This is a genomic window from Halomonas sp. CKK8, from assembly GCF_029625235.1.
Classification (GTDB): Bacteria; Pseudomonadota; Gammaproteobacteria; order Pseudomonadales; family Halomonadaceae; genus Halomonas; species Halomonas ventosae.
This window is the reverse complement of sequence record NZ_CP121193.1, coordinates 3330931-3553560: the sequence shown is the minus strand read 5'-3', so window position 1 is coordinate 3553560 and position 222630 is coordinate 3330931. Positions and strand designations below refer to the sequence as shown.

214 protein-coding genes, 4 tRNA genes and 3 rRNA genes (2 of these 221 cut by a window edge) are annotated in these 222630 nt (G+C 67.1%); 137 read left to right on the top strand and 84 right to left on the bottom strand.

Annotated features, from left to right (window positions below):
- From rplF to rplQ, 12 genes are all read left to right on the top strand, one after another.
- A protein-coding gene (rplF, locus tag P8934_RS16780; protein WP_278032023.1) for a 50S ribosomal protein L6 crosses the window boundary here: on the top strand, positions 1-47 show its final stretch. The gene continues 484 nt to the left of window position 1, outside the view; 47 of the gene's 531 nt are visible here — the last part of the coding sequence; the start codon falls outside the window, past its left edge; its stop codon occupies positions 45-47.
- Between the two features lie 9 nt (positions 48-56).
- A complete protein-coding gene (rplR, locus tag P8934_RS16775; RefSeq protein WP_102626746.1) occupies positions 57-407 on the top strand; it encodes a 50S ribosomal protein L18 in 351 nt (116 codons plus the stop codon).
- 11 nt (positions 408-418) lie between these two features.
- Positions 419-919 carry a 30S ribosomal protein S5 gene (gene rpsE / locus P8934_RS16770; RefSeq protein WP_133636904.1) on the top strand — a complete coding sequence of 167 codons (501 nt, stop codon included), beginning with the start codon at positions 419-421 and terminating at the stop codon, positions 917-919.
- 5 nt (positions 920-924) lie between these two features.
- Positions 925-1107: a 50S ribosomal protein L30 gene (gene rpmD, locus P8934_RS16765; protein ID WP_013331010.1), complete on the top strand. Its 183-nt coding sequence runs from the start codon at positions 925-927 to the stop codon at positions 1105-1107.
- A 3-nt stretch (positions 1108-1110) separates the two neighbouring features.
- Positions 1111-1545, top strand: coding sequence for a 50S ribosomal protein L15 (rplO, locus tag P8934_RS16760; protein ID WP_133636902.1), 435 nt, complete (start codon positions 1111-1113; stop codon positions 1543-1545).
- Positions 1546-2877, top strand: a complete 1332-nt coding sequence (secY, locus tag P8934_RS16755) for a preprotein translocase subunit SecY (RefSeq protein WP_106232386.1) — start codon at positions 1546-1548, stop codon at positions 2875-2877.
- A 75-nt stretch (positions 2878-2952) separates the two neighbouring features.
- Positions 2953-3066: a 50S ribosomal protein L36 gene (rpmJ, locus tag P8934_RS16750; RefSeq protein WP_009099023.1), complete on the top strand. Its 114-nt coding sequence runs from the start codon at positions 2953-2955 to the stop codon at positions 3064-3066.
- A 123-nt stretch (positions 3067-3189) separates the two neighbouring features.
- Positions 3190-3546, top strand: coding sequence for a 30S ribosomal protein S13 (gene rpsM / locus P8934_RS16745; protein WP_071943838.1), 357 nt, complete (start codon positions 3190-3192; stop codon positions 3544-3546).
- 39 nt (positions 3547-3585) lie between these two features.
- Positions 3586-3972, top strand: a complete 387-nt coding sequence (gene rpsK, locus P8934_RS16740) for a 30S ribosomal protein S11 (RefSeq protein WP_040183105.1) — start codon at positions 3586-3588, stop codon at positions 3970-3972.
- A 12-nt stretch (positions 3973-3984) separates the two neighbouring features.
- Positions 3985-4605: a 30S ribosomal protein S4 gene (rpsD, locus tag P8934_RS16735; RefSeq protein ID WP_108447061.1), complete on the top strand. Its 621-nt coding sequence runs from the start codon at positions 3985-3987 to the stop codon at positions 4603-4605.
- 86 nt (positions 4606-4691) lie between these two features.
- Positions 4692-5690 (top strand): DNA-directed RNA polymerase subunit alpha, encoded by a 999-nt coding sequence (rpoA, locus tag P8934_RS16730; protein WP_040183102.1) that lies wholly within the window; start codon positions 4692-4694, stop codon positions 5688-5690.
- Between the two features lie 39 nt (positions 5691-5729).
- Positions 5730-6116, top strand: coding sequence for a 50S ribosomal protein L17 (gene rplQ / locus P8934_RS16725; protein WP_106232389.1), 387 nt, complete (start codon positions 5730-5732; stop codon positions 6114-6116).
- A gap of 240 nt (positions 6117-6356) precedes the next feature.
- Here the strand turns inward: rplQ and uvrA are convergent, their stop codons facing one another.
- A complete protein-coding gene (gene uvrA / locus P8934_RS16720) occupies positions 6357-9218 on the bottom strand; it encodes an excinuclease ABC subunit UvrA (RefSeq protein WP_278032022.1) in 2862 nt (953 codons plus the stop codon).
- Between the two features lie 160 nt (positions 9219-9378).
- Between uvrA and P8934_RS16715 the strand changes: the two genes are divergently transcribed.
- The 4 genes from P8934_RS16715 to P8934_RS16700 are packed head-to-tail and all read left to right on the top strand — an operon-like array spanning position 9379 to position 13090.
- Positions 9379-10773, top strand: coding sequence for an MFS transporter (locus P8934_RS16715; RefSeq protein WP_278032021.1), 1395 nt, complete (start codon positions 9379-9381; stop codon positions 10771-10773).
- Between the two features lie 47 nt (positions 10774-10820).
- Complete coding sequence (gene ssb, locus P8934_RS16710; protein ID WP_278032020.1) at positions 10821-11417, top strand: single-stranded DNA-binding protein; 597 nt, start codon at positions 10821-10823, stop codon at positions 11415-11417.
- 24 nt (positions 11418-11441) lie between these two features.
- Complete coding sequence (locus P8934_RS16705) at positions 11442-12332, top strand: sugar nucleotide-binding protein (protein ID WP_278032019.1); 891 nt, start codon at positions 11442-11444, stop codon at positions 12330-12332.
- On the top strand, positions 12329-13090 hold the full coding sequence (locus P8934_RS16700; RefSeq protein WP_278032018.1) for a lysophospholipid acyltransferase family protein: 762 nt from the start codon (positions 12329-12331) through the stop codon (positions 13088-13090). Before P8934_RS16705 ends, P8934_RS16700 begins: the two co-directional genes overlap by 4 nt.
- 73 nt (positions 13091-13163) lie before the next feature.
- Here the strand turns inward: P8934_RS16700 and fabB are convergent, their stop codons facing one another.
- From fabB to P8934_RS16645, 11 genes are all read right to left on the bottom strand, one after another.
- Complete coding sequence (gene fabB, locus P8934_RS16695; RefSeq protein WP_278032017.1) at positions 13164-14381, bottom strand: beta-ketoacyl-ACP synthase I; 1218 nt, start codon at positions 14379-14381, stop codon at positions 13164-13166.
- 13 nt (positions 14382-14394) lie between these two features.
- A complete protein-coding gene (fabA, locus tag P8934_RS16690; RefSeq protein WP_040183089.1) occupies positions 14395-14910 on the bottom strand; it encodes a 3-hydroxyacyl-[acyl-carrier-protein] dehydratase FabA in 516 nt (171 codons plus the stop codon).
- A gap of 125 nt (positions 14911-15035) precedes the next feature.
- On the bottom strand, positions 15036-15563 hold the full coding sequence (locus tag P8934_RS16685; protein WP_278032016.1) for a DUF2878 domain-containing protein: 528 nt from the start codon (positions 15561-15563) through the stop codon (positions 15036-15038).
- 6 nt (positions 15564-15569) lie between these two features.
- A complete protein-coding gene (locus P8934_RS16680; RefSeq protein ID WP_278032015.1) occupies positions 15570-16838 on the bottom strand; it encodes a cyclopropane-fatty-acyl-phospholipid synthase family protein in 1269 nt (422 codons plus the stop codon).
- Entirely contained in the window at positions 16835-17614 is a 780-nt protein-coding gene (locus P8934_RS16675) for a DUF1365 domain-containing protein (RefSeq protein ID WP_278032014.1), read from the bottom strand. Before P8934_RS16675 ends, P8934_RS16680 begins: the two co-directional genes overlap by 4 nt.
- Positions 17611-18981 (bottom strand): FAD-dependent oxidoreductase, encoded by a 1371-nt coding sequence (locus P8934_RS16670; RefSeq protein WP_278032013.1) that lies wholly within the window; start codon positions 18979-18981, stop codon positions 17611-17613. The genes P8934_RS16675 and P8934_RS16670 overlap by 4 nt, the downstream gene beginning before the upstream one ends.
- Positions 18978-19760 (bottom strand): SDR family NAD(P)-dependent oxidoreductase, encoded by a 783-nt coding sequence (locus P8934_RS16665; protein WP_278032012.1) that lies wholly within the window; start codon positions 19758-19760, stop codon positions 18978-18980. Before P8934_RS16665 ends, P8934_RS16670 begins: the two co-directional genes overlap by 4 nt.
- Positions 19761-19785: 25 nt before the next feature.
- Positions 19786-20220, bottom strand: coding sequence for a nuclear transport factor 2 family protein (locus P8934_RS16660; protein WP_278032011.1), 435 nt, complete (start codon positions 20218-20220; stop codon positions 19786-19788).
- Positions 20221-20248: 28 nt separating this feature from the next.
- Entirely contained in the window at positions 20249-21667 is a 1419-nt protein-coding gene (gene phrB / locus P8934_RS16655) for a deoxyribodipyrimidine photo-lyase (RefSeq protein ID WP_278032010.1), read from the bottom strand.
- A 13-nt stretch (positions 21668-21680) separates the two neighbouring features.
- A complete protein-coding gene (locus P8934_RS16650) occupies positions 21681-22595 on the bottom strand; it encodes a MerR family transcriptional regulator (RefSeq protein WP_278032009.1) in 915 nt (304 codons plus the stop codon).
- Between the two features lie 124 nt (positions 22596-22719).
- On the bottom strand, positions 22720-23778 hold the full coding sequence (locus tag P8934_RS16645; protein WP_278032008.1) for an FAD-dependent oxidoreductase: 1059 nt from the start codon (positions 23776-23778) through the stop codon (positions 22720-22722).
- A 106-nt stretch (positions 23779-23884) separates the two neighbouring features.
- Here P8934_RS16645 and P8934_RS16640 point away from each other — a divergent pair, with 106 nt between their 5' ends.
- Positions 23885-24790: a TIGR01777 family oxidoreductase gene (locus P8934_RS16640; RefSeq protein WP_278032007.1), complete on the top strand. Its 906-nt coding sequence runs from the start codon at positions 23885-23887 to the stop codon at positions 24788-24790.
- 243 nt (positions 24791-25033) lie between these two features.
- Here P8934_RS16640 and rapA read toward each other — a convergent pair whose 3' ends face one another.
- Complete coding sequence (rapA, locus tag P8934_RS16635) at positions 25034-27982, bottom strand: RNA polymerase-associated protein RapA (protein WP_278032006.1); 2949 nt, start codon at positions 27980-27982, stop codon at positions 25034-25036.
- A gap of 114 nt (positions 27983-28096) precedes the next feature.
- Entirely contained in the window at positions 28097-28897 is an 801-nt protein-coding gene (locus P8934_RS16630) for a TlpA disulfide reductase family protein (RefSeq protein WP_278032005.1), read from the bottom strand.
- Between the two features lie 116 nt (positions 28898-29013).
- Here P8934_RS16630 and P8934_RS16625 point away from each other — a divergent pair, with 116 nt between their 5' ends.
- The 4 genes from P8934_RS16625 to P8934_RS16610 all read left to right on the top strand — a co-directional run bounded on the left by P8934_RS16625 (position 29014) and on the right by P8934_RS16610 (position 32905).
- Entirely contained in the window at positions 29014-29256 is a 243-nt protein-coding gene (locus P8934_RS16625) for a hypothetical protein (RefSeq protein WP_106232087.1), read from the top strand.
- Positions 29246-30811 (top strand): phospholipase D family protein, encoded by a 1566-nt coding sequence (locus P8934_RS16620; protein ID WP_278032004.1) that lies wholly within the window; start codon positions 29246-29248, stop codon positions 30809-30811. Before P8934_RS16625 ends, P8934_RS16620 begins: the two co-directional genes overlap by 11 nt.
- A gap of 50 nt (positions 30812-30861) precedes the next feature.
- Positions 30862-32358, top strand: coding sequence for a DASS family sodium-coupled anion symporter (locus P8934_RS16615; protein WP_278032003.1), 1497 nt, complete (start codon positions 30862-30864; stop codon positions 32356-32358).
- A 94-nt stretch (positions 32359-32452) separates the two neighbouring features.
- Positions 32453-32905, top strand: a complete 453-nt coding sequence (locus P8934_RS16610) for a universal stress protein (RefSeq protein WP_106232090.1) — start codon at positions 32453-32455, stop codon at positions 32903-32905.
- A gap of 450 nt (positions 32906-33355) precedes the next feature.
- Here P8934_RS16610 and P8934_RS16605 read toward each other — a convergent pair whose 3' ends face one another.
- On the bottom strand, positions 33356-34327 hold the full coding sequence (locus tag P8934_RS16605; RefSeq protein WP_278032002.1) for an IS30 family transposase: 972 nt from the start codon (positions 34325-34327) through the stop codon (positions 33356-33358).
- 176 nt (positions 34328-34503) lie between these two features.
- On the opposite strand from P8934_RS16605, the gene P8934_RS16600 reads away from it, so the two are divergent.
- Positions 34504-34803, top strand: a complete 300-nt coding sequence (locus P8934_RS16600) for a hypothetical protein (RefSeq protein WP_278032001.1) — start codon at positions 34504-34506, stop codon at positions 34801-34803.
- Positions 34804-35087: 284 nt separating this feature from the next.
- Positions 35088-36425: an integrase family protein gene (locus P8934_RS16595; RefSeq protein ID WP_278032000.1), complete on the top strand. Its 1338-nt coding sequence runs from the start codon at positions 35088-35090 to the stop codon at positions 36423-36425.
- A 21-nt stretch (positions 36426-36446) separates the two neighbouring features.
- On the opposite strand, the gene P8934_RS16590 is transcribed toward P8934_RS16595, so the two are convergent.
- On the bottom strand, positions 36447-36845 hold the full coding sequence (locus P8934_RS16590) for a hypothetical protein (RefSeq protein WP_278031999.1): 399 nt from the start codon (positions 36843-36845) through the stop codon (positions 36447-36449).
- 89 nt (positions 36846-36934) lie between these two features.
- Here P8934_RS16590 and P8934_RS16585 point away from each other — a divergent pair, with 89 nt between their 5' ends.
- From P8934_RS16585 to P8934_RS16560, 6 genes are all read left to right on the top strand, one after another.
- The gene (locus tag P8934_RS16585; RefSeq protein ID WP_278034054.1) at positions 36935-37150 is read left to right on the top strand and encodes an AlpA family phage regulatory protein; all 216 of its coding nucleotides are present in this window, start codon (positions 36935-36937) and stop codon (positions 37148-37150) included.
- Positions 37147-37329, top strand: coding sequence for a hypothetical protein (locus P8934_RS16580; protein WP_278031998.1), 183 nt, complete (start codon positions 37147-37149; stop codon positions 37327-37329). Before P8934_RS16585 ends, P8934_RS16580 begins: the two co-directional genes overlap by 4 nt.
- Position 37330: 1 nt before the next feature.
- Complete coding sequence (locus P8934_RS16575) at positions 37331-38272, top strand: toprim domain-containing protein (protein ID WP_278031997.1); 942 nt, start codon at positions 37331-37333, stop codon at positions 38270-38272.
- Entirely contained in the window at positions 38269-39738 is a 1470-nt protein-coding gene (locus tag P8934_RS16570; protein ID WP_278031996.1) for a DUF3987 domain-containing protein, read from the top strand. The genes P8934_RS16575 and P8934_RS16570 overlap by 4 nt, the downstream gene beginning before the upstream one ends.
- Positions 39739-40327: 589 nt before the next feature.
- A complete protein-coding gene (locus tag P8934_RS16565) occupies positions 40328-40687 on the top strand; it encodes a hypothetical protein (RefSeq protein WP_278031995.1) in 360 nt (119 codons plus the stop codon).
- Positions 40684-42132, top strand: coding sequence for a hypothetical protein (locus P8934_RS16560; protein ID WP_278031994.1), 1449 nt, complete (start codon positions 40684-40686; stop codon positions 42130-42132). The genes P8934_RS16565 and P8934_RS16560 overlap by 4 nt, the downstream gene beginning before the upstream one ends.
- Positions 42133-42190: 58 nt before the next feature.
- On the opposite strand, the gene P8934_RS16555 is transcribed toward P8934_RS16560, so the two are convergent.
- Together P8934_RS16555 and P8934_RS16550 are read right to left on the bottom strand one after the other, a co-directional pair.
- Complete coding sequence (locus P8934_RS16555) at positions 42191-43549, bottom strand: DNA cytosine methyltransferase (RefSeq protein WP_278031993.1); 1359 nt, start codon at positions 43547-43549, stop codon at positions 42191-42193.
- Positions 43546-44718 (bottom strand): DNA cytosine methyltransferase, encoded by a 1173-nt coding sequence (locus P8934_RS16550; protein ID WP_278031992.1) that lies wholly within the window; start codon positions 44716-44718, stop codon positions 43546-43548. The genes P8934_RS16555 and P8934_RS16550 overlap by 4 nt, the downstream gene beginning before the upstream one ends.
- A 461-nt stretch (positions 44719-45179) precedes the next feature.
- Here P8934_RS16550 and P8934_RS16545 point away from each other — a divergent pair, with 461 nt between their 5' ends.
- Positions 45180-45653, top strand: coding sequence for a very short patch repair endonuclease (locus P8934_RS16545; RefSeq protein ID WP_347403443.1), 474 nt, complete (start codon positions 45180-45182; stop codon positions 45651-45653).
- A 33-nt stretch (positions 45654-45686) separates the two neighbouring features.
- Here P8934_RS16545 and P8934_RS16540 read toward each other — a convergent pair whose 3' ends face one another.
- The 4 genes from P8934_RS16540 to ispB form a co-directional block, all read right to left on the bottom strand.
- Positions 45687-45983, bottom strand: coding sequence for a hypothetical protein (locus P8934_RS16540; RefSeq protein ID WP_278031990.1), 297 nt, complete (start codon positions 45981-45983; stop codon positions 45687-45689).
- 554 nt (positions 45984-46537) lie between these two features.
- Complete coding sequence (locus P8934_RS16535; RefSeq protein ID WP_278031989.1) at positions 46538-47722, bottom strand: phospholipase D family protein; 1185 nt, start codon at positions 47720-47722, stop codon at positions 46538-46540.
- A 1074-nt stretch (positions 47723-48796) separates the two neighbouring features.
- Positions 48797-48873: transfer RNA gene (locus tag P8934_RS16530), tRNA-Pro, on the bottom strand.
- Between the two features lie 91 nt (positions 48874-48964).
- Complete coding sequence (ispB, locus tag P8934_RS16525; RefSeq protein ID WP_278031988.1) at positions 48965-49972, bottom strand: octaprenyl diphosphate synthase; 1008 nt, start codon at positions 49970-49972, stop codon at positions 48965-48967.
- 292 nt (positions 49973-50264) lie between these two features.
- On the opposite strand from ispB, the gene rplU reads away from it, so the two are divergent.
- The 11 genes from rplU (at position 50265) to ispH (ending at position 62072) form a co-directional block, all read left to right on the top strand.
- The gene (gene rplU / locus P8934_RS16520; protein WP_040183063.1) at positions 50265-50576 is read left to right on the top strand and encodes a 50S ribosomal protein L21; all 312 of its coding nucleotides are present in this window, start codon (positions 50265-50267) and stop codon (positions 50574-50576) included.
- A gap of 34 nt (positions 50577-50610) precedes the next feature.
- On the top strand, positions 50611-50868 hold the full coding sequence (rpmA, locus tag P8934_RS16515; RefSeq protein WP_040183062.1) for a 50S ribosomal protein L27: 258 nt from the start codon (positions 50611-50613) through the stop codon (positions 50866-50868).
- 85 nt (positions 50869-50953) lie between these two features.
- Complete coding sequence (gene cgtA / locus P8934_RS16510; protein WP_278031987.1) at positions 50954-52141, top strand: Obg family GTPase CgtA; 1188 nt, start codon at positions 50954-50956, stop codon at positions 52139-52141.
- A 53-nt stretch (positions 52142-52194) separates the two neighbouring features.
- Positions 52195-53334, top strand: coding sequence for a glutamate 5-kinase (proB, locus tag P8934_RS16505; protein WP_278031986.1), 1140 nt, complete (start codon positions 52195-52197; stop codon positions 53332-53334).
- A 205-nt stretch (positions 53335-53539) separates the two neighbouring features.
- Positions 53540-53806 (top strand): 30S ribosomal protein S20, encoded by a 267-nt coding sequence (gene rpsT / locus P8934_RS16500; RefSeq protein ID WP_278031985.1) that lies wholly within the window; start codon positions 53540-53542, stop codon positions 53804-53806.
- Between the two features lie 221 nt (positions 53807-54027).
- Positions 54028-55551, top strand: a complete 1524-nt coding sequence (gene murJ, locus P8934_RS16495; protein ID WP_278034053.1) for a murein biosynthesis integral membrane protein MurJ — start codon at positions 54028-54030, stop codon at positions 55549-55551.
- Positions 55552-55860: 309 nt separating this feature from the next.
- Complete coding sequence (gene ribF / locus P8934_RS16490) at positions 55861-56901, top strand: bifunctional riboflavin kinase/FAD synthetase (protein WP_278031984.1); 1041 nt, start codon at positions 55861-55863, stop codon at positions 56899-56901.
- Positions 56902-56911: 10 nt separating this feature from the next.
- On the top strand, positions 56912-59758 hold the full coding sequence (ileS, locus tag P8934_RS16485) for an isoleucine--tRNA ligase (RefSeq protein ID WP_278031983.1): 2847 nt from the start codon (positions 56912-56914) through the stop codon (positions 59756-59758).
- A gap of 22 nt (positions 59759-59780) precedes the next feature.
- Positions 59781-60329: a signal peptidase II gene (lspA, locus tag P8934_RS16480; protein WP_278031982.1), complete on the top strand. Its 549-nt coding sequence runs from the start codon at positions 59781-59783 to the stop codon at positions 60327-60329.
- Between the two features lie 114 nt (positions 60330-60443).
- The gene (gene fkpB, locus P8934_RS16475) at positions 60444-60905 is read left to right on the top strand and encodes an FKBP-type peptidyl-prolyl cis-trans isomerase (protein ID WP_278031981.1); all 462 of its coding nucleotides are present in this window, start codon (positions 60444-60446) and stop codon (positions 60903-60905) included.
- 198 nt (positions 60906-61103) lie between these two features.
- Positions 61104-62072, top strand: coding sequence for a 4-hydroxy-3-methylbut-2-enyl diphosphate reductase (gene ispH / locus P8934_RS16470; RefSeq protein WP_278031980.1), 969 nt, complete (start codon positions 61104-61106; stop codon positions 62070-62072).
- 78 nt (positions 62073-62150) lie between these two features.
- On the opposite strand, the gene P8934_RS16465 is transcribed toward ispH, so the two are convergent.
- Positions 62151-63395, bottom strand: coding sequence for an outer membrane protein transport protein (locus P8934_RS16465; protein ID WP_278031979.1), 1245 nt, complete (start codon positions 63393-63395; stop codon positions 62151-62153).
- Positions 63396-63712: 317 nt separating this feature from the next.
- Here P8934_RS16465 and P8934_RS16460 point away from each other — a divergent pair, with 317 nt between their 5' ends.
- Genes P8934_RS16460 through P8934_RS16440 form a run of 5 tightly spaced genes read left to right on the top strand, consistent with a single transcriptional unit; the run spans position 63713 to position 66828 of the window.
- Positions 63713-64147 (top strand): type IV pilin protein, encoded by a 435-nt coding sequence (locus tag P8934_RS16460; protein WP_278031978.1) that lies wholly within the window; start codon positions 63713-63715, stop codon positions 64145-64147.
- A gap of 4 nt (positions 64148-64151) precedes the next feature.
- Positions 64152-64604 (top strand): GspH/FimT family pseudopilin, encoded by a 453-nt coding sequence (locus tag P8934_RS16455; RefSeq protein ID WP_278031977.1) that lies wholly within the window; start codon positions 64152-64154, stop codon positions 64602-64604.
- The gene (gene pilV, locus P8934_RS16450) at positions 64601-65038 is read left to right on the top strand and encodes a type IV pilus modification protein PilV (RefSeq protein WP_278031976.1); all 438 of its coding nucleotides are present in this window, start codon (positions 64601-64603) and stop codon (positions 65036-65038) included. The genes P8934_RS16455 and pilV overlap by 4 nt, the downstream gene beginning before the upstream one ends.
- Complete coding sequence (locus P8934_RS16445) at positions 65035-65598, top strand: prepilin-type N-terminal cleavage/methylation domain-containing protein (RefSeq protein ID WP_278031975.1); 564 nt, start codon at positions 65035-65037, stop codon at positions 65596-65598. Before pilV ends, P8934_RS16445 begins: the two co-directional genes overlap by 4 nt.
- A gap of 45 nt (positions 65599-65643) precedes the next feature.
- A complete protein-coding gene (locus tag P8934_RS16440; RefSeq protein WP_278031974.1) occupies positions 65644-66828 on the top strand; it encodes a pilus assembly PilX N-terminal domain-containing protein in 1185 nt (394 codons plus the stop codon).
- 450 nt (positions 66829-67278) lie between these two features.
- Here P8934_RS16440 and P8934_RS16435 read toward each other — a convergent pair whose 3' ends face one another.
- From P8934_RS16435 to P8934_RS16425, 3 genes are all read right to left on the bottom strand, one after another.
- Positions 67279-67902, bottom strand: coding sequence for a hypothetical protein (locus tag P8934_RS16435; protein WP_278031973.1), 624 nt, complete (start codon positions 67900-67902; stop codon positions 67279-67281).
- 195 nt (positions 67903-68097) lie between these two features.
- Entirely contained in the window at positions 68098-68643 is a 546-nt protein-coding gene (locus tag P8934_RS16430) for a GspH/FimT family pseudopilin (RefSeq protein WP_278031972.1), read from the bottom strand.
- A gap of 187 nt (positions 68644-68830) precedes the next feature.
- Positions 68831-69142, bottom strand: a complete 312-nt coding sequence (locus P8934_RS16425) for a PP0621 family protein (RefSeq protein ID WP_278031971.1) — start codon at positions 69140-69142, stop codon at positions 68831-68833.
- A gap of 101 nt (positions 69143-69243) precedes the next feature.
- Between P8934_RS16425 and P8934_RS16420 the strand changes: the two genes are divergently transcribed.
- Positions 69244-70875 carry an NAD+ synthase gene (locus P8934_RS16420; RefSeq protein WP_278031970.1) on the top strand — a complete coding sequence of 544 codons (1632 nt, stop codon included), beginning with the start codon at positions 69244-69246 and terminating at the stop codon, positions 70873-70875.
- Between the two features lie 89 nt (positions 70876-70964).
- Here the strand turns inward: P8934_RS16420 and P8934_RS16415 are convergent, their stop codons facing one another.
- The 4 genes from P8934_RS16415 to P8934_RS16400 all read right to left on the bottom strand — a co-directional run bounded on the left by P8934_RS16415 (position 70965) and on the right by P8934_RS16400 (position 74336).
- The gene (locus P8934_RS16415; RefSeq protein ID WP_278031969.1) at positions 70965-71201 is read right to left on the bottom strand and encodes a CopG family transcriptional regulator; all 237 of its coding nucleotides are present in this window, start codon (positions 71199-71201) and stop codon (positions 70965-70967) included.
- On the bottom strand, positions 71188-71454 hold the full coding sequence (locus P8934_RS16410) for a BrnT family toxin (RefSeq protein ID WP_278031968.1): 267 nt from the start codon (positions 71452-71454) through the stop codon (positions 71188-71190). Before P8934_RS16410 ends, P8934_RS16415 begins: the two co-directional genes overlap by 14 nt.
- Before the next feature lie 72 nt (positions 71455-71526).
- Positions 71527-73374 (bottom strand): sensor domain-containing diguanylate cyclase, encoded by a 1848-nt coding sequence (locus P8934_RS16405; protein ID WP_278031967.1) that lies wholly within the window; start codon positions 73372-73374, stop codon positions 71527-71529.
- 146 nt (positions 73375-73520) lie between these two features.
- Entirely contained in the window at positions 73521-74336 is an 816-nt protein-coding gene (locus P8934_RS16400) for an outer membrane protein assembly factor BamD (protein WP_278031966.1), read from the bottom strand.
- Between the two features lie 125 nt (positions 74337-74461).
- Here P8934_RS16400 and rluD point away from each other — a divergent pair, with 125 nt between their 5' ends.
- From rluD to ilvN, 5 genes are all read left to right on the top strand, one after another.
- Positions 74462-75421, top strand: coding sequence for a 23S rRNA pseudouridine(1911/1915/1917) synthase RluD (gene rluD / locus P8934_RS16395; RefSeq protein ID WP_278031965.1), 960 nt, complete (start codon positions 74462-74464; stop codon positions 75419-75421).
- A 10-nt stretch (positions 75422-75431) separates the two neighbouring features.
- A complete protein-coding gene (gene pgeF / locus P8934_RS16390) occupies positions 75432-76187 on the top strand; it encodes a peptidoglycan editing factor PgeF (protein ID WP_278031964.1) in 756 nt (251 codons plus the stop codon).
- 361 nt (positions 76188-76548) lie between these two features.
- The gene (clpB, locus tag P8934_RS16385; protein ID WP_278031963.1) at positions 76549-79131 is read left to right on the top strand and encodes an ATP-dependent chaperone ClpB; all 2583 of its coding nucleotides are present in this window, start codon (positions 76549-76551) and stop codon (positions 79129-79131) included.
- Between the two features lie 541 nt (positions 79132-79672).
- Positions 79673-81397: an acetolactate synthase 3 large subunit gene (locus P8934_RS16380; protein ID WP_278031962.1), complete on the top strand. Its 1725-nt coding sequence runs from the start codon at positions 79673-79675 to the stop codon at positions 81395-81397.
- On the top strand, positions 81397-81888 hold the full coding sequence (gene ilvN, locus P8934_RS16375) for an acetolactate synthase small subunit (protein WP_040183026.1): 492 nt from the start codon (positions 81397-81399) through the stop codon (positions 81886-81888). The genes P8934_RS16380 and ilvN overlap by 1 nt, the downstream gene beginning before the upstream one ends.
- Before the next feature lie 105 nt (positions 81889-81993).
- Here the strand turns inward: ilvN and ilvY are convergent, their stop codons facing one another.
- Positions 81994-82881 carry an HTH-type transcriptional activator IlvY gene (ilvY, locus tag P8934_RS16370; RefSeq protein ID WP_278031961.1) on the bottom strand — a complete coding sequence of 296 codons (888 nt, stop codon included), beginning with the start codon at positions 82879-82881 and terminating at the stop codon, positions 81994-81996.
- Positions 82882-83058: 177 nt separating this feature from the next.
- Here ilvY and ilvC point away from each other — a divergent pair, with 177 nt between their 5' ends.
- The 8 genes from ilvC (at position 83059) to P8934_RS16330 (ending at position 91402) form a co-directional block, all read left to right on the top strand.
- A complete protein-coding gene (gene ilvC / locus P8934_RS16365; RefSeq protein WP_106232115.1) occupies positions 83059-84075 on the top strand; it encodes a ketol-acid reductoisomerase in 1017 nt (338 codons plus the stop codon).
- A 144-nt stretch (positions 84076-84219) separates the two neighbouring features.
- Positions 84220-85056 (top strand): CDP-diacylglycerol--serine O-phosphatidyltransferase, encoded by an 837-nt coding sequence (gene pssA / locus P8934_RS16360; RefSeq protein ID WP_278031960.1) that lies wholly within the window; start codon positions 84220-84222, stop codon positions 85054-85056.
- Positions 85057-85778: 722 nt separating this feature from the next.
- A 16S ribosomal RNA gene (locus P8934_RS16355) occupies positions 85779-87314 on the top strand.
- A gap of 68 nt (positions 87315-87382) precedes the next feature.
- Positions 87383-87459: transfer RNA gene (locus tag P8934_RS16350), tRNA-Ile, on the top strand.
- Positions 87460-87465: 6 nt separating this feature from the next.
- A tRNA-Ala gene (locus tag P8934_RS16345) sits at positions 87466-87541 on the top strand.
- 286 nt (positions 87542-87827) lie between these two features.
- Positions 87828-90715: ribosomal RNA gene (locus tag P8934_RS16340) — 23S ribosomal RNA — on the top strand.
- An 82-nt stretch (positions 90716-90797) separates the two neighbouring features.
- Positions 90798-90913 (top strand): 5S ribosomal RNA (rrf, locus tag P8934_RS16335).
- Together the 16S, 23S and 5S rRNA genes with 2 tRNA genes alongside form the textbook arrangement of a ribosomal RNA operon.
- Positions 90914-91201: 288 nt before the next feature.
- Positions 91202-91402, top strand: coding sequence for a hypothetical protein (locus tag P8934_RS16330; RefSeq protein WP_278031959.1), 201 nt, complete (start codon positions 91202-91204; stop codon positions 91400-91402).
- Between the two features lie 90 nt (positions 91403-91492).
- On the opposite strand, the gene P8934_RS16325 is transcribed toward P8934_RS16330, so the two are convergent.
- Positions 91493-92305, bottom strand: a complete 813-nt coding sequence (locus P8934_RS16325; protein ID WP_278031958.1) for a Tim44-like domain-containing protein — start codon at positions 92303-92305, stop codon at positions 91493-91495.
- Between the two features lie 105 nt (positions 92306-92410).
- Between P8934_RS16325 and P8934_RS16320 the strand changes: the two genes are divergently transcribed.
- On the top strand, positions 92411-92989 hold the full coding sequence (locus P8934_RS16320) for an isochorismatase family protein (protein WP_133637507.1): 579 nt from the start codon (positions 92411-92413) through the stop codon (positions 92987-92989).
- Positions 92990-92993: 4 nt separating this feature from the next.
- Here P8934_RS16320 and yaaA read toward each other — a convergent pair whose 3' ends face one another.
- Both yaaA and P8934_RS16310 read right to left on the bottom strand, forming a co-directional pair.
- Entirely contained in the window at positions 92994-93773 is a 780-nt protein-coding gene (gene yaaA, locus P8934_RS16315; protein WP_278031957.1) for a peroxide stress protein YaaA, read from the bottom strand.
- A gap of 113 nt (positions 93774-93886) precedes the next feature.
- Positions 93887-94918 (bottom strand): NADP(H)-dependent aldo-keto reductase, encoded by a 1032-nt coding sequence (locus P8934_RS16310; protein ID WP_278031956.1) that lies wholly within the window; start codon positions 94916-94918, stop codon positions 93887-93889.
- 222 nt (positions 94919-95140) lie between these two features.
- Here P8934_RS16310 and P8934_RS16305 point away from each other — a divergent pair, with 222 nt between their 5' ends.
- On the top strand, positions 95141-95686 hold the full coding sequence (locus P8934_RS16305; RefSeq protein WP_278031955.1) for a tetratricopeptide repeat protein: 546 nt from the start codon (positions 95141-95143) through the stop codon (positions 95684-95686).
- Between the two features lie 50 nt (positions 95687-95736).
- On the top strand, positions 95737-96237 hold the full coding sequence (locus P8934_RS16300; protein ID WP_278031954.1) for a hypothetical protein: 501 nt from the start codon (positions 95737-95739) through the stop codon (positions 96235-96237).
- 12 nt (positions 96238-96249) lie between these two features.
- Here the strand turns inward: P8934_RS16300 and P8934_RS16295 are convergent, their stop codons facing one another.
- The 7 genes from P8934_RS16295 to P8934_RS16265 form a co-directional block, all read right to left on the bottom strand.
- Complete coding sequence (locus P8934_RS16295; RefSeq protein ID WP_278031953.1) at positions 96250-96804, bottom strand: TIGR00730 family Rossman fold protein; 555 nt, start codon at positions 96802-96804, stop codon at positions 96250-96252.
- 113 nt (positions 96805-96917) lie between these two features.
- A complete protein-coding gene (locus tag P8934_RS16290) occupies positions 96918-97040 on the bottom strand; it encodes a hypothetical protein (RefSeq protein ID WP_278031952.1) in 123 nt (40 codons plus the stop codon).
- 48 nt (positions 97041-97088) lie between these two features.
- Positions 97089-97610, bottom strand: a complete 522-nt coding sequence (locus P8934_RS16285; RefSeq protein WP_278031951.1) for a DUF501 domain-containing protein — start codon at positions 97608-97610, stop codon at positions 97089-97091.
- Positions 97582-97908: a hypothetical protein gene (locus P8934_RS16280; protein ID WP_133637514.1), complete on the bottom strand. Its 327-nt coding sequence runs from the start codon at positions 97906-97908 to the stop codon at positions 97582-97584. The genes P8934_RS16285 and P8934_RS16280 overlap by 29 nt, the downstream gene beginning before the upstream one ends.
- Before the next feature lie 68 nt (positions 97909-97976).
- Positions 97977-98447 carry a Cys-tRNA(Pro) deacylase gene (gene ybaK / locus P8934_RS16275; RefSeq protein WP_278031950.1) on the bottom strand — a complete coding sequence of 157 codons (471 nt, stop codon included), beginning with the start codon at positions 98445-98447 and terminating at the stop codon, positions 97977-97979.
- Positions 98444-98851 (bottom strand): thioesterase family protein, encoded by a 408-nt coding sequence (locus tag P8934_RS16270; protein WP_106231338.1) that lies wholly within the window; start codon positions 98849-98851, stop codon positions 98444-98446. Before P8934_RS16270 ends, ybaK begins: the two co-directional genes overlap by 4 nt.
- Positions 98852-98910: 59 nt before the next feature.
- Positions 98911-99735, bottom strand: coding sequence for a hypothetical protein (locus tag P8934_RS16265; RefSeq protein ID WP_278031949.1), 825 nt, complete (start codon positions 99733-99735; stop codon positions 98911-98913).
- A 50-nt stretch (positions 99736-99785) separates the two neighbouring features.
- Here P8934_RS16265 and P8934_RS16260 point away from each other — a divergent pair, with 50 nt between their 5' ends.
- The gene (locus tag P8934_RS16260) at positions 99786-100127 is read left to right on the top strand and encodes a hypothetical protein (RefSeq protein WP_278031948.1); all 342 of its coding nucleotides are present in this window, start codon (positions 99786-99788) and stop codon (positions 100125-100127) included.
- Positions 100128-100134: 7 nt separating this feature from the next.
- Here the strand turns inward: P8934_RS16260 and P8934_RS16255 are convergent, their stop codons facing one another.
- Positions 100135-100566: a hypothetical protein gene (locus P8934_RS16255; RefSeq protein ID WP_133637564.1), complete on the bottom strand. Its 432-nt coding sequence runs from the start codon at positions 100564-100566 to the stop codon at positions 100135-100137.
- Positions 100567-100609: 43 nt separating this feature from the next.
- Here P8934_RS16255 and P8934_RS16250 point away from each other — a divergent pair, with 43 nt between their 5' ends.
- The gene (locus tag P8934_RS16250; RefSeq protein WP_278031947.1) at positions 100610-101788 is read left to right on the top strand and encodes a PatB family C-S lyase; all 1179 of its coding nucleotides are present in this window, start codon (positions 100610-100612) and stop codon (positions 101786-101788) included.
- A 56-nt stretch (positions 101789-101844) separates the two neighbouring features.
- On the opposite strand, the gene P8934_RS16245 is transcribed toward P8934_RS16250, so the two are convergent.
- Complete coding sequence (locus P8934_RS16245; protein ID WP_278031946.1) at positions 101845-102783, bottom strand: tetratricopeptide repeat protein; 939 nt, start codon at positions 102781-102783, stop codon at positions 101845-101847.
- A 76-nt stretch (positions 102784-102859) separates the two neighbouring features.
- Here P8934_RS16245 and P8934_RS16240 point away from each other — a divergent pair, with 76 nt between their 5' ends.
- The gene (locus P8934_RS16240) at positions 102860-103645 is read left to right on the top strand and encodes a DUF3750 domain-containing protein (RefSeq protein WP_278031945.1); all 786 of its coding nucleotides are present in this window, start codon (positions 102860-102862) and stop codon (positions 103643-103645) included.
- Positions 103646-103963: 318 nt separating this feature from the next.
- Here the strand turns inward: P8934_RS16240 and P8934_RS16235 are convergent.
- Positions 103964-104040 (bottom strand) — tRNA-Met (locus P8934_RS16235).
- A 190-nt stretch (positions 104041-104230) separates the two neighbouring features.
- On the opposite strand from P8934_RS16235, the gene phbB reads away from it, so the two are divergent.
- Entirely contained in the window at positions 104231-104977 is a 747-nt protein-coding gene (gene phbB, locus P8934_RS16230) for an acetoacetyl-CoA reductase (RefSeq protein ID WP_278031944.1), read from the top strand.
- A 103-nt stretch (positions 104978-105080) separates the two neighbouring features.
- Here phbB and P8934_RS16225 read toward each other — a convergent pair whose 3' ends face one another.
- Positions 105081-107861: a DUF349 domain-containing protein gene (locus tag P8934_RS16225; RefSeq protein WP_278031943.1), complete on the bottom strand. Its 2781-nt coding sequence runs from the start codon at positions 107859-107861 to the stop codon at positions 105081-105083.
- Between the two features lie 259 nt (positions 107862-108120).
- Here P8934_RS16225 and minC point away from each other — a divergent pair, with 259 nt between their 5' ends.
- The 4 genes from minC to sbcB all read left to right on the top strand — a co-directional run bounded on the left by minC (position 108121) and on the right by sbcB (position 111625).
- A complete protein-coding gene (gene minC, locus P8934_RS16220; protein ID WP_278031942.1) occupies positions 108121-108888 on the top strand; it encodes a septum site-determining protein MinC in 768 nt (255 codons plus the stop codon).
- 72 nt (positions 108889-108960) lie between these two features.
- Positions 108961-109779, top strand: a complete 819-nt coding sequence (gene minD, locus P8934_RS16215) for a septum site-determining protein MinD (RefSeq protein WP_106231346.1) — start codon at positions 108961-108963, stop codon at positions 109777-109779.
- Positions 109776-110027, top strand: coding sequence for a cell division topological specificity factor MinE (minE, locus tag P8934_RS16210; RefSeq protein WP_071944062.1), 252 nt, complete (start codon positions 109776-109778; stop codon positions 110025-110027). The genes minD and minE overlap by 4 nt, the downstream gene beginning before the upstream one ends.
- A 107-nt stretch (positions 110028-110134) precedes the next feature.
- A complete protein-coding gene (sbcB, locus tag P8934_RS16205; RefSeq protein ID WP_278031941.1) occupies positions 110135-111625 on the top strand; it encodes an exodeoxyribonuclease I in 1491 nt (496 codons plus the stop codon).
- Positions 111626-111692: 67 nt separating this feature from the next.
- Here sbcB and P8934_RS16200 read toward each other — a convergent pair whose 3' ends face one another.
- Positions 111693-114548, bottom strand: a complete 2856-nt coding sequence (locus P8934_RS16200) for an insulinase family protein (protein ID WP_278031940.1) — start codon at positions 114546-114548, stop codon at positions 111693-111695.
- On the bottom strand, positions 114548-115234 hold the full coding sequence (locus P8934_RS16195; RefSeq protein WP_278031939.1) for an SOS response-associated peptidase: 687 nt from the start codon (positions 115232-115234) through the stop codon (positions 114548-114550). The genes P8934_RS16200 and P8934_RS16195 overlap by 1 nt, the downstream gene beginning before the upstream one ends.
- Positions 115235-115423: 189 nt before the next feature.
- Between P8934_RS16195 and P8934_RS16190 the strand changes: the two genes are divergently transcribed.
- Both P8934_RS16190 and P8934_RS16185 read left to right on the top strand, forming a co-directional pair.
- The gene (locus P8934_RS16190; protein WP_106231350.1) at positions 115424-116041 is read left to right on the top strand and encodes a TetR-like C-terminal domain-containing protein; all 618 of its coding nucleotides are present in this window, start codon (positions 115424-115426) and stop codon (positions 116039-116041) included.
- Positions 116041-116745 carry a 1-acyl-sn-glycerol-3-phosphate acyltransferase gene (locus P8934_RS16185; RefSeq protein WP_278031938.1) on the top strand — a complete coding sequence of 235 codons (705 nt, stop codon included), beginning with the start codon at positions 116041-116043 and terminating at the stop codon, positions 116743-116745. The genes P8934_RS16190 and P8934_RS16185 overlap by 1 nt, the downstream gene beginning before the upstream one ends.
- A 3-nt stretch (positions 116746-116748) precedes the next feature.
- On the opposite strand, the gene P8934_RS16180 is transcribed toward P8934_RS16185, so the two are convergent.
- Both P8934_RS16180 and ccsA read right to left on the bottom strand, forming a co-directional pair.
- Positions 116749-118032 (bottom strand): HlyC/CorC family transporter, encoded by a 1284-nt coding sequence (locus P8934_RS16180; protein WP_278031937.1) that lies wholly within the window; start codon positions 118030-118032, stop codon positions 116749-116751.
- Positions 118033-118108: 76 nt separating this feature from the next.
- The gene (gene ccsA, locus P8934_RS16175; RefSeq protein ID WP_278031936.1) at positions 118109-118909 is read right to left on the bottom strand and encodes a cytochrome c biogenesis protein CcsA; all 801 of its coding nucleotides are present in this window, start codon (positions 118907-118909) and stop codon (positions 118109-118111) included.
- Positions 118910-119134: 225 nt separating this feature from the next.
- Between ccsA and ffh the strand changes: the two genes are divergently transcribed.
- From ffh to P8934_RS16120, 11 genes are all read left to right on the top strand, one after another.
- Entirely contained in the window at positions 119135-120535 is a 1401-nt protein-coding gene (ffh, locus tag P8934_RS16170; RefSeq protein ID WP_278031935.1) for a signal recognition particle protein, read from the top strand.
- A gap of 228 nt (positions 120536-120763) precedes the next feature.
- A complete protein-coding gene (gene rpsP / locus P8934_RS16165; protein ID WP_106231355.1) occupies positions 120764-121012 on the top strand; it encodes a 30S ribosomal protein S16 in 249 nt (82 codons plus the stop codon).
- A 40-nt stretch (positions 121013-121052) separates the two neighbouring features.
- Positions 121053-121601: a ribosome maturation factor RimM gene (gene rimM, locus P8934_RS16160; RefSeq protein ID WP_278031934.1), complete on the top strand. Its 549-nt coding sequence runs from the start codon at positions 121053-121055 to the stop codon at positions 121599-121601.
- 83 nt (positions 121602-121684) lie between these two features.
- Positions 121685-122446 (top strand): tRNA (guanosine(37)-N1)-methyltransferase TrmD, encoded by a 762-nt coding sequence (gene trmD, locus P8934_RS16155; protein WP_278034052.1) that lies wholly within the window; start codon positions 121685-121687, stop codon positions 122444-122446.
- A gap of 160 nt (positions 122447-122606) precedes the next feature.
- A complete protein-coding gene (rplS, locus tag P8934_RS16150) occupies positions 122607-122963 on the top strand; it encodes a 50S ribosomal protein L19 (RefSeq protein ID WP_106231358.1) in 357 nt (118 codons plus the stop codon).
- A gap of 118 nt (positions 122964-123081) precedes the next feature.
- Positions 123082-123984, top strand: a complete 903-nt coding sequence (xerD, locus tag P8934_RS16145; protein WP_278031933.1) for a site-specific tyrosine recombinase XerD — start codon at positions 123082-123084, stop codon at positions 123982-123984.
- A 3-nt stretch (positions 123985-123987) separates the two neighbouring features.
- Positions 123988-124728, top strand: a complete 741-nt coding sequence (locus P8934_RS16140) for a DsbC family protein (protein WP_278031932.1) — start codon at positions 123988-123990, stop codon at positions 124726-124728.
- 85 nt (positions 124729-124813) lie between these two features.
- Positions 124814-126130 carry a homoserine dehydrogenase gene (locus P8934_RS16135; protein WP_106231361.1) on the top strand — a complete coding sequence of 439 codons (1317 nt, stop codon included), beginning with the start codon at positions 124814-124816 and terminating at the stop codon, positions 126128-126130.
- Between the two features lie 3 nt (positions 126131-126133).
- The gene (thrC, locus tag P8934_RS16130; RefSeq protein WP_278031931.1) at positions 126134-127522 is read left to right on the top strand and encodes a threonine synthase; all 1389 of its coding nucleotides are present in this window, start codon (positions 126134-126136) and stop codon (positions 127520-127522) included.
- 174 nt (positions 127523-127696) lie between these two features.
- Positions 127697-129499 carry a DHHA1 domain-containing protein gene (locus P8934_RS16125; RefSeq protein ID WP_278031930.1) on the top strand — a complete coding sequence of 601 codons (1803 nt, stop codon included), beginning with the start codon at positions 127697-127699 and terminating at the stop codon, positions 129497-129499.
- Between the two features lie 10 nt (positions 129500-129509).
- Complete coding sequence (locus tag P8934_RS16120) at positions 129510-130127, top strand: YitT family protein (RefSeq protein ID WP_278031929.1); 618 nt, start codon at positions 129510-129512, stop codon at positions 130125-130127.
- A 205-nt stretch (positions 130128-130332) separates the two neighbouring features.
- Here P8934_RS16120 and P8934_RS16115 read toward each other — a convergent pair whose 3' ends face one another.
- The 3 genes from P8934_RS16115 to P8934_RS16105 all read right to left on the bottom strand — a co-directional run bounded on the left by P8934_RS16115 (position 130333) and on the right by P8934_RS16105 (position 134089).
- Positions 130333-130752: a VOC family protein gene (locus tag P8934_RS16115; RefSeq protein ID WP_278031928.1), complete on the bottom strand. Its 420-nt coding sequence runs from the start codon at positions 130750-130752 to the stop codon at positions 130333-130335.
- A gap of 119 nt (positions 130753-130871) precedes the next feature.
- Positions 130872-133649, bottom strand: coding sequence for a heavy metal translocating P-type ATPase (locus P8934_RS16110; RefSeq protein WP_347403442.1), 2778 nt, complete (start codon positions 133647-133649; stop codon positions 130872-130874).
- Positions 133646-134089 (bottom strand): MerR family transcriptional regulator, encoded by a 444-nt coding sequence (locus P8934_RS16105; protein WP_133637537.1) that lies wholly within the window; start codon positions 134087-134089, stop codon positions 133646-133648. Before P8934_RS16105 ends, P8934_RS16110 begins: the two co-directional genes overlap by 4 nt.
- Positions 134090-134368: 279 nt before the next feature.
- Here P8934_RS16105 and P8934_RS16100 point away from each other — a divergent pair, with 279 nt between their 5' ends.
- From P8934_RS16100 to rimI, 8 genes are all read left to right on the top strand, one after another.
- On the top strand, positions 134369-135742 hold the full coding sequence (locus P8934_RS16100) for an outer membrane protein transport protein (RefSeq protein WP_278031927.1): 1374 nt from the start codon (positions 134369-134371) through the stop codon (positions 135740-135742).
- A gap of 193 nt (positions 135743-135935) precedes the next feature.
- A protein-coding gene (gene prfB / locus P8934_RS16095; protein ID WP_347403441.1) for a peptide chain release factor 2 occupies positions 135936-137034 on the top strand; the annotation gives its coding sequence in 2 pieces (ribosomal slippage) (positions 135936-136010 and positions 136012-137034; 1098 coding nt in all).
- Positions 137035-137131: 97 nt separating this feature from the next.
- Positions 137132-138682: a lysine--tRNA ligase gene (gene lysS / locus P8934_RS16090; protein WP_278031926.1), complete on the top strand. Its 1551-nt coding sequence runs from the start codon at positions 137132-137134 to the stop codon at positions 138680-138682.
- 75 nt (positions 138683-138757) lie between these two features.
- Positions 138758-139144: a hypothetical protein gene (locus tag P8934_RS16085; protein ID WP_133637541.1), complete on the top strand. Its 387-nt coding sequence runs from the start codon at positions 138758-138760 to the stop codon at positions 139142-139144.
- A gap of 78 nt (positions 139145-139222) precedes the next feature.
- Positions 139223-140647, top strand: a complete 1425-nt coding sequence (locus P8934_RS16080) for an MFS transporter (protein WP_278031925.1) — start codon at positions 139223-139225, stop codon at positions 140645-140647.
- 45 nt (positions 140648-140692) lie between these two features.
- Positions 140693-141004, top strand: coding sequence for a BolA/IbaG family iron-sulfur metabolism protein (locus P8934_RS16075; RefSeq protein ID WP_133637543.1), 312 nt, complete (start codon positions 140693-140695; stop codon positions 141002-141004).
- Positions 141001-141813: a hypothetical protein gene (locus P8934_RS16070; protein WP_278031924.1), complete on the top strand. Its 813-nt coding sequence runs from the start codon at positions 141001-141003 to the stop codon at positions 141811-141813. Before P8934_RS16075 ends, P8934_RS16070 begins: the two co-directional genes overlap by 4 nt.
- Complete coding sequence (gene rimI / locus P8934_RS16065; RefSeq protein WP_278031923.1) at positions 141800-142261, top strand: ribosomal protein S18-alanine N-acetyltransferase; 462 nt, start codon at positions 141800-141802, stop codon at positions 142259-142261. Before P8934_RS16070 ends, rimI begins: the two co-directional genes overlap by 14 nt.
- Positions 142262-142268: 7 nt before the next feature.
- On the opposite strand, the gene P8934_RS16060 is transcribed toward rimI, so the two are convergent.
- Together P8934_RS16060 and rsmD are read right to left on the bottom strand one after the other, a co-directional pair.
- Complete coding sequence (locus tag P8934_RS16060) at positions 142269-142463, bottom strand: cell division protein ZapB (RefSeq protein ID WP_278031922.1); 195 nt, start codon at positions 142461-142463, stop codon at positions 142269-142271.
- A gap of 81 nt (positions 142464-142544) precedes the next feature.
- On the bottom strand, positions 142545-143192 hold the full coding sequence (gene rsmD, locus P8934_RS16055; RefSeq protein ID WP_278031921.1) for a 16S rRNA (guanine(966)-N(2))-methyltransferase RsmD: 648 nt from the start codon (positions 143190-143192) through the stop codon (positions 142545-142547).
- Positions 143193-143283: 91 nt separating this feature from the next.
- On the opposite strand from rsmD, the gene ftsY reads away from it, so the two are divergent.
- The 4 genes from ftsY (at position 143284) to rpoH (ending at position 147248) form a co-directional block, all read left to right on the top strand.
- Entirely contained in the window at positions 143284-144627 is a 1344-nt protein-coding gene (gene ftsY / locus P8934_RS16050; protein WP_278031920.1) for a signal recognition particle-docking protein FtsY, read from the top strand.
- The gene (ftsE, locus tag P8934_RS16045) at positions 144624-145292 is read left to right on the top strand and encodes a cell division ATP-binding protein FtsE (protein ID WP_106231378.1); all 669 of its coding nucleotides are present in this window, start codon (positions 144624-144626) and stop codon (positions 145290-145292) included. Before ftsY ends, ftsE begins: the two co-directional genes overlap by 4 nt.
- Complete coding sequence (gene ftsX, locus P8934_RS16040) at positions 145289-146263, top strand: permease-like cell division protein FtsX (protein WP_278031919.1); 975 nt, start codon at positions 145289-145291, stop codon at positions 146261-146263. The genes ftsE and ftsX overlap by 4 nt, the downstream gene beginning before the upstream one ends.
- 118 nt (positions 146264-146381) lie before the next feature.
- A complete protein-coding gene (rpoH, locus tag P8934_RS16035; RefSeq protein WP_278031918.1) occupies positions 146382-147248 on the top strand; it encodes an RNA polymerase sigma factor RpoH in 867 nt (288 codons plus the stop codon).
- 166 nt (positions 147249-147414) lie between these two features.
- On the opposite strand, the gene slmA is transcribed toward rpoH, so the two are convergent.
- The 5 genes from slmA to coaBC are packed head-to-tail and all read right to left on the bottom strand — an operon-like array spanning position 147415 to position 152272.
- Positions 147415-148026 carry a nucleoid occlusion factor SlmA gene (slmA, locus tag P8934_RS16030; RefSeq protein ID WP_106231381.1) on the bottom strand — a complete coding sequence of 204 codons (612 nt, stop codon included), beginning with the start codon at positions 148024-148026 and terminating at the stop codon, positions 147415-147417.
- Positions 148027-148067: 41 nt separating this feature from the next.
- A complete protein-coding gene (gene argB, locus P8934_RS16025) occupies positions 148068-148985 on the bottom strand; it encodes an acetylglutamate kinase (protein ID WP_133637552.1) in 918 nt (305 codons plus the stop codon).
- Between the two features lie 40 nt (positions 148986-149025).
- The gene (locus P8934_RS16020; protein WP_278031917.1) at positions 149026-150423 is read right to left on the bottom strand and encodes a phosphomannomutase/phosphoglucomutase; all 1398 of its coding nucleotides are present in this window, start codon (positions 150421-150423) and stop codon (positions 149026-149028) included.
- 50 nt (positions 150424-150473) lie between these two features.
- A complete protein-coding gene (gene dut / locus P8934_RS16015) occupies positions 150474-150956 on the bottom strand; it encodes a dUTP diphosphatase (protein WP_278031916.1) in 483 nt (160 codons plus the stop codon).
- 23 nt (positions 150957-150979) lie between these two features.
- Positions 150980-152272 carry a bifunctional phosphopantothenoylcysteine decarboxylase/phosphopantothenate--cysteine ligase CoaBC gene (gene coaBC / locus P8934_RS16010; RefSeq protein ID WP_278031915.1) on the bottom strand — a complete coding sequence of 431 codons (1293 nt, stop codon included), beginning with the start codon at positions 152270-152272 and terminating at the stop codon, positions 150980-150982.
- 111 nt (positions 152273-152383) lie between these two features.
- Here coaBC and radC point away from each other — a divergent pair, with 111 nt between their 5' ends.
- The 10 genes from radC to P8934_RS15960 all read left to right on the top strand — a co-directional run bounded on the left by radC (position 152384) and on the right by P8934_RS15960 (position 162207).
- Positions 152384-153058 (top strand): DNA repair protein RadC, encoded by a 675-nt coding sequence (gene radC, locus P8934_RS16005; protein WP_133637556.1) that lies wholly within the window; start codon positions 152384-152386, stop codon positions 153056-153058.
- A 301-nt stretch (positions 153059-153359) separates the two neighbouring features.
- Entirely contained in the window at positions 153360-153596 is a 237-nt protein-coding gene (rpmB, locus tag P8934_RS16000) for a 50S ribosomal protein L28 (RefSeq protein WP_040184989.1), read from the top strand.
- 26 nt (positions 153597-153622) lie between these two features.
- Positions 153623-153778 carry a 50S ribosomal protein L33 gene (gene rpmG, locus P8934_RS15995; RefSeq protein WP_071944136.1) on the top strand — a complete coding sequence of 52 codons (156 nt, stop codon included), beginning with the start codon at positions 153623-153625 and terminating at the stop codon, positions 153776-153778.
- Between the two features lie 93 nt (positions 153779-153871).
- Entirely contained in the window at positions 153872-154696 is an 825-nt protein-coding gene (mutM, locus tag P8934_RS15990; protein ID WP_278031914.1) for a bifunctional DNA-formamidopyrimidine glycosylase/DNA-(apurinic or apyrimidinic site) lyase, read from the top strand.
- 50 nt (positions 154697-154746) lie between these two features.
- On the top strand, positions 154747-155943 hold the full coding sequence (locus P8934_RS15985; protein WP_278031913.1) for a class I SAM-dependent rRNA methyltransferase: 1197 nt from the start codon (positions 154747-154749) through the stop codon (positions 155941-155943).
- Between the two features lie 6 nt (positions 155944-155949).
- Positions 155950-156270, top strand: a complete 321-nt coding sequence (locus P8934_RS15980) for a DUF2007 domain-containing protein (RefSeq protein ID WP_278031912.1) — start codon at positions 155950-155952, stop codon at positions 156268-156270.
- Between the two features lie 227 nt (positions 156271-156497).
- Positions 156498-157613, top strand: coding sequence for an alanine dehydrogenase (gene ald, locus P8934_RS15975; protein ID WP_278031911.1), 1116 nt, complete (start codon positions 156498-156500; stop codon positions 157611-157613).
- A gap of 359 nt (positions 157614-157972) precedes the next feature.
- Complete coding sequence (gene trpS / locus P8934_RS15970) at positions 157973-158998, top strand: tryptophan--tRNA ligase (RefSeq protein ID WP_278031910.1); 1026 nt, start codon at positions 157973-157975, stop codon at positions 158996-158998.
- A gap of 183 nt (positions 158999-159181) precedes the next feature.
- Positions 159182-160390 (top strand): YeeE/YedE family protein, encoded by a 1209-nt coding sequence (locus tag P8934_RS15965; RefSeq protein WP_278031909.1) that lies wholly within the window; start codon positions 159182-159184, stop codon positions 160388-160390.
- Positions 160391-160527: 137 nt separating this feature from the next.
- Entirely contained in the window at positions 160528-162207 is a 1680-nt protein-coding gene (locus tag P8934_RS15960; protein ID WP_278031908.1) for an NAD-dependent malic enzyme, read from the top strand.
- A 79-nt stretch (positions 162208-162286) separates the two neighbouring features.
- Here the strand turns inward: P8934_RS15960 and acnA are convergent, their stop codons facing one another.
- Positions 162287-165031 carry an aconitate hydratase AcnA gene (acnA, locus tag P8934_RS15955; protein ID WP_278031907.1) on the bottom strand — a complete coding sequence of 915 codons (2745 nt, stop codon included), beginning with the start codon at positions 165029-165031 and terminating at the stop codon, positions 162287-162289.
- 185 nt (positions 165032-165216) lie between these two features.
- Between acnA and P8934_RS15950 the strand changes: the two genes are divergently transcribed.
- Positions 165217-165426, top strand: coding sequence for a CPXCG motif-containing cysteine-rich protein (locus P8934_RS15950; protein ID WP_278031906.1), 210 nt, complete (start codon positions 165217-165219; stop codon positions 165424-165426).
- A 56-nt stretch (positions 165427-165482) separates the two neighbouring features.
- Positions 165483-166433 carry a thioredoxin-disulfide reductase gene (gene trxB / locus P8934_RS15945; protein ID WP_278031905.1) on the top strand — a complete coding sequence of 317 codons (951 nt, stop codon included), beginning with the start codon at positions 165483-165485 and terminating at the stop codon, positions 166431-166433.
- A gap of 251 nt (positions 166434-166684) precedes the next feature.
- Here the strand turns inward: trxB and P8934_RS15940 are convergent, their stop codons facing one another.
- Complete coding sequence (locus tag P8934_RS15940; RefSeq protein WP_106231443.1) at positions 166685-166930, bottom strand: SlyX family protein; 246 nt, start codon at positions 166928-166930, stop codon at positions 166685-166687.
- A gap of 101 nt (positions 166931-167031) precedes the next feature.
- Between P8934_RS15940 and P8934_RS15935 the strand changes: the two genes are divergently transcribed.
- A complete protein-coding gene (locus P8934_RS15935; RefSeq protein ID WP_106231396.1) occupies positions 167032-167496 on the top strand; it encodes a cold-shock protein in 465 nt (154 codons plus the stop codon).
- Between the two features lie 78 nt (positions 167497-167574).
- Here the strand turns inward: P8934_RS15935 and P8934_RS15930 are convergent, their stop codons facing one another.
- The 7 genes from P8934_RS15930 to map all read right to left on the bottom strand — a co-directional run bounded on the left by P8934_RS15930 (position 167575) and on the right by map (position 175361).
- A complete protein-coding gene (locus P8934_RS15930; RefSeq protein ID WP_278031904.1) occupies positions 167575-167961 on the bottom strand; it encodes a hypothetical protein in 387 nt (128 codons plus the stop codon).
- Positions 167962-167968: 7 nt separating this feature from the next.
- Positions 167969-169141, bottom strand: a complete 1173-nt coding sequence (gene dapE / locus P8934_RS15925) for a succinyl-diaminopimelate desuccinylase (protein WP_278031903.1) — start codon at positions 169139-169141, stop codon at positions 167969-167971.
- Positions 169128-170153, bottom strand: a complete 1026-nt coding sequence (dapD, locus tag P8934_RS15920; protein WP_278031902.1) for a 2,3,4,5-tetrahydropyridine-2,6-dicarboxylate N-succinyltransferase — start codon at positions 170151-170153, stop codon at positions 169128-169130. The genes dapE and dapD overlap by 14 nt, the downstream gene beginning before the upstream one ends.
- A 42-nt stretch (positions 170154-170195) precedes the next feature.
- Positions 170196-170534 carry an arsenate reductase gene (locus P8934_RS15915; protein WP_278031901.1) on the bottom strand — a complete coding sequence of 113 codons (339 nt, stop codon included), beginning with the start codon at positions 170532-170534 and terminating at the stop codon, positions 170196-170198.
- A complete protein-coding gene (gene dapC, locus P8934_RS15910; protein ID WP_278031900.1) occupies positions 170528-171733 on the bottom strand; it encodes a succinyldiaminopimelate transaminase in 1206 nt (401 codons plus the stop codon). Before dapC ends, P8934_RS15915 begins: the two co-directional genes overlap by 7 nt.
- A gap of 144 nt (positions 171734-171877) precedes the next feature.
- Entirely contained in the window at positions 171878-174559 is a 2682-nt protein-coding gene (locus tag P8934_RS15905) for a [protein-PII] uridylyltransferase (protein WP_278031899.1), read from the bottom strand.
- A 10-nt stretch (positions 174560-174569) separates the two neighbouring features.
- Complete coding sequence (map, locus tag P8934_RS15900) at positions 174570-175361, bottom strand: type I methionyl aminopeptidase (protein ID WP_278031898.1); 792 nt, start codon at positions 175359-175361, stop codon at positions 174570-174572.
- 285 nt (positions 175362-175646) lie between these two features.
- Between map and rpsB the strand changes: the two genes are divergently transcribed.
- The 18 genes from rpsB to tilS all read left to right on the top strand — a co-directional run bounded on the left by rpsB (position 175647) and on the right by tilS (position 196326).
- A complete protein-coding gene (rpsB, locus tag P8934_RS15895) occupies positions 175647-176393 on the top strand; it encodes a 30S ribosomal protein S2 (RefSeq protein ID WP_106231403.1) in 747 nt (248 codons plus the stop codon).
- A gap of 137 nt (positions 176394-176530) precedes the next feature.
- Complete coding sequence (gene tsf / locus P8934_RS15890) at positions 176531-177400, top strand: translation elongation factor Ts (RefSeq protein ID WP_278031897.1); 870 nt, start codon at positions 176531-176533, stop codon at positions 177398-177400.
- 115 nt (positions 177401-177515) lie between these two features.
- Positions 177516-178283, top strand: a complete 768-nt coding sequence (gene pyrH, locus P8934_RS15885; protein WP_106231405.1) for a UMP kinase — start codon at positions 177516-177518, stop codon at positions 178281-178283.
- A 4-nt stretch (positions 178284-178287) separates the two neighbouring features.
- Complete coding sequence (frr, locus tag P8934_RS15880; RefSeq protein ID WP_133637842.1) at positions 178288-178845, top strand: ribosome recycling factor; 558 nt, start codon at positions 178288-178290, stop codon at positions 178843-178845.
- 118 nt (positions 178846-178963) lie between these two features.
- Positions 178964-179755 carry a polyprenyl diphosphate synthase gene (uppS, locus tag P8934_RS15875; protein ID WP_278031896.1) on the top strand — a complete coding sequence of 264 codons (792 nt, stop codon included), beginning with the start codon at positions 178964-178966 and terminating at the stop codon, positions 179753-179755.
- Between the two features lie 4 nt (positions 179756-179759).
- Entirely contained in the window at positions 179760-180560 is an 801-nt protein-coding gene (locus tag P8934_RS15870) for a phosphatidate cytidylyltransferase (protein ID WP_278031895.1), read from the top strand.
- Positions 180557-181738 (top strand): 1-deoxy-D-xylulose-5-phosphate reductoisomerase, encoded by a 1182-nt coding sequence (ispC, locus tag P8934_RS15865; protein WP_278031894.1) that lies wholly within the window; start codon positions 180557-180559, stop codon positions 181736-181738. The genes P8934_RS15870 and ispC overlap by 4 nt, the downstream gene beginning before the upstream one ends.
- A 39-nt stretch (positions 181739-181777) precedes the next feature.
- The gene (gene rseP / locus P8934_RS15860) at positions 181778-183136 is read left to right on the top strand and encodes a sigma E protease regulator RseP (protein ID WP_278031893.1); all 1359 of its coding nucleotides are present in this window, start codon (positions 181778-181780) and stop codon (positions 183134-183136) included.
- Positions 183137-183223: 87 nt separating this feature from the next.
- Positions 183224-185563, top strand: coding sequence for an outer membrane protein assembly factor BamA (bamA, locus tag P8934_RS15855; protein WP_278031892.1), 2340 nt, complete (start codon positions 183224-183226; stop codon positions 185561-185563).
- A 28-nt stretch (positions 185564-185591) separates the two neighbouring features.
- The gene (locus tag P8934_RS15850; RefSeq protein WP_278031891.1) at positions 185592-186095 is read left to right on the top strand and encodes an OmpH family outer membrane protein; all 504 of its coding nucleotides are present in this window, start codon (positions 185592-185594) and stop codon (positions 186093-186095) included.
- Positions 186096-186123: 28 nt separating this feature from the next.
- Entirely contained in the window at positions 186124-187161 is a 1038-nt protein-coding gene (gene lpxD, locus P8934_RS15845; RefSeq protein ID WP_278031890.1) for a UDP-3-O-(3-hydroxymyristoyl)glucosamine N-acyltransferase, read from the top strand.
- A gap of 106 nt (positions 187162-187267) precedes the next feature.
- Positions 187268-187711 carry a 3-hydroxyacyl-ACP dehydratase FabZ gene (gene fabZ, locus P8934_RS15840; RefSeq protein ID WP_133637836.1) on the top strand — a complete coding sequence of 148 codons (444 nt, stop codon included), beginning with the start codon at positions 187268-187270 and terminating at the stop codon, positions 187709-187711.
- Entirely contained in the window at positions 187708-188475 is a 768-nt protein-coding gene (gene lpxA, locus P8934_RS15835) for an acyl-ACP--UDP-N-acetylglucosamine O-acyltransferase (protein ID WP_133637835.1), read from the top strand. The genes fabZ and lpxA overlap by 4 nt, the downstream gene beginning before the upstream one ends.
- A gap of 13 nt (positions 188476-188488) precedes the next feature.
- On the top strand, positions 188489-189685 hold the full coding sequence (lpxB, locus tag P8934_RS15830) for a lipid-A-disaccharide synthase (RefSeq protein WP_278031889.1): 1197 nt from the start codon (positions 188489-188491) through the stop codon (positions 189683-189685).
- A complete protein-coding gene (rnhB, locus tag P8934_RS15825; RefSeq protein ID WP_278031888.1) occupies positions 189682-190320 on the top strand; it encodes a ribonuclease HII in 639 nt (212 codons plus the stop codon). The genes lpxB and rnhB overlap by 4 nt, the downstream gene beginning before the upstream one ends.
- Before the next feature lie 21 nt (positions 190321-190341).
- The gene (gene dnaE / locus P8934_RS15820) at positions 190342-193842 is read left to right on the top strand and encodes a DNA polymerase III subunit alpha (RefSeq protein WP_278031887.1); all 3501 of its coding nucleotides are present in this window, start codon (positions 190342-190344) and stop codon (positions 193840-193842) included.
- Between the two features lie 192 nt (positions 193843-194034).
- Positions 194035-194988, top strand: coding sequence for an acetyl-CoA carboxylase carboxyl transferase subunit alpha (gene accA / locus P8934_RS15815; protein WP_278031886.1), 954 nt, complete (start codon positions 194035-194037; stop codon positions 194986-194988).
- Between the two features lie 9 nt (positions 194989-194997).
- On the top strand, positions 194998-196326 hold the full coding sequence (gene tilS, locus P8934_RS15810) for a tRNA lysidine(34) synthetase TilS (RefSeq protein ID WP_278031885.1): 1329 nt from the start codon (positions 194998-195000) through the stop codon (positions 196324-196326).
- On the opposite strand, the gene ppx is transcribed toward tilS, so the two are convergent.
- The gene (gene ppx / locus P8934_RS15805; protein WP_278031884.1) at positions 196259-197800 is read right to left on the bottom strand and encodes an exopolyphosphatase; all 1542 of its coding nucleotides are present in this window, start codon (positions 197798-197800) and stop codon (positions 196259-196261) included. The two genes, tilS and ppx, sit on opposite strands and share 68 nt — an antisense overlap.
- A gap of 442 nt (positions 197801-198242) precedes the next feature.
- Between ppx and rho the strand changes: the two genes are divergently transcribed.
- The 9 genes from rho (at position 198243) to P8934_RS15760 (ending at position 207547) form a co-directional block, all read left to right on the top strand.
- The gene (gene rho / locus P8934_RS15800) at positions 198243-199502 is read left to right on the top strand and encodes a transcription termination factor Rho (RefSeq protein ID WP_278031883.1); all 1260 of its coding nucleotides are present in this window, start codon (positions 198243-198245) and stop codon (positions 199500-199502) included.
- Between the two features lie 311 nt (positions 199503-199813).
- The gene (gene ubiD / locus P8934_RS15795) at positions 199814-201301 is read left to right on the top strand and encodes a 4-hydroxy-3-polyprenylbenzoate decarboxylase (RefSeq protein WP_278031882.1); all 1488 of its coding nucleotides are present in this window, start codon (positions 199814-199816) and stop codon (positions 201299-201301) included.
- Positions 201302-201319: 18 nt separating this feature from the next.
- Positions 201320-202099 carry an NAD(P)H-flavin reductase gene (locus P8934_RS15790; protein ID WP_278031881.1) on the top strand — a complete coding sequence of 260 codons (780 nt, stop codon included), beginning with the start codon at positions 201320-201322 and terminating at the stop codon, positions 202097-202099.
- Entirely contained in the window at positions 202096-202809 is a 714-nt protein-coding gene (gene folM / locus P8934_RS15785) for a dihydromonapterin reductase (RefSeq protein ID WP_278031880.1), read from the top strand. The genes P8934_RS15790 and folM overlap by 4 nt, the downstream gene beginning before the upstream one ends.
- Before the next feature lie 84 nt (positions 202810-202893).
- The gene (locus tag P8934_RS15780) at positions 202894-203022 is read left to right on the top strand and encodes a hypothetical protein (RefSeq protein ID WP_278031879.1); all 129 of its coding nucleotides are present in this window, start codon (positions 202894-202896) and stop codon (positions 203020-203022) included.
- A 64-nt stretch (positions 203023-203086) separates the two neighbouring features.
- Positions 203087-203212 (top strand): hypothetical protein, encoded by a 126-nt coding sequence (locus P8934_RS15775; RefSeq protein WP_278031878.1) that lies wholly within the window; start codon positions 203087-203089, stop codon positions 203210-203212.
- A 298-nt stretch (positions 203213-203510) separates the two neighbouring features.
- Positions 203511-204575: a 3-deoxy-7-phosphoheptulonate synthase gene (locus tag P8934_RS15770; protein WP_278031877.1), complete on the top strand. Its 1065-nt coding sequence runs from the start codon at positions 203511-203513 to the stop codon at positions 204573-204575.
- A gap of 215 nt (positions 204576-204790) precedes the next feature.
- On the top strand, positions 204791-205303 hold the full coding sequence (locus tag P8934_RS15765) for a DUF3087 family protein (protein ID WP_278031876.1): 513 nt from the start codon (positions 204791-204793) through the stop codon (positions 205301-205303).
- Between the two features lie 132 nt (positions 205304-205435).
- On the top strand, positions 205436-207547 hold the full coding sequence (locus P8934_RS15760; RefSeq protein WP_278031875.1) for a PhoX family phosphatase: 2112 nt from the start codon (positions 205436-205438) through the stop codon (positions 207545-207547).
- A gap of 179 nt (positions 207548-207726) precedes the next feature.
- Here P8934_RS15760 and ppk1 read toward each other — a convergent pair whose 3' ends face one another.
- Together ppk1 and hemB are read right to left on the bottom strand one after the other, a co-directional pair.
- Positions 207727-209931: a polyphosphate kinase 1 gene (gene ppk1, locus P8934_RS15755; protein ID WP_278031874.1), complete on the bottom strand. Its 2205-nt coding sequence runs from the start codon at positions 209929-209931 to the stop codon at positions 207727-207729.
- Positions 209932-209977: 46 nt separating this feature from the next.
- On the bottom strand, positions 209978-210988 hold the full coding sequence (gene hemB / locus P8934_RS15750; protein WP_133635674.1) for a porphobilinogen synthase: 1011 nt from the start codon (positions 210986-210988) through the stop codon (positions 209978-209980).
- A 217-nt stretch (positions 210989-211205) separates the two neighbouring features.
- On the opposite strand from hemB, the gene elbB reads away from it, so the two are divergent.
- Positions 211206-211868: an isoprenoid biosynthesis glyoxalase ElbB gene (gene elbB, locus P8934_RS15745; protein WP_133635675.1), complete on the top strand. Its 663-nt coding sequence runs from the start codon at positions 211206-211208 to the stop codon at positions 211866-211868.
- Positions 211869-211961: 93 nt separating this feature from the next.
- On the opposite strand, the gene tatC is transcribed toward elbB, so the two are convergent.
- The 13 genes from tatC to P8934_RS15680 form a co-directional block, all read right to left on the bottom strand.
- Positions 211962-212726: a twin-arginine translocase subunit TatC gene (tatC, locus tag P8934_RS15740; RefSeq protein ID WP_278031873.1), complete on the bottom strand. Its 765-nt coding sequence runs from the start codon at positions 212724-212726 to the stop codon at positions 211962-211964.
- Positions 212723-213154: a Sec-independent protein translocase protein TatB gene (gene tatB / locus P8934_RS15735; RefSeq protein WP_278031872.1), complete on the bottom strand. Its 432-nt coding sequence runs from the start codon at positions 213152-213154 to the stop codon at positions 212723-212725. Before tatB ends, tatC begins: the two co-directional genes overlap by 4 nt.
- 6 nt (positions 213155-213160) lie before the next feature.
- Positions 213161-213439, bottom strand: a complete 279-nt coding sequence (tatA, locus tag P8934_RS15730; RefSeq protein ID WP_133635678.1) for a Sec-independent protein translocase subunit TatA — start codon at positions 213437-213439, stop codon at positions 213161-213163.
- Between the two features lie 52 nt (positions 213440-213491).
- A complete protein-coding gene (locus P8934_RS15725; protein ID WP_278031871.1) occupies positions 213492-213827 on the bottom strand; it encodes a phosphoribosyl-ATP diphosphatase in 336 nt (111 codons plus the stop codon).
- Positions 213828-213870: 43 nt separating this feature from the next.
- Positions 213871-215493 (bottom strand): ubiquinone biosynthesis regulatory protein kinase UbiB, encoded by a 1623-nt coding sequence (ubiB, locus tag P8934_RS15720; protein ID WP_278031870.1) that lies wholly within the window; start codon positions 215491-215493, stop codon positions 213871-213873.
- On the bottom strand, positions 215490-216146 hold the full coding sequence (locus tag P8934_RS15715) for an SCP2 sterol-binding domain-containing protein (protein ID WP_278031869.1): 657 nt from the start codon (positions 216144-216146) through the stop codon (positions 215490-215492). Before P8934_RS15715 ends, ubiB begins: the two co-directional genes overlap by 4 nt.
- A 7-nt stretch (positions 216147-216153) precedes the next feature.
- Positions 216154-216909, bottom strand: coding sequence for a bifunctional demethylmenaquinone methyltransferase/2-methoxy-6-polyprenyl-1,4-benzoquinol methylase UbiE (ubiE, locus tag P8934_RS15710; RefSeq protein ID WP_278031868.1), 756 nt, complete (start codon positions 216907-216909; stop codon positions 216154-216156).
- A 256-nt stretch (positions 216910-217165) separates the two neighbouring features.
- Entirely contained in the window at positions 217166-217549 is a 384-nt protein-coding gene (locus P8934_RS15705) for a DUF971 domain-containing protein (protein WP_278031867.1), read from the bottom strand.
- 187 nt (positions 217550-217736) lie between these two features.
- Complete coding sequence (gene hslU, locus P8934_RS15700) at positions 217737-219059, bottom strand: ATP-dependent protease ATPase subunit HslU (RefSeq protein ID WP_278031866.1); 1323 nt, start codon at positions 219057-219059, stop codon at positions 217737-217739.
- A gap of 2 nt (positions 219060-219061) precedes the next feature.
- On the bottom strand, positions 219062-219580 hold the full coding sequence (gene hslV, locus P8934_RS15695; RefSeq protein ID WP_278031865.1) for an ATP-dependent protease subunit HslV: 519 nt from the start codon (positions 219578-219580) through the stop codon (positions 219062-219064).
- A 150-nt stretch (positions 219581-219730) separates the two neighbouring features.
- The gene (locus P8934_RS15690; RefSeq protein WP_278031864.1) at positions 219731-220459 is read right to left on the bottom strand and encodes an SPOR domain-containing protein; all 729 of its coding nucleotides are present in this window, start codon (positions 220457-220459) and stop codon (positions 219731-219733) included.
- A gap of 3 nt (positions 220460-220462) precedes the next feature.
- Positions 220463-222148, bottom strand: a complete 1686-nt coding sequence (gene argS / locus P8934_RS15685; RefSeq protein ID WP_278031863.1) for an arginine--tRNA ligase — start codon at positions 222146-222148, stop codon at positions 220463-220465.
- Between the two features lie 101 nt (positions 222149-222249).
- On the bottom strand, positions 222250-222630 hold the 3' portion of the coding sequence (locus P8934_RS15680) for a primosomal protein N' (protein WP_278031862.1). It continues 1863 nt past the right edge of the window; only the last 381 of its 2244 coding nucleotides appear in the window; the start codon falls outside the window, past its right edge — the gene reads right to left on this strand; the stop codon is at positions 222250-222252.

The following is a 222630-nucleotide window of genomic DNA, read 5'->3' as shown; positions in this document are numbered from 1 at the left end:
GGTACGCCGACGAGCAGGTGCGTCGCAAAGAAGCCAAGAAGAAGTAAGGCAGGGTTATGAACGCGAAGAAAGAATCTCGTCTCCGTCGTGCCCGCCGTGCTCGCGCCAAGATCCGCGAGCTGGGCGTGTATCGCCTGTGCGTCAACCGTACCCCCCGCCACATCTACGCGCAGATCATCTCGCCGGATGGTGGCAAGGTCCTCGCCAGCGCTTCCACGCTGGACAAGGCCCTGCGCGAGGGTGCGACCGGCAATGCCGACGCCGCCGCCAAGGTGGGCGCACTGATTGCCGAACGCGCCAAGCAGGCTGGCATCACCCAGGTGGCCTTCGATCGTGCCGGCTTCAAGTACCACGGTCGTGTGAAGGCCCTGGCCGACGCCGCTCGTGAAGGCGGCCTGGAATTCTAAAGGGTTTTACGATGGCGAAGAACGAACAGCAAAGCGGCGATCTGCAGGAAAAGCTCGTGCAGATCAACCGTGTCGCCAAGGTGGTCAAGGGTGGCCGGATCTTCGGTTTCACCGCCCTGACCGTCGTGGGTGACGGTAACGGTCGTGTGGGTTTCGGTCGCGGCAAGGCACGTGAAGTGCCGGTGGCGATCCAGAAGGCCATGGACCAGGCGCGTCGCAACATGGTCAAGGTGAACCTCACCGGTGGCACCCTGCAGTACCCGGTCAAGGCCCGTCACGGCGCCTCCAAGGTGTACATGCAGCCCGCCTCCGAGGGTACCGGGATCATCGCCGGCGGCGCCATGCGCTCCGTGCTCGAACTGGCCGGCGTGCACAACGTCCTGGCCAAGTGCTACGGCTCCACCAACCCGGTGAACGTGGTGCGGGCGACCGTCAACGGTCTGGCCTCCCTGCAGTCGCCGGAAGACGTGGCCGCCAAGCGCGGTCTGCCTGTCGAAGCGATCACGGGGTAAGCACCATGTCAGCAACGATCAAGGTTACCCAGACCCGCAGCACCATCGGCGTACTGGCCAAGCACAAGGCCACCATGAAGGGCCTCGGCCTGCGTCGCATCGGTCACACGGTTGAACTGGAAGACACCCCTGCCGTCCGCGGCATGATCCACAAGGTCAACTACCTTGTGCGTGTTGAGGGAGAGTAATCCATGAAACTCAATAGCCTGAGCCCGGCACCGGGCTCCAAGCACGCCGAGAAGCGCGTCGGCCGTGGCATCGGCTCCGGTCTGGGCAAGACCGGCGGCCGTGGCCACAAGGGCCTCAAGTCGCGCAGCGGCGGCAGCGTGAAGCCCGGTTTCGAGGGCGGCCAGATGCCGCTGCAGCGGCGCCTGCCCAAGTTCGGCTTCACCTCCGCGAAGTCGCTGGTTTCCGAGGAAGTCCGCCTGGGCGAACTGGCCCGGGTCGCGGGTGACGAAGTCACCCTGGACACCCTCAAGGAAGCCAACGTGCTGAAGGACGCCACCAAGCATGCCAAGGTGATCCTGTCCGGCGAACTGAACAAGGCGGTCACGGTCCGCGGCATCAAGGTCACCAAGGGTGCCCGTGCCGCGATCGAAGCCGCCGGCGGCAAGGTAGAGGACTAAATGGCCAAGTCAGGAAACATGCCGGCGATGGGCAGCGGCCTGGGTGAACTCTGGGCGCGTCTGCGCTTCGTGCTCCTCGCCATCGTGGTCTACCGTATCGGTGCCCACATCCCCGTTCCCGGTATCAATCCTGACCAGCTTGCTGCCTTGTTCAGGGAGCAGCAGGGCACCATCCTGGGCATGTTCAACATGTTCTCGGGTGGCGCCCTGGAGCGCATGAGTATCATGGCGCTGGGCATCATGCCCTACATCTCGGCGTCGATCATCATGCAGCTGATGACCGCGGTCTCGCCCCAGCTCGAGCAGCTGAAAAAGGAGGGCGAGGCCGGCCGCCGCAAGATCAGCCAGTACACGCGCTACGGCACCGTGCTGCTGGCCCTGGTCCAGGCCACCGGCATGTCGGTGGGCCTGGCCAGCCAGGGGATCGCCTACACGGCCGACTTCAGCTTCTACTTCACCGCCATCGTGACCTTCGTCACCGGGGCGGTGTTCCTGATGTGGCTGGGCGAGCAGATCACCGAGAAGGGCATCGGCAACGGCATCTCGCTGCTGATCTTCGCGGGGATCGTCGCCGGCCTGCCGGGCGCCGTGGGGCAGGCCTTCGAGCTGGCCCGCAACGAGGGGGCCTGGAATGTCCTGCCGCTGCTGGCCCTGACCGTGCTGGGCGTGGCCACCGTGGCCTTCGTGGTGTTCATCGAGCGCGGCCAGCGCCGCCTCACCGTGAACTACCCGCGTCGCCAGGTGGGCAACAAGATGTATGCCGGCCAGAGCAGCTACCTGCCGCTCAAGGTCAACATGGCGGGCGTGATTCCGGCGATCTTCGCATCGAGCATCCTGCTGTTCCCGGCCTCGCTGGGCCAGTGGGTCGGTGCCGGCGAGGGCATGGAGTGGCTACAGCGTGCCTCCCAGGCCCTGGGCCCGGGTCAGCCGCTGTACATCTTGCTTTTCGGCGCGGCGGTGGTATTCTTCTGCTTCTTTTACACAGCGCTGGTCTTCAACCCCAAGGATGTCGCTGACAACCTCAAGAAGTCAGGGGCCTTCCTGCCGGGCATTCGCCCTGGCGAGCAGACCGCTCGCTACATCGACAAGGTCATGACCCGTCTGACCCTGTTCGGTGCCCTCTACATCACTGCGGTTTCCCTGATGCCCCAGTTCCTGATCGTGGCCTGGAACGTGCCGTTCTTCTTCGGCGGTACCTCGCTGCTGATCGTGGTGGTGGTCATCATGGACTTCATGGCCCAGGTGCAGTCGCACCTCATGTCGCACCAGTACGAGTCGGTGATGAAGAAGTCCAACCTGAAAGGCTACGGTAGCGGCGGCATCATGCGCTGAGGCGCCGCTGGCGATTTGGTGCGCCGCGAGCTGAACCGTTGGCCCGCGTCGCGAGCCAACTATGGAGATAGAACGATGAAAGTTCGAGCTTCCGTGAAGAAAATGTGCCGCAACTGCAAGATCATTCGTCGCAATGGCGCCGTGCGCGTCATCTGCATCGAGCCGCGGCACAAGCAGCGCCAGGGTTGATCCCGACGCTGCACTGAACCGGGTGCCGGCATGCCCCTTGTCCTCGAGCGAGGAAAGGGGTATGCTGTTGCGCCTTTTGTAGATGATTAATCGAGCAAGCCGCTCAAATTTCGGAGTAAGCTGATGGCCCGTATTGCAGGCGTCAATATCCCGGACAACAAGCATGCGGCGATCTCGCTGACCTATATCTTCGGGATTGGCCGTACGCGCGCTCAGGACATCTGTGCCGCGACCGGCATCGCGCCGACCACCAAGATCCAGGAGCTGTCCAGTGAAGATCTGGATTCCCTGCGGTCCGAAGTCGGCAAGTACACCGTGGAAGGTGACCTGCGCCGTGATGTCACGCTTAACATCAAGCGTCTCATGGACCTGGGTTGCTATCGTGGTCTGCGTCATCGTCGTGGTCTTCCGCTGCGTGGTCAGCGTACCAAGACCAATGCGCGTACCCGCAAGGGCCCGCGCAAGCCGATCCGCAAATAACACGCACGTTCTGGCGTAAAGACAGGAATAGACATCAACATGGCTAACCCGCGTAGCAACCGTAAAAAGGTTAAAAAGCAGGTAGTGGATGCCATCGCGCATATCCACGCCTCTTTTAACAACACGATCATTACGATCACAGACCGCCAGGGCAACGCCCTTTCCTGGGCGACTGCCGGTGGTTCGGGTTTTCGTGGTTCTCGCAAGAGCACCCCGTTCGCTGCTCAAGTGGCAAGCGAGCGTGCAGCGACCGCTGCAGCCGAGTATGGTGTGAAAAACGTCGACGTGCTGGTCAAGGGCCCCGGTCCTGGCCGTGAATCCGCCGTGCGCGCGCTCAATGCCGCCGGCTTCCGCGTGCAGAGCATCACCGACGCGACGCCCATTCCCCACAATGGCTGCCGTCCGCCGAAGAAACGCCGCGTTTAAGGAGACAGATTCATGGCTCGTTACATTGGACCGAAGTGCAAACTGTCTCGTCGTGAGGGGACCGACCTCTTCCTCAAGAGCGGTGTCACTCCCTTCGAGAAGAAGTGCAAATCCGAGCAGATCCCGGGTGTGCACGGCCAGCGCCGTCAGCGTCTTTCCGACTACGGCTTGCAGCTTCGCGAGAAGCAGAAAGTACGTCGCATGTACGGCGTACTCGAGAAGCAGTTCCGCAACTACTACAAGGAAGCGGCCCGCCTGAAGGGCGCGACCGGCGAGTTGTTGCTGCAGCTTCTCGAATCCCGACTGGACAACGTCGTCTACCGCATGGGCTTCGGCTCCACGCGTTCCGAGGCACGTCAGCTGGTCAGCCACAAGGCGATCGCCGTCAACGGCAAGACCGTCAACGTGGCCTCCTACCAGGTCAAGCCTGGTGACGTGGTCTCCGTGCGCGAGAAGGCGAAGAACCAGGCGCGCATCCAGACTTCCCTGGCCATCGCCGCCAACCGCGGCGACGTGGTCTGGGTCGAGACCGATGCCAAGAAGATGGAAGGCACTTTCAAGGCCCTGCCCGAACGCGGTGACCTGTCTGCCGACATCAACGAAAACCTGATCGTCGAGCTGTACTCCAAGTAAGCGGCGCCCGCGTCGTGCCGCTCCCCGTCTGCGGGGGGCGGTTTGAGAGTACCGACAATCCGTTTGGCAGCCTGAAAGGTGTTCATATGCAGCGTTCAGTGACAGAGTTTCTCCGTCCTCGCGACATCAAGGTCGAAGAGATCAGCGCACACCACGCGAAGATCGTGCTCGAACCCTTCGAGCGGGGCTTCGGCCACACGCTGGGGAATGCCCTGCGTCGCATCCTGCTCTCGTCCATGCCCGGCTGTGCCGTGGTGGAGGCCGAGATCGCCGGTGTCGAACACGAGTACAGCGCGATCGAGGGCGTCCAGGAAGATGTCATCGAAATCCTCCTGAACCTCAAGGACGTGGCGCTCCGGATGCACAGCCGCGACGAGGCAGTGCTCTCGCTGAACAAGCAGGGCCCGGCCGTCGTGACTGCTGGGGACATCGCCCTCGACCATGATGTCGAGATCGTCAACCCCGAGCATGTCATTGCCCACGTTAACGAAGGGGCCGAGCTGAAGATGCAGCTCAAGGTCGCTCGCGGCCGCGGCTACGAGCCGGCGGACGTGCGTGGCGATGCCGACGACGAGTCTCGCGCCATCGGTCGCCTGCAGCTGGATGCTACCTTCAGCCCCGTGCGCCGGGTTTCCTACAGCGTCGAGGCCGCGCGTGTCGAACAGCGCACCGACCTCGACAAGCTGATCATCAACCTGGAAACCGACGGCACCCTGGATCCGGAAGAGGCGATCCGTCGCAGCGCGACCATCCTGCAGGAGCAGCTGGCCGCCTTCGTCGACCTGGAAGCCGACAAGGAACAGGAAGTGGTGGAGGAAGAGGATCATATCGATCCGATCCTGCTGCGCCCCGTAGACGATCTCGAGTTGACCGTTCGCAGCGCCAACTGCCTGAAGGCCGAGAACATCTACTACATCGGGGATCTGATCCAGCGCACCGAGGTGGAGCTGCTGAAGACCCCCAATCTCGGCAAGAAGTCCCTGAATGAGATCAAGGACGTGTTGGCCGCCCGCGGGCTTTCCCTGGGCATGCGGCTGGAGAACTGGCCGCCGGCAAGCCTGAAGGACGACAAGGCCTCCGCGTGAGCCTCGACTCGAGTCCCAGTTTGGTAAGGAATCACAACCATGCGTCATCGTAAGAGTGGTCGTCACCTGAATCGCAACAGCTCGCACCGCCAGGCCATGTTCAAGAACATGTCCGTCTCGCTGGTCGAGCACGAAGTGATCAAGACAACCCTGCCCAAGGCCAAGGAGCTGCGTCGCGTCATCGAGCCGCTGATCACCCTGGCCAAGCAGGACAGCGTCGCCAATCGTCGTCTGGCCTTCAGCCGCACCCGCTCGAAGGAAGCGGTCGGCAAGCTTTTCAACGAGCTGGGGCCGCGTTACGCCGAGCGTCCGGGCGGTTACGTCCGTATCCTCAAGTGCGGCTACCGCACCGGCGACAACGCCCCCATGGCCTTCGTCGAACTGGTCGACCGTCCGGTCGTCGAGGAAGCCGCCGCCGAGGAGTGATCCTCGACCGGCCTTCCGCCAGTGGTACGCCAAACCGGCTCCTCAAGGGGAGCCGGTTTTTTCTTTGAGTGGCAAGTGGCAAGGCTGGCCTTCGGCCAGAGCAAGTGACAAGGAATCCCTTGTGAGTCTGGATGGTGGGAGCATGCTGCCTTGCTCCTTGCTCCTTGCTCCTTGCTCCTTGCTCCTTGCTCCTTGCTCCTTGCTCCTTGCTCCTTGCTCCTTGCTCCTTGCTCCTTGCCCCTATGCAGTGGTCTCTGGCTCCGCCTTGCTGGCCTTGGCGCGCTCCAGCAGGGGCTTGAGGAAGCGGCCGGTGTGCGACGCCTCCATGCGTGCCACTTGCTCGGGCGTGCCCTCGGCGATGATGCGCCCGCCGCCGGAGCCGCCCTCGGGGCCCAGGTCGATCAGCCAGTCGGCGGTCTTGATCACGTCCAGGTTGTGCTCGATCACCACGATGGTGTTGCCGTGGTCGCGCAGCCGGTGGAGCACGGTGAGCAGCTGGCGGATGTCCTCGAAATGCAGGCCGGTGGTGGGCTCGTCGAGGATGTAGAGGGTCTTGCCGGTATCGCGCTTGGCCAGCTCCCGGGCCAGCTTGACCCGCTGGGCCTCGCCGCCGGAGAGCGTGGTGGCGCTCTGTCCCAGGCGGATGTAGGAGAGCCCCACGTCGAGCAGGGTCTGCAATCGGCGGGCGATGGCCGGCACCGGCGAGAAGAAGGCCAGGGCCTCCTCCACGGTCATCTCCAGGACCTCGTGGATGCTCTTGCCCTTGTAGGCGATCTCCAGGGTCTCGCGGTTGTAGCGCTTGCCCTTGCAGACGTCGCAGGGCACATAGATGTCCGGCAGGAAGTGCATCTCCACCTTGATCATGCCCTCGCCCTGGCAGGCCTCGCAGCGCCCGCCCTTGACGTTGAAGGAGAAGCGGCCCGGCTTGTAGCCCCGCGAGCGCGCCTCCTGGGTGCCGGCAAAGAGCTCGCGGATAGGTGTGAAGATGCCGGTGTAGGTGGCCGGGTTGGAGCGCGGGGTGCGGCCGATGGGGCTCTGATCGATGTCGATCACCTTGTCGAGGTGATCGAGGCCCTCGATGCGGTCATGGGCCTCCGGCGTCAGGCTGGTGGCGCGGTTGAGCTCCCGGGCGGCGATGGGCATCAGGGTGGCATTGATCAGCGTCGACTTGCCGGAACCGGAGACGCCGGTGATGCACACGAACAGGCCCAGCGGCAGCTCGAGGGTCACGTTCTGGAGGTTGTTGCCCCGGGCACCGGTCAGGCGCACCACCTTCTCCGGGTTGCCGGGAATGCGCCAGGGCGGGACCTCGATGCGCCGGGTGCCGGCGAGGTACTGGCCGGTGAGCGACTCCGGCGTGGCGATGATCTCCTGCGGGGTGCCCTGGGCGACGATGCGCCCACCATGTACGCCGGCGCCAGGGCCGATATCGAGCACGTGGTCGGCGGCGCGGATGGCGTCCTCGTCGTGCTCGACCACGATCACGGTGTTGCCGAGGTCGCGCAGGCGTTCCAGGGTCTGCAGCAGGCGGTCGTTGTCGCGCTGGTGCAGGCCGATGGAGGGCTCGTCGAGGATGTACATCACCCCCACCAGGCCAGCGCCGATCTGGCTGGCCAGGCGGATGCGCTGGGCCTCGCCGCCGGAGAGGGTCTCGGCGCTGCGCTCCAGGTTCAGGTAGTCGAGCCCCACGTTGACCAGGAACTCCAGCCGGGCGTGGATCTCGTTGACGATCTTGACGGCGATCTCGCCCTTGCGTCCCGGCAGGCTGAGTTCGCCGAAGTAGTTCAGCGCCTCGCCGATGGGCAGGTGGACGAGCTGGGGCAGGGTGCGGTCGTCGATGTAGACGTGGCGCGCCTCCCGGCGCAGCCGCGAGCCGTGGCAGGTGGGGCAGGGCTGCACGGCGATGTGGCGTGCCAGGTCCTCGCGCACCATGCTGGACTCGGTCTCGCGATAGCGGCGCTGCATGTTGGGCAGCACGCCCTCGAAGGGGTGCTCGCGGGTCACCTTGCGGCCGCGGTCGTTGACGTAGCTGAAGGGGATGTCGTCGCTGCCGCTGCCGTACAGGACGATCTCGCGCTCGTGGCGCGCCAGGTCCTGCCAGGGGGTCTCCAGGGTGAAGCGGTAGTGGTCGGCCACGGCCTGCAGCTGGTTGAAGTAGTAGACGCTGCGCCGGTCCCAGCCCTTGATCACCCCCTCGGCCAGCGACAGCTCGGGGTGGCTGATCAGCTTGTCGGGGTCGAAGAACTGCTGCACGCCCAGGCCGTCGCAGGTCGGGCAGGCGCCGGCCGGGTTGTTGAAGGAGAACATGCGCGGCTCGAGCTCGGCGATGGAGTAGCCGCACACCGGACAGGCGAAGCGTGCCGAGAAGGCGATCTCCTCGTGCTCGCCGTCCATGAAGTGGATCGTGGCCACGCCGTCGGCCAGGTTGAGGGCCGTCTCGAAGGACTCCGCCAGGCGCTGCTGCAGCCCGTCGCGCACCTTGAGGCGGTCGACCACCACGCTGATGTCGTGCTTCCTGTTCTTGTCGAGCGGGGCGATGTCGTCGAGCTCCAGCACCTGGCCGTCGACCATGGCGCGCACGAAGCCCTGGGCGCGCAGCTCGGCGAGCAGCTGCAGGTGCTCGCCCTTGCGCCCCTTGACCACCGGGGCCAGCAGCATCAGCTTGCTGCCCTCGGGCAGGGTCAGCACCTGGTCGACCATCTGCGAGACGGTCTGGGCCTCGAGGTCCTCGCCGTGCTCCGGGCAGCGCGGGGTGCCGGCGCGGGCGAACAGCAGGCGCAGGTAGTCGTAGATCTCGGTGATGGTGCCCACGGTGGAGCGCGGGTTGTGGGAGGTGGACTTCTGCTCGATGGAGATCGCCGGGGAGAGCCCCTCGATATGGTCGACGTCGGGCTTCTCCATCATCGACAGGAACTGGCGCGCGTAGGTGGAGAGTGATTCCACGTAGCGGCGCTGGCCCTCGGCGTAGAGGGTGTCGAAGGCGAGCGACGACTTGCCCGACCCGGAGAGCCCGGTGACCACGATCAGCTTGTCGCGGGGCAGTTCGACGTCGATGTTCTTCAGGTTGTGGGTGCGGGCACCCCTGACCAGAATTGTGTCCATTCCCACCTCGCCGGACGCGGCAAAAGCTCGATTATACGGGGCGGGCCGCACCGGCGGCAAAGCGCGGGCCGCCATCGGCTTTCCCTGCGCCCCGGCGAGCCGCTAGAATATGCGGTCCACCTCCGGGCCCGAGGGTCCGTCCACGGAAGTTCGAACCGCCATGCGAAAGGTCTCAGGACTGCTGTTAGCCACCGAGCGTCGCGCCATTACCGGGCTCGCGGGGCTCTATGCCACGCGCATGCTGGGCCTGTTCATGGTGCTGCCGGTGCTGGCCCTGTATGCCGATGACCTGGCGGGGGCGACGCCGCTGCTGGTCGGCCTGGCGCTGGGGATCTACGGCCTCACCCAGGCGCTGCTGCAGATTCCCTTCGGCCTGCTCTCCGACCGCCTGGGGCGCAAGCCGGTGATCGCCGCGGGGCTGGTCCTGTTCCTGCTCGGTAGCCTGGTGGCCGCCGGCGCCGACTCCATCGGCGGGGTGATCCTGGGGCGCTGCCTGCAGGGCAGCGGTGCGGTGGCCGCGGCAATCATGGCGCTGCTCGCCGACCAGACCCGCGAACAGGTACGCACCGCGGCCATGGCCACCATCGGGCTCTCCATCGGTGTGGCCTTCGCCGTGGCCATGGTGCTCGGTCCCTGGCTCGCCGCCGGCTTCGGCCTGGCCGGGGTCTTCTGGTTCACCGCGGCGCTGGCGGCCCTGGGGCTGGCGGTGCTGTGGAAGCTGGTGCCGCCGGCGCCGCGTCGGGTGCGCCACCGGGACGTGGGCATGGACCGCGGCCAGCTGCGCGGCATCCTCGCGCGCGGCGACCTGTGGCGGATGGACATCTCGATCTTTGCCCTGCACCTGGTGCTGATGGCGATCTTCGTCGCCGTGCCCTTCCGGCTGGTCGAGTCGGGCATCGCCGTCGAGCGGCATGGCCTCACCTACCTGGGCATCATGCTGCTGGCCTTCGTGGCCATGGTGCCGCTGGTGATCATCGCCGAGAAGCGGCGGCGCATGAAGGCCATGTGCCTGTCGGCGATCACCGCCATCACCCTGAGCCTGTTCGGGCTGGCCGGCCTGGGCGACGGCTTCCCGGCGCTCTTCGGCTGGCTGCTGCTGTTCTTCATCGCCTTCAACCTGCTCGAGGCCACCCTGCCGTCGATGCTCAGCAAGCTGGCCCCGGCCGGGGCCAAGGGCACCGCCATGGGTATCTATTCCACCAGCCAGTTCCTAGGGGCCTTCCTGGGCGGGGTGCTGGGTGGCGCCCTGGTCCAGCAGTGGGGGCTCTCCGCGGTCTTTATCGGTTGCGGCCTGGTGGGCCTGGCCTGGCTGGTGGTGATGGCCGGCATGGCGCCCCCGCGCCACCTGACCAGCGAGGTGGTGGCGCTGGACGACAATGAGCAGGATGATGCCCTGGACACCCTGATGGCGCGGTTCGCCGAGGTGGCCGGGGTGGAGGACGTGCTGGTCGTCCCCGAGGAGCGCCTGGCCTACCTCAAGGTGGACCGCCAGCGCCTCGACGAGCGGGCCCTGGCACGCCTCACCGGTTCCAGGAATCACCACAGCGGCGCCTGAGCCGCGTATGATCCTTACAACGTATTCATGACAGCAAGGAGTCCCTCATGGCCCGTGGCGTCAACAAGGTCATCCTCATCGGCAACCTCGGCCAGGATCCGGAGGTGCGCTTCACGCCCTCCGGCACCGCCGTCGCCAACCTCAACCTGGCCACCACCGATACCTGGATGGACAAGCAGAGCGGCCAGCGCCAGGAGCGCACCGAGTGGCATCGGATCGTGCTGTTCAACAAGACCGCCGAGATCGCCCAGCAGTACCTCAAGAAGGGCAGCAAGGTGTATATCGAGGGTCGCCTGCAGACCCGCAAGTGGCAGGACCAGAACGGCCAGGACAAGTACACCACCGAGATCGTCGCCAACGACATGCAGATGCTCGACTCCCGCGGCGGCGACTTCGGCGGCCAGCAGGGGGGACAGTACGGCGGCCAGCCCCAGCAGGGCGGTAACTTCGGCGGCCCGGCGCCCCAGCAGGGCGGCTACGGCAACGCCCCGCCGCAGGGCGGCAACTTCGGTGGCGGCCAGCCCCAGCGTCCGGCCCCGCAGCCGGCCCCCCCGCAGCAGGGTGGCGGCCAGCAGCAGGGCGGCAACTATGGTGCCCCGGACCCGGGCAGCTTCGACGATTTCGATGACGAGATCCCCTTTTAAGCAGGGGGCAGCCAAGGAGGTGCCGTGAAGCTGCTGATCCTGGAGGCCGGGCACTGCCTGAGCCTGGCGCTGGCCCGCGAGGCCAACCGGCGCAGCGACACCGAGCTCACCATCGAGCCGGGTCTGGCCCCTGCGCGGGCGCTGCTCGAGGAGCTGCGCCCGGATGCGCTGGTGATCCCGCCGCTGTCGCGGCCGATCACCGCCGAGCCGGCAACCGTCACGGCCCATGCCGAGGCGGTCGAGGCCTGCATGGAGGCGTGTCGCGAGGCGGATATCCCGCTGGTGTGGTGCGTCTCCGACCAGCTCTACGAGGATGGCCTCGAGGTCCCCATCGATGAGCACGTGATCCCCGAGCCTCGCGACGACAGCCTGAGGCGGCTGATCCGCACCGGCGACCGGATCCGTGCCGAGTACCCCCGGCACCTGATCGTGCGCCTGGGGCCGCTGTTTGCCCTGGAGGGCAGCCAGGCCTGGCTCAGCGAGTTGCTCGACACCCTGATGGATGGCGGCGAGGTGCGCGCCGAGTCCGACGTGATCTTCTGCCCGACCTCGGCGGATGCCGTGGCCATGGCGCTGATCGGCATGCTCCAGCAGCAGTACTGCGGGGCCGAAGCCTGGGGCAGCTACCACCTGGCCGGCACCGAGCCGGTGAGTGCCTATACCTTCGTCTCCATGGTGCGCACCCAGCTCGCCACGCGGCTCGAGGGGCGTGGCGAGCGGGTCGCGCTGGGCAGCGTCAAGGCGCTGAACCACCACCACGACCAGCCGCTGCGTCGCGTGCTCAACTGCCGGCGGGTGCTGGACGTGTTCGGCGTCCACCAGAAGCCCTGGCGTCTGGAAGTCGGACGCATGCTGGATACCTGGTGCCTGGCCAGGGATGACGGCGAGGCGGCAGAGGAGTCGATATCCCGATGAACGTGATCCGCAGCCTGGTCTTCTATGCCGGTTACTTCCTGGCCATGCTGGTCTGCGGCGTGCTCTTCCTGCCGCCGGCCCCCTTCCTGCCGCTGCGCTCCCGCTATCGCCTGCTCAACCTCTACAACCACTTCATCATCGCCTGGTTCCGCCTGACCTGCGGGGTGCGCTACGACTTCCGCGGCCATGAGCGCCTGCCCGAGGGGCCCTGCGTCATTCTCGCCAACCACCAGTCCGAGTGGGAGACCGTCTACCTGCAGCTGCTGCATCCGCCGGTCTGCACGGTGCTCAAGCGGGAGCTGCTGAACATCCCGATTTTCGGCTGGGGGCTGCGCCTGCTGCATCCCATCGCCCTGGACCGCAGCAAGCCGGCGCGGGCCATGAAGCAGGTGCTCACCCAGGGCAAGACCCGGCTCGAGGAGGGGCTCTCGGTGCTGATCTTCCCCGAGGGGACCCGGGTGGCACCGGGCAGCCGGCGTCGCTACAACAAGAGCGGTGCGGTGATCGCCTGCCGCGCCGGGGTGCCGGTGGTGCCGGTGGCGCACAATGCCGGGGAGCGCTGGCCGGGGCGCCACTGGGTCAAGCGCCCGGGGCGCCTGTCGCTGGAGGTGGGCGAGCCCATCGAGACTGCCGGCCGCACCTCGGAGGAGGTGCTGGTCGAGGTGGAGGCGTGGATCGAGGCACGGCTTGCCGAGATCTCCGAGGTGCCGCGCCCGGCCACGGCCGCACCGCCGGTCACCGAGAAGCCCCTGGCCTGACGCTGACGACTCCCGCAACGCAAGAGGCGCCCCCATGGGGCGCCTCTTGCGTTGCGGCCTTGAGCGCGACGGGTCAGTCGCGGCACTTCTCCAGCACCAGGCAGGCATTGGTGCCGCCGAAGCCGAAGCTGTTGGAGAGCACGCGCTCGACCTTCACGCCATCGCGGCGCTGGGTGACGATATCGAAGCCATCGGCCTGCTCGTCGAGGGTCTCGACGTTGGCGGAGGCGGCGATGAAGTCGTTCTCCATCATCAGCAGCGAGTAGATCGCCTCCTGAACGCCGGTGGCCCCCAGGGAGTGACCGGTCAGCGACTTGGTGGAGCTCATCGCGGGCGTGGAGTCGCCGAAGACCTCGCGGATCGCCTTGAGCTCGGCCACGTCGCCCACCGGCGTCGAGGTGCCGTGGGTGTTGATGTAGTCGATCTTGCCATCGACGTTGGCCATGGCCTGGCGCATGCAGCGCACTGCTCCCTCGCCGGAGGGCGCGACCATGTCGTGGCCGTCTGAGGTGGCACCGTAGCCGGTCACCTCGGCATAGATCTTCGCGCCGCGAGCCCTGGCGTGCTCCAGCTCCTCGAGCACCAGCATGCCGCCGCCGCCGGCGATGACGAAGCCGTCGCGGGCCTGGTCATAGGGCCGGGAAGCCTTGTCGGGGGTGTCGTTGTAGTGAGTCGAGAGCGCCCCCATGGCATCGAACAGGCAGGAGAGGGTCCAGTGCTCCTCCTCGCCGCCGCCGGCGAAGACCACGTCCTGCTTGCCCATCTGGATCTGCTCCATGGCACTGCCGATGCAGTGGGCCGAGGTGGCGCAGGCCGAGGAGATGGAGTAGTTGACGCCCTTGATCCGGAACGGGGTCGCCAGGCAGGCCGAGACGGTGCTGCCCATGGTGCGGGTGACCCGGTAGGGCCCCACGCGGCGCAGCCCCTTCTCGCGCATCAGGTCGGCGGCCTCTACCTGGTTGGCGCTGGAGGCGCCGCCGGAGCCGGCGATCAGTCCGGTACGCTCGCTGGAGACCTGCTCCGGGGCCAGCCCCGCGTCCTCGATGGCCTGGGCCATGGAGACATAGGCGAAGGCGGCGGCGTCGCCCATGAAGCGGCGCAGCTTGCGGTCGATCAGAGCGTCCAGGTCGATGTCGACGCTGCCGGCCACCTGGCTGCGGAAGCCCCGCTCGGCGTAGTCTTCCTTGAAGCGAATGCCCGAGCGCCCGTTCCTGAGCGCCTCCAGAACCTGTTGTGCGTCGTTGCCTAGGCAGGACACGATGCCCAGGCCGGTGACTACCACTCGTCGCATGGGAGCCTCCTGTTCAGAAATTCGCGGTGGAGGTGAACAGGCCGACGCGCAGGTCGTTGGCCTGGTAGATGTCGCGGCCGTCGACGGATACGGTGCCGTCGGCCATGCCCAGGATCAGGCGCCGGGTGATGATGCGCTTGATGTTGATGCGGTAGGTGACCTTCTGGGCATCGGGCAGGATCTGGCCGCTGAACTTGACCTCGCCGCAGCCCAGGGCGCGGCCGCGGCCGGGATGGCCGAGCCAGCCCAGGTAGAACCCCACCAGCTGCCACATGGCGTCCAGGCCCAGGCAGCCGGGCATCACCGGATCCCCCGGGAAGTGGCAGTCGAAGAACCACAGGTCGGGGTGGATATCCAGCTCGGCGATCAGCTCGCCCTTGCCGTGATCCCCGCCTTCCTCGTGGATGTGCATGATGCGGTCGAGCATCAGCATGTTGGGGGCCGGCAACTGGGCATTGCCCGGACCGAACAGCTCGCCGCGTGAGCAGGCCAGCAGTTCTTCGCGATCAAAGGAGTGTTGCTTGGTCACTGAATCGTTCCGAGAGTCGAGATCATAGTGTGCCGAAAGCGGCCTGAGGCCGCCGGGCGGCTGTGCCTAGTCTACTGTCCACACACGATGAATGCACGCCGCAGGCGGGAGGGGTGGGGCTGGCCTCAGCGGAGCCGCCTGGCCAGGGCAGGCGTCTTGCCCAGGCAGCCGCTCAGGGCCAGGCAGATCAGCGCCCAGGCCAGCGCCTCGGCGGGCAGCAGCCAGGGGGCCAGCTCCACGCCGGCGAGGCGGGCGCCGGCATAGTAGGAGAGCGGGCCGCTGGTGGCGCCACCGAGCGCGGCCAGCCAGGGGTATTGCCAGAGCCAGGCCAGCGAGTGGTGGACCAGGGTGGCGAAGAGGGGCCAGAGCAGCCACAGCCAGGCGGGCATGCCCCCCAGCAGGGATGTCCCCTCGGCGAAGGCGAAGCCGCCGGCCAGCGTCAGGCCGCCGTCCACCACCAGCCCCAGCGCAGCGAAGCCCGCCAGCCAGCGCCACTCCCCGGGGCGGGCCAGCCAGGTGAGGTGCAGGGTGAGGATCAGCGCGACCGCCAGCAGGCCGACCCGCGAGCCGCCCAGCACGCAGGCGAACCAGCCCGCCTGGAAGGCAGCCAGGTTGGCCAGCATCTTCACGGGACCGTCGGGCAGGGTGGCCATCGCGGGTCACGCCGCCCCGGTGAGCGGGGCCGGCCGGGCGCCGGGCTTGGCCAGCAGCAGCTGGCAGGTGCCGATGGTGCGCTCCAGGAAGCCGCCCTCGCAGTAGCAGAGGTAGTAGCGCCACATGCGGATGAAGCGCTCGTCATAGCCGAGTCGGCGCACGGTCTCCAGGCTGGCCTCGAAGCGGTGGCGCCACTCGCGCAGTGTGCGGGCGTAGTGCAGGCCGATCTCGTCCAGGTCGATGACGTTGAGCGAGGTTTGGCGCGTCAGGCCGTCGAGGATGGCGCGGTGCGACGGCAGGAAGCCCCCCGGGAAGATGTAGCGCTTGATGAAGTCCATCTCGCGCTTGGCCGCCTCGTAGCGCTGGTCACGAATGGTGATCGCCTGCAGCATGGCCTGGCCGTCATCGGTGAGCAGCCGGTCCAGGGTCGCCAGGTAGGTGCCCAGATACTGGTGGCCCACCGCCTCGATCATCTCCACCGAGATCAGCCGGTCGTACTGGCCGGAAAGCTCCCGGTAGTCCTGCTGGAGCAGGGTGATGCGCTCGCCCAGCCCCTCCTCCTCGATGCGCCGTGCCGTGAAGGCGTGCTGCTCCGCGGAGATGGTGGTGGTGGTCACGCGGCAGCCGCGGGTCTTCGCCGCATGGATGGCCAGCCCGCCCCAGCCGGTGCCGATCTCCAGCAGGTGGTGATGGGGCTGGACATCGAGCTTCTCGAGCATCAGGTCGAGCTTGTGGGTCGAGGCCTCCTCCAGGCTCGCCTCGGGGTGGGGGAAGACCGCGCTGGAGTACATGCGGTGGTCCTGGTCGAGGAAGGTGGCGAACAGCGCATTGCCGATGTCGTAGTGGGCGGCGATGTTGCGCTTCGACCCGCGCAGGCTGTTGCGCTGCAGGCCGTAGAGGGCCCCGAGCAGCCAGCGCCCGAGGCGCGCCGGGCCATTCTCGATCTCGCCGTTGACCCGTTCCAGGTTGGCGGCGAACAGCCGCACCAGGGCCACCGGGTCGTCGGCATCCCAGTCCCCTTCCATGTAGGACTCGGCGGCGCCCACGGTGCCACCCAAGGCCAGGCGCTTCCAGGCACGGTGGTGGCGCACCACCAGGGTGACCCGCAGCGGCCCTCCCTGGCCCAGCTGGTGGCGCTGGTGGCCGTCGATCAGGGTGATGTTGCCGCCCTCCAGGCGGTCGAGCTGGGCCAGCACCCGGGGCTTGAGCCAGCGGGTCAGCCGGTCGCCCTCGGGTGCCAGGGGGCGGGCAGTGGCGGAGCGAAGGGTGTTCACGACGAGCTCTCCTCACGGGAAGGGTGGTCCTGGCCGGGGTGGTCATGGACGGGAATGCGCTTGAGCCAGAGCCGCAGCGCCTCGAAGTGGATGCCGGCGAGGGTCTTAAGGTTCATCCACGGCTGGCGGGCCAGGGTGGCCAGCAGCACGCCGCGGGTCGCCGGGCGGGCCTGCAGGGTCAGAGTGGCGTCGAAGTGGCGCTCGCCATCCTTCCAGTTCTCCATGTGCATCGACAGGGCGTCGCCCGGGGTATCGAAGCGCCAGCGGTAGGTCATGTCCATGGGGTTGAAGGGCGAGACGTGCATGACCTTGTCGAACTCTGCGACATGGCCATGGCGGCGAGGCGACACGGCGCAGGCATAGCGGGTGCGCTCCCCCCAGGGCGTGTTGCTCACCTCGCCGAGCACCGCGCGCAGCTCTCCGCGCGCATCGTAGGCGTAGTAGAGCGATACCGGGTTGAAGCCCAGCCCCAGGGTGCGCAGCTGGGTCAGCACGCAGATTCGCCCGTCCGGCGCGCTGCCCAGCTGGCGCGTGAGCTCCTCGCGCACCGCCTGCTTGAGGGGGCGATCGTGGGGGGCCAGGTAGTCCTCGCGGCGAAAGCGCGCCAGCGCCGGGCGCCGGGCGCTGAAGCCGGGCACGCCGTCGAAAAGCTCCGGGAGCTCGTCGAGGTCGATCCAGGCCATCCACAGCCCATACTCGAAGGCGTGGGGCCGCGGCAGGAAGCGGCGATGGCGCAGGGTCCCCCGGTAGATGCGCGAGCGCGGCGAGCGAATCATGCCACCTGCTCCTCGGCGGCCGGGGCCGCCATGGGCGACGGACCCTCGCGGCGGTCGTCCTCGTCGCAACCCAGGGCCTGGGCCACACGCAGCGCACTCCAGACCCCGTCCTCGTGGAAGCCGTTGCGCCAGTAGGCGCCGCAGTAGTGTGTGCGCTGCTCGGGGCCGGAGATCTCGCCGTGGCGGGCCTGGGCCGCCTGGCCGGCCAGGGTGAACTGGGGATGGGCATAGGTATAGCGGCCCAGCACCCTGGCGGGGTCGATGGCGGCGCTGTCGTTGAGGGTCACGCAGAAGGTATGCGGGGCGCTGATGCGCTGCAGGATGTTCATGTCGTAGGTCACCGAGACCCGGGCGTCGTCGCCGCGGCCATCCAGCCGGTAGTTCCAGCTCGCCCAGGCGCGCCGGCGGCGCGGCAGCAGCCGGGTGTCGGTGTGCAGCACCACCTCGTTGTCGGCGTAGGGCAGGGCGCCGAGGATCTCGCGCTCGGCGGCGCTCGGGTCGTCGAGCATCGCCAGCGCCTGGTCGGCGTGGCAGGCCAGCACCACCTGGTCAAAGGCCTGGACGCCGTCCGCGGTGCGCACCTCGACCCAGTCAGCATGGCGGCGGATGCCGCGCACCGGGGTGGCCAGGTGGATACGGCCGACGCAGGGCGCGGTCAGCGCCGGGATGTAGCTGCGCGAGCCGCCTACCAGGGTGTGCCACTGGGGGCGGTCGTTGATCGACAGCAGGCCGTGGTGGCGGAAGAAGCGCACGAAGAACAGCAGCGGGAAGTCACGCAGATCCCGGATGCTGGCCGACCAGATCGCCGCGCCCATGGGCAGCAGGTAGTGGTGCTGGAAGTCGTCGCCGAAGCCGTTGGCATCCAGCCAGGCGCCCAGGGTCATGGTGGGATCGAGCTGGCCCTCCTCCAGCGCCCGGGTCGCCTCGCGGTTGAAGCGCAGGATGTCGCGCAGCAGGCGGTGGAAGCTGGGGCGCAGCAGGTTGCGGCGCTGGGCGAAGAGGCTCGCTAGGGTGTGGCCGTTGTACTCGAAGTCGCGAGCCGTCTCATGCACCGAGAAGCTCATCTCCGTGGGCTGGCTGGCCACGCCCAGCCGCGCCAGCAGCCGCTGGAAGTGCGGGTAGGTCCAGTCGTTGAAGACGATAAAGCCGGTGTCGATGGCGTAGTGGCGCCCCTCGAGTTCCACGTCCATGGTGGCGGTATGGCCACCCAGGCGGTCGGCGGCCTCGAACAGTGTCACCTCGTGGCGGCTCGACAGGTACCAGGCAGCGGCCATGCCGCCGATGCCGCTGCCGATCACGGCAATGCGTTGGGCGGCAGCCCGTCGGGCGTCGCGGGGCGGGTGGGACGGGGTGAACGAGGCGGTCATGGGCGGGTCTCCTGGCGGGTCATGCGCAGGCCCAGGCGATGGCGCAGGCCCGGGGGGAGGATGCCCGCCAGCCGCACCAGCAGCGTGAAGCGTCGCGGGAAATGGATGTCCAGGCGGCGCCTGGCGAGGCCGTCGAGAATCGCCGTGGCGGCCTCGTCGACGCTCACGCGCATGGGCATGGCAAAGTCGTTGCGGTCAGTCAGCGGTGTCTTGACGAAGCCGGGGTGGATCAGGCTCACTCCGATGCCTTCCGCGTCCAGGTCGAGGCGCAGCGACTCCAGGAAGTGGCTCAGCGCGGCCTTGGAGGCACCGTAGGCCTCGGCCCGAGGGAGCGGCAGGTAGGCCGCGGCGCTGGATGTGGCGGCCAGCAGCGGATGCCCACCCTCGGCACGGGCCCGGCGCAGCAGGGGCAGGGCGGCCTCGACGCCATAGACGGCCCCGAAGAAGTTGGGGGCGAAGACCCGCTCGACCAAGTCGACATCGAAGTCGCGGGCGTCCAGGTACTCGCAGGTTCCGGCATTGAGGATCACCAGGTCCAGGCCGCCGAAGGCTTCGCCCAGCCGCTCGCCGGCCAGGCGCACGGCCTGGCGGTCGGCCACGTCCAGGGGCAGCAGCAGGGCGTTGTCGCGACCGGCGGCGAGCTCCTGCAGCGCCGGCTCGCTACGTGCGCTGAGCGCCACCCGGTGCCCCTGTTCGAGCAGGCGTTCAGCCAGGGCGCGGCCGATGCCCGAGGTGGCCCCGGTCAGCCAGATGCGCTGCCTGTCGCTCGCTGTGGTCATGGTCTTTCCCCATTCTCGTCGGCCGTCATCGGGCCAGTTGTCGCTTCACCAGTCGTATCGCGCCCCCCAGCAGGGGCAGGCGCTCGTAGAGCAGGGCGCCGGCATCGAAGTAGTCGCGGTGCCTGGCCACCCGGCCGTCGTCTGCGAAGTGCAGGTGCGAGCAGCCTTCGACTTCCACCCCGCGCCCGCCGTCGAGGCGGGGATGCACCAGGTGCATCGTCCAGGTGACGAACGCCGTGTCGTGCCGTTGCAGCGTCTCGTGGAAGGTGAAGTGGCACGATGTCACGTTGTCGTACAGGGTGGCGAAGTAGGTCTCCAGCGCCTCCCGGCCCCTGATGTGGTGCAGCGGGTCGATGAAGTCGACGTCGTCAGTGTATACCTCGTATAGCTTCTTTGTATAGGTCTTGTCCAGTTTATTGAAGAAGGCGCAGAAGGTCTCCAGATCAGGTGCCTGGCGCATGGCAGGGTCTCCCGTGTCGGGGTGGGCGTTATGAAGCGTTCAGGGCCTTGAAGGCCTCCAGGGCGCGGGCTCGGGCGGCCCGGTGGTCGACGATGGGGGGCGGATAGTCGACCCGGCCCAGCAGGTCCCGGGAGGGGGCATGGCGGGCCTTCGCCGGCAGGTCGGCCAGCGCCGGCAGCCACTCGGCGAGGAAGCGGCCCTCGGGGTCGAAGCGCGTGGACTGGGTGGTGGGGTTGAAGATGCGGAAGTAGGGGGCGGCATCGGTGCCGGTGGAGGCGGCCCACTGCCAGCCGCCGTTGTTGGCGCAGAACTCGCCGTCCACCAGGTGGCGCAGGAAGAAGGCCTCGCCGCGGCGCCAGTCGATCAGCAGGTGCTTGGCGAGGAACATGGCGGTGACCATCCGCAGGCGGTTGTGCATCCAGCCGGTCGCCACGAGCTGGCGCATGGCGGCATCGACGACGGGGTAGCCGGTGCGTCCCTCGCACCAGGCGGCGAAGCCGGCCTCGTCGTCGCGCCAGGCAAGCCCCTCGGTATGGCGCTGGAAGGGGCGATGGCGACAGACCCGCGGGAAGCCGACGGCCACGTGGCGGTAGAACTCCCGCCATACCAGCTCGTTGACCCAGGCCGTGAGGCCGGCGTCGCCCTCGGCCAGGGCGCCGTCGTTCTCGGCCAGCACCGCCTGCAGGCACTGGCGGTGGGAGATCATGCCCAGCGCCAGGTACGGGGAGAGCTCGCTGGTGCCGGGGGTCGCCGGGAAGTCCCGCTGCGCGGCGTAGTGGCGTCCCCGGAAGCGCAGGAAGCGCTCCAGGCGGTCGGCGGCAGGGCCCTCGCCGGCGGGCCACTGGCGGCCGTCGATCGGCGTGTCGGCAAGGTCGGGCAGTCCGGGCAGCGGGTCGGAGGTGAGGCCGATGGGCGCCTGGGGCGTCGGGGTGTCGTGCAGGGCGATCCGCTCCGGCGTCAGCTGGCGGTGCCAGGCCCTGGCGAAGGGGGTGAAGACGCCATAGTAGTCGCCCTTGCCGGTGAGCAGCTCGCCGGGGGCGAAGGCCACGGCGTCATGGTGGCCGCTGGCGGTGAGGCCCGCCTCGTCGAAGGCCTTGATCACCGCGGCATCGCGGGCCAGCTCGTCCACCGGGTATTCGCGGTTGAAATGCAGGCCGACGGCGCCGGTCTCCCGGGCGATGGCCAGCAGGGCCGCCGGGGCCTGGCCAAAGTCGTCGATGTCGCGGTGCAGCAGCGGGATCCCCAGGCCGTCCAGGCTGTCGGCCAGGGCAGCCACCCCGCGGCCCCAGAAGTCGAGCTTGTTGGCGCCGTGGCCGTGGCGCTGCCAGTGGGGGAGGCTGCGCAGGAAGACGGCGATCACGGGGCCGTGGCGGGCAGCCGTGGCCAGGGCAGTATTGTCCTGGATGCGCAGGTCGCTGCGGAACCAGACGATCACGGGGCGGGTCATGGGCGGCTCCGGTTCAGCGTAGGGGCAGGCGGGCCTGGAGGCGCTCCATGGCCTCGCCGAGGTCATCGCCGAGCAGCTCCACCCGGGTCTCCTCCAGGTCGGCCTCGCGGATGCGAGCCATGGGGCCGCAGGCCATCAGCGGCACCTCAAGCTGCTCGGCCAGGCGCGGCAACTGGCGCCGCACCAGCTCGGCCTTCTCCGCCTTGCCGCTGGCCAGCAGCAGGGCCGCCGCCTGGAAGCGCTCCACCGCCAGCGGCAGCTCGCTGCAGGGCAGCGGGGCATCGAAGAGCTGGACCCGATAGCCGCGGTCGCTGGCGGCCAGGGCCGTGAGCAGCACCCACAGCGGGGCGGGGTCGTCGGGCAGGGGAGCGACCAGCAGGGTCGGGCCCCTGCCCAGCCGGTTGGCATGCAGCAGCCGGGTACCGATGCGGGTGCGCAGGAAGGTCTCGAGGGTGCGGCGCTGCAGCACGTCGCCGAGTTGCTCCCCCCAGCCCTCCTCGAGCTGGCGGACCACCGGCTGCCAGAGCTCGGCCAGGCAGGTGGGTACCGGGTAGAGCGCCAGCGACTGGTTGAACAGCTCCTCCAGGCGCGTCAGGTCCAGCGCTTGCACGGCGCTGATGAGCAGGCGGCGCTGGCCGGGCCAGTCGCCGGCCGCCGGCGCCGGGGCCTCCGCGCTCTCCGGCTGGTCGAGCAGCTCGCGCACCTGGCTGACCGGCACCCCGCGATTCAGCCACTGCAGGATGCGCTCGACACGCTCGATGTCCTCGCGGGCATACAGGCGGTGCCCCTTGGGTGTGCGCTGCGGCTTGATCAGGCCGTAGCGGCGCTCCCAGGCGCGCAGGGTGACGGAGTTCACCCCGGTCAGCCGGGAGACCTCGCGGATCGGATAGAGCGGGGTGTCGGCCGGACGCCTTGCCTCGTCATTCATGAGCGTGCCGACTCCCTTGCCTGCTCGGTGCAGTGTGGGATGGGTGCTCGCCAGTGTGGGGCGCTGGAGCCGAGGTCGAGCAGTGTCAGGGCATGGGGCATGGAAGTCTCCAGTCGCGATGGGATCAGGGAGTGTCGGCCGCCAGGGCCTCGCCGAGGTGGTGGCCGGAGAGCCAGGCATCCTCGACCCGCGGCCCGCGCCAGCCGTCGCCGCAGAGTGCCAGTCCCGCGGACGAGCGCCGATAGTCGCGGTTGACGGCCTCGCCCGCGGCGAAGACATCCGGCTGGGCGTAGCGCCAGAGATGGGCGCCCAGGTCGGTGGGCTCGGGCAGCGTGACACCGCGCGGCAGGCGCTCGCGGAAGCCGTCGAGCAGCGCCCGGGCCACGGCCTCGGCACCGAGCTCGAGGTGGGCCTCGCTCCACTCCAGGCGTGCCAGCAGGCTGAGGCTCTCGCCCTGGCCGTGGCGGCCCGGCTTGTGGTCGTTGCGGCTGACGAAGCGCAGCGGATCGTCGGCTGGCGCCCGCTCGTGGCCAGGGTCCAGGCGTACCGCCTGCCAGTCGTCGTCGACGCCCGGCAGGGAGGGCAGCGGCGCATCGAAACGCGCCCAGGCCGTCCAGCAGGGGCGCTGGATCACCGCCTCGCAGGCCTCGGCCAGGGCCGTCTCGTGGCCCGCCAGCAGCGTCGCGGCCTGAGGCGTCGGGACGGCGATCACTACCCGCGCGAAGGGGCCGTGGCGCGCGTCGTCCTGGTCCAGCAGCCACCACTGGCCGTCATGGAATTCGAGGCGCGCGATGCGCGTGCCGGAGGTGACCTCGAGCCCTTCGGCCAGCTGGCGGGTCACGGCACTCATGCGCGGGGTGCCAATGAAGCGCTCGACGTCGTCCCGATGGGGCTGCCAGCCCGTCTCGGTGACCTGCCAGAGAGTCTCGGGCCAGCTGGCGACATGGCCTGCCTCTCGCCAGGCGGTGACCCGGCGACGGAAGGCCGGGTCGCGCACGCTGAAGAACTGGGCGCCCAGGTCGACCACGGCGCCCGGCAGGCGCCGGCTGGACATGCGTCCCCCGGGGCCGCGGCCCTTGTCGAAGAGGTGCACCGGCAGGCCAGCTGCGCTCAGGGCCTGCCCGCAGGCGAGGCCGGCGATGCCGGCGCCGATGATGGCGGTGGAAACGGGAGGCTGGGACATGGTCATCTCGTGCAGTCAACGGCGTTCATCGCTAGACTAGCAGAAGTGTACAACGGCTGTATAACTCACGGTGGCTTGTCTTAAATGGCATGGGGAGGGATTCCGGATGCGAGTGCTGATCACGGGCGGCAGCGGTTTCGTCGGGCAGCGGCTCTGCCGGCGGCTGAAGGAGGCCGGGCATCGCCTGCTGGTGGTGTCGCGGGAGCCGGAGCAGGTGCGCGACCGCCTGCCGGAGGGCACTGATATCCGCCGTTCGGTGCTGGACTTCGTCGACACGCCGCCGGACGCCATCGTCAACCTGGCCGGCGAGTCGATCGCCTCCCGGCGCTGGAGCGACAACCAGAAGAAGCGCCTGATCGATTCCCGGGTCAACATCACCGGCGACCTGGTTATGCTCTGCGAGCAGCTCCAGGCCAGCCAGGGCCGAACACCCCGGGTGATGGTCTCGGCCTCGGCGATGGGCTACTACGGCGACCAGGGCGATCGCGAGGTCACCGAAGAGACCCCGCCCCATGACGAGTTCGCCCACCGCCTCTGCAAGCGCTGGGAGGACACCGCCCGGGAGGCGGCGGATTTCGGCGTGCGCGTGGCCCTGCTGCGCATCGGCCTGGTGCTCGATGCCGGCGGCGGCAGCCTGCAGAAGATGCTGCCGCCGTTCAAGCTGGGGCTGGGCGGTCGCTTCGGCGACGGCAAGCAGTTCATGCCCTGGGTCCACCGCGAGGACCTGGTCAGCGCGATCCTCTTCCTGCTCGAACGCGACGACCTGGAGGGCCCCTTCAACGGCAGCGCCCCCCACCCCGTCACCAATGCCGAGTTCACCCGCACCCTGGCCAAGCAGCTGGGGCGTCCCGCCCTGATGCCGGTGCCGGCCATCGCCCTGGAGACCGCCTTCGGCGAGATGTCGCGGCTGCTGCTGACCGGTGCCGACATGCGCCCGGCCCGGCTGCTCGAGGCGGGCTTCGAGTTCAGGTACCCGACGCTGGAGAAGGCCCTGGCCGATATTCTGGGCTAGCAGCCAAGCAGCCAAGCAGCCAAGCAGCCAAGTGGGCCCGGTAAGCGCCAGGGCACCGGGCATCACTCGCCGGCTGCGACTTAGGCTTATCCAGCCTGCAAGACCTCCCGAAACGCATCGAGGGGCGCCGGGGACAGGCCGAAGAGGAGGTCCTATGCCAGGGATGGCATCGGTAGCGCCCAGGGAGGGGTTCACAGCGCCTCCTCGCAGGCCTGCCCCCGGATCAGCCCCGACTCGCCGGCGTTACCGCGTCTCGTCACCCACGGTGACGATCACCCGCACCGCATCGAGGCGCAGCCGGGCGCCCTCAATGGCGGTGTCCAGCTCGGCGCGCTCGGCGCGCAGCGCCTCGAGCTCGTCGGCGCGGACCGCGGGGTTGAGCCGCGAGAGCGCCTCGAGGCGGCTGAGCTCGGCATCGAGCTCGGCCCGCATGCGCACCTGGGCGGCCTCGACGATGCTCGGCAGCTCCCGCTCGGCCTCGGTCTCGGCGCCGTCGAGCAGCTCGCGCAGCCGGTCGTGGCGGCTCTTGATCAGGTCGCGGGCCACCGCCTTCTTGACCTTCTGCACCGCCTTGGAGAGGCCGGTAAAGGAGATCTTGTCGGTCAGGTTGGCGCCGGACTCGTCGAGCAGCACGCGCACCGCGGTGGGCGGCAGGAAGCGGTTGAGGTGCAGGCGCTTCGGTGCGGGGCAGTGGGTGCGGAAGACCAGCTCGACCATCAGCCTGCCGGCGGGGATCGCGGGATGCCTGAGCAGGGCCAGCGCCGTGTTGCCCATGGGGCCATCGAGGATCCGGCCCATCATCTCGCGCAGCAGCGGATGCTCCCAGGAGAGGCGCTGGACGTCGTCCCGGGCCAGGGCGCGGGCGCGGGAGAAGGTAGCCGAGAAACCCTCCTCGCCCTTCACCAGGCCCGGCAGGCCGTCGAGCATCTGCGGGCTCGGCTGCAGGTGCAGGATGTCACCGCCCAGCTCCTGGCTGTCGACGCCGAAGATGTCCAGCGCCTGGTCCAGGTAGCGGGTCAGCGCCTTGTCGGCATCGAGCTCGCGGATCGCCGTGATGACCGCATCGGCGCGCTCGTGTCGGCAGGCGTTGAGCTCCAGCAGGCGGTTGCGCCCGGCGTCGCGCTCGGCCAGGCGCGCCTCGAATAGCGCCCGGGTCTCCGCGATCACTTCCTCGAGGGCCTCGTCGTCGAGCAGGCTGTCTGCCAGGGTGTCGCCGAAGGCGGCATGGATCTCGCTACCCAGGCCATGGGGCGCACTGAAGGCGTCCATGCCCTGGTGGTACCAGCGCAGCAGCTTCTCGCCGGGGCTGCCGGCGAACACCGGCACATGCAGCTCGATGGCATGGCGCTGGCCGATGCGGTCGAGGCGGCCGATGCGCTGCTCCAGCTGGTCGGGGTGCAGCGGCAGGTCGAACATCACCAGGTGGCGGCAGAACTGGAAGTTGCGCCCCTCTGAGCCGATCTCCGAGCAGACCAGCACCTGGCAGCCCTCCTCCTGGTCGGCGAAGGCCGCCGCGGCGCGGTCGCGCTCCACCAGCGAGAGCCCCTCGTGGAACACCGGGGCCTGGTAGCCGCCGAGCACGCGCAATCCCTCGGCCAGGCCCAGGGCGGTCTCGCGGTCATGGGCGATCACCAGCACCTTGTCATCGGCGAAGCCGCCCTCGCCGTCGTCGGCGAGGCGCTCCAGCAGCCAGGTCACCCGCGGGTCGAACTGCCACCAGGGCTCGGTGTTGAGCGGGTCGTCGGCCAGCGCCCGGTACATGGCATCCGGGTAGATCAGTACCTCGGGATGGTCGAGGCCGGTCTCGATCAGCAGCTCGTCCAGGTAGTCCTCGTCGCGCGCCAGGCGACGCAGCACCCGGCGATAGGAGGAGGGCGCCTCGAGTTCGGCGACATGCAGGCGGCGCTCGGGGAAGCCGCCCACATGGCGGCGGCTATTGCGGAACATCACCCGGCCGGTACCGTGGCGGTCCAGCAGCTGGTCGCGCAGCTGGTCGCGGGCGGCGGCATGCTGGTCCTCCCCGCGTTCGGGGTCGGCCAGGGTGTCGAGCAGGGCCAGGCTGTCGGGCTCGGCGATCACCGCGGCGACGCGTTCGCGGTCGGCGTCCTCGCCCGGCAGGCGCTCCAGGGCGTCGATCGCCTCGGCCACCTCCACGTAGTGCTGCTCCTCCTCGCGGAAGGCCTCGAGGCTGTGGTAGCGGTCCGGGTCGAGCAGGCGCAGCCGGGCGAAGTGACTTTCGAGGCCCATCTGCTCCGGGGTGGCGGTGAGCAGCAGGATGCCGGGCACCTGGGCGGCCAGGCGCCCCACGCAGGCGTAGCCGGGGCCGCTCTGCGTCGGGCTCCAGTCCAGGTGGTGGGCCTCGTCGACGATCAGCAGGTCCCAGTCGCAGGCCAGCGCCTGCTGCTGGCGATGGGGGTTGGCGAACAGCCAGTCCTGGCTGGCCAGCACCAGCTGGCCGGCCTCGAAGGGATTCGCCTCGCCATGGGCCTGGCTCTGCTGCTCGTCGAGCAGGGTGACCTCGAGGGCGAAGCGGCGCAGCAGCTCCACCAGCCACTGGTGGGTCAGGCTCGCCGGCACCAGGATCAGCGCCCGCTCGGCGCGGCCGGTGAGCAGCAGGCGATGCAGGATCAGTCCCGCCTCGATGGTCTTGCCGAGCCCCACCTCGTCGGCCAGCAGCACCCGCGGGGCGTGGCGACGGGCCACCTCGTCGGCGATATAGAGCTGATGGGGGATCAGGTCGATGCGCGGGCCGGCGAGCCCGAGTGCCGGGTTCTGCTCGATGCGATGGAAGTGGTGCAGGGTGCGAAAGCGCAGGTCGAACCAGTCGTTGCGGTCGACCTGGCCGGTGAGCAGGCGGTCGCGGGCCTGGTCGAACTGCATGGTGTCGGCGAGCCGTGCCTCGGGCAGTTCGCACAGCTCGCCGGCGTCGTCCTCGCCGATGTAGACGATCAGGCCGCCGACCTCCTTGCTGTCGTCGACGGTCATCTGCCAGCCCTCGGCGGACTGGATGCGGTCGCCGCTGCCGAAGGCCACCCGGGTCAGGGGGGCGTTGCGGCTGCTGTAGGTGCGGGTTTCCTGGCTGGCGCCGAAGAGCACGGTGACGCTGCGGGCGTCGACGTTGAGGATGGTGCCCAGGCCGAGTTCGGCCTCGCCGTCGCTGATCCAGCGCTGGCCGGGAGAGAAGTCGCTCATGGTGCCTCGGGGATGCTTGGGATCGGTTCGGTGCCGCTGGCCACACCCGGCCCGGCGGCGACAGGGCGCGGTATCTTACAGCAAAGCCCAGCGCGGCTTAAGCACTCGTGCCGATCAGCGCCCCTCCAGCCATGTCGAAAGCCGTGAGCGGGTGAGCTCCCCGACGTGCTGCTCCAGGGCGCGCCCCTCGCCGTCGAAGAGCAGGGTGGTGGGCAGGCCCGGGGATTCGGCCAGCACCATCAGCCGCTGGCGCGGGTCGAGCAAGGCATGGCCGAAGTCGAGGCCCTGGTCGTCGAGGTAGCGCACCACCTGCAGCAGCTCCTCGCCCTGGTTGACGATCACCACGGTGACCCCCTCCCGGGCGTCCGCCTCGGCCAGCAGTGGCATCTCGCGACGGCAGGGCGGGCACCAGGTGGCCCAGAGGTTGACGACGATCCGCTCACCGGACAGCGAGGCCAGGTTTACCTCCTCGCCGTCGAGGTTCTCCAGGGCGAGGTCGGGCAGCTCGCGCAAGGCCATGCCGCCGCCCAGCGGGGCCAGGGTGATCAGCGTGAGCCACAGCAGCGAGGCGCCCAGCGCCAGGCCCATGCCGCCCAGCATCGCCCCCAGCCGGTCGCGCAGCGACCAGGCGGTCCAGCCGAGCGCGGCCAGCAGGCCCCAGAGGCCATGGTAGCCGGGCTGCCAGAGCTTGAGGATGTCCAGCGGCGCCTCGGCATAGGCGCCCAGGTTCATCAGCCCATGCCCCAGGCGGGCACCAACCAGCCAGGCCAGCAGCAGGCCGTTGAACCAGCGGGCATGGCGCCCCCGGGGCAGGCCGAGAAGGAAGGCGCTGGCGGCCAGCAGGACCAGGGCGGCAAGGAAGGCATAGAGGCGTGGCAGCGCGATCAGGACGGGCCCCAGGGCGATGGCATCCATGTCGTGGCGGTGGCTCCCGAGAGGTCGGCGGCGGGCGCCGCAGCGGGTACACTGGGCGGGTTCGTTTCGCCAAGCCTACTGCCGGCGGGCAGGGCTGTCATCCAGCGGGAGCACTCATGGCACGACCGGCCTTCGATACCCTGCGCGCCCTGGCGATCGCCAGCCAGGCGACGGGTTTCATCCTGATCATCACCCTGGAGACCCTGATGGGGGATGCCGCGCGGCCCTGGCAGGGCTGGACCCTGGCGGCCATGGTGGCGGCCGCCCTGTGGATCGCCCTGGTACGCCTCTACCGCCGCAACCGGGCGCGCAAGGCCATGGCGAGGCGCCTGGCCGACGATGACGGCGATGCGGACTGACCGCGCCGCGGGGTGCCTGTGGCGTGGCGGTCTGCTGGCGCTGGCCCTGCTGCTTTCCGGCTGTGCCGCTTCCCCGGTCGCCCGGGAGCACACCACGGCCCTGACCCCCGAGGCGGTCGCCTCCACCAGCCTGGGTCGCTGGGCCCTCGACCAGGCCGCGCCCCACGAGGACCTGAACGGCCTGGCGCTGCTCGCCGACGGCCGCGACGCCTTCGCCGTGCGCTCGCTGCTCGCCGCCCGGGCCGAGCGGCGCCTGGACATCCAGACCTACCTGATGGGCGACGGCATCACCACCCGGGCCCTGCTGCACCGGGTGCTGGAGGCCGCCGAGCGTGGCGTGACGGTGAGGCTGCTGCTCGACGACATCGGGGCCGTCGGCCAGGATGCGCGCCTGGCCGCCATGGACAGCCACCCGGGCATCCAGGTGCGGGTCTACAACGCCCTGCCGCTGGGGCGGGGCCACCTGGTCAGCCGGGTGCTGGCCTCGCTGCCGGTGGCCGGCCGCCAGCATCGGCGCATGCACAACAAGCTGTGGCTCGCCGACAACGCCCTGGGCATCGTCGGTGGGCGCAACCTGGGCGACGAGTACTACAGCGCGAACGCCCCGCACAACTTCGCCGACCTGGACCTTCTGGTCATGGGGTCGGTGATGGAGCCGCTGTCGCGAAGCTTCGACCTCTACTGGAACCATGGCCTGGCCCAGCCCATCGGCCGCTATCGCCAGGCCGCCCCCGACGCCTGGCAGGGGCTGCGCGACGACCTGGCCGCCTGGCTCGAGGCGCGCAGCGACTCGAGCTACTTCAGCGCCCTGCGCGAGCGCTACGAGAGCCGCTCCCGCAGCCGGCTGGCCGACGCCCTGCACTGGGGGGAGGCCGAGGCCCTCTGGGACCCGCCCGGCAAGCCGGCGCGCCGCGGTCGGCCGCCGCTGGCCGAGACCATGGCCGGCCAGCTGGCACGCCGGGTCGCCCCCGAGTCGCGGCTGCTGCTGGTCTCCGCCTACTTCGTGCCCACCGAGGCGGGCAGCCGCCGGCTGCAGGCCCTGGCCGAGGCGGGCATCGAGGTGACGGTGGTGACCAACTCCCTGGAAGCCTCCGATGTCCCGGTCGTCCACGGCGCCTACGCGCCCTACCGGGCACAGCTGCTGGCGAGCGGCGTGGTGCTCTTCGAGCTGCGCGGTGACCTCGAGGCGGGCACCGACCCGCGCGACGAGCATCTCGGCAGCTCTGCCTCGGTGTTGCACATCAAGGCGCTGGGGATCGACCAGGACAGGCTCTTCGTGGGCTCGGCCAATGCCGATCCCCGGTCGGTGTGGTGGAACACCGAGGTGGGGGTGCTGGCCGAGAGCGAGGCGCTTTTCGACGACTTCATGGAGTTCGTGGCCGAGGGGGCGAGCCCCCAGCAGAGCTATGCCCTCGAGCTCGATGCCCGGGGGCGGCTGCACTGGCTGACGCTGATCGATGGCCGGCCGGTCCACCTCGACCGTGAACCGGGCTCGTCGGGCGCGCGTTTCCTTGCCTGGCTCAGCGGCGTGCTGGGGCTGGAGCCCTGGCTCTGAGACCATCCTCCCCCGTGTATGCTTGGGGCAGCCGACCATAGGGAGGAGCCATGACCGATTCGATCTCCGCGGAGGCCCAGGAGGCCTCGCCGTCACGGCTGGCGCGTCTCAGGGTCCCGCTGGGACTGGCGCTGGGGCCGCTGGCCTTCCTGCTGCTGGCGCTGATGGAGGTGCCGGCGCAGATGCCGCCGGCGGCCTGGCAGGTGGTGGCGCTGACCGCCTGGATGGCGATCTGGTGGGTGCTGGAGCCCGTACCCATCGCAGTCACCGCCCTGCTGCCGGTGGCCGTGCTGCCGCTCATGGGGGTGGCGCCCATCGACCAGGTGGCGGCGCCCTATGCCAACCCGCTGATCTTCCTCTTCCTGGGGGGATTCCTGCTGGCCGAGGCGATCCAGCGCTGGAGCCTGCATCGGCGCATCGCCATGCTGGTGCTGCGCGTCTCCGGGCTGCGCCCGGACCGGCTGGTGGGCGGCTTCATGGTCGCCACGGCGGCGCTGAGCATGTGGGTCAGCAATACCGCCACCGCGGCGCTGATGGTGCCCATCGGCATCTCGGTGCTGACCATGCTGGAACGGGAGGGCGGCGAGGGCGCCAGCCACCACATGGCCCTGACGCTGCTGCTGGGGATCGCCCTGGCCGCCAATATCGGCGGCATGGGTACCCTGATCGGCACGCCCCCCAATGCACTGCTGGCCGGCTTCATGGCCGACAACTACGGCATCGAGATCGGCTTCGCCCAGTGGATGCTGGTGGCGGTGCCGCCCGCCCTGCTGCTGCTGGTGCTGGCCTGGTGGCTGCTGACTCGCTGGGTCTACCCGGTGAGCCATGACGAGCTGCCCGGGGTGGCGAAGATGCTCCGCGATCAGGCCGAGGACCTGGGGCGCATGAGCCGTCCCGAGCAGCGCGTGGCGGCGGTCTTCGCCCTCGTCGCCCTGGCCTGGGTCACCCGGCCGCTGCTGGAGTCCTGGCTGCAGGTGCCGCTCAGCGATGCCGGCATCGCCGTGATCGGGGCCCTGCTGCTGTTCGTGGTGCCGGCCCGCTGGCGCCAGCGCCAGTTCCTGATGGACTGGGACAGCGCCCGTCAGCTGCCCTGGGGGGTGTTGGTGCTGGTCGGCGGCGGGCTCAGCCTGGGCACGGCGATCGAGGGCAGCGGCCTGGCCGCGGCGGTGGCCGAAGGGCTGGGGGCCTTCGGTGCCTGGCCGACCTGGGGACTGGTGGCGATGGTCGTGGTGGTGGTGATGCTGATGAGCCACGTGACCAGTAACACCGCCACCGCGGCGGCGATCCTGCCGCTGACCGCCGCGCTGACCGTGAGTCTCGGAGCCAGCCCGCTGCTGCTCTCGGTGCCGGTGGCCATGGCGGCGAGTTGCGCCTTCATGCTGCCGGTGGCGACCCCGCCCAACGCCGTGGTCTTCGGCAGCGGGCGGCTGAGCGTGGCGGAGATGATGCACGCCGGGGCCCTGGTGGGACTGGCGGCGATCCTGGTCATCACCCTGGTGGTATTTGTCCTGGCCATGCCGGTGCTAGGTTTCGGCTGGAGCGTTTGATCCAGGACATTGCCGGATTGCCGTCAGGGTCTAGGCTAGGATTCAGGAGGGGTGCCGCTGGGCATCCCGGTATGTCACTGAAAGGGCAGATATCATGTACCAGTCAATCCTCGTTCCCGTCGACGGTTCCAGCCATGCCGAGAAGGCGCTCCAGGTGGCCGCCCAACTGGCGAAGGGGACGTCCGCCGTCCTGCACCTGATGACCGTGGCCGAGTTTCCGCCGGACAACATCGGCCTGTTCACCGGCGGTGTCGCCGAACCCTATGCCGAGGAGGAGCGCGAGAAGCTGGCGGCCGGGATGAAGGAGGAGGCCCACAAGGCGATCGACAAGGCGCGCGCCACCGTCGACCTCGCCGGTATCGAGGTCAAGGAGGTGGTCCGCCAGGGCCGCCCGGCGGAGCTGATCACCGCCGAGGCCGAGGAGCTCGGCGTCGATGCCATCGTCATGGGCAGCCGCGGCGTCAGCGACGTGCGTGGCATGGTATTCGGCAGCGTCTCCCACAAGGTCAGCCATACCGCCGATTGCACCGTCATCACCGTGACCTGATGAGTCAGGGGGCCGGATGCTCGATGGTCTTGCCCCTTCATGAGGCGGTCGGTGCCAGGAAAACGGCACGCACCTGGACAATAAGCACCCGGTGTTTCTTCGGATGACGTCGTCAGGACATGCCCGGCTCTGCTGGTGCATGGCCAAGGTCTTTGTGTTCCCGGGTAACGCCACCCTATAGACTCGGCGCAAGCCATGCGGCATGGCGTCCCAGGGCGTCGGGCGACACAAGCGGACCGGCAATCCGCTCCGCCTGGCTGCCGAAGCTATCCCGTTGCCGGACAAGTCCAGCGTCCATGGCATGAGGGCAAGTATCGGGGTGGCGAGGGTGGTCCAGCGCACCGACACAGATCGCCGGCAAGGCTATCTTGAACCAACCCTGCGCCTCGATGACTTCAAGCCGAGGTTCAGGCGTTGATACCAGGGCGGCCTCAAGTTCCAAGCGCAACGCTATTGAAGGGTGTTCGGGCCACTAACCGATTTCTTGAGCACCTCGGCGTAAACTTCCAGCGGCGTGCGCCAGTCCAGTGTCTTGCGCGGCCGCGTGTTCAGTGAGTCGGCGATCTCGTCGAGTTCTTCCTGGCTGTAGACGGAGAGATCCGTGCCCTTCGGCAGGTACTGCCGCAACAGCCCGTTGGTGTTCTCGTTGGAGCCCCGCTGCCATGGGCTATGCGGGTCGGCGAAGTAGATCGCCGTACCGGTCTTCTGCGTGATCTCGGCATGCTTCACCATCTCCCTGCCCTGGTCGTAGGTCATAGACAGACGCAGGGCTCGCGGCACTTCATTGAGCTTGTCGCTGAAGCCGACGGCTGCCGCCGTGGCCGTGGTGCCATCCACTTTCGCCAGGATCACCAAGCGCGTGGTGCGTTCCACCAGCGTACCGACAGCAGAGCGATTGTTGGCGCCAATGATGAGATCGCCTTCCCAATGGCCAGGCATCAGGCGGTCTTCGATCTCAGGCGGCCGCATGTGGATGCTGACCAGCTCGGGAATCTGCTGGCGTCGATCCTTGCCACGACTGCGTGGGCGACGCTTGCCGTTGCCCTGCCGCAGGCAGGCGATGAGTTCCTTCTTGAGGCTGCCGCGGGGCATCACATAGAGCGCGTTGTAGATGGCCTCATGCGAGACCTGGCGACGTGAATCGTTGGGAGACATGCGCTTCAGTGTGCGGGCTATCTGTTCCGGTGACCAGTACTTGCGCAGCAAGTAGACCACCACCTCGAAGAGCTCCCCGTCGGGATTCAGCTTTGGACGCTGACGTGGCCGATGTCGCGTCAGACGAGCCCGGTAGCCCGCCAGGCCGGCATCGTAGCCCTTGATGGGATCGACCGTGTGGCGAGCGATTTCTCGCGACACGGTGCTCGGTGCACGTCCCAGATGAGTGGCGATGGCCCGGATCGAATGAGTGGCTCGCATCATCATGATGGCGGCTCGGTCTTCAGCAGAGAGATGGCGATAGCAGTGAGTCATGGCAACACCGTACCTGATGGGTCACGTGTTGCACTTGGTCATTGAGACCGCCCAGTCATTCTCCGAAGAAATATATTATGAAAAAACGGCAAGGCCGGAGATCGAAAGGACGAGGAGTACCAGACGAAATGACGAATAACCCGATGAATATGATGTTTGAGTGGATGAAGGTCGCCTCTTCCTACAACATGATGGCGCTTTCTGCCGGTGAGGTGATCGCCCGTCGCATGATGATGATGGCCAGTGGCGCGATGACCGGTCCTGATGCCATGGGCATGATGATGGAGAAGGCGACGATTTTCGCCACAGCGACCGAGCGAGCGGCAGTAGTAGCGGCCAGCGGTGCCGATCCCGTACGGATCACGGCGGCGGCGCTGAAGCCCTACAGCACCAAGACGCAGTCTAACGTGCGTAAACTGCGCCGCTGAGCGGAGTATCTTCATCCGGCGATAACTGCTATCAGGAAGATCAGTAACGCAAAACCGCCACTCGGAATGATCCGTAAGTGGCGGTTTTTTTACTATGTTCTCTGGTCGGAGTAGCAGGATTCGAACCTACGACCTCTGCCTCCCGAAGGCAAATAGGATGACCAGATGGCAAGGTCCCTTCACATAAAAACAAGTGGTTAAGTGATACGTTGTGCATGGTAGGGGACGTTTGTGCGTGATTGTGTTACCATGATGGTCACAGATTGGTCACACGGGAGACGACCATGGCGACCAAGAAGCTCGACACCAGTATCACGGACACCCAGGCCCGCCGCTTCCTCGACGAGGCTGGAGAGCGGGACACCCTTTGGTGCGATAAGGTCACCGGCCTTCACCTGATCAAGCTCAAGAAGGGTGGGAGCTGGCGCTACCGCTACCAGGACACCTTGGGCAAGCGCCATGTGGCCACGGTCGGTCGCTATCCCGCCATGAAGCCCCAGCAAGCCGCCGAGCGGGCCTTGGCCTGGCGGCACGAGGGGGCCGATGTCCTCGCCGACAAGGCACGGGAACGCCAGGAAGCGGCACAGGCGGCAGCTCTCGCCGAACATCGCACCCTGCGCGCCTATCTCGAGGGGCCCTATCAGCGCTACCAGGACCGCAAGCGCGCCGGCGGCGAGACCCTGGCCATCATCAAGAACAACTTCCGGGACTACCTGGACCGTGACATGGCCAGCCTCACGCGCGCGGACATCCGAGAGTGGCAACAGACGCGCGAGGCCGAGGGCAGGGCCCACACCACCCTTAAGCGCGCCTTCGGAGCGCTCAAGACGATGTTGCGGCACGCCACCCGACAAGATCCGCCGTTGCTGGAGGAGATCCCGCTCGAGCGAGTCACCCTGGAGGCCCCAACCGACACTGAGCGGGCCGAGACGTTGAGCGCAGAACGGGCAGAGGAGCGACGCCCGCTGACCCCCGAGGAGATCCAGGGGCTACACGATGGCCTGGCGGCGCTCGCCGAGGAGCGGCGCGCGGAACGTCGCAGCTCTCGCGCCCACGGTAAGCCGCACCTGCCGGACCTGGATGGTGTGGCGTATCCTCACTGGTTCGTCCCCTTCGCATACTGCTCGTTATACACCGGCTTACGTCCTGGCGATGTGTATTCGCTAACCTGGACCGAGTTGAACCTCACTTTCGGGCGATTGGTGAAAGTGCCGCAGAAGACGCGCCATCATCCTGATCCCGCGAAGATCACCCTGGACCTGCCGGAGGCGCCCCTGGCAATCATGCGGGAGTGGTGGAAGCAGCAGGGCAAGCCGGATAAAGGACTCGTGTTTCCCTCTCCTGTCACAGGCCGCCAGCTGGACAAGCAGGCGCATTCACGACCATGGGCGCGCGTGAAGCGGCTGGGGGGGCTGCCGGAAGAGCTTAAATTTTACTCTTTGCGGCATCACTTCATTTCGACATTGGTGACCCACGGGGTGCCCCTGTTAACCGTGGCAAAACTGGCAGGACACAAGTCAGTGGCCATGATCGAATCGCATTATGGCCACCTTTGCCCGACAACGGCGAGAGACGCTATCGCTGCATTTGGCGAAACCGTGACGCGACGACAATCAGGATAAAAGCATCAACCTTCCGGGCCGCTAATGTTGCGGCCTTTTTTTATGTCCGCGCTTCAAGTGTCTCGAACGGCTGACGATTCCCGCGTATCTGTCATCGATCGCTGCCGAAAGTGATGACGGGTCCCAGCGGGGGATCTTCGCCATCCAGTAGTCGGGCTCGACCTTCTCGCGAATCTGACGCGCGCACCTATCAGTGCAGGGGTGAACGCGGCGTTTTTCGTACTCGTCCATGATCCAATACTTGGCCGCCGCCTTGCCAACAATCGTTCCTGCGATGTGATCAGGCAAGTCTGCCATCGGCATGCTGCCGTCGTCGTCGATCGTCTCGCCGCCCAACGTGGCTTCGAGTGTCCGCATGCTCACGCCTGACGCGCTGTTCACGTAGAAGAAATCGCCTTCGACACCATACTGGTCAAGCATCTGTCGTCCCTCCCGTAATTTCCACCCCTAGCACGGCCCATTATCACATCAAGCAGCATGGAGGTGAGCACAAACCGGAGCAAACCGTGATGATTAATCCTCCATCTGACCGACAAAGCTTTCCCGAGTTCCTCCGTCCGAAAAAGGCGGCTGAATATACGGGGATCAGCAGGCGGAAGCTGTACGAGCTCAACGAATGCGATCCGCGATTCCCCCGCAAGATTGTGCTGGGATCGCGCTGCGTGGGCTGGCGTCGCGAGTCGCTGGATAAGTGGCTGCGCGAGGCGGAAGGGGGTGAAGCATGATCCCTCTTCGAAAAAACTTCAAACTCGCTGATCCGCTAAAACGCGCCGTTAATGATGATGCCGAGCGCGAAGAACTATCACGCATTTTAGAGGAACTTGTTTTATCACCAGGTGAGGAATCGTCGAAATCCGCCAGAAAGTATCTCAAGCGACTTCACGAGAATTACGAGGAAGTCTGACATGGCGACCAACAAAAAACCGCCCACGGGAGGCAGTCCGTGGGCGGTCTATCAGGCTCTGGCGGGCCAACTCGACGTGCAATCAAAATTGGCTGACGACATTTTCGCCCATACCGGCGCGCATGTCCAGATCATTGCCAATGGCGAGATCCACCGCCACGACCACCCCGACGGCAAGCGCGGCAACAAGCGGCTGTGGTACGTCTGCCGCCACGATTTCGCGTGCTGGGGCGACTGGAGAACAGGCGAGCACCGCAACGTCTTCGCCGACGCCAACCCTGACCCCGAGACGGCCCGCAAGGCCCGCCAGGAGGCCGAGCGCCGCCAGGAGGAACGCAGGCTAGCCAAGGCCCAGAAGCACGCTCAGGCCGCCACGCAGGCTCAGGAGGCCCTGCTTCGACTGCCCGAGGCCGACCCGCTGCATCCCTACCTGGTCAAGAAGCACATAGCGCCCTTCACGCTTCGCCAAGACGGCCAGGACCTGGTGGCGTTCCTGACCGATGGCCACAGGGTTGTGGGCTATCAAACCATCAGTCCTGACGGGGAAAAGCGCTTTCTCACTGGAACCGCCAAGGAGGGCGCGTACTGGCCACTTGGACACGTGAAAGACGGCATCGTCATCTGTGAAGGCGTGGCCACGGCCATCTCCCTGTTCATGGCGTACGGTGGATTTGTGGTGGCGGCAATGGACTGCGGAAACCTCAAACCTGTCGCGCTGAATCTTCGAGCGCGTTACCCCGACACGCCGATCATCATCGCTGCGGATAACGATCACCACCGAGACAAAAACCCTGGTGTCACGCACGGAAAAGCCGCCGCAGAAGCGGTTGACGGAGAATGCATCTATCCCGCCCCGATCCCCGGCAGAGAAGAAAAAGGAAGCGACTTTAATGACCTGTGGCTCGCGAGCCCATGGTACTTCGGCCGGGAGACAATCGTATGAGCATTGCACAACACGACTTCGACAGGACGGTGGAAGCCTCGAAAATCAAGCTTGCCGAATCTCGCAACGAAAAAGAGCCCATCGAAACCGGCGAGAATTCTGAACAAGTCGAGTCCGACCTGGATGGCATCGAGATACCTGAGCCCGAGCACCCCGGCGCCTTCCCTATCCCACTGAGCTGCCGAGAATCATTCATCGTGCGGCTGGGGCTGGATATGGCCCGCGTCACCGAGATGCCTGAGGCAACCGCTGTCATCACCGCACTTGGCGCATTTTCGGGCATCGTGTCAATGGCTTTCTGTACCGGTTATACCGATGGGCAGCGCCTCCCGCTAGGGCTTTACACGGTCGCAGAGCAACCGCCCGCAACCGCTAAAAGCCGTCTGCTGAACAGCTTTGCCACCCCCTGGCTCAAGCGAGTGAAGCAATACAATACCAAGCGCGCCGAGGAGGCCGAACATGCCAGCGAGGAGGGCAACAAGGTGGAACCGCGCCTGCTGCCAATGCCCTTCAGTAACGCCACGCCAGAGGCAATGGAGCAGGTCATGGCGAAAGCCGCTTGCGGCCATTTCTGGCTGCAATCGGCAGAACAAGGCGCCATTCGCCAACTGTTCGGTGACGGCGTGAAGGACAGGCCAAAAAATTTCGATCTCGCCTTGAAGGGCTTTAACGGTGAGTTTCATTCTAACGCCCGAGTTACTCGGGAAAAGCTTCAAAAGGAGGTTTACGGAGCCGTCACTGTTTTAGCTCAGGCAGGGAGCATCCGCACCATCCTGACGAACAGCGATGGCGATGGACTGGCCGAGCGTTTCCTGTTCGTGGCCGAGCCCCACAAGCTGGGGAGGCGAATGCATGACTCCCGGCACGCGGATCCCGAAGTGCAAACCATGTTCTCGGACAGTCTGGATGCAGTGCTGACCCATTACCAGACCATCCCTGATGGGAAGCGCGGCGACCTGGACGCTCTACACTACTTGAGTTTTTCTGACGAAGGGCACGAGCTTATCCGGCAACATAAGATCCGAATCGAGACCAAGCTGGCCCAACATGTCGACAACGGCGAAATGATAATGGCCGCCATACTGAGCAAATCGGACATGCAAGCCATGAAGCTTTCCGCCGTCATGTATCTGAGCGATTGCTTGGCGCATGGCAAACCCTATAGTGCGCGGATCCCTGACGAGTATCTGGAAGCCGGGCTAGAGCTTGTCATGGCCGTTACCGAGCATATCGAATCGGTGCTGGTGAGCATGGAGCGCATCGGCCCCGAGGCCGCACGCGAGGCTATCCGCCGCCAGTTCGATAAGCGTGGCGAGCGCACAATTAGGGACGTGGTGCAGAACGTCAAGAAAGTGAAACCGTTCAGGGACAACCCGGAGCCCAGCACCTACGCCAGACGGATCATTGTCGGCATGGTGAACCGGGGAGACCTGCTACACGTCGGCAATAAGCTGCTACTAGGCTGACCCCTCCAGAGTTCCAGCCGTGGCCCCGCTGCCGAGGTTTTGGTTGGGGGAAATCCGACTCCCCCCTGTCGCCAGACACCGAACCCGCATGGCACGGGGTTTTCAGCCATATTAGGGATATCGGCTTCCCCCGCATTTCCCCCACTATTTCCCCCACCGACAAACCGCGCAACCATGCGGGTTGTAGAGCATATAGGTGTAAAAGGGGGGGAAGTATATATATACCCCTCCATAGTTACTTACTGCCACTGGCGCTGACACTCCTCCACGAGTGCCCGTGCACGCACTCACGGAAAACTTCCCCCATTTCCCCCAAATCGGCCACGAGCCCAGCAACCATGCGGGTTGGAGTGGGGGAAATCGACTTCCCCCAACTTCCCCCATTTCCCACAAGGTCGTTTTTGCCCACCCCCTTTCTTCTCTGGCGCGTAGTTGAACATTCGACACCTGCCATATGCTGGCATCTTTTGCTTGAAGTAACCTTCTGATATCACGTTATTTTATCTTTGAAGAGAGATTTAATGTGTCCAATATGTGTCCATTTGGCGTTTTAAATGGCATGCTAATGGAGCAGCAATAGGAGGCGGTTATGGCCATAAAGCAGGCAGATATCCCTGATACCTACTCGCCCGACTGGCTAACCAAGCTGGACGGTCGCACCCGTGTGGCCCAGATCGTCAATGAGCGGCTCTATGCGCTTGAACAGGATCTAGGCGGTTACGAGCGGTTGAGTTATCAGCGCCGTTCACTAGCGAAGCGTGCGGTCTGGATGGAAGCCATTATTGAGAAACAGGAAGCAGCGCTTGCAAGAGATCAGGAAGTCGATCTTGGCAAACTGGCTCAAGCCGTCAACACGCTTATGGGCATTCTGAGGACACTGGGACTTGACCGACAAACAATTGATGTCTCGTTGGCCGAATACGTGAAGAAACAGGAATCATCGCCGTGAATATCCTTGACGCCACACGAGATCCGCATCTGTTTGCGCGTTGGTTCGAACGTGGCGATTGGAGTGCCTGGTTTGCCTTCCTGGCGGCCCTGTTCGCCCTGCCCCTGGATGATGATCAGCGCCGCATCTTCGAAGCCTGTACAGGACGCTCACAGCCGACCCGTGAGCCCTGCAAGGAAGCATGGCTGGTGGTGGGCAGGAGGGGCGGTAAAAGCTTCGTGACGGCGCTCGTTGCTGTCTTCCTGGCGGCCTTCCACGACTATCGCCCGTACCTGCAACCGGGCGAGCGAGGCACGGTGCTGATCCTGGCCGCCGACAGGAAACAGGCGCGTACCATCCTGCGCTATGTGCGGGGCTTGCTGGAGAACGTCCCGATGCTGGCGGCCCTGGTGGAGCGCGACACGGCTGATGGCATCGACCTCAAGACTCGGGTCAGCATCGAGATCCACACGGCCAGCTTTCGCGCCACACGTGGCTATACCGTCGTGGCGGCCCTGTGCGACGAGGTGGCGTTCTGGCGCTCTGAAGAGACCGCCAATCCCGATGTAGAGATCATCAATGCGCTGCGCCCCGGCATGGCTACGATCCCCAACGCGATGCTACTCGGGCTGTCCTCGCCGTACTCCCGGCGTGGTGTGCTGTATGACGCGCACCGGCGGTACTTCGGCCAGGACGACGCCCCTGTGCTGGTGTGGCAGGCCGACACGCGCACGATGAATCCCACGGTGCCGGAGCACGTCATTGCCGAGGCGTTCGAACGCGATGCCGCTGCTGCATCAGCCGAATACGGCGCCGAGTTCAGGCGCGACCTGGAGGCATTCGTCAGCCGTGAGGCATTAGAGCAATGCACGGCCCCTGGCGTTCTGGAGCTGCCGCCTGTGGCGATGCTGCCCGAGGGCAGGGCCCCGGCCTATGTCGCCTTCGTCGACCCCTCTGGCGGCTCCAGGGACAGTATGACGCTGGCCATTGCGCACGAGGAAAATGGTATCGCGGTGCTCGACTGCGTGCGGGAGTGGAAGCCGCCCTTCAACCCCGACGACGTCGCCCGAGAGGCCGCTGCTGTAGTGAAGTCATACGGCCTGGCGTCGGTGACGGGCGATGCATACGGAGGGGAATGGCCGCGAGAGCGCTTTTCCGCCCATGGCATCGGCTACCAACTGGCGAGCAAGCCCCGGTCCCGGCTCTACTTAGAACTGCTCCCCAGGCTTAACGCGGGGACCTGCCAGCTGCTGGATCACTCCCGGCTCCTGGCCCAGCTAGGCGCCCTGGAGCGCCGCACAAGCCGCGCTGGGCGCGATACCGTTGATCACCCGCCCCGAACCCATGACGATGTGGCCAACGCCGCTGCGGGCGCCCTAATAGCTGTGAGAAGCCGTATACCGATAGGCGAGATAATCCTTGTGGAATCTATCATGGCTCGGGAGTTCTGGGATGGCTATATCTGACCCCAACCTTCCTGCTTTTTGAAAAAAACATGATGAAATTGATCAAGTTCGCAATGAGCTAGCACTCATGGTTGCTAACTTCGATCATCATCTTACAGATCTTCTCGATTAGATAAGGTGGAACTGATTCCCCGATGACCTCTGCAATTTTTGAAGTGCTCATAGGCTTCCCTAATGCTTCAAAGGAATAGTTGTACCTATCTATGGTTTGAACAACCATCGCCTCATAAATTGAAAGTACACGGTTTTGATCTGGGTGAATCTTGTTATCCGAAGCTTCGTAGATAAAGTTTTGAGTCAGGGTGCGTGCAGGCTCGTCCCATTTCATTCTTCTGTATGCAGAATGAAACCCTTTCAGCAATCTGTAGTTGCCTTCTTTGTCCTTCACGACTGGCCTGGGAAGTAGTTCCCCACATTTTTGACAATGAATGGGAATTTCCTTTGAAGACACCCACTTGCCATTTACTTGAATGTCTTTGTGTCCGGGGTTTTTGGAATAGCCACACTCAGGGTTTGCACACTGGTTGTTGAATGCTGTATCGCCTTCGCGTGTTTTATCAACCCACTCATATTTCATCTTGTTCATTATTGGGACATAATGTTGTGGATGAAAATCTGGTTTGGCGTTATTTCCTTGAGTAGCATCTAGTGCTGGAAGGTGACCTATGGCATCTCTCAGCGATTGGCGTTTCTCCTTCATTTTCGGAGAAAAGAAAGATCCACCGTTAGACTTAAAGTATTTTTTACCATTTTCATCTCTTGTGAAAATGGTAACTAATCGCTTTCTCAGTTGAGGAATGCCATAGTCTTGACATGCGACTATTTCAGCGCGCCCTAAGTATTCATCCCCTAGGCTTCTTGTTAGATAATCGAGGACATTCTCAAAGTGATTGCCATGAGTCCTGATTTCAGTATTCCTCATGCCCGGCACGTTCTCAAAAATAACCCACGTGGGCTTTAGAGCTTTTATTATATCTACGGCTGGCATGATGAGTCTGTTCCGCTCATCTTCTTTTAGTCTTCTTCCTTGTGAGATTTCCCACTTCAAACGCCCCATTCCGTTAGAAGACATTCCCTGGCAGGGAGGTGTGGCATATAGCAAGAAGAGATCATCACCTTGAAGAAGTTCTTTAGTCTTAACTATGAATTCTTCTTTAACTTCTTTGATATCACCTTCGAGCATTTCCCCATTTTTAAAGTTGTTCTTATAGCAAGATGCACGCAGGGGAATAATTTCGTTTGCCAACTTAATCTTAATGCCTGCTCGCTCTACACCTAGTTCCCCAATTCCTGCTGAGGAGAATAAACAGACTGCGTTTAAGTCTTTCGTGCCAGGTCGAGAGGCTGAAAGACTAGTAGTTTTTACTTCCTCATAGGCTTCTTTGCCAAAAAGGTCTTCTTGGATATGAGTTGTCATGCCTCTTCTACCGCCGGTTTCGAAGCTAATATTTCACTAAGGATCTCGCTGAATGCACCACTCAACACGGGCGGTACTGCATTTCCTATTTGAGATGCAATGTCAGTTTTTGATCCACAGAAAACAAAAGAGTCATCAAAGCTTTGAATTCTGGCCGCTTCCCTCGGAGTAATGGCCCTGTCATCGATTGGGTGTATACATTTGCTAGATGCAGGAGATGTGAATTTAACAGTGATCGTGGTAGAAGGTTCGTCTTTTTCTAAACGGGAATAGCATGAGCTATATCCGCTACTAACCATTCCCTCAGGTAGGCAGCTTTTGCTGTGGCCAGCATGCTTGATTACCTCAAGCATTTTCGGCGAATGATTTGCAGCCTGATGAAGAAGTAGCTTTTCTGGAGCACCTGCTCTTCTAACGATTTGATAAGAGTTGCGGGGGGCATGAGCGTACATGTCGCTTTTCTGTCCAGATTTTAAGCTGGAGAGATCAGATAGCGCATCCCAAAGAGTCACTGCAGGCAGTCCATCATTTGGGTGTTGAATGTACTTAGCCTTGACCTTAGTGCCTATCACTCTCCCTGAAAAACTATGTGTAGGGGTCGGGAATCTGATAATAGACGTTCTTGCTGATGACCGCTTTTTGCCGATCATGAAAAAGCGTTCGCGCTTTTGGGGAACACCATAATTGGCAGCATTCAAAATTCGCCAGTCGACATCATAGCCGATGTTATGAAATGACAATATAATTGAGTTTAGAAGCTCACCTCCATTGGCACCTATGATGCCGACTACGTTCTCCAGCAAAAATGCTGTGGGCCTTAATGTGGCCACATAGTCTACAAATTTTTTGTATAGGAAGTTTCGCGGATCTTCTAACCCTTGTCCTCTCGTTGGGCGAATAGATGAGAAGCCTTGGCATGGTGGCCCCCCCACTATAATATCTACCTGAGATGCACCAATTTTGTCAGCCATCTGCGTGGCAGTGAAATTGTTGATGTCATCGCAAATCACCTTTGCATCAGGATGGTTTTTTGCAGCAGTTTTCGATGCAGATTTGTTTAAGTCAATGCCGCCTACAACTTGTAAGGATGGGTTGGACTGAGTTAGTCCATAGGATAATGCGCCAGTCCCGCAAAAGAGGTCAAGAACCTTCAGTTTTTTATCGCTCATCAATATGGTTCACTCAGTCATTAGGCCAATTGCCACTTTGGCTTTAACTATCTAATTAGCATTCGCGCGATTATACCCTTCCTGCTCTTTATGGTCAAGCTTAAAGCCTTGGTTGGTTCCGTCGTTATCAATATTATTAGATGTTCTTGATTTTTCTCTTCGTTGGTTTTTTGGATAATGCAGATTAAGAAGTGCTTGTGATAGTGAGCCTATATATACAAGTTGACAAAAAATGTTTTGTGACTTGTTGCAACGAGGCCTCCGGCTTTGTGAGGGCGAGCTCAATATCAATGTTATGATCCTGGTGGTATTAGAGGAGCATTTCAATATTCATGAATAAGTATGCTTGACTTGTGTATGTCGATATGAGAACTATGGAAAAGTTTTCGTTGCATTATTGTTCACTAGCTGGCCGTCAGGTGTTTTTTTACATCTCATAAATGAGTTTGAAATAACCTTTCATGACAATAAGGGCTGATATGAAAACTCCAGAAATTCGCTCAAAAATCATGTCGAGCGTCAAGTCGAAGAATACCCGGCCTGAGATTCAGGTAAGGAAGTTTTTGCACTCCGCTGGATTTAGATTTCGACTGCACCGTAAGGATCTTCCAGGAAAGCCGGACATAGTGCTGCCAAAATATAATCTTGTGATTTTTGTCAATGGGTGCTTTTGGCATCAGCATCCTCGCTGTCATTTTGCATCAAACATACCCAAGACTCGTCGCAAATATTGGGAGTCGAAGTTGCAAGGAAATGTTGAGCGTGACAAAAGCTCTCATGAGGCTCTCTTAAATATTGGCTGGAGAGTCCTAGTGATTTGGGAGTGTGGGATTCGTCTGAGTTTTAGTTACTTGGATGAAGTAGTTGATATTATAAAAAGCACTGAAAGTTATGTCGAATGGCCATCTTCGCCTCCGCGCTTTCGTCTTCACTAGTTATGACCTCTAGGAAGTTTATTCATCCGCAACCTATCTGGAAGTCTGGAGATGCAAACCAACCAACCTTTCCAGAAGGTCCGGATAAACACTCACAGGAATCTCCGCCGCATATCTAGTGGTCGAGACCTGATAGTCCAACGCGTCGTGGAGGAAGGGATTTGCCCGAAGGTGGCCGTCAAGGCTGGGGGCATCAAAAGGCGACAGGGCGAACACGGTGGCGTAGCGATGTCCCTTATGCACCGCGAATTCGTCCATCATCAGCCGCCGCAACTGTGTTGGGTGCGGTGCCGGACGATCGCGTTGCAGACGCTGCTTGTCGATGGTCATCACGGTGTGCCAGTGCAATCCGAAAGATCCACGACATGCCGCATTGGCAGCAAAGTGACAAGATACTTTACACACTGGCGCAGCGGGGTGGTGACCGACCCGGCAGCCAGTCGATACGTTCCCGTGTCGTGTCACAGAGGGGGTGGTGCCGGCGGCGTACTGGCACCTCCAGTTCCACTCGGTAGATCAATAGCGATGCTTCATGGTCGCGGCGGTAGTGCATATTATGCGTCAGGACTTACGCATGGACGCAGGCGCGACAGAGGTGCGGTACGTATTCATCTAGTGAACAGCTTCTGAGGGTCGACAAAATCGTGACGGGTGGGCGTGAACACTTTCGAGAACAGGCAGAGCGGGGAAGCATTCATGACAACGGCGGTGTCCGGATGCTGACCTTTTAGCGAATATCTGCTTGCTCGGCTTTACCGGCATTTTTCTATCTCGCCCTGCCTCAAGCTCTGCCTGTTTCACTCTGATCTATGAAGAGCCAGAAAGTTTTATGCATTTCTGTGACGAATGCGGCCACGACTATCTCTAGGTCTTCTCCTGTTGAACTAGGCGCTGCTTCCCGAGATGCCATCAAAAGGGATTATTCGATACCACTGCGCACTCTCTTGAGAGTGGGTTGAAAGAACCGTCGTCCCAGTGCTCAGCTCATCCATTCTTTTGACCACGGGGGGCGTGGCAATGCCTTCCAAGAGTTTGTTGTAGATTTCGGTGCCCACGCCCTTATCGTCAGCATCAAAGATCTCGTATTGCAGCACTCCGTTTACCCATTGGAATCGAGCAACTGGGTTTGTGATTCCTTGTAATTCAGGTGCTTCAAACCGCAAGGTGTTATCCGGATTTGTCTTTTTCTGTCCAGTACGCGTCGCTTTGTTAGTGCCAACTTCTCTGGGCACATTAGTGCCCGCTGAAACAACCTCGGTTGCGTTGTTCATGAAGGAGCCTTGGAGCAGAGGTTTCGAAATCTGGACTTGTTTCCCATTTCGTCTCGGCCTCACCCGCATGAGCAGTACTTCCTCTGATACAGAAGTGGTAGTATGGCCGCCAAATTCCCTGCTACCAGCTCTGCTGACTCGATTTCCTGGGCCAGTCTCGCTCTTGCCGAATAGCGGCTCTCGCTCTGAGGGTTTTGAGCCGGCTTCGGACTCTCTGCTAGCGCGGATCTCCTCTTCAGTCCGAACGTAGCCTCGGTCATGAAGCTCATTCAGCAATTCGTATGTCAGCTGTCGGGTCCTTGTTTCCGAGCGTTCGTCCCGCCACCTATCCAGGGTCTCGAGGGTCTTCTCGATCGTCTCGTCATCCACGGCTTCTGTGAATACAAGAGAGACCTCAATATTTTTATCCAATCCCGCCCCAGTCATGTTGTTAGAGCCAACGAACAGACGAGCTAGCTTATGGTTTCTGAAGAGGAAGACCTTCGGGTGAAAGGTGCAAGCTGGGTTCTCATCGAAGAACACGTGCGTCTTAATGTCAGCTCCCTCGTCCTCGAGGTCCAAGAGGCTGCTCAAACCCTCGTAGCTTGTGCTGCTGAAATCCAGGCCCACGGTGGCGCGTATACACCCGCCCTCGGCAAGAAAGCTCTGCGCCGAATCCATGATTCTCTTGGCGCCAGCATGGTTGACCCATGCAACCGCGAACTCAAAGATGTGCCATTGACGCTGGCCATCCGTAGTCGAGTCCAACTCTTCACAGATTCGCTCGCCAAAGCTTGATATTGGTTGGGAGATGAGCATTAATAGGCCTCTTCTTAGTCTGTAAGTTAAGTCCATTTAAGGTGGCATAATCGCTCTCGAGCTTTAAGCTACCTTTTGTAGGGTCAGTGCTTTTTTTAGCGAGGTTTTGGGATTTATTCTGCTTCGGTGGAGTTTCCATGGGCGGTTTAAGGCGTCGGGTGGTTGCAGTTTCTGAGGGTAAATTACACTTGCATCCTCAGGCTATGGGGCAGCCCGATATAATCGAAGATGTCACTGCGCGCTTTGCCCTGCGTGCGATAATATCGGTGATGCATATGCTCCCGATTGAGCGTGCCACAGAAGCTCTCTAAACAACGTGAACCACCATGTGGCGGTCCTGCCGAGGAGGCATCTTCCACCCCCGCTCCCAGCTTGCTGTACAGATCTAGGTATTTTCCGGGAATTTAATTTTGCTAATTTTTATATACTACATCAGTAATTCTAGATATAAAAGTGCAATTCAAGCTATCCGACCTCAGCTGGTTGCGGACCAGGGACATCGCCTCGTCACGCTAGTCGGTGGGCCGGCGAAGGCGAGATGATCGCCAGGTGCTGAGCGGCAGCTTCTGGGCTTTGTGGTCAGAGATCAGATGGCATGATTTTCCGGGCGCTATGTCCCTAGGAGTCCGGTGTATGCCCGACTCCGCCAGTGGCCAGACGATGGCCCCCTCGAGGCTGCCAAGGATCTGCTCCATCTCAAGCTGCATGAGAACGGGCTGATGGATCTGGATGCCTGTATGATCGATTTCATGTCGATCCCGGCCACGCGGGCTGCTTCAGAAGGCGGCAAGGAGGGTGTAGAAAGAACCCGTAGACCATGCGTTAGGTCGTAGCCGAAGCAACCTGACCACCAAGATTCGTTATATCCGGGTGCAGGAGCACCCGGGCGCGTCATGCTCATGTCGATGACAGGGGGCATGCGTGCTAGGTCGGCAGCGCCAATGTGTCGTTGCGGGGGCGGAGGCTCTGTCCGCCCGGGGAGGGTCACAGAAAGGTCACACGCTTGAAGCGAATGCGAGAAACAAAAAAACAGCGAGCTTGGACTCCCATAGCTCGCTGTTTTTTCTAGAATTTTGGTCGGAGTAGCAGGATTCGAACCTACGACCTCTGCCTCCCGAAGGCAGCGCTCTACCAAGCTGAGCTATACTCCGAATTTTCTTGCGTCGGGTCTGTGCTGACCGACGGAGCGCATTATACGCAAGCCCTGCCGGCATGCAAGCCCCCCGAGCGGCTTTGTACCGATCAGTTCTGCCGGTCGACGGCCAGGCGGGCGAGCTGGGCCATGCTATCGCGGAAGGGGCTATCGGGCAGGGCGTCGAGCTGTGCCAGGGCCCTGTCGGCCATATCCTCGGCGCGGGCCCGGGTGTAGTCCAGGGCGCCGGTGTCGCGCACGATGCCGAGCACCTCGTCCAGGTGGTCGAGGCCGCCCTTGCGGATGGCCTGGCGCACCAGGTCGCGCTGCGCGGGGGTGCCGGCGGCCATGGCCTGGATCAGCGGCAGGGTCGGCTTGCCCTCGGCCAGGTCGTCGCCCACGTTCTTGCCCATCGCATCGGCGTCGCCCTGGTAGTCGAGCAGGTCGTCGATCAGCTGGAAGGCCAGGCCGAGGTAGCGGCCGTAGTACTGCAGGGCCGCCTCCTGGTCGGGGGTGGCGTCGGCGAGGATGGCGCCGCTGTGGGAGGCCGCCTCGAAGAGCATGGCGGTCTTGCCCTGGATGGTCTCGAAGTAGGCGGCCTCGTCGGTGTCCGGGTTGCCCACGTTGGTGAGCTGCTGCACCTCGCCCTCGGCGATGGTGCAGGTGGCCCGCGAGAGCACGTCCATGATGCGCATGGAGCCCACCTCCACCATCATCTGGAAGGAGCGGGAGTAGAGGAAGTCGCCCACCAGCACCGAGGGGGCGTTGCCCCAGGCATCGTTGGCCGTGGCCTTGCCGCGGCGCATGTGGGACTCGTCGACCACGTCGTCATGCAGCAGCGTCGAGGTGTGCATGAACTCGACCAGGGTCGCCAGGGTGATGTGCCGGTCGCCCGCGTAGCCCAGCGAGCGCGCCGCCAGCAGCACCAGCAGCGGGCGCAGCCGCTTGCCGCCGCTCTCGATGATGTACTGGCCGATGGTCTCTACCAGCGGGATGCGCGAGGCGAGCTGGTCCATGATGGTGCGGTTCACGGCGAGGAAGTCATCGGCCACCGCGGCATGCAGGGGCGACGCGGGAGTGCTGGGGGGGGGCGTGGGCGGTGAGGCGTTCGCTGGCATGGAGGCGGTTTCGACGGGTAGGTGGGGCCGGGGCGACGTTTGCCCCTTCTGGCATCGGGTTGCCGGCCATGCTATGGGGCCCCCATGGGGGCGTCAAGCGGGGGCTGGCGGGCCCTCGGCCGGGGGCCCGCCTCGTCGCCGGGAGGGGTGTCCACGGGTTGTGCGGTCGTTTTCCCGCGGTTATAATCCGCGACCCACTCATCACGCTCCCTGTCAGATGGCTGCCAAAAGGGGCGCCACTCGCAGCAGGTCGATGAAGAGCCAACACCCGATGAGTCCTGGAGAGAAAAGCATGTACGCAGTTATCAAGAGCGGTGGCAAGCAGTACCGCGTTCAGGAAGGCCAGACTCTCAAGCTCGAGAAGCTGGAAGTGCCGACCGGCGACACCATCGAGTTCGACGAGGTCCTGCTGGTGGGCAACGACGAGGACGTCACGGTTGGCGCCCCGCTGGTCGACGGTGCCAAGGTGGCGGCCGAGGTCGTCTCCCATGGTCGTGGCGACAAGGTCACCATCATCAAGTTCCGTCGTCGCAAGCACCACATGAAGCGTCAGGGCCACCGCCAGTGGTTCACTGAAGTCAAGATCACCGGGATCTCCGCGTAAGCGGCTGTTCCCCTGAACGAGCGAGGTATTTGCAATGGCTCACAAGAAGGCAGCGGGTTCCACCCGTAACGGTCGCGACAGCGAATCCAAACGCCTCGGCGTCAAGCTGTTCGGCGGCCAGGTCGTCAACCCGGGCAACATCATCGTCCGCCAGCGTGGCACCAAGTTCCACGCCGGTACCGGCGTGGGTATCGGCAAGGACCACACGCTGTTCGCGCTGGACGAGGGCGTGGTCAAGTTCGAGACCAAGGGTCCGAAGAACCGCAAGTTCGTCAGTGTCGTCTCTGCCTGAGACCGCTGACGCTTGCAGCGAGAAGGCCCCGCCCAGGCGGGGCCTTCTTGTATCATGGCGGCATGGGCCGTCAGGAGAGTAAGAGATGCAGTTCGTCGACGAAGCCTCGATCATCGTGGAAGCCGGCAAGGGCGGCAATGGCTGCCTGAGCTTCCGGCGCGAGAAGTACGTGCCCAAGGGCGGCCCCGACGGCGGCGATGGGGGCCATGGCGGCACCGTCTACCTGATCGGGGACGATGCCCTCAACACCCTCATCGACTTCAAGTACCAGCGCTTCTACAAGGCGCAGAACGGCCAGCCCGGCATGGGCCGGCAGATGAGCGGGCGCGCCGGCGAGGATCTGCACGTCAAGGTGCCGGTGGGCACCACGGTGATCGACGAGGACACCCTCGAGGTGATCGCCGACGTGACCGAGATCGGCCAGGTGGTGCTGGTCGCCCAGGGCGGCCGCCGGGGGCTTGGCAACATCCACTTCAAGTCCTCCACCAACCGGGCACCGCGACGCACCACGCCGGGCACCGAGGGCGAGCGCCGCAACCTGCGCCTGGAGATGAAGGTGATGGCCGACGTCGGCCTGCTGGGCCTGCCCAATGCCGGCAAGTCGACGCTGATCCGCTCGGTCTCCGCGGCCAAGCCCAAGGTCGCCAACTACCCGTTCACCACCCTGGTGCCCAACCTCGGCGTGGTGAAGCTTGGCCAGCACGAGCACTTCGTGATGGCCGACGTGCCCGGCCTGATCGAGGGGGCCTCCGACGGCGCCGGCCTGGGGCTGCGCTTCCTCAAGCACCTGACCCGCACCCGGCTGCTGTTCCACGTGGTCGACGTGGCGCCCTTCGACGAGTCCGACCCGGTGGAGGCCGCCGAGGCGATCATCCACGAGCTGGGCGAGTTCTCGCCGGCGCTGGCAGAACTGCCGCGCTGGCTGGTGCTCAACAAGCTCGACCTGCTGCCGGCCGAGGAGCGCGAGGCGGTGGCCGACGAGATCGTCCGTCGTCTGGGCTGGGAGGGGCCGGTATTTCGCATCTCGGCGATTTCCAGCGACGGCACCGATGCCCTGGTGCAGGCAGCCTACCGCTGGCTCACCGAGCAGCGCCGCCTCGAGAACGAGGACGAGGAGGCCGCCGAGCGTGCCCGCGAGATGCGTGCGCGCATGGAGGACGAGGCGGTGGCCCGCACCGAGGCCCGCCTGGGCCGCAAGCGCAAGCGCGACGACGAGGATGACGACGATTTCGATGATGACGACTATGACGTCGAGGTCGAGTATGCGCCCTGAGGGGCGGTCGGTCCGCACGCTGGGAGCCCGTTGAGGGGTGAACCGAGGAAAGGATGGAAAGCAACGAGCAGGTAGTCGGCCGCGAGGCCCTGAAGCGTGCCCGCCGGGTGGTAGTGAAGATCGGCAGTGCGCTGCTCACCAACGATGGCCGCGGCCTCGACGAGGCGGCCATCGGCGGCTGGGTGGACCAGATCGCCGCGCTGCACCGCCGCGGCATCGAGGTGGTGCTGGTCTCCTCCGGCGCGGTGGCCGCCGGCATGGTGCGCCTGGGCTGGCAGGCCCGCCCCTCGGCGGTCCACGAGCTCCAGGCCGCGGCGGCGGTGGGCCAGAACGGCCTCACCGAGTGCTACGAGGGTCACTTCGCCCGCCATGGCCTGCTCACCGCCCAGATCCTGCTCACCCACGATGACCTCTCCAACCGCAAGCGGTACCTCAACGCCCGGTCGGCGCTGCGCACCTTGGTCGCGCTGCGGGTGGTGCCGGTGGTCAACGAGAACGACACCGTGGTCACCGACGAGATCCGTTTCGGCGACAACGACACCCTGGGGGCCCTGGTCGCTAACCTGCTGGAGGCCGACGCCCTGGTGATCCTGACCGACCAGGAGGGGCTGTTCGATGCCGACCCGCGCTCGAATCCCGGGGCACGGCTGATCGCCGAGGGGCGCGCCGACGACCCGAGCCTGGCCGCGGTTGCCGGCGGCGGCGGGGCGCTCGGCCGAGGCGGCATGACCACCAAGGTGCGGGCGGCACGGCTGGCGGCCCGCTCCGGCGCGGTCACGGTGATCGCCAGCGGTCGCCAGCCGGACGTGCTCGGTCGCCTGGCCGAGGGCGAGCGGCTGGGCACCCTGCTGCTGCCCGAGCAGGCGCCCATGGCGGCGCGCAAGCGCTGGCTGGCCGGGCAGCTGCAGGTGCGTGGCAGCCTGACCCTGGATGCCGGCGCGGTGAAGGTGCTCAAGGGCAGCGGCTCCAGCCTGCTGGCGGTGGGGGTGACCGCGGTCAGCGGCCAGTTCCGCCGCGGCGACATGGTGCTCTGCGTCGACGACCAGGGACAGCGCGTGGCCAAGGGGCTGGTCAACTACGGCGCCGACGAGGCCCGCCTGCTGGTCGGCAAGCCCAGCCACCAGATCGAGGCCATCCTCGGCTACATGGAGGCGCCGGAGCTGATTCACCGCGACAACCTGGTGGTGCTCTAGCACTCTCGCAGGAACTATGGCAAGCACGGGGATGGCATGATAGGATACGCCATCCTCTCAGACACGGCCCCTAAGCGACTGCGCTCGATGGCGCAGCCGGCAACATGGCCAGGCCGGCGGGGATTTTTTATTTCCCTGTTGGATCATACAGTTATCAAGTGTCGCCCACAGATGGCGACCACAACTTTCTCCAAGGAGACAGTCAGTGGCGAACAGCAAGCAAGCCCGCAAGCGTGCCCGTCAGGCGGAAGGTCGTCGTGTCCTGAAGGCGAGCCAGCGCAGCATGGTCCGTACCTACATCAAGCGCGTCATCAAGGCCATCAACGGCGGTGACCACGCCCAGGCCATGGACGCCTTCAAGCAGGCGCAGCCGGTCATCGACCGCATCGCCGACAAGGACGTGCTCTCCAAGAAGAAGGCCGCGCGCATGAAGAGCCGCCTGAACAGGCGCATCAAGGCTCTCGCGGCGTAAGCCAGCCGAGCGCCAGCAGAAAAACCGGCTGCGGCCGGTTTTTTTGTGTCCGCGATTCTTGCCGAGCGCCCGCCGCGGCGCCGAACGAGGAACAGACGGTGACGGATCACGAACAGCCCCCCGAGCCCCGGGGCGACGAACCCCAGACGCCTGACGGCGGCCCCCGCCCGCCGGCCGTCGACGACCACGACCGCGCGGTGGCGCCCAAGGCGGGCGGCCTGATGCGCTCCGGCCTGGTGGTCAGCGTGATGACCATGCTCTCGCGGGTGATGGGGCTGGCGCGCGACGTGGTGATCGCCACCCTGTTCGGCGCCGGCAACGGCGCGGACGCCTTCTTCGTCGCCTTCAAGATCCCCAACTTCCTGCGCCGCCTGTTCGCCGAGGGGGCCTTCAACCAGGCCTTCGTGCCGGTGCTCTCGGAATATGCCTCGCGCGGCAGCAAGCGCGAGGTGAAGGAGCTGCTCGATGCGGTGGCGGGCAGCCTCACGGCGGTGCTGGCGCTCATCACGGCGCTGGCCATGCTGGCATCGCCCTGGCTGGTGTGGGCCTTCGCGCCCGGTTTCGGCCGCGACCCGGAGAAGCTGGCGCTGACCGCCGACATGCTGCGGCTGACCTTCCCCTACCTGCTGCTGATCTCGCTCACCGCCTTCGCCGGCAGCACGCTCAACACCTGGAACCGCTTCGCCGTGCCGGCCTTCACCCCGGTGCTGCTCAACCTCTCGCTGATCGGCGCGGCGGTGCTGCTCACCCCGCTGTTCGAGGAGCCGGCCATGGCGCTGGCCTGGGGCGTGCTGATCGCCGGCGGCGCCCAGCTGGCCTTCCAGGTCCCCTTCCTGGCGCGGCTGGGGCTGCTGCCGCGGCCCTGGCCCGACTTCGCCCACAGCGGCGTGCGGCGCATCCTGCGGCTGATGGCGCCGGCGCTGTTCGGGGTCTCGGTCTCCCAGATCAACCTGCTGCTCGACACCGTGCTGGCCTCGCTGCTGGCGGCGGGCAGCGTCTCCTGGCTCTACTACTCGGACCGCCTGGTGGAGCTGCCGCTGGGGGTGTTCGGCATCGCCATCGGCACCGTGATCCTGCCGGCGCTCTCCAGGCGCCATGCCGAGCAGTCCGGCGAGCACTTCGCCGCCATGCTCGACTGGGCGATCCGCGCCGTGCTGCTGCTCGGCCTGCCCGCGGCGCTGGCCCTGGCGGTGCTCGCCGAGCCGCTGCTGATCTCCCTGTTCCACTACGGCGCCATGACCGAGCGCGACATCGCCATGGCGGCGATGAGCCTCAGAGCATATGCCTTTGGGCTAGTGGCCTTCATGCTGATCAAGGTGCTGGCGCCGGGCTTCTTCGCCCGCCAGGACACCGCCACGCCGGTGAAGGTCGGCATCATCGCCATGGTCGCCAACATGGTCTTCAACCTGATCCTGATCTGGCCGCTGGCCCACGCCGGCCTGGCGCTGGCCACGGCGCTCTCGGCCTTCCTCAACGCCGGCCTGCTGGGATGGCTGCTGAGAAAGCAGGGTGTGCTGGTCTTCCAGCCCGGCTGGGGGCGCTATGCGGTGCAGCTGCTCGGCGGCTGCACGGTGATGGGCGTGGGGCTGGCCTGGCTGGCCCCCGAGTGGCAGGCCTGGCTCGAGTGGAGCGTCTGGACCCGCGCTGGCTGGCTGGCGGTGCTGGTCTCGGCCGGGGTGGTGGTCTACTTCGCCTGGCTGGCGGCCTTCGGGGTGCGGCTTCGCCATTTCCGGATGAGGGGCTGAAGCATGCCAACCAAACGCCGCTCCGCGGCGGGTCGCGACGCAAGCGTTGCTCCCACAATTCATGTCATGGCCGGTGGCTAGGGGGCATGTGGGAGCGGTGCTTGCACCGCGAAAGGCGGAGAGCTCTGTCAGTGGGTATGAGCAGCCAGTCGCCGTGCAAGTTGAACCGTCGAACCGTCAGCTCCCACAAGAAGCAGCTGATCACCGGGCTCCACAAGAGACGGCGGGGAAAGACCAAGCCGCGCCGGCTGTCAAGGGCCCCCCGGTCCGTTATAATCGTGGACTTTATTTCCCAGCGTGATGACGCCCATGCGAGTGATTCGAGGACTGCACAACCTGCGCGACGAGGATCGCGGCTGCGTGGCCACCATCGGCAACTTCGATGGCGTGCACCGCGGCCATCGGGCGATCCTCGAGCAGTGCCGCGAGCAGGCCGCTCGACTCGGCCTGCCGGTCACGGTGGTGGTCTTCGAGCCACAGCCCCGTGAATTCTTCGCCGGCGACCAGGCGCCGCCGCGGCTGACCCGGCTGCGCGACAAGGTGGCGCTGCTCGGCGAGTGCGGGGTCGATCGCATCCTCTGCCTGCCGTTCAACGATGCCCTGCGCAGCCTGACCGCCCTGGAATTCATCGAGCAGGTGCTGGTGGGTGGCCTGGGCGTGCGCCACCTGGTGGTGGGCGACGACTTCCGCTTTGGCTGCGACCGCCGCGGCGACTTCCACCTGCTCACCGAGGTGGGCGAGACCCGCGGCTTCGGCGTCGAGCACACCCGCACCTTCACCGTCGACGACGAGCGGGTCTCCAGCACCCGGGTGCGCACCCTGCTGGCCAGCGGCAACTTCGCCGCCGCGGCGCGCCTGCTGGGTCGCCCCTATCGGCTGGGCGGCCGGGTGGTGCCCGACCGGCAGCTGGGCCGCACCATCGGCGTGCCCACCGCCAACCTGCCGCAGCCGGCCCGGTCGCTGGCCCTGCAGGGCGTCTATGCGGTGGTCACCGAGCTTCCCGACGGGCGCCGTCTGCCCGGCGTGGCCAACATCGGCTGGCGCCCCACGGTGGGAAGCGCTCGGCCGGTACTCGAGGTGCACCTCTTCGATTTCGACGGCGACCTCTACGGCCGGCGCCTGACGGTGTTCCCCTGCGCCAAGCTGCGCGGCGAGGTGAAGTTCGCCCATTTCGACGAGCTCAAGGCGCAGATCCGCGCCGACCAGGCGCGCGCCCGGGCCTATTTCTCGGAACACCCCGCGGGCGACGGCAGCGACGATTCTCTTCCTCTGGCATCGGCGCCGCTGGCGCGCGAGGCCGTGACTTCCGATTCCTCGGCGGGTTCGCCCGCCGACCACGACGACGGCTGACCCCCAGGATATGAGCGACTACAAGCACACTCTGAACCTGCCAGAAACCGACTTCCCCATGCGCGGCATGCTGCCCAAGCGCGAGCCCGCCCGGGTGGCGCAGTGGAAGGAGATGGACCTCTACCATCGCCTGCGCGAGGAGCGCCGGGGCAGGGAGCTGTTCGTCCTTCACGACGGCCCTCCCTACGCCAACGGCAGCATCCACATCGGTCACGCCGTCAACAAGATCCTCAAGGACATCATCGTCAAGTCGAAGAACCTGGCCGGCTTCGACGCCCCCTACGTGCCCGGCTGGGACTGCCATGGCCTGCCCATCGAGCACAAGGTGGAGACCACCCACGGCAAGCACCTCGAGCCGGCGCGTGCCCGCGAGCTGTGCCGCGAGTACGCCGCCGAGCAGATCCAGGGCCAGCTCACCGACTTCGTGCGCCTGGGCGTGATCGGCGACTGGGACAACCCCTATCGCTCCATGGACTACGCCAACGAGGCCGGCGAGATCCGTGCGCTGGCCGACATGGTCGAGGCGGGCTACGTGTTCAAGGGGCTCAAGCCGGTGAACTGGTGCTTCGACTGCGGCTCGGCGCTGGCCGAGGCCGAGGTGGAGTACCAGGACAAGAAGTCCGACGCCATCGACGTGGCCTTCCCGGTGGAGGATGCCGACAGGCTGGCCGCCGCCTTCGGCCTGAGTGAACTGCCCAGGCCTGCCGCCGTGGTGATCTGGACCACCACCCCCTGGACCATCCCCGCCAACCAGGCGCTCAACATGCACCCGGCGTTCACCTACGCCCTGGTGGACACCGGCGATCGTCTGCTGGTGCTGGCCGAGGAGCTGGTGGAATCCTGCCTGGAGCGCTTCGGCCTCACGGGCGAGGTGATTGCCACCGCCAAGGGCGAGGCCTTCGACGGCATTCGCTTCCGCCACCCCTTCTATGACCGCCTCTCGCCGGTCTACCTGGCCGACTACGTGGAGTCCGAGGTGGGCAGCACCGGCATCGTCCACTCGGCCCCGGCCTACGGCGTCGACGACTTCGTCACCTGCCGCGCCCACGGCATGACCTTCGACGAGATCGAGAGCCCGGTGCAGGGCAACGGCGTCTATGCTGACAGCCTGCCGTTTTTCGGCGGCCAGATGATCTGGAAGGCCAACCCGCAGATCGTCGCCAAGCTCGAGGAGGTGGGGGCGCTGCTGGCCCACAAGGTGATCACCCACAGCTACATGCACTGCTGGCGCCACAAGAGCCCGGTGATCTACCGCGCCACCGCCCAGTGGTTCGTGGGCATGGACGTGCAGGGCAAGGACGGCAGGACCCTGCGCGAGCGGGCGCTCGAGGGCATCGAGGCCACCACCTTCACCCCGGCCTGGGGCAAGGCGCGCCTGCACAGCATGATCGCCAACCGCCCCGACTGGTGCATCTCCCGCCAGCGCAACTGGGGGGTGCCGATCCCCTTCTTCCTGCACAAGGCCACCGGCGAGCTGCACCCGCGTACCGTGGCACTGATGGAAGAGGCCGCCAAGCGCGTGGAGCAGGAGGGCATCGATGCCTGGTTCCGCCTCGAGCCCGCCGAGCTGCTGGGTGAGGAGGCCGCCGACTACGACAAGGTCACCGACACCCTGGACGTCTGGTTCGACTCTGGCACCACCCATCGCCACGTGCTGCGCGGCTCGCACCCCCACGGCCACGAGCAGGGGCCGATCGCCGACCTCTACCTGGAGGGCTCCGACCAGCACCGCGGCTGGTTCCACTCCTCGCTGCTGACCGGCTGTGCCATCGATGGCCACCCACCGTACCGCGGGCTTCTGACCCATGGCTTCACCGTCGATGCCCAGGGCCGCAAGATGTCCAAGTCGGTGGGCAATGTGGTGGCGCCCCAGGAGGTGATGGACAAGCTCGGCGCCGACATCCTGCGCCTGTGGGCAGCCTCCACCGACTACTCCGGCGAGATGGCCGTCTCCGACGAGATCCTCAAGCGCACCGCCGACGTCTACCGCCGCATCCGCAACACCTCGCGCTTCCTGCTGGCCAACCTCAACGGCTTCGAGCCGGAGCGCGACGCGCTGCCGTTCGACCAGATGCTGGCCCTGGACCAGTGGGTGGTGGACCGCGCCGCCCAGCTGCAGGCGCGCATCGAGACCGCCTATGAGGAGTACCGCTTCCTCGACGTCTACCAGCAGGTGCACGGCTTCTGCGCCCGCGAGCTCGGTGGCTTCTACCTGGACGTGATCAAGGATCGCCAGTACACCACTCAGGCCGATTCCGTGGCGCGCCGCAGCGCCCAGACCGCGCTCTACCACGTGGTCGAGGCGCTGGTGCGCTGGGTGGCGCCGATCCTCTCGTTCACCGCCGAGGAGATCTTCGAGAACATCCCGGGCCAGCGCGGCGACAGCGTGCTGCTGGCCGAGTACTACACGGGCCTCGGGACCCTCGCCGATGACGCCGCCCTGGGTCGCGACTTCTGGGAGCAGGTGCTCGAGGTCAAGCAGGCGGTCAACAAGTGCCTGGAGGACGCCCGCAACGCCAAGGCGATCAAGGGCAGCCTCGCCGCCGAGGTCACCCTCTACGTGGACGACGCCCTGCAGGCCACGCTCGCCAAGCTGGGCGACGAGCTGCGCTTCGTGATGCTCACCAGCGCGGTGACGCTCAAGCCGCTCGGCGAGGCCGAGGGTGAAGGAGAGGACGCCGAGGCCACCGAGCTCGAGGGGCTCAAGGTGGCCGTGGTCGAGAGCCCCAACAACAAGTGCGAGCGCTGCTGGCACCACCGCGAGGACGTAGGCACCCACCCGGCACATCCGGACCTCTGCGGGCGCTGCATCAGCAACCTGCCGGACGGCCCCGGCGAGACGCGCCAGTATGCCTGACGGCCTGCAGGAGGAGATGGCGATGTCCGAGGGAAGCGAGGCGAGCATGAGCGACAAGACCGGCCGGCCCGAGGCCGCGCCCATGGAGCGCCCCCTGCGCTGGCTGTGGCTGGCGCTGGCGGTGATCGTGCTGGATCTCGGCACCAAGTATCTGGCCAGCGGTCTGCTCGACTACGCCCGGCCGGTGGAGGTGCTGCCGTTCTTCAACCTGACGCTGCTGCACAACACCGGCGCCGCCTTCAGCTTCCTGGCCGGCCATCCCGGCTGGCAGCGCTGGTTCTTCGCCACCATCGCGGTGGGGGCGAGCATCGGCCTGACGATCTGGATGCGCCGCCTCAGGCGCGACGAGACGCTGCTGGCGGTGTCGCTGGCGCTGATCATCGGCGGGGCGCTCGGCAACCTCTACGACCGGCTGGTGCACGGTTACGTGGTGGACTTCCTCTCCTTCCATGTGGCCGGCTGGTACTACCCGGCCTTCAACGTGGCGGACATCGGCATCACCCTGGGGGCCGTCGGCCTGATCTGGGAGTCGCTGTTCGCCGAGCGGCGCCGGGCCCGTCAGCGTGGTTGAGGAACCCGCTCGCCGCCCCTGTGGGAGCGCAATTTATTGCCGGTTCGACGCCTCGACGAAAGGCGCCCGATAAGGCCATCGAACCTTACCATCCTTACCGAGTCCGAGACTGTCATGAGCGACCAGAACAGCCCCCAATACCGCATCGACGAGGGCATGGAAGTGACCCTGCACTTCACCCTCAGCCTGGAGGACGGCACCGTGGTGGATTCCACCCGTGACAAGGCGCCGGCCACCTTCCAGGTGGGCGATGGCAACCTGCCGCCGGGCTTCGAGCACCCCCTCAAGGGGCTGGCTGTCGGTGATACCGGCAGCTTCGAGATCACCCCCGAGCACGCCTTCGGCCAGCACAATCCCCAGAACATCCAGATGCTCAAGCGCGACGACTTCGAGAGCGACGAGCCGGAGGTGGGCATGGTGATGTCCTTCGCCGATGCCGCCGGCGGCGAGCTGCCCGGGGTGATCAGGCACATCGAGGGCGAGCAGGTGGAAGTGGACTTCAACCACCCGCTGGCGGGGCGTACCCTGACCTTCGAGGTGGAAGTGCTCGACGTGAAGCCAGCCACCACCCACTAAGAAAACACTGACTTCCTGCTGCGCTCGATATCCTGGCCGCCGGCGGTGCCGAGGCGTCGGACCGTCGTCATCCTCATGTAGCAGGCTACACTCCGGTGACTGTGCTCCGGCGGCAACCAGCCTCTCTTCGCTCGCGACGGAACTCAGCGCTTTCCCGCTTTTCATAGGCAGATGCTCAAGCATCAAGGCAAGGCCCCCATGCAACCCGACACCATGCAAATCAAGCTGGCCAACCCCCGCGGCTTCTGCGCCGGCGTCGACCGCGCCATCGAGATCGTCAATGGCGCGCTGGACGCCTTTGGCCCGCCGATCTACGTGCGCCACGAGGTGGTCCATAACCGCTTCGTGGTCGACAGCCTGCGCGAGCGGGGGGCGGTGTTCGTCGAGGAGCTCCATGAGGTGCCCGACGACGTCATCGTGATCTTCTCGGCCCACGGGGTTTCTCGCGCCGTGCAGGAGGAGGCCGAGCGCCGGGGCCTCAAGGTGTTCGACGCCACCTGCCCGCTGGTCACCAAGGTGCACCTGGAGGTGCTGCGCTACGCCCGCCGCGGCCAGGAGTGCATCCTGATCGGCCACGAGGGGCATCCCGAGGTGGAGGGCACCATGGGGCGCTACGACACCTCCCATGGCGGGCAGATCTATCTGGTCGAGGACGAGGCGGACGTGGCCAACCTCGAGGTGAAGGATCCGAGCCAGCTCTCCTTCGTCACCCAGACCACCCTCTCCATGGATGACACCGCCAGGGTGATCGACGCCCTGCGCGCGAAGTTCCCCGAGATCCAGGGGCCGCGCAAGGACGACATCTGCTACGCCACCCAGAACCGCCAGGACGCCGTGCGCGAGCTGGCGGACGGCGCCGACCTGGTGCTGGTGGTGGGCAGCCCGAACAGCTCCAACTCCAATCGCCTGCGCGAGCTCTCCGAGCGGGTTGGCACCCCGGCCTACCTGGTCGACAGCGCCGAGCAGGTCGACCCGGCCTGGCTCGACGGCGTCAACGTCATCGGCGTCACCGCCGGCGCCAGCGCCCCCGAGGTGCTGGTCAAGGGCGTGATCGAGCGGCTGCAGGCCCTGGGTGCCCGCGCCCCCGAGGAGCTTGCCGGCCGAGAGGAGACCATCACCTTCTCCATGCCCCGCGAGCTGCGCGAGCGGGTGATCGCCAGCGAGTAACGCGCGCTTCGCCCCTCCAACGAGAACGCCGCCGTCAGAGTCCTGTCGGCGGCGTTCTCGTTGGAGGGGCGGTATCTTCTAGAACTGCCAGCCCAGGCTGACGGCGGCCCCCAGCTGGTACATGCTCAGCTCGATCTCCTGGCCCGGGCCCATGGGGTTCTCGCCGCGCACAGTCTCCTCCGGCGAGTAGAAGGCCATGCCGGAGAGGCTCAGGCCACTCGCAAGCGCCCGGGTGAAGCCGCCGGTGATATGCCACTCTTGCACGCCGGGGGCCAGGATGTTGAACAGCACCTCGCTCTCAGGAATCGGCTGCTCGCCGTAGCTCAGGCCGGCCCGCCAGGTCTGGCGCGCATTCTGCTGCCACTGCCAGCCGAGCTTCACCACCGTCATGTCGTCCCAGCCGAAGCCAGCGCCGTCGTCATCCCCCAGGCGCGTGGTGGGATCGAAGGGGTTGCCCACGCTTTCGATCGCGCTGTAGCGGATATGCTGCACGTCCAGCAGCAGCCAGTGGTCCTCGATGCCCGACCAGGCAAGGCCGGCATGGAACATCTGCGGGATGTCGAAGTCGCCCTGTTCGGCGAAGAGCCCGCGATAGTCGTCGAACTCCTCCATCTTCAGCACCTTGCGCCAGCTCAGCCCGCCGCGCAGCTCATCGGTGAGTTGCCCCTGCCAACCGATCTGGAAGCCGTAGCCCCAGGCATCGTCGGTACCGATGTCGGAGAGGGCGCCCGGGGCGGAGGACATCGGCGCGAAGTTGCCCAGCCCCTCGGCGGAGAAGCGCTGGTAGGCGATCACCGGCGAGATGCCGATGGCCTGCTGCTCGGCAAAGCGCCAGGTCCAGGTGGGAGCGATGAAGCCCTGCTCCAGGTTCACGCCGGCCTTGCCGGCCCCGAAGGTGCCGCCGTTGCTGCCATTGTACTCGGTGTTCATGCCGCCATTGGCGAACACCGAGAGGCCGACCGTCTGGGTCTCGGTGACCTGGCGGTTATAGCCGAGATGGGGGATCAGGAAAGCCTCGTTCTCGCTCTTCCTGGTGCCGGGCATCAGGTAGAAGGTCTGCGGGCTCGGGGGGCCGCCACCCTCGACGCTGTAATCCCGGTGCGGCGAGAAGAGCTCAGCGCCGCCATCCGCGCGGTCGCCGATGAAGGCCATGCCCGCCGGGTTGGTGGCCGCGGCGATGCTGTCCTGGGCCAGGGCGGTGCCGGCGCCGGCCATGCCCTGGTTGATGGTGCCGTAGCCGTGGGAGAAGTAACCGTTGGTCGCCAGTGCCTGGGCCGGGGTGAGGGCCGCCAGCACCAGCAGGGTGTGCTTGAGTCGCATCATGCTGCCTGTGAGTCAGGGGAGGGGGAGTTTTGCGCCTTCTACAGCATGGTGGTTATAATGAAAAGTAATCAGTTTTTATACTGATATGCCATGATCCCTTCCGCTATGGTGTCATGCTCCGGCTGGCGCATGGTAACAAGGGCTGGAAGCACAGCCTTGGTCGCGGGGCCATCTAAGGACCACAGGGCCCGCGAGGAGCACCACGTAAGCAGCCGCTCACCCGGGGAGCATGGCATTTTTGAGCCTGCACACTATCGGAACGCCACATTTTGATACATACTGATACAAATGCCTTGACTCCCGAGGAGACGCACGGCGTGAGCTTCACCGATTCCCGATCCAGGCCTCAGGGCCCTTCAGGCCGCACCCGGCGCAGCGCCGGTTTTACGCTGATCGAGCTGATGATTGCGGTCGCCATCATCGGCATTCTGGCGTCGATTGCGATTCCGAGTTATCAGGGATATGTGGAGCGAGCGCTGAGAGCAGATGCCCAAGCCGGTTTAATGGAAGCCTCACAAATATTAGAAAGATGCTATACCGCTAGTTACCAGTATGATGGTGGAAACTGCAGTAGCTTTTCTTCGGATGCTACAGTTGTTAGCTCTCCGGACGGAAACTATTCAATTAATATTGCTTCGATATCGAGTTCGACGTACGAGGTGAAAGCTATAGCTGATGATCGTGATGGCTGTTCAGATGGTACGATGAGCCTCGATCATGTAGGGAATAGACGCCCGGAATCATGCTGGTAACGCTATGAAGAAGTCATTCGGTTTCACATTGATCGAGCTTATTACCACTATTGCCGTGATCGCTATATTGGCGACCATCGCTGTGCCAGGATTTCAACGTATGATGGCCGCCAGTCGAGTAGCTGCCGACTACAATGAAATCTTGTCAGGCCTTAACTACGCCAGAAGTGAGGCAATCAAGCGACGCAAGGACGTCACCTTTGATGTGACTTCGACCTCCCCATGGGCTTATCAGGTCAAAGTAGACGGTATTACTGACCCGATACGTGTTCGTAGCGGCCGTGACAGCATTACAAACTTTAATGATGAGAGTTTTTTCGTAACGTTCAACTCGCTGGGAAAGAGAGATAGTTGTTATTTAGACTGCAGATTAACTTTATCTTCAAGCGCCAGTTATGCGCAAGATCGTAATTTTAATGTCAATATTGTGGGCCGAGTGAGCGGAGGCTCATCGTGAAGTGTAAAAAATTCGCAAAACAGCGCGGTTTTACTTTGATTGAGGTATTGGTTGCTCTGCTGGTGCTCTCCATCGGCCTGCTAGGCGTGGCGGCTATGCAACTTAAGGCACTGCAAGGTGCTCATGCCGCCTATCAGCGTTCCATCGCTTCATTGGCCGCGCAAGATGCGCAGGAAAGACTTTGGGCTGAAGTTGCTGCCATTCCCGGAGTTCCTCCCTGTCCAAGCAGTGCTCTTTCGAACGTAAAAAATGCGTGGCTTACGCACTGGTCAGATAGCGGTGCTAGGACAGTAATTTTGCCTGGCTTCACGAAAAGCACCATAGAGCAGGTCGGCACTAAGTGTGAGTTTACTATCACTGTGCATTGGGATGAGGAACGATTTTCAGGAGTGCCGTTTACCTATACGGTCAGGCTGCCGGAGACTACCCCATGAAGAGTAATGGGGGGTTCTCTCTCGTCGAGTTGATGGTCGCCATGGTGATTGGCTTGATCATCATTCTGGGTGCCGGTCAGTTATTTCTCACGGCTTTTCAGACCAACCGTCAGGTTGAAACGTTGAGTGAAAAGCAAGCTGCGGTGAATTTTGCTGTTGAAGTGTTGATGAGAGATATTCGGAGAGCCGACTGGTCTTCGGTGGCTCCTGAGTCAAGCGTCTCTTCTCCTGTCGATACTTTGACCCTTACAGTACCCAATCGAGGTGATACGGCAAGCTGCTCTACAGGCAGCGATGTAGATAAAGTCTACAGTGTTGGTTCGAAAACAGTTGATGGAGAGCCACACTATTATCTACAGCTCGATCAAGCTTGTTCCGGAGATGATCTGCCTGGAGCCCAAGAATTGGTAGGAGGTTTGTCACCGGACGGGTTCGAGGTAACACCTGAAGGTGATTATGGAATGTTAGTTACTTTGAAGCTTGTCTCCACCGATAGCAGTGGTGCTGCTGAAGGCCTGACATTCTTTGCTGTTAATCGCACGGCAGCAGTAACCAACTGAATTTTTTGTATCGCCGAAGCTGGCATGGCTTTCCGGAGTATGATCATGAAGCATCAAAAAGGGGCAGCGTTAATAGTGGTCCTCTCGCTACTGACCGTTTCATTGATGGTTGGCCTGTCAAGTATGCAGTCTTCACATATTGATGAGAGGTTGGCAGGGAATTATAGGGCTGCAAGCCAAGCGCAGATGAACTCTGAAAGTGCGGCATCAGAGCTGTTTAGCGAAATACTTGCCAAGAATAAGAGTGTTTGGGCTGGGTTCGACGAGTTGGATCAGGGGTTTGGCTGGGATGGCCTTGAAGGTTTGGCCAGTCTTTCATCAAATAGTGCACATTGCTCTAGCTTCTCTTTTTCTGAGGGAGAAGGGGTTGCTTGCTATGTAAGGGTGAGTTCCGCCAATGGGTTAGAGCTTGGGTCTGGTGATTACATCCTTGCCTTGGGTCGTGCTGGAGGGGGGGGGAGTGAGCCCGTAATTGTTTCTCTAGATGGTGGAGGCTTTAGTCTAAACTCTGCTTTGACTGTTTTGGGTGGTATTCAAGATATAGAAAGCAATCACTGGTACCCTAAGTCTGATAACGGATCAATTAATGCCGGGTTGGACTCATCTTCAAACTCTCTTTATTATGAAGGAACTGAGCACAGCTGCGGAGAAGCACCTAATTCTGAAGTTTGTTATGGTGATCTTGGAAATGATGCTTTTGTTGGAAGTGTTGAATATGGCGGCACTTATCGACAAGAGTCTCGTGACTTATTGTCTTCTCTTTATGGGGAAATTGATGGCCATTCTTCCTTGCTCACTGACGAAAACTTTGGATCTGATGCGCAGTGGATAGGAAGAGATGATTCTTGCGAGGATGCTGATATTTATCAAGTTGCTTTCTTGAGGAAATTTGAGGCAAAAAACAACTCAAGATTTTGTGGTGTGGTTATTGTTTGGGGTGGGGATGTGCAGCTGAAAAATGATAATGATAATTGGTTTGGCGTGAGTGGTAATGAGAATGTTTATGGGTCTGTCATAGTGGGGAATTTCCTCGAGGTTGGTGGAGAGCCAGATTTTAATTTTTCCAGTGAGGTTAAGATTGTGGTGAATGGAGGGGGGGTGGATGGCTCTATCTATTTTGACAGAACGTACGTTGCTGAAGCGCTGAAGCGGGTGGGTGTCTCCTCAGCAGAAGAGAGTTATCTTGGAGGAGTAGGTGGTGGAGTTCCCGATATTATTTCATGGCAGTAAGTGACTTTTTAGGGGCAGGCCTTTATTAACTCACTGGCGCCGAGGCGCGCCTGTCCTGATTGCTTATTACCGGGGCGGCCTCCGGCCGCGTTTCGCGATTTCGTGATTTCAAGTCGGGACGCCGAACCGATGCTCTTACTGGGCGTGCTGTACCAACGGCATCCCTTTCTTTTTGGCGCACATCGCCACGTCAAATTATAAACAATGAGGGACAGACCCTCATTTAAATAAACAATAAACAATGAGGGACAGACCCTCATTGACTTTATAATATCACTGGTGCCGAGGCGCGCCCGTCCTGATTGCCTATTGCCGGAGAGGCCTTCGGCCACGTTTCGCGATCTCAAGTCGGGACGCCGAACCGTCGCTCACACAGGGGACGAAACCACTAGTGGCAGGCCGTCGTTACCCTTTTATTCTTATTCTTCCAGCTCGGCCGTATCCAAATCTTCACTTCTCCGGCGGCTCGCCCAGTGGTCCCCAGGAGCCATCTTCCCGCCACCCCTTTTGGGAGCGCTTGCGCCGTTCCCGCACTTCCTTGATCGCCGCCTGGGTGTCCTGCAGCGGGTCTTCCAGGGCATTGACGGGCCGGAACACGACCTCACCCGGCGGTGCGCCGTCGCGGTTGATCTGCTGGCCAATGCGCGAGACATCTTCCGTACTGATCAGCGCCGGCGCTTCCGACATCGGATTCTTCTCGGTGACCAGGCGGCCGTCGTAGTCCCAGCAGCGCTGCGGCACCTGGGAAACGGCCCAGCTGCGCCCTTGCCACTCCGCTTCCCGGCCGCCCTCTACCAGCCTGAGACGATGAAGCGGCACCACGGCGGCAATGCGGCGGGTGTTGAGCACGATGCCCGTCTCGCCCATGCGCACCGCGCCTTCGTACTGCTCGAAATGAAGCGCCTCTCTTACCCGCTTGGGCTTCTCGGGCGATTCCAGTACCCCCTGGCCGCACAGGTGCAGGGTCTCGGGGTCGATCTGCTTGATGACCCAGGCCTTGAGCGGTGCCTTCTTGAAGGGGTTGCGAATCATGTGGGGGTTGGCAGCTTCCAGGTCGATGAGCGAGAGCATCATGGCGCGCTGCGTAGTGCACGAAGGCACTGCCCCTCAGCCTATGCTGCGGGACGGGGGCAGCTAACTCGCCGGCCGCGAACGTCCGTGCCCGAAAATGATAGGCCATGGCGCTACCCACGTCATTGGCGGACAGGACCAGCCCCCACGGCTGGCTATCCGGTTCGCGGCGTCTCTCGGTTGCGGCTGTCGTGTCGCTCAGCACTCTGGCCGGCCGGACTCGACGCGGACGCGACCGACATTGTTGACGATGACCCGAGCGCCGGTCTCCTGGCGCCCGCAGAGGCGGAAGGTGCCGTTGTGCCCGCCAGAGCGACCCAGCGCCTTGTAGCGCACCGGGCGATCGTCGTTGCGGTAGGTGAGGGCGGGCAGTTGGCTCTCGCCGAAGGTGCGCAACAGCGCGTCGCCCGGCTCTCCGCGCCCCGCGAAGATTGCCAGGGTGGCCCGCCAGGCATCTCCCCCGGCATTGTTGCTGATCTGGCACTGGGTCATGTCGAGGGTGGGGCAGAGGGTGACGGTGCTGCGGCGGGTAATGGCCGCGCTGCGTGTCTTGGCCAAGGCTGACTTGAGCCGCATCACCTCTGCTGCCACTTCATTCCTTGCTGTGAACTTCTGAAAGCCGGGAACACCGACGGTGGCGATGATGGCGAGCACGGCGATGGCGACGATCAGCTCGATCAGCGTCAGGCCCTGTTGACGAAAATGCTGGCATGACGAAAGAGGGGAGTTAACAGCAGGGCGCATGATGCCCTCCCGGCGGTGGCCTGTTTTTGGAGTCCTTTCTTCAGGCTAGCCGGGAGGCCATGCCGCGCTGTAGGCAATCAGCTACAGCAGCTGTGCGTCATCATGGCGGGAGGTCGGCGAGGTTGTCCTCGGTCGATGCGGCGGTAGGGGCAAGCAGTCGCGGGTCACGCCCCGCCCTCGAGGTGCTTCAGTCGTCCTTTTCTTGCTGGTTCTCGTCCTTCTGCGCTTCTTTCTTCTCTTCCTTCTGCTCTTCTTTTCGTTCTGCCAGGTACTTGTCGCGGTGATCGCCGGAGCAGAACCAGTCGCCGCGCTCGCGCAGGGCGTCCTCCTCGGGCAGGTGCACCTGGCACCAGCTGCAGCGCACCATGCGGTTGCCCTGGTCGCCCTCCTGCTGCGGGCCATCGCGGTCCAGTTTCCACTCGCGGTACATGCGGTAGAGCTTCAGGCCGGCGAAGAACAGCACGGCGAAGATGATCAGGCGAATCAGCAACAGGTTCATTCCTTGTGGAACTCCCAGGTGGGGGTGGCCGGCTTTGCCACTCGGCCGCCCTTGCGGGACAATGGCGGATATCCATCGATTCTCGAGAGATTTCCAAGCCCATGCAAGACCTGACCCTGGTGATGGCTCAGCTCGACCCGCTGGTCGGCGACATTCCCGGCAACGCCGACCTCGCCATCGAGACCGTGCGCGAGGCTCGCATCGAGCATGGTGCCGATATCGTGGTGCTGCCCGAACTCTTCCTCACCGGCTACCCGCCGGAGGACCTGCTGCTGCGCCCCTCCATGGAGACCCGCCTGCGTCATGCCCGGGCCCACATGGCCGAGAAGATGGCCCGCGACGTCATGGTCATCGTCGGCTATCCGGGGCGCCGGGAGGGGCAGAACTGGAACCTGGCCGGGGTGCTCTACAACGGCGAGTGGCTCGACGAGTACGCCAAGCAGGCGCTGCCCAACTACGAGGTGTTCGACGAGCAGCGCTACTTCGCCACCGGCAACCGGCCGCTGGTGGTGGAGCACAAGGGCGCCCGGCTCGGCATCCTGATCTGCGAGGACATCTGGAGCGAGAAGCCGGTTCGCCAGGCCCGTGATGCCGGCGCCCAGATCCTGGTCACCCTGAATGCCTCGCCCTTCCACCAGGACAAGCCCGCCGAGCGCCTGGCGCTGCTCGAGGCGAGGGCCCGCGAGGTGGCGCTGCCCATCGTCTACGTCAACCAGATCGGCGGCCAGGACGAGCTGGTCTTCGATGGCGGCTCGGCCTGCGTTGATGCCAGGGGCGAGCTGATGGTGCAGGCGCCCCACTGGGCGGTGGGCCTGATGCCGGTGCAGTTCGTGCGCGATGCGCACCACTGGGTCCCCCAGCCGGGCGAGACCGAGCCCGAGGTCGAGCCCGAGGACAACCTCTACTGCGCGCTGGTCACCGGCCTGCGCGACTACGTCAACAAGAGCGGCTTCCAGGGCGTGGTGCTGGGGCTCTCCGGCGGCATCGACTCGGCGCTCTCGCTGGCCATCGCCGTGGATGCCCTGGGCCCCCAGCGCGTCCACGCGGTGATGATGCCCTACCACTACACGGCGGATATCTCCCGGCAGGACGCCGCCGAGCAGGCCGAGATGCTGGGCGTGGGCTACGAGGTGCTGCCCATCGAACCGATGGTCGAGGCGTTCATGTCGACGCTGGCCGAGAGCTTCGCCGGCACCGAGCGGGACACCACCGAGGAGAACCTGCAGTCGCGCTGCCGCGGCGTGCTGCTGATGGCGATCTCCAACAAGAAGGGCCTGATGGTGCTGACCACCGGCAACAAGAGCGAGATGGCGGTGGGCTATGCCACCCTCTACGGCGACATGGTCGGCGGCTACAACGCCATCAAGGACGTCTACAAGACCTGGGTCTACCGCCTGGCGCGCTGGCGCAATACCCAGTCGCCGGCGATTCCCGAGCGGGTCATCGAGCGGCCGCCTACCGCGGAGCTCGCCCCGGACCAGCAGGACAGCGACAGCCTGCCGGACTATGACGTGCTCGACGCCATCCTGGTGCGCTATATCGAGGGCGACATGAGCGCCGAGGCGATCATCGCCGCGGGGTTCGAGCGCGAGGACGTCTACAAGGTGGTCAAGCTGGTGGACCGCTGCGAGTACAAGCGGCGCCAGGCGCCGGTGGGGGTGCGCGTCACCCGCCGCGGCTTCGGCCGTGACCGCCGCTACCCCATCGTCAATGGCTGGCAGCCGGGGGACTGACAGCTCCGAGCCGCAAGCGCCGGGCCAATAGGAACGAGAAACGCCACCGCCCTTTCGGGCGGTGGCGTTCTGCCGTCAAGGGGGCAGGGTCAGTGCGAATGCGAGCCGTGCTGCTCCAGGCGTTCGGCCAGCCAGATCTTGATGATGGACTGACGGGTGACGCCGAGACGCGCGGCCTCCCGGTCCAGCGAGTCGATCATCCAGGTCGGGAAATCGACGTTGACGCGCTTCTGCTTTCTGAGCGGACGACTGGCTTGCGACAAGTCGAGCTCATCGATGATGTCGTCACCGTCATCGAAGCGGTTATCGAGATCATGGGCTTTCATAGAGGGCGACCTCACTGCTGCGCGAACGTCTGACCGAGATCAGGCGAATGCGTCTACCGCGGTACGTGATGATGCCGGACCAGTGCTTGCCATCGATCCTGCCAATCACGACGAAACGTGGCTCATCCATGGTCTTTGCCGGGATCTCAAGCAAGTCCGGGTCTTCCCAGAGGCGCTGGGCGTCGACAAAGTCGATGCCGTGCTTGTGCCTGTTAGCTTCGCTCTTGCCCGAGTCGAACTCGAAGGCATCCATGAATAAAAAATATACCTTTTTTATCCCAAGAGAAAGGGGGGCTTTCAAGAGAAGTGATCAGGGCGCCTCTTCTCAAGTGTTCTGCATAGCCGATGGTGGTGAGTACAGGCACCAGGTATTGCGCCCGGCGGCCTTGGCGCGATACATCGCCGCGTCGGCGGCCTGGAGCAGGCTGACGCCATCGCTGCCGTCTGCCGGGAAAATGGCGATGCCCACCGAGACGCCGATCGTCAAGGGTGTGTCCCCGATGACAAAGGGGGTAGTCAGCGCCTCGACCACATTGGAGGCCACCCGGGCAGCGTTATCCACCGCCTGGATGGGCTCTACCACGATCACGAACTCGTCGCCGCCCAGCCGCGCCAGCATGTCCTCGGCGCGCAGGTTGGCCTGCAGGCGTTCGCTGACGGCTTGCAGGAGCCTGTCCCCAGCCTGGTGGCCGAGCGTGTCGTTGACCTCCTTGAAGTGATCCAGGTCCATGAAGAGGACCGCTAGCCGCTTGCCAGTGAGACGGCATTGGTGAAGGGCCCGCTCTAGGTGCTGCTCCAGCTGGGCACGGTTGGGCAGGCCGGTCAGCTCATCGTGAAGCGCCTGGTGGCGCACCATCTCCTCGGCGGCTCTCTGCTCGGTGACGTCGTTGAAGATGTGGATATAGCGCAGCGTTTCACCGTCGCCGTTGCGTACCGCACTGACGGTCTGCAGTGCCACCAGAATATCGCCGTTGGCGCAGCGGTAGCGGACCTCACCCTGCCAGGTCCCGTTTTCTTCCAGGTGTTTCAGGCCATGTTTCAGACGCGCTGAGCTGTCGGTATGCCAGGCCAGCAGGGCCTTCATCGGCCGCCCGATCAGTGCCTGCGCGGTGTAGCCCAGGTGGTTGGCAAAGGCCGGGTTGGCATCGATGATCGCATGGCGTGGGCTGGTGATGGCGATCGCCTCTTGAGCGTTGCGAAAGACGCTGGCGGCCAGGCGAAGCTTCTGGTCCGAGGCTTCCAGTTCACGGGCCTGCCTGTCCACGCGAGCCAGCAGGGGGTGCAGGGCGCTGCTGACCACCCAGGTGCCTCCCAGTGCCAGCAAGAGGATGGCCAGCGCGGGCCATAGCAGTAGCTGTAGGGCCTCGTCGTGAAAGCGTTGTGACGGCACCGCCACCAGCAGTTCCCAGCCCCGGTCCCCCAGCGCGGCCTGGAGGGTGACCTGAACCGTCTCCTCCGGGTTGTCCAGGGTGTCGAAGCGACTGAGGACCGGCCCCTCCGGACCCAACATGAGCACCTGCTGGCCGCGAGGGGTGCGCAGCCGTAGCTTGGCGCCTTCGCCGAAGCGCTCCGTATCGGCCAGCAGGGCCAGCAGCGAATCGGCCTGGAAGAAGGCGATATCCCGTCCGAGGCGCTCGCCTTCGGGAGTGACGATTGGCGAGCAGCTTTGCACCAGCACGTCCCTTTGCTCCAGCAGGTAGAGCCGGCAGGGGTAGCCTTCCTGTGAGTCGTGAGACGGCATCGCGTCGGCTGGGGCCTTGCCGATTCGCGAGACGAGTTCGCCATCGGGGCCAAGTCGGATCAGGCCGACCAGGTCCGGTGCCTGGGCCATGGCATCGGCCAGGCGGGGTGTGGTGAACGCTGATAGCGCCTCCAGCGAGATGTCTCCGCGGGCATAGTCAGCGAGGCGGTCGCGAATATCCGTGCGGCCGTTAAGCTGGCGGGTAATATCCTGATAGCGCTTGAACTGATGGTGAAGGGCTTCCGCCTGGGTCTCGGCGCTGAGCTGACTGGTACGTTCGATGCCGCTTCGCGCGGCGTGATAGAAGGGCAGGGCGGTAATCAGTCCGGCCAGCAGGGCAGTGGCCAGGATGCCCAGCGCAGCCAGGGATCTGATGCGCAGGTGCAGCCGTCGGATGTAGCGCGTCGATGGTGAAGAAGGGGTTGTCGTCATGAGGCTCGGGCCGACATCTCCCGATGGGGCGAGGCCTGACCATTAGAGTTTTAGCAACAATACAGGCTTCTGGACGTGGGGAACAACGGAATGTGTCATCGAGCTGCCCACCAACCGGGTTGGTGGGGCAGCGGCATGGGCAGGCGTCAGGCCGAGAGGGCGTCGGCCTTGACGTGCTCCGGGCGGAAGGTGCGGCCGCGCAGGCGCTCGTGGTTCGGGGCGTTGTCGATCAGCACCTGCAGGGATTCGCGGGCGCGGTCGCGCATCTCGAGGCCCAGGTAGCCCTCCACCATCACCGCCAGGGCGTCATGGGTGGCTGCGGACTGCGGGTAGTTCTCGATCACCCAGCGGCCGCGCTCCACGGCGGCCAGGTAGGCCCCCTTGCGCAGGTAGAAGTCGGCCACGTGCAGCTCGTGGCGGGCCAGCACGTTGCGCAGGTAGACAATGCGCTGCCGGGCGTCCGGGGCGTACTGGCTGTCCGGGTAGCGCTGGATCAGCTCGCGGAAGTCGGCGTAGGCATCGCGGGTGGCGCCCAGGTCGCGCTTGGCGATGTTGATCAGCCGCAGCCGCTCGAGGCTGAAGCGCCCCGCCTGCCAGGCGGCCAGGCCACGCATGTAGTAGGCGTAGTCCACCTGGGGGTGGTCCGGGTGCAGGCGGATGAAGCGGCTGGCGGCGGCGCGGGCGCCTTCCCAGTCGTCGGTCTCGTAGTAGGCGTAGATCAGCTCCAGCTGGGCCTGCTCGGCATGCTCGCCGAAGGGGAAGCGGGTATCGATGGCCTCGAGCCGGTTGATGGCGGTGGTGTAGCGGCCATCCTCCAGGGCCTCGCGACCCTCCTCATAGAGCTGGCGTTCGGCGACGCCGTCGAGCTCGTCTTCCTGGGAATCGGTGCTGGCGCAGCCGGCCAGCAGGACGCCGGCCAGCAGCAGGGACGCCAGGCGGGCGGGGGAGGTGATAACGCGCATCGTGATCCTCGTGTCTAACAACCCGGACGGCCGTGGTAGAATCGGCCGATATCCGCCCACTATAAAGCACCTTGCGGCGAAACGCAGTCATCGCTCCCGGTGCGCAGAGAGCCCTGTCCCGACCCATGTCCCAGACCCTCGAAGCCCAGCATCGCGTTCCCGAACGCATGGCTGGCCTGCGCCTCGACCAGGCCGCCGCCGAACTCTTCGCCGACCTTTCCCGTGAGCGGCTCAAGGCCTGGATCAAGAGCGGGGCCCTGACCCTGGACGGCCGAATGGCCAAGCCCAAGGACAAGGTCTACGGCGGCGAGGCCCTGGCGCTGGCCGCCGAGATCGAGGACGACACCCGCTTCGAGCCCGAGGACATCCCCCTGACGGTGGTGTACGAGGACGACGAGGTGCTGGTGATCGACAAGCCGCCGGGCCTGGTGGTGCATCCCGCCGCCGGCAACCCCGACGGCACCCTGCTCAATGCCCTGCTGCACCATGACCCGGCGCTGGCGTCCATCCCCCGGGCCGGCATCGTGCACCGCCTGGACAAGGACACCAGCGGGCTGATGGTGGTAGCCAGGACGCTGGCCGCCCAGACCGCCCTGGTCGAGCAGCTCCAGGCGCGCACCGTCTCGCGGGAATACGATGCCGTGGTGGTCGGGGTGATGACCGCCGGCGGCACCGTAGACGCCCCCATCGGCCGCCATCCGCGCGACCGCAAGCGCCAGGCGGTGAATGCCTCGGGCAAGCCGGCGGTGACCCACTACCGGGTGGTGGAGCGCTTCCGGGCCCATACCCACGTGCGCTGCAAGCTCGAGACGGGTCGCACCCACCAGATCCGGGTGCACATGGCCCATGCACGCTATCCGCTGATCGGCGACCCGGTCTACGGCGGACGCCTCAAGCTGCCGGCCGGCGCCGGCGAGACCCTCAAGGAGATCCTGCGCGAGTTCCCGCGCCAGGCGCTGCATGCCCGCAAGCTGGCCTTCGTGCATCCGGCCAGCGGCGAGCGCATGGCCTTCCGCGCGCCGCTGCCCGATGACCTGCTGATGCTGCTCGACTACCTGCGCGAAGACCGCGAGACCATGCGCTAAGGACCCCGTGATGAGCGATACCTTCGACCTGCGCCCGACCCCGATCCTGCCCGACTGGCCGGCGCCGGAGAGCGTAGGCGCCTTCGTGACCACCCGCGAGACCGGCCCCAGCCAGGGCCCCTTTGCCGCCTTCAATCCGGCCGAGAACCTGGGCGACAACCCGGACCACGTGGCGCTGTGCCGCCGCCAGCTGGAGAAGGAGGTCGGCGACGGTCGCCCGCTGCTGTGGCTCGACCAGGTGCACGGCGCCCGGGTGCAGCAGGAGTACTCCGACGCCCGGCCCCAGGCCGACGCCGCCGTGGCCACGAACCGCGACTACGCCTGCGTGGTGCTCACCGCCGACTGCCTGCCGGTATTCCTATGCGACCGCCGCGGCGAGCGGGTGGCGGTGGCCCATGCCGGCTGGCGCGGGCTGGCCGGCGGCGTGATCGAGGCCACCGTGGGGGCGATGGGCCTGCCGCCGGAGGAGCTGCTGGCCTGGCTGGGCCCGGCGATCTCCAACGCCCAGTTCGAGGTCGGCCCCGAGGTGCAGCAGGCCTTCGTCGGCGTGCACCCTGAGGCCGAGGCGGCCTTCGACCCCAGCCCCTACCGGCTCGGCCACTACATGGGCGACCTTTACAAGCTGGCCCGCCTGCGCCTCGAGCGCCTGGGTGTCTCGCATATCAGCGGCGGCCACTTCTGCACCGCCTGCGAACCTCGCTTCTACTCCTACCGCCGCGACGACGGCCTTACCGGCCGCATGGCCAGCGTGATCTGGTTGCGCTGACGCGAGGCACAAGCCTCAAGGAGCAAGGTTCAAGGAAACCCCGGGGCCTTCGGCCAGCCACAAGGAAAAGATCCTTGTGTCCTTCAGTCCGGGGTTGATGCTGGTTTGCCCCTTGCCCCTTGCCCCTTGCCTCTTGCCCCTTGCCCCTTGCCCCTTGCCCCTTGCCCCTTGCCCCTTGCCCCTTGCCCCTTGCCCCTTGCCCCTTGCCCCTTGGCCGCTTGATCCGCGTCAATCCCCCGCACCCTTTCCCTGGCCGCCGACTTGAAAGCCGGCCACGCTGTCTCCATTGATACCGTCAAGACACATTGACAGGGCCAAACGGTGCGTCCGACCGCGCCGTCACCCCGATGGAGGAAAGCGAATGCGATTCGACAAGTTCACCGCCAAGCTGCAGAACGCCGTGGCCGATGCCCAGTCCCTGGCCGTGGGGCGTGGCCACAACCAGCTGGAGCCCGGCCACCTGCTGCTGGCGTTGCTGGAGGCCACCGATACCGGCGTCAAGGCGCTGATCCAGAAGGCCGGCGGCGATGCTGCCCGGCTGCGCGACGGCCTGGTGGGCCACCTCGACGACCTGCCCAAGGTCGCCAACTTCGATGGCGAGGTACAGCCGTCCCGCGACCTGATCAAGCTGTTCAACCTCACCGACCGCGAGGCCCAGAAGCGTGGCGACCAGTACATCGCCAGCGAACTGGTGCTGCTGGCCGCGCTGGGGATGGGACACGCGGTGACCAAGCTGCTGACCCAGGCCGGGGTGACCCGCAAGTCGCTGGAGACGGCCGTCGACAGCGTGCGCGGCGGCGAGAAGGTCGACGACCCCAACGCCGAGGACCAGCGCGAGGCACTGGAGAAGTACACCCTGGACCTCAACGAGCGGGCCGCCAGCGGCAAGATCGACCCGGTGATCGGCCGCGACGACGAGATCCGTCGCACCATCCAGGTGCTGCAGCGTCGCACCAAGAACAACCCGGTGCTGATCGGCGAGCCCGGCGTGGGCAAGACCGCCATCGTCGAGGGGCTGGCCCAGCGCATCGTCGACGGCGAGGTGCCGGAAGGGCTCAAGGACAAGCGCGTGCTGTCGCTTGACATGGGCGCGCTGCTGGCCGGGGCCAAGTTCCGCGGCGAGTTCGAGGAACGCCTCAAGTCGGTACTCAAGGAGCTGTCCCAGGAGGAGGGACGGGTGATCCTGTTCATCGACGAGCTGCACACCATGGTCGGCGCCGGCAAGGCCGAGGGCTCCATGGATGCCGGCAACATGCTCAAGCCCGCCCTGGCCCGCGGCGAGCTGCACTGCGTGGGCGCCACCACCCTGGACGAGTACCGCAAGTACATCGAGAAGGACGCCGCCCTGGAGCGCCGCTTCCAGAAGGTGCTGGTGGACGAGCCCTCCGAGGAGGACACCGTGGCCATTCTGCGCGGCCTCAAGGAGCGCTACGAGGTGCACCACGGCGTCGACATCACCGACGGCGCGATCATCGCCGCGGCCAAGCTCTCGACTCGCTACATCACCGACCGCCAGCTGCCCGACAAGGCGATCGACCTGATCGACGAGGCCTCCTCGCGCATCCGCATGGAGCTCGACTCCAAGCCCGAGGAGATGGACCGCCTCGACCGCCGGCTGATCCAGCTGAAGATGGAGCGGGAGCACCTCAAGAAGGAGACCGACGAGGCCTCGAAGAAGCGTCTCGAGAGCCTGGAGGAGCAGATCGGCGAGCTCGAGCGCGAGTACGCCGACCTCGACGAGATCTGGAAGGCCGAGAAGGCCAGCATCCAGGGCGCGGCCCAGTTCAAGGACGCCCTCGACAAGGCCCGCATCGACCTGGAGCAGGCCCGTCGCCAGGGCGACCTGGCGCGGATGTCGGAGATCCAGTACGGGGTGATTCCCGACCTGGAGAAGAAGATCGCCGAGGCCGGCGAGGCCGAGGCCGATACCTCCAAGCACCAGCTGCTGCGCTCCAACGTCACCGAGGAGGAGATCGCCGAGGTGGTCTCGCGCTGGACCGGCATCCCGGTGGCCAAGATGCTCGAGGGCGAGCGCGACAAGCTGCTGCGCATGGAGGAGGCGCTCCACGAGCGGGTGATCGGCCAGGACGAGGCGGTGACCGCCGTGGCCAACGCCGTGCGCCGCTCCCGTGCGGGCCTCGCCGATCCCAACCGGCCCAATGGCTCCTTCCTGTTCCTCGGCCCCACCGGGGTGGGCAAGACGGAGCTCTGCAAGTCGCTGGCCAACTTCCTCTTCGACACCGAGGAGGCGATGGTGCGCATCGACATGTCGGAGTTCATGGAGAAGCACTCCGTGGCGCGGCTGATCGGTGCACCTCCCGGCTATGTCGGCTACGAGGAGGGCGGCTACTTGACCGAGGCGGTGCGCCGCAAGCCCTACTCGGTGCTGCTGCTCGACGAGGTGGAGAAGGCCCATGCCGACGTCTTCAACATCCTGCTGCAGGTGCTGGAGGATGGCCGCCTGACCGACGGCCAGGGGCGCACCGTGGACTTCCGCAACACCGTGATCGTGATGACCTCCAACATGGGCTCGGACATCATCCAGCGCATGGGCGGCGATGACAGCGACTACGCCCAGATGAAGGAGATGGTGATGGCGGTGGTCGGCGACCACTTCCGCCCCGAGCTGATCAACCGCATCGATGAGGTGGTGGTGTTCCACGCCCTCGGCCAGGCGCAGATCCAGGCCATCGCCGAGATCCAGCTCGACCGCCTGCGTGCGCGGCTCGCGGAGCACGACCTCTCCCTCGAGGTCAGCGAGGCGGCGCTTGCCTTGCTGGCCGAGGCGGGCTTCGACCCGGTGTTCGGGGCGCGGCCGCTCAAGCGGGCGATCCAGGCGCGCATCGAGAACCCGCTGGCCCAGGACCTGCTGGCCGGGAAGTTCTCGCCGGGTGACGTCATCCATGTGGAGGCGGAAGGCGACCAGCTGGTGTTCCAGAGCTGAAGCACAGGCCGTAAAGCCGCGTCACACTGCGCCACAAAGCGTTACCTTGCCGCCCGGGCGACCGGGCGGCGACGGTCTACAATGAGATTCAGGTTGCGTCCTGTAACCCCCTTGCCCGTCCCTCCCCGCGAGTGGACGGGCTCTTTTGTGGTGGCCCGGGTGACACGCCCCCCTTGCCGGATGGCCCATCATGGGCTACCCACGCTGTTTCCGCGGTTGACACTTCCACAGTGCTAATGGAATCTTGAGCGTTCCTGATACGGGCGCGGACTCCAGCGGGCAATCCCCCATTCCCGCGCGAAGGGTGGGCCGAGCGCCTCTACCCGCCGAAGGACTTCCGAATCCGGGCCAACCGCCCGGGTCGGCCAACGCCCCGACGCGGCAATCCGCCGTGATGAGAGTGCAGGCCCCAACAGGGCCCTTACTGCCAGGGTTTGGCATCAGGTGCCGGCACGGCCGGCAGCGGCATACCGTCGCACTCGACTTCGTGTCCACACGGTGGGCGCGGATCGCACTCGAGACCTCCAGGGGAGATACATCTGTGGAACTGCTTTCCGGCGCAGACATGATTGCCCGCTTCCTCCAGGACGAGGGCGTCGAATACATCTATGGGTATCCCGGGGGGGCAGCGCTGCACATCTACGATGCGCTGTTCCGCCAGGACAAGGTCAAGCACATCCTGGTGCGCCACGAACAGGCGGCCACCCACGCCGCCGACGGCTATGCCCGGGCCTCCGGCAAGCCGGGCACGGTGCTGGTCACCTCCGGCCCCGGGGCGACCAACGCCGTCACCGGCATCGCCACCGCCTACATGGACTCGATCCCCATGGTGGTGCTGTGCGGCCAGGTGATGAGCCACCTGATCGGCGACGATGCCTTCCAGGAGACCGACATCATCGGCGTGACCCGGCCGATCGTGAAGCACAGCTTCTCGATCCGCCACCCGACCGAGATTCCGGAAGTCCTCAAGAAGGCCTACTACCTGGCCGCGACCGGCCGGCCCGGTCCGGTGGTGGTGGATATTCCCAAGGACATGACCGCGCCCACCGAGCGCTACGAGTACGTCTACCCGAAGAAGGTCAAGATGCGCTCGTACAACCCGGTCACCCGTGGCCACACCGGCCAGATCAAGAAGGCCGTGGAGCTGATGCTCAAGGCCCGGCGCCCGGTCTTCTATACCGGCGGGGGCGTGGTCACCGGCAACGCCAGCGAGGGGCTGACCGACCTGGTCCAGCGGCTGGGCTATCCCATCACCACCACCCTGATGGGCATCGGCTCCTACCCGCAGAGCGACCGCCAGTGCCTGGGCTGGCTGGGCATGCACGGCTCCTTTGAATCGAACATGGCCATGCACCATGCCGACCTGATCATCGCCATCGGCGCGCGCTTCGACGACCGCGTTACCAACAACACCTCGAAGTTCTGTCCCACCGCCAAGATCATCCACGTGGACATCGACCCGAGCTCGGTCTCCAAGACGGTGCGGGCCGACGTGCCCATCGTCGGCCCGGCCGGCAGCGTGATCAACGAGATGATCAGCATGGTGCAGGGCAAGGAGATCGCCAATCCCGAGGCCCTGGCCGACTGGTGGAAGCAGATCGACGGCTGGCGCGAGGAGCGCCGCGAAAAGCTCTACGAGCCCTCGAAGCCCGGCGAGCCGATCAAGCCCCAGGAGGTGATCGAGGCGCTGTGCCGGGTGACCCGCGGCGAGGCCTACGTGACCACCGACGTGGGCCAGCACCAGATGTTCGCGGCCCAGTACTACAAGTTCGACAAGCCCAACCGCTTCATCACCTCCGGGGGGCTTGGCACCATGGGCTTCGGCTTCCCGGCGGCCATGGGCATCAAGCACAACTTCCCGGAGGAGCAGGTGATCTGCGTCACCGGCGAGGGCAGCTTCCAGATGATGATGCAGGAGCTCTCGACCTGTAAGCAGTTCGGTGGCGGAGTGAAGATCGTCAACCTCAACAACGCCTCGCTGGGCATGGTGCGCCAGTGGCAGGACCTCAACTACAAGTCCCGTCATGCGCACTCCTACATGGAATCGCTGCCCGACTTCCAGCAGTTGATCGAAGCATATGGCTTCACCGCGCTGCGGGTGGAGACACTGGCGGATCTCGAGCCGGCACTGGAACGCGCCTTTGCCGACACGCACGAGCTGGTGTTCCTCGATGTTCTCGTCGACCCGCACGAGCACGTCTATCCGATGCAGGTGCCCCTGGGCTCCATGCGTGACATGCTGCTTTCCAAGACGGAGCGGACCTGATGCGCCATATCATCTCGATTCTGATGGAAAACGAACCGGGCGCCCTGTCACGCGTGGTGGGGCTGTTCTCCCAGCGCAACTTCAACATCGAAACGCTGAACGTGGCGCCCACCGAGGACCCGAGCCTGTCGCGGCTGACCGTGACCACCGTCGGGGACGACCGGGTGATCGAGCAGATCACCAAGCACCTCAACAAGCTGATCGACGTGGTCAAGCTGGTGGACCTGACCGAGGGCAACCACATCGAGCGCGAGCTGATGCTGGTCAAGGTCAAGGCGCTGGGCGCGGCCCGCGACGAGGTCAAGCGCACCGTGGACATCTTCCGCGCGCAGATCGTCGACGTGACGCCGAGCCTCTACACGGTGCAGATCACCGGCGACGCCGGCAAGCTGGACGCCTTCCTGCAGGCCATGGCGCCGGTGGGCATCCTCGAGGTAGCGCGCACCGGGGTGTCGGGAATCGCCCGCGGCGACAAGGTGCTGTCCCTCTGATTCACGACTGCGTTCACTCGTGACGTAAATCGCAGTCCCAACTGTATACGCTGCAATCTTAAGGCCGCCCCGAGGGGCGGCCTTCGTGTCTTCAGGGCCGGTGGTTCAGCGCTCAGCGACCTCGTCCCAGAGGGCGGCGATCAGCGGGCTCTTCAGGCGGCGCTCGAGCACGCAGAGCCCGACATCGTAGTGGGGCAGTTCCGGCTTGACCGGCAGGACCCTGACCCGCTCCGCCAGGGGGCTGGTGTCGAGCACGATGCGTGGCACCACGCCGACGCCGAACCCCAGCCCGACCATGCTGACGATGGCCTCGTGGCCCGCCACCTGGGCATAGATCCGTGGCGCCACGCCCAGGGCGCGAAACCAGGTGTCGCTGAACTGGCGCGACAGGCCGGCCTCGGAGAGGATCATCGGTACCTCGCGCCACTGCTCGGCGGAGGGCGACTCGGGCGTGGGGGGGATCCAGTCATGGCCCTCGTGGGGGGCGATGAACACCAGCGGTGAGCGGGTCAGCGACTTGAAGGCCAGGGCGTCGGGGGCCTGGCGCGGCCGCGGGGTGATCGCCATGTCCTCATTGCCGGCCAGCACCCGCGGCAGGGACTGGGCCGGGTCCCCGGTGTGCAGCTTGAGCTCGATGCCGGGATACCGGGTGCGGAACTCGCTCAGGAGCTCGTAGAGGAAGCTGTAGCTGGCGGTCACCGAGCAGTAGATGCTGATCTCGCCGGTGAGGGTGCGCGCCTCGCTCATCAGCGACTGGCGCAGCCGTTCCCACTCCTCCAGGGTGTCCCGGGCATAGCCCTGGAAGCTGCGACCCTGGCGGGTCAGCACCACATGGCGGTTGTCGCGCTCGAAGAGGCGCACGCCCAGGCTCTCCTCGAGCTGGCGGATGGTGCGCGAGAGGGTCGAGGGGCTGACGTGGCAGGCCTCGCTGGCGCGGCCGAAGTGCAGGGTCTCGGCCAGGGCCAGGAAGTGCTTGAGGGGGCGCATGTCCATGTCGCTAGTATTGCATATTTCGGGATGTGACATTGCAAATATCGCGTTTTACGCAACGCGAGGGCTGGCGTAAGGTGACCCCATCGGCTGCAACGAATCCCAGCGCCGCGACAGACGGCGCGGGTGGCCATCAACGCTGACCTCGATTCCACGCTATCACGTTCAGGAGTACCCCCTATGCGCGTCTACTACGACAAGGACTGCGACCTCTCCCTCATCCAGGGCAAGAAGGTGGCCATCGTGGGCTACGGTTCACAGGGCCATGCCCACGCCAACAACCTCAAGGAGTCCGGCGTCGACGTGACGGTCGCCCTGCGTGAGGGCTCTTCCTCCGCGGCCAAGGCCGAGGCCGCCGGCCTCAAGGTCGCCTCCGTCGAGGAAGCCAGCAAGAACGCCGACGTGGTGATGATCCTGGCGCCGGACGAGAACCAGAAGGCGATCTACGAGACCCAGGTTGCACCGAACCTGGCGCAGGGCGCTACCCTGGCCTTCGCCCACGGCTTCAATATCCACTACAACCAGATCGAACCGCGCAAGGACCTGGACGTGGTGATGATCGCGCCCAAGGCCCCGGGCCACACCGTGCGCTCCGAGTTCGTGCGTGGCGGCGGCATCCCCGACCTGATCGCCATCCATCAGGATGCCTCCGGCAACGCCAAGGAGCTCTCGCTCTCCTACGCGGCGGCCATCGGCGGCGGCCGCAGCGGCATCATCGAGACTACCTTCAAGGACGAGACCGAGACCGACCTCTTCGGCGAGCAGGCCGTGCTGTGCGGCGGCGCCGTGGAGCTGGTCAAGGCCGGCTTCGAGACCCTGACCGAGGCGGGCTACGAGCCGGAGATGGCCTACTTCGAGTGCCTCCACGAGCTCAAGCTGATCGTCGACCTGATGTACGAGGGCGGCATCGCCAACATGAACTACTCCATCTCCAACAACGCGGAGTATGGCGAGTACGTGACCGGCACCGAGGTGATCAACGAGCAGTCCCGCGCCGCCATGCGCAATGCGCTCAAGCGCATCCAGACCGGTGAGTACGCCAAGATGTTCATCAACGAGGGCAACAGCAACTACCCCTCGATGACCGCGCGTCGTCGCCTGAACGCCGAGCACCCGATCGAGCAGGTCGGCGAGAAGCTGCGCGGCATGATGCCGTGGATCGCCGCCAACCAGCTGGTCGACAAGTCCAAGAACTGATCTCCCGATCCGTTCCGGCTGATGCGAGGGCGCGGGTTTCCGCGCCCTCGCTGCGTCTGGAGTCACCCGGCGCGCCCGCCGTCGTGAGTCGTCGGGCGCTCTGTGTGTAGAATGGGGCGACACCCAAGCCGATGGAAGAGACAGATGAATCGGGATTCGCACCACAGCGAGCAAGAGCCGGACCGGCCTGGCGACGAGGACCTGGCCAGCACCTTCATGCGCGAATCGGAGGTCATCGAGGAGGCCGAGGAGGGCGGCAGGAAGGTGAGGCGCAAGGGCGTCTACCTGCTGCCCAACCTGTTCACCACCTCCGCCCTCTTCTCCGGCTTCTTCGCCATGGTGGCCGCCGTGAACGGGGACTTCACCACGGCCTCCATCGCCATCTTCATCGCCATGGTGCTGGATGGCCTGGATGGTCGGGTGGCTCGCCTGACCAACACCCAGAGCGACTTCGGCGCGGAGTACGACAGCCTCTCCGACATGCTCTCCTTCGGTGTGGCCCCGGGCCTGGTGGCCTTCATCTGGATCCTGCAGGACATCGGCAAGACCGGCTGGGTGGTGGCCTTCCTCTACGTGGCCTGCGCCGCGCTGCGGCTGGCGCGCTTCAACGTGCAGATCGGCAGCGTCGACAAGAAGTGGTTCATCGGCCTGCCCAGCCCCTCGGCGGCGGCCCTGGTCGCGGCCAGTGTCTGGACCTTCCACAGCTTCGATGCCGATGCCTTCGGCTTCAAGCTGCTGATGCTCTTCGTGGTGGGCGCCGCGGGGATCCTGATGGTCAGCAACATCCGCTACTACAGCTTCAAGGATGTGGACCTCAAGGGGCCGGTACCCTTTGTCTTCCTGCTGGCCATCGTGCTGGGGTTCGTGGTCATCTCCATCGAGCCCTCGGTGATGCTGCTGCTGCTGTTCGGTGCCTACGTGGTCTCCGGCCCGGTGATGGCGGTGATGCGCAAGCTGAAGCACTCGCCGTCCTCGCGGTGAACCGGGTCATCCTCCCTGCAGGACGCCCGCCCCGCGCGGGCATCGTCGTCTCCGCCGGCGGCCCATGTCATCCACAGGCGGTCGGCACGACGGGGCTGTGGACGGCCTGCCCGGCGGCCCGGTTGTCATCACCGGTTCACGGGGGCGTCATCGCCGTGACATTTTTCTTCGCGAGGGCCTTGCGCGGCTCCGGGGAAATCCGTAAAGTACGCATCCGCTGCCGGCGACGGGCACACGTTGCAGGCGGTGGGAAGTGGCAGAAGTGCTTGTTTCCATTTGGGTTTTTCGAGAAGTTTCGAAAGATTCCCGCTTGACGAGCTCGCCGCATTCGGTAGAATGCATGCCACTCGTGACAGAGACCCGCCAAGGGCTCCATCGGCACTCGCGTCGCTTTGGCGGTACGAGAGTTGGTCACTCGCTTCGCTTCTTCGGAACGCCGCGCAGGGTTGACAACGACAGCCGGTCACGTAGAATACGCCTTCCTCGCAGGGCGCCGGCGAGACCGCCGCTTCATCAAGAAGCCGGGCACGACGGCAACAGCGAGACGCTCCCCTCTCCATGAGAGCCCGGAGCCGCTCTTTAACAATCGATCAGGTAATTCATGTGGGCGCTTGTCGGGATGTCGGTGACCAGTCACTGAAACATTCAAGGCAAGCGACTCGTCAAAGAGACGTTTGAACCTTGAGCCAGGTTTGGTTCCACCTTAGGAACTATCAGACTTTAAACTGAAGAGTTTGATCATGGCTCAGATTGAACGCTGGCGGCAGGCCTAACACATGCAAGTCGAGCGGAAACGATGGAGCTTGCTCCAGGCGTCGAGCGGCGGACGGGTGAGTAATGCATAGGAATCTGCCCGGTAGTGGGGGATAACCTGGGGAAACCCAGGCTAATACCGCATACGTCCTACGGGAGAAAGCAGGGGATCTTCGGACCTTGCGCTATCGGATGAGCCTATGTCGGATTAGCTTGTTGGTGAGGTAATGGCTCACCAAGGCGACGATCCGTAGCTGGTCTGAGAGGATGATCAGCCACATCGGGACTGAGACACGGCCCGAACTCCTACGGGAGGCAGCAGTGGGGAATATTGGACAATGGGCGAAAGCCTGATCCAGCCATGCCGCGTGTGTGAAGAAGGCTTTCGGGTTGTAAAGCACTTTCAGTGAGGAAGAAGGCCTTGGGGCTAATACCCCCGAGGAAGGACATCACTCACAGAAGAAGCACCGGCTAACTCCGTGCCAGCAGCCGCGGTAATACGGAGGGTGCGAGCGTTAATCGGAATTACTGGGCGTAAAGCGCGCGTAGGCGGCGTGATAAGCCGGTTGTGAAAGCCCCGGGCTCAACCTGGGAACGGCATCCGGAACTGTCAGGCTAGAGTGCAGGAGAGGAAGGTAGAATTCCCGGTGTAGCGGTGAAATGCGTAGAGATCGGGAGGAATACCAGTGGCGAAGGCGGCCTTCTGGACTGACACTGACGCTGAGGTGCGAAAGCGTGGGTAGCAAACAGGATTAGATACCCTGGTAGTCCACGCCGTAAACGATGTCGACTAGCCGTTGGGGTCCTTGAGACCTTTGTGGCGCAGTTAACGCGATAAGTCGACCGCCTGGGGAGTACGGCCGCAAGGTTAAAACTCAAATGAATTGACGGGGGCCCGCACAAGCGGTGGAGCATGTGGTTTAATTCGATGCAACGCGAAGAACCTTACCTACCCTTGACATCGTGCGAACTTTCCAGAGATGGATTGGTGCCTTCGGGAACGCACAGACAGGTGCTGCATGGCTGTCGTCAGCTCGTGTTGTGAAATGTTGGGTTAAGTCCCGTAACGAGCGCAACCCTTGTCCCTATTTGCCAGCGATTCGGTCGGGAACTCTAGGGAGACTGCCGGTGACAAACCGGAGGAAGGTGGGGACGACGTCAAGTCATCATGGCCCTTACGGGTAGGGCTACACACGTGCTACAATGGCCGGTACAAAGGGTTGCGAAGCCGCGAGGTGGAGCTAATCCCGAAAAGCCGGTCTCAGTCCGGATCGGAGTCTGCAACTCGACTCCGTGAAGTCGGAATCGCTAGTAATCGTGAATCAGAATGTCACGGTGAATACGTTCCCGGGCCTTGTACACACCGCCCGTCACACCATGGGAGTGGACTGCACCAGAAGTGGTTAGCCTAACTTCGGAGGGCGATCACCACGGTGTGGTTCATGACTGGGGTGAAGTCGTAACAAGGTAGCCGTAGGGGAACCTGCGGCTGGATCACCTCCTTAAACGACCAGTCCCGGCACCCGGCAAGTGTCCACAATGAATTACCTGATCGAGCGAGCAAAGACTGTTTGGGTCTGTAGCTCAGTTGGTTAGAGCGCACCCCTGATAAGGGTGAGGTCGGCAGTTCAAGTCTGCCCAGACCCACCAAATTCCGGGGCCTTAGCTCAGCTGGGAGAGCGCCTGCCTTGCACGCAGGAGGTCAGCGGTTCGATCCCGCTAGGCTCCACCACTTTCCCAGGAAAGCGGAGCTCAGCTGGAGAGTGCCTGCCCTTGCACCAGGGGTCACGCCGGGGTCGCGCACGACTTCGATCTTCAGGCTCCACCATTCAACAGTCATCCGGCAGAGACCAGCGGCAAGTCGCACAGACTTTCCACTGTTCTCTGAACAGTTGCTCTTTAACAATGTGAATCATGCTGACAAACGTTCCTTTCGAGAGAAAGGGACACGAGATACGTCTCAAGCGTATCCGGCAATTGTCGATCGTCATCGCGGACCAGACCTCTTGGGGTTATATGGTCAAGCGATGAAGCGCATACGGTGGATGCCTAGGCAGCCAGAGGCGATGAAAGACGTGGAAGCCTGCGATAAGGCTCGGCGAGGTGGCAAACAACCTGTGACCCGGGCATTTCTGAATGGGGAAACCCACCCACGGTAACGTGGGTATCCCACACTGAATCCATAGGTGTTGGGAGGCGAACCGGGGGAACTGAAACATCTCAGTACCCCGAGGAAAAGAAATCAACCGAGATTCCCCCAGTAGCGGCGAGCGAACGGGGAGTAGCCCTTAAGCGGCACGACTGATAGGCGAACAGGCTGGGAAGCCTGACCATAGCGGGTGATAGTCCCGTAGCCGAAATCTGAGTGTCGTGAAATCGAGTAGGTCGGGGCACGAGAAACCTTGACTGAAGACGGGGGGACCATCCTCCAAGGCTAAATACTCCTGGCTGACCGATAGTGAACCAGTACCGTGAGGGAAAGGCGAAAAGAACCCCGGAGAGGGGAGTGAAATAGATCCTGAAACCGTATGCGTACAAGCAGTGGGAGCATGCATGTCATGTGACCGCGTACCTTTTGTATAATGGGTCAGCGACTTATTTTCAGTGGCGAGCTTAACCGTATAGGGGAGGCGTAGCGAAAGCGAGTCTTAACTGGGCGACCAGTCGCTGGGAATAGACCCGAAACCGGGCGATCTATCCATGAGCAGGTTGAAGGTTGAGTAACATCAACTGGAGGACCGAACCAGGATCTGTTGAAAAAGATTTGGATGACTTGTGGATCGGAGTGAAAGGCTAATCAAGCCCGGAGATAGCTGGTTCTCCTCGAAAGCTATTTAGGTAGCGCCTCACGTAGCACCGCCGGGGGTAGAGCACTGTTTCGGCTAGGGGGTCATCCCGACTTACCAACCCGAGGCAAACTCCGAATACCGGTGAGTGACGCGTGGGAGACACACAGCGGGTGCTAACGTCCGTTGTGAAAAGGGAAACAACCCAGACCGTCAGCTAAGGTCCCGAAATCCTGGTTAAGTGGGAAACGATGTGGGAAGGCTCAGACAGCTAGGAGGTTGGCTTAGAAGCAGCCATCCTTTAAAGAAAGCGTAATAGCTCACTAGTCGAGTCGGCCTGCGCGGAAGATGTAACGGGGCTCAAACCAGGTACCGAAGCTACGGGTTCGTCGAATGACGAGCGGTAGAGGAGCGTCGTGTAAGCCGATGAAGGTGGATCGAGAGGTCTGCTGGAGGTATCACGAGTGCGAATGCTGACATGAGTAACGACAAGGGGAGTGAAAAACTCCCCCGCCGGAAGACCAAGGGTTTCTGTTCGACGCTAATCGGAGCAGAGTGAGTCGGCCCCTAAGGCGAGGCCGAAAGGCGTAGTCGATGGGAAACGGGTCAATATTCCCGTACCTCACTGTATTGCGATGGGGGGACGAAGAAGGCTAGGTGAGCCAGGCGTTGGTTGTCCTGGTGAAAGTCAGTAGGCTGGGGAATCAGGCAAATCCGGTTCCCCAAGGCCGAGAGACGAGACGAACAGACTACGGTCTGGAAGTCATCGATGCCACGCTTCCAGGAAAAGCCTCTAAGCTTCAGATACAGTGGGACCGTACCCCAAACCGACACAGGTGGTCAGGTAGAGAATACCCAGGCGCTTGAGAGAACTCGGGTGAAGGAACTAGGCAAAATGGTGCCGTAACTTCGGGAGAAGGCACGCCGGACTAGGGTGACGGGACTTGCTCCCTGAGCCTGAACCGGTCGAAGATACCAGGTGGCTGCAACTGTTTATTAAAAACACAGCACTCTGCAAACGCGCAAGCGGACGTATAGGGTGTGACGCCTGCCCGGTGCCGGAAGGTTAAGTGATGGTGTTAGCGCAAGCGAAGCTCCTGATCGAAGCCCCGGTAAACGGCGGCCGTAACTATAACGGTCCTAAGGTAGCGAAATTCCTTGTCGGGTAAGTTCCGACCTGCACGAATGGCGTAATGATGGCCACGCTGTCTCCACCCGAGACTCAGTGAAATTGAAATCGCAGTGAAGATGCTGTGTACCCGCGGCTAGACGGAAAGACCCCGTGAACCTTTACTATAGCTTCACACTGGACGCTGATGTTGCTTGTGTAGGATAGCTGGGAGGCTTGGAAACCGTGGCGCCAGCCACGGTGGAGCCAACCTTGAAATACCAGCCTGGCATCATTGGCGTTCTAACTCAGGTCCGTGATCCGGATCGAGGACCGTGTGTGGTGGGTAGTTTGACTGGGGCGGTCTCCTCCCAAAGCGTAACGGAGGAGCACGAAGGTACCCTCAGCACGGTTGGAAATCGTGCATTGAGTGCAAGAGCATAAGGGTGCTTAACTGCGAGACAGACACGTCGAGCAGGTACGAAAGTAGGTTCTAGTGATCCGGTGGTTCTGTATGGAAGGGCCATCGCTCAACGGATAAAAGGTACTCCGGGGATAACAGGCTGATACCGCCCAAGAGTTCACATCGACGGCGGTGTTTGGCACCTCGATGTCGGCTCATCACATCCTGGGGCTGAAGTCGGTCCCAAGGGTATGGCTGTTCGCCATTTAAAGTGGTACGCGAGCTGGGTTTAGAACGTCGTGAGACAGTTCGGTCCCTATCTGCCGTGGGCGTTGGATGTTTGAGAAGTGCTGCTCCTAGTACGAGAGGACCGGAGTGGACGCACCTCTGGTGTTCCGGTTGTCACGCCAGTGGCATTGCCGGGTAGCTATGTGCGGACGGGATAACCGCTGAAAGCATCTAAGCGGGAAGCCCCCTTCAAGATGAGACATCCCTGAGGCCTTGAGCCTCCTGAAGGGCCCAGCGAGACCAGCTGGTTGATAGGCCGGGTGTGGAAGCGCTGCAAGGCGTTGAGCTAACCGGTACTAATGGCCCGTGAGGCTTGACCATATAACACCCAAGCGGTCTGCCGATGGCGACCGACATGACGGATACGACGAGACGTATCGTCAGCATGATTCACCGTTTTTCGCCTGACGACCATAGCGTGCGGGAACCACCTGATCCCATGCCGAACTCAGCAGTGAAACCGCTCAGCGCCGATGGTAGTGTGGGGCCTCCCCATGCGAGAGTAGGTCATCGTCAGGCACTTATCCGAGAAGACCCCGTGTTCGAATGAGCACGGGGTCTTTTCATGTGCGTCGGCCAAACGGACGTGATGCCAGGGCCTTCCCCTGGGAATAGCGGAGCGCCGCCCGAGTTATCGACAGGCACTTATTTAGAAAAAACCCGAGCTCACTAGAGCTCGGGTTTTTTCATGTCTCGCATTCGCGCCGTTACACGATATTGCAAGCCGGAGTGGAAAGGCCGTCTGCCAGCGGCTAGGGTTTTTCTGCACGACCCCAATGGACCTGGACGTCTCAGAAGGAGATGAGCATGAAGAACGCCATGATGCGCAAGCTGGGCCTGGCCCTGTTGATCGCCATGCTGGGTGTTGGCCTGGCGGCCTGCGAGGAGGAGCAGGGGCCGGCCGAGGAAGCGGGCGAGAACATCGACGAGTCCATGGAAGAGATGGGTGAAGGCATGGAGGAGATGGGCGAGGAGATGGAGCAGGCGGCCGAGGACGCCCAGAACTGATCGCCCACTGCCGGTAACAGAAACCGAAAGCAGAAAAGGCCGGGCAACTTGCCCGGCCTTTCGCGTCTTGGCGTGCCACGCCGTGGGGCGTCAGGCGCCGGGGTTCTGCTCGATTCCCTGCAGGTACCAGGGCGCGCCGTCACGCAGCTGTCGGGTCAGGTGCCAGGTCTCGTTGAACTCGTTCTCTTCCCCGTTCTCGGCGATGATGCCGTGGAAGATCACCGTGGCCTCGGCCTCCTGGCCCACTTCCCGGATGTCGCCGAGTTCGGCGAACAGCCGCACGATCTCGGTGCGATTGTTGGCTGGCTGCCGGTCACGCTCCTCACGCAGCAGGTTGTAGAGCTCCGGGGTCACGTACTCCTGGATGCCGGCGAAGTCGTTGTTGTCCCAGGCACGCTGCAGGGTCATGAAATGCTCCTTGGCGCCGCCGAGGAAGCGCTCCCGGTCGAACCACTCGGGCTCCGAAGCGAAGGCGGCCCCGCCACCCAGCGGTGCCTGCTCGGCCTGGAAGCGCTGGGGCCCTGCGGAGGCATCCGGCTGGCCCGGGCCTCCGGCCATGGCCGGCCGGCGGCGGGCCAGCAGCTTGAAGAGCAGGAAGGCCACGCCGGCGACCAGCAGGATATCCATCAGGCGCAGTTCGTCGAAGGCCCCACCGAAGAAGAGCGCGGCGAGCAGGCCACCAGCGAGCAGGCCGCCGAGCATGCCACCCATCCGTGAGCCGGGGCGCGCCTGGGTGGCGCGGCTGCCGGCGGCCTGGTTCTGGGTAGCCGCGGGCTGCTGCTGCACGGTACGGGACTGGCTGCCAAAGCTCTTGCCGCCACCCAGGCGGCGCGCATCGGCATGGTCCACGGCCAGGCCGAAGCCCAGCACGCCAACCACGAGCATGACGAGAAGATGACGCATCGGGGAGTTCTCCATCGGGGAAGGGGATGAGAAAGGGTCGGAAGCGTCCATTCTAGCGGCTATGCTGGTCAGCCACGACAACTAACGCATAGAGAGGGGCCGCCGATGCGCCTGATGCGAGAGAACAGCCTGCTGCTGATCGTCGACCTGCAGGCCGGCCTGCTGCCGGTGATCGAACATGGCGACCAGGCGGTGACCGAGGCCGCCTGGCTAGGCGGCATGGCCGGCGAGCTCGAGGTGCCGGTGTGGGTCACCGAGCAGTACCCCGAGGGGCTGGGAGGCAGCGAGCCGCGGCTGCTAGAGGCCCTGCCGGCGCACCGCCTGTGGCACAAGGTCCACTTCGATGCCCATGCCGAGCCGGCCTTCGCCGAGGCAATGGCCGCCGGTGATCGTCGCCAGGTGGTGCTGTGCGGCACCGAGGCGCATATCTGCGTGATGCAGACCGGCCTTGGCCTGCTCCAGGCGGGTTACGAGGTCTACTGGCTGGTGGAGGCCTGCGCCAGCCGTCGGGCCGGCGAGGCGCGGCTGGCCAAGGAGCGGATGGTCCAGGCCGGCGCGGTGCCGGTGAGCGCCGACATGGTTGCCTACGAGTGGCTGCATCGCTGCGACGACGAGCGCTTCAAGCAGGCGCACCGTCGCTTCCTGCGGGGCCGCTCGGCACGCCCCCTGGTCTTTACCGGCTAGCCCCTCAGGCGGCGCCCTCGGCGCGCGTGAAGACCAGGATGTCGCCTTCCGAGAGAGAGGCGTTGTAGGCATAGCCCGCCACGTCGAAGTCCTTGAGGCCCTCGGGGTCGTCCAGGCGCTGGCGGATCATCCAGGCGGCCATCAGGCCGCGGGCCTTCTTGGCATAGAAGCTGATGATCTTCAGCTTGCCGTTCTTCTCGTCCTTGAACACCGGCGTGATCACGCGTGCCTCGAGCCGCTTGGTGTCGATCGCCTTGAAGTACTCGTTGGAGGCCAGGTTGACCAGCACCGGGCTGCCGCTTGCCGCCACGGCGCGGTCGAGCTCCGCGGTGAGGGTCTCCTTCCAGAAGGCGTAGAGGTCCTTGCCCGCGGGGTTCTCGAGGCGGGTTCCCATCTCCAGGCGATAGGGCTGGATCAGGTCCAGGGGTCGCAGCAGGCCATAGAGGCCGGAGAGGATGCGCAGGTGCTCCTGGGCGAAGGCGTTGTCCTCGTCGCTGAAGGTATCCGCCTCGAGCCCTGCGTAGACGTCGCCCTGGAAGGCCTGGGCGGCGGGCTTGGCGTTCTCGGGCGTGAAGGGGGTGTGCCACTCGGCAAAGCGTGCGGCATTGAGGCCGGCCAGCTTGTCGCTGATGCCCATCAGCTCGCTGAGCCGCTGGGGCGAGTAGTCGCGCAGGATCTCGATCAGCTCACGGCTGCGGTCGAGATGGTCCGGCTGGGTATGCAGGGCCGTGGTGGCCGGGGTCTCGAAGTCCAGCGTCTTGGCGGGCGAGATCACGCTCAGCATGGGGGCGCTCCTGTGCATGAAGGGGGATGGCCTGATGGCAATGCAGGCCAGTATACCAAGCGGCCCGGGGGCGAGGGGCTATCGGGGTGATAGTCCCTCGCGCCGGCGTCGGCTCAAGGCGCGGGGTTGGGAATGCGTCGATGAACGGCCTCGATGGCCTCCACGACCTCGTCATCGAGCCGCAGGGACTCGCTGGCCAGGTTGCTCTCCAGCTGCTCCATGGTGGTGGCGCCGATGATGTTGCTGGTCAGGAAGGGGCGCGAGTTGACGTAGGCCAGGGCCATCCGGGCGGGGTCCAGGCCATGGTTGCGGGCGACCTGCACGTAGGCCGCGGTCGCCTCCTCGGCCAGCGGGTTGGTGTAGCGCTGGAAGCGCTCGAAGAGGGTCAGTCGGGCGCCGGCGGGGCGGGCGCCGTTCAGGTACTTGCCGGAGAGCATGCCGAAGGCCAGCGGCGAGTAGGCCAGCAGCCCCACCCGCTCGCGGTGGGCGATCTCGGCCAGCCCCACCTCGAAGCTGCGGTTGAGCAGGCTGTAGGGGTTCTGGATGCTGGCGACCCGGGGCAGGCCCAGGGTGTCGGCCAGGTGCAGGGAGCGCATCACGCCCCAGGGCGTGTCGTTGGAGAGCCCGACGGCGCGCACCTTGCCGGCATCCACCAGCTCCTTGAGCGCCGACAGCGTCTCCTCCAGCGGCGTGGCGTCCTCCTCCTCGTCAGGCTCGTAGCCGAGCCTGCCGAAGAAGTTGGCCTTCCGGTCGGGCCAGTGCAGCTGGTAGAGGTCCACGTAGTCGGTCTGCAGCCGGGCGAGGCTGTCGTCGATCGCCTGGTGGAGATGCTCCCGGGTGAGCCGCGGGCCGCCGCGGATATGCGCAAGGCCGGGACCGGTGGCCTTGGTGGCGATGATCACGTCATCCCGGCTGCCGCGCCGCTTCAGCCAGCTGCCGATATAGGCCTCGGTGCGGCCCTGGGTCTCGGCCACGGGGGGCACCGGATACATCTCGGCGGTGTCGATGAAGTCGATGCCGAAGGCCACGGCGCGGTCGAGCTGCTCGTGGGCCTGTGCCTCGCTGTTCTGCTCGCCGAAGGTCATGGTGCCGAGGCACAGGCGGCTGACCTCGATGCCGGTATCGCCTAGCGGTCGCGTCTGCATCCGTCACTCCTGGCAGGACTGCTGAAGGGGTTGAGCCGGTAGGGTAGCGGGGCCCGGGCGGGGCGGCAAATCCCGGGGTTGAGTCACCGCCGGGGCGCGCGTATGCTTGCTTCCCCGTTGCCCCGGCGGAGTCCGCAGGGCCACCGTTTTCCGCAGGGAGCGATACCGGCCACAGGAGGTGGCCGGTATCGTTTCCGCACCATTGGACGCAGGGTTGTTGCCATGCCAGAGGCATCCTCACTGTTCACCCGGCTCGAGTACCGGCTTGCACAGCAGCTGTTCCATACCCGCTGGCTGCCCCGCTCGCCGCGTACCCAGCGCCTGACCATGCACCTCTTCCAGCGCTGCGCCGATGCCGGGCATCCGGCGGCGCTGTCGCAGTATGGTCATATGCTCTTCCATCGAGGCGTCAGTCCCCAGGACAAGGCCCGCGGGGCGCGCTACGTGCTCGAGGCCGCCCATGCCGGGGATGCCAAGGCCCAGTACCAGGCCGGCCAGATCCACGAGCATGGCTGCGCCCAGTATCCGAGCCGCGACGACCATGCGGTGACCTGGTACGCGCGGGCCGGCGAGGCGGGCCACCCCCTGGCGGCCACCCGCCTGGCCCGCGCTTACCGCAACGGCGAGCTGGGGCTGCCGGTGGATGTCGAGAAGGCCGGCCACTGGCAGGCCCTGGCCGACCGCCTGGCCGGACTTGCCGGTTCGCTGGGCTCTGGTTCTCTGGGTTCTAGTTCTCTGGACAAGGCCGAAGGCGAGACGCGACACTAGCCCTTCGCATCCCCTGCCATCGGCTATCTCGACCAAGGACTCTCCCGCCCGTGACGCTACCCACACTGCTGGATATCGAGGCGTCCGGCTTCGGGCGCGGCAGCTACCCCATCGAGGTCGGCCTGGCCCGCGCCGATGGCAGCACCTGCGCCTTCCTCATCCAGCCGCTGGCCGAGTGGACGCACTGGGACCCCAAGGCCGAGCTGCTGCATGGCATCAGCCGTGGTCGGCTGCAGCGCGAGGGCTACCCGGTGCGCCAGGTGGCCCGCTGGCTCAATGACGAGCTGGGGGAGGTCGGCATCGCCTACAGCGACAGCTGGGGCTACGACAACACCTGGCTGTCGCTGCTCTTCCACCATGCGGGCATGCTGCCGGCCTTCCGCCTCGAGGCGCTGCGCATCCTGCTCAGCGAGGGGCAGCAGGCCCTGTGGAGCCGCACCAAGGAAGCCATCATCCGCGAGCAGGGCATCCATCGGCACCGGGCCGGCGAGGATGCGCGCCTGCTGCAGCTCACCTACCTGCGCACCCTCGAGCTCGCCCGCGGCGCCTGACGCCATGGCGTGTCAGCCGGCCGTGGCCAGCCGGTTCTCCAGCGCATCCAGCAGCTCGGTGGGGTCGGTGGCATCGACCAGCTCGGCCCGGGTGCGGCCATTGAGGAAGCCGTGCTTCACGGTGCTGTCCAGGAAGGCCAGCAGCGGGGCATAGAAGCCGGCGGTGTCGAGCACGCCGATGGGCTTGTCGTGCAGGCCCAGGTAGTGCCAGGTCCAGGCCTCGAAGAATTCCTCCAGGGTGCCGATGCCCCCGGGCAGCACGATGAAGGCATCGGCATGGGCCGCCATGCTGGCCTTGCGATCGTGCATGTTGCGGACCCGCACCAGCTCGGTCAGGCCGTGGTGGGCCTGCTCGCGCTCGACCAAGTGGTCGGGCATCACCCCGATCGCCTCGCCGCCGGCCGCCATCACGGCATCGGCCAGCTCCCCCATCAGGCCGACGCGGGCGCCGCCATAGACCAGGCCATGGCCGCGACGGGCCAGCTCGGTACCGAGTCGGCGCGCCGCCTCGACGAATTGCGGGTCACGGCCCTCCCGGGACCCCAGATAGACGCAGAATCTCGACATGTCTTCCTCCTTGGCAAGCACTCATGCTAGCGACCACGCGGGGGAGCCGAAAGCCTGGAAACGACAGGGGCGCCGAAAAGGCGCCCCTGGGGGTGTGATGCGAGCCGGTCGGTTCAGCGCATGCCTGCGGCATCGCGCTTCATGGCCTGGCGCAGCAGCTTCACGCCCACACCGGTGATGACGAGCATGCTGGCGATCAGTCCGAGACTGGCAATCACATGGGTATCCAGGTACATCCGGGGGTCTCCTTGGAGGTGGTCAGGGAAGGGGGGTTGTTGTTGGCGTCAGGGCAGGCAGTCGGCCACGCCGTAGTGCTCATCGAGCCATTGGCCGATGACGTTCTCGCCGCAGAGGTGGTGGGCATACTGGGTATGCAGGCAGCGCACCTGATCGCGGTTGGCGATGCCGCCGATGCCGCGCTCGGTGAGCACGTCCGCATAGCCCAGGCGGGCCACCTCGGCCTTCTGGGCCTCGCTCATGTAGGCCCAGCGGGCCGCCACGTAGGCGTCGTGGCTGCGGTGGTAGGCGGCCAGGAAGTCGGGGTCCTGCTGCAGGCGAGTCTCCAGCTGCTTGATCACCCCGGCGGCCTCGATGTGCGAGATCTCGACCTTGAGGCGCTCGGAGCAGAGCCAGTAGAGCGTCGGGAAGGGCTTGCCGTCGACGATGGGCGCCATGCGCAGCACCAGCGGGGTACCCTCGCCGTCGGTGGCAGCCAGGGCCTCGATGCCGCGGGGCGCGCGGCCGAGCTGCTCGGCGATGATGGCCAGCTGCCGCGCGTCAGGGGCCAGGTCGGTGCGGATCACCATCGTCTTCGTCCCGTACGAACTTGTTCGAGTGCCCCACGGCGAGGAAGAAGGCGCGGTTGAGCTGCTCGGGGGTGGGGACGTAGCGCCACTCCCGCTCGCAATACTCGCCGGCCCGCGCCATCAGCACGTCATGGAGGCGATTGAACGGCGCATCATAATCGTAAGGGTCGGCACCGAACAAGCGGATGTGGGGATAGTCGGCGAAGCGCGCGATGAAGTAGCGCTCCAGGTCGGCCTCGACGGCGCGATGCCGGGGCGTGTCGTCCGGGTCCAGCCAGAGGGTATAGCGAATGGCCATGGGGGCTCCCGTCGGTGGATGGCGGTCCTGTTGTGACACCGTAGGCCGGGCTTCGGCTCGGCGGCGATTCAGTGCCGTGCCAGGGCCGCGAGGCGGGCCCCGGTCAGGCGCGCCAGGTCGTCCGGCGCCAGGCAGATCTCCAGCCCGCGGCGACCGCCGCTGACGTGGAGGGTCGCGAGGCGCTCGGCGCTGGCGTCGAGGAAGGCCGGCAGGCGCTTGCGCTGGCCCAGCGGGCTGATGCCGCCGACCACGTAGCCGGTGGCGCGCTCGGCATCGGCGGGGTCGGCCAGGCTGGCCTTGCGGCTCCCGGCCGCCCGCGCCAGGGCCTTGAGGTCGAGCTGGGCGGAGACCGGCACCATGGCCATCACCAGGCGGCCGTCGTCGAGCCGGGCGAGCAGGGTCTTGAACACCGCCTCGGGCGAGAGGCCCAGTGCCCGGGCGGCCTCCTCGCCGTAGGCGGGGCTGCGCGGGTCATGGTCGTACTCGGCCAGGCTGAACGCGACGCCGGCCTTCTCGAGGACCTTCACCGCCGGGGTCATGCGTCCGCCGGCTCCGCCTGGAGGTGAGCCTCAAGCGCCTCGCGCAGCTCGCCCTCGATGGGGATGGCCTTCTTGGCCTCGTGGTCGAAGTGCACCATCACGGTATGGCCGAGGTTGGTCAGCTGGCCGTCCTGGCGCGCCTCCTGGCTCACCGTGAAGGAGCTGTTGCCGAGCCGCGAGACATAGGTGCGGATCTCGATCTCGCGGCCGTACTGCAGCTCGGCCCGGTAGTCGACCTCCATGCGCGCCATGATCAGGCGCCACTTGCGCGGGTCCAGGTCCGGCGTGAAGAGCCGGAAGAGGTCGTTGCGGGCCAGCTCGAACCAGGCGGGCAGCCGGGTGTTGTTGACGTGGCCCAGGGCATCGGTGTCGTAGAAGGCGGGCTCGATGGTGCGGGTGAACATCGGGGAGGGTCCTCGTGATCCATGTCGGCCTGACAGCTTTGCCCCGAGCAAGCGCTCGGTCAAGTCCCGGCGCGTGGTCTTGCCGCCAGGCGAGCGGCCCGCCAGGCCAGCAGGCGGGTCCAGGCCAGCAGCCAGGCGGTGGCGACGGCGAAGCCGACGAGGGTGCCGAGCACCAGCCCCAGGCTGTCGTAGGTCAGCGAGACGCACAGGGCGTACCAGAGCAGTGCGCCAAGCCCCGCCGGGTAGTGCTTGATCACCGTGGCCACCGGGGCTGCGCCGTGGGTCAGGTGCAGGATCACCAGGAAGGGGTACATGGTCACCGGGAAGGCGGCCATGACCCCGGCCCAGGCGGCCGGCATCACGTGGGCGAGGCCGGTGATCAGGAAGATGATCCCGGCGGCCAGGGCGGCACGCAGGCCCAGCGCCGCCCAGCTGAAGCCGCCGCGGGCGCCGGTGGCGGTTTCCGGTACCCGACGGTAGAGTCGGATGAAGAGGATGATCGCCGCCAGGGTGGTCAGGGTGCCGGTCAGGCGGGTGAACTCCACCTGGGTCAGCAGCAGGCTCACCGCCAGCCAGGCGGCGAGCCCCCCTGCGGTGCCGGCGAGCACGCCGGCCAGGCCGTCGCGGCGGGCGCAGAGCAGGTAACCGCCGCCCAGCGCCAGGGTGGCGGTGAAGCCGGCCAGGGTGTGCACGGCACTCTGGGTGGCGAAGGCCGGGGAGATCTCCAGGCCGATGAAGAACAGCGCGATGGCGGTGCCCAGCGGGTAGCCGGCGAGCAGGCCGGCCACGCGGGTGCTGACCCGTTCGGCGACCACCGAGAGGCCGAGCACCACGCCGATCGATACCAGCAGCTTGGCCAGCTGCCAGCTCAGGGGAACTTCCATCCTGTTTTCCTTATCCTTTCGGGTGTGTCCTGGAATGTCGGGAGGCCCGCATGGCCGGTCATGATCTCACACCCCCGCCGCGTCCCGAGGCCTGCGAGCTTTGCGGGCGGGCCGCGCCGCTGACCCGCCACCATCTCATTCCGCGGGCCTTGCATGGCAAGGCCCGCTACCGGCGACGCTTCGACCGGGCGGAGCGGCTCACCGCCATCCTCTGGATCTGCCATCCCTGCCACAAGCACCTCCATGCGGTGCTTGGCGAGCGAGAACTGGCCGAGCATTATCGCAGCCGGGAGGCGCTGATGGCCCACCCGCAGATCCAGACCTTCGTCGCATGGCTCTCCACCAAGCCCGCCGGCTTCCGCCCCAAGAAGCGGGCGACGAGGCGGCGCTAGTCGGTCCTCAGACCAGGCGCAGCCCCTTGAGGTCGGTCCAGGCGGCCGTGAGGACGGCGGCCAGCGGCTCGCGAAGGTGCCCGGGCAGTGCCTGCTCGGCGGCGGCGAGGTCCTCGAAGTCGCGGTTGCGCAGCCAGCAGTAGGCCCAGGCGCAGGCCTCGTCGTCGCTGGCCGGCTGCGGCCGGGCCGGCATCTGCACCAGCAGGAAGGTGGCGGTGCGCGCCGCCCAGAGGGGGGGCTCCTCGCCGTCGGGACGGCTCCAGTCGACGAGTGTGTCACCATCCGGGGTCTGTTCGGGGAGGCCGATCCGGGTCACCCGGGCGGTCTCGGCGAGCAGCAGCGCCAGGCGGTCGGCATCGCCCTGGCCCAGGGTCAGCCACTGGGCGACCAGGGCGGGCAGGCCGCGGCGTACCTTGGCATAGAAGCCGTCTTGGGGCATGGTCTCGTTCATCTTGTTGGCCTTCTGGGATCGGGAACTGCACATGGAATTCGATTTTGCCACGCCCGTCGAGCGCCGCCACCCGTCGGGCGGCGACTGGCCCTCGCAGAAGTGGCACCGCTACGGCGATGACGTGCTGCCGCTGTGGGTCGCCGACATGGACTTCGCCTCGCCCCCTGCGGTCATCGAGGCCCTGCGGGCCCGGGTCGAGCATGGCGTCTTCGGCTATGGCCTGGTGCCCGACTCGCTGCGCGAGACCCTCTGCGCCTGGAGCGCCGAGCATTATGGCTGGGCCATCGAGCCCGGCTGGCAGCTGTGGTTGCCGGGCGTGGTGCCGGCGCTGCACATGGCGAGCCTGGCACTGACCGAGCCCGGGGACGGTGTGCTGACGGTGACGCCCATCTATCCGCCCTTCCTGCGGGTGGCCGAGCGCACCGGGCGCATGCCGCAGCAGGCGGCGATGTGCGCCCCGGCCGCGCCCGGCGAGACCTGGCGGCTCGACCTTGCGGCGCTGGAGGCGGCGATCACGCCCGAGACCCGGCTGCTGCTCTGGTGCCACCCCCACAACCCCACCGGCCGAGTGTGGACCCGCGAGGAGCTGGCGGGGCTGGTGGAGCTGGTCACGCGTCACGACCTGTATGTGGTCTCCGACGAGCTGCACTGCGACCTGCTGCTCGACGAGGGCGCCCGTCATGTGCCGCTGGCGGCCGCGTTCCCCGAGCTGGCCTCGCGCATCCTGACCCTCTGGGCGCCATCCAAGACCTTCAACCTGGCGGGGCTCACCACGGCCTGCGCGGTGATCCCCGACGCCGGCCTGCGACGACGCTTCGCCAAGGGTATCAAGGGGCTGACGCCCGATGGCAATGTCCTGGGGCTGGTCGCCGCGGAGGCCGCCCATGCCCATGGCGAACCATGGCGGCAGGCCCTGCTGGGCGTGCTGCGCGGTCATCGCCAGGCGCTGGTCGAGCGGGTGGCCGGCTGGCCCGGCGTGGCGATGAGTCCGCCCGAGTCCACCTACCTGGCCTGGCTGGACCTGCGCGAGGCGCGAGCGCTCGAGGGGCTCGCGGGGGCGCCGCAGCGGCTGCTCCTCGAGCGGGCCGGTGTGGCACTCTCCGACGGCGCCGATTTCGGCTGGCCGGGCTTTGCCCGCCTCAACTTCGGCACCACGGCCACCCAGCTGGAGGCGGCCCTGGCGCGCCTGGATGCCGTGCTCGGGGGCTGAACACACGCACGGCCGCCCCGGGAGGCGGCCGTGCGAGTCGGACCCTGGCTGGCGCGTCAGTAGAGCAGGGCGAAGAGCTTACGGCGGTAGGCGACCGTCAGCGGATGGTCGGCCCCCAGGGCATCGAAGACCTGCAGCAGGGTGCGGCGGGCGGCATCGTCGCCGTAGGCGCGGTCGCGCTTCATCAGCGCCAGCAGGGCATCCAGGCCTTCCTCGTACTGGCCGTCGGCGACCTGGCGCAGGGCGCGCTTGTAGTGGGCCTCGCTGTCGTCGCGGCCCTCCAGGGCGGCCAGCTCCTCCGCGGAGGGACCCTGCTCGCCGAACTCGATGCTGGCGCGCACGCCGCGGGCCGGGGCGGCATCGCGCTCCTCCGGGGGGAGGTTGTCCAGCAGGGCGCGGGCCTCTTCGGCCTGGCCATCGGCCACCAGGGCGCGGGCCAGCTCCACCTGGTAGGGGTGGTGCTGGGGATACTGCTGCACCAGCTCCTGGTAGATTTGCCGGGCGGTGGCGGCATCGCCGGCGGCCAGGGCCTCGGCGGCCTGGTCCTCGGGGCTCGCCGGGGCCTCCTCCGGCGCCGGGAAGTAGCGTCCCAGCCACTCGCGCACCTGCTTCTCGGGCAGGGCGCCCTGGAAGTGGTCGACCAGGCCGCCCTGGCTGATCAGCTTGACGTCCGGCACCGAGCGCACGCCGAGCTGGCCGGCGATCTCCTGGTTCTCGTCGATGTTGAGCTTGGCGAGAATGAAGGCCCCCTGGTACTCGCGGGCCAGCTTCTCGAGGATCGGCATCAGGTTCTTGCAGGGCTCGCACCAGGGGGCCCAGCAGTCGAGCAGCACGGGCACCTGCATCGAGGTCTCGAGCAGCTGCTGGATGTTGCTGGCGTCGACGTCGATGATCATCTCGGCGTTCTGGCCGCCGGCAGACGGCGCCTCGGCATTCTCGCCGGCGGAAGTGTCGTCGGTGAGCGGCTCACCGGTGCGGGGGTCGACGATGGGCATGATCGCTAGCCTTCCGTGGGGATGAATTTGCAGTACAGATGCGGGTGATCACCCGCGACTTCAAGGGGAGCGGCCCATGGTAGGACGAATTCTGCGTATGACCGCCGGGCTGGCGGTGATGCTCGCCCTGCTGCTGGCCGGGCCGCTGTGGATGCTGGCCACCGAGCGCGTGGAGGGTCGTGGCCACTGGTCCACGGCCGATCGTGCCCCGGCCGGCCTGGCCCCGTCCGCTGCCGAGGGCTCGGGGGCGGTGGTGCAGCTCTATGCGGCCAGGGCCTGGGGCTGGCGCGGCGCCTTCGGCGTGCATACCTGGATCGCCACTCGCCAAGCCGGAGCCGACGCCTGGCGCATGCACCATGTGCTCAGCTGGCGCCGTCCGGCCCTGGTGTCCCGCTCGACCCATACGCCGGACCGGGCCTGGTACGGCAGCGAGCCGGTGCTGCTGGCCGACTACCGTGGCGAGGCGGCCGCGCGGCTGATTCCCGGGATCGAGGCTGCGGTGGCGGCCTACCCGGCTCCCTCGACCTACCGTGCCTGGCCGGGCCCCAACAGCAACACCTTCACCGCCTGGGTGGTCCGCGAGGTGGAGGGGCTGGAGGCGACGCTGCCGGTGACCGCGGTGGGCAAGGACTACCTGCTCGACGGCGTGCTGGCCGCGGCGCCGGGCGGGCGTGGCGTCACCGCCTCGCTGGGCGGCCTGCTGGGGCTGACCCTGGGGCGTGACGAGGGGCTCGAGATCAGCCTGCTCGGCCTCGCGCTGGGCATCGACCCGCTCCGCCCGGCGCTCAAGCTGCCGGGCATCGGCCGGCTGGGCATGGCGCCCGCCATCAAGGGGCGAGGGGAGGGCAGCGGGGACCGCTGACTCTGAAGCGACAGGGAACCGATGACCGACGGTCATGCCATATGAAAAAGCCGACTCCCTCAGGAATCGGCTTTCTCGGTGTTTGGTAACGGGGACCGGATTGAGCCGATGACCTTCCTGGGGTTGTGAAGAGCCGAGCCCGACGAGTTACCAGAAAGTTTTACTGTAGACATGAAAAAGGCCAGAACGGGTAGGTTCTGGCCTTTTTCTTAGATTTGGTAGCGGGGACCGCTGACTCTGAAACGACAGGGAACCGATGACCGACGGTCATACCACATGAAAAAGCCGACTCCCGCAGGAATCGGCTTTCTCGGTATTTGGTAGCGGGGACCGGATTTGAACCGATGACCTTCGGGTTATGAGCCCGACGAGCTACCAGACTGCTCCACCCCGCATCAACGTGTGGCGTATTCTACAGGCTATTCGCCTTTGGTCAAGGATTGATTTCAAACGCTCGTCCCGGTGGCATTTTCTGGTCCATACTCCCTCTGCTGTCATCAAGGTGACAGGTCAATGAACAATACTGGCGATGGCCGGCCTGGCGCCACGCCAGACAAGATGTCATGCATATCAGGGAGGTAGTCAATGACAACACAAGCACCCGTCGCCTGGGTCACCGGTGGTACCGGGGGTATCGGCAGCGCCATCTGCCGCACGCTGGCCTCAGAGGGCTACACGGTGGTAGCGGGATACCACAACCCGGAGAAGGCCAAGGCCTGGCTGGAGACCCAGAAGGCCGAGGGTTTCGACAACATCGACATCGCCGGGATCGACCTGGTCGACTTTGATGCCTGCGTGAAAGGGGTCAAGGAGATCGAGGAGAAGCACGGTCCCGTGAGCGTGCTGGTCAACTGTGCCGGGATCACCCGGGACGGCACCATGAAGAAGATGACGCCGGACCAGTGGCACGAGGTCATCGACACCAACCTCAACAGCGTCTTCAATACCTGCCGCAGCGTGATCGAGAGCATGCTCGACAAGGGCTACGGCCGGATCATCAACATCTCGTCCATCAACGGCCGCAAGGGCCAGTTCGGCCAGGTCAACTACGCCGCGGCCAAGGCGGGCATGCATGGCCTGACCATGTCGCTGGCCCAGGAGACGGCCACCAAGGGCATCACCGTGAACACGGTGTCGCCCGGCTACATCGCCACCGACATGATCATGAACATTCCCGAGAAGGTCCGTGAGGCCATCCGCGAGACCATTCCGGTCAAGCGCTACGGGACGCCCGAGGAGATCGGTCGCCTGGTGGCCTTCCTCGCCGACCAGGAGTCGGGCTTCATCACCGGCGCCAACATCGACATCAACGGCGGGCAGTTCATGGGCTGATCGCCCGACCGTCGCACGCCCCTGTCGCCGGTGACCCTGGCGGCAGCCCCCACAGCGCGAGGCATACGCCTCGCGCTGTCGCGTCTGTGGGCGGCGTTGCCGATCAGGGCGGTGGCAGCTCGGCCAGGCTCTCGAGCATGCGGTCGAGTTCGCCCACCTCGCGCTCCCATAGCCCCTCGGGCATCGGGCCGGTGGCCAGCAGGTCGGCGAGTATCTGATGGAGCTCCTCGGCCCGAGAGGTCTGCTGGCTCAGGCTGTCGTTGAGGCGCTCGACCTGGATCGCCAGGCGCAGCGGGTCGTCCCGCTGGTTGACGCGACCTCCGGCCAGCAGTGACAGGTGGGCCCGCAGGCGTGCCAGTCGCTCCTCCACCGCATCGTCCGCGCCGGTCTGGCGGGCGGCATTGCGCCGCTCGTGGGCGTCCCGCAGTGGGCTCGGCAGCGCCAGGCCATCCGGCAGGGGAACCGTCTCGACGGGGCCACCCGCCAGGCGCCGGGCGTCCGCCTGCAGGTGGGCATTGAGCAGGGGGCGGATGGCCTGCCAGCGCTCGGCTTCCTCGGCCAGCGACAGGCGGGCCAGGCGCTCGCGGCGGGCCCGCACGATGCCGGTCCAGCGACGGCGCATGCCCTCGCTGCGCCGTCCCGAGGGCAGGGGCTCGAGTGCCGTGGCCTCGCGCACCGCCTCGTCCAGCACGCTAACCTCGCGGCTGTGCGCCGGGTGCCAGCTGTCAAGCCGGTCGATCAGCGCCTGCATGGCATCCAGACGGGCCTGGTTGCGCTGGGCCTGGTCATCCCGGGCGGCATCACGGCTGGCGAAGATGTCGTCGCACAGCGAGCGGAACTCCCGCCACAGCGCCTGCTCCTCGCCCTTGGGTGCGCGCCCCAGCTCACGCCAGCGACGCTGCAGCGCCTTGGCCTGCTCGGCCCGCCTGGCCGCGGGCATCTCCCGGGCCAGCAGTTCGCGGGTCTGCTCGATGAGGTCGCGCTTGGCCTCGGCGATCTCCCGGGCGCGCCGGTCGATCAGCGCCTGGAGGTCGTGACGGATGCGCCCGAAGCGTCGTCCGATGGGCTCGGCCTGCTCCCGGGGTACCGGTGCGAAGCGGCGCCACTGCTCCCGCGAGCGGTCGCGGATCTCGCGCAGCGCATCGGGGTCGGCCTCGTGGGCAGGCTGCTCGAGCAGTGTCTCGAGCTGCTCGCACAGTGCCTCGCGGCCCGCCAGGTTGCGCTGGCGTTCGGCCTGCTGGCGTTCCCGCCAGGGGGCCAGGAGCTCGTGGATACGGTCGGAGGCGGCCCGGAAGCGGGCGGACTGCTCGCGGTTGGCGGCGGCATCGCCCAGGGCCTTCCACTCCCTGACCAGCTGGCGATGGTGGCGGTCGAGGGCCTGGTCGCTGGCGCTCTCCTCCTCGGCCAGCGCCTCGATGGCGAGACAAAGCTGGTCACGCTTGGGCCCGGCGACGAAGCCGCGCCAGTCGCGCAGTTCGGCGAGTCGTGCCGCGAGGCGCTTGAGTCGCGCCTGGTACGGCTCGAGCGTTGCCTGGGGCAGCCGGTCGGCCTGCTGGCGCAGGCGCTGGTGCAGCCGGCTGGCGCTCTTGAAGGCGCCGCTCTCCAGCAGGCGCTCGAGCTGGTCGAGCTCCTCGACGAAGCGTGACAGTCGGGCCTCCAGATCGGCGTCTTCCCGGGCAGGCTCGGCGGCGAGGCGCTGCCGGGCTCGCTCAAGCAGCGGCGCCGGGGCCAGTCCCGGTGGCCATCCGCAGGCCTCCACCAGCGCCTCGAGGCGTTGGTCATCGCCGTCGGTCAGGGCCTGCTCGATCGCCTCGGCACGCTCGTCCAGGCGGACGCGCGCCTGGACGATGCCCTCATAGGCGGCCAGAGCCCGGTCATAGCGGTCACGCAGTGCCTCGTCGGCCAGGTGCTGGTCGGAGAGGGCCTGCCAGCGGGTGGCCAGCAGGCGCTTCTGGGCGCGCAGGCTGGCAATGTCCTGGTCGGTCAGCCGGTCGCCCTGCTGCAGGCCCTCGAGGCTCTCCTCCAGGGCCTCGACCAGAGCCTCCCGGGTCTGGTCGGCACTCTCGCGCTGGCGATGGTCGGCATCCCGTGCATGCTCCTGGGCCTCGTGGTCGCCGATGACCTTGCGGCAGCGCAGGCAGGCATCCTGATAGCGCCGCTCCTGCCGGGCGTCCGGCAGGTCCTCCAGCTTGGCCCATTCGCGCATCAGGTGGCGGAAACGACCGGCATAGAGCGGTTCCCAGGGGCTGCCGGCGTGCTGCTCGAGGGTCTCGAGCAGAGTTTCGCGGCGCTCCCGGGCGGCTGCCAGAGAGGCGGCGTCGGCCCGCATACGGTTGAGGCGTTCACGCGCCTTGCGGGCCACCTGGCGGTCGCGGCGGGCCTCGTGGGCCAGGCGGGAGAGTCCCGCCTCGCTCTCCACCCGGGCGGCGGCGGCATGACGCACGGCGGCGATGCCGTTGTCGCAGGCCTGGCGGATCAGGTCCTCTTCCGCCTCGAGGCGGGCCAGGGCGGCGAGGCGCAGCTGCTGGTTGTCGCCCTGCAGGGCCAGCTCGTTGAGCAGGCCAGGGTCCTCGAGCCGCTCCACCAGGGCGATGCGTGTCGGCAGGTCATGCGCACCGCGTCGGCCGGCGAGCAGGGCCACCAGGTGGCGTCGCAGCTCCGGGGAGGCGTCACCCTCCTTGCACAGGGCGAACAGGCGCTCGGGATCCTCCAGGCGGGCCAGGGCCGCCTCGCGCACCGCGGGCTCGGGGTCGAGGGCGAGCCGCTCGAGGGCATGGCGCTGGTCATCGCGGGACGGGTCGAGGCGGACGACGGCCTGGCAGCGGACCTCGGGGTCCGGGTGTTTCCAGCGCGGGGCGAACAGGCGACGAAGGAGTCCTGGCATGGGGCATCCTGGCAAAAGGGAGTGCTCCCCGACGGGGCGCGGGTAAGATCGTTGTTGTTGGCGGCAGCGGTGCGGTGCCTGGGTCGAGAGTATCTAAGCACGTGCCGAGGTTGCAGAAAAGGCCAGCCGACCGGGAGGTGTGGCCATCCGGAGACACTGACAACGGCTGCCCCTTGACCGTATGATCGGTTGCAGGGTCGCAGCCACTCGCTTAGCTTTGTGGCTGTACCCCGATCATCACCCGACGTGGAGTTCGGCAATGAGTCTCAAAGTGGACAGGGACAGCATGGCATTCACCTTCAAGGGGGGGATGCTGCCGATGACGGTCATGGAGCTGACCAGCGCCGATCCCGAGCGCATTCGCGAGCAGCTCGCGGGCAAGCTCAGCCAGTCGCCGGCCTTCTTCCAGCATACCCCGGTCGTTCTCAACGTCGAGAAGCTCGATGAACCGCACCTGGCCCTGGAGCGCATCTGCGCGGTGTGCCGGGCCCACAAGCTGCTGCCGGTGGCGGTGCGCGGCGGCCCGGACCCGGTCAAGCAGTCGGCCTGGGCCCTGGGGCTGGGCTGGTTCCCGCCCCAGGAGGCCTCGCGCCCGCGCTCCCTGGAGAGCGTCGCCGGCGACGGCGATACCGAGATGGCCGAGCCGCCCGAGCCGGCAGGGGAGGCCGTGACCCCCGATGCGCTGGCCGGTACCACGGCGGGCGGCCGCATCTACCGCGGCACGGTGCGCTCCGGGCAGCAGGTCACCGCGCCCGAGGGCGACCTGGTGGTGGTGGGGGCGGTCAATGCCGGCGCCGAGGTGCTCGCCGCCGGCAGCGTGCATGTCTATGGAGCCCTGCGCGGGCGTGCCCTGGCCGGTATCCATGGTGATCCCCAGGCCGGCATCTTCTGCCGGGAGCTGCATGCCGAGCTGCTCTCGGTGGCCGGTAACTACAAGCGCCTCGAGGACATCGACCCGCGCCTGCTGGGTACCACCGTCCAGGTCCGGCTGAGCGATGACCAGCTCGGCATCACGCCGCTGGCCTGATGCCGGCGACCGGCGTGGCAGCCGCGCTGGCACCACCATTCCCTTTCATCATCACAAGACAGGATGCGACACTTGGCCAAGATCATCGTTGTGACCTCCGGCAAGGGTGGGGTCGGCAAGACAACCAGCGCAGCCGCCATCGCCACAGGGCTGGCGCTGCGTGGCAAGAAGACCGTGGTCATCGACTTCGATGTGGGGCTGCGGAACCTCGACCTGATCATGGGTTGCGAGCGCCGCGTGGTCTATGACCTGGTCAACGTGATCCAGGGCGAGGCGGGGCTGAACCAGGCGCTGATCCGCGACAAGCGGGTCGACAACCTGCACATCCTGCCGGCCTCCCAGACCCGCGACAAGGATGCCCTGACCCAGGAGGGCGTCGAGAAGGTGCTCGATACCCTGAGCAAGGACTTCGACTTCATCATCTGCGACTCCCCGGCGGGCATCGAGCGCGGCGCCCAGCTGGCCATGTACTACGCCGACGCGGCGATCGTGGTCACCAATCCCGAGGTCTCCTCGGTGCGCGACTCCGACCGTATCCTCGGCCTGCTGGCCTCCAAGACCCGGCGCGCCGAGCGCGGCGAGGACCCGATCCAGGAGCACCTGCTGATCACCCGCTACAACCCGGGCCGGGTCGACCTGGGGGACATGCTCAACCTGGAGGACATCCGCGAGATCCTGGCCATCGACCTGCTCGGCCTGATCCCGGAGTCGGAGGCGGTGCTGCGGGCGTCCAACCAGGGGGTGCCGGTCACCCACGATGACAACAGCGATGCCGGCCAGGCCTATGCCGATACCGTGGCGCGCCTGCTGGGCGAGGAGGTGCCCTTGCGCTTCCACGAGTACCAGAAGAAGAGCCTGTTGAGCCGCATGTTTGGAGGAGTCCGCCGGTGAAGTTGCTCGATTTCCTGAAGCGAGAGCGCAAGAAGTCCGCGTCGGTCGCCAAGGAGCGGCTGCAGATCATCGTGGCCCATCAGCGCACCCAGCGGGGGCAGCCGGATTACATGCCGCTGCTGGAGAAGGAGCTGCTGGAGGTGATCCGCCGCTACGTGCAGATCGACGACGATGCGGTGAACATCACCCTCGACAGCGAGGACAACTGCTCGGTGCTGGAGCTCAACGTGACCCTGCCCAAGGCCTGAGCGCGGTCCCTGAGCGTCTCCCGGGTGACGGCCCGTCGGCTGAGTCGTCCGCGGGGCTGTGCTAGGCTGGGGCCCGTGAATCCACGCCCTTCGGAGAGCTCCCGACCATGGCGCAGTCCCCCGCCGCCCCGCAGTCCTTCCTGTGGCACGACTACGAGACCTTCGGCGCCGACCCGCGCCGCGACCGCCCCTCCCAGTTCGCGGCCATTCGCACCGATGCCGACCTCAACGAGATTGGCGAGCCCCTCGAGCTCTTCTGCAAGCCGGCCGATGACTTTCTGCCCCATCCCCAGGCCTGCCTGATCACCGGCATCACGCCCCAGCAGGCCCGTCGCCGCGGCCTGCCCGAGGCCGAGTTCGCCGGCGTGGTCGAGGCGGCCATGAGCGAGCCGGGCACCTGCGCACTGGGCTACAACAGCCTGCGCTTCGACGACGAGGTGAGCCGCCACCTCTTCTATCGCAACCTGCTCGACCCCTATGCCCGGGAGTGGCAGAACGGCAACTCGCGCTGGGATCTGATCGACGTGGTGCGTGCCTTCCATGCCCTGCGCCCCGAGGGCATCGAGTGGCCGACGCGCGACGATGGTGCGCCGAGCTTCAAGCTGGAACACCTCACGGCCGCCAACGGCATCGCCCATGCGGGGGCCCATGATGCCCTGGCCGACGTCCGCGCCACCATCGCCCTGGCGAGGCTGCTGCGGGAGCGCAACGGCAAGCTCTTCGACTACCTGCTGGGGCTGCGCGGCAAGCGTGCCGTCGCCCGGCAGCTGGACCTGCCCGGGCGCAAGCCGGTGCTGCACATCTCGCGCCGCTACCCGGCGAGTCGTGGTTGCAGCGCCTTGGTGATGCCGCTGGCCGAGCACCCCTCCAACCCCAACGGGGTGATCGTCTTCGACCTCTCCATGGATCCGGCCCCGCTGCTGGAGCTCACCCCGGAACAGATCCGCGAGCGGGTCTTCGTCAGCAACGACGACCTGGCGGAGGGAGCCGAACGCATTCCGCTGAAGGTGATCCACCTCAACAAGTGCCCGGTGCTGTTCCCGACCAGCGCCCTCAAGGACGTGGCAGGGCCGCACAAGGGTGAGTATGGCGCGATCGTCGAGCGCCTGGGGCTTGACCTGGCTGCCTGCCGCGAGCACTGGAAGCAGCTGTCGGCCCGACCGGAAGTGGCTGCCCGGGTCGCCGAGGTGTTTGCCGCGCCGCCTCCCGAGCCGCCGCATGACCCGGACCTGATGCTCTATGCCGGGGGTTTCTTCTCGCCGGCGGACCGCCAGCAGATGCAGCGGGTGCGCGAGACCGACCCCTGGGACCTGGTGGGGGCACGCTTCGCCTTCCAGGACCCGCGCCTCGAGGAGATGCTGTTCCGCTACCGGGCCCGCAGCTATCCGGAGACCCTGGAGAGCGAGGAGCAGGCGCGCTGGGAGGCCTTCCGCTGGGAGCGCATGAACGACCCGGCCATCGCCGGCCTGACCCTCAAGGAGTTCGCCCGGGAGATCGAGCGGCTCAACAGTGTGCCGCTCTCCGACCGTGACCGGCAGATCCTCGAGGAACTGGTGATGCACGTGGAGGCGATCATGCCGCCCCAGGCCTTCGACTGACCTCAGGGGGCATCGCGATGCCAACGACAGTGCCCGGCCATCGGCCGGGCACTGTCGTGTCGGCGGGTCAGTCGTGGTCTTCGGGCAGCGGCTTCAGGTGATGGCTCAGGGCGAGCACGTCGCTGGGCTCGTCACCCGGGTCGAAGCTCACCCGCGCCACGGCCTCCTCGCGCAGTTCCGGCCAGCCCTCGCGCAGCTCCTCGGCCGTCACGGCCAGGGCCCGCTCGGCGAGACGGCGGTGGCGGTCGAAGGCGATGTCACCGTAGGCGAGCGCGCGCCACAGGCGATTGGTGCGCCCCGAGAGGCTGGTGTCGCGCTGCATCAGCTCGTCGTGCACGGCCTGGCGATAGGGCGCCAGCTCCTCGTCGTCGAGCGCCTCGAGCCGCCCGGCGAAGTCGTCCAGGAAGGCATCGATGCGCTCCTGGATTGCCTCGCTTGCGGTATCGGGAGACTGCACCAGCAGGCTGATGCCCGGGGCATCCAGCATCGGCGAGTAACCAGCGTTGACCACATAGCCGAGCTGTTCCTCGGTGCGCAGGCGCTGGTAGAAGGGAGTCTCCAGCAGCTGGCCCAGCACCGCCAGGCGCGCCTGACTGGCCAGCGAGCGGTCCGGCCCCTGGAGGTAGCGCAGCACCAGCGACTCCTCCCGGGTGGTGGTCGGTGTCAGTGCGGGCAGCTCATCCGCCTGCAGGGGGACGAGGTCCGGGATCTCGTCGTCCGCAAGGGAGGGGGAGAGCGCCTCGGCGACCTGCCTTGCCTCGCGCTCGGCGAGCGCGGCGTCGAGGTTGCCCACGGCCATGGCCTCCAGGCGCAGGTCGGCCAGGAAACGTTCGCGGAAGTCGCGCAGGTCCTCCACGCCGAGCTCGCGGCTGGCCTCGAGCAGGGCATCGGTAGGCCACTGGGGGCGTACCAGGGCCTCGGCCAGGGTGCGATGGGCCTGCCGGTAGAGGGCGTCCTGGGGCGCGTTGCGCCATTCGCGCTGCAGGCGGTAGTGCACCCGGTCGAAGCTTGCCGCGTCGATCTCGCCCTCCTGCAACTGGTCGAGGACCCGGGCGATCAGGCGGTCCTGGCGGTCCCGCCAGCCGGAGAACGACAGGGTGATGCCCCGGGCGTGGGCATAGGCCTCGAAACCATGGCCGGCCAGCCGTGCCGGGTAGAGGGTCTCGTTGAGGCTGTCGCCGAGCCAGCCGGCGAGCAGCCGGGATAGCGCCGCCTCGCGGGCCTCACGGCTGGCGGCGGGGTGCTGCAGGCTGAAGCGCCACTCCACCTTGGGGGTGTCGAAGCTGGCATCCGCCTTGTACCAGAAGCTGAAGCCCGGCACCTCGATGCGCTTCTCGGGGACCTCGTCGTGACGGTCGAGCAGCTCGAGGTCCTCGGCGATGTAGGGGTTGGGCTCGGGCAGGGCGAGGCCCGCCAGCGGCTCGGCTTCGCCTGTCGCCTCGACCTCGCGCCAGGGGGCGTCGAACCAGGGCGAGACCTTCTCGCCCTCCACCTCCGGGCCGCTGTAGAGCCGCAGCATCCTGTCGGGCCGCAGGCCGTCGAGCCAGCGCGTGATCTGGTCGCGATCGAAGCCATCCATGCGGTAGGGCGCGACGTTGACGTCCTTCAGCGGGTAGCGTGACAGGTTCATGGCCAGCCGCATGGCATCGCCCTGGGGCGAGCCGTGCTGCTGGAAGCGGAACTGCTGCTCGGCCAGGCGCGCCTGCTCCTCGTAGCGCCATTCCGCCAGGCCGGCCTCGCGGATCCGCTCGATGGTGGCGAACAGGCTTTCCTGGATGCGGTCGAGCCGCTCGGCGCCATCCGGCGTCAGGCTGATGTCCACGGCGAACAGCGCATGGCGGCCGTCGCCGCGGGTCACCCCCGCGGAGAGGCCGTCGGCCCAGCCCGCCTCGCGCAGCACCGCGAGCAGGCTGCCCTCGCCCTCGTGGCCGAGCAGGTTGGCCAGGTAGTCGGCCGGCTTGTGGCGATAGGCCTCCTGGGGGTCGGGCACCGGGAACAGGAAGCTGACCCGCTGGCTGTCGCGCACCGACTGCATCTCGGCGGCGCGGGGCAGGGTCTGTGCCGCCACCAGTGGCGCCTCGATGACCGGGCGGGAGAGGCCGCGGTCGGGTACCTCGGCGAAGCGCTCGGTGACCATGGCCTCCAGCTCATCGAGGGACTGGGGGGCGACCACGGCCAGGTGCATGACGTTGGCACCGTAGTGGTTCTCGTAGAAGTCGATCACCCGCTCGCGCAGGCTCGGCTCGCCTGCGGGGCGGTCGGCCAGGGTCTCGCGACTGCCCACCGAGAAACCGGTGGTGGGGTGCTCGGGATTGAGCAGCTGGTCGAGCACGTCCTGGGCGCGGCGCCCGTCGTCGCGGATGCGCGCCTGGTACTCGGAGTGGACCACGTTGCGCTCGCTCTCCAGGCGGTCGGCATTGAACAGTGGGGCAACGAAGAAGCGGCTGAACCGGTCCAGGGCGCCGGCCAGGGCGTCCGGCTCGATGTCGAAGAAGTAGTTGGTGTCATGGGGGGCGGTGAAGGCATTGTGGCTCCCCCCATGGCGCGACAGGTAGGCCTGGTAGGCATCCGACGCCGGGTAGGCATCGGTGCCCAGGAACAGCATGTGCTCGAGGAAGTGGGCCAGGCCGGCCAGGTCCTCCGGGTCCTGGGCGCTGCCCACGCCGACGTTCAGCGAGGCGGCGGCCTGGTCGGCCTCGGGGTCGCTGACCAGCAGCACGCTCAGGCCGTTGTCGAGGGTCAGGGCACGGTAGTCGCGGTCATCGTGTGGGCTGACCCGCGGCGAGACGACCTCGTCGACGGTCGCCGCTGGCTCGGGTGCCTCGGCCCGGGCGGCCAGGCCCGTGATCAGGGTCGCGGCCACGGCAAGCCAGGCGAGCAGGCGGGCCGGTTGGCGCAGGGGGGCAGGCAAGGGCTGTGTCATCATCGCTCCTGTGGCATGGGCTGGCGCAGCATGGGCCCGGTGGGATGGGCACAGGCCGGATCCTGGTTAGCGGGATCATTCACTCGTCTTGATACCGGAAAGGCGCCCAACAGTTCCCCGGGAGCGGGCACAAGCATCGATTGCGCCTCGGCCACCGGGGTCTGCGGGTCGAGCCAGCGCCTCGCGCCCTCGGGGGAGATCACCGCCGGTAGCCGGTCGGTGAGCGGGGCGAGCAGCGTCCCGGTGGGCACCGTGATCAGCGCCATGGAGTCATTGTACTCGCTCAGGGTGGTATGGAAGCGGCACCAGAGCCCTGCCAGCAGCAGCGGGCCGCGGTCGACGCGGGTCACCAGGAAGGGCTGCTTGAAGCGTGGCTGCGGCTTCCACACATAGATGCCGCTCGCCGGGACCAGGCAGCGGCGCGCGTCGAAGGCCTCGCGGAACATGGGTCGGGTCGTCAGCGCTTCGGCCCGGGCGCAGTGGGGCGCATGGTCGAGCACCTTCAGCCAGGGGGGCGTGAGCCCCCAGAAGGCGTTCACCAGGCGCAGCCGGCCCCCTTCCAGGCGCACGATCGACAGGGGGCGACGCGGGGCCAGGTTGGCGCCGGTGATCGGGGTGGTCTCGGCGACCATGTCGGGCAGCAGGCGCTCGAGCTCGAGGGGGGCGATGTGCAGTCGGCCGGCCATGGGGTCTCCGGGGTGGTGGGGCGACAGGGTAACCAAGTCGACCTGACGAGAAAAGCGGCGAACGGGCGGCGATCCTGGCGCCGGCTTGCATCGTCATCCGTGTGGGATATCCTGTCGAAAACAGTGTTCGATGAGGGTATCCTTGTCGCCCGACCCGCGATGCCTGCCACTATCCCTGCGAGGAACCCGATGGCCCGTCCCAGACAGCATGCCCCCGAGGCACTCCATGCCCAGGTCATGGCCGCATGTGATGCCTGGCTGCAGGAGCACCCGGCCCACACGCTGTCGCTGCGTGCCCTCGCCCGGGAGGTGGGCTGTGCGCCGAGCACCCTCCTCAAGCTCTACGGCAGCTTCGGCAACCTGCTCCAGCACGTCAACATCGAGACCCTGGCGCGCCTGCGCGGGGTGATCGAGCCGCTGCTCGCCGATATCGCCCCCGAGGAGCGGCTCAAGGCGCTGGCCAGGGCCTACTGGCAGTTCGCCCGCGAGGATGCCTACCGCTGGCAGCTGCTGTTCGACTACCCCCTGGCCCAGGAGGGGGAGCTGGACCAGCGCCAGAACGAGATGATCGAGGGTCTCTTCCTGCGCGTGGAGGCGACCCTCAAGGAGTACCAGCCGGCGCTGGACGACCTGGAGGCACGGCGGTTGAGCCGCACCCTCTGGGGCAGTGTCCACGGCCTGGTCCAGCTGGGGCTCAACGAGCGCCTGGGGTACTGGCAGGGCGAGCCGCTGGAGGTGGGCGAGCTGCTCGACCAGCTGCTCGCCACCATCCTGGCGGGCCTCAGGCACGCGCCCGGCGTGACGTGATGACCCCCTGGCTGTGGGGGGTCACGGGCCTGGCGATGGTGGCGGGGAGCTGGCGACTGGCCAGCGCGCCCCGGCCCTTCCTGCGCTGGCTGGTCTTCCTGCTGGTCCACCTCGTCTACCGGCTGCGCTTCCGCGGTCGCCACCACATCCCCCCGCGTGGCCCGGCCATCGTCGTCTGCAACCATGTCAGCTTCATGGATGCCCTGGTGGTGGGCGGGGCGAGCCCCCGGCCGCTGCGTTTCCTGATGGACAAGCCGATCTACGAGTCGCCCTGGCTCAACTGGCTGTTCCGCCTGGTGGGGGCCATCCCCGTGGATGCCGACCGTCGCGACCCGGGCAGCGTGCGTCGTGCGCTGATCGAGGTCAGCCACGCGCTGCGCCAGGGCGAGGTGGTGATGGTGTTTCCCGAGGGGCGCCTGACCTCGGACGGCGAGGTGCACCCCTTCCGCCGTGGCCTCGAGCTGATCCTGGCCCGGGATGCGGTGCCGGTGGTGCCTGCTGGCCTCGCCGGTCTCTGGGGATCCTGGACCTCGCACCATGGCGGCAAGGCACTGACCAAGCCGCCTCGCCGGTTCCGGGCGAGGGTGGCGCTCTTCTTCGGTGAGCCCCTGCCGGCCGGCGAGGCGAGCCGGCGCAACGTCGAGGCCCGGGTGCGTTCGCTCAAGGCCGAGGCCGATGGCTGGGCCGACAGCGCGCGGAGGTAGGCATCAGCCGAGTCGAGCGGGGCGCCGTGTCGGCTGCCAGCAGCGTGCCGCGGTAATCAGGTTGTCACGGACCTCGAGGATCTCCATGCGCACGTTGCCGATCTGCAGGCAGGCCGGTCCGTCGGGAAAGGACTCCAGGTGCTCGAGGATCACCCCGTTGAGGGTCTTGGGGCCGTCCGTGGGCAGCTGCCAGCCCAGCGCCTTGTTGATGTCGCGGATGTTGGCGGTACCGTCGATGACGTGGCTGCCGTCGTCCTGCAGGTGGATCTCCTGGTCCAGGCCCGCCACGTCGGTGGTGAACTCGCCGACGATCTCCTCGAGGATGTCCTCCAGGGTCACCAGCCCCTCCACGTCGCCGTACTCGTCCACCACGATGCCGATGCGCCGCTTCTGCTTCTGGAAGTTGAGCAGCTGGGTGTGCAGCGGGGTGGACTCGGGGATGAAGTAGGGCTCGCGGGCCTCCTGGACGATGGCGGCCTTGGTCACCTCGCCGCGGGACAGGAAACGTGCCGCGTTGCGCAGGTGGAGCATGCCGATGATGTTGTTGATGTCGCCCTTGTAGACCGGCACCCGGGTATGCTGGCTGGTGCGGATGCGGGCCAGGATCTCCTCCAGGTCGTCGTCCAGGTCGAGGCCCATCACCTCATGGCGCGGCACCATGATGTCGTTCACGGTGACGTTCTCGAGGTCGAGAATCGACAGCAGCATCGCCTGGTGACGGCGCGGGATCAGGGTGCCGGCCTCATGCACCACGGTGCGCAGTTCGTCGCGGGTCAGGTTGTCGGTTTCGCCGTCGATGCTCTTCACGCCGAGCAGGCGCAGCAGGCCGTTGGAGATGGCGTTGACCAGCCATACCAGGGGGTAGAGCAGCTTGAGCAGTGGCTCGAGCACCAGCGAGGCGGGATAGGCGATGCGCTCGGGCTTGACCGCGGCATAGGTCTTCGGCGTGACCTCGGCGAAGATCAGGATCACGATGGTCAGCACCAGGGGGGCGATGGCCGGGCCCGTGACCTCGCCGAAGAAGTGGATGGCCAGTACGGTGGCGATGGCGGCCGCCAGGTTGTTGACCAGGTTGTTGCCGATCAGGATCACGCCGATCAGCCGGTCCGGCCTGGCGAGCAGGCGCATCACCCGCTGGGCGCGTGACTCGCCGCTGTTCGCCTGGTGGCTCAGGCGGTAGCGGTTGATCGACATCATCCCGGTCTCGGAACTGGAGAAGAAGGCGGAAAGACAGACGAGCAGGAACAGCAGGCCGAACAGCAGTCCCAGCGGGAAGTCGTCACTCAAGTCGAAGGATCCTCAAAGGCGTATCAGGCTCGAGTTGTAGGGGGTCGGTCATGCGGTGTCAAGGCGAGTGCCGGCGTCAGCCGCGGTCGAGCAGGATCTCCAGCACGAACTTGCTGCCGAAGTAGGCCAGCAGCAGCACCAGGCAGCCGCCCAGGGTCCAGCGGACCGCCCGCATGCCTCGCCAGCCCAGCCGGTGGTGGCTGAACAGCAGGGTGGCGAAGATCACCCAGGCGGCCAGCGAGAGGATGGACTTGTGGGCCAGGTGCTGGGCGAACATGTTGTCGATGAACAGGAAGCCGCTGACGATCGACAGGGTCAGCAGGATCATGCCGGCCCAGATCAGCTCGAAGAGGATCCGTTCCATGGTGGTCAGCGGCGGCAGCGACTGGACCACGCCGCGGATGTGGTGATGGCGCAGCGCCTGGTTCTGGACGCCGAGCAGGACTGCCTGGATGGCGGCGATGGCCAGCAACGCGAATGCCAGCGCGCTGCTCAGGGCGTGCAGGGCGATTCCCGGGGTCATGCCGGTCCCGCGCTCGGGGCTCGGCAGGCCGACCGCCAGCAGCAGGGTCAGGCCGGCCAGCGGCAGCAGCCCGGTGGCGACGTTGAGGACCGGCTTGACGAGGCTGACCACAAGCAGCACCAGCACGGCCAGGCCACTGGCCAGCACCGCGCTGGTGGAGAGCCCGGGCAGCAGGGAGTCACCTCGGGCCAGCAGGGTGGCGGCCAGGGGCAGGTGACAGAGCAGGCCGAGCAGGCTCAGTCCGCGCACCAGCATGGCGCGCGGCGGCACCCGCCGAACCAGGGTCAGCCCCTGCCAGGAGGCGGCACCGAGGTAGAAGATGAAGGCCATGACGGCAAGTGATAGCGGCTGCATCGATCGCTGTCCGTGCGCCTTCGCCAGCGCCTGGTGAGATGGAATGGAGCCGCTACTATACCGAATCCACCGGGCCGCGCACAGCCGGCGTCGCGCCCCGCGAGGGCGGCGAATGCCCGTCATGCATGGAGACTGGCGGCTACAGGGCGTATAATTTTCGACCATTGCAGGGAGCCCCCGGTCGGTGCCGGGTCGGCTCTCCGGCCATCGTTCGTGGAGAGGCCCATGTTCCAGAATCTCAGCGAGCGTCTGTCGCAGACGCTCAAGTCGGTCAAGGGTCAGGCGCGCCTGACAGAGGACAACGTCAAGGACACGCTGCGCGAGGTGCGCCGGGCGCTGCTCGAGGCCGACGTGGCCCTGCCGGTCGTCAAGGCGTTCATCGACCGCGTGCGCGAGCGTGCGGTGGGGCAGGAGGTCTCCCAGAGCCTCTCTCCGGGGCAGCAGTTCGTCAAGATCGTCCAGCAGGAGCTCGAGGCGATCATGGGCGAGGCCAACGAGGGGCTGACCCTCAAGGGCACCCCGGCCGTGGTGCTGATGGCCGGCCTGCAGGGGGCGGGCAAGACCACCTCGGTGGCCAAGCTGGCGCGCTACCTGCGCGAGCGCGAGAAGAAGAAGGTGCTGGTGGTCTCCGCCGACGTCTATCGGCCGGCAGCCATCGACCAGCTCGAGACCCTGGCGAAGGAGGTCGAGGTCGACTTCTTCCCGTCGCGCTCCGACCAGCAGCCTGTCGCCATCGCCGAGGCGGCGATCAAGCATGCCCGAATCCAGTTCCATGACGTGGTGATCGTCGACACCGCCGGCCGCCTGGCGATCGACGAGGCGATGATGGCCGAGATCCAGGCGCTGCATAAGGCCGTGGTGCCCGACGAGACGCTGTTCGTCGTCGATGCCATGACCGGCCAGGACGCCGCCAATACCGCCAAGGCCTTCCACGAGGCGCTGCCGCTGACCGGGGTGATCCTCACCAAGGCCGATGGCGACGCCCGCGGCGGTGCGGCCCTCTCGGTGCGCCATATCACCGGCAAGCCGATCAAGTTCATGGGGGTGGGCGAGAAGGTCGATGCCCTCGAGCCCTTCCATCCGGATCGCGTGGCCTCTCGCATCCTCGGCATGGGCGACGTGCTGTCGCTGATCGAGGAGGCCGAGCGAACCGTCGACAAGAAGAAGGCTGAGCAGCTGGCCAAGAAGGTCAAGAAGGGCCAGGGCTTCGACCTCGAGGACTTCCGCGACCAGCTCCAGCAGCTCAAGAAGATGGGCGGCATGGGGGGCCTGATGGGCAAGCTGCCGGGCATGGGCCAGATGGCCGAGATGGCGCAGGGCCCTGGCCCCGAGAAGGAGCTGGGCAAGCTGGAGGCGCTGATCAACTCCATGACCCCCCAGGAGCGGCGCAAGCCCGAGATCATCAATGGCTCGCGCAAGCGGCGCATCGCCGCCGGTGCCGGCCTGCAGGTGCCCGACCTCAATCGCCTGCTCAAGCAGCACAAGCAGATGCAGAAGATGATGAAGAAGGCGGGCAAGAAGGGCGGCATGCAGAAGATGATGCGTGGCATGTCCGGCATGATGGGCGGCGGTGGTCCCGGCGGCCCCGGGGGCATGGGCGGTCCCGGCGGTATGCCGTGGCGCTGAGCCGGCCCGCGGCGGGGCGCTCCCTGCAAAAAGGTTTCCAAGTCGGGCGGTTTTCCGTAGAATGTCGCGTCTTCACTGGCAGGACCGCGATCGACGCGGCCATCGTCGTGACCGAATGACCCGAAGCCGGGCCGTCGGCCCGCTTCCCGTAGCAGATTGTCGAGGGCCAGCAGGGTATCGGCACCTCGGCCGAAACATCCGCAACTTCAACCGAAGGATAATCAACGCATGGTTACCATTCGTCTGGCACGTGGTGGCGCCAAGAAGCGTCCCTTCTACCACCTCACCGTGACCGATTCCCGCAAGTCCCGTGACGGCCGCTTCATCGAGCGCCTGGGCTTCTTCAACCCGGTGGCCCGTGGCCAGGAAGAGCGCCTGCGCGTCGACCTGGAGCGCATCAGCCACTGGCAGAGCCAGGGTGCCCAGCTCTCCGCCCGCGTCGCCGAGCTGGTCAAGGAAGCCCGCAAGCAGGCCTGAAGGGCCTGACTTGCCGGCAGCAACGGTCCAGGGGTCGTCGATGAGCGAACACGCGCAAGCGCAGCCCGCCGACGATCATGTGGTGCTGGGCACGTTGACCAGCCCCTATGGCGTCAAGGGTTGGCTGAGGGTGTACTCGTACACCAGCCCCATGGAGGGCATCCTCGACTACGCGTCCTGGGTGCTGCGCCAGGGGACGACGCTGACCCGGATGGGCGTCCTGCAGGGACGTCGCCAGGGCAAGGGCCTGGTGGCCCGGCTCGAGGGGGTCGACAGCCGCGAGGCGGCCGAGGCCCTGGCTGGCGCCGAGATCCTGCTGCCCAAGGCGGAACTGCCCGCGCTCGATGCTGATGACTACTACTGGTATCAGCTGGAAGGCCTTCGGGTGGTGACCCGCGAGGGGCTGGCGCTGGGACAGATCGCCTATCTCTTCGAGACCGGCGCCAACGACGTCCTGGTGGTCAAGGGCGAGGTCGATGAGGGCATCGAGGCTCGCGAGCGGCTGCTGCCCTACCTCCCCGGCGAGGTGGTGCTGGACGTGGACCTCGAGGCCGGCGTGATGACCGTCGACTGGGATCCGGAATTTTGACGGAAACAGTTTTGACGGATACAGCCCCGACGGAAACCGGTTCGATGACCTACGATTCGGCGGCTGCCGGGCAGGCGGCCAGCATGTGGGTCGGGGTGGTCTCGCTGTTTCCCGAGATGTTCGAGGCGATCACTCGCCATGGCGTCACTGGCAGGGCGGTGGAGAAGGGGCGCATCGCGCTCGAGTTCTGGAACCCCCGGGACTTCGCCACCGACCGGCATCGCACCGTGGATGACCGCCCCTATGGCGGTGGCCCGGGGATGCTGATGAAGGTCGACACCCTGCGCGCGGCCATCCACGCCGCTCGCGAGCGGGCCGAGGCGGCCACCGGGACGCGGGCGAAGGTCATCTACCTGTCGCCCCAGGGGCGCCGCCTGGACCAGCGGGGCGTGCAGGAGCTGGCGTCGGGCCCACCCCTGGTGGTGGTGGCCGGGCGCTATGAAGGCATCGATGAGCGGGTGGTGGAAGCCGACATCGATGAGGAGTGGTCGATCGGCGACTATGTGCTCAGCGGCGGCGAACTGCCGGCCATGGTGCTGATCGATGCCGCGGCAAGGCTGGTGCCCGGGGTGCTGGGCCATCAGGATTCCGCGGTCGAGGACTCCTTCAACGACGGACTGCTGGACTGTCCGCACTACACGCGCCCGGAGGAAGTCGACGGGCGGCGGGTGCCGGAGGTCCTGCTCAGCGGCCACCATGGCGCCATCCGGCGCTGGCGGCTCAAGCAGTCCCTGGGACGGACCTGGCTCAGGCGTCCCGACCTGCTGGAAGGCAGGACGTTGAGTGGCGAGCAGCGCGAGCTGCTCGAGGAGTTCATCGAGGACTACGCGCTGTCCACGAGGTAGGACAGGGCGGAGGTGCAGGACGCCATGCCCCGCAGCGGGCCCGGTGGACCTGTGTCACCAACGGCATTCCCGCGCTCTCGAGCTCGACTCGGGCGCCGGGATCACGGTTCGCCGGCAACCCAAGCCGACCGGCGGATCAGGTTATCAAGGAGTCAATGTCATGAGCAGCAAGAACAAGGTGATCCAGGCGCTCGAGAGCGAGCAGATGAGCAAGGAAGTCCCGGCCTTCGCCCCCGGCGATACCGTGGTCGTCCAGGTCAAGGTCAAGGAAGGCTCCCGCGAACGTCTCCAGGCCTTCGAGGGCGTGGTCATCGGCAAGCGCAACCGTGGCCTGAACTCGGCCTTCACCGTGCGCAAGATCTCCCACGGCGTCGGCGTCGAGCGGACCTTCCAGACCTACAGCCCGCTGGTCGACTCCATCGAGGTCAAGCGTCGCGGTGACGTGCGCCAGGCCAAGCTGTACTACCTCCGCGAGCGCAGCGGCAAGTCTGCCCGCATCAAGGAAAAGCTGGCCTGAGGCAGCCGCCTCTGCCGGCCCGTGGTGCCGGGGCCCCAGGCCCCGCACCTCCCGCGAGACCCCGTCACCGCTGCCGCGGGGCGGGGTTTCGTGCTGCTGGGGCCTGACCGGGAGCCGTATGCAAGCCACCATGGATGCGGGCGCGCTGGTCGATGCCTTCCTCGACGGCCTGTGGCTGGAGCGGGGGGCGAGCGACAATACCCTGGCCGCCTATCGCCACGACCTGAGCGCCTGGCAGGCGCGCCTGGAGTGCGCCGACCAGAGGCTGCTGGCGCCGGCCGGCGGGGAGTTGCCGGCCTGGCTCGATGAGCGTCGCGAGGCCGGCTACAGCCTGCGCAGCAACGCCCGGCTGCTCTCCAGCCTGCGCGGTTTCTACCGCTGGGCGCTGGCAGAAGGGCTCGTCGACCAGGACCCGCTGGCCGAGGTGCGGCTGCCCCGGGTGCGCCCCTCGCTTCCCGATACCCTGGAGGAGGCCGAGGTGGAGCGCCTGCTCGCGGCCCCGGATCTGGCCACCGACCTGGGGCTGCGTGACCGGGCGATGCTCGAGGTCCTCTACGGGGCCGGGCTGCGGGTCAGCGAGCTGGTGGGGCTGACCACTGATGCGGTCAACCTGCGCCAAGGGGTGGTCCGGGTGCGGGGCAAGGGCGACAAGGACCGCCTGGTGCCACTGGGCGAGGAGGCCGTGGCGTGGCTGTCGCGCTACCTGCGTGGCGCCCGGGGGGCGCTGATGGTCGACATCACCCGGCCGGCGCTGTTCCCCGGGCGGGGCGACCGCTGCCTGACGCGCCAGGCCTTCTGGCACCGCATCAAGGCCCATGCGCGTACTGCCGGCATCGACCGGCCGCTGTCGCCGCATACCCTGCGCCACGCCTTCGCCACCCATCTGTTGAATCATGGGGCCAACCTGCGTGTCGTACAGCTGCTGCTCGGTCACAGCGACCTCTCGACCACGCAGATCTATACCCATGTGGCGCAGGTGCGACTGGAAGCCCTGCATGCCGACCATCATCCTCGAGGCTGACTCATGAGACGATCGACCCTTACCCTCGGCGGCGGACTGCTCGCCGCCTCCCTGGCCCTGCTGCCCGTCGCCCAGGCCGACCCGGCCGAACAGCTGGCCGAGACCCTCACGGTCAACGGCCAGTCCATGCCCGTGGAGCGCGTGCGCGAGACACCGCTGGAGGGCTTCTTCGAGGTGAAGCTGGAGAGTGGCGAGACCTTCTACAGCAACGCCGAGGGCAGCCACTTCCTGGTCGGCGACCTCTACGAGAACGGCGAAAACGGCCTGGTCAACCTCACCGAGCAGGGCCGCAACGCCGAGCGTAGCGGGCGTCTCGCCGCGGTGCCGGAGAGCGAACGGGTGGTCTTCCGCGGCCCCGGCGAGCCACGCGCCACCCTGATGGTCTTCACCGATACCACCTGCCCCTACTGCCGGCAGCTCCACGAGGAGGTGCCACGGCTCAACGAGCTGGGGATCGAGGTGCACTACCTGGCCTTCCCGCGCAGCGGCCTGGGCTCGCCGGGGGGCAGGGAGCTGCAGCAGGTGTGGTGTGCCGACAATCCGGCCGAGGCGATGTCCGCGGCCAAGCGCGAGGAAGCGCTGTCGGGTGCCGCCGACTGCGACAATCCGGTCGAGGAACAGTATCATCTGGGCATGGAGCTTGGCGTCCAGGGTACGCCGGCGATCGTGCTGCCCGACGGTCGCCTGGTGCCCGGCTATGTGCCGGCGGAGCGCCTGGCCGCCATGCTCGGCCTGAACGAGTGATGACCGACGTCGATGAACGTCGGCACGGCGGGCCCGGTCGGGCCCGATCCACGCTGAGACACACGCCAGAACGAGGGGAATGACATTGAAACCGGTGAGAGTGGGAATCTGTGGCCTGGGAACCGTCGGTGGCGGAACCTTCAACGTGCTGACACGCAATGCCGACGACATCGCCCGGCGGGCGGGACGTCCGATCGTCATCGAGCAGGTCGCCTTCCGTAGCCTCAATCCCGACTGTGACACCACCGGCATCCGGACCACCTCCGACGTCTTCGAGGTGGCCACCAACCCCGATATCGACGTGCTGGTCGAGCTGATCGGCGGCTACGACGTGGCCCGCGAGCTGGTGCTCACCGCCATCGAGCACGGCAAGCACGTGGTCACCGCCAACAAGGCGCTGATCGCCGTGCACGGCAACGAGATCTTCCGGGCCGCCCACGAGAAGGGGGTGATCGTCGCCTTCGAGGCCGCGGTGGCCGGCGGCATCCCGGTGATCAAGTCGCTGCGCGAGGGCCTGGGGGCCAACCGCATCGAGTGGGTGGCCGGTATCATCAACGGCACCGGCAACTACATCCTGACCCACATGCGCGACGAGGGGCGGGCCTTCGAGGACGTGCTCGCCGAGGCCCAGGCGCTGGGCTACGCCGAGTCCGACCCGACCTTCGACGTCGAGGGCATCGACGCCGCCCACAAGCTGACCATCCTCGCCTCCATCGCCTATGGCGTGCCGCTGCAGTTCGACAAGGCCTACACCGAGGGCATCTCGCGCATCACCGCCGAGGACGTGGAGCAGGCCGACAACCTGGGCTACGTGATCAAGCACCTGGGGATCTCCAAGCGTACCGAATCGGGCCTCGAACTGCGGGTGCACCCGACGCTGATTCCCAAGGAGCGCCTGCTGGCCAGCGTCCACGGCGTCAAGAATGCCATCGCGGTGATGGGCGACGCCGTGGGACCGACCCTCTACTACGGGGCCGGTGCCGGCGCCGAGCCCACCGCCTCCGCGGTGGTCGCCGACCTGCTGGACGTGGCCCGCGACATCGCCACCGACCACCACTACCGGGTGCCCTACCTGGCCTTCAGCGGCATCGGCGAGCAGGAGAGCGACCTGCCGATCATGCCCATGGAGGACATCATCACCGCCTACTACCTGCGGCTGCTGGCGGTGGACCGCCCCGGCGTGCTGGCGCGAGTGGCGACCATCCTCTCCGAGCAGGGCATCTCCATCGAGGCGCTGATCCAGAAGGAGGCCACCGAGGGCGAACTGGTGCCGATCATCCTGCTGACCCATCGTACCCGCGAGAAGCAGATGAACGAGGCGATCCGCCTGATCGAGTCGCTGGCCGACATCGCCGGCCCCGTGACGCGCATTCGGGTCGAGTCGCTGGACGAGCAGGAGTAAGCCATGCGCTATATCAGCACCCGCGGGCAGGCGCCCGCGCTCTCCTTCGAGGAGGTCGTGCTCACCGGCATGGCCAGCGACGGCGGCCTCTATGTGCCGGATGAGATCCCGACGCTTTCCCATGATGACCTGGCGGCCATGGCCGGGCTCTCCTATGCCGAGATCGCCTTCCGGGTCATGAAGCCCTACGTCAACGGCGAGATCGACGATGCGATCTTTCGCGGCATCGTCGAGGAGGCCTATGCCACCTTCAGCCACGATGCCGTGGTGCCGCTCAACCAGCTCGATGCCAACCACTTCCTGCTCGAGCTGTTCCATGGCCCGACGCTGGCCTTCAAGGACGTGGCGCTGCAGTTGCTCGGCCGCATCCTCGACCATTTCCTGCAGAAGCGCGGCGAGCGGGCCGTCATCATGGGGGCGACCTCCGGGGATACCGGCTCGGCGGCCATCGAGGGCTGCCGCCACTGCGACAACCTGGACATCTTCATCCTCCATCCCCACCAGCGGGTCTCGGAGGTGCAGCGACGCCAGATGACCACGGTGCTGGCCGACAACGTCTTCAATGTCGCCATCGAGGGCAACTTCGATGACGCCCAGGCGATGGTCAAGGCGAGCTTCGCCGACCAGGGCTTCCTCGACGGCACCCGGCTGGTGGCGGTGAATTCCATCAACTGGGCGCGCATCATGGCCCAGATCGTCTACTACGTTGCCTCGGCCGTGGCGCTGGGGGCCCCCCACCGGGCGGTGAGCTTCTGCGTGCCCTCGGCCAACTTCGGCAATGTCTTCGCCGGCTACATGGCCAAGCGCATGGGGCTGCCGGTGAAGCAGTTCATCATCGCCACCAATGCCAACGACATTCTGCACCGCACCCTGGCCGACAACGACTTCTCCAAGCAGGAGCTGGTGGCCACCCTGGCGCCCTCCATGGACATCGTGGTGTCCTCCAACTTCGAGCGGCTGCTGTTCGAGGCCTACGAGCGCGACGGGGCCTCTGTAAAGGCCCTGCTTGAGCGCTTCCAGAGCGAGCCCTCGGCGCTGGCCGAGGCGCCGCTGGCCAGGCTGCGTGAGTCCTTCGCCAGCCACAGCGTGGACGATGCCACCATCCTGGAGGTGATCCGCGAGGCGCATCACCGCACCCAGGAGATCCTCGACCCGCACACCGCCACCGGCTACCGTGCCGCCGAGCAGGAGCGTGCCGATGCCGCGACCCCGGTGATCACCCTGGCCACGGCCCACCCGGCCAAGTTCGCCGAGGCGGTGGTCAAGGCCGGCTTCCCGGGCGTGCCGTTGCCGCCGCACATGGACGACCTGCTGGAGCGCGAGGAGCGCTATACTGTGCTGCCTGCGGAGCTTTCCGCCGTGCAGCAGTTCGTGGCCGAGAACCGTCGCTAGAGCTGTAAGCCATAAGCTTGAAGCTTGAAGAAAAAGCCTGGTCGCTCCTTGTGGCAGATACAGGCTGTCTTCGAGCTTCGAGCTTTGAGCTTTGAGCTTGTGGCAGGATCCGCCCCGAGCGAGCCTCGGCCTCCCGCTGCCCTTCTTCGTGTCTCTTACTTGCAGGAGCATGGCTTGGTCGCCGTCACCGATCCCATCGATCTGCAGGCGCGTTTGCGCCCCCGCATCCAGCCCAGGCCCCGCGATGAGGCGCTCTATGCCCGTGCCCGCGAAGAGGGCCTGACCGAGCTTCAGGCCCGGGTGCTGGCGGGGCGGCTTGCCGGCTACCAGGGTGAACTGGCGCCGCTGGTCTCGCCCAGCCTGCGCCACCTGGCCCACCCCGAGAAACTCGCCGACGCACGGCGTGCGGCAGAGCGCATCGCCCAGGCGGTGGTGGATGGCGAGCATATCGGCATCCTCACCGACTACGACGTGGACGGCATCACCTCCCACGTGGTGATCCGTCGTACCCTGGTGGAACTCTTCGGGGTGCCCGAGGCCCGCCTGCACAGCCTGATCGGCCACCGCATCCATGACGGCTACGGCATCAGCCTGCCGCTGGTGGAGCGCACCCTGGCGCTCTCGCCGCGCCCGAGCCTGGTGATCACCGCCGACTGCGGAAGTTCCGACGAGCCGCGCATTGCCCGGCTCCGGGATGCCGGCATCGAGGTGGTGGTCAGCGACCACCACGCCCTGCCGTTGGAGGGCCCGCCGGCCTCGGCCTACGCCGTGGTCAATCCCACCCGCGACGACTGCGCCTATCCCGACCCGACCATCGCCGGCTGCATGGTGGCCTGGCTTACGATGTCGCTGACCCGCGGCGTGCTGGTCGAGTGGGGGGTGCTTCCCGAGGCCACGCCCAAGCTCTCGCCCTGGCTCTCCTACGTGGCACTGGGCACGGTGGCGGACTGCGTCTCCCTGGGCGGCAGCGCCGCCAACCGCGCCGTGGTGACCCATGGCCTGGCGCTGATCAACCGCATGGAGGCCGCCTGCTGGCGCGCCATGGCGGCACGCCTGGGGGCCGACAGCGTGCCCTTCGATGCCGAGACCCTGGCCTTCCAGATGGGGCCAAGGATCAACGCCCGTTCGCGGCTCGACGATCCCTATGCGGCGCTGCACTTCATGCTCGCGGCGGACGACGCCACGGCGGCGCGGCACCTGGAGACGCTGGATCAGGACAACCAGTCGCGCAAGGCGATCGAGGCGGAGATGGCCGAGGAGGCCAAGGCCCTGGCACTGCCGGCTTTGACGGCCGACGAGCCCGCCATCGTCGTCTTCCTGGCGTCGGGGCATCCCGGCGTGCAGGGCATCGTCGCCTCGCGGCTGGTGCAGGCCTTCGGCCGGCCGGCGCTGGTGCTGACCCCGGCAGCGGCCCCCGGCATGCTCACCGGCTCCGGGCGCTCCATCGAGGGGCTGCACCTGCGCGACGCCCTGCAGCGCACCTTCGCGCTGGCGCCCGAGGCGCTGCCGCGCTTCGGTGGCCACCGCGGCGCCGCCGGGGTGGGGGTGCCGCGCGAACACCTGGCGGTGTTCCGTGCGGCCTTCCTGCAGGCAGTGGGCGAGCAGCTTGGCGATACCGAGCTCTGCCCGCGGATCCTCACCGACGGCGAGCTGGCGCCCCATCAGCTCGGCCTCGCCACCCTCGACGAGCTCGAGCGGCTGGGGCCCTATGGCCGGGAGTTCGATGCCCCGCTGTTCCAGGGCGAGTTCCTGGTCGATGCGCTGAGACCTGTGGGGGCCGATGGCAGCCACCTGATGCTCGAGCTCTCCGCCGGGGCCGCGAGCCTGAAGGCCATCTGGTTTCGCGCCCTGACCCCGGGAGAGGTGCCGGCCTTCGGCGTCGGCGATCGCCTGCACTGTGCCTTCAAGCTCAATCGCAACCGCTGGCGGGGGCGCGAGAGCCTCCAGCTGATGGTCGAGCACGCCGAGCCACTATAAGGAAAGAGAGATGGATCCCCAGGAACTGCCCACCGACCCCCATCGCGCCCATGAGGACGTGATGGCGATGCTGGTCGGCACCCTCTTCGTCGCCCTCGGCGTCAGCTTCTATACCCAGGCAATGCTGCTCACCGGCAGTACCGCGGGCCTGGCCTTCCTGCTGCAGTACGCCACCGGCTGGCGCTTCGGGATCGGGTTCTTCCTGATCAACCTGCCGTTCTACTGGCTGGCCGTGCGTCGCATGGGCTGGTCGTTCACCCTTCGCACCTTCGTGGCCATCGGCCTGGTCTCGGTGTTCTCGGAGCTCACCGCCGGCTGGATCCGCATCGAGTGGCTGCAGCCGCTCTATGCGGCCCTGATGGGCGGCAGCCTGATCGGCATCGGCATGCTGGTGCTGTTCCGCCACCGCACGAGCCTCGGCGGCATCAACATCCTTGCGCTCTTCCTGCAGGACCGCTATGGCTGGCGGGCGGGCTACGTCCAGCTGGGCATCGATGCGCTGATCATGCTGGTCGCCCTGCTGGTGCTGCCGATCGAGCGGGTGGGCCTCTCGGTAGTGGGGGCGGTGGCACTCAACCTGATCATCGCGCTGAACCACAAGCCGGGGCGCTACATGGGCGTCAGCTGAGGCATGGTGGCTCAGTCGTTGGGCCAGACGACGGGCGTGGCCAGCTCCAGCAGGTGACTGTCGGGGTCACGGCCGGATAGAGAGGCAGGCTCTCGCGGGAGAGCGCTCTCAATAGTTGGGCCAGACCCCGGGGGTGGCCAGTTCCAGCAGGTGGCCGTCGGGGTCGCGGCCGGATAGAGAGGCAGGCTCTCGCGGGAGAGCGCTCTCAATAGTTGGGCCAGACGCCGGGGGTGGCCAGCTCCAGCAGGTGACCGTCGGGGTCGCGGAAATAGAGACTCTCTCCCCCTCGTGGCCAGTGGGTACGCCCCTCGATGGCAATGCCGTGATCCTCGAGCTGGCCCTCCCAGGCCGCGAGCTCGCGGGCGGCGATGGCGAAGGCGAGGTGCACCCGGCCGCTGCCGTCGTGGGGCGGGATGGTCCCCATCCCGTCGGGCAGCACTACGGTCTCCAGCGTCTCGCCGTGCAGGAAGAGCAGTAGCACCGAGCCGGCCCCGGCGTCATAGGCGGTGAAGCGGTGGTCGGCGTTGAAGGGCGAGAGTCCCATCACGCCTTCGAAGAAGGTCCGCGCCCGGGCCATGTCCTCCACGTAGAGCGCGGTCTCCAGTACGCCGTTGAGCTTCGGCATGGCCACCTCCGATCCTTGTATTTTTCTTCAGTCTAGCAAGGGTCAGTGCTGGCTCCCCCAGAACCACCAGGCGATCAGGGCGATCAGGGCCAGGCCGGCGAGATTGACGATCCAGCTCATCATGCGTCCTCCTGCTTCTGGTGGCTGTCGTTGTCGCCGCCCGCGGCCTCGCCGGAGGGGCGGAACAGGCGCAGCCGGTTGGCGTTGCTGACCACGGTGATCGAGGAGAGCGACATGGCAGCCCCGGCGATCATCGGCGAGAGCAGGGCGCCGGTGACGGGGTAGAGCACCCCGGCAGCGATGGGGATGCCCAGGGTGTTGTAGCCGAAGGCGCCCACCAGGTTCTGCTTGATATTGCGCAGGGTGGCCCGGCTGATCTCGATGGCGGCGGCCACGCCGTGCAGCGAGCCGCGCACCAGGGTGATGCCGGCGCTCTCGATGGCCACGTCAGTGCCCTGCCCGATGGCGAAGCCCACGTCGGCCCGGGCCAGGGCAGGGGCGTCGTTGATGCCGTCGCCTACCATGCCCACGACCTCGCCCTCGGCCTGAAGGCGCTCGATCTCGGCGTGCTTGTCCTCGGGCAGCAGGCCGGCGCGGAAGTCGTCGATGCCGACCTCCCGGGCGATGGCGGCGGCGGTATGCGCATTGTCGCCGGTGAGCATCACCACCTTGAGGCCGTCGGCCTGCAGGCGCTTCACTGCGGCGATGGTGTCATGACGCAAGGGGTCACTGATGCCGAACAGCGCGGCCAGCCGGCCATCCACCGCCAGGTAGACCACGGTGCGCGCCTTCTCCTCCAGTGCGCCGGCAAGGTCGCGGCCGCCGGAAAGGTCGATGCCGGCTTCCTGAAGCAGGCGGGCGTTGCCCAGCAGCAGCGCCCTGCCGTCGGCGGAGGTCGCCTTGACCCCGCCGCCGGTGACGGTGTCGAAGTCCCGGATCTCGCCGGGCTCGGCCTGCCGCTCTTCCGCGTGGGTCATCAGGGCGGCCGCGAGGGGGTGCTCGGAGCCGCGCTCCAGGGCCGCCACCAGGCCCAGCATGTCCCGCTCGTCGCCTTCGAGCACCTCCGATTCCGTCACCTCCGGCTTGCCCTCGGTCAGGGTGCCGGTCTTGTCCACCACCAGGGTGGTGAGCTTGCTGGCGGTCTGCAGGGCATCGCCGCTTCTCACCAGCACGCCATGCTCGGCCGCCTTGCCCACGCCGATCATCGTGGAGATCGGCGTGGCCAGGCCCAGGGCGCAGGGGCAGGCGATGATCAGCACCGTGGTGGCGGTGACCAGCATATGGATCACCCGTGGCTCGGCACCGAAGTTGAACCAGGCCAGTGCGGTGATCACGGCGATGATCATTACCGAGGGCACGAAGACGCTCGACACCTTATCGGCCAGCTGGCCGATGGGCGGGCGGGAGTTCTGGGCGCTGGCCACCTGTTCGGTGATCTGGCCCAGGCGGGTGTCAGCACCTACGCGCGTTGCAAGATAGACCAGCGAGCCCTTGCCGTTGACCGTGCCGGCGCTCACCTCGTCGCCCTCGCCCTTGCCCACCGGCAGGGGTTCGCCGGTGAGCATGGACTCGTCGATATGGCTCTGTCCCTCGGTCACCTCGCCGTCCACCGGCAGGCGCTCGCCGGGGCGCACGCGGATGCGGTCGCCCTCTTGCACCTCGTCGATCTCGACCTCGCGCTCCTCGCCGTCGCGGATCACCCGCGCGGTGCGGCTCTGCAGGTCGAGCAGCCGCTTGAGGGCATCGCTGGTCCGGCCCCGCGCCCGCAGCTCCAGGGCATTCCCCAGCAGCACCAGGCCGATGATCATCGCCGAGGCCTCGAAGTAGATGCCGCGGGCCACCTCGGGCAGCCAGGGCCCGACGGCCACCACCGCCATGGAGTACAGCCAGGCGGTGCCGGTGCCCATGGCGATCAGGGTATCCATGTTGGCCTGGTGGTGGCGGAAGTTCTTCCAGGCATTGACGAAGAAGTGGCGGCCCGGGAACACCATCACCGCCAGCGTCAGCACCCCGATTACCAGCCAGTAGAGCCGCCCGGCCCCCACCGGGTGGGGGTGGAAGACGAACATGCTGGCCATCAGCGGCAAGGCCAGGGCCAGCGACCAGGCGCTCCCCTTCAGGCGGCGGCGGTACTCCCGCTCGTCACGCTCGGCGCGGGCCTGCTCGGCCTCGCGCATGTCGACGATGGGCTCGGCACCGTAGCCCACGTCCTCCACGGCACGGACCAGGGCATCCGGGTCGGCGCTGCCGCGTACCTGGGCGGTATGGGTGCCGAAGTTGACCTCCGCGCCGACCACGCCGGGGGTGCGCTCCAGGGCCTGCTGGACGCTCTTCACGCAGCTGGCGCAGGTCATGCCGCTGATCGACAGCCGGCGGGTGGTGGCGCGCGCGCCGCTCTCTTCCGTCTCTGGGGCCTTGTCCTGCTCGGGCGCCGCCTCGGTGGAGGGACGCTCGGGCCCTTGCGCGGGGGCGGGCTCGGCAGCCTGCGACGCGCGAGCGGCCGGGTAGCCGGTCTGTTCCAGCAGCCGGTCGAGGCTGGCGCCCTCCAGGGCCGTCTCCACCGCCAGGCGCTTCTCGTCCGGGAAGCCGGTCACCTCGGCTTCCGGGTCCTCGGCCTGGATCGCCTTGCGCATCCTGCCCACGCACCCCTGGCAGCTCATGCCCGGCACGTTGCGCTCGTGGTGGCGCCGTCCTGCGGTCGGGTAGCCGGCCTCGGCCAGCGCCTCGTCCAGGGCCTCATCGGCGAGGGTGGTGGTGACCTCAAGGCGTTTCTCGGACGGGGTGCCGGTGACCTCGGCCTGCGCGTCCCGGGCCTGGATGGCCCGGCGCATGGTGGCCACGCAGCCCTGGCAGTTCATGCCGGGCACCTGGCGCTCCAGGGGCTGTCTGGCGTTCATCGGGTCTCCTCGCCGGTCTCGTGGCCGGCAGTGAGCGGTTCGGGAAAGCTCTCGATCAGGCGGCAGAGGCTGTGGCCGTCGGGGGTGCCGTCGGGCATCTCCTCCCAGGCGGCCAGGGCCTGCTCCATGCGCGAGGCCAGGGATTGCAGCTCGCGGATCCGTTCCCGGATCTGCGGCAGCCGGCTGGCCAGCAGGTCGCGCACCATGGGGCAGGGCGAGTCGCCATGGTCGGCATGGTCCAGGATGTCGCGGATCTCGGCCACGCCGAAGCCCAGGGTGCGGGCCCGCTGGATAAAGCGCAGCCGGTCCAGGTCACCCTGCCCGAACAGCTGGTAGCCGTTCTCGGGATGGCGCTCGGGATGCAGCAGCCCCTCGCGGGTGTAGTGGCGCACGGTCTCGGCGGTGACGCCGGCCAGGCGTGCCAGTTCGCTGACCTTCATGGTGGGGCCTCTCGGAGATGTCATGGCGCAAGTGTAAAACCCTTGGGTTACCCATAGGTCAAGGGGCGATGGAGTCCTGCCTAGCACGGGGGCATGAGTTATCTAAGTTAATGAAAGTTCAGGGAATGAAACGATCGTGCGACCAAAGTATTAGTTTTTTTTGTTTTCAAACGGCCGTTTGTGCTTGATCCCGAATGGAGGATTCGCAAACACTGCGGGTACGCCAGAACGTTCCACGACAAGCACCCAGCATCACCTACCCGAAAGGATGTCGAGCCCATGCACAACAAGTTCAACAAGCTCTCCCTCGCCGTGGCCATCGCCTCCACGGCGCTGATCGCCAGCCAGGTCTCCGCTTCCGGCTTCCAGGTCCGCGAGCAGAGCGCCAAGACACTGGCCAACGCCCTCTCCAACGCCACCGCGGGGGCCGAGGACGTCAGCTTCATGGCCTACAATCCGGCCGCCATCGGCAATATCGACGGCAACCAGGTCGCCGGCGGGGTGGCCTACATCGACGCCGATTTCGAGCTGCAGGACGCCACGGCTTCTAATGGGCCGATCGTCTATGGCGTCGACCAGTCCGGCCAGGGCGGTGAGACGGCCACGGTGCCGAGCTTCGCCGCCAAGACACAACTGAACGAGCGGTTCGACCTGGGCCTGGCCATCTACGCGCCCTACGGGCTCTCCACCAAGTACGATGAGGACTGGATCGGCCGCTACCACGCCGTGGAGACTGAGCTTAAGACGATCGACTTTCAGCCGACCCTCAACTACCGGGTGACCGAGCGCCTTAACCTGGCCGTCGGCCTGCGGGCGCAATATGCCGATGCGACGCTCTCCAATTCATTAGACCTCGCCTCCTTCGGGGCAAAGTCTGAACAGGAACAGGGGAATATTGCCCAAGCTCAAGCGTTGGCTTCCCAGGCAGGGCTTGCCGATGGCTTTGCCGAGGTCACCGGAGACGATTGGGGGTATGGCTATACCTTGGGCGCTCTCTTCCAAGTTACCGATAAGACGCGTCTTGGCGCCAGCTACCGCTCCGAGATAGACCTGACTCTCGATGGCGAGGTCGACTACAGCTCGGATAATGCCGTCGGCCAGCAGGTGCTTGAGGGCGCGCAGGCCCAGGGTCGCCTGCGCGATGGCGGGGGCACCGCCGACCTGACCACTCCAGCTAACCTGAATCTGGGCATCTACCACCAGCTGACCGATCGGCTGGCACTGATGGCCAATGCCGAATGGACCGAGTGGAGCAGCTTCGACGAGCTGGTGGTCGAGTTCGAGGATGGCACGGATAGCTCGACCACCGAGAACTGGGACGATACCTGGGCCTTCTCGGTGGGCGCCAACTATGCGCTGACCCCGCAGTGGCTGCTGCGTGCCGGCCTGGGCGTGGACGAGAGCCCGGTGCCCAGCGCCGAGTTCCGCACCCCGCGGGTGCCGGATGCCGATCGCCAGTGGGCCACCCTCGGCGCCACCTGGATGCCCACGCCCGAGCTCGGCATTACCGCCGGCTACATGCATGTCTTCGCCGACGATGGCGATATCGATCAGGACGGCAGTAAGGAAGAGAACGCGACCAAGGGTAGCCTGAACGGCACCTACGAGGTGGAGGCCGACGTCTTCGCCCTCTCGGTGGACTACCGCTTCTGAGCATCGAGCACGCGCCTGACCTCGAGACCCGGCTTCGGCCGGGTCTTGTCGTTCTGGCCCGCCGTCGGCGTGGGCATGGATGCGGCGCGGCGGCACTTTCGCTACAATAGGCGCCTTTTCCGTGCCGTCGGGGCCCTGGTGTCGAACCTGCGCCCCGTCGGCCATCGTTCCATCGCAGACTCGGATGAGCCCCATGCTGGAAACCAACCCGATTCACCACCTGATCAAGGACCTGTCTGAGCGGACAGACGTCCTGAGGGGGTATCTTTGACTATGCCGAAAAGAAGGATCGGCTAGAGGAAGTTACCCGCGAGCTAGAGGACCCCGACGTCTGGAGCGATCCGGACAATGCCCAGAAGCTCGGCAAGGAGCGGGCGACGCTGGAGGCGATCGTCGCCACCATCGACGAGCTCGACCAGGGGCTCGGCGACAGTCGCGACCTGCTCGAGCTCGCCGAGATGGAGGAGGACGAGGGCACCGTCGCCGAGGTCCACAAGGAGCTCGAGGGGCTGCAGGCCAGCCTCGAGAAGCTCGAGTTCCGGCGCATGTTCTCCGGCGAGATGGACGAGAACAACGCCTATCTCGACATCCAGGCCGGCTCCGGCGGCACCGAGGCCCAGGACTGGGCCAACATGCTGCTGCGCATGTACCTGCGCTGGGCCGAGCACCACGGCTTCAAGGCCGAGATCATCGAGGTCTCCGCCGGCGAGGTGGCGGGCATCAAGTCGGCCACCGTGCACATCCAGGGGGAGTACGCCTTCGGCTGGCTGCGTACCGAGACCGGCGTGCATCGCCTGGTGCGCAAGAGCCCCTTCGACTCCGGCGGCCGTCGGCATACCTCGTTCGCCTCGGTGTTCCTCTCGCCGGAGGTGGATGACAGCTTCGAGGTCGAGATCAATCCCTCGGACCTGCGCACCGATACCTACCGCTCCAGCGGGGCCGGTGGGCAGCACGTCAACACCACCGACTCGGCGGTGCGCATTACCCACGAGCCCACCGGCATCGTGGTGGCCTGCCAGAGCCAGCGCAGCCAGCACGCCAACCGCGACTTCGCCATGAAGCAGCTCAAGGCGAAGCTGTGGGAACACGAGATGCAGAAGCGCAACGCCGCCAAGCAGGAGGCCGAGGACTCCAAGGCCGATATCGGCTGGGGCAGCCAGATCCGCTCCTATGTGCTGGATGACCAGCGCATCAAGGACCTGCGCACTGGCGTGCAGTCGAGCAGCTGCGACAAGGTGCTGGACGGCGATCTGGACCCGTTCATCGTCGCCAGCCTCAAGCAGGGCCTCTAGCCCTGCCGCTCATGGCGGGGTGATGGGCCCCGCCGTGGCGGCGCCTTTCCCCGTCGCCGTTTTCCCGCCCCAGCCCAACTTGATGACAGGTAGTGATATGGCCAACGAGAGCCCCTCAGCGGATAGCCCGCAGAACGACGAGAACCGCCTGATCGCCGAGCGTCGTGCCAAGCTGGCAGCGCGCCGCGCGCGTGCCGCCGAGACCGGCGAGAGCGCCTTCCCCAACGACTTTCGCCGCGACAGCCTGGCGGCCGAGCTGGCCGATGAACTCGGCGACCGGGAGAAGGCCGACCTGGAGGCCCTGGACCGCCGTGCCGCCGTGTCCGGGCGGATCATGCGCAAGCGCGGGCCCTTCATCGTCATCCAGGACCCGTCCGGCACGATCCAGCTCTATGTCGACAAGAAGGGGCTGCCGGCCGAGGTGCTGGAGGACGTCAAGGGCTGGGATATCGGCGACATCGTGGCGGCCCGGGGGCCGGTGCACAAGTCGGGGAAGGGCGACCTCTACGTGATGATGGTGGAGGCCAAGCTGCTGACCAAGAGCCTGCGCCCGCTGCCCGACAAGTTCCACGGCCTCACCGACATGGAGGCGCGCTACCGCCAGCGCTACGTCGACCTGATCATGAACCCCGACTCGCGCAAGGTGTTCGAGACCCGCGCCGGGGTGATCAGCGCCATGCGCCGCTTCTTCGAGGATCGCGGCTTCATGGAGGTGGAGACCCCCATGCTGCAGCCGATTCCCGGCGGCGCCACGGCACGCCCCTTCGTCACCCACCACAACGCGCTGGACATCGACATGTACCTGCGCATCGCGCCGGAGCTCTACCTCAAGCGCCTGGTGGTGGGCGGCTTCGAGCGGGTCTTCGAGATCAACCGCAACTTCCGCAACGAGGGGCTCTCCACCCGCCACAACCCCGAGTTCACCATGATCGAGTTCTATCAGGCCCACGCGGACCACAACGACCTGATGGACCTCACCGAGGAGATGCTGCGCAGCGTGACCCGCAAGGTGCTGGGTACCACCACGGTGGTGAATACCGTGCGCAACGGCGAGGGCGAGGTGCTGGAGACCTTCGAATATGACTTCGGCCAGCCGCTGCGGCGGATCACGGTGTTCGATGCCATCCTCGAGTTCAACCCGGAGATTCACGCCGAGGCCCTGGCCGACGAGGCCGCCGCGCGCCAGATCGCCGAACGCCTGGACATCGACGTCAAGGACGGTTGGGGGCTGGGCAAGGTGCAGATCGAGATCTTCGAGAAGACGGTGGAGCACCGCCTGCAGCAGCCCACCTTCATCACCGAGTACCCCACCGAGGTGAGCCCGCTGGCGCGGCGCAAGGACGCCAACCCCTTCGTCACCGAGCGCTTCGAGTTCTTCGTCGGCGGCCGCGAGATCGCTAACGGCTTCTCGGAGCTCAACGACGCCGAGGACCAGGCCGAGCGCTTCCGCGCCCAGGCCGCGGAGAAGGAGGCCGGCGACCTGGAGGCGATGTACTTCGACGCCGACTACGTGCGGGCGCTGGAGGTCGGCCTGCCGCCCACCGCCGGCGAAGGCATCGGCATCGACCGGCTGGTGATGCTGTTCACCGACAGCGCCTCCATCCGCGATGTGCTGCTCTTTCCGGCGATGCGCCCCGAGGTGGAGTGATCGGGGCCAGAAGTGTTGGTAAGGGGCGGCCCGAGCACCCATAATGATCGTCGTTTCGACGTCGAGGAGACCGTGATGAAACTGCTCAACCGCTCCGCCCTGAGCGTCAGGCCGACCCGGCACTTCGTGGACTGGATCAATGCGCTCGAACCCACCATGGAGGGGGACGACCTGACCCTGGCCGACGTCGAACGCGAAAGTACCGTCTACCTGATCCCGGAGATGGACGCGCCCGAGGCCCTGGAGGCCTTCGTGCGCGAGCGCTACCTCGAGATCCTGGAGACCGAGCTGCGCGCCTGGGAAGAGGACGAGCGCCAGTGGCCGGAAGCCCTGGACTGGGCGCTCTTCCAGCGTTTCCTGCAGGTCGAGCACAGCTATCTGGCCATCGACCTCGACGACGAGGCAGCGCTGGAGATCTCCGAGGTGGATGACGCGCTGCTTCTGGAGACGGACCAGGACTGACCCTCCTGCCCGACAGCGCACATGGGAAACCGGCTTCGGCCGGTTTCCGCGTTATGGACCCCGAGTGATGGAAGCAGGATGAGCCGACTCTTCGATTCACGCCCCGGCGACGACGGCCTGCCGGGCCCCGAGCGCCGCCTGTCGGTACTGGCACTGATCCTCGGGACCCTGATGGCGGTGGTGGATACCACCATGGTCAATATCGCACTGCCCTCCATGGCGGCCGACCTCGGCGTCTCCGCGTCCCGGGTAGTGTGGGTCACCAACCTCTTCCAGGTCGTCTGTGCCGCCTTCCTGCTGGTCTTTGCCGCCCTCAGCGAGCTGGTCAGCCGTCGGCGGCTCTATGCTGCCGGGGTGGCGCTCTTCACCCTGGCGGCCCTGGGCAGTGCCCTGGCGCCGAACCTGGAGACCCTGCTGCTGTTCCGTGCCCTGCAGGGCCTCGGCGCCGCGGCGACCCTCTCCATCGGCCCGTCGCTCTATCGCTCGATCTTCCCCTCGCGGTTGCTCGGCAGCGCCCTGGGGCTCTCCGCCCTGGTGGTGGCCGGTGGCTACGCCGCCGGACCGACCCTCGGGGGGCTGGTGCTCTCCGTGGCCAGCTGGCCGTGGCTATTCGCCCTGCACGTGCCGCTGGGGCTCTGCGCCTCCTGGCTGGCCTGGCGGGCGCTGCCCCGGGAAGCAGGGCGGCGCGACGGTTTCGACTGGCGTGGCGCGCTCTGTTCGGTGGCCATGCTGGCGGGGCTCTTCCTCGGCCTGGACGGCGTCGGCCATGGGGCGCCGGCCTGGCAGGTGCTCGGCTGGCTGGCGCTGAGCCTGCTCAGTGCCGTGCTCTTCCTGCAACGCCAGCGCCGGGCCCGCCAACCGCTGCTGCCGCTCTCGCTGTTCGCCGAGCGACGCTTCACGCTGGCGGTCTCGGCCTCGGGGCTGGCCTTCGTCGGCCAGGGCCTGGCCTTCGTGGCACTCTCCTTCCTCTACCAGCAGGAGATGGGCTTCACGCCGCTGGAGACCGCCTGGATGTTCACCCCCTGGCCACTGGCGATCATGCTGGTGGGCCCCCTGGCCGGGCAGCTGGCCGACCGGGTCAACCCCAGCCTGCTCTCCAGCGGCGGCCTGGTGCTGCTGCTGCTGGGTCTCGCCGCCCTGGCCGGGCTCGATGCCGGGGCCGGCGTGGTGGACAGCCTGTGGCGCACGGCGCTCTGCGGGCTGGGCTTCGGACTCTTCCAGCCCCCCAACAACCGCGAGATGATGGCCAGCGTCCCCCGCGAGCGCAGTGCCAGGGCCTCCGGCGTGATGAGCACCACCCGTACGGTGGGCCAATCGCTGGGCGTGGCGCTGGTGGGGGCCTTCCTGGCCGCCGGCGCGCCGGTGCAGGCGACCCTCTGGGCCGGGGCGGGAGCCTGCGTGCTGTCGCTCGCGGCGAGCCTGGGGCGGGTATCGCTGGCTGGGCGGGCCCAGCGCGAGGCGCGGCGAGCCGAGCCGCTGCGGGCGTCGTCTGACCCGGACTGAAGGCGTACAATGGCCCCATCACTCATCCAGCATCGGAACCCCGACATGAGCATCCAGGCCACCATCGAAGACAAGCTCAGGGCCCTCGAGCCCGCCTTCCTGGCGGTGGAGAACGAGAGTCATCGGCATAACGTGCCGCCGAATTCCGAGACCCACTTCAAGGTCACCCTGGTCGCCTCCCGCTTCGAGGGATTGATGCCGGTCAAGCGGCACCAGCAGGTCTATGCACTGCTCGCCGACGAGCTCGCCGGTCCCGTCCACGCCCTGGCCCTGCACCTCTTCACTCCCGAGGAGTGGGAGGCCAGCGGCCGCTCCCGCCCCGACTCCCCCGACTGCCGGGGCGGCGGCACGTCGTGACCCCGGAGCCGCAGCGCCTGCAGTACCTGGAGGCCATGGGCCTGACGGCCTGGGTCTCCCGCTATCGCCTGCCCAATGCCCTGCCCACCCCGGCCTGCGAGTGGGAGGCTGCCTCGCCGGTGGCCGAGGGACGCCGCGCCCCGGGGGAGCGGCTGCATGCGCTGCTCGACGAGGCCGCCGAGGCGCAGGTCGCGGCCCCGCGACCGGCCCCCGCCGAGCCGGAGCCGCGTCACCGGCCCTCGGCCGGCAAGGCCCGGGCGCTGCTCGGTGACCTGGTGCCCACCGACGAACCGGAGGCCGCACCCGAGACGCCGGGCCTGGCCCCCGTGCGTCATGGCGAGGCGCTGCGCTTTACCCTGCAGGTGGCCTGCCTGGATGGCCGCTGGCTGGTGCTGCTGCCCCGGGAGGCGCCGCCCGGCAGCGTGGAGCTGCGCCTGCTGCGCCACCTGCTGCACGCCGCCGGCGTGGTGCCCGAGCAGATGCCGGCCTTCGAGGCCTTCCGCTGGCCCCAGGTGGAAGGATTGCCGGTTGAGGCGCCGCTGGAGGAGGCCCGTGAGGGACTACAGGCCTTCCTGGCCGGCCGGCAGCGGCGAGGCTGGGTACCGGAACGGCTGCTGGTGTTCGGCGAGGACGAGAGCCTCGCCGAGATCCTGTCCCTCGCCGACGGCCACTGCCCGCTGCTGGCGCTGCAGGCCTGGCAGGGGCCTGCGCTTGGCGAGCTGGCCGGCAGTGCCGAGGCCAAGCGCGCCCTCTGGCCACAGATGGCCGGCTGGCGCGATGCCTGGCAGGCGGGCCGTGAGGCCGACTGAGGCGGTGCGGCGGCTGGGGCCGGCCGACCTGGCAGCGCTGTCGGCGCTGGAGCAGGCCGCCAGCCCCGCCCCCTGGACACCCCACCAACTGCAGGCGGCGCTGGCCGACGCCGACACCCGGGTGTTCGGTATCGAGCATGAGGCGTGCCTGGTCGGCCATGCGGTAGTGGTTCGGCTGCCCTTCGATGCGGAGCTTCAGGCGATCCTGGTGGCCCGGGAGGCACGTGGCCAGGGGGTGGCGGGGTGCCTGCTGGCGGCGGTGATCGAGCAGGCGCGCAGTTGGCGCAGCGAGCGCCTGCTGCTCGAGGTCAGGGCGGGCAACGAGGCGGCCCTGGCGCTCTATCGGGGGGCGGGGTTCGGCGAGGACGGCCGCCGCCGGGGCTACTACCCGGCGCGCACCACCGGCCAGCGGGAGGATGCGCTGCTGATGTCGCGCCCGCTGGCCTGAGGTTGCCTCAGCTGCTGGCGGTGGTTTCCACCTCGTCGAACTTGCCCAGCAGGGCGGAGAGGCGACGCTCCCACTCCTCGCGCTCCTGCTTCAGGCGGGCGTTTTCCTCGCGCAGCTCCTCGGCTTCCATCTTCATCAACTCCAGGGCCTCGACGGCGCTGGTGACCTTCTGTTCGAGCTGGTTGAAGAGTTCGATACTCATCCTGTTCTCCTGACGACATCCTGCTGGTGGGGCGTGCCCGTTGGGTTCCTTCAGCGCGCAGCGTAACGCCGCGCCCGGGGCTCAGCAAGCGTCGCCGCCGGGCGACCCCGTGCCTGGCGGATGTCGGCGGTAGAGCCGTCCTGTGCTGTCGCCGGCACGTACCTCGCGATGCAGTTGCCAGCTGGCCGGCACCTCGGGGGGGAGCGACGATTCGGTTTCCACGTAGATCAGCGCCTCCTCGGCGAGCCAGCCGGCCTCCAGGGCGTGGCAGCAGGTCCCGGCGAGCTCCTGGCGGAAGGGCGGGTCGAGGAACACCAGGGAGAAGGGGGTGGGGGCGCCGGCAAGGAAGGCCTGGGCATCGGCGGTGACCAGCTGCGCGCGCTCGGTGGCTTCGAGGGCCCTGAGGTTGTCGTCGAGCTGGCGTGCCACTTGAGCGTCGCGCTCGACGAACACCACCTGCCGGGCACCCCGCGAGAGGGCCTCCAGGCCGAGCGCCCCGGTGCCGGCGAAGAGGTCCAGGACCCGTGCCCCGGGCACGGCGGTGGCGAGCCAGTTGAACAGCGTCTCGCGCACCCGGTCGGGGGTGGGGCGCAGTCCCGGGCGGTCGAGTACCGGCAGCTGGCGGCGCCGGAAGTCGCCGCCGATCAGGCGTAGCCGTCCGGGGGTCCGGCGGCCGGGGCCCTTGGCTGGCTGGCGGGGCTTTCGAGAGGAGGGGCGGCGTCGTGTCATGGGGGCGGATTGTAACCGCCGGCTTGTCCACAGTCATGGTGCGCGATGGTAGGATGAGGCGATTCGTTCATCCGTGAGGCGTGATCCCCCCATGTTCGGTATTTTCAAGCGCAAGAAGAAGCAGGAAGGGCAGCAGACGACACCGGAACAGGAGGCCGAGCGCCGGTCGGACGAGCAGGCGGCAGACGACGTCACCGAGACCGCTTCGCTGGCGGAAGAGGCCACCGAGGAGGTCGACGAGGCGGTATCCGGCGGCCAGCCGGCGGAGGCGCCCGAGCCGGAACCCAGGCCCGAGCCCGCGGCTACCCCCCAGGCAAGATCTGCCCCCCAGGCTGAACCCGAGCCTGAACCCGAACCCCAGCCTGAAGTCGAACCCGAGCCTGAGCCCGAGCCCAAGGCGGAGCCTGCGCCCGACGCCCAGCCATTACCCGAATCCGAGCCTGCGTCGGCTCAGCCCAAAGCGGCCCTGCAGGAGAAGCCGGTCGCCGAGAAGAAGGGCTGGTTCGCCCGCATCCGCGCCGGGCTCGGCAAGACGCGCGCCAATCTCACCGACGGCCTGGCCGACCTCTTCATGGGCCGCAAGCAGATCGACGACGATCTCATGGAGGAGCTCGAGACCCAGCTGCTGATGGCTGACGTGGGCATCGAGGCCACCACCGAGATCATCGGCCGACTCACCGACCGGGTCTCGCGCAAGGAGCTCAAGGAGCCCCAGGCGCTCTACCGGGCCCTGCAGGAGGAGCTCGCGGCGATGCTCGAGCCGGTCACCCGGCCGCTGACGCTGCCGCCGAAGGGCGAAGGCCCCTTCGTGATCCTGGTGGTGGGGGTCAACGGCGTGGGCAAGACCACCACCATCGGCAAGCTGACCCAGCGCTTCCAGCGCGAGGGGCGCAGCGTGATGCTGGCCGCCGGCGACACCTTCCGGGCGGCGGCGGTGGAGCAGCTCAAGGTGTGGGGCGAGCGCAACGACGTGCCGGTGATCGCCCAGCACACCGGCGCCGACAGCGCCTCGGTGATCTTCGATGCCGTGTCGGCCGCCAAGGCGCGGGGCGTCGACGTGCTGATCGCCGACACCGCCGGCCGCCTGCACAACAAGGCCCACCTGATGGAGGAGCTCAAGAAGGTCCGTCGGGTGATGGGCAAGGTGGACGCCAGCGCCCCCCATGAGGTGATGCTGGTGCTCGATGCCGGGACCGGCCAGAACGCCCTCGCCCAGGCCTCGACCTTCAACGAGGCGGTGCCGGTCACCGGCATCACCCTGACCAAGCTCGACGGCACCGCCAAGGGCGGCATCATCTTCGCCCTGGCGCGCCAGCTCGGCACGCCGATCCGCTTCATCGGTGTCGGCGAGTCGCTGGATGACCTGCGCCCCTTTGCGGCGAGCGAGTTCGTCGATGCCCTGTTCGACCGCGAGCCGGTGTCGCCCGAGTCATGATCGCCTTCGAGCACGTCGGCAAGCGCTATGGCGGGCGCTTCGAGGCGCTCGCCAATATCGACTTCCGCGTGCATCGCGGCGAGATGGTCTTCCTGACCGGCCATTCCGGCGCGGGCAAGAGCTCGCTGCTGCGCCTGATCATGCGCCTCGAGCGGCCCAGCCGCGGCAAGGTGCGGGTGGCGGGTCATGACATCGACCGTCTGCACCACAGCCAGATCCCCTTCTACCGTCGCCAGATCGGCGTGGTCTTCCAGGACCACCAGCTGCTCTTCGACCGCTCCATCTATCACAACGTGGCCCTGCCGCTGGAGATCCAGGGGGTCGAGCACCGCGAGGCCGCGCGGCGGGTGAGGGCGGCGCTGGACAAGGTGGGGCTGTTGCACCGCGAGGCCGCACTGCCCATCGAACTCTCCGGCGGCGAGCAGCAGCGGGTCGGCATCGCCCGGGCGGTGGTCAACAAGCCGGCGCTGCTGCTCGCCGACGAGCCCACCGGCAACCTCGACCCCCAGCTCTCCGCCGACATCATGAGGCTGTTCGAGGACTTCAACCGCATCGGCACCACGGTCATGGTCGCCAGCCACGACCTGGCGCTGATTGCCCGTCTGCGCCATCGCACCCTGCGGCTCCACGAGGGGCGCCTGGTGGCCGACGAGGAGGTCGCATGAGCCGCGAAGCCGCTCCCTCACCCCGTGGCGCGCGCACCCACCGCTCGGCAGGCGGCGTCCGCTGGCGGGCCTGGGCGCGTCACCACCGCGCCATGGCCCTCGACAGTGCGCGCCGCCTGCTGCGTCGGCCACTGGGCAGCCTGCTGACCATGCTGGCCATCGCCATTGCCCTGGTTCTGCCCGCGGGGCTCTGGCTGACCCTGGACAGCGCCCGCCTGCTCGACGCCGAACTGGAAGAGAGCGCGACCCTCACCGCCTACCTGGCCACCGGGGTCGGGGAGGGCGAGGCCGGACGTATCGAGGAGGCGCTGGCCGCCCAGGCGGGGGTGACCGGCACCCGTCTGATCACCGCCGCCGAGGGCATGGCCGAGTTCCAGCAGGCGCTGGGGCTGCGTGATGCCCTGGCTCGCCTCGAGGGCAATCCCCTGCCGGCCAGCGTGGTGGTGCGCCCCGGGGACCCCGATCCGGAGGCGGTGCGACGGCTCGCCGAGGCCCTGGAGGCCGTCCCCGGGGTCGATGAGGTGCGCCTGGACCTCGCCTGGCTCGAACGCCTGCGCCACCTCGCCGAGCTGGGCCAGCGGGTCACCCTGGCGCTGGGCGTGCTGTTCGGGCTGGGCGTGCTGCTGGTAGTGGGTAATACCATCCGGCTTGCCGTGGAGAATCGCCGCCAGGAGATCGAGGTGGTGACCCTGATCGGCGCCACCCATGCCTTCGTGCGTCGCCCCTTCCTCTACAGTGGGGCCTGGTTCGGGCTGGGCGGTGGCCTGCTGGCCTGGGGCCTGCTGACCCTGGGCAGCGACTGGCTCTCGGCGCCGGTCTCGGCCCTGGCGGCGAGCTACGGGGCCAGCTTCCACCTGCCGCGGCTGGGCCCCGAAGGGTCTACAATATTGCTTGCCTGTAGTACACTGCTTGGCTGGCTGGGTGCCTGGATCGCCGTGAATCGGCACCTGGCGGAGATCCGGCCTCGCTGAGGCGAGCGCTGGTCGAATCCACGGGACATTGGGCATCAGCCGGAACTTTCGTCGGTCTTCACCGTCACATGCGGCAACCATGCACAGCCTTATGGGTTTCGAAGGAGACAACCTGCACATGAGCACCAGTCTTCTGCCGGTGGGTCAACTCTCCCCGGGTCATGACCTGAACGGTTACATCCAGGCGGTCAACGGCATCCCCATGCTGACCGTCGACGAGGAGCGCGAGCTGGCCTTCCGCCTGCACGACGAGGGCGACCTCGAGGCGGCGCGCCGCCTGGTGCTCTCGCATCTGCGTTTCGTCGTCTATATCGCCCGCAGCTACTCCGGCTATGGCCTGCCCCAGGCCGACCTCATCCAGGAAGGCAACGTCGGCCTGATGAAGGCCGTCAAGCGCTTCGACCCCAACCAGGGCGTGCGGCTTGTCTCCTTTGCCGTTCACTGGATCAAGGCCGAGATCCACGAGTTCGTGCTGCGCAACTGGCGCATCGTCAAGATCGCGACCACCAAGGCGCAGCGTAAGCTGTTCTTCAACCTGCGGGGTGCCAAGAAGCGCCTGGCGTGGCTGAACAGCGACGAAGTCGAGGCCATCGCCAAGGACCTCGACGTCAAGCCCGAGGTGGTGCGCGAGATGGAAGGTCGCCTGTCGGCCCACGACGCCGGCTTCGATGCCTCACCGGGGGAGGACGACGAATCCGCCTACCAGGCGCCGGTGCACTTCCTCGATGATGCCACCGCTGACCCGGCCACCCAGCTCGAGGACAGCGACTGGGAGCAGGATGCCACGCATCGCCTGCAGCATGCCCTGGAGGCCCTCGACGAGCGCTCCCGGGATATCCTGCAGCGTCGCTGGCTGGGGGACGACAAGGCCACCCTGCACGAGCTGGCCGACGTCTATGGCGTCTCCGCCGAGCGCATCCGCCAGCTCGAGAAGAACGCCATGAAGAAGATCCGCCAGCAGATCGGCGACGCCCTGGTAGCATGATCCACGGCAAGGCGCCAGGTGTCTGGCGTGGGCGGCTGAGCCCACCATGAAGTGACAAGGAGCAAGCTGCAAGGTAACCCCTTGGCTTGCTCATTTTGGTTCAGGCTTGCCTGACTTGCTCCTTGCTCCTTGCTCCTTGCTCCTTGCTCCTTGCTACTAGCCCCTGTTACGCCGTCTGCGGGCTCTCGCGCAGCAGCTGGGCCGAGAGCAGCGCCCACTGGTCATCCCAGTGCTCGGTAGGGCGGTGGCGGAAGTCGCTGCGCACGTAGCGCGAGATCTGCCCCTCGAGGTGGGCCAGCAGCAGGTTGGCGGCCGCCGAGACCGGCAGCGAGGGGCGCCGCCCCTCGCGCAGTTCCGCCTCGCGCAGCACCTGCTTGAGCTGGGTCTCGAGGCGCTCGAAGAGCTGGTGGATGCGAAGGCGCAGCCGTGCCGTCTCGCCGGTCAGGGCGTCGCCGCCCAGCAGGCGCGAGAGGCCGGGGTTCTTCTCGGCGAAGGCCAGCACCAGGGTGAGGATCTGGCCGCAGCGCGGCACCGCCTCCGGCACCTCCTCGAGGATGCGGCCGATGCGCTCGAAGAGGGACTCCTCGATGAAGGCGATCAGCCCCTCGAACATCCGTGCCTTGCTGGGGAAGTGGCGATAGAGCGCGGCCTCCGAGACGCCGACCTGGCGGGCCAGGGCGGCCACGGTGATGCGCTTGCCGCTGTCCTCCTCCAGCATCAGCGCCAGGCCCTGCAGAATCTGCTCGCGGCGACTGGGGGTTGGTGTTTCCTGCGTCATGTCGTTATGTTCTTGTCGGTTCGGTGGATCGGGCCGGGGGCTCAGCCGGCATTCGGGTCCTGGGGAATGTCGGTGATCAGGGTGCCCACCCCGGCATTGGTGAAGATCTCCAGCAGGGTGGCATGGGGCACCCGGCCATCGATGATATGGGCGCTCGCGACGCCACCCTTCACGGCGTCCAGGGCGCAGCGGATCTTCGGCAGCATGCCGCCATGGATGGTGCCGTCGGCGATCAGGGCATCCACCTGGGCGGTGGTCAGCCCGGTGAGCACCTCGCCCTCGGCGTTCATCAGGCCGGCGACGTTAGTCAACAGCATCAGCTTCTCGGCATCCAGGGCCTCGGCCACCTTGCCGGCCACCAGGTCGGCGTTGATGTTGTAGCTGCGGCCCTTCGCGTCCACGCCGATGGGGGCGATCACCGGGATGAAGTCGCGGGCGGCGAGCATCTCGATGAGGTCGGTGGAGATATGCTCCACCTCCCCCACGTGGCCGATGTCGATGATCTCCGGCGCGGTCATCTCCGGGCTCTGGTGTTCCACCTTGAGCTGCCGGGCGCGGATCTGCGCGCCGTCCTTGCCGGTCAGGCCGATGGCCTTGCCGCCGCACTGGTTGATCAGGTTGACGATGCCCTTGTTGACCAGGCCGCCCAGCACCATCTCCACCACGTCCATGGTCTCGGCGTCGGTCACCCGCATGCCGTTGACGAACCGCGACTCGATGCTGAGCTTCTCCAGCAGCTCGCCGATCTGCGGCCCCCCGCCATGCACCACCACCGGATTGATGCCGACCTCCTTCATCAGCACCATGTCGCGGGCGAAGGAGTCGATCAGGGTGTCCTCGGTCATGGCGTTGCCGCCGTACTTCACCACCACGGTCTTGCCGGAGAAGCGCTGGATGTAGGGCAGTGCCTCGGAGAGCACCTCCACCACCAGGCGCGGGTCGCGGGTCTGTTCTGTCATCGGTCGGGTTCCCTCTCCTGTCTATGCGGCGAACCGCCCCTCAGAGGGGCAGTTCGAGGTCGGGTGACACCTGGGTGAGGGCGTCGGCGAAGCGGCCGCGGATGCGGGCCAGGGCGGCGTCGTCCTTGCCCTCGAAGCGCAGCACCAGCACCGGTGTGGTGTTGGAGGCGCGGCACAGGCCCCAGCCGTCCGGGTAGTCGACGCGGATGCCATCCAGGGTCGTCTTGACGCCCTCCTCGCCGAAGTCGCCCTCCCGGGCCAGCCGGTCCACCAGCGCGAACTTGGTCTCGTCGGTGACCGTGATGTTGATCTCCGGGGTGCCGACGTCCTGGGGGTAGCGAGCGAAGAAGGTATCGGCGTCGTCGGCCTGCTTCGACAGGATTTCCAGCAGGCGGGCGGCGGCGTAGAGGCCGTCGTCGAAGCCGTACCAGCGCTCCTGGAAGAAGATATGGCCGCTCATCTCGCCGGCCAGCAGGGCGCCGGTCTCCTTCATGCGCGCCTTGATCAGCGAGTGCCCGGTGCGCCACATCTCCGGCGTCCCGCCGGCTTCCTCGATCACCCGGGTCAGGTTGCCGGTGCACTTGACGTCGAAGATCACGCGGGCGTCGCGATTGCGCGACAGCATGTCCTCGGCAAAGGCCATCAGCAGGTGATCCGGATAGATCAGCTTGCCGCTCGGCGTGATCACGCCGAGGCGGTCACCGTCGCCGTCGAAGGCCAGGCCGATGTCCGCGCCGGTCTCCTGCACGGTGCGAATCAGGTCCTGGAGGTTCTCGGGCTTGCCGGGGTCCGGGTGGTGGTTGGGGAAGGTGCCGTCGATCTCGGCGAACAGCGGGACGGTCTCGGCGCCGAGGCGCTCCACCAGCGCCGGGCCCAGTTCGCCGGCCACGCCGTTGCCGCAGTCGACCACTGCCTTGATCGGCCGGGCGAGGGTGATGTCGCCGAGGATGCGCGCCAGATAGGCATCACGCACGTCCTCCTGGCGCACGCTGCCCTGGCCCTCGCTGAGCTCGCCGCCGGCCAGGCGGGTGTGCAGTGCGGTGATGGCATCGCCGGAGAGCGTCTCGCCGCCGAGCACGATCTTGAAGCCATTGTAGTCCGGCGGGTTGTGGCTGCCGGTGACCATCACGCCCGAGGCTGTGCCCTCGAGCACGTGGGTGGCGAAGTAGAGCACCGGGGTGGGCACCATGCCGATGTCGACGACGTCGCAACCCGACGACACCAGGCCGCGGGTCAGGGCGGCCAGCAGGCGCGGGCCGGAGAGGCGGCCGTCGCGGGCGACGACCACGGTGGACTCGCCGCGGGACCGGGCCTCGCTGCCGATGGCGCGGCCGATCTGCTGGACACCCGTCTCGGTCAGGGTGTCGTCGACGATGCCGCGGATGTCGTAGGCGCGGAAGATGGAGGCGGGAACTGCCTGGATCGCTTCTTGGGTCATGGGGTCCGTCCTGTATGGCGTATCGAGTGGCTGTGTGCCGTCGGTGGGCGTCAGTGACGACCGGAGCTGCCGAAGCCGCCGGTGCCACGCTGGCCGGTGCCCCGGCGGCTGGTATCGAAGGCCTCGACGACCTCGAGGTCGGCATGCACCACGGGAACAAGCACATACTGTGCCAGCCGCTCGAAGGGCTCGATGGTGAAGGGCGCCTCGCCACGGTTCCATGTGGAGATCAGCAGCTCGCCCTGGTAGTCGGAATCGATCAGTCCCACCAGATTGCCGAGCACGATGCCGTGCTTGTGGCCCAGTCCCGAGCGGGGCAGGATCATCCCGGCGAGGGCCGGGTCGGCGATGTGGATGGCAAGTCCGGTGCGCACCAGCTCGCACTGCCCCGGCGCCAGGGTCAGGGGGGCGTCGAGCAGGGCGCGCAGGTCCATGCCGGCGGAGCCTTCGGTGGCGTAGTGAGGCAGATGATCACGCAGGCGCTCGTCGAGCAGCTGGACGGCGAGGCGCGGGCGATCGGGAAGGGTGGGCATCGGGGGTCCTCGGGGTGTCGGTGTCAGGGGGCGGAGCGGGGCGACAGGCAGGCCAGGGCGCGGCGCACCACCGCCAGGGCGAGTTGCGCCTTGGGCTGGGGGGCGAGGTTCTCGCTGTCTTCCCTGTCGCCATCCCGCCACAGCAGCAGGGCGGCGTTGTCGTCGCTGCCGAAGCCGAGTCCGGCCCGGCCGACATCATTGGCGACAATCATGTCCAGCCCCTTGCGGGTCAGCTTGTCCCGGGCATAGGCCTCCAGGTCGCGGGTCTCGGCAGCGAAGCCCACCACCAGGGGACGCTGCGACGCGGGGAGGGCGGCGACACCGGCGATGATGTCGGGATTCTTCACCAGGTGCAGGGTGAGTCCCGCCTCGCCCTCGACCTTCTTGATCTTGTGCTCGGCGGCCGCCTCGGCCCGGTAGTCGGCCACGGCGGCGCAGCCGATGAAGATATCGCTGTCGATGGCCAGCCGTTGGGCGGCCTCGTGCATCTCCTGGGCGGTCTCCACGTCGGTGCGCTCGACGCCCTCCGGCGTCGGCAGGCCGACCGGGCCACTGATCAGCCGCACCCGGGCGCCCAGCGAGGCGGCGGCGGCGGCCAGGGCGAAGCCCATCTTGCCGGAGCTGTGGTTGGAGAGGTAGCGCACCGGGTCCAGCGGCTCCCGGGTCGGCCCGGCGGTGATGGTGATGGTCAGGCCGTCGGCCTCCGGCCTGGCCGACGCGCCATCAAGCGCCTCGGCGGGCCCGGTTTCGGGTGCCATTGCGGGCACGGCATCGGGTGCCATGGAGAGCGCCGCCACGATCGCCTCGGGCTCCAGCATGCGCCCCGGCCCCACGTCGCCGCAGGCCTGGTCGCCGCTGTCAGGCCCCAGCAGCTGCCAGCCGTCCCCGGCCAGCCGGCGCGCGTTGCGCTGGGTGGCCGGGTGGCGCCACATGGCCTGGTTCATGGCCGGGGCCATCACCTTCGCGGCCTCGCTCGCCAGGCACAGGGTGGTGAGCAGGTCATCCGCCAGGCCCTGGGCGAGGCGCGCCATCAGGTCGGCGGTGGCCGGGGCGATCAGGATGGTGTCGGCCCAGCGGGCCAGCTCGATATGGCCCATGCCGGCCTCGGCCTCGGGGTCGAGCAGCGAGGTGCGCACAGCCTCTCCCGTCAGGGCTTGCAGCGTCAGTGGCGTGATGAAGGCCTGGGCGCCCTCGGTCATCACCACGCGCACCTCGCAGCCCGCCTGGGTCAGCAGGCGGGCGAGCTGGGCGCTCTTGTAGGCGGCGATGCCGGCGCTGATGCCGAGCAGCACGCGTCGGCGGGGGAGTGTCGACATGGCGGTATCCGAGCGTGAATCCGGTCGCCTACCTTACCACCGGTGCCCGACCTTGCGTAGCCGCCGGGCCGTCTACACTGACAACCACGGGCATGGGGCAGGGAGACAGGGATGTCGATTCGGGACTGGCCGGAGGGGGAGCGCCCCCGGGAGAAACTGCTGGCGCTGGGAGTGGAGGCGCTTTCCGATGCCGAGCTGCTGGCGATCTTCCTGCGCGTCGGCGTGGAGGGTCGCTCGGCGGTGGACCTGGCCCGGGACCTGCTGTCCGCCTTCGGCGGGCTTCGCCAGCTGCTGGAGGCCGACCAGGCTCGCTTCTGCGCCGAGCGTGGCATGGGCATGGCCAAGTATGTCCAGCTCCAGGCCACCCTGGAGCTGTCACGGCGGCACCTCGCCAGCCAGCTGGACCGGGGCGATGCGCTCACCTCGCCGTCGCTGGTGCGTGCCTACCTTGCCGCCCGGCTGCGCCATCTCGGCCACGAGGAGTTCGCCGCGCTCTTCCTCGACAGCCAGCACCGCGTGATCCGCTACGAGTCGCTGTTCCGCGGCACCCTGGACAGCGCCTCGGTCTATCCCCGCGAGGTGGCCCGCCGTGCCCTGGAGCTGGGCGCCGGCGCCATCATCTTCGCCCACAATCACCCCTCCGGCGTGGCCGAGCCCAGTGACGCCGACCGGCGCATCACCGAGCGCCTGCGCGAGGCGCTGGGGCTCTTCGAGGTGCGCGTGCTGGACCACTTCGTGGTGGGCGACGGGGAGGTGGTCTCCTTCGCGGAGCGAGGATGGCTGTAAGGGCCGGGATGGATAGGAAAACCGCGCGTGGCCGGCTATAATGCCGCACCGGCTGCGCTGGGCCCCTTGGTACGGGCCCCTTGCCTGTCATCGCCGCCTGCCGCGCCACCTGTCGGTGCCGCGGGGCCATGCCACGCCCTCATCGGATCATCGCCGCGTCGCTTGCCGAACGTGGCGGTCTCTGGTATAAAGTGCAGCCTTTGAATTCCCTTGGGTCAAATGACAACGGGGTCGTCCCGGTTTGCCCGACAGGTTTTGAACACTCAGGTCTGAACACCTGGCCAAGCGGTTGGAGGCTCTCATGTCCAAAGTATGTCAGGTTACCGGCAAGCGCCCGGTGACTGGTAACAACGTTTCACACTCCCAGCGCAAGACGCGCCGTCGTTTCGTGCCGAATCTGCATTCCCACCGTTTCTGGGTGGAGTCCGAGAAGCGCTTCGTCAAGCTGCGCGTCTCCTCCAAGGGCATGCGCATCATCGACAAGAAGGGCATCGAGGCGGTGCTCGGCGACATTCGCAAGCGCGGCGAAGCCGTCTAAGCGATCCATCAGGGGAGAGAACCGTCATGCGTGACAAGATCAGAATGATTTCCAGTGCCGGTACCGGCCACTTCTACACCACCGACAAGAACAAGCGGAACACCCCGGACAAGCTCGAGAAGAAGATGTTTGATCCGACCATCCGCAAGCACGTGATGTACAAGGAAGGCAAGATCAAGTAAGCCTTGGTCGCTTCCGCCGCAGGCAGGAGCCTGTCAGCCTGAACCCGGCCCGATGGTCGGGTTCTTGCGTATCACCGCCCTCCGGACAAGACCATGCCCGAACTGCCCGAAGTCGAGACCACCCGCCGTGGCATCGCCCCCCATGTGGAGGGTCGCGAGATCACTGAGGTGATCGTGCGCCAGGCCCGCCTGCGCGTGCCGGTGCCGGCGGACCTCGTCGAGCGGCTGGTCGGGGCGCGCATCGGTGATCTCGCCCGGCGCGCCAAGTACCTGCTGGTGCCGCTCGAGGGCGAGGCGCCGGGGACCCTGCTCTGGCACCTGGGGATGTCCGGGAGCCTGCGCATCGCGCGCCTGGGCGAGCTGCCGAAGAAGCACGACCATCTCGACCTGGTGCTCGACGATGGCGCCATCCTGCGCTATCACGACCCGCGCCGCTTCGGCTTCGTCGACTGGCTGGCCGGCAGCACGGAGCAGGATGCGCGCCTGGCCCGGCTGGGGCCGGAGCCGCTCTCCGAGGCCTTCGACGGCGAACGCCTCTTCGCGCGCTCCCGCGGCCGCCGCCTGGCGGTGAAGCCCTTCCTGATGGACAACGCCGTGGTGGTGGGCGTGGGTAACATCTATGCCGCCGAGGCGCTGTTCCTGGCCGGCATCGACCCGCGTCGCGCCGCCGGGCGTATCTCCCGGGAGCGCTATGATCGGCTCGCGGCGGCGGTACGCGAGGTGCTGGCCGCCGCCATCACCCAGGGCGGCACCACCCTGCGCGACTTCGTCGGCGGCACCGGGGAGCCGGGCTACTTCAAGCAGCGCCTCAATGTCTACGGTCGCGACGGCCAGGCCTGCCGGCGCTGTGGTGCCGAGCTGCGCCTGGTGACCCTGGGCCAGCGGGCCAGCGTGTTCTGCGGCCACTGCCAGACCTGATGGCGGCGCGGCCTCGCCGACGCCCCTCCACCCCTTCACGAGACAGTTCCATGACCGCACTTCGCTCACTGCGCCTGAAGAAGAACGCCGACCGCCGGCTCAAGGCCGGCCACCTGTGGCTCTACTCCAACGAGATCGACACCCAGGCCACGCCGATCAAGGAGGTCGAGGCCGGGGCGCAGGTGGTGGTCGAGGCCGCCAACGGCAAGGCCATGGGCGTGGCCTACGTCAATCCGCACTCGCTGATCTGCGCGCGGATGGTCTCCCGCGACCCGGCCCAGGGGCTCGACCGCTCGCTGCTGGTCCACCGTCTCAACCAGGCACTGGCGCTGCGCCAGCGCCTCTTCGACAAGCCCTTCTATCGCCTGGTGCATGGCGAGGGTGACCTGCTGCCGGGGCTGGTGATCGACCGCTTCGGTGACGTGCTGGTCGTGCAGCTCAATACCGCCGGCATGCAGGCGGTGCTGCCCGAGCTTCTCGACGCCCTGGACAAGGTGCTGGCACCCTCGTCGGTGGTGCTGCGCAACGACACCAGCGGTCGCCGCCAGGAGGGCCTCGAGGCCGGTGTCGAGGTCGTGAAGGGAGAACTGCCCGACCGGGTGCTGCTGGAGGAGAACGGCGTGCGATTTGTCGCCCCGGTCCTCGATGGCCAGAAGACTGGCTGGTTCTTCGATCACCGGGTCAATCGTGCCTGGCTCAATGGCCTGGTGGCCGGCAAACGGGTGCTGGACCTGTTCAGCTATGTGGGGGGCTGGGGCGTCCAGGCCGCGGCCAGCGGCGCTCGCGAGGTGCTCTGCGTGGATGCCTCCGGTCCGGCACTGGAGCGGGTCGCCGAGAACGCCGCCCTGAACGGCCTGCACGAGCAGGTGGCGGTGGGCGAGGGCGACGCCTTCGAGGTGCTGGCGGCCCTCAAGGCCGAGGGCGAGGAGTTCGACGTGGTGATCCTCGACCCGCCCGCCTTCATCCGCAAGCGCAAGGACATCCCCAACGGCGAGCGCGCCTACGGCAAGCTCAACCGCGAGGCGATGCGCCTGCTGGGGCGCGATGGCCTGCTGCTCTCGGCTTCCTGTTCCATGCACCTGGCCCCGGAGCGCCTGGTCGACGTGGTGCGCGGGGCGGTACGTCATCAGGACCGCCAGGGCCAGATCCTCTTCCAGGGCCACCAGGGGCCGGATCATCCGGTCCACCCGGCGATTCCGGAGACCTCCTACCTCAAGGCCCTGGGCGTGCGCGTCTTCCGGGACTAGTGCGCGGTGCTCCCTAGCTACGTTCGCGCCTTCGCCCACTCCAATGCGCTGCTGGTCAGCCACGTGCACAACGTGCTGACCGCGGCCGGCATTCCCGCGGAGCTGCGCAACCTGACCCTGGGCGGTGGCGCCGGTGAGCTGCCGCTGGGGGAGTGCGAGCCGGAGGTGTGGGTGGCGCCGCACAACCTCGCGCGGGCCGAGACCCTGATCCGCCAGGCCCTGGAAGGCAGGAGTGACCGCCCGGCATGGACCTGTCCGCGTTGCGGAGAGCGCCTCGAGGGCGCCTTCGACACCTGCTGGAACTGTGGCACCCCTCGAGAGCCCTGAGACGCTCCGGGCCTGGCGGTTTCTGCCCTGGCGAGAGCGCCGTCCGGCCCGCCGCCTCGGGGCTCCTGGCAGGGTTTCCTGCAGCGGTGTTGGTAAAAAGAAAATTTTCTGGGCAAAAAGCCCGGTGGTGTCGATATTTTCCGTTCTTCTGCGTGGACTCTTCGTGTATGGACTGCCTGTGCTGTAATGGGGAGGAAAGCCACCCAACAACAGCCCAGGAGAACACCATGCAGATCGCCGTGCCCAAGGAGATCAAGAACCACGAGTACCGTGTCGCCCTGACCCCCACCGGCGCCCGGGAACTGGTCGGTCGCGGCCACACGGTCACGGTGCAGGCCGGTGCCGGCGAGGGGGCCGGCTTCGCGGACGCCACCTATGAGACCGCCGGGGCGCGCCTCGAGGCCGATGTGGCCAGGGTCTGGGAGGGCGCTGAGCTGATCCTCAAGGTCAAGGAGCCGCAGGCCGAGGAGGTCGCACGCCTCAAGGCCGGCCAGACCCTCTTCACCTACCTGCACCTGGCCGCCGAGGCGTCGCTGACCCGAGGCCTGATGGAGAGCGGCGCCACCTGCATCGCCTACGAGACCATCACCGACCGCCAGGGCGGCCTGCCGCTCCTCGCGCCGATGAGCACCGTGGCAGGGCGCATGGCCATCCAGGCCGGCGCCCACAGCCTGGAGAAGGCCCAGGGCGGTGCCGGCGTACTGCTGCCCGGGGTGCCCGGCGTGGCGCCGGCCAGGGTCGCGGTCATTGGCGGCGGCGTGGTGGGCGAGAATGCTGCCCGCATGGCGTTGGGCCTCGGTGCCGAGGTCACGGTGCTCGACAAGTCGATCCCGCGCCTCGAGACCCTGGACGACCGCTACCAGGGCCGCATGAAGACCGTCTTCTCCACCGCCGACGCCATCGATGAGGCGGTGCGCGAGTGCGACCTGATCGTGGGTGCCGTGCTGATCCCCGGGGCCGCCGCCCCCAAGCTGATCACCCGCGAGATGCTCGCCGAGATGAAGCCCGGCAGCGTGCTGGTGGACGTGGCCATCGACCAGGGCGGCTGCTTCGAGACCAGTCGGGCCACCACCCATACCGACCCGACCTACATCGTCGACGGGGTCGTTCACTACTGCGTGGCCAACATGCCCGGCGCCGTGGCGCGCACCTCCACCCAGGCGCTGACCAACGCCACCATGCCCTTCGTCACGGCGCTGGCCGACAAGGGCTGGAAGCAGGCTCTGGCCGATGACCCGCATTTCCTGCCGGGTCTCAACGTCCACGACGGTCGGGTGACCTACCAGGCGGTGGCGGACGCCTTCGGCCTCGATGCCGTCGACCCGGCCGACCTGCTGGGGTAAGCGGACGGGCGCAGAGCGGTCGATGATGGCAACACCGCTCAAGGCTTTCCCGGCGACAGGCCCCGGAGCGCCGGACCGTCGAGGGGGCGCTGTGAACCCTTCCCTGGACGCTACCGGTGCCCTGCTGCGCTCTCGCGTCCCGCTCCGCTTGCAGGTCCGGTGCTGGCCATCCTTGGCCAGCTGGTTCGGAGCCGTGCTCCTCACCCCTGGCATAGGACCCCCTCTTCGGCCTGTCCCCGGCGCCTTTCGCTATCGCTGTGGAGCAGGCTGCGATCGCTCTGGAGCGGGCCCCGGTCGCCTTGACCGGGGCCTCGCGTTACCATAGCGGCCATTTCCGAACAGCAGAGTCCGCTTTCCCCATGAGTGCAGCTTCCGAGAAGACCCGCGTTCTCACCGGCATCACCACCACCGGCACCCCCCACCTGGGCAACTACGTGGGGGCGATCAAGCCCGCCATCGCCGCGAGCCAGGACCCGAGCGTCCAGTCCTACTACTTTCTCGCCGACCTGCATGCGCTGATCAAGTGCCAGGACCCGCGCCGGGTGCAGGAGTCTCGCCTGGAGATCGCGGCCACCTGGCTGGCGCTGGGCCTGGATACTGACAACGCCATCTTCTATCGCCAGTCGGACGTGCCGGAGATCCCGGAGCTGACCTGGATGCTCTCCTGCGTCTGCGCCAAGGGGCTGATGAACCGCGCCCACGCCTACAAGGCGGCGGTGGCCGAGAACGAGGCCGCCGGCAACCAGGACCCGGACAAGGGCATCACCATGGGGCTGTTCGGCTACCCGGTGCTGATGGCCGCCGACATCCTGATGTTCAACGCCAACAAGGTGCCGGTGGGGCGTGACCAGATCCAGCACATCGAGATGGCCCGTGACATCGCCGGACGCTTCAACCACCTCTACAAGGGGCAGTACTTCACCCTGCCCGATGCCGTGGTGGACGAGAGGGTAGAGGTGCTGGGTGGCCTGGATGGCCGCAAGATGTCCAAGAGCTACAACAACACCATCCCGCTGTTCGTCTCCGAGAAGAAGCTGCTGAAGCTGGTCCGCAAGATCAAGACCAACTCCCTGGAACCCGGCGAGCCCAAGGATCCCTCGAGCTGTACCCTGTTCCAGATCTACTCGGCCTTCGCCACGGCCGACGAGACCGAGGCCATGCGCATCGAGTACGCCAATGGCATCGGCTGGGGCGAGGCCAAGAACCGCGTCTTCGAGCTGCTCAACGAGCAGCTGCGCGAACCCCGCGAGCGCTACCAGGCGCTGATGGAGGACCCCGGCCACATCGAGCAGGTGCTGATCAAGGGGGCCGAGCGGGCCCGTGCCGAGGCGGCGCCCCTCATGGACCGCCTGCGCCAGGCGGTGGGGCTCGGGCGCTTCGTCTGACTGCGGCTTCGCCATGGCGATGATGCGGGCACCCTCGGGTGCCCGTTGTCGTTGGGGGAGTCGGTTGTTATGCCTCTAGGTTATTGATCGGTTTGTTTAAATGCTTTCACGTGCCCGTCCTGGCTCGTTACCATGGCCGGTCATCCGGGCTCCCCGCCCCCGACGACCTCGAGAGAACACGCCATGAGTGAACTCGCCCTGACCCAACGTCCCCGACTCTCCGTCTCCGCCGTGGCGGCCGGTGCCCTGCTGCTGGGTGCCCTGGCCGTGGGCGCCGCCTTCGGTGCGCGCCTCGGTGTGCTGATGGTGGTGGGCGGACTGCTGGGCATGGTGCTCTACCATGCCGCCTTCGGCTTCACCGCCGCCTGGCGGGTCTTCATCACCGAGCGGCGCGGCCGCGGCCTGCGCGCCCAGATGGTGATGCTGACCCTCGCCGTGCTGCTGTTCTTCCCGGCACTGGGGACGGGCAGCCTCTTTGGCCAGTCGGTGTACGGTTTCGTGGCCCCCATCGGCATCTCGGTGGTGGTCGGCGCCTTCCTGTTCGGCATCGGCATGCAGCTCGGCGGCGGCTGCGCCTCCGGTACCCTGTTCACCGCCGGCGGCGGCAATGCCCGCATGCTGATCACCCTGCTGTTCTTCGTGGTCGGGTCGGTGATCGGCACCGCCCACTTTACCTGGTGGCAGGGCCTGCCCGCCTTCCAGCCGGTGTCGCTGGTCAAGACCGCCGGCACAGGGGGCGGGATCGCCATCAGCCTGGCGCTCTTCGCCGCCATTGCCGCCTTCACCCTGGTGATGGAGAGGCGTCGCCACGGCCAGCTGGAGCGGGCCCCGGCGATCGATGCCGGCAACCGTCGCTGGCTCACCGGCCCCTGGCCGTTGCTTGCCGGGGCCGTGGCCCTGGCGCTGCTCAACTTCGCCACCCTGGCGCTGGCCGGTCGTCCCTGGGGGATCACCTCCGCCTTCGCGCTGTGGGGCGCCAAGGGCTTCGAGGCCCTCGGCGGCGACGTCAGCCAGTGGGGGTACTGGCAGTCCTCGTGGAATGCGGCCGCCCTGGAGGCCACCATCTGGCGCGACATCACCAGCGTGATGAACATCGGCATCCTGCTCGGGGCACTGGCGGCGGCGTCGCTGGCGGGCAAGTTCGCGCCCAACTTCCGCATCCCGGCACGCTCCGTGCTGGCGGCGGTGATCGGCGGCCTGCTGCTCGGCTACGGGGCCCGCCTGGCCTTCGGCTGCAACATCGGCGCCTACTTCAGCGGTATCGCCTCCGGCAGCCTGCATGGCTGGGTGTGGCTGGTGGCCGCCTTCGCCGGCAACATGCTCGGGGTCAGACTGCGTCCCTTCTTCTTCGAGGGCGAGGCGGGCCGGCTGCCCGCGGCGAAGGGCTGCTGAGCCGCGACCCCGCCTGCCTCGCATCACGGCGCCCCGGTCCCAGGCCGGGGCGCCGTTGTTTGCGGCGTGCTAGAGTTGGCGGCAAGGTGCCGACAGAGCGCCAACGGCCCGTTCCAGTCACCGTATCGAGGCGAGAGATGACCATCGACCAAAAGCGTCCCCTCTATATTCCCTATGCCGGCCCGCCGCTGCTCGAGATGCCGCTGCTCAACAAGGGCAGTGCCTTCACCCGCGAGGAGCGCCTGGAGTTCAACCTGATCGGCCTGCTGCCGCAGAATGTGGAGACCATCGAGGAGCAGGCGGAACGGGCCTATCGCCAGTACCGGCAGTGCCGGAGCGACCTGGACAAGCACGTTTACCTGCGCGCCATCCAGGACGACAACGAGACCCTCTACTACCGGCTGGTCTCGGAGCACCTCGAAGAGATGCTGCCGATCATCTACACCCCCACGGTCGGCAAGGCGTGCGAGGAGTTCTCCAACATCTACCGCAACCACCGCGGGCTGTTCATTGCCTACCCGGACCGCGACCGCATGGATGACATCCTGCGCTCCTCAACCAAGGACAACGTCAAGGTCATCGTGGTCACCGATGGCGAGCGCATCCTGGGGCTCGGTGACCAGGGCATCGGCGGCATGGGCATCCCCATCGGCAAGCTGGCGCTCTACACGGCGTGCGGTGGCATCAGCCCGGCCTACACCCAGCCGATCATGCTCGACGTGGGCACCAACAACCAGGCGCTGCTCGACGATCCCATGTACATGGGCTGGCGCCACCGGCGCGTTTCCCAGGAGGAGTATGATGCCTTCATGGCGGAGTTCATCGCCGCGGTGAAGCGCCGCTGGCCGGGGGTGCTGCTGCAGTTCGAGGACTTCGCCCAGGCCAATGCCCTGCCGCTGCTCGACCGCTACCGCGACGAGCTCTGCTGCTTCAACGACGATGTCCAGGGGACCGCCTCGGTGGTGGTGGGCACCCTGATGGCAGCTTGCCAGGCCCGCGACGAGGGTATCGGCCAGCAGAAGGTGGTGTTCGTCGGTGCGGGCTCCGCCGGCTGCGGCATCGCCGAGCAGGTCGTGGTGGCCATGCAGGCCGAGGGACTGACCGAGCGGGAGGCGCGCTCGCGCATCTACATGGTCGACCGCGAGGGGCTGGTCACCTCCGAGCAGGCCTGGCTGCGCGATTTCCAGGGCCGGCTGGCCCACGACCCCGGGATGGTGGCCGGCTGGGACGGCCAGTCGCTGCTCGAGGTGGTGCGACGCATCGAGCCCACGGTGCTGATCGGGGTCTGCGGCATGCCGGGCATCTTCACCGAGGAGGTGGTGCGCGCCATGCACGCCGGCTGCGAGATGCCGCTGATCATGCCGCTCTCCAACCCCACCTCCCGCGCCGAGGCGGTGCCGGAGGACGTGATCCGCTGGACCGATGGCCAGGCCCTGGTGGCGACCGGCAGCCCCTTTCCGCCGGTGGAGTACGGTGGCCGCCGTATCCCCATCGCCCAGTGCAACAACGCCTACATCTTCCCGGGGATCGGCCTGGGCGTGGTGGCTGCCGGGGCAAGGCGCGTCACCGATGCCATGCTGATGGCCTCGTCCCGGGCGCTGGCCCGCGAGGCGCCGCTGGTCAAGCAGGGGGAGGGGGCCCTGCTGCCGGCGCTCTCCAAGATCCGCGAGCTCTCCAAGGCGATCGCCTTCGACGTGGCCGCCCAGGCCCAGGGCGAGGGCGTGGCGCTGAAGACCAACGGCATCAAGCTCCGGGAGGCCATCGAGCGCAGCAGCTGGACGCCGGAGTACCGGCGCTATCGCCGCCGCTCCTTCTGAGGCTTCTACTGGAACGAAAAGGGCCCTGCCGGATAACCCGGCAGGGCCTTTTGCTGCTAAGGCTGCGGGGCCTTTTCGGTCAGGCGGCGCCGATCATCTTGCGCAGCACGTAGTGGAGTATGCCGCCATGGCGGTAGTACTCCAGCTCGTTGGCGGTATCGATGCGGCACAGCGCCTCGAGCTTCTTCTCGCCCTTGTCGGAGGCGATGGTCACCTTGACCTTGCCCCCCGGGGTGAGCTCACCGAGCCCCTCGATGGAGACCGTCTCGTCACCGGTCAGGCCCAGGGTCTTGCGGCTCTCGCCCTCCGGGAACTGCAGCGGGACCACGCCCATGCCGATCAGGTTGGAGCGGTGGATGCGCTCGTAGGACTCGGCCAGCACCGCCCGCACCCCGAGCAGGCGGGTGCCCTTGGCGGCCCAGTCGCGGGAGGAGCCGGTGCCGTACTCCTTGCCGGCGATCACCACCAGCGGCGTGCCCTCCTGCTGGTACGTCATGGCGGCGTCGTAGATGGCCATCTGCTCGCCGGAGGGCACGTGGCGCGTCTCGCCGCCGACCACGCCATCCAGCATCTCGTTCTTGATGCGCACGTTGGCGAAGGTGCCGCGCATCATCACCTCGTGGTTGCCGCGCCGCGAGCCGTAGGAGTTGAAGTCCACCGGCTTGACGCCACGCTCCTGCAGGTAGCGTCCGGCGGGGCTGTCGGGCTTGATGGCCCCGGCCGGGGAGATATGGTCGGTGGTCACGGAGTCGCCCAGCATGGCCAGTACCCGGGCGTCCTTGACGTCCTCGATGGCGGGAGGCGTGCGCCCCATGCCCTCGAAGAAGGGCGGATGCTGGATGTAGGTGGAGTCCTTCGACCACTGGTAGACCTTGCTCTGCGGCACCTCGATGGCCTTCCAGGTCTCGTCGCCGTCGAACACCTCGGCATACTCCTTGCGGAACATCTCGGTGTTGACCTGCTCCACGGCCTCGGCGATCTCCGCCTGGCTGGGCCAGATGTCCTTGAGGAAGACCGGCTGGCCGTGATGGTCGATGCCCAGGGGGTCACGGCTCAGGTCGAGCTGGACGTTGCCGGCCAGGGCATAGGCCACCACCAGCGGCGGCGAGGCGAGCCAGTTGGTCTTGACCAGCGGGTGCACCCGGCCCTCGAAGTTGCGGTTGCCCGAGAGCACCGAGGCCACGGTCAGGTCGCCCTCCTCGATGGCTTCCTCGATGGGGCCTGCCAGGGGGCCGGAGTTGCCGATGCAGGTGGTGCAGCCGTAGCCGACCAGGTTGAAGCCCAGGGCATTGAGGTCATCCTGCACGCCGCCGGCGACCAGGTAGTCGGTGACCACCTTGGAGCCCGGCGCCAGGGAGGTCTTCACCCAGGGCTTGGTGTGCAGGCCCTTCTCGCGGGCCTTTCGAGCCAGCAGGCCGGCGGCCATCATCACGCTGGGGTTGGAGGTGTTGGTGCAGGAGGTGATGGCGGCGATCACCACGGCCCCCGGGTTCAGCCGGAAGGCCTCGCCGTCGAGGTCCACGTCCTGGCTGTCGTGGTGCTCGTAACTCTCCTCGACGCCCACGGCGGTCTGGCCGCCCTCGGAGAACAGCCGGCCCTTCTCGGTGGAGGGAAGCGATTTGCCATCGTCCTCCATGACCCGGGCGAAGGCCGTCTTCATGTCCTTGAGCGCCACCCGGTCCTGGGGCCGCTTGGGGCCGGCCAGGCTGGCCTCGACCTCGGTCATGTCCAGCGCCAGGGTGTCGCTGAAGATGGGCTCGTCGCCGGGCTCGCGCCACAGCCCCTGGGCCTTGCTGTAGGCCTCGACCAGCGCCAGCTGGGCATCGTCGCGGCCGGTCAGGCGCATGTAGGTCAGCGTCTCGTCGTCCACCGGGAAGAAGCCACAGGTGGCGCCGTACTCCGGGGCCATGTTGGCGATGGTGGCGCGGTCGGCCAGCGGCAGGTCCTTGAGGCCGTCGCCGTAGAACTCGACGAACTTGCCCACCACGCCCTTCTTGCGCAGCATCTCGGTGACCGTCAGCACCAGGTCGGTGGCGGTGATGCCCTCGCGCAGCTTGCCGGTGAGCTTGAAGCCCACCACCTCGGGGATCAGCATCGAGACCGGCTGACCGAGCATGGCCGCCTCGGCCTCGATGCCGCCCACGCCCCAGCCGAGCACGCCCAGGCCGTTGATCATGGTGGTGTGGGAGTCGGTGCCCACCAGGGTGTCCGGGTAGGCCAGCGTCCGGCCGTCCTGCTCCTTGCTCCAGACGGTCTTGCCCAGGTACTCGAGGTTGACCTGGTGGCAGATGCCGGTGCCGGGCGGCACCACGCGGAAGTTGTCGAACGCCTGCTGGCCCCAGCGCAGGAACTCGTAGCGCTCGTGGTTGCGCTCCATCTCGATGGCCACGTTGTCCTTGAACGCCGTGGGGTTGCCGAACTTGTCGACCATCACCGAGTGGTCGATGACCAGCTCCACCGGCGACAGCGGGTTGATGCGGGCCGGGTCCTCGCCGAGGGACTCCACCGCGGCGCGCATGGAGGCCAGGTCGACGACCCCGGGCACGCCGGTGAAGTCCTGCATCAGCACCCGCGCCGGGCGATAGCCGATCTCGCGGTCGGAGTGGCCCTGCTGCTGCCAGTCGACTAGCGCCTGCATGTCCTCGCGGGAGACGCTCTCGTCATCGGCGAAGCGCAGCTGGTTCTCCAGCAGGGTCTTCAGGGTCTTGGGCAGGCGGTCGATGTTGCCAAGCGCGTCGGCGGCCTTCGCCAGGCTATGGTAGTGGTAGGTCGTGCCGCCGGCGTCCAGCGTCTGCAGGGTATCCGGTGTGGACTCGTTGCTCATGCTGTCTGTCCTCCTTTCGCATCGCGGGGAGTGAGGGCACCATCCTGGTACCATTCTGATTACATGGTCATGATAGTTGGCCTTTTCAAGCGCCGCCCGGGGAGCGTGGCGGTCGGGCGCCCTTGAAATGCCGTCCCAGCCCCCTCATATTGCTGCGATACGGCACGAGGGTTCCGGGAGGCCCGATGCACGAAGAACAGCTGACGTCGCGTCGCGTGCACTGTCCCTACTGCGATGCCCCCTTCGACCTGCTGGTCGACCCGAGCCAGGGCAGCCACGTCACCTGGGAGGATTGCCATGTTTGTTGTGAGCCTATCCAGGTGCGGGTCGACGTTGACCTGCAGGATGAAAGCGCCTTCCAGATGACCCTGGGGAGCGACGACGACGTGCTGTAGGCTCTCCCGCCGGGCGTCGCCCACCCGATTCAACTCGATTCACTACGAGGTCCTCCATGAGCGATGCGCGTCACGAACGCCTGATCATCCTGGGCTCCGGCCCCGCCGGCTACACCGCGGCCGTCTATGCGGCCCGGGCCAACCTGAAGCCCCTGCTGATCACCGGCATCCAGGCCGGCGGCCAGCTGACCACCACCACCGACGTGGACAACTGGCCGGGCGACGAGTCCGGCGTCCAGGGGCCCGAGCTGATGGAGCGCATGAAGCGCCATGCCGAGCGCTTCGATACCGAGGTGCTCTTCGACCATGTCCACGAGGTGGATCTGCGCAATCGCCCCTTCACGCTCAAGGGCGACAACGGCACCTACACCTGTGACGCCCTGATCATCGCCACCGGTGCCAGCGCCCGCTACCTGGGCCTCGAGTCGGAGCAGAAGTTCATGGGGCAGGGGGTCTCGGCCTGTGCGACCTGTGACGGCTTCTTCTATCGCAACCAGGAGGTGGTCGTGGTGGGCGGCGGCAATACCGCCGTGGAGGAGGCGCTCTATCTCTCCAACATCGCCTCCAAGGTGACCCTGGTGCACCGCCGGGATAGCCTGCGCGCCGAGAAGATCCTCCAGGACAAGCTGTTCGAGAAGGCCGAGAACGGCAACGTGGTGCTGGAGTGGAACCAGACCCTGGACGAGGTGCTGGGCGACAACAGCGGCGTGACCGGGGTGCGGCTCAGGTCCACCGAGAGCGGCGAGACCAAGGAGATCCAGGCGCCCGGGCTCTTCATCGCCATCGGCCACAGCCCCAATACCGGCATTTTCGAGGGCCAGCTCGAGATGGCCGGCGGCTATATCCGGGTCCAGTCCGGCCTCGACGGCAATGCCACCGCGACCAGCGTGCCGGGCGTGTTCGCCGCCGGCGACGTGATGGATCACGTCTACCGCCAGGCCGTGACCTCCGCCGGCACCGGCTGCATGGCCGCGCTGGACGCCGAACGTTACCTCGACGAGTTGTAAGCGCCCTTCGGGCAGCGCCAAGCCGCAAGCGCCGAGCGCCAAGCTGATCGATTACAGGCGGTAGGTATTGAGGCAGAAAACTAGAAGCCCCGCCGGATACCCGATCCGGCGGGGTTTCTAGTTGTTGCCGGCCATGACGGCGGCATCATCCTGCTCGGCGCTCGGCGCTCGGCGCTCGGCGCTCGGCGCTCGGCGCTCGGCGCTCGGCGCTCGGCGCTCGGCGCTCGGCGCTCGGCGCTCGGCGCTCGGCGCTAGTAGTGCGGCGGCACCTCGTCCCCGGGGCCAGGCGTCGCCGTGTCGTTTTCCTGCAGCGCCCGCTGCTGGTCGCGCAGCCGTTCCGTCATCAGTGCATTGAGCCGTTCGAGCTGCGATAGCCGCTGCTCCTGGCCGGCCACGGCCGCGTCCAGGGTGTCGAGCCAGTGCTCCTGGTAGGCGATACGGCTCTCCAGGGCCTCGAGGCGCCGTGCCAGCTCGACAGGCGTCGTATCGGTGCTCATGGTAGAATCCTCGCGCTGGGTGTCGCCGTTCATCGTGGCACCTTCATGATCATGATGGTTTCTTCCTTCCTTTCACCCCGACAAGAGAGTCTTACAGGTCCATGAATCGAAAGGTCGTGTTTCGTTGCAGTCTCATCAGCCTGCTGCTGGCCGCGCCGGCCCCGCTGCTGATTGCCTTGTTCGTCCATCTCACCGGCGGCGTGCTGTCCCGTGAGCTGTTTTCCAGCCTCCAGGTCGGCGGCGTGGCCGTGGTCTATTTCGCCGCCGCCGCCGCGGTCTTCCTGGTACTGCTGGTTGCCACCCTGGCGGTCAACGCCCTGACGCCCCAGCTGGTCAACCTGGCCGAGGTCGAGGACGACGATCGCGAGATCGGCGAGGTCAAGTGGTTCAACGTCAACAAGGGCTATGGCTTCATCACCCGTGACGACGGCGAGGATGTCTTCGTGCACTTCCGTGCCATCCGCGGGCGGGGGCACCGCACCCTGGCCGAGGGCCAGAAGGTGCGCTACCACGTCATCCAGAACGAGCGGGGGCTGCAGGCCGACGACGTCACCGTGATTACGTGAATCGAAGCGCCTGCGCTCGACGTGTTGTCTCACTGCCAACGACATCGCCCCGCACCTGCGGGGCGATGTCGTTTCGGGCTACTGCCCCGAGTCGGGCCAGTCGATCGCCTGCTCGGTGCCGTCGGGCAGCACCTGCAGGAAGCGGTCCGGGTCGTCGCCGGGCTGCCAGCCGCCCAGCGAGCAGCGCACCTCGCAGCCCAGCCGGGCGGCGGCGTCCCGGGCACAGGCCGCATCGGTCGCCCAGGGTGTCTCCGGGCTGTCGAGCCACAGGCTCGCGAAGCCGTCGGCGGCCTTCTCCACCACCAGCACCGGCACCCCGCCGGCATCGGCGTGGCCGAGGGTGCGCCACTGGCGCTTGCCCGCGGGCGACAGCGGCTCGGCGCCGATGGCCTGCTGAAGCCAGGCGTCCAGACGCGCGATGTCGCAGTGGGCCAGGTAGATCTCGATATCGGGGTAGGATTGCATGGGCGCCTCAGGGCCGGGCCGTGCCGTTGACGAAGAGTCTGGCGAGGATCGCCTCGTAGACACGGCTGAGGTCATCGAGGTCCGAGGCCAGCACCCGCTCGTTGACCTGGTGGATGGTGGCATTGCAGGGGCCGAGCTCGACCACCTGGCTGCCCAGGGTAGCGATGAAACGCCCGTCCGACGTGCCACCCGCGGTGGAGAGCTCGGGGCGGTGGCCCAGGGCATCCTCCACGCCACTGACGGCGGCCTCCACCAGCTCGCCCTCGGCGGTGAGGAAGGGCTCGCCGTTGAGCGTCCAGTCCAGGTGGTAGTCGAGGCCATGGGCCTCGAGCAGCGCCTCGGTGCGTTGCTTCAGTTGCTCGTGGGTCACCTCGGTGGAGAAGCGGAAGTTGAACACCACCTCGACGTCGCCGGGGATGACGTTGGTGGCGCCGGTGCCCGAGCGGATGTTGGAGACCTGGAAGCTGGTGGCGGGGAAGAAGGCGTTGCCGGCGTCCCAGTGCTCCCGTGCCAGGGCGTCCAGCGCCGGCAGCGCCTGGTGGATGGGGTTGCGCGCCAGGTGCGGATAGGCCACATGGCCCTGGATGCCCTTGACATGCAGCACCCCGCCCAGCGAACCGCGTCGACCGTTCTTGATCACGTCGCCGAGACGGTCGGTGGAGGAGGGTTCGCCGACGATGCAGTAGTCGAGCCGGTCGTGGGTCTCGCGCAGGTGCTCGACCACGGCCCGGGTGCCGTCCACTGCCGGCCCCTCCTCGTCCGAGGTGATGAGGAAACCGATCCGCCCGTGGTGATCCGGATGGGCGGTCACGAAGCGCTCCACCGCCGTGACCATTGCCGCCAGGCTGCCCTTCATGTCGGCGGCCCCTCTGCCCCGCAGCATGCCCGCCTCATCGATGTACGGCTCGAAGGGCGGGAAGTCCCAGCGGGGTTGGGGGCCGCTGGGCACCACGTCGGTGTGGCCGGCGAAGGCCAGCAGGGGCCCGTGGTGCCCGCGGGTCGCCCAGAAGTTCTCCACGTCACCGAAGGGCAGGCGCTCGACCCGGAAGCCGAGCGCCTCGAGGCGCTCGATCATCAGCGCCTGGCAGCCCAGGTCATCCGGCGTTACCGAGGGGCGCCGGATCAGCTCGAAGGCGAGCTGCAGGGTCGGGGAAAGCGCGATCGGCTCAGTTGTTGGCATGCAGCGCCTCGTTGAGCGCGATGGCGCTCTTGTTGGTGAGGCACTCGATGCGACCGTTCTGGGAGTTGCGGCGCAGCAGCAGGTCGTGCTGGCCGGCCAGCTCACGGGCGGCCACGGTCTCGACCTCCTGTCCCTGGTCGTCGAGCAGGGTGACCTTGGCCCCGGCGGTGATGTAGAGGCCGGCCTCCACGGTGCAGCGGTCGCCCAGCGGGATGCCGATGCCGGCATTGGCGCCGATCAGGCAGCCCTCGCCCACCTTGATGACGATGTTGCCGCCGCCGGACAGGGTGCCCATGGTGGAGCAGCCGCCCCCGAGGTCCGAGCCCTTGCCGACCATCACGCCGGCGGAGATGCGCCCCTCGATCATGCCAGGCCCCTCGGTGCCGGCGTTGAAGTTGACGAAGCCCTCGTGCATCACCGTGGTGCCCTCGCCGAGATAGGCGCCCAGGCGCACCCGGGCGGTATCGCCGATGCGCACGCCGGCGGGCACCACGTAGTCGGTCATCTTGGGGAACTTGTCCACGCAGTCCACGGAGAGCGCTCGCCCTTCCAGGCGGGCCTTGAGGCGGCGTGCGGGCAGCTCCTCGATGTCGATTGCCCCCTCGTTCGTCCAGGCGATGTTGCGCAGCAGGCCGAACATGCCGGTGAGGTCCAGGCCGTGGGGCTTCACCAGGCGGTGGGAGAGCAGGTGCAGCTTGAGGTAGACCTCCGGGGCGCTCTGGGGCGGGGTGTCCACGTCCAGGAACATGGCCACCAGCGGGCGGCAGCTCGTGGCCAGGGACTCGGCCAGTTCGGCCTGTTCCTCGTGGCCGGCGGCCTTCAGCGCGCCGGCAAGCTCCGCGCACTGCTCGGGCAGGAAGCTGACCGCGGCGTTGCCGGCAGGTGCGTCGAGTACCTTGGCGGCGGCGGCCACCAGGTCGGCATCGGGGTCCAGCAGTGGTGCCGGGTAGTAGATCTCCAGCCAGTCGCCCTGGGTGTTCTGGGTGCCGATTCCGAGTGCAAAGCTCAGCATGGGGTGATGTCCTCTGGAAGCGTGGGGAGGGCTTGGCGGGCCCTAGAGTGAGTCGTAGTCGCCGTCGCGGTAGCCGACGAGGATCTCGTCGCCGGTATCGAGCAGCGGGCGCTTGAGCAGGGTGGGGTGGGCCAGCATCAGCTCGCGGGCCTTGTTGGCGTCGATGTCGGCCTTCTCCTCGTCATCGAGCTCCCGCCAGGTGGTGCTGCGCCTGTTGAGCACCTCCATGACCGGCACCCGGTGCAGGATGTGCTCCAGCAGCGGGGCCGAGAGGCCGTCCTCGCGCAGGTCATGGATCTGGTAGGGGAGACCCCTGCCGTCCAGCGCCTTGCGGGCGCGGCGACAGGTGTCGCAGTTCTTGATCACGTAGAGCGTCAGCATCGGGGACTCCTCTCGATGAAGCGGCGGATGCGCCAGGCGGCCTCCACCGTGGCCTCGACCTCGGCGACCAGTGCCAGGCGCAGCCGCCCGCTGCCGGGGTTGGTGCCGCTGCTGCCGACACGGCCCATGTAGCTGCCGGGCAGGACGCTGACGTTCGCCTCGGCATGGAGCGCACGGGTGAAGGCCTCGTCGTCCCCGCCGGGCACCGCCGGCCACAGGTAGAAGCTCGCCTCGGGGGTGGGGAAGTCCATCACCGGGGCGAGGACCTCGGTCACTGCGGCGAAGGTCTCGCGGTAGGCCTCGCGGTTGGCGCGCACGTGGGCCTCGTCGTTCCAGGCGGTGATCGAGGCCTGCTGCACGGGCAGCGACATGGCGCAGCCGTGATAGGTGCGGTAGCGCCGGAACGGGGCGATGAGCTCGGCGTCGCCGGCGACGAACCCGGAGCGCAGCCCCGGCAGGTTGGAGCGCTTGGAGAGGGAGTGGAACACCAGGCAGCGCCGGTAGTCGTGGCGACCGAGGCGTGCGCAGGCCTCGAGCAGACCCGGCGGCGGGGCGGCCTCGTCCAGGTAGAGCTCCGAGTAGCACTCGTCCGAGGCGATCAGGAAGTCATGCTCATCGGCCAGGGCGATGAGCTTCTCGAACTCGGCCAGTGGCGTCACCGCACCGGTGGGGTTGGCCGGCGAGCAGAGGAACACCAGCTGGACGTCGCGCCAGGTCTCGGCGGGTACGCCGTCCAGGTCCGGCCGGAAGCCGCTCTCGGCCGTGGCGTCCAGGTAGAGCGGCTCGCCGCCGGCGAGCAGGGTGGCGCCCTCGTAGATCTGGTAGAAGGGGTTGGGCATCGCCACCCTGGCCGGTCGGGTGCGGTCCAGCGCCGCCTGGACGAAGGCGAAGATCGCCTCCCGGGTGCCGTTCACCGGCAGCACCTGGGTCTCGGCGTCGAGGCCCGCCAGGGCGAAGCGTCGCATCGCCCAGCCGGCGATCGCCGCACGCAGCTCGGCCGTCCCGGCGGTGGCGGGGTAACGGGCGAAGTCCTGGCGGTGGGCGGTGAGCGTCTCGAGGGCCGCCGCGAAGGGCGCGAGACGGGGCTCGCCAATGGTCAGCGGGATGTGCGTGAGTCCCTCGGGCGGCGTCACGCCGGCCTTGAGGGCGGCGAGCTTCTCGAAGGGGTAGGGCTTGAGCGCGTCGAGGTCGGGGTTCATGGCGGTCCAGATGCGCCTGGGACAGAAGCAAGCGTCCGGCGTCGTTGTCGTTGGTGGCCCGCGTGCCGGTGGCGCGCGGGCGGGCAGGGCGTCGATTATAGGGAAGCCCCGGGGCGGCCTCAAACGCCGGCCCGGCGGGCGGCGTCAGCCGGGGATGGCGAGGACCTCGATGAGGCGCTCGCGCAGGCGCTGCTGGCGTCCCGGGTCGGTGAGCGGCGCCCCGGCCTTGTCGGTGATGAAGAAGACGTCCTCGACCCGCTCGCCGAGGGTCGCGATCTTGGCCGCCGACAGCGCGATGTCCTGCTCCATGAAGATGCGTCCCACCCGGGCCAGCAGGCCGGGGCGATCAGGCGCGACGAGCTCTAGCAGGGTGCGCTCGTTGGCCGGGTCCTGCTCGATGCTGACCTCGGTGGGTACCCGGAAGTGCTTGAGCTGGCGAGGGGTGTGCCGGGTAACGATCTGCGGGTAGTCGTCCGGGTCGTCGAGCTCCTCCACCAGGTGGCGGCGGATCTCCTCGATGCGCTCGCGGTCGCGGATCGCCTGGCCGTGGTCGTCCAGCACGATGAAGGTGTTCAGTGTCCAGTCGTTGCTGGAGGTGGCGATGCGGGCGTCGTGGATCGACAGCCCCAGCTGGTCCATGGCGGCGGCGGTGGCGGCGAACAGGTCGTCCACCGAGCGGGTGTGGATGAACACCTTGGTGCCCCCCTCGGCCATGTCGTCGGTGGGGGCATTGATCAGGATCAGCGGCAGCTGGCTGTCGCCATGGTCGAGGATGCCCTGGGTCTGCCAGACGATCTCGCTGGGGGCGTACTGCAGGAAGTAGTCCTCGCCCAGCGATTCCCAGAGCCGGTCGACCCGGGCCATGTCGGCGCCCACCGAGGCGAGCAGCGAGTGGGCCTCGCTGCGCGTCTCCCGGACCCAGTCGTCGCGCTCCAGGGGATTCTCCAGCCCCCGACGCAGGGCGCGCTTGGTCTCGCTGTGCAGCTGGCGCAGCAGCGAGGCCCGCCAGCCGTTCCATAGGGTCGGGTTGGTGGCGGTGATGTCGGCCACCGTCAGCACGTAGAGGTAGTCGAGCCGCGTCTCGTCGCCCACCAGGCGGGCGAATTCGGCGATCACGTCGGGGTCGGTGATGTCGCGCTTCTGGGCGACCATGGACATCATCAGGTGGTGCTCCACCAGCCAGCTGACCAGGCGCGTGTCGCGGCTGGAGAGCCCATGGCGCTCGCAGAAGGCCTCGGCATCCCGGGCGCCCAGGGTCGAGTGGTCGCCGCCGCGTCCCTTGCCGATGTCATGGTAGAGGCCGGCGATCCACAAGAGCTCCAGCTTGGGGAGCTGGTGGATCAGGTTGGCGGCGACCGGGAACTCCTCCTTCGCCTCGGGCTTGCGGAAGCCGTGGATGCACTTGAGCAGGCGCAGCGTATGGGCGTCCACCGTGTAGATGTGGAAGAGGTCGTGCTGCATCAGCCCCACCGCCTGGCCGAACTCGGGCAGGTACTTGCCGAGCACCCCATAGCGGTTCATGCGCCGCAGCTGGCGGGCAACGTTGCCGCCCGAGCGCAGCAGGGCCATGAACAGGCTCTGGTGGCGAAGGTCGTCGCGATAGAGGTCATCGATCTGGTGGCGGTGGTCGCGGATCAGGCGGATGGTATCGGCACGCACCCCCTCGATCTCCGGGTGCTCGGCCATCAGCAGGAAGAGCTCGAGGAGTGCCGAAGGGCGCCGGCGGAAGACATGGCGCGAGCGGGCCTGGATATACCCCCCCTTGATCTCGAAGCGCTCGTTGAGGGGCACGGTGGTGAGCGCCTCGCCGGCGTGCAGGATCGCCTCGTCGAAGTGCTGCAGCAGCATGTCGTTGAGCCCGGCCAGCGCCGTGACATGGCGATAGTAGCGCTTCATGAACTGCTCCACGGCCAGGCGCTCCGGGGTGTCGCGATAGCCGAACAGCTCGGCGATGGTGCGCTGGTGGTCGAACAGCAGGCGGTCCTCGGCGCGGTCGGTGAGCATGTGCAGGGCGTAGCGCACCTGCCACAGGAAGGCCTGGCCCTGGCTGAGGATGCGCAGCTCCGGATCGTTCATGAAGCCGCCGGCGACTAGGTCCTCGTAGCGCTGGGTGCCGAAGTGGCGCTTGGCCACCCAGCCGATCATCTGGATGTCGCGCAGCCCGCCCGGCGAGCTCTTGATGTTGGGCTCGAGGTGGTACTCGGAGTTGTTGTAGCGGTAGTGACGGCTGATCTGCTCCTGCCACTTGGCCTCGAAGAAGCGGTCCGCCGGCCACAGCCGGTCGGTGGACAGGCGTGCCTGCATCGCCTCGCGCAGGTGCTCGGGCCCGGCCAGGGTACGGGTCTCGAGCAGGTTGGTGATCACCGTCACGTCGGCCTCGGCCTCGCGCTCGCAGTCGGCGAGCGAGCGCACGCTGTGGCCGATCTCCAGGCCGATGTCCCACAGGAAGGTGATGAAGGCCGTCAGCGGCTCGCGATACGGCGTGTCGTCGTCCTGCTCGAGCAGCAGCAGCAGGTCGATGTCGGAGTGGGGGTGCAGCTCGCCGCGGCCGTAGCCGCCCACGGCGAGCAGCGCCACCCCGTCGTCGGGCCAGTCGTGCTGCTCCCAGGCGATGGCCAGCAGGCGGTCCAGGCACCAGGCCCGGCCGTGCACCAGGTCGCGGATGTCGGCACCGGCGCGGAAGCGCTCGTCAAGCCGGGCCTGGATGCCACGCAGCGCCGCCTTGAAGGGGGCGATCGGCGAGCGCTCGCCGGCGAGCTCGGCGCGGAAGGCGTCGACAGCGAAGAGGCTGTCGTCGGGGACGAAACGGTAGTGGTGCAGGAGCATGGCGATCGACTCAGCGGTCGAGGAAGGAGAGGTCTTCGTCGTGGCGGGCGGTGAGCACCTCCACCCCCGTCGCGGTGACCAGCAGGGTGTGCTCCCACTGGGCGGTCAGGCTCCTGTCCTTGGTCACGGCGGTCCAGCCGTCGCGCAGCACCTTGGTGCGATGGTCGCCGACGTTGATCATCGGCTCGATGGTGAAGCACATGCCTTCCTCGAGGGCGATGTCGGCCTCGGGGGCATAGCCGTCGTAGTGCAGGATCTGGGGATCCTCGTGGAAGCCGGCGCCGATACCGTGCCCGCAGAAGTCACGCACCACCGAGTAGCCGTTGGCCTCGGCGTGGGACTGGATGGCGCGGGCCAGTTCCGAGAGGTGCACGCCCGGGCGCACCAGGGCGATGCTGCGGTAGAGGCACTCCTGGGTGACCCGGCACAGGCGCTCGCCCTGGATGGTCTCGCCGATGATGAACATCATGCTGGAGTCGCCGTGATAGCCGTCGGCGGTCTTCACGGTGATGTCGATGTTCATGATGTCGCCCTTCTTGAGCTTCTTGGCGTCATCGGGGATGCCGTGGCAGACCACGTGGTTGATCGAGGTGCAGATCGACTTGGGGAAGCCGTGGTAGTTGAGCGGCGCCGGGGTAGAGCCCAGTTCGTCGACGATATAGTCGTGGCAGAGCCGGTCCAGCTCGCCGGTGCTCACGCCGGCCTTCACGTGGGGGATGATCATCTCGAACACGCTGGCGGCCTGGCGGCCCGCCTCGCGCATCTTCTCGATCTCGTCGGGCGTCTTGATGGGTACGTTCATGGAATCTCGGATCAGGGGTGGTGTCGCCCGGATGGCGGCGGGCTCGAGCATCGGACGACTTCATCTCGGAGGTCATCCATGGTATAAAGCTGCGCGCTTTCCTGCAATCGCGGAGCCAGCCGACCCGTCGGCGCCTCGGCGAGGTCCGGGAAGCGCGCTCAATCACCAATGCAATGCCTTGAAATCACACATGCACCGTCACATGGTCCCGGGTGCTGCCGGTTGCTCCGGCGGTCGGATCCATGGGGTGCGTGGAGGCCTAACCCGATTTTCCAGGAGTCATCCATGGCACACGTCAACATGCGTGACCTGCTGAAGGCAGGCGCTCACTTCGGTCACCAGACCAAGTACTGGAACCCGAAGATGAGCAAGTTCATCTTCGGCGCACGCAACAAGATCCACATCATCAACCTCGAGCACACCCTGCCGGCCCTCAACGAGGCCATCGACGTGGTCGAGAAGATGGCAGCGGCCAACAACAAGATCCTGTTCGTCGGCACCAAGCGCAGCGCGAGCAAGATCATCAAGGAAGAGGCCAATCGCGTCGGTCAGCCGTTCGTCAACCACCGCTGGCTCGGTGGCATGCTGACCAACTACAAGACCATCCGCGTCTCCATCAAGCGCCTGCGCGACCTCGAGACCATGCACGAGGACGGCACCTTCGAGAAGCTGACCAAGAAGGAAGTGCTGATGGCGACCCGCGAGCAGGACAAGCTCGAGCGGTCCGTGGGTGGTATCAAGGAAATGGGCGGCCTGCCCGATGCCCTGTTCGTGATCGACGTCGACCATGAGCGCATCGCCATCAACGAGGCGAACAAGCTGGGCATTCCGGTCATCGGCGTGGTGGATACCAACTCCGATCCCGATGGCGTCGACTACGTGATCCCGGGCAACGATGACTCCATCCGCGCCATCCAGATCTACGTCAAGGCCATCGCCGACGCCTGCGCCCGTGCGAAGGAAGGTCGTCCCGACGAGTTCGTCGAGGTCACCGACGCCGAAGAGAGCCAGAGCGACGCCGCCGCCGAGTGATCGTCGGCCCGCCTGGGCCGGTTGCCGTGCCGTCACTCCGGTGGCGGCCCGCCGGACAGGCGCAAGGGGGCTCAGGCCCCCTTTCTTCTCTTCTTTCCGCTACCCATTCCAGGTCGAACCATTCAGAGGACACTACCATGGCAGCTATCAGCGCCTCCCAGGTCAAGGAACTGCGCGAGCGCACCGGGCTCGGCATGATGGAGTGCAAGAAGGCACTCACCGAGACCGATGGTGACATCGAGCAGGCCATCGAGAACCTGCGCAAGAACTCTGGCCTCAAGGCCGCCAAGAAGGCCGGCCGCACCGCCGCCGAGGGCACCGTGGTTACCCGCGTGGCCGACGACGGCAGCTACGGCGTGATGGTCGAGATCAACTCCGAGACCGACTTCGTGGCCCGTGACGACAACTTCAAGGCCTTCGCCGAGAAGATCGCCGACGCCTTCTTCGCCGCCAAGAGCGAGGACGTGGCCGCCGTCATGGACGGCGAGCTCGAGACCGCCCGCGAGCAGCTGGTGCAGAAGATCGGCGAGAACATCGGCGTGCGTCGCAGCGTCGTGGTCGAGGCCGGCGCCGGCAACCTGGTCGGCGAATACGTCCACGGCGGCCGCATCGGCGTGCTGACCGTGCTCAAGGGCGGCAACGCCGAGGTGGCCAAGGACGTCGCCATGCACGTCGCCGCCATCAACCCGGCCGTGGCCCGTCCCGAGGACATGCCGCAGGAGCAGCTGGACGCCGAGAAGGCGATCATCCTGGCCCAGCCCGACATGGCCGGCAAGCCCGAGCAGATCGCCGAGAAGATGGTCCAGGGCCGCCTGAAGAAGTACCTGGCCGAGAACAGCCTGACCGAGCAGCCCTTCGTCAAGAACCCCGACCAGTCCGTGGCCGAGTTCGTCAAGGCGGCCGGCGGCGAGGTGGTCGGCTTCACCCGCTTCGAGGTGGGCGAGGGCATCGAGAAGGAAGAGGTCGACTTCGCCAAGGAAGTGATGGAACAGGCCAAGCGCAGCTGAGGTCGCATGTTCCAGTGTGAAGATGGCGTGCGCGCGAGCGCACGCCTTCGCGTATCCGGCCGGTGAATCCGGCCATCCACCAGGTCCCAAGCGTCGAGAACCCGGGAGATACCCCATGACCAGTGCCGATCACCCCGCCCCCAGCAAGCCCGAGAAGACCCGCGCCGAGGTGTCCAAGTACAAGCGCATCCTGCTCAAGCTCTCCGGCGAGGCCTTGACCGGGGATGCCGAGTTCGGCATCGACCCCAAGGTGCTGGATCGCCTGGCGCTGGAGATCGGCCAGCTGGTGGGGATCGGCGTCCAGGTCGGCATCGTCGTCGGCGGCGGCAACCTGTTCCGCGGGGCGGCCCTGCACGAGGCGGGCATGGACCGGGTCACGGGTGACCACATGGGCATGCTGGCCACGGTGATGAACGCCTTGGCCATGCGCGATGCCCTGGAGCGCTCCAACATCCGCTCGCGGGTGATGTCGGCGATTCCGATGAGTGGTGTGGTGGAGCACTACGACCGCCGGACCGCCATCCGCTACCTGACGTCCGGCGACGTGGTACTGTTCTCGGCCGGCACCGGCAACCCCTTCTTCACCACGGACTCCGCGGCCTGCCTGCGCGGCATCGAGATCGATGCCGACGTGGTGGTGAAGGCCACCAAGGTCGACGGGGTCTACGACAAGGACCCGGTCAAGCACCCCGATGCGGTCAAGTACGAGCAGCTGACCTATGATGATGCGCTCGACCAGAAGCTCGGGGTGATGGATTTGACCGCCATCTGCCTGGTGCGGGACCATGACATGCCGGTGCGGGTCTTCAACATGAACAAGCCGGGTGCCCTGCTGAACCTGGTGGTGGGTGGCAAGGAAGGCACGCTGATTGACAGAGGGTGAGACAGTGATCGACGACATCAAGAAGGATGCGCAGAGTCGCATGAAGAAGAGCCTCGAGGCCCTTCACCAGAACTTCAACAAGATCCGTACCGGTCGGGCGCACTCCAGCATCCTGGATGCCGTGACCGTGGAGTACTATGGTGGCCAGGTGCCGCTCAACCAGGTGGCCTCGATCAACGTCGAGGATGCCAGGACCCTGAGCGTGGTGCCCTGGGAGCAGCAGATGGTGCCCAAGATCGAGAAGGCCATCATGACCTCCGATCTCGGCCTCAACCCGGCGAGCGCCGGCAACGTGATCCGCGTGCCCATGCCGATGCTCACCGAGGAGACGCGCAAGGGCTACATCAAGCAGGCCCGCCAGGAGGCCGAGCACGCCCGGGTGGCGGTGCGCAACGTGCGCCGCGATGCCAACGGCGATCTCAAGTCGCTGCTCAAGGAGAAGGAGATCACCGAGGACGAGCAGCATCAGGCCGAGGAGGCGATCCAGAAGCTCACCGACAGCATCATCGCCGAGATCGACAAGGCGCTCGAGTCCAAGGAACACGACCTGATGCAGGTCTGATGACGGCGGGCGGCACCGGCGAACGGCGCCGCCGGCGACGGATCGCCCCTCGGCGAACCGCGGGCCAGGTGTCCGCGGTTCGTCGGTCTTCATGCTCTTACCCGCCATGCGAGACATCATGACGTCACCGCAGTCTCCCCGCCCCGGGGCCAGCCCCGACGACGGGTCCAGCGCCGGCGAGGCGCCCCTGCCGCGCCACGTGGCCATCATCATGGACGGCAACAACCGCTGGGCGAAGGCGCGTGGCCTGTCCGGCGTGCGTGGCCACCATGCCGGCGTCGAGGCGGTGCGCGCCGTCATCCGCCGCGCCGCCGAGCGCGGCATCGAGACCCTCACGCTGTTCGCCTTCTCCAGCGAGAACTGGAAGCGGCCCGCCAGCGAGGTCAATGCCCTGATGGAGCTCTTCCTCATGGCGCTCAAGCGCGAGGTCAGGAAGCTCCACCGGCACGGCATCCGCCTGTCGGTGATCGGGGACCGCAGCGGCTTCTCCGCCTCGATCCAGAAGCATATCGCCAGCGCCGAGGCGCTGACACGAGACAACACCGGCCTGCACCTGGTGATCGCCGCCAACTACGGGGGGCGCTGGGACATCGCCGGTGCCGCCCGGCGGCTGGCCGAGCGGGTCGCCGCCGGCGAGCTCGAGCCCGAAGCGATCGACGAACAGGCCCTGGACGAGGAGGTGAGCCTGTCCGGGGACGCCCCGGTGGACCTGTGCATCCGCACCAGCGGCGAGAAGCGCATCTCCAACTTCCTGCTCTGGCAGATGGCCTATGCCGAGCTGCATTTCACCCCGGTACTCTGGCCAGACTTCGATGGTGCCGCCTTCGACCGTGCCCTGGCCGACTTCCAGGGAAGACAGCGGCGCTTCGGCATGACCGATGAACAGCTCGAGGCGCAGCAGAGTGGCTAGCAACGTGCTCAGACAACGGATCCTCACCGCGGCCTGGCTGGTTCCCCTGGCCCTGTTCGGCCTGTTCGGCCTGGAGGGCGAGGGGTTCCGGCTGTTCACCGCCGCCATCGTGCTGCTCGCCGCCTGGGAGTGGGCCAACCTCGCGGGCATCACCTCGCCGGGCCGTCGCCTGCTCCCGGTGGCGGGTCTCGCCGTGCTGATGGCGCTGTGCTGGGCGAGCGGGGCCGTGCTGGCGGCCTGGCCGCTGTGGCTGGGTGCACTGGGCTGGCTGGCCAACCTCTACTGGGTGACCGGCTACCCCGCGCGCCTCGCGCAGTGGCGGTCGACCGGCATGCGCCTGGCGATGGGGCTCTGGGTGCTGCTGCCGACCTGGGTGGGCTTCAGCGTGCTGCGCGAGGGCGGTGCCGTCTGGCTGCTCTTCGTGCTGCTGCTGGTATGGGGCGCCGACATCGGCGCCTACTTCGTCGGCCGGGCCCTCGGCCGCCACAAGCTGGCCCCCAGCGTCAGTCCCGGCAAGACCTGGGAGGGCGTGGCCGGCGGCCTGGCCGTCACCGCGCTGCTGGCGGTCGGCTTCGCCACCTGGCAGGGCCTCGGCGTCGCCGGCGGCCTGGTGCTGCTGCTGGCCACGGCGGTGGTGACGCTGGCCTCGGTGCTGGGCGACCTGCTCGAGAGCATGCTCAAGCGCCATCGCGGCATCAAGGACTCCAGCCAGCTGCTGCCGGGCCATGGCGGGGTGCTCGACCGGGTCGACAGCCTGACCGCCGCGGTGCCGCTCTTCGCGCTGCTGCACGGGGGGCTGCTATGACCCTGCGTCGCGTGACCGTGCTGGGCGCCACCGGCTCCATCGGCACCAGCACCCTGGACGTGCTCGGCCGCCACCCGGAACGCTACCGGGTGCATGCCCTGACCGCCCACCGCTCCCGGGAGGCACTGCTGGCCCAGTGCCGACGCCATCGTCCGGCGGTGGCGGTGCTCGATGCCGAGGAGGATGCGGCCTGGCTGCGCGGGCAGCTGGCCGAGGCGGGGCTCGCCACTGAGGTGCGCGCCGGTCGCGAGGCGCTGGTCGAGGTCGCCGAGGCCCGCGAGGTGGATGCCGTGATGGCGGCCATCGTCGGTGCCGCCGGCCTGTTGCCGACGCTGGCCGCGGTGAAGGCCGGCAAGCGGGTCCTGCTGGCCAACAAGGAAGCCCTGGTGATGTCCGGGGCGCTGTTCATGGACGCCGTGACGCGCCATGGGGCGACCCTCCTGCCCATCGATTCCGAACATAATGCCATCTACCAGTGTCTACCCGTCGAGCACCGCGGCGGCCTGGGGCGTCACGGGGTGACGCAGCTGCTGCTGACTGCCTCGGGCGGTCCCTTCCGCGGCTGGTCGCGGGATGCCCTGGGCCGCGTGACCCCGGACCAGGCCTGCGACCATCCCAACTGGTCCATGGGGCGCAAGATCTCGGTGGACAGCGCCACCCTGATGAACAAGGGGCTCGAGCTGATCGAGGCGTGCTGGCTCTTCGATGCCCGTCCCGACCAGGTTCAGGTGGTGGTTCACCCCCAGAGCGTGATCCACTCCATGGCGGCCTACAGCGACGGCTCGGTGATTGCCCAGCTGGGCAACCCGGACATGCGTACCCCCATCGCCTACGGGCTGGCCTGGCCGGAGCGCATCGATGCCGGGGTGGAGGCGCTGGACCTCTTCCGGGTCGCGCGGCTCGACTTCGAGCCCGCCGACGAGGCGTCCTTCCCCTGCCTGCGCCTGGCCCGGGAGGCCATGGCCGCGGGCGGGACCGCGCCGGCGGTGCTCAATGCCGCCAACGAGGTGGCGGTGGAGGCCTTCCTGGCCGGTCGCCTCGGCTTCACCGATATCGACGAGCTGGTGGTGCGGGTGCGCGATGAGCGCCCCGTCGCGCCGGCCGGGGACCTCGAGACCATCCTCGAGGCCGATGTCCTCGCCCGGCGGGCGGCACACGCCTGGCTGGCGCGGCAATGATGCCCGCGCCTTCACGCAGTTGACTGCAAGGAGATTGCCTTGGGCCTGATCCAGAACGTGCTGGCCGTGATCGTGGTGCTCGGCCTCTTGATCACCTTCCACGAGTTCGGCCACTTCTGGGTGGCCCGGCGCTGCGGCGTGAAGGTGCTGCGCTTCTCGGTGGGCTTCGGCAAGCCGCTCTGGTCGCGCCGCGACCGCCACGGCACCGAGTTCATGGTGGCCGCCATCCCGCTGGGCGGCTACGTGAAGATGCTCGACGAGCGAGAGGGGCCCGTCGATCCCGCCGAGCGGCATCGGGCCTTCAACAACAAGACGGTCTGGCAGCGTATCGCCGTCGTCGCGGCCGGCCCCCTGGCCAACTTCCTGCTGGCCATCGTCGCCTACTGGGCGCTCTTCGTGGCCGGCACCACCACGGTGGCACCGGTGATCGGCAGTGTGGCGCCGGACTCACCGGCGAGCCGTGGTGGCCTCGAGGCGGGGCAGGAGATCACCGCGGTCCGCGGCGAGGCGGTGCGCTCCTGGGACGAGATCAACCTCAAGCTGGTCGCGGCCATCGGCGAGAGCGGCGAGCTCGAGGTGCAGGCCCGGGACGAGACTGCCGCCGACCCGCAAACCTATCGCCTGCCGGTGCAGGACTGGCTGGTGCGCCAGGATCCGCCCCGGCCGCTGCCGAGCCTGGGCCTGACCCCCTGGCAGCCCGAGATCCCGGCGGTGCTGGGCCAGGTGGTCGAGGGCGAGGCGGCCGCCGAGGCCGGACTGCGAGTGGGCGACGAGGTCGTCGCGGTGGACGGCGAACCGGTGGCGGACTGGATGGCCTTCGTCGACCGGGTCCGCGCCAGCCCGGGTGAGCCCCTCGACCTCGAGGTGCTGCGTGACGGCGAGCGCCTCGCGCTCACCGTCACGCCCGGCCGCAACGAGCTGGAGGAGGGCGTGGCCATCGGCTACATCGGCGCCGGCGTCGAGGCCGTCAGCTGGCCCGACGAGTACCGGCGCGAGATCCGCTACGGCCCGCTGGCTGCCGTGGGCCAATCGCTTTCGCGTACCGGCGAGATGACGGTGCTGACCCTGGGGGCCATCCGCAAGATGGTGGTGGGACTGATCTCGCCCTCGAACCTCTCCGGCCCCATCACCATCGCCCGGATCTCCGGCGACTCGGCCCGCGCTGGCCTGGAGAGTTTCATCAGCTTCCTGGCCTACCTCTCGATCAGCCTGGGGGTGCTCAACCTGCTGCCGATCCCGGTGCTCGATGGCGGCCACCTGCTCTATTACCTGGTCGAGGTGGTGCGGGGCCGCCCGGTGTCCGAGCAGGCCCAGGCCGTGGGCCTGCGCATCGGCCTGGCGCTGGTCGGTACCCTGATGCTGATGGCGCTCTATTTCGACCTGATGCGGCTCTGGTAGCCGGGCGCCGGCTTGTCAGTGGCCAGTACAAATGTATAAGGTGCCTGTCTGGACAGGACGGCAGATCAACGCGAGCGAATCGACTGCATGAAAATCAAGACCATCGGACTGGCGGCGCTGCTGCTCGTGGGTACCCAGGCGGCACAGGCACAACCTTTCGACGTTGCCGACATCAGGGTTGAGGGGTTGCAGCGGGTCTCGCCCGCCTCCGTGTTCAATGCCTTTCCTGTCAGCGCCCGCGACCGGGTGGACGAACGCGAGCTGGCCGAGGCGGCCCGCGAGCTCTTCGCCACGGGCCTGTTCGAGGACGTCAGCCTGGCCCGCGAGGGGGACGTGCTGATCATCCAGGTGGTCGAGCGCCCGACCATCGCGCGCCTCAACATCGAGGGCAACAATCAGATCCCCGACGAGGACCTGCGCAACGGCCTCAAGCAGGCCGGGCTCGATGAGGGTCAGGTGCTTCAGCTCTCCACCCTGGAGGAGATCCAGCGCGAGCTGGAGGGGGTCTACCAGTCCCAGGGGCGCTACAGCGCGCGGATCGAGACCTCCGTCGAGGAGGTCGGCGAGGGCCAGGTCCAGGTCAATATCGACATCGACGAGGGGGCGGTGGCCAAGATCCGCCAGATCAACATCGTCGGCAACCGCGACTACACCGATGACGAGCTGCGCGAGGTCTTCGAGCTCGACGACAAGCCGGGCTGGTTCTTCGGCTGGTTCTCCAGCGACGAGTACTCCCGCGAGGCCCTGTCCGGCGACCTGGAGCGGCTGCGCTCCTTCTACCTGGATCGCGGCTACGTGAACTTCAACATCGAGTCCTCCCAGGTCTCGATCAGCCCCGACAAGTCGCGGATCTTCGTCACCGTGAACATCGACGAGGGGCGGCAGTACCGGCTGGGCGACATCCGCTTCGCCGGTGACCTGCGGATCCCCGAGCGCGAGGCCCGTGAGCTGCTCGAGGTGGAGAGCGGCGAGATCTTCTCGCGCAGCGACGTCACCGCCTCCTCCGAGGCCCTGCGCTCGCGGCTGGGGGCCGAGGGCTTCGCCTTCGCCAATGTGGACGGCATTCCCGAGGTCGCCACCCGCGGCGACACCGTGGACCTGACCTTCCGCATCGAGCCGGGGCGCCGGGCCTACGTGCGGCGCATCGAGTTCGCCGGCAACACCACCACCCAGGACGAGGTGCTGCGTCGCGAGATGATCCAGATGGAGGGCGCGCCGGCCTCCACCGAGTCGATCAGCCAGTCTCGCCAGCGCCTCGAGCGCCTGGGCTTCTTCAAGCAGGTCGACGTGGAGACGCGCCCGGTAGCCGGCGAGCCCGACAAGCTGGACGTCACCTATACCGTGGAGGAGCAGCCCTCCGGGTCGATCTCGGCGAGCATCGGCTTCTCCCAGAGCGCCGGGGTGATCTATGGCGCCTCGCTGTCCCAGAACAACTTCCTGGGGACCGGCAACCGCGTCAACCTTGGTGCGCAGCGCAGCGACACCTTCACCAGCCTCAACTTCGGCTTCACCGACCCCTACTGGACCCTGGACGGCATCTCGCGGGGCTATAACCTCTACTACCGCGAGACCGACTACGAGGATTCCGATATCTCGACCTACTCCACCGACGCCTACGGTGGGGGCATCAACTTCGGCTATCCGATCAACGAGCTGACCCGCCTCAACTTCGGAGCCTCGGTCGAGGACCTGTCGCTCAAGACCTACCGCGATACGCCGGCCGAGATCATCCAGTATGAGAATGACCAGGGCAGCGATGCCCAGAGCCTGAAGCTCACTGCCAGCTGGACCCGCAACAACCTCAACCGCGGCATCATGCCCACCGCCGGCAACTACCAGCGCCTGTCGCTGGAGAGCGCGGTGCCGGGCAGCGACGCCGAGTACTACAAGCTGCGCGCCAGGGCCCGCCAGATCGTCCCCTTCAACGAGGAGCAGACCTGGGGGCTGAAGTTCAGCGGTGAGCTGGGCTATGCCGATACCGTCGGCGACGACCCCTATCCGTTCTACGAGAACTTCTTCTCCGGTGGCCTGGGCTCGGTGCGCGGCTTCACCGGCAACACCCTGGGGCCGGCCACTACCGAGCGCAACGGTGGCGACGACCGCACCCTGGGCGGCAATGTCCTGGTGGAGGGCAGCGCCGAGGTGCTCTTCCCGGTGCCCTTCGTCGAGGACCAGCGCTCCCTGCAGGCCTCGCTGTTCCTGGATGCCGGCAACACCTTCCTCACCGACTGCTACGACGTGCCTGAGGGGTTCACCTCGTCCTGCGAGTCCGGTGTCGACCTGGGCGAGCTGCGCTACAGCGCAGGCGTCGGCCTCTCCTGGCTGACCCCGGTGGGGCCGCTGACCTTCAGCGTCGCCGAGCCGCTCAACGACAAGGACGGTGACGACACCCAGTTCTTCCAGTTCTCGCTGGGTCAGACCTTCTGATCCGGCCCCCTATCGAGGAGTCCCCCGCATGCGCAAGCTCTCCGCCGCCCTCTGCCTCGGCCTGCTGGCTGCCGTGACCCTGCCGGCCCAGGCCGAGGAGGTGGCCGTGCTCGACTGGCGCGCCGCGCTGATGGAGACCGATGCCGCCCAGCGCTCAATGAACGAGTTGCGCAACCGCCTCGCCGGCCAGCAGCAGGAGGCCGAGTCGCTGGGCCAGGAGCTTCAGCAGATGCAGCAGCGCCTGCAGCAGGGCGAGAGCATGACCGAGACCGAGCGGCGCACCGCCATGCAGGAGTTCCAGCGCAAGGGCCAGCGTTTCGAGCAGCTGCGCCAGGAGATCGGCCAGGCGCGCCAGCAGTCCGAGCAGCAGTTCCTCCAGGAGGCCGAGCCCAAGCTGGATCAGGCCGTGCAGCAGGTCATCGACCGTCACGGGGTCGAGGTGCTGGTGGACCCGAACGGCGTGCTGCATTCCGAACGGGAGCTGCAGAACCTGACCGAGGAAGTCACCGAGATCCTCAACACCCTCTACTGAGCCGGCCGCCCCACGACAGCGAGTCCCCATGAACCAAGACGCCCGAACCCTCACACTGGCCGAGATCGCCGAGCGCCTGGGAGCCCGCCTCGAGGGTGACGGCGGGCAGCAGGTGAGTGGCCTGGCCACGCTACGGGAGGCCGAGCCGGACCAGGTGGCCTTCCTCGCCAATCGCGCCTACCTCAAGGACCTGCCGGGAACCCGGGCGGCGGCGGTGTTGCTGGCGCCCGACCATGCCGAGAGCTGTCCGGTGGCGCGCCTGGAGATGGACAACCCCTACCTCGGCTACGCCGAGCTGTCGCGGCTCTTCGACCCCCTGGCCGGGCGCACGCCGGCCGGCATCCATCCCACGGCGGTGGTCGCCGATGACGTCCGCCTGGGGGAGGACGTCGCCATCGGCCCCCAGGCGGTGATCGAGTCGGGCGTCGCGCTGGGGGACGAGGTGGTCATCGGCCCGGGCTGCGTGGTGGGCGCCGACTCGCGCATCGGCCCTGGGTCGCGGCTGCACGCCAATGTCACCGTCTGCCATGGCGTGGTGATCGGGGCCCGGGCCATCCTGCACAGTGGCTGCGTGATCGGCGGCGACGGCTTCGGTTTCGCCCACGACGGGGCACGCTGGCACAAGATCGCCCAGCTGGGCGGCGTGGTACTGGGTGACGACGTCGAGGTGGGCAGCTGCTCGAGCATCGATCGCGGCGCCCTCGGCGATACCCTGATCGGCGATGACGTCAAGATCGACAGCCAGGTGCAGATCGCCCACAACGTGCAGATCGGCGACCACAGCGCCCTGGCCGGCTGCGTGGGCATCGCCGGCTCCACCCGGGTGGGCCGCCACTGCATGCTGGGGGGCGGCGTGGGGCTCTCCGGCCACCTGACCATCGCCGACGGGGTGCAGGTCACCGGCATGAGCCTGGTGACCAACTCGATCCTCGAGCCCGGGATCTACTCGTCGGGGACCGGCGCCATGGACAATGCCCAGTGGCGCCGCAATGCGGTGCGCTTCAAGCAGCTTGACGACATCGCCCGGCGTCTGGCGCGGCTCGAGAAGGCTGGCCGCAGCGGTTGAGGCCGCGTCGCAGGGCGGTATAATCCACCGCCTGTTTCAGCCGGCCCCTGCTGCCGGCCATGCCCCTCCACGGGACGGGCATCCTGTCATTTCAGAGGTCGCTACGATGGTAATGGACATCAACGAGATTCGTGAGTATCTGCCCCACCGCTACCCCTTCCTGCTGGTGGACCGGGTGACGGAGCTCACGCTGGGCGAAGCCATCGTTGCCTACAAGAATGTCAGCATCAATGAGCCCTTCTTCAACGGCCACTTCCCGCATCACCCGATCATGCCCGGGGTACTGGTGGTCGAGGCGCTGGCCCAGGCCTGCGGCATCCTCGGCTTCAAGACCGTCAACAAGCTGCCCGCCGACGGCTATGTCTATTACCTGGTGGCCAGCGACAACGTGCGCTTCAAGCGTCCGGTGATGCCCGGTGACCAGCTGGTGCTGGAAGCCCGGGTCGAGCGCACCAAGCGCGGCATCTGGAAATTCGCCTGCCGGGCCACGGTGGACGACGAGCTGGTCTGCGAGGCCGACATCACCTGCGCCGAGAGGAAGGTCGCTTGATACACCCCACCGCCCTCATCGATCCCGCGGCGCGCCTGGCCGACGATGTCGAGGTCGGGCCCTTCACGGTGATCGGGCCCGATGTCGAGATCGGGCCAGGCAGTCGCATCGGCCCCCATGTCGTGCTCAAGGGGCCCACCGTGCTCGGCGCGCGCACCCGCATCTTCCAGTTCGCCTCGGTGGGCGAGGACTGCCAGGACAAGAAGTACGCGGGGGAGCCGACGCGCCTGGTGATGGGCGACGACAACGTCATCCGCGAGGGAGCCACGTTGCACCGCGGTACCGCCCAGGATCGCGGCGAGACCACCATCGGCTCACGCAACCTCTTCATGGCCTACGTGCACGTCGGCCACGACTGCGTGATCGGCAACGACTGCATCCTGGCCAACCAGGTGACCCTCGCCGGCCATGTGCACCTGGGCGACTTCGTCATCCTCGGCGGGCTCTCGGCCATCCACCAGTTCTGCCACTTCGGCGACCACGCCATGGCCGGCGGCGGCTCGATCATCACCAAGGACACCCCGGCCTACGTGATGATCAACGGCAACCCGGCCCAGGTCCATGGCCTGAACCTGGTGGGGCTCAAGCGCCGCGGCTTCTCCAGGGAGGCCATCCGCGCGCTGAGCGAGGCCTACAAGCTGGTCTACCGCCAAGGGCTGACCACCGAGCAGGCGCTCGCCGAGATCCGCAGCCGCTTCTCGCTGCCCGAGACCGAGGCCTTTGCCGCCTCCATCGAGGCCTCGACCCGCGGCATCATCCGCTGAGCATGGCAGCGTCATGACGGTCCGGCGCGTCTACCTGGTCGCGGGCGAGCTCTCGGGCGATATCCTGGGGGCCGGCCTGATGCGGGCGCTGAAGGCGCGTCACCCGGGGGTCGCATTCCGCGGCATCGGCGGCCCGCGCATGATCGCCGAGGGCATCGACAGCCGTTTCCCCCTCGAGACCCTGTCGGTGATGGGCCTGGTCGAGGTGCTCAGGCACCTGCCCGGGCTGGTCCGCGTCAGGCGAACCCTTCGCCAGGACGCCCTCGACTGGCAGCCCGATATCATGGTCGGCATCGATGCCCCGGACTTCAACCTGGGCCTGGAGCGCCAGCTGCGCGAGGCCGGCCTGACCACCGCCCACTACGTCAGCCCCTCTGTCTGGGCCTGGCGCCAGGGGCGGGTCAAGGGCATCAGTCGCGCCGTCGACGCCATGCTCACCTTCCTGCCCTTCGAGGCGGCCTTCTATGCGCGCCACCGGGTCCCGGTGGCCTTCGTCGGCCACCCCCTGGCCGACGAGCTGCCCCTCGACAACGACCGCGCGGCCGCGCGTGCCGAGCTGGGCCTGCCTGCCGATGGCCCGGTGCTGGCGGTGCTGCCCGGCTCCCGGGCCAGCGAGATCCGCTTCCTGGGCGAGACCTTCCTCGCCGCCGCCGAGCGGCTATGTGCCGAGCGTCCCGACCTGCGGGTGGTGGTTCCCGCGGCGACGCCCGAGCGCCGCTCCGAGCTGGAAGCGCAGCTGGCCGCGCATCCCGCCCTGGCGGGACGCCTGTCCCTGGTCGACGGCCAGGCCCGGGAGGCCATGGTGGCAAGCGACGCGGTGCTGCTCGCCTCGGGTACCGCGGCCCTGGAGGCGATGCTCTGCCACCGGGCCATGCTGGTCGCCTACCGGATGGCGCCCATGACCCACTGGCTGGCCAGGCGACTGGTGAAGACCGAATGGATCTCGCTGCCCAACCTGATCGCCCGCGAGGCCCTGGTGCCGGAGCTGATTCAGGACGCGGCCAGCCCCGAGGCGATCGCCGAGCGCCTGGGCGAGATGCTCGACGATGAGGCGGGGCGGGCGGCCCTGGAGGCGCGTTTCGCCGCCATGCATGCCGGCCTGCAGCGGGACGCCAGTCGACGGGCGGCCGAGGCCATCGAGGCCCTGGTGGCGGGCCGTTCCCTGCCGGCCAGCGTGGCTCCGGAGCTGGCCGACGAGGTGGCGCCGTGACGGCCAAGGCGTGTGCGAGGGGAAAAGGGGGGCGCGAGCTGCCGCCGCTGGTGATCGACTATGCGGGCGAGTGCCTGGCCGGGGTCGACGAGGTGGGGCGAGGCCCGCTGGTCGGCCCGGTGGTCGCCGCGGCGGTGATCCTCGACCCGGCACGCCCCATCGCGGGCCTCGCCGACTCCAAGGCGCTCACCGCGCGGCGTCGCGAGGCCCTGGCACTCGAGGTCCGCGACCGGGCACTGGCCTGTGCCGTGGCCGAGGCGTCGGCCGCCGAGGTGGACGCGCTCAATATCTACCATGCCACGCACCTCGCCATGCGCCGTGCCATCGATGCCCTGGTGCCGGCGGCCGAGTACCTGCTGGTGGACGGCAATCGCCTGCCCGGGCATCATGTTCCCGGCCAGGCGGTGGTCAAGGGCGATGCCCGCCATCCGGCCATCGCCGCCGCCTCGATACTGGCCAAGGTCGCCCGTGACGCGGGCATGGTGGCCCTCGATGCCCGGCATCCCGACTACGGCTTCGCCCGCCACAAGGGCTACCCGACCCGCGAGCACCTGGCCGCCCTGGAGCGCCTGGGGCCGCTGCCGGAGCACCGTCGCTCCTTCGGCCCGGTCAAGCGCCAGCTGGCACTGTCCTGAATCACCAATCCCGAGCCCATCATGACCACGCCCTTCGTTCATCTTCGCGTTCACAGCGAGTTTTCCCTGGTTGACGGCCTGGTGCGTCTCAAGCCCCTGGTCCAGGCCGCCGTGGACCAGGGCCTGCCGGCCCTGACGCTGACCGACGAGGCCAACCTCTTCGGCCTGGTCAAGTTCTACAAGGGCGCCCAGGGAGCGGGCCTCAAGCCGATCATCGGCAGCGACCTCTGGCTGGCCAACCCGCATGACGAGGGGCATCCCTATCGCCTGACGCTGCTGGCCATGGACGAGACCGGCTATCGCAACCTCACCGAGCTCATCTCGCGGGGCTGGATGAACGGCCAGCGCCAGGGCCAGGCGCTGCTCGACAAGGCCTGGGTGCTCGAGCAGAGCGCGGGGCTGATCGCCCTGTCCGGTGGCCGCGAAGGGGAGGTCGGCCGCCACCTGCTCAGCGACCATCACGACGAGGCCCGCGCCCTGCTCGAGGAGTGGAATACCGCCTTCCCGGGACGCTTCTACCTGGAGCTGACCCGCACCGGTCGGCCGCTGGAGGAGGAGTGCGTGCACCTCTCGGTGGATCTGGCCGTGGAGACCGGCACCCCGGTGGTGGCCACCAACGACGTGCGCTTCCTCGCCCGCGAGGACTTCTGGGCCCACGAGACCCGGGTGTCCATCGGTGAAGGCAAGGCGCTGGACGACAAGCGTCGTGAGAGGCGCTATACCGAGGAGCAGTACCTCAAGAGCCCCGAGGAGATGGCGGAGCTGTTCGCCGATATCCCCGAGGCGCTCGAGAACAGCGTGATGATCGCGGCGCGCTGCAACGTGGAGGTGCGCCTGGGCGAGATCTTCCTGCCGGAGTTCGAGATTCCCGAGGGCATGACCCAGAACGAGTACTTCCGAAAGATCTCCCACGACGGCCTCACCGAGCGCCTGGACTTCCTCTATCCGGCCGAGCGCTATCCGCGCGACGGGGCGGAGTATGCCGAGATCGATGCCCGCTATCGCAAGCGGCTCGACTTCGAGCTCGAAATCATCATCCAGATGGGCTTTCCCGGCTACTTCCTGATCGTGATGGACTTCATCCAGTGGGCCAAGGACAACGACGTCCCGGTGGGGCCGGGTCGCGGTTCCGGTGCCGGCTCGCTGGTGGCCTACGCCCAGAAGATCACCGACCTCGACCCCATCGGCTACGACCTGCTGTTCGAGCGCTTCCTCAACCCCGAGCGGGTCTCGATGCCCGACTTCGACGTCGACTTCTGCATGGAGAAGCGCGACCGGGTGATCGACTACGTCGCCGACCGCTACGGCCGTGACGCGGTATCCCAGATCGTCACCTTCGGCACCATGGCGGCCAAGGCGGTGGTGCGCGACGTGGCCCGCGCCCAGGGCAAGCCCTATTCGCTGGGCGACAAGCTCTCCAAGCTGATCCCCTTCGAGGTGGGCATGACCCTGGCCAAGGCCATCGAGGCCGAACCGGCGCTCAAGGAGTTCCTCGACAACGACGAGGAGGCCGCCGAGATCTGGGAGATGGCGCTCAAGCTCGAGGGCATCACCCGCGGCACCGGCAAGCACGCCGGCGGCGTGGTGATCGCGCCGACGAAGCTCACCGACTTCTCGCCGCTGCTCTGCGACGAGGACGGCAACGGCCTGGTGGTGCAGTTCGACAAGAACGACATCGAGGAGGCGGGGCTGGTCAAGTTCGACTTCCTCGGCCTGCGCACCCTGACCATCATCGACTGGGCCCTGGAGATGGTCGACAAGGTGCGCGCCACCGAGGGCCAAGGGCCGCTTAACATCGACACCATCCCGCTGGATGACGTGCCGACCTTCGAGATGCTCAAGAAGGCCGAGACCACGGCGGTGTTCCAGCTCGAGTCCCGGGGCATGAAGGAGCTGATCAAGCGCCTGCTGCCCGACTCCCTGGAGGACATGATCGCCCTGGTGGCGCTGTTCCGCCCCGGCCCCCTGCAGTCGGGGATGGTCGACGACTTCATCAACCGCAAGCATGGCCGGGCGGAGATCTCCTACCCGCACCCGGACTACCAGCACGAGCTACTGAAGCCGGTGCTCGCCCCCACCTACGGCATCATCCTCTACCAGGAGCAGGTGATGCAGATCGCCCAGGTGATGGCGGGCTACTCGCTGGGCCAGGCCGACATGCTGCGCCGTGCCATGGGCAAGAAGAAGCCCGAGGAGATGGCCAAGCAGCGCGCCGGCTTCATGGAGGGCTGTGCGGCCAACGGCATCGACAAGGATCTCGCCGGCAACATCTTCGACCTGGTGGAGAAGTTCGCCGGCTACGGCTTCAACAAGTCTCACTCGGCGGCCTATGCGCTGGTCTCCTACCAGACCGCCTGGCTGAAGGCCCACTATCCCGGCCCCTTCATGGCGGCGGTGATGTCCACCGAGATGGACAACCTCGACAAGGTAGTGCCGCTGATCGAGGAGTGCCGTCACCTCGGCCTCACGGTGACCCCGCCCGACGTCAACGTCGGCGGCTACAAGTTCACCGTCGACGACCAGGCGCGGGTCGTCTATGGCCTAGGGGCGATCCGCGGGGTCGGCGAGGGTCCGATCGGCGCCATCGTCGAGGCCCGCGAGGCGGACGGCCCCTTCGAGGACCTCTTCGACTTCTGCCGCCGGGTCGATCCCAAGCGCATGAACAAGCGCACCCTGGAGGCGCTGATCCGCTCGGGGGCCCTGGACAACCTGGGGCCGAGCCGTGCGGTGCTCAGCGCGGCCCTGGAGGACGCCCTGAAGGCGGCGGTCCAGACCCAGACCAACCAGAACCTGGGGATGATGGACATGTTCGGCGAGGCCTTCGTCGACGAGTCGGCCGGGGATGCCTACGCCGACTACCGCCAGGCCCGGGAGTGGAGCGACAAGGAGCGCCTCGCCGGCGAGAAGGAGACCCTGGGGCTCTACCTCACCGGCCATCCCATCGACGAGTACGAGGGCGAGCTCGCCCGCTTCGTCTCGACCCGCATCAGCGACCTCAAGCCCTCCCGCGAGCCCCAGCGGGTGGCGGGCCTGGTGGTCGGCGTGCGGACCATGAAGTCCAAGCGCGGCGACACCATGGCCTTCATCACCCTGGACGACCGCACCGGACGCATCGAGGCCTCGCTGTTCGGCGAGCTCTATGACCAGCTGCGCGGTCGCCTCGAGGCCGACCAGGTGATGATCGTCGAGGGCGAGGTCTCCAGCGACGACTATTCCGGCGGCCTGCGCCTGCGCGGCAAGGAGGTCACGCCGATGGTCGAGGCGCGCAGCCGCTTCGGCCAGGCGGTGGAGCTCTCCCTGGACGGCGGTCGCCTCAACGGGCGCCTGGTGGACTCGCTGCGCGCGAGCCTCGCCCCCTTCTGCGACGGCGAGGGCCTGCCGGTACGGCTGCGCTACCGCAATGCCGAGGCCTCGGGCTGGCTGGAGTTCGCCGAGGAGTGGCGCGTCACGCCCAGCGACGAGTTGCTTACCGGCCTGCGCGAGGTGCAGGGCCAGGATGGGGTGCGGTTGAAATACCGGTAACTGACTGCCGGCTGAGGACTGTCGTATGCCAACGAAGGCCTTCCCCGGGATCAGCCCCGAGCAGTTGCCAGCAGTCGATGTGCCGCCTTGCGTGGCGCGTTGAGGGTGCGATAATGCCAGCCACTTCTCATTTTTCGCGCCGCGCCTGGCTTCGACGGGCAGGGCGGTGAAACACCACAAGGCATCCGGCCAATGAATCCGAACTATCTCGACTTCGAACAGCCCATCGCCGAACTCCAGGCCAAGATCGAGGAGCTGCGGCTGGTCGGCAACGACAGCCAGGTCAACCTGAGCGACGAGATCGGCCGGCTCGAGGAGAAGAGCCGCAAGCTCACCGAGTCGATCTTCAAGGACCTGAGCCCCTGGCAGGTCTCGCAGCTCTCGCGCCATCCCCAGCGCCCCTACACCCTGGACTACCTGGAGCACGTCTTCAGCGACTTCGACGAGCTGCATGGCGATCGCAAGTTCGCCGACGATGCCGCCATCGTCGGCGGGGTGGCGCGCCTGGATGACCGGCCGGTGATGGTGATCGGCCACCAGAAGGGGCGCGACGTCCACGAGAAGGTGCGCCGCAACTTCGGCATGCCGCGCCCCGAGGGCTACCGCAAGGCCTGCCGCCTGATGGAGATGGCCGAGCGCTTCAAGATGCCGGTGCTGACCTTCATCGACACCCCGGGGGCCTATCCCGGCATCGACGCCGAGGAGCGCGGCCAGTCCGAGGCCATCGCCTACAACCTGGCGGTGATGTCGCGCCTGCGCACGCCGATCGTCGCCACCGTGGTGGGCGAGGGCGGCTCCGGCGGGGCGCTGGCCATCGGCGTCTGCGACGAGCTGGCCATGCTGCAGTACTCCACCTACTCGGTGATCTCCCCCGAGGGCTGCGCCTCCATCCTCTGGAAGAGCGCCGAGAAGGCCTCCGATGCCGCCCAGGCCATGGGCATCACCGCCGAGCGCCTCAAGGAGCTGGGGCTGGTCGATACCCTGATTCCCGAGCCCCTCGGCGGCGCCCACCGCCACCCGGTGACCACCGCCGAGCGGATCAAGGCCTCGCTGCAGGCAAGCCTCGACCGCCTGGAGGCGCTGGACACGGACCAGATGCTGGCGCGTCGCTACGATCGCCTGATGAGCTACGGGGCACCTGCCTAAGGGGAAACCATGCCCCTGCAACGCCGTATCGATCGCGCCCTGGCGGCTACCCCGCCGGGGCGCTGCGTCTGGGTGGCCCTCTCCGGGGGGCTCGACTCCTCACTGCTGCTGGCGCTCACCGCGGAGGCCTGTCGGCGCCATCCGCGCCCCCTGCGCGCCCTGCATGTCCACCATGGGCTGCAGCCCGCCGCCGATGGCTTCGAGCGACACTGCCGGCGGCTCTGTTCGCGCCTCGGCGTGCCGCTGTTCGTGGAAGGGGCCGCCGTCGACCGGGCCGCCGGACAGGGCCTGGAAGGGGCGGCCCGGGAGGCGCGCTATGTCGCCTTCGCCCGGCGCGTGACGCCCGGCGAGAGCCTCTGGCTGGCCCAGCATCGGGATGACCAGGCCGAGACCTTCCTGCTGGCCGCCCTGCGCGGCAGCGGAGTGCGCGGCCTGGCCGGGATGGCGGCGTGTCGCGACTGGCGGGACCGGCGGCTCGAGCGCCCGTTGCTCGGTGTCGCACGCGCGACCCTCGAGGCCGAGGCGGGGCGCCGGGGCCTGGCCTGGGTGGAGGACCCCTCCAACGACGACCAGAGCCTGGATCGCAACTTCCTGCGCCATGGCGTGCTGCCGCTGCTGGCGTCCCGCTGGCCCCATGCCGGCACGGCCCTCTCCCGCAGCGCGGCGCTGGCCGGCGAGACCGACGCCCTGCTGGCCGAACTCGCCGATCTCGACCTCGAGCGCCTGGGCGGTGACCCTGCCCGGCTGCCGGTGGCGGGGCTGGAGGCGCTCTCCGGCCCTCGTCGACGCCTGCTGGTGCGCCACTGCTGCGCGCGGCTGGGCCTGCCGACGCCGCCGGCGCGGCGTCTCGAGACGCTGCTGGCCCAACTGGGTGCCGGGGAGGATGCCGAGGTGCGGGTGGCCTGGCCCGGTGCCGAGGCCAGGATCTGGCGAGGGCGGCTCCACCTGCTCGTGCCCCCTGACCCCTTGCCGGCCGACTGGCAGGCGCAGTGGGATGGCCATTCGCCGCTGGTGACCCCGCTCGGCGAGGTGCGGGTCGCGCTGGGCCGGGCCGACGGTGCGCCGGCCCGCCTGCGGGTGGTGCCGCGTCATGGGGGCGAGCGGTTGCGGCTGCCCGGCCGTGGCCGGCGCGATCTCAAGCGGCTGCTGCAGGAGCTCGGCGTGCCGCCCTGGGTGCGCGGGCGGCTTCTGGTGGCCCGGGCGGGCGACACGCCGGTGGCGGTGCTCGATCCGGTGGAAGAGGCGTGGCTGGCGCTCGCCGAGGGATGGATCAGCCGCGCAGCACCAGGGGGAAGTCCGCGGCCTGCTGGTAGGCCGCTTCCTGCTCCAGGTCGTTGAGCAGCAGCGCCGGGGGCTCCTCGCCGGCCAGCGTCAGCGTCAGCGTCTCGCCCTCGGCCTCGAGCCGGGGCACGGCGGGGGGCTGCTCGGGCCGGGAGTGGTTGAGGATCACCGCCAGGCGCAGCAGCCGCGCCAGGCGGGCGTGGGGACGGCGTTCCGACTCGGGCAGGGCCTGCCACTCCTTGGCCGGGAACTTGCGGCGGTGGGCGCGTACCAGGAAGGCCAGCAGGCGCTGCTCGGGACGCGAGAAGCCGGCCAGGTCGGAGTACTCCAGCAGGTAGGCACCATGGCGGTGGAACTGGCTGTGCGAGATGGCCAGGCCGATCTCGTGCAGGCGGCTGCCCCAGTCGAGGAAGCGCGCCTGGTCGTCGTCGAGCCCCCAGACCCCGCGGACCTGCTCGAGCAGGGCACCGGCGGTGGCCGCCACGTTGTCGGCCTGGCGGCCGTCCACCTGGTAGTTGCGGGCCAGGCCGTCCAGGGTCTTGAGGCGTGAGTCCTCGGGACTGTTGCGCCCCACCATGTCGTAGAGCACCCCCTCGCGCAGGGCGCCGTCGGCATAGCGCATCCGCTCCAGCTCGAAGGCCTCGAAGATCGCACCGAGGATCGCCACCCCGGCCGGGAAGACCCGCGAGCGGTCGGCCTTGAGACCCTCCATGGCGACCTTGTCCAGCTTCTTGCACTTGATCAGGCGCTTGCGCAGGACGGCCAGGCCGTCGCGGGTGATCACCCCCTCCGGGGCATCCCCGGCGGCCGCGATCACCGCGGCTGCCGCCTTGATGGTGCCGCTAGAACCGACTGGATCCGCCCAGCCCAGGCGCTGGTAGGGGCGCTGGATGTTGGCCAGCTCCGAGAGGGCGGCGAGCTCCGCCTTGCGCATGCGCTTCTCGCTGATCTCGCCTCCCTCGAAGAAGCGACGGGTGAAGGTCACGCAGCCCATGCGCAGGCTCTCCAGCGCCAGGGGCTCGAAGCGCTCGCCGATGATGAACTCCGTGGAGCCGCCACCGATGTCGACGATCAGCCGGCGGCCGTCCTCGGCCAGGGCGTGGGCCGCGCCCAGGTAGATCAGGCGGGCCTCCTCGCGACCGGCAATGATCTCGATGCGGTGGCCGAGCAGGGCCTCGGCGCGCTCGATCAGCACCTGGCTGTTGGTCGCGTCGCGCAGCGCGTTGGTGCCCACCACCCGCAGGTGGCCCGGGGTGATGTCCTCGAGGAAGGGGGCGAAGCGGGCCAGGCAGTCCAGGGCGCGCTGCATGGCCGCCTCGCCGAGCCGGCCGTCGTCGTCGAGGCCGGCGGCCAGCTGGACCTTCTCGCCGAGGCGGGCCACCACCTGCAGGCGGTCGTCCTGGTAGTTGGCCACCAGCAGGTGGAAGCTGTTGGAGCCGAGGTCGATGGCGGCGAGCCGGGTGGGATCGCCGGCCACGGCAGCCGGAAGTGGGTCGGCAGCGGAGGGCGCCGGGTCCTGTGGCGAGGTCATGGCAGTTCCTTCGAATCGGTCAGGGGCAAGGGTGCGCGGCGCTCCCGGTCGTGTCAATTGTCGCCGGCCCCGGGGCTTGCGTTCGCCCGCCGCCTTGACTAGTATCGGGTCGTTCGCCTGTTCCGAATGCTTCCCGACCGTCTCGCGGCGATCCCGTCACGGTCAGTTTCCAAGTCGTCAGACAGCCCACTGCTTCAGCCCGCGATCCCGGCCGCCTGGCCCGGACCCGCAGGTCAGGCGAAAACGAACCTGCTTCCTCGCTTCCGATATCGGCCCGGCAACCCCAGAGTGCGGTCGCTCGCCCATGGCCATTCGATGCAGCATGACGAGAGGTAGCCTGTCCGGGCTCTGAACGCATCCACAGGGCGTCATCGTCTCGCCTCCTGTCTTTCCTCACGGCGCACTGCCGCCCGGCTTCCACGAGCGAATTCTGAACACACCGATGAATCTTACCGAACTCAAGCAAAAGCCAGTGCCGGAGCTTCTGGAGACTGCCCGCGAGATGGGCATCGACAACCTGGCACGCTCCCGCAAGCAGGACATCATCTTCGCCATCCTCAAGAAGCACGCCAAGAGCGGCGAGCCGATCTTCGGCGATGGTGTGCTGGAGATCCTGCAGGATGGATTCGGCTTCCTGCGCAGCGCCGACAGCTCCTACCTGGCCGGCCCCGACGACATCTACGTCTCGCCCTCCCAGATCCGGCGCTTCAACCTGCGCAAGGGTGACTCCATCTCCGGCAAGATTCGCCCGCCGAAGGAAGGGGAGCGCTACTTCGCGCTGCTCAAGGTCAGCGAGATCAACTTCGACAAGCCGGAGAACGCCAAGCACAAGATCCTCTTCGAGAACCTCACGCCGCTGTTCCCCCAGGAGCGGCTGCGCATGGAGATCGGCAACGGCTCCACCGAGGATCTCACCGCCCGGATCATCGACCTCACTGCGCCCATCGGCAAGGGCCAGCGCGGCCTGCTGGTCTCCCCGCCCAAGGCGGGCAAGACCCTGATGCTGCAGAACATCGCCACCTCGATCACCCGCAACAATCCCGAGTGCCACCTGATCGTGCTGCTGATTGATGAGCGGCCGGAGGAGGTGACCGAGATGTCGCGCACGGTGCGTGGCGAGGTGGTGGCCTCGACCTTCGACGAGCCGCCTGCGCGGCACGTGCAGGTCGCCGAGATGGTGATCGAGAAGGCCAAGCGCCTGGTGGAGCACAAGAAGGACGTGGTGATCCTGCTCGACTCCATCACCCGCCTGGCGCGGGCCTACAACACCGTGGTGCCGAGCTCCGGCAAGGTGCTCACCGGCGGTGTCGATGCCCATGCCCTGGAGAAGCCCAAGCGCTTCTTCGGTGCGGCCCGCAACATCGAGGAGGGTGGCAGCCTGACCATCATCGCCACGGCGCTGGTGGATACCGGCTCCAAGATGGACGAGGTGATCTTCGAGGAGTTCAAGGGCACCGGCAACATGGAGGCGCACCTGGACCGCAAGCTGGCCGAGCGTCGCGTCTACCCGGCGATCAACATTCGCCGCTCCGGCACCCGCCGCGAGGACCTGATCGCCTCCGAGGACGAGATGCAGCGCATGTGGATCCTGCGCAAGCTGCTCAACCCCATGGAGGATACCGCGGCCACCGAGTTCCTGATCGACCGCCTGAAGGATACCAAGACCAACCTCGAGTTCTTCGAGGCCATGAAGCGCCGCTGAGGTCCCTGCTGGAGCGAGCGGCGCCGGGGGCAGGCCGTAGAGGAGGTCCTATGCCAGGGGTGAGGAGCACTGCTCCGAACGGGCTGGCCAAGGATGGCCAGCACCGGACCTGCAAGCGGAGCAGGATGCGAGAGTGCCGCAGGGCATCGGTAGCGCCCAGGGAGGGGTTCACAGCGCCTCCTCGACGGTCCGGCGCTCCGGGGCCTGTCGCCGGAAAAGCCGCGGACTGAAACTGCCTCGCGGTCGGACGAGAAAGGAAGGGGCGGCATGCTATGCTGCCCCTTTCGTCATTCCGGAACCGGGAAATCCGAATGAAGTACAAGGACCTGCGCGAATTCATCGCGGTGCTCGAGGCCCAGGGCGAGCTCAAGCGTATCACCGCCGAGGTCGACCCCTACCTCGAGATCACCGAGATCTGCGACCGGACCCTGCGCGCCGGGGGCCCGGCGCTGCTGTTCGAGAACGTCAAGGGCCACACCATGCCGCTGCTCGGCAACCTCTTCGGCACCCCGAAGCGGGTGGCCATGGGCATGGGCCAGGACTCGGTTGCGGCGCTTCGCGAGGTGGGGGAGCTGCTCGCCTTCCTCAAGGAGCCCGAACCCCCCAAGGGCTTTCGCGACGCCTGGAGCAAGCTGCCGATCTTCCGGCAGGTGATGAGCATGGGGCCGAAGATGGTGCGCTCGGCGCCGGTGCAGGCGCTTGCCTACGAGGGCGACGAGGTCGACCTCGACCGCCTGCCGATCCAGCACTGCTGGCCTGGCGACGCCGCGCCGCTGGTCACCTGGCCGCTGGTGATCACCAAGGGGCCCCACAAGACCCGCCAGAACCTCGGCATCTACCGCCAGCAGAAGCTCGGCCGCAACCGCCTGATCATGCGCTGGCTCTCCCATCGTGGCGGGGCACTCGACTTCCAGGAGTTCCAGCAGGCCCACCCCGGCGAGCCCTTCCCGGTGGCGGTGGCGCTGGGCGCCGACCCGGCCACCATCCTCGGCGCGGTGACGCCGGTGCCCGACAGCCTCTCCGAGTACGCCTTCGCCGGCCTGCTGCGCGGCTCGCGCACCGAGCTGGTCAAGTGTTGTCATGCCGATCTGGAGGTGCCTGCATCAGCAGAAATCATTCTGGAAGGCTTTATCTATCCCGACGACATGGCGCCCGAGGGCCCCTACGGCGACCATACCGGCTACTACAACGAGGTCGAGCAGTTCCCGGTGTTCACGGTGACGCGCATGACCATGCGCGAGAACGCCATCTACCACTCCACCTACACCGGGCGCCCGCCGGACGAGCCGGCGATCCTGGGGCTGGCGCTGAACGAGGTGTTCGTGCCCATCCTGCGCCGCCAGTTCCCCGAGATCGTCGACTTCTACCTGCCGCCTGAAGGATGCTCCTACCGCATGGCGGTGGTGACCATGAAGAAGCAGTACCCGGGCCACGCCAAGCGGGTGATGATGGGGGTGTGGAGCTTCCTGCGCCAGTTCATGTACACCAAGTTCGTGGTGGTGCTCGACGACGACGTCTGTGCCCGGGACTGGAAGGACGTGATCTGGGCCATCACCACGCGCATGGACCCCGCCCGGGATACCGTGATGGTGGAGAACACCCCCATCGACTACCTGGACTTCGCCTCCCCCGTGGCGGGGCTCGGCTCCAAGATGGGCCTGGACGCCACCAGCAAGTGGCCCGGCGAGACCGACCGCGAGTGGGGCACGCCCATCGTCATGGACGAGGCCGTCAAGGCCCGCGTCAGCGAGCGCTGGAACGAGCTGGGCATCGACTCCCCGGACAACACGACATTCTGACAACTTCATGAGGCTTTCATGACGCCAAGGACCCTGACCTGCCTGGTCACCGAGGTCGAGGATCTCACCCCGGACGTCTTCCGCGTCCAGCTGGAGGGCCGGCCCGAGGCCGTGGCCCATGAGCCCGGCCAGTACCTGGAACTGAAGCTGGAGGAGGGCCTCTGGGTGCCGTTCTCGATCGCCAACGCCCACGGCGGCGATGGCGGGATCGAGCTGCACATCCAGCACTGGCCGGAGCGGGAGAACTCCGCCCGGCTGCGCGAGCTGATGCAGGTGGCCGAGCGGTTGACCCTGCGCCTGCCCGGCGGCGACTGCATCCTCGACCCGGACAGCACGCGCCCCCTGCTGCTGGTCGCGGCCGGCACCGGCTTTGCGCAGATGAAGGCGATCGTCGAGGCGGCGCTGCATGCCGACCCGGCACGCGAGATCGACCTCTGGTGGGCGGCTCGCGAGCGTCGCGACCTCTACCTGGAGCGCCTGCCCCGGGAGTGGGCCGAGGGCCATCCCAATGTCCGCTTCCATGCCGTGACCGAGGTCGCGCCCGAGGAGGCCCTGACGGGAGAGCGCGTCATCGGCCACCGCGGCCGCATCGACCACGCCCTGGCGACGGCCCTCGATGACGTCTCGGGGCATGACGTCTATGTCTCCGGCTCGCCGGGCATGGTCTACGCCTGCGTGGACGTGCTCGCCTCGCTGGGGCTTTCGCCCTCGCGAGTCTTCTCGGATGTCTTCGCCTATGCGCCGCGGGACCCCATCGTGCCCACCGCCGGCAGCCTGCGCCGGGAGTCCGGCCCATGAGCGCCTCGCCGATCCTGATCACCGGCGGCGCCCAGCGCCTGGGACGCCACTGTGCCGAGCGCCTGCGTGACGACGGCCATCCGGTGATCATCAGCTATCGCCGCGAGCGCCCCGAACTGGACGCGCTGCGCGAGCGGGGCATCGTCACCCTGCCGGCCGACTTCGCGACGGAGGCGGGCATCCTCGACTTCGTCGCCCGGCTCAGGGCCGAGACGCCATCGCTGCGGGCCATCGTCCACAACGCCAGCGACTGGGCGCCCGACTCCAGCGGCCCCGAGGCGGGAGCCACCTTCGAGCGGCTGTTTCGCATCCACATGCTGGCGCCCTACCTGATCAACCTGCACGCTCGGGCGCTGCTCGAGGCGTGCAGCGAGCCCCAGCGCGACATCGTGCACCTGACCGACTACGTGGTGCAGAAGGGCTCGCGAAAGCACGCCGCCTACGCCGCCACCAAGGCGGGGCTGGATAACCTGACGCTCTCCTTCGCCGCCATGTACGCCCCGGAGATCCAGGTCAATGCCATCGCCCCGGCGATGATCATGCTCAACGAGGGCGACGACGAGGCCTACGCCGAGAAGGCTCGCGCCAAGTCGGCGATGGAGATGATTCCCGGCCCCGGGGTGATCTATCAGAGCCTGCGCTACCTGCTCGACAATCGCTACGTCACCGGCGTCACCCTGCCGGTGGACGGCGGGCGCCACCTGCGCTGAGCCTGCGACCATCGGTGCCGTGCCGGAGGCGGCGATCTTCGCTAGAATGCGGACCTACCCTGACACGATAGTAAGGAGCGACACATGGCGGGACACGACACGAACTTCAAGGACGACAGCGGCCTGCTCTCCGTGGTGCTCGGCCTGGTGGTGCTGGTGGCCATGAGCTGCCTGCCGGCCACCATCGGCTGGTACCAGCTGTTCGCCGGCTGAGCGGGCGGCCCTTGCCAGCCATGCCGCAATGCGGCAGGATGTGACGAGACCTCAGGAGCGTCCCATGACCATGACCCGCCGTGCCCAGCCCACCTCTCGCGTTGCCCGCAATGGCAGCGTGGCGTTCGCGGTGCGCGGCGACTGGCATGGCTATTGGTTTACCCCCGGGGTGCCCGTGGCCATGTCCTGAGCGCAAGACGCGACATCGCCGGGAGGCACCCCCACCAGGGCCGCCTCCGCCAGAACCCCCGGACGGCCGCCCCGCCCGGGGGTTCTGCGTTTCACGGCCCCGTCCATACCACCGACATCCAGGAGAGAGACCATGACCGCATCCATCGCCATCCGCCAGTCCCGGGGCTTCGCGGGCTATTACGGTTACTGGCGATTTAGCGAGCTGCGGTCGGCCCACTCCGCCATGCCCGGCCGTAGCGAGATCGATGGCACCCGACCGACACGATGTATGACCGCTACCCGGAGCTGATGACGCCATGAACGCTTCCCTTGCCGCCGCCCTCCCGACCGAGCCACTGCACCGCGCCGCCGCCCCGGCCAGGCCGCTGCCCACCCCTGGCGAGCTGCGCCGCGAGCTGCCGCTCTCCCCAGCGCTGGCGGCCCGGGTCGAGGCCCAGCGCCACGCCATCCACGAGATCCTTGCCGGCCGCGACGACCGCCTGCTGGTGGTGGTCGGCCCCTGCTCCATCCACGATCCCGAGGCGGCCCTGGAGTACGCGCACCGCCTGGCCGCGCTGGCCCCGTGCATCTCTGACAGTCTGCTGCCGGTGATGCGGGTCTACGTGGAGAAGCCGCGCACCACCGTGGGCTGGAAGGGGCTGGCCTATGACCCGGACCTCGACGGCAGCGGCGACATGGCCCGCGGCCTGGCGGTCTCGCGGCGGCTGATGCGCGAGGTGGCCGAGCTGGGGCTGCCGGTGGCCACCGAGCTGCTGCAGCCGATGCTCTCCCCCTACCTGGAGGACCTGCTCTCCTGGGTGGCCATCGGAGCCCGCACCACCGAGTCGCAGCTGCACCGCGAGCTGGCCAGCGGCCTGGAGGCGGCGGTGGGCTTCAAGAACGCCACCAGTGGCGACATCGGCGTGGCGCTGGATGCCATGCGTGCCGCGGCGCACCCCCACAGCCACTTCGCCATGGATCCCGAGGGCCGCCCGGCGATCCGCGATACCGCGGGCAATCCCCACACCCAGCTGGTGCTGCGCGGCGGCCATGGCGAGCCCAACTACCAGGCCCACCACGTCCAGGCGGCGCGCCGCGCCCTGGAGGAGGCCGGGCTCACGCCGCGACTCATGGTCGACTGCAGCCATGCCAATGCGCGCAAGGACCACCGCCGCCAGAGCGAGGTACTGCTCGACGTGCTGGCCCAGCGCCAGGCCGGCGAGACGGCGCTGGCGGGGCTGATGCTCGAGAGTCATCTCCACGAGGGAAAGCAGCCGCTGCAACCGGGCCGGCTGCGCCACGGGGTCTCGGTCACCGACGCCTGCCTCGGCTGGGAGACCACCGAGCACCTGCTGCTCACGGCCGCCGAGCGCTTGAGGTAGCACTCGAGGCTGATCCGGCGACAGGCCTTCGAGGGGGCGCTGTGAACCCCTCCCTGGGCGCTACCGATGCCATCCCTGGCATAGGACCCCCTCTCCGACCTGTCCCCGGCGCCTCTCACCCTGGTGGTTTTTGCCCGGCGACACCTTGGTCTGTACCCCACATGGTGTTGCCGGGATAATGCCGTCCACTACTGATTCGCCACCCGGAGTTCCCCATGCCTTTCCAGTTCGAGGAGCACGATCCCGAGACCTACCGCCGCAAGGGGCGTTTCATCAGCCTGGCCATGGCCGGCCAGCTGATCGTCTTCGGGCTGGTGTTCGTCCAGCTGCTGCAGGCCGCCTTCGATGGCGGCTTCTGGCTCAACGTGCTGGGCGTGCTGCTGGGACTGGTCGCGACCAGCCTGGTGTTTGCGGTGCTGCGCGAGCGTCCCTGGATGGCCGAGGTGCGCTATGTCTGGCAGCTCAAGCACCAGCTCTCCCGGGTCAGCGGCTACCTGCCGGCGCTGCGCCGCGCGATGGCCGAGGGCAACGACACCGCGCTGGCGGTGCTCGCCTTCTACCACCAGGGCATGGCCCAGCTCGCCGAGCTCAACGGTCGCACCCTGGATGACGATGCCGAGCTGCTCGCCGAGCGCGAGGTGGTGCGTGCCGCCCGTCGCGAGCGCGGCCTGCCGGAGCGCGTGGCCGGACTCGACCCCCACGACCTCGATGCGTTCCGCAGGGGGTAGGCGTCCCCGGGGAGTCGGGCCTTGGTACCGAGCTTCCTCTTGTCGCTTCATCGCGCTGTCACCTTCCTCACCTAGCCTGACCTCGTCCTGGAGGCGTCTCCACGCCTCCGCCCACCCGGCGAGGAAACCCGCATGAGCAAGGAAATCGAGGATCATCGCGTCCTGAATCCCGGCACCAACGAGCCCTTCGCCTCCGTTCTCGAACGCCACGTCTCCCGGCGCAGCGTGATGCGCGGCGGCCTGGGGCTGGCGGCCGCCTCGATGCTGGGCTTCGGCGGCGCCGCCCAGGCGCTGGCCTCCGGCGCCATGCAGAAGACGCCGCTGAGCCTGGCCTTCGAGTCGGTCGCCGGGTCGCGTACCGACGCCGTGGTGGTGCCGTCGGGCTACACCGCCCAGGTGTTGGTGCCTTGGGGCACGCCGCTTTCGGGCGAGGCACCGGCGTGGGGCGACGAGCTGGCCATGACCGCGGAACGCCAGGCCGCCAGCGTGGGCATGCACCACGACGGCATGCACGGCTTCCCTCTGGACGCGGAGAGCGCCTCGCGGCGCTTCGTGCTGGCGCTGAACAACGAGTACATCGACCAGCAGGCGCTTTGGGCGCCCCAGGGTGGCCCCACCAATGCCGAAACGGGCGCCCGCCCCGCCGAGGAGTCGCGCACCGAGATCAACGCCCACGGCTTGACCCTGGTGGAGGTGAGAAAGGGCGACGATGGTCGCTGGGCCCATGTGCCGGGCTCGCCCTACAACCGTCGCTTCACCAGCGCCACCGAGATGGAGCTCGCCGGCCCGGTGGCAGGCAGCGGCTACGTGAGGACCAAGTTCTCGCCGGAGGGACGGCTGGCCCGCGGTACCAACAACAACTGCGGCAACGGCTTCACCCCCTGGGGCACCTACCTGGCCTGCGAGGAGAACTGGCCCAACATCTTCGTCAACACCGGCGAGCGCTTCCCCGATGATGCCCGCATCGGCATTCCCACCGAGCGCGGCCGCTACGGCTGGGAGACCTCGGCGGGCGACCCCTCCGAGCAGAACGACGAGTTTGCCCGCTTCGATATCACTCCGCGCGGCGCCGATGCCGGCGAGGACTACCGCAACGAGTCGCGCACCTTCGGCTACCAGGTGGAGATCGATCCCTACGATGGCAGTCACCGCGCCGTGAAGCGCACCGCCCTGGGCCGCTTCCGCCACGAGGGGTGCTGGCTGGGCAAGCTCGAGCCGGGCAAGCCGGTGGTCTTCTATTCGGGCCACGATGCCCGCAACGAGTACATCTACAAGTTCGTCTCCGCCGCCGCCTGGGATCCGGCCGATGCCAACCGTCCCGGCGCGGCCTATGACCGCCTGGCGATCGGTGCCAAGTACCTGGACGAGGGAACCCTCTACGCCGCCCGCTTCGATGCCGATGGCAGCGGCGAGTGGCTGGCGCTGACCCCGCAGGCGCAGACTACCGATGGCCGCCCGCTGCATGAGGCCCTGGGCCTGGCAGCCGACGACCTGGCCGGCATCATCATCAATACCTGCGACGCTGCCGACCTGATGGGCGCCACGCCCATGGACCGCCCCGAGTGGGCCAGCGTCGACCCCGTTTCCGGCGAGGTCTACATCACCCTGACCAACAACAGCAAGCGCACCGAAGCCGGCAGCGAGGCGACCTATACCAATGAGGGGAGCGCCATCGATGAACACGGTGTGGGCTTTGCCACCGCGCCGGTCAACGAAGCCAACCCACGCCCCGACAATGGCGCCGGGCATATCATCAGCTGGCGTGAAGGCAGCGATGGAACGCGCTTCGCGTGGGAAGTGTTCGTGTTCGGCGCTGCCGCCTCGGACGGCGACAACCGCTCGGGTCTGACCGCGGCGAACCAGTTCGCGAGCCCCGATGGTCTCTGGTACGACGACCGCGGCGATGGCCAGGGCATCCTGTGGATCCAGACCGACAACGGCTATGAAGGCGTCGCCGAGCACACCAACGACCAGCTGCTGGCGGTGGTGCCGGGGGCCCTGGAGGGCGGGGTGGTCACGGCAGAGAACCAACAGCACCTCAAGCGCTTCGCCGTGGGTCCCAATGGCTGCGAGGTCACCGGGATCTTCGCCACTCCGGACAGGACCGCGCTGTTCATCAACATCCAGCACCCGGGCAACTGGCCGGCCTCGGAGGATGCCACCGAACAGACCCAGGACAGTGTTCGCCCGCGGGCGTCCACGGTGGTGATCCAGAAAGAGGACGGCGGTCAGATCGGCGTCTGATACCGGGCGATGCCCGGAGCTGTAAGCCTTAGGCTATAAGCTGTAAGAAAAACGCCTCCGTGGCTCTTGCTGCGAAGGCGCTGTCAATCAGGATGATTTCGAGCTTCGAGCTTCGAGCTTCGAGCTTCGAGCTTCGAGCTTCGAGCTTCGAGCTTCGAGCTTCGAGCTTCGAGCTTCGCTCACGCCCTGGCGGCGTAGGCGAAGAGCAGGGTCTCCTGGGCGCTGATCGGGGCCGCGCCGCCGGGCTGCTGCTTGACGTAGAGGCCATCGCTGCGCAGCAGCCAGCTCTGGCAGTTGTCCACCAGGTAGGTCTCGAGGTCCTTGCGGACCCGGGCGGCCAGCTTCCTGTCAAGCAGCGGGAAGCAGGTCTCCACCCGGTTGAACATGTTGCGCGCCATGAAGTCCGCGCTGGAGCCCCAGGTCTCCGGCTGGCCGTCGTTGTGGAAGTGGAACACCCGGGTGTGCTCCAGGAAGCGGCCGATGATCGAGCGTACCCGGATGTTCTCCGAGATGCCGGGAAGACCGGGGCGCAGGCAGCACATGCCGCGGATGATAAGGTCGCACTCCACCCCGGCCCGTGAGGCCCTGTAGAGCGCCTGGATCAGCTTCGGCTCGGTGAGCGAGTTGCACTTGATGATCAGTTGGGCGCGCTTGCCCTTGCGGGCATGCTCGGCCTCGCGGTCGATCTTGGCCACCATCTGCTCGTGCAGGGTGAAGGGGGCGTGCAGCAGTTGCTCGATATGCCGGGCCCGGCCCATGCCCGAGAGCTGCTGGAAGACCTTGTGCACGTCGGCGCAGAGCACCGGGTCGGCGGTCAGCAGGCTGTAGTCGGTGTAGAGCTTGGCGGTCCGCGAGTGGTAGTTGCCGGTGCCCAGGTGGGCGTAGTGGCGCAGCTTGCCCCGCTCTCGGCGCACGATATGCATCATCTTGGCGTGGGTCTTGTAGGCCATCACCCCGTAGATGACGATCGCCCCGGCCTCCTGCAGGCGCGAGGCCAGCGCCAGGTTGTCGGCCTCGTCGAAGCGCGCCCGCAGCTCGATCACCACCGTGACCTCCTTGCCGTTACCGGCGGCCTCGACCAGGGCGTTGACGATGGGCGAGTCGGCGCCGGTGCGGTAGAGGGTCTGCTTGATGGCCAGCACGTCCGGATCCCGGGCGGCCTCGCCGAGCATCTCCTCCACCGGCGAGAAGGACTGGAAGGGGTGGTGGAGCAGGATGTCGCCATCGGCGATCGCCGCCAGCACGCTGTCGGCCTTGCGCAACGACTTGGGCAGGCCGGGCGTGAAGGGGCGGTAGAGCAGCTCGGGACGCTCCACGTCGCCCAGCACCGACATCATGCGGGTCAGGTTCACCGGGCCATTGACCCGGAAGAGGTCCGCCTCCTCCAGCTGGAACTGCCGGAGCAGGAACTCGGTCAGCTCGTCCGGGCAGTTGTCGGCCACCTCCAGGCGGACCCCGCTGCCGTAGCGCCGCGACAGCAGCTCGCCGCGCAGCGCCGAGGCGAGGTCGGAGACCTCCTCGGGGTCCACGGAGAGGTCGGCATTGCGGGTCAGCCGGAACTGGTAGCAGCCGAGCACCGTCATGCCGGGAAAGACCTCCTCGGCATGGGCATGGATCATCGAGGAGAGGAAGACGTACTCGCTGAAGCCCGCCTCGCAGAGCGCCTCGGGCAGGGCGATCACCCTCGGCAGCGAGCGGGGGGCCGGCAGGATGGCCAGGCCTCCCTCGCGGCCGAAGGCGTCCTTGCCCTCCAGCTGGACGATGAAGTTCAGGCTCTTGTTGACCAGGCGCGGGAAGGGGTGGGAGGGGTCCAGGCCGATGGGGCTGATCACCGGCATGATCTCGGTCTCGAAGTAGTCGCGCACCCAGGCACCCTGGGCCTCGGACCAGTCCCCGCGGCGGCGGAAGCGCAGCCGCTGGGCCTCCAGGGCGGGTATCAGGACCTCGTTGAGGATCTGGTACTGGCGCGCCACCTGGGCATGGGCGATCTGGGCGATCTCGGCCAGCACCGAGCGGGGCGAGCGGCCGTCGGCGCCGGTGGAGTCATCGCCGAGCAGGACCTGGTTCTTGAGGCCCGCCACGCGGATCTCGAAGAACTCGTCCATGTTGGACGAGAAGATCAGCAGGAACATCAGCCGGTTGAGCAGTGGATGGGCCTCGTCCAGGGCCTGCTCCAGCACCCGGACGTTGAACTGCAGGTGGGAGAGCTCGCGGTTGAAGTAGAGCCCGGGGTCGGCCAGGTCCGCCTCCGGGTCCGGCAGCGCCTTGGGCTTGATGCCGGTGCGCGTCTGGTTCAGCCGCGGGGCGGGAGGCTCGGGAGGCTCGCCGCCCTGGGGCGGGGAGGGCAGGTCGGGCTGCCGGTCGGGACCGCGTGTCTCTTCCATGGGAGTTCCCTGTCGTCGGGCGGAAGGGCGCTGTCCCTCCCGTCGTCTATGGCGTCGCGAGCAGCCGGGCCGCCCGCTTGGCGAAGTAGGTCAGCACGCCGTCGGCGCCGGCGCGCTTGAAGCAGAGCAGCGACTCGAGGATCACCGCGTCCGCCTCCAGCCAGCCGTTCTCGAAGGCGGCCATGTGCATGGCGTACTCGCCGCTCACCTGGTAGGCGAAGGTGGGCACCCTCAGCTCGTCCTTCACCCGGCGCACCACGTCCAGGTAGGGCATCCCGGGCTTGATCATCACCATGTCGGCGCCCTCGGCCAGGTCCAGGGCCACCTCGTGGAGCGCCTCGTCTCCGTTGCCCGGATCCATCTGGTAGGTGGTCTTGTCCGCCTTGCCCAGGTTGCCGGCGGAGCCCACGGCGTCGCGGAAGGGGCCGTAGTAGCGCGAGGCGTACTTGGCGCTATAGGCCATGATCCGGGTGTTGACCAGCTGCTCCTGCTCCAGCACGTGGCGGATCGAGCCGATGCGCCCGTCCATCATGTCCGAGGGCGCCACCACGTCGGCTCCCGCCTCGGCGTGGGAGAGTGCCTGCTTGAGCAGGGTCTCCACGGTGCGGTCATTGTGGACATAGCCCGCCTCGTCGAGGATGCCGTCCTGGCCGTGGCTGGTGTAGGGGTCGAGCGCCACGTCGGTGATGATGCCGAGCCCCGGGATCGCCTCCTTGAGGGCGCGCACGCTGCGCTGGACGAGACCCGAGGCGTTGTAGGCCTCCTCGGCCAGTTCGCTCTTCAGTTCCGTGCCCACCACCGGGAAGAGGGCGATGGCCGGAATCCCGAGGGTGAAGGCCTCCCGGGCCTCCTCGATCAGCAGGTCGAGCGACAGTCGCTCGACGCCGGGCATGGAGGGCACCGCCTCGCGCTGGCCCTCGCCCTCGAGCACGAACACCGGCCAGATCAGGTCGGCCGCGGTCAGGGTGTGCTCGCGCATCAGGCGACGCGAGAAGTCGTCGCGCCGCATGCGGCGCAGGCGCGAGGTCGGGAACTGGCGTGTGGTCATGAAACTCAAGGCGTCTCTCCGCATAGGGGGATCGGGACCGCCGTCCCGTCATTGTGGCGATGCAGGATGACGGATTGATGACAGCGGCTGTCGAATGCCTCGAGTATATCAGTGTCGCCCGGTGTCGAAAGCCGCGCCTTGTCGCACCCGGACCGACTCTCTAAAGTGAAGGCTTCCGGATTTCAGGGCCTGGCGTCGCCGGGCGCCTACCTTCAAGGAGAAAGGCATGAGCAAACAGGTGGCGGTCATCCTCTCGGGATGTGGGGTGCAGGACGGTGCCGAGATCTACGAGACCACCCTGACCCTGCTGCGCCTCGACCAGCTGGGCCTGGGCTATCGCTGCTTTGCCCCCGATATCGAGCAGCACCACGTCGTCGACCATCGTCGCGGCGAGGTGGCCGAGGGTGAGCGTCGCAACGTGCTGACGGAGTCGGCGCGCCTGGCCCGCGGCGAGATCTCGCCCCTCGACGAGCTCGAGGCGGACGACTTCGATGCGGTCATCCTCCCCGGCGGCTTCGGTGTCGCCAAGAACCTGTCGGACTTCGCCGAGGCGGGGGATGGCATGCAGGTGCTCGACGCGCTCAGCGAGGCGCTATCCGGCTTCCACGAGGCGCGCAAGCCGATCGGCCTGATGTGCATCAGCCCGGTGCTGGTGCCGCGCCTGCTCGGCCCCGGCATCGCCGTGACCGTGGGGCATGACCCGGGCGTCGCCGGGGCGATCAGCGCCATGGGCGGCCTGCACCGCAGCTGCGGGGTCGAGGACATCGTGGTGGATTTCGAGAACCGCGTGGTGACCACCCCGGCCTACATGCTGGCCACGCGCATCAGCGAGGCCGCCACCGGCATCTTCAAGCTGGTCGATCGCGTCGACGAGCTGATGGATCTGTAAGCTTCAAGCGCCGAGCAACCCCCCGAAGGCCGAGACCCTCGGGGGGTTGCTTTTGCTGGCTCGGGTCTTGCTCCTGCTGGCCGCTTGGCGCTATTACTCCGCGTCCTGCTCGTCCTTCTCCCGCTTGCGGCGGACCAGGCGACCGAACAGCAGGCCGACCTCGTAGAGCAGGTACATCGGCACCGCCAGCAGGCTCTGGGAGACGACGTCGGGCGGGGTGAGCAGCATGCCGATCACGAAGCAGCCCAGCACCACGTAGGGACGCTTCCTCGACAGGCTCTCCACCGTGGTGGCGCCCGAGAGGATCAGCAGGAAGGTGGCGATGGGGATCTCGAAGGCGACCCCGAAGGCGAAGAACAGCTTGAGGACGAAGTTCAGGTACTGGTTGATGTCGGTCATCACCGCGACGTTCTCCGGCCCGGTCTGGGTGAAGAACTGGAACAGCAGCGGGAAGACCACGTAGTAGGCGAAGGCAGCGCCGCCATAGAACAGCGCCACGCTGGAGGCCAGGATCGGCAGGGCCAGCGCCTTCTCGTTGTCATAGAGCCCCGGGGCGACGAAGGCCCAGGCCTGGTGCAGCACATAGGGGATGGCGGCGAACACCGCCACCACCAGGGTCAGCTTGAAGGGCGCGAGGAAGGGTGAGGCCACCTCGGTGGCGATCATCTGCGAGCCTTCGGGCAGCAGCGCCATCAGCGGCTGGGCGACGAAGGAGTAGATGTCGTTGGCAAAGGCATAGAGGCCCAGGAAGATCACCAGGATCGCGATCACGGCGCGCATCAGTCGCGAGCGCAGCTCGATCAGATGCTCGATCAGCGGGGCCTGGTTCTGCTCCTGGGGATCACCGGTCTTGCTCATCGGGGGGCAGAATCCTTGTCGGCGGTAGAGGCATCGGCGGAGCCCTTGGAATCATCGCCCTCGCTGCCCGTGCGGGCCCTGGCGAGGGCGTCATCGAGCCGCTTCTCGGGCGGGGCAGTGGGCGGGGCCTCGCCGGTGTCGTCACCCGCCGAGCGCTTGCCACTCTCCTCCTCGGCGATGCTCTCCACGCCGCGCTTGACCTGCTGTACGCCCTCGTCGAGCTTCTTCTGCTGCTCGTTGAGCTTCTGGCGCAGCTCCTCCGCCTCGAGCTGGGCACTGATCTCGCGCTGCATGCCCGAGACGGTGCGCTTGATCTTGCCGATCCACAGCCCCAGGGTGCGCGCGGCCTTGGGCAGGCGCTCGGGTCCCAGCACCAGCAGGCCCACCACGCCGATGAGCATCAGTTCGAGAAAGCCCATATCGAACATGGCGGGTTACTTGCGCTCTTCCTGGTGCTCTTCCTGGTCATGGGCCTTCTTCTCGGCCTTGACGTCGTAGGTGTTGACCTCCTCGTCATGGCTGACGCGGGCCTGGGGATCGTCCGCCTTCTCGCCCTCGTCCTTCTCCTTGTCTTCCTCGTGCATGGCCTTCTTGAAGCCCTTCACGGCGCCGCCCAGGTCGCCGCCGACGTTGCGCAGCTTCTTGGTGCCGAAGATCAGGATGATGATGCCGAGAACGATCAGCAGCTGCCAGATACTGATACCACCTAACATAGTTGCTTCCTCAGGTTGGGGCTCCGGGAGGTCCCGGAAGGGCCAGTTGACGCTAGGGTTGCCGTGCGGCCTTCTCGTCGTGTCCGGAGACACCGAAGCGGCGGGCCAGCTCATCCAGGACCAGGCGGTGGTCGAGGCCCAGGTGCGAGAGCATTACCAGGCTATGAAACCACAGGTCGGCCGTTTCGGCGATCAACGCTTGGCGTGCCGACTCGTCGCCGTGCTCGGCGTCCTTGGCGGCCAGCAGGGTCTCGGTGGCTTCCTCGCCGACCTTCTCGAGTATCTTGTTCAGTCCCTTGTGATGCAAGGCCGCCACATAGGAATCCCGTGGCGCCGCGTGGCGGCGTTCTTCGAGCACAACGTGAAGACGGTCGAGGATGTCGCTCATGGGTGAAGGTTCCGTTGCAGTGGGTGGAAGGACGGGGCGGCCCTCAGTGCCAGGCCAGCAGCAGCACGCCGAAGGCGGCGGCAGCCAGGGCCGGCCAGGGCTGGCCCGCGGCCCACTCGCTCAGCGGCTGCCAGGCGAGCGCGCCCGCCAGCAACAGCAGGCCCAGGCGCAGCCGTCGCTGGCTCCTGCCCCGTTGGCTCAGCGCTCGGGAGATCCCGCCCATGGCGTCGACCTGGCGGCGCCGCTGGCGGTGTTCCAGCTCGGTACGGCTGAGGACCTGGTGGGCGAGCACCGGCAGCTCGGGCAGCTGGCGGGAGAGCTCCGGGGCCTGCCGCTTGAGCGACTCCCAGAGGCCGCTGGCGCCGGCGCGCTCCTTCATCCAGCGCTCCAGGTAGGGCTTGGCGGTGCTCCACAGGTCCAGGTCGGGGTAGAGCTGGCGGCCCAGCCCCTCGATGTTGAGCAGCGTCTTCTGCAGCAGCACCAGCTGTGGCTGGACCTCCATGTTGAAGCGCCGCGCGGTCTGGAACAGGCCCAGCAGCACCTGGCCGAAGGAGATGTCCTTGAGCGGCTTCTCGAGGATCGGCTCGCACACGGTACGGATCGCCGCGGCAAACTCGTTGGCGCGGGTCCCCTCGCCCACCCAGCCGGACTCGATGTGCAGCGCGGCCACCTCGTAGTAGTCCTGGTGGAAGAAGGCCAGCAGGTTGCGCGCCAGGTAGTCCTGGTCCTCGCGGGTCAGGCTGCCGACGATGCCGCAGTCGATGGCGATGTACTGCGGATCCTGGGGGTGCTCGAAGGAGACGAAGATGTTGCCTGGGTGCATGTCGGCATGGAAGAAGTTGTCGCGGAACACCTGGGTGAAGAAGATCTCCACGCCGCGTTCGGCCAGCTTCTTGAGGTTGGTACCCTGGGCGAGCAGCGCCGCGGTGTCGGCCACCGGGACCCCGTAGATCCGCTCCTGCACCATCACTCGACGGTGCGTCAGCCCCCAGTGGATGGCCGGGACATAAAGCAGCGGCGAGCCCTTGAAGTTGCGCTTGAGTTGGGAGGTGTTGGCGGCCTCCTTGGTGAGGTCGAGCTCGTCGAACAGCGTGGCCTCGTAGTCGCGGACCACCTCCACCGGGCGCAGCCGGCGGGCCTCGGGAATCCGTGCCAGCACGCTGGCGAAGCGATACATCAGCGCCATGTCCTGGCGCATCACGCGCTCGATCCCCGGGCGGATGATCTTGACCACCACGGCCTCGCCCCCGTGCAGCCGGGCGGCATGCACCTGGGCGACGGAAGCCGAGGCCAGGGGCTCGGGCTCGAAGCCGGCGAAGGCGTCCTCCAGCGACATCGCCAGCTCTTCCTCGACCAGGGCCATGGCCTGGTGGCCGGGAAAGGGGGGGACCTGGTCCTGGAGCCGCTGCAGCTCGTCGGCGATATCCTCGGGCAGCAGGTCGCGGCGGGTCGAGAGCATCTGGCCGAACTTGACGAAGATCGGCCCCAGCGACTCCAGCGCCAGGCGCAGGCGCTCGCCCCGGGAGCGTTCGCCGATGGGCACCAGGCGCAGCGGCGAGAGCGTGAACAGGCCGCGCAGCCACCAGGGCATCCGCTCCAGCGGCAGCAGGGTGTCGAGCCGGTAGCGGGTGATCACCCAGAAGATGCGCGTGAGCCGCAGGATCATGGGGTCGTCTCCGGCGCCGCCAGGCGGCGTCGCAGCCGCGCCAGGCGCGCCTCGAGGCGGTCGGTGGCGATCTCCATTTCGGTCAGGTGGTCGCGCAGCGCCTCGAGCTGGTAGCGCCCCGGCAGCAGCCGCGCCTCCTCGAAGACGTACTCGCCCACGTCGGCGCAGAACTCCTGGCGGGTGCGCAGGCCCCAGCGGGAGAGGCTGCGCAGCCCCTCGGCCAAGCTATGGGCCGGGATGTCGCCGAGCCAGCGGGCGAGTTCCGCCTCCCAGTCCAGGTCGAGGTCGAGCAGCAGGTCGCGGGTCGCTTCCAGCAGGTGGGTGCGCCCCCGCACTGCGAGCTTGCCCTGGAACATCAGGCGCTCGACGGAGGCCCCGCCCAGCAGTTCGCCGAGGGTCTCGGCATCCAGCTCGACCACCGCATCGAAGCCCTCCTCGGCGAAGGCTGTCTCATCGGTCAGGTCGGGGCGCAGCAGGTCGAGACCGGCCGGGTGGAAGTGGATGGCCAGCGCCAGGGCAGGGTGCTCCAGGCGCAGCAGGATGCGGTGGCCGGCCAGCCGCGCCAGGCGCGACGGCGCCGCCGGGTCACGGGCCAGCAGGGCATTCAGGGTGCGTTCCAGGCCGGCCAGCAGCAGGGTGGGAGACAGCGCCATCATGCCCTCACAGCTTGATGCCGCGGTGCAGGGCAACGATGCCCCCGGTGAGGTTGGTGTACTCGACCCGCTCCAGCCCGGCGGCCTCCATCATCGCCTTCAGGGTCTCCTGGTCGGGGTGCATGCGGATCGACTCGGCCAGGTAGCGGTAGCTGTCGGCGTCGCTCGCCACCAGTTCGCCGATCTTCGGCAGCAGGCGGAAGGAGTACTCGTCGTAGGCCCTGGAGAACAGCGGGTTGCCAGGCTTGGAGAACTCCAGCACCAGCAGCCGGCCGCCGGGTTTGAGCACCCGGGTCATGGAGCGCAGCGCGGCGTCCTTGTCGGTGACGTTGCGCAGCCCGAAGGCGATGGTGATGCAGTCGAAGGTGTTGTCGGGGAAGGGCAGGCACTCGGCGTTGGCCTGGACGTACTCGACGTTGCCGCCGACGCCGCTGTCGAGCAGCTTGTCGCGGCCGACCCGCAGCATGGACTCGTTGATGTCGGCCAGCACCACCCGTCCGCGAGGGCCCACCATGCGCGAGAACTTCCGCGTCAGGTCGCCGGTGCCCCCGGCGATGTCGAGCACGCTGTGGCCCGGGCGCACGCCGGAGCGCTCGATGGTCAGCCGCTTCCACAGCCGGTGGATGCCCATCGACATCAGGTCGTTCATGACGTCGTAGCGGGCCGCCACCGAGTGGAAGACATGGGCCACGCGCGAGGCCTTCTCCCCGACCGGGACTTCCTGATAGCCGAAGTGGGTGGTGTGCTTGTCACTGGCGCTCATGCCGTGGGGGCTCCCGAATCGCTGTGATGGGGGGAGGCCTGGCGGCCTCGCGATGGGCGCCATTGTAGCCTCCCCCGGCGACGATTGTCTTGACGCAGGGAGTCACTGAGGTGACCCCGAGGGCGCCGGGGACAGGCCGAAGAGGGGGTCCTACGCCATGGATGGCGTCGGTAGCGCCCAGGGAAGGGTTCACAGCGCCCCCTCGCAGGCCTGTCGCCGGATCAGCCGAGGGGAGGGCAGGCGACGAATCTTGCTGTCAGAGCTGCTTGATCTCGATGCCCAGGGGCTCCCGGGAGGCGCCGGCCTCTTCCAGTCGGCGCAGGTAGTCGGCCCAGTTGGCCTCGCGCCGCCGGATCAGGTCGTAGAGGTAGTCCCAGCTGAAGAGCCCGCTGTCATGGCCGTCGTCGAAGTGCAGCTTGAGGGCATAGCGGCCGGTCTGGGTGATGTCCTTCAGGCCGACGTGCTTCTTGCCCACCTGCAGGGTGGCGGTATCGGGGCCATGGCCGCGTACCTCGGCAGAGGGCGAGAAGACCCGCAGGTACTCCACCGGCAGCCGGTAGCTCTCGCCGCCTTCGTAGGTGAGCTCGAGCTCGCGGTCCTTGCGATGGTAGTGCACTCGGGTCGGGATAGGGGCGCTCATGGCATGCCTCCGCTTATGGCGTGGTGGAGGGGCGGCTACTCCGGCGACAGGCCTGCGAGGGGGCGCTGTGAACCCTTCCCTGGGCGCTACCGATGCCATCCCTGGCATAGGACCCCCTCTACGACCTGTCCCCGGCGCCGCGCAGCCCGGTGCCTCTAGGCTAGCAGCCCGAGGCTTCCGGTTGGGGTCAGAGGATATACCGCGACAGGTCCTCGTCCATCGCCAGCTCGCCGAGCTGGGAGTCGACGTAGGCGGCATCGATCGACAGCGGGCTGCCGAAGTCGCCGCCCAGGTAGGAGGCCTCCTCGAGCAGGCGCTCCATCACGGTGTGCAGGCGCCGGGCGCCGATGTTCTCGGTGCCCTCGTTCACCTTCCAGGCGATCTCGGCGATGCGCGCGATGCCATCCTCCGTGAAGGCGACCTCGAGTCCCTCGGTGGCGAGCAGCGCCTGGTACTGCTTGGTCAGCGCGGCGGAGGGCTCGGTGAGGATGCGCTTGAAGTCCTCCGGCGTCAGGGCGTTGAGCTCGACGCGGATCGGCAGCCGGCCCTGCAGCTCGGGGATCAGGTCCGACGGGCGCGACAGGTGGAAGGCACCGGAGGCGATGAACAGGATGTGGTCGGTGCGCACCATGCCGTACTTGGTGGAGACCGTGGAGCCCTCGATCAGCGGCAGCAGGTCGCGCTGGACGCCCTCGCGGGAGACCTCGCCGCCGCTGGACTGGCCGCTGCCCTTGCACACCTTGTCGATCTCGTCGAGGAAGACGATGCCGTTCTGCTCGACCGCCTCGACGGCTCGGCTCTTGATGTCGTCCTCGTTGACCAGCTTGCCGGCCTCCTCGTCGCGCAGCAGGCCGAAGGCATCCTTCACCGCCACCCGGCGGGTCTCGCTCTTCTGCTTGCCCATGCCGGCGAAGAGATTCTGCAGCTGGCTGGTCATCTCCTCCATGCCCGGCGGGGTCATGATATCGACGCCGGAGCCCTGGGGGGTGACCTCGATGTCGATCTCCTTGTCGTCGAGCTGTCCCTCGCGCAGCTTCTTGCGGAAGATCTGGCGGGTCGAGCTGTCCTGGCGGGGCGCGTCCTCCTGGCCGCGGGGCGGCGGCAGCAGGGCGTCGAGGATGCGCTCCTCGGCGGCGTCCTCCGCGCGGTGGCCCACCTCGGCCTTGGCCTGCTCGCGCACCAGCTTGATGGCGGCCTCGGTCAGGTCGCGGATGATCGACTCGACGTCGCGGCCCACATAGCCCACCTCGGTGAACTTGGTGGCCTCGACCTTGATGAAGGGGGCGCCGGCGAGCTTGGCCAGGCGGCGCGCGATCTCGGTCTTGCCCACGCCGGTGGGGCCAATCATCAGGATGTTCTTGGGCGTCACCTCGTGGCGCAGCTCGCCGTCGAGCTGCATGCGACGCCAGCGGTTGCGCAGGGCGACGGCCACGGCGCGCTTGGCGTCCTGCTGGCCGACGATGTACTGGTCCAGGGCGTGGACGATCTCGCGGGGGGTCATCCGGGTCATGGTCAGAGCTCTTCCAGGGTGACGTTGTGGTTGGTGAACACGCAGATGTCACCGGCGATGGACAGCGACTTCTCGGTGATCTCGCGGGCACCGAGGTCGGTGTTCTCGAGCAGTGCTCGGGCGGCGGCCAGGGCGTAGTTGCCACCGGAGCCGATGGCGATGATGCCGCCCTCGGGCTCCACCACGTCACCGTTGCCGGTGATGATCAGCGAGGCGTCCTTGTTGGCCACGGCGAGCAGCGCCTCGAGGCGGCGCAGGGCGCGGTCGGTGCGCCAGTCCTTGGCCAGCTCCACGGCGGCCTTGACCAGGTTGCCCTGGTACTTCTCCAGCTGCGCCTCGAAACGCTCGAAGAGGGTGAAGGCATCGGCGGTGCCGCCGGCGAAGCCGGCCAGGACCTGGCCGTGGTAGAGGCGGCGCACCTTGCTGGCGTTGCCCTTCATCACGGTGTTGCCCAGCGAGACCTGGCCGTCGCCGGCCAGCGCCACCTGGTCACCGCGGCGCACGGAAACGATCGTGGTCATGGAGGGGACTCCTTTGGGGAGCACAGGGCTCCCGATGACTGGCGGCGCCGCGGACAGGGCCGGGGCGCCGTGGATGAACTCAGCAAGTGAAGTGCGGGCGGGGGGCGAGGAATTCAACCTTGGTCGCGTCTACCTCGCCGGTCGGGCGGGTCAGTTCTGCAGCTGGATCAGCAGCGGCTCGATGCCCTGGGTGACCATCAGGTCCTGGGCGCGGGTGAGCTCGCGCCGGTCGCTGTAGGGTCCGACCTGGACCCGGTGCCAGGTGTCGCCGTCGCCGGCCTTCACCTCGCTGATCTTGGCGAGCAGGCCGAAGTCGCGCAGCCGGCCCGCCAGCCTGCTGGCATCCCCCGCCTCGCGGAAGGAGGCGGCCTGAAGCATGAAGCGGGCATCGGCCGGCGGCTCGTCCGTCGCCTGGGGGGACGGGCGGTCCTCCTGCGCCGCGGCGTCGGTCTCCAGGTTGGCGGCGATCACCTGGGCGATGGGGTCGTCGTCGGTCGTTGCCGGCGGCGTCTCGGGACGCTCCGGTGGGGTGGCCGTGGAGGCCGGCACCTTGCCGCCCGGGGCGATCACCTCGGATTCCGGCAACAGGGTGTAGAACTCGAAGGTCGGCATCGGCGGCTCCTCGGGCGTGGTGGCCGGCTCGCCTTCCCGGGGCTCCTGAGGGGGAGCGGGCTTGGTCAGCACCGTGGCCAGCGGCGAGTCGCTGCCCTCCTGCCAGGGGGCGATACCCTGCTGGTGCTGGGCCAGCAGGAAGCCCGCCACCATGCCGACCAGCCCCCACAACCAGCCCGGGATGCCGCGGCGCGGGGGTGGCGCGGCGCGGCGCCGCGGGGTGCTGGTGGCGCCGCGTTTCTTCGCTGGCTGCTTGCGGGTGGCCATGGCTTACATCTCCTCGGGCGCACCGACACCCATCAGGTCGAGGCCGTTGCGCAGGACCTGGCGCGTGGCCAGCCCCAGCGCCAGCCGGGCGTTGCGCAGGGCGTCATCGTCGACCATCACCTTCACCGCGTTGTAGCAGGTGTGGAAATCGGCGGCGAGGTCGAGCAGGTACTGGGCGATCTGCTGGGGCTCGTGGGCGGCGGCGGCGTGCTGGACCACCTCGGGATAGCGGGCCAGGCGGTTGAGCAGCGCCTTCTCCTGGTCGGCCTCCAGCAGGGCCAGGCTCTGCACGGCCAGGGCGTGGTCGAACGGCTTCTCCTCGGCCTCGGCCTTGCGCAGCATGCTGCAGACCCGGGCGTGGGCGTACTGCACGTAGTAGACCGGGTTGTCGTTGGACTGGGAGCGCGCCAGGTCGATGTCGAAGGTGAGCTGGGAATCCGCCCGGCGGGCGGCCAGGAAGAAGCGGGTGGCGTCGCGGCCCACCTCGTCGATCAGGTCGCGCACCGTGACGTAGCTGCCGGCGCGCTTGGAGAGCTTCACCTCGACCCCGGAGCGGGTGACCATCACCATCTGGTGCAATACGTAGTCGGGCCAGCCCTGGGGGATGCCGGCCTCAAGGGCCTGGAGGCCGGCGCGCACCCGGGTCACGGTGGAGTGATGGTCGGCCCCCTGCTCGTTGATCACCGTCTCGAAGCCGCGCTGCCACTTGTCCAGGTGGTAGGCGACGTCGGGCAGGAAGTAGGTGTAGTGGCCGTCGGACTTGCGCATCACCCGGTCCTTGTCGTCGCCGAAGTCGGTGGTGCGCAGCCACAGGGCGCCGTCCTGCTCGTAGGTATGGCCCTGCTCGATGAGCCGCTGGACCGTGGCCTCGACCTTGCCCTGTTCGTAGAGCGAGGACTCCAGGAAGTAGACGTCGAAGGTCACGCCGAAGGCCTTGAGGTCGAGGTCCTGCTCGCGGCGCAGGTAGGCCACGGCGAAGTCGCGGATGGCGTCCAGGTCCTCCTGGTCGCCTGCCGCCGTGACGTGCCGGTCATCGGCATGCACCGTCTCCCCGGCCAGGTAGGCGTTGGCCACGTCGATGATGTAGCCGCCGCGGTAGCCGTCCTCCGGCCAGCCCGGGTCGCCGGGGTCGATGCCCTTGACCCGCGCCTGAACGGAGCGCGCCAGGTTGCTGATCTGGGCGCCGGCGTCGTTGTAGTAGAACTCGCGGGTCACCTCATGGCCGGTGGCCTCGAGCAGGCGGCTGATGCTGTCGCCGATCGCCGCGCCGCGGCCGTGGCCCACGTGCAGCGGCCCGGTGGGATTGGCGGAGACGAACTCCACCTGCACCTTCCGGCCCTGGCCGGTGAGGTTGCGGCCATAGGCGTCGCCGGCCTCGAGCACCTGGCGCACCACCTGGGCGGCGGCGTCGGTGGCGGCGAAGAAGTTGACGAAGCCGGGGCCGGCGATCTCCACCTTCTGCACGGCATCGCTCGTCGGCAGGGCCGCGACCAGCGCCTCGGCCAGCTCGCGAGGCTTCCTGCCGGCCGGCTTGGCCAGCATCAGCGCCAGGTTGGTGGCATAGTCGCCGTGGGCCTTGTCGCGGGTCGGGTCGACCTTGATGGTCGGCGCGATATCGGCGGGCAGCACGCCCTGCTGCCGGAGGTTGTCCAGGGCGCCCTCGAGCAGCGCGATGATGGTCTCTTTCATGGAAGTGTCCGGTGTCCTGTGGCGTGGGCGGTGCGAGCGACCGCCGGGCGAGTCTGGGGCGCCATTATCGGCAATCGGCGCCGGGCTTTAAAGGTGTGTGGTCAGGCCAGGGTCTGCGGGTCGATATCCAGCGACCAGCGCACCCGTCGCGCCTCGGGACGGCCCTCGAGCCAGGCGACCAGCCAGGCGCCGGCCTCGTGCAGCTGGCTGCGGCGGTCGGCGGCCAGCATCAGCTGCAGGTGGTAGCGGTTCTGGCGCCGTTCCATGGGGGCCGGGACCGGCCCCAGGCAGTCGACCGCGAGGCCGCGCTCGCCGACCCGCTGGCGCAGGGCCTCGGCGGCCAGGCCGCCCAGGGCCACCACGGCCGTCTCCATGGGGGCCTCGAGGCGCAGCAGGGCGAGGAAGCGGAAGGGCGGCAGCCGGGCAGCCCGCCGCTCCTCCAGCAGCTGGCCGGCGAGGGCGTCGTAGCCCCGCTCGGCAAG

Bases quoted from the DNA above. Each gene is read 5' to 3' on its own strand.
- rpmB (WP_040184989.1), top strand. From the start codon at position 153,360: ATGTCCAAAGTATGTCAGGTTACCGGCAAGCGCCCGGTGACTGGTAAC.
- P8934_RS16675 (WP_278032014.1), bottom strand. From the start codon at position 17,614: ATGATTCGCTCGCCGCGCTCGCGCATCTACCGGGGGACCCTGCGCCAT.
- P8934_RS16665 (WP_278032012.1), bottom strand. From the start codon at position 19,760: ATGACCACAGCGAGCGACAGGCAGCGCATCTGGCTGACCGGGGCCACC.
- ppx (WP_278031884.1), bottom strand. From the start codon at position 197,800: ATGACCTCGCCACAGGACCCGGCGCCCTCCGCTGCCGACCCACTTCCG.
- P8934_RS16535 (WP_278031989.1), bottom strand. From the start codon at position 47,722: ATGCTCATCTCCCAACCAATATCAAGCTTTGGCGAGCGAATCTGTGAA.
- coaBC (WP_278031915.1), bottom strand. From the start codon at position 152,272: ATGTCGACACTCCCCCGCCGACGCGTGCTGCTCGGCATCAGCGCCGGC.
- P8934_RS15765 (WP_278031876.1), top strand. From the start codon at position 204,791: ATGCCTTTCCAGTTCGAGGAGCACGATCCCGAGACCTACCGCCGCAAG.
- P8934_RS16545 (WP_347403443.1), top strand. From the start codon at position 45,180: ATGACAATAAGGGCTGATATGAAAACTCCAGAAATTCGCTCAAAAATC.
- lpxD (WP_278031890.1), top strand. From the start codon at position 186,124: ATGAACCAAGACGCCCGAACCCTCACACTGGCCGAGATCGCCGAGCGC.
- phbB (WP_278031944.1), top strand. From the start codon at position 104,231: ATGACAACACAAGCACCCGTCGCCTGGGTCACCGGTGGTACCGGGGGT.
- P8934_RS16110 (WP_347403442.1), bottom strand. From the start codon at position 133,649: ATGAACGCCAGACAGCCCCTGGAGCGCCAGGTGCCCGGCATGAACTGC.
- rpoH (WP_278031918.1), top strand. From the start codon at position 146,382: ATGAGCACCAGTCTTCTGCCGGTGGGTCAACTCTCCCCGGGTCATGAC.
- ccsA (WP_278031936.1), bottom strand. From the start codon at position 118,909: ATGCAGCCGCTATCACTTGCCGTCATGGCCTTCATCTTCTACCTCGGT.
- ilvY (WP_278031961.1), bottom strand. From the start codon at position 82,881: ATGGACATGCGCCCCCTCAAGCACTTCCTGGCCCTGGCCGAGACCCTG.
- ffh (WP_278031935.1), top strand. From the start codon at position 119,135: ATGTTCCAGAATCTCAGCGAGCGTCTGTCGCAGACGCTCAAGTCGGTC.
- proB (WP_278031986.1), top strand. From the start codon at position 52,195: ATGGAAAGCAACGAGCAGGTAGTCGGCCGCGAGGCCCTGAAGCGTGCC.
- P8934_RS16405 (WP_278031967.1), bottom strand. From the start codon at position 73,374: ATGACGACAACCCCTTCTTCACCATCGACGCGCTACATCCGACGGCTG.
- dut (WP_278031916.1), bottom strand. From the start codon at position 150,956: ATGCCCACCCTTCCCGATCGCCCGCGCCTCGCCGTCCAGCTGCTCGAC.
- P8934_RS16640 (WP_278032007.1), top strand. From the start codon at position 23,885: ATGCGAGTGCTGATCACGGGCGGCAGCGGTTTCGTCGGGCAGCGGCTC.
- ispC (WP_278031894.1), top strand. From the start codon at position 180,557: ATGACCCTGCGTCGCGTGACCGTGCTGGGCGCCACCGGCTCCATCGGC.
- P8934_RS16425 (WP_278031971.1), bottom strand. From the start codon at position 69,142: ATGAACCTGTTGCTGATTCGCCTGATCATCTTCGCCGTGCTGTTCTTC.
- xerD (WP_278031933.1), top strand. From the start codon at position 123,082: ATGCAAGCCACCATGGATGCGGGCGCGCTGGTCGATGCCTTCCTCGAC.
- lspA (WP_278031982.1), top strand. From the start codon at position 59,781: ATGTCCGAGGGAAGCGAGGCGAGCATGAGCGACAAGACCGGCCGGCCC.
- P8934_RS16555 (WP_278031993.1), bottom strand. From the start codon at position 43,549: ATGACAACTCATATCCAAGAAGACCTTTTTGGCAAAGAAGCCTATGAG.
- pssA (WP_278031960.1), top strand. From the start codon at position 84,220: ATGAATCGGGATTCGCACCACAGCGAGCAAGAGCCGGACCGGCCTGGC.
- P8934_RS16265 (WP_278031949.1), bottom strand. From the start codon at position 99,735: ATGGAAGTTCCCCTGAGCTGGCAGCTGGCCAAGCTGCTGGTATCGATC.
- P8934_RS16115 (WP_278031928.1), bottom strand. From the start codon at position 130,752: ATGCCGAAGCTCAACGGCGTACTGGAGACCGCGCTCTACGTGGAGGAC.
- P8934_RS16715 (WP_278032021.1), top strand. From the start codon at position 9,379: ATGCGAAAGGTCTCAGGACTGCTGTTAGCCACCGAGCGTCGCGCCATT.
- P8934_RS16085 (WP_133637541.1), top strand. From the start codon at position 138,758: ATGAAACTGCTCAACCGCTCCGCCCTGAGCGTCAGGCCGACCCGGCAC.
- P8934_RS15935 (WP_106231396.1), top strand. From the start codon at position 167,032: ATGAATCGAAAGGTCGTGTTTCGTTGCAGTCTCATCAGCCTGCTGCTG.
- tatB (WP_278031872.1), bottom strand. From the start codon at position 213,154: ATGTTCGATATGGGCTTTCTCGAACTGATGCTCATCGGCGTGGTGGGC.
- P8934_RS16605 (WP_278032002.1), bottom strand. From the start codon at position 34,327: ATGATGATGCGAGCCACTCATTCGATCCGGGCCATCGCCACTCATCTG.
- P8934_RS16080 (WP_278031925.1), top strand. From the start codon at position 139,223: ATGAGCCGACTCTTCGATTCACGCCCCGGCGACGACGGCCTGCCGGGC.
- ileS (WP_278031983.1), top strand. From the start codon at position 56,912: ATGAGCGACTACAAGCACACTCTGAACCTGCCAGAAACCGACTTCCCC.
- map (WP_278031898.1), bottom strand. From the start codon at position 175,361: ATGAACGTACCCATCAAGACGCCCGACGAGATCGAGAAGATGCGCGAG.
- dapE (WP_278031903.1), bottom strand. From the start codon at position 169,141: ATGCCAACAACTGAGCCGATCGCGCTTTCCCCGACCCTGCAGCTCGCC.
- P8934_RS15775 (WP_278031878.1), top strand. From the start codon at position 203,087: ATGACCATGACCCGCCGTGCCCAGCCCACCTCTCGCGTTGCCCGCAAT.
- dapD (WP_278031902.1), bottom strand. From the start codon at position 170,153: ATGCTGAGCTTTGCACTCGGAATCGGCACCCAGAACACCCAGGGCGAC.
- ilvN (WP_040183026.1), top strand. From the start codon at position 81,397: ATGCGCCATATCATCTCGATTCTGATGGAAAACGAACCGGGCGCCCTG.
- rluD (WP_278031965.1), top strand. From the start codon at position 74,462: ATGTCCCAGACCCTCGAAGCCCAGCATCGCGTTCCCGAACGCATGGCT.
- yaaA (WP_278031957.1), bottom strand. From the start codon at position 93,773: ATGCTGAGCGTGATCTCGCCCGCCAAGACGCTGGACTTCGAGACCCCG.
- P8934_RS15965 (WP_278031909.1), top strand. From the start codon at position 159,182: ATGAGTGAACTCGCCCTGACCCAACGTCCCCGACTCTCCGTCTCCGCC.
- rplU (WP_040183063.1), top strand. From the start codon at position 50,265: ATGTACGCAGTTATCAAGAGCGGTGGCAAGCAGTACCGCGTTCAGGAA.
- P8934_RS16540 (WP_278031990.1), bottom strand. From the start codon at position 45,983: ATGACCATCGACAAGCAGCGTCTGCAACGCGATCGTCCGGCACCGCAC.
- fabB (WP_278032017.1), bottom strand. From the start codon at position 14,381: ATGCGACGAGTGGTAGTCACCGGCCTGGGCATCGTGTCCTGCCTAGGC.
- P8934_RS16280 (WP_133637514.1), bottom strand. From the start codon at position 97,908: ATGGCCATTCGCTATACCCTCTGGCTGGACCCGGACGACACGCCCCGG.
- rho (WP_278031883.1), top strand. From the start codon at position 198,243: ATGAATCTTACCGAACTCAAGCAAAAGCCAGTGCCGGAGCTTCTGGAG.
- ftsY (WP_278031920.1), top strand. From the start codon at position 143,284: ATGTTCGGTATTTTCAAGCGCAAGAAGAAGCAGGAAGGGCAGCAGACG.
- P8934_RS16060 (WP_278031922.1), bottom strand. From the start codon at position 142,463: ATGAGTATCGAACTCTTCAACCAGCTCGAACAGAAGGTCACCAGCGCC.
- P8934_RS15725 (WP_278031871.1), bottom strand. From the start codon at position 213,827: ATGAGCGACATCCTCGACCGTCTTCACGTTGTGCTCGAAGAACGCCGC.
- ald (WP_278031911.1), top strand. From the start codon at position 156,498: ATGCAGATCGCCGTGCCCAAGGAGATCAAGAACCACGAGTACCGTGTC.
- dapC (WP_278031900.1), bottom strand. From the start codon at position 171,733: ATGAACCCCGACCTCGACGCGCTCAAGCCCTACCCCTTCGAGAAGCTC.
- P8934_RS16100 (WP_278031927.1), top strand. From the start codon at position 134,369: ATGCACAACAAGTTCAACAAGCTCTCCCTCGCCGTGGCCATCGCCTCC.
- ubiB (WP_278031870.1), bottom strand. From the start codon at position 215,493: ATGATCCTGCGGCTCACGCGCATCTTCTGGGTGATCACCCGCTACCGG.
- P8934_RS16550 (WP_278031992.1), bottom strand. From the start codon at position 44,718: ATGAGCGATAAAAAACTGAAGGTTCTTGACCTCTTTTGCGGGACTGGC.
- radC (WP_133637556.1), top strand. From the start codon at position 152,384: ATGTCGATTCGGGACTGGCCGGAGGGGGAGCGCCCCCGGGAGAAACTG.
- P8934_RS16020 (WP_278031917.1), bottom strand. From the start codon at position 150,423: ATGACCCAAGAAGCGATCCAGGCAGTTCCCGCCTCCATCTTCCGCGCC.
- ubiE (WP_278031868.1), bottom strand. From the start codon at position 216,909: ATGAGCGCCAGTGACAAGCACACCACCCACTTCGGCTATCAGGAAGTC.
- P8934_RS16290 (WP_278031952.1), bottom strand. From the start codon at position 97,040: ATGTACCTGGATACCCATGTGATTGCCAGTCTCGGACTGATCGCCAGC.
- P8934_RS16575 (WP_278031997.1), top strand. From the start codon at position 37,331: ATGGCGACCAACAAAAAACCGCCCACGGGAGGCAGTCCGTGGGCGGTC.
- P8934_RS16585 (WP_278034054.1), top strand. From the start codon at position 36,935: ATGATTAATCCTCCATCTGACCGACAAAGCTTTCCCGAGTTCCTCCGT.
- P8934_RS15690 (WP_278031864.1), bottom strand. From the start codon at position 220,459: ATGGCCACCCGCAAGCAGCCAGCGAAGAAACGCGGCGCCACCAGCACC.
- ppk1 (WP_278031874.1), bottom strand. From the start codon at position 209,931: ATGGAAGAGACACGCGGTCCCGACCGGCAGCCCGACCTGCCCTCCCCG.
- accA (WP_278031886.1), top strand. From the start codon at position 194,035: ATGAATCCGAACTATCTCGACTTCGAACAGCCCATCGCCGAACTCCAG.
- P8934_RS16190 (WP_106231350.1), top strand. From the start codon at position 115,424: ATGGCCCGTCCCAGACAGCATGCCCCCGAGGCACTCCATGCCCAGGTC.
- P8934_RS16445 (WP_278031975.1), top strand. From the start codon at position 65,035: ATGAAGAGTAATGGGGGGTTCTCTCTCGTCGAGTTGATGGTCGCCATG.
- uppS (WP_278031896.1), top strand. From the start codon at position 178,964: ATGACGTCACCGCAGTCTCCCCGCCCCGGGGCCAGCCCCGACGACGGG.
- P8934_RS16415 (WP_278031969.1), bottom strand. From the start codon at position 71,201: ATGAAAGCCCATGATCTCGATAACCGCTTCGATGACGGTGACGACATC.
- P8934_RS15705 (WP_278031867.1), bottom strand. From the start codon at position 217,549: ATGAGCGCCCCTATCCCGACCCGAGTGCACTACCATCGCAAGGACCGC.
- P8934_RS16185 (WP_278031938.1), top strand. From the start codon at position 116,041: ATGACCCCCTGGCTGTGGGGGGTCACGGGCCTGGCGATGGTGGCGGGG.
- rpsB (WP_106231403.1), top strand. From the start codon at position 175,647: ATGGCACACGTCAACATGCGTGACCTGCTGAAGGCAGGCGCTCACTTC.
- fabZ (WP_133637836.1), top strand. From the start codon at position 187,268: ATGGTAATGGACATCAACGAGATTCGTGAGTATCTGCCCCACCGCTAC.
- P8934_RS16700 (WP_278032018.1), top strand. From the start codon at position 12,329: ATGAACGTGATCCGCAGCCTGGTCTTCTATGCCGGTTACTTCCTGGCC.
- rpsD (WP_108447061.1), top strand. From the start codon at position 3,985: ATGGCTCGTTACATTGGACCGAAGTGCAAACTGTCTCGTCGTGAGGGG.
- P8934_RS16625 (WP_106232087.1), top strand. From the start codon at position 29,014: ATGGCACGACCGGCCTTCGATACCCTGCGCGCCCTGGCGATCGCCAGC.
- sbcB (WP_278031941.1), top strand. From the start codon at position 110,135: ATGGCGCAGTCCCCCGCCGCCCCGCAGTCCTTCCTGTGGCACGACTAC.
- P8934_RS16580 (WP_278031998.1), top strand. From the start codon at position 37,147: ATGATCCCTCTTCGAAAAAACTTCAAACTCGCTGATCCGCTAAAACGC.
- P8934_RS16330 (WP_278031959.1), top strand. From the start codon at position 91,202: ATGAAGAACGCCATGATGCGCAAGCTGGGCCTGGCCCTGTTGATCGCC.
- acnA (WP_278031907.1), bottom strand. From the start codon at position 165,031: ATGAGCAACGAGTCCACACCGGATACCCTGCAGACGCTGGACGCCGGC.
- rpmA (WP_040183062.1), top strand. From the start codon at position 50,611: ATGGCTCACAAGAAGGCAGCGGGTTCCACCCGTAACGGTCGCGACAGC.
- P8934_RS15930 (WP_278031904.1), bottom strand. From the start codon at position 167,961: ATGCAATCCTACCCCGATATCGAGATCTACCTGGCCCACTGCGACATC.
- trxB (WP_278031905.1), top strand. From the start codon at position 165,483: ATGAGCGATGCGCGTCACGAACGCCTGATCATCCTGGGCTCCGGCCCC.
- P8934_RS16240 (WP_278031945.1), top strand. From the start codon at position 102,860: ATGGTAGGACGAATTCTGCGTATGACCGCCGGGCTGGCGGTGATGCTC.
- P8934_RS16250 (WP_278031947.1), top strand. From the start codon at position 100,610: ATGGAATTCGATTTTGCCACGCCCGTCGAGCGCCGCCACCCGTCGGGC.
- rpmG (WP_071944136.1), top strand. From the start codon at position 153,623: ATGCGTGACAAGATCAGAATGATTTCCAGTGCCGGTACCGGCCACTTC.
- P8934_RS16105 (WP_133637537.1), bottom strand. From the start codon at position 134,089: ATGAAGGTCAGCGAACTGGCACGCCTGGCCGGCGTCACCGCCGAGACC.
- hslV (WP_278031865.1), bottom strand. From the start codon at position 219,580: ATGACCACGATCGTTTCCGTGCGCCGCGGTGACCAGGTGGCGCTGGCC.
- P8934_RS16565 (WP_278031995.1), top strand. From the start codon at position 40,328: ATGGCCATAAAGCAGGCAGATATCCCTGATACCTACTCGCCCGACTGG.
- P8934_RS15950 (WP_278031906.1), top strand. From the start codon at position 165,217: ATGCACGAAGAACAGCTGACGTCGCGTCGCGTGCACTGTCCCTACTGC.
- tatC (WP_278031873.1), bottom strand. From the start codon at position 212,726: ATGAGCAAGACCGGTGATCCCCAGGAGCAGAACCAGGCCCCGCTGATC.
- P8934_RS15915 (WP_278031901.1), bottom strand. From the start codon at position 170,534: ATGCTGACGCTCTACGTGATCAAGAACTGCGACACCTGTCGCCGCGCC.
- P8934_RS16305 (WP_278031955.1), top strand. From the start codon at position 95,141: ATGCCAGAGGCATCCTCACTGTTCACCCGGCTCGAGTACCGGCTTGCA.
- P8934_RS16570 (WP_278031996.1), top strand. From the start codon at position 38,269: ATGAGCATTGCACAACACGACTTCGACAGGACGGTGGAAGCCTCGAAA.
- folM (WP_278031880.1), top strand. From the start codon at position 202,096: ATGAGCGCCTCGCCGATCCTGATCACCGGCGGCGCCCAGCGCCTGGGA.
- P8934_RS16400 (WP_278031966.1), bottom strand. From the start codon at position 74,336: ATGCGCGTTATCACCTCCCCCGCCCGCCTGGCGTCCCTGCTGCTGGCC.
- P8934_RS16435 (WP_278031973.1), bottom strand. From the start codon at position 67,902: ATGATGCTCTCGCTCATCGACCTGGAAGCTGCCAACCCCCACATGATT.
- P8934_RS16295 (WP_278031953.1), bottom strand. From the start codon at position 96,804: ATGTCGAGATTCTGCGTCTATCTGGGGTCCCGGGAGGGCCGTGACCCG.
- rapA (WP_278032006.1), bottom strand. From the start codon at position 27,982: ATGAGCGACTTCTCTCCCGGCCAGCGCTGGATCAGCGACGGCGAGGCC.
- dnaE (WP_278031887.1), top strand. From the start codon at position 190,342: ATGACCACGCCCTTCGTTCATCTTCGCGTTCACAGCGAGTTTTCCCTG.
- P8934_RS15985 (WP_278031913.1), top strand. From the start codon at position 154,747: ATGACCGCACTTCGCTCACTGCGCCTGAAGAAGAACGCCGACCGCCGG.
- P8934_RS16200 (WP_278031940.1), bottom strand. From the start codon at position 114,548: ATGACACAGCCCTTGCCTGCCCCCCTGCGCCAACCGGCCCGCCTGCTC.
- phrB (WP_278032010.1), bottom strand. From the start codon at position 21,667: ATGACCCGCCCCGTGATCGTCTGGTTCCGCAGCGACCTGCGCATCCAG.
- trmD (WP_278034052.1), top strand. From the start codon at position 121,685: ATGTGGGTCGGGGTGGTCTCGCTGTTTCCCGAGATGTTCGAGGCGATC.
- rplR (WP_102626746.1), top strand. From the start codon at position 57: ATGAACGCGAAGAAAGAATCTCGTCTCCGTCGTGCCCGCCGTGCTCGC.
- P8934_RS16455 (WP_278031977.1), top strand. From the start codon at position 64,152: ATGAAGAAGTCATTCGGTTTCACATTGATCGAGCTTATTACCACTATT.
- lysS (WP_278031926.1), top strand. From the start codon at position 137,132: ATGGCCAACGAGAGCCCCTCAGCGGATAGCCCGCAGAACGACGAGAAC.
- P8934_RS16645 (WP_278032008.1), bottom strand. From the start codon at position 23,778: ATGTCCCAGCCTCCCGTTTCCACCGCCATCATCGGCGCCGGCATCGCC.
- P8934_RS16685 (WP_278032016.1), bottom strand. From the start codon at position 15,563: ATGGCCACCCTGCCCGACGGTCCCGTGAAGATGCTGGCCAACCTGGCT.
- P8934_RS16590 (WP_278031999.1), bottom strand. From the start codon at position 36,845: ATGCTTGACCAGTATGGTGTCGAAGGCGATTTCTTCTACGTGAACAGC.
- ftsE (WP_106231378.1), top strand. From the start codon at position 144,624: ATGATCGCCTTCGAGCACGTCGGCAAGCGCTATGGCGGGCGCTTCGAG.
- elbB (WP_133635675.1), top strand. From the start codon at position 211,206: ATGAGCAAACAGGTGGCGGTCATCCTCTCGGGATGTGGGGTGCAGGAC.
- thrC (WP_278031931.1), top strand. From the start codon at position 126,134: ATGCGCTATATCAGCACCCGCGGGCAGGCGCCCGCGCTCTCCTTCGAG.
- rpsM (WP_071943838.1), top strand. From the start codon at position 3,190: ATGGCCCGTATTGCAGGCGTCAATATCCCGGACAACAAGCATGCGGCG.
- tilS (WP_278031885.1), top strand. From the start codon at position 194,998: ATGCCCCTGCAACGCCGTATCGATCGCGCCCTGGCGGCTACCCCGCCG.
- P8934_RS16600 (WP_278032001.1), top strand. From the start codon at position 34,504: ATGACGAATAACCCGATGAATATGATGTTTGAGTGGATGAAGGTCGCC.
- pgeF (WP_278031964.1), top strand. From the start codon at position 75,432: ATGAGCGATACCTTCGACCTGCGCCCGACCCCGATCCTGCCCGACTGG.
- ssb (WP_278032020.1), top strand. From the start codon at position 10,821: ATGGCCCGTGGCGTCAACAAGGTCATCCTCATCGGCAACCTCGGCCAG.
- mutM (WP_278031914.1), top strand. From the start codon at position 153,872: ATGCCCGAACTGCCCGAAGTCGAGACCACCCGCCGTGGCATCGCCCCC.
- ispB (WP_278031988.1), bottom strand. From the start codon at position 49,972: ATGCCAGCGAACGCCTCACCGCCCACGCCCCCCCCCAGCACTCCCGCG.
- tatA (WP_133635678.1), bottom strand. From the start codon at position 213,439: ATGTTAGGTGGTATCAGTATCTGGCAGCTGCTGATCGTTCTCGGCATC.
- P8934_RS16630 (WP_278032005.1), bottom strand. From the start codon at position 28,897: ATGGATGCCATCGCCCTGGGGCCCGTCCTGATCGCGCTGCCACGCCTC.
- rpoA (WP_040183102.1), top strand. From the start codon at position 4,692: ATGCAGCGTTCAGTGACAGAGTTTCTCCGTCCTCGCGACATCAAGGTC.
- P8934_RS16075 (WP_133637543.1), top strand. From the start codon at position 140,693: ATGAGCATCCAGGCCACCATCGAAGACAAGCTCAGGGCCCTCGAGCCC.
- P8934_RS16440 (WP_278031974.1), top strand. From the start codon at position 65,644: ATGAAGCATCAAAAAGGGGCAGCGTTAATAGTGGTCCTCTCGCTACTG.
- P8934_RS16670 (WP_278032013.1), bottom strand. From the start codon at position 18,981: ATGACCGCCTCGTTCACCCCGTCCCACCCGCCCCGCGACGCCCGACGG.
- rpmD (WP_013331010.1), top strand. From the start codon at position 925: ATGTCAGCAACGATCAAGGTTACCCAGACCCGCAGCACCATCGGCGTA.
- P8934_RS16260 (WP_278031948.1), top strand. From the start codon at position 99,786: ATGGCCGGTCATGATCTCACACCCCCGCCGCGTCCCGAGGCCTGCGAG.
- P8934_RS16310 (WP_278031956.1), bottom strand. From the start codon at position 94,918: ATGCAGACGCGACCGCTAGGCGATACCGGCATCGAGGTCAGCCGCCTG.
- ftsX (WP_278031919.1), top strand. From the start codon at position 145,289: ATGAGCCGCGAAGCCGCTCCCTCACCCCGTGGCGCGCGCACCCACCGC.
- P8934_RS15940 (WP_106231443.1), bottom strand. From the start codon at position 166,930: ATGAGCACCGATACGACGCCTGTCGAGCTGGCACGGCGCCTCGAGGCC.
- P8934_RS16410 (WP_278031968.1), bottom strand. From the start codon at position 71,454: ATGGATGCCTTCGAGTTCGACTCGGGCAAGAGCGAAGCTAACAGGCAC.
- clpB (WP_278031963.1), top strand. From the start codon at position 76,549: ATGCGATTCGACAAGTTCACCGCCAAGCTGCAGAACGCCGTGGCCGAT.
- P8934_RS16465 (WP_278031979.1), bottom strand. From the start codon at position 63,395: ATGATGCGACTCAAGCACACCCTGCTGGTGCTGGCGGCCCTCACCCCG.
- P8934_RS16270 (WP_106231338.1), bottom strand. From the start codon at position 98,851: ATGTTCACCCGCACCATCGAGCCCGCCTTCTACGACACCGATGCCCTG.
- P8934_RS16615 (WP_278032003.1), top strand. From the start codon at position 30,862: ATGACCGATTCGATCTCCGCGGAGGCCCAGGAGGCCTCGCCGTCACGG.
- rpsK (WP_040183105.1), top strand. From the start codon at position 3,586: ATGGCTAACCCGCGTAGCAACCGTAAAAAGGTTAAAAAGCAGGTAGTG.
- rplO (WP_133636902.1), top strand. From the start codon at position 1,111: ATGAAACTCAATAGCCTGAGCCCGGCACCGGGCTCCAAGCACGCCGAG.
- rimM (WP_278031934.1), top strand. From the start codon at position 121,053: ATGAGCGAACACGCGCAAGCGCAGCCCGCCGACGATCATGTGGTGCTG.
- P8934_RS16255 (WP_133637564.1), bottom strand. From the start codon at position 100,566: ATGCCCCAAGACGGCTTCTATGCCAAGGTACGCCGCGGCCTGCCCGCC.
- pyrH (WP_106231405.1), top strand. From the start codon at position 177,516: ATGACCAGTGCCGATCACCCCGCCCCCAGCAAGCCCGAGAAGACCCGC.
- P8934_RS16650 (WP_278032009.1), bottom strand. From the start codon at position 22,595: ATGAATGACGAGGCAAGGCGTCCGGCCGACACCCCGCTCTATCCGATC.
- P8934_RS15760 (WP_278031875.1), top strand. From the start codon at position 205,436: ATGAGCAAGGAAATCGAGGATCATCGCGTCCTGAATCCCGGCACCAAC.
- ispH (WP_278031980.1), top strand. From the start codon at position 61,104: ATGCAACCCGACACCATGCAAATCAAGCTGGCCAACCCCCGCGGCTTC.
- P8934_RS15905 (WP_278031899.1), bottom strand. From the start codon at position 174,559: ATGCTCCTGCACCACTACCGTTTCGTCCCCGACGACAGCCTCTTCGCT.
- P8934_RS15780 (WP_278031879.1), top strand. From the start codon at position 202,894: ATGGCGGGACACGACACGAACTTCAAGGACGACAGCGGCCTGCTCTCC.
- P8934_RS16320 (WP_133637507.1), top strand. From the start codon at position 92,411: ATGCGCCTGATGCGAGAGAACAGCCTGCTGCTGATCGTCGACCTGCAG.
- P8934_RS15770 (WP_278031877.1), top strand. From the start codon at position 203,511: ATGAACGCTTCCCTTGCCGCCGCCCTCCCGACCGAGCCACTGCACCGC.
- P8934_RS16620 (WP_278032004.1), top strand. From the start codon at position 29,246: ATGCGGACTGACCGCGCCGCGGGGTGCCTGTGGCGTGGCGGTCTGCTG.
- rsmD (WP_278031921.1), bottom strand. From the start codon at position 143,192: ATGACACGACGCCGCCCCTCCTCTCGAAAGCCCCGCCAGCCAGCCAAG.
- trpS (WP_278031910.1), top strand. From the start codon at position 157,973: ATGAGTGCAGCTTCCGAGAAGACCCGCGTTCTCACCGGCATCACCACC.
- argB (WP_133637552.1), bottom strand. From the start codon at position 148,985: ATGACAGAACAGACCCGCGACCCGCGCCTGGTGGTGGAGGTGCTCTCC.
- P8934_RS16140 (WP_278031932.1), top strand. From the start codon at position 123,988: ATGAGACGATCGACCCTTACCCTCGGCGGCGGACTGCTCGCCGCCTCC.
- rpsP (WP_106231355.1), top strand. From the start codon at position 120,764: ATGGTTACCATTCGTCTGGCACGTGGTGGCGCCAAGAAGCGTCCCTTC.
- P8934_RS15790 (WP_278031881.1), top strand. From the start codon at position 201,320: ATGACGCCAAGGACCCTGACCTGCCTGGTCACCGAGGTCGAGGATCTC.
- fkpB (WP_278031981.1), top strand. From the start codon at position 60,444: ATGAGCGACCAGAACAGCCCCCAATACCGCATCGACGAGGGCATGGAA.
- P8934_RS16430 (WP_278031972.1), bottom strand. From the start codon at position 68,643: ATGCGCCCTGCTGTTAACTCCCCTCTTTCGTCATGCCAGCATTTTCGT.
- rpmJ (WP_009099023.1), top strand. From the start codon at position 2,953: ATGAAAGTTCGAGCTTCCGTGAAGAAAATGTGCCGCAACTGCAAGATC.
- slmA (WP_106231381.1), bottom strand. From the start codon at position 148,026: ATGACGCAGGAAACACCAACCCCCAGTCGCCGCGAGCAGATTCTGCAG.
- P8934_RS16325 (WP_278031958.1), bottom strand. From the start codon at position 92,305: ATGCGTCATCTTCTCGTCATGCTCGTGGTTGGCGTGCTGGGCTTCGGC.
- lpxB (WP_278031889.1), top strand. From the start codon at position 188,489: ATGACGGTCCGGCGCGTCTACCTGGTCGCGGGCGAGCTCTCGGGCGAT.
- cgtA (WP_278031987.1), top strand. From the start codon at position 50,954: ATGCAGTTCGTCGACGAAGCCTCGATCATCGTGGAAGCCGGCAAGGGC.
- argS (WP_278031863.1), bottom strand. From the start codon at position 222,148: ATGAAAGAGACCATCATCGCGCTGCTCGAGGGCGCCCTGGACAACCTC.
- P8934_RS16610 (WP_106232090.1), top strand. From the start codon at position 32,453: ATGTACCAGTCAATCCTCGTTCCCGTCGACGGTTCCAGCCATGCCGAG.
- ribF (WP_278031984.1), top strand. From the start codon at position 55,861: ATGCGAGTGATTCGAGGACTGCACAACCTGCGCGACGAGGATCGCGGC.
- P8934_RS16595 (WP_278032000.1), top strand. From the start codon at position 35,088: ATGGCGACCAAGAAGCTCGACACCAGTATCACGGACACCCAGGCCCGC.
- ubiD (WP_278031882.1), top strand. From the start codon at position 199,814: ATGAAGTACAAGGACCTGCGCGAATTCATCGCGGTGCTCGAGGCCCAG.
- P8934_RS15960 (WP_278031908.1), top strand. From the start codon at position 160,528: ATGACCATCGACCAAAAGCGTCCCCTCTATATTCCCTATGCCGGCCCG.
- rplS (WP_106231358.1), top strand. From the start codon at position 122,607: ATGAGCAGCAAGAACAAGGTGATCCAGGCGCTCGAGAGCGAGCAGATG.
- ilvC (WP_106232115.1), top strand. From the start codon at position 83,059: ATGCGCGTCTACTACGACAAGGACTGCGACCTCTCCCTCATCCAGGGC.
- P8934_RS16245 (WP_278031946.1), bottom strand. From the start codon at position 102,783: ATGCCCATCGTCGACCCCCGCACCGGTGAGCCGCTCACCGACGACACT.
- uvrA (WP_278032022.1), bottom strand. From the start codon at position 9,218: ATGGACACAATTCTGGTCAGGGGTGCCCGCACCCACAACCTGAAGAAC.
- P8934_RS15715 (WP_278031869.1), bottom strand. From the start codon at position 216,146: ATGGCGCTGTCTCCCACCCTGCTGCTGGCCGGCCTGGAACGCACCCTG.
- rpsE (WP_133636904.1), top strand. From the start codon at position 419: ATGGCGAAGAACGAACAGCAAAGCGGCGATCTGCAGGAAAAGCTCGTG.
- P8934_RS16285 (WP_278031951.1), bottom strand. From the start codon at position 97,610: ATGGTGATCCGCACCGACCTGGCCCCTGACGCGCGGCAGCTGGCCATC.
- P8934_RS16420 (WP_278031970.1), top strand. From the start codon at position 69,244: ATGCAAGACCTGACCCTGGTGATGGCTCAGCTCGACCCGCTGGTCGGC.
- P8934_RS15850 (WP_278031891.1), top strand. From the start codon at position 185,592: ATGCGCAAGCTCTCCGCCGCCCTCTGCCTCGGCCTGCTGGCTGCCGTG.
- bamA (WP_278031892.1), top strand. From the start codon at position 183,224: ATGAAAATCAAGACCATCGGACTGGCGGCGCTGCTGCTCGTGGGTACC.
- ybaK (WP_278031950.1), bottom strand. From the start codon at position 98,447: ATGACCCCGGCGGTGAAGGTCCTCGAGAAGGCCGGCGTCGCGTTCAGC.
- secY (WP_106232386.1), top strand. From the start codon at position 1,546: ATGGCCAAGTCAGGAAACATGCCGGCGATGGGCAGCGGCCTGGGTGAA.
- P8934_RS16120 (WP_278031929.1), top strand. From the start codon at position 129,510: ATGGATCCCCAGGAACTGCCCACCGACCCCCATCGCGCCCATGAGGAC.
- rplQ (WP_106232389.1), top strand. From the start codon at position 5,730: ATGCGTCATCGTAAGAGTGGTCGTCACCTGAATCGCAACAGCTCGCAC.
- hslU (WP_278031866.1), bottom strand. From the start codon at position 219,059: ATGACCCGGATGACCCCCCGCGAGATCGTCCACGCCCTGGACCAGTAC.
- P8934_RS16195 (WP_278031939.1), bottom strand. From the start codon at position 115,234: ATGGCCGGCCGACTGCACATCGCCCCCCTCGAGCTCGAGCGCCTGCTG.
- murJ (WP_278034053.1), top strand. From the start codon at position 54,028: ATGCGCTCCGGCCTGGTGGTCAGCGTGATGACCATGCTCTCGCGGGTG.
- minC (WP_278031942.1), top strand. From the start codon at position 108,121: ATGAGTCTCAAAGTGGACAGGGACAGCATGGCATTCACCTTCAAGGGG.
- P8934_RS16225 (WP_278031943.1), bottom strand. From the start codon at position 107,861: ATGCCAGGACTCCTTCGTCGCCTGTTCGCCCCGCGCTGGAAACACCCG.
- P8934_RS16660 (WP_278032011.1), bottom strand. From the start codon at position 20,220: ATGCGCCAGGCACCTGATCTGGAGACCTTCTGCGCCTTCTTCAATAAA.
- tsf (WP_278031897.1), top strand. From the start codon at position 176,531: ATGGCAGCTATCAGCGCCTCCCAGGTCAAGGAACTGCGCGAGCGCACC.